Consider the following 230,686-nt stretch of genomic DNA (forward strand, 5'->3'; position numbering starts at 1 on the left):
GGCAGAGCAGATGGAAGGAATGCCGCGCAGGCCCGGACGGTCGCGCCATTGGGCAATGTCGATCAGATAGTTCGACTTCATGGATTTCAGTCCTTTCGCGCGCTGATGAAGGCTTCGAGTTCCGCTCTCGTCGATGCACCTTCCATCGGTCCGGAGATCATCACGGCGCGGGCGCCGGAGGCGTTGGCGAATTCGAGCGCTTCGTGAGGGGCCGCACCGTTCAGCCAGAAGCTGACGAAGGTGGCGCCGAAGCAGTCACCCGCTCCGGTCGGGTCGACCTCCTCGACGGCAAAGCCGGGCAAAGTCAGCGTCGTTTCCGCATCGAAGTAGCTGGCGCCCTCGGCGCCGCGCTTGACGACGACGACCTTGATGCCGGAGCCAAGGAGTTCAGCGATGGCGTCCGCCTCGGTTTTCGCCTCGGTGAACAGGAAGAGTTCGGCGCCGCTCGGCAGGAAGACGTCGGCCTTGGCAAGGACCATCCTCAGTGCTTCGCGCATGCCGGGGCTTTCGAGGATTTCCGCGCGCAGATTGGGGTCGAAGGACACGGTGCCGCCGCCAGCCTTGACGATGTCGATTGCCGCCAGAATGCTTTCGACCACGCTTGGCGCGTAGAGCGACGACCCCATGACATGCATGTGGCTGCAGCTTTGGGCGAGCGCGATTGCCTTGTCATCGAGGCGAATGCTGCCGCAGGCGCTGTCGCGGATGTTGAAGACGAAGGCGCGGCTGCCGTCGTCGCGATAGCGAACGAAGGCGCTGCCGGTGGTAGCGAGCGGATCGACGGTAATGCCGGAGATATCGACGCCGTCTGCCTCGAGCCGCGCCAGGTTAACGTGACCGAAATCGTCGCCGCCGACACGTGAGATGATCGCGCTTGCCTGACTGAGCTTGCCGACCTGGTCGATGAAGATGGCAGGCGCGCCGGACGGGAAGGGGCCGACCAGCGGTGTTGCTTGGCGGAAGCCGTCGCCCTTTTCGGTGGCGATGATCTCGACGAGGATTTCGCCGATCGTCAGTATCTTGTGCATGTGTGTCACTCGTATCGGGTCAGCGCTTTGCCTGCTTGGCACGAACGTCGAGCCAAACCGCGATCAGGATCACCAGGCCCTTGACGATGAGCTGGTAGAAATAGGGGACGGACAGCATGTTCATGCCGTTGTTCATCACGCCGATGATGAGCGCGCCGATCAGCGTGCCGACCATGGTGCCGACACCGCCGGCAAGCGACGTTCCGCCGAGAACGGCAGCGGCGATCGCGTCGAGCTCGTAGCTCATGCCGGCATTGGTCTGGGCGGAGAAGAGCCGCGAGGAGAGAAGAACGCCGCTGATCGCCGCCATCACGCCCGAGATCATGAAGATGATGATCTTCAGGCGATCGACCTTGATGCCCGAGTAGATGGCCGCCTCGCGGTTGCCGCCGGTGAGATAGGCACGGCGCCCGAAGCTGGTCTTGCTGAGCACGATCTGGTTGATGACGAAGAGAACGGCAACGACCCAGATGATGATCGGCAGGCCGAGGACGCTTTCTGTGCCGATCGCCGTCCATGTCGAATTGTCGATCATCGCCGGCGCGCCGTTGGTCGGCAGGCTGACGAGGCCGCGGTAGATGCCCATGGTGGCGACGGTGACGATGAAACTCGGTAGCAGCAGCTTTGCCGTCAACACGCCGTTGAGCATGCCCATCAGAGCGCCGGCCACAATCGTCACGGCGAGCGCCGGGCCGAAACCGAGGCCGAAGGCGAAACATTGCGCCCCGACCATGCCGGCAACCGCGATGATCGAGCCGACCGACAGGTCGATTTCGCCGAGCAGGATCACCCAGGTCATGCCGAAGGCGGCGATTGCGATCACGGCCACCTGCTGCAGGATGTTCATGAAGTTGACGACCGACATGAACCGCGGATTGAGGAAGGAGAAGATGACGCAGAGCATCACCAGCGAGAGAAGGATGCCGCCATATTGCTTCAACGCCCTGACGAAGGCGGCCTGGGCTGCAGTTTGCTGGGTCATGATTGGAAACCTGTTGCGTGCGCCATGATCGTTTCGGGATTGAGGTCGGTGCCGGAAAGGGTCGCGCCGAGCACGCCCTCATGCATGACGACGACGCGGTCGCTCATTCCAAGCACTTCCGGCAGCTCGGAGGAGATCAGCAGGATCGCCGTCCCTTCGGCCGCCAACTGGCGGATGATCTTGTAGATTTCGAATTTCGCGCCGACATCGACGCCGCGGGTTGGCTCGTCGAGGATGAGCACCTTCGGCCGGGTCAGGAGCCATTTGGCGAGCACGATCTTCTGCTGGTTGCCGCCGCTCAGCGCGCCCGTTGGCGTATCGAGCGAGTGGGTCTTGATCGCAAGCCGGCCGACTTCGGCGGCCGCCGCCTTGCGCTCGGCACCACCGCGGGTAAAGCCGAAAGGGCCGGTGAAATCGGGAAGGGCGGCCATGGAGATGTTCCACCCGACGCTGTGTGCCAGCACCAGGCCCTCTTCCTTGCGGTTCTCGGTGACGAAGCCGATGCCGCGGGCAATTGCTTCGGCGGGCGAGCGGAAGCGCGCAGCCTTGCCATCGAGCCGCACGGCGCCGTCGGCATTCTTCATGCCGAACAGCGCATTCATGACTTCCGACCGGCCGGAGCCGACGAGGCCGAAAAAGCCGAGGATTTCGCCTGGGCCGACTTCGAAGGAAATGTCGGCGAATTCGCCCTCGCGCGTCAGGCCTTCGACTGCCAGCACCGGCGCACTCTGCGTCGAGTGATCAAGGGTCGGCGGCGGATAGATCTCCTCCATTCGCCGTCCGACCATCAGCGCGATCAGCGCCTCGATGGTGACGTCGTTGCGATCATGGGTGGAGACATACTCGCCATCGCGGATGACCGTGATGTCGTCGCTGAGCCGCATGATTTCTTCCATGCGGTGGGAAATGTAGATGACGGCGACGCCACGGCTTTTCAGCCGGCCGATGATCTCGAACAGGATCTCGGCTTCGCTGTCGCTGAGCGACGAGGTCGGTTCGTCGAGAATGACGACCTTTGAGTCGTGGCTGAGGCCTTTGGCGATCTCGACCAGTTGCCGCTGAGCAATCGAAAGATTGCCGACCTTCTCTGTCACATCCACAGGCAGGCCGAGCTCGGCGACGATGGCCTTGGCTCTTGCAACAAGCGCCTTGTCGTTGATGAAGCCAAACCGGCGCGGCTCGCGCGTCGCCAAAATGTTTTCCGCCACCGTCAGGTTGTTGCAGAGGCTCAGTTCCTGAAAGACGATCGCAAGGCCGAGGGCCGAGGCCTGCTGCGGGTTGGCGGGGCGATAGGGCTGGTCGTCGAGGAAAATCTCGCCCGAGGTCGCGCTGTGCACGCCGGCAAGGATTTTCATCAGTGTCGATTTGCCCGCGCCGTTTTCGCCGAGCAGCGTGTGCACGCGGCCGCGGCGGACATCGAGCCGCATGCTTTTCAGCGCCGCAACCTGCCCGAAGGATTTCGTGACGTTGCTGATCTTGAGAACGGTGTCCGTGGTCGAACCATGCATGGCGGCCTCCTTGGATCGCGCCGAGAAGCGTTTCCGGCGTCACGGCGCAGACATGCACGCTGTAACACTCTGAATTGCTGCATGTATTTGCGCAGCAAGCCGGAAACGTTCGTCGTATCGGTGCCGCCGCCCATGGGGCGGCGGCCGTCCTTGGGAGGACTTACTTCGCGGTGTAGACGCCAGGCACGATCGGCTGTTCGGCCGGAACCTGTTCGCCGGCGGCGACCTTGACGGCGGTGTCGACCGCCTGCTTGCCCATCTGGTCCGGGAACTGCTGGATCACGCCGACCATGACCGGGTTGGTGTCGACGGCGTCGCGGGCTTCCTTCATGCCGTCGAAACCGATGACCTTGACCTGGGTTTCCAGGCCCGCCGCCTTGACGGCGACGGCAGCGGCGAGCGCTGCGTCATCGCCAAAGCCGAAGATGCCGGTGATGTCGGGGTTCGCCTGCAGCATGTTCTGTGCTGCGGCCAGCGCCTCGGCGCGGGTGATGCCGGTCTGGATGGCGACGATTTCCATGTCGGGATGCTTGGCGATCGCTTCCTTGAAGCCGTTGACGCGGTTCACCACCGACTGGACCGTCGGGTAATCGATGACGGCGACCTTGCCCTTGTTGTCGAGGACCTTTGCCATCAGTTCTCCGGCCTTGACGCCGCCGGTGAAGTTGTCGGTGCCGATATGCGAGGTGACGGTCGCTCCGTTTGCCGGCACGTCGACGGTGATCACCTTGATGCCGGCCTTCTCGGCCTTTTCAATCGCGGCGCGCACGCCCTGGCTATCGACCGGCGAGATGACGATGACGTCGACACCCTTGACGATGAAGTCTTCGACGTCGGCGAGCTGCTTGTTGAGATCCTGGTTGGCGATCGCAACTTCGAGCGCGACGTTCTTTTCCTTGGCTTCGGCTTTCATCGCGTCGGCAAGCTCGATGTAGAACGGGTGCTGCTGGGTCAGAAGCGAGGCGCCGATGCCTTCGGCCGATGCGGCCGATGCAATCAGGGTCAGTGCCGTGCCGGCGACAAGCGCCTTCAGAATACGAGGCATGTTCATGGGTTTCCTCCCTGGAAACGACGTGGGCCTTTGGTCTTGGCGGCCAAGCAGGAGGGCCCTCCCATCACCGTCTTGGCGATGGTGTAAAAACCATAAAACTTTGCGCGCGTCAATTTTTAAAAATACGCGATGGAATTATTAACAGGGTAGCGCGAGAAAATATGCCGCCTCCCGCGTGAGTGGTCGACACCGAGTTCAGTGGTCAGACAGTGGAACTGGAACCGGCCGGAATGGCGCAAACGCTCTCCCGCAGAACGTTCCAAGGCGAGGGGCGTTGCCTGCCGCTGAAAAATGCGGGAACCTTTGGCGGAACCGTGCATCGAATGCTGCGGGAGGCTCGTTCATGGCACGCACTCGAACACACACGCTTGCGATCACGGATCCGGCTGCGGATGTGGAACTGGCACAAAGGGCGCATTCCGGGGACGGGCAGGCGTTCCTGTCGATCATGCAGGCTCACAACCAACGCCTTTATCGTATTGCCAGGGGTGTCGTGCGAAACGACAGTGAGGCGGAAGATGTCGTGCAGGAGGCTTATGTGCGTGCCTATGCGCATCTCGGCAGTTTTCGCGGCGGCTCGTCGCTTGGCACCTGGTTGTCACGCATCGTCATCAACGAGGCGCTTGGCCGGCTGCGGCGAGGGCGCCGCAAGGCCGAGATGCTGGGGTCAATCGGCAGCGGGCAAGACGCGACGATTATCCAGTTCCCCGTGCCGGCGGGCGTCGACGACCCCGAGCGTACGATGGCGCAGCGACAGATCCTGCATCTGGTCGAGAGCGCAACCGACAACCTGCCCGACATCTACAGGACCGTTTTCGTTGCGCGGGTGATCGAGGGATTGAGCATGGAGGAGACGGCCGATCTTCTTGGTTTGCGTCCCGAAACGGTCAAGACCCGGCTGCATCGGGCAAGGCAACTCGTGCGCAGGCAGTTGCATGAACAGATCGGCCCGGTCTTGCTCGACGCATTCCCCTTTGCCGGGCGTCGCTGCGCGCGGCTGACCGCTGCCGTCATGCAGCGCCTCGGCCTTTCCATTTGATCTTCGGGCCTCTGAGCTGCGGGAACCTTTGCGGGCAGGCGACATCCAATGCGTGTCAAATGCAAACAGCTTCCGCGCCCTGCGTGGAATGAGGAGGTTACCATGAACATTCGGCCCATGACTGCGCTCGCCACGCTTTGCCTGCTCGCCCTTGCGCCTCATGCACAGACAGCGGACAAGCCGAGCGATCCGCAGATCGCCCACATCGCCTATACGGCCGGGGTGATCGACGTGGAAAATGCCAAGCTCGCGATCTCGAAGTCCGGCAACAAGGAGGTCGTCTCCTTTGCCGAGGACATGGTCCGCGACCATGAGGCGGTGAATACGCAGGCGCTCGACCTCGTCAAAAAGCTCAAGGTGACGCCTGAAGATAACGATACAAGCAAGGCGCTCTCAAAGGCGGCCGACGGCGAGCGCGCCAAGCTCGCCAAGCTCGACGGCGCCAGTTTCGATAAGGCCTATGTCGACAACGAAGTCGCCTACCACAAGCAGGTGAACGGCGCGCTTACGACCCTGCTCATTCCCTCGGCCAGCAATGCCGAGCTCAAGGCGCTGCTTGAAACCGGCCTGAAGATTTTTCAGGGCCATCAGCAGCATGCCGAACATGTCGCCGCCACGCTGAAGTAGGACGCGGCCATGCGATCCGTCCTTTATCTCATCGCCATTGCCGGGCTCGTGCTCGGCAATGGCGTCGTGGATGCCGAGGCGAAAACAGTCCGCGTGACCATCGAAAAGATGGCGTTCGTTCCGGCGGAAATCGAGGCTCGGGTGGGCGATACGATCGAGTGGGTCAACAAGGACATTCTCGTCCATACCGCGACCGTGAAGGGTGGATGGGATGTCTTGATCCCGGCGAAAGGCACGGCAAGCCTCGCCATGCCGGAGGCAGGGCAGGTGGATTATTATTGCCGCTTTCATCCCAACATGAAGGGCCGCCTGTCGGTGGCAGCGCCATAGGCAATGCCCTGCAAAAAATGCGAAGTCCGCTGGCCGCCCGGAAAAGCGCCAAAACCCTCCGGGGGAAACGCTCTAGCGCCGACGTGCATGGTTCCTTGTGGCTTGCCTTTGTTCGTCTTCGCTCCAGTTTCCTTCTGTAGCGAGAGCAGGTGCGATCATGATCAGAGAGCGCAAGGCGATGTTGGTCCGTGTCAGCGGAAGGGTGCAGGGCGTCAGCTTTCGCATCTGGACCCGCCGGGAAGCCGAACGCCTTGGTGTGACCGGCTGGGTGCGCAACGAGCGCGACGGGTCGGTGGCAGCGATGATCGTCGGTTCCGACGCTGCCCTTGCAAACATGGTCGAACGGCTCTGGATCGGGCCGGCAGCAGCCTCCGTCGTCAGTGTCGAAACCGAGCCGGTGGCCCTGCCCGATCCGGTTCAGGGGTTCCAGATTACTGGCTAGGGTACGTGCGCCGCCCCTTTCGGTTGAAGCGACGCACGCACGAACCAAATCGCGGCTATCCGGCGACATTCGCAAATGGGTTTATAGCTGCCGGATCGCCAGACGCCGTCGGTATTGTTCAAGGCGTCACCAGATTGCTGCCGGCGCAGGTTGCCATCGGCCGTCGTCGTATGGTGCGGGCGAAGTAGCCCGGAAAATCCAGGAAAGACGTGTGAAAACGCCGGGGAAGCATTCTGCTCCCCCGGCATTTCGGTTCTCGGACAGGCCTAGCCTTTGACTGTCAGGACCGGCCTGATGCGGGCAACGCGGCCGACAAGGCCGGTTGCCACCATTGGATCGACAACCTGGTCGATCGGCCGGTAGGCGGCCGGGGCTTCTTCCTTGAGCCGGCCCTGGAGCTCGGCAAGGATGTCCGGCCGGCTGCGGATAGCCGGGCTCGCGGTGTCGACCGGGCCGATGACGCGCAGGCCGCCAAGCGTCGTTGTCGCTCCACGGGCCTCCTGGCGGGACAGCCGTCGCCCGGCGCCATGGGCCGAGGACTCCATGCCGTCAGCTTCGCCCAGCCCGCGCAACAACCAGGTGCCGTCGCCCATCGATCCCGGCAGGATCACCGGTTCTCCTGTCCACTCGTAGGGTGAACCCTTGAGCGTGCCCGGACCGCGAGCCGGGCAGGCGCCCTTGCGGTGTCGAACGGTGTTGCCGGTCTGCCACACGGTGTTGTGCGGCGCGTCGTAGACCAGCCGGTGTGCAACCGGCCGGCCGATCGTTCGCGTGAGCGCTTCCACCGCCGCCAGGCCAATCAGGAAGCGATTGACGAAGGCGGCATTCGCAGCATTGGCATGGCCGTTCATGTATCGCCGATAGTGGTCGGCGTGACGGGCCTCGGAAACGATCCGGTCGTCAACCGCCGCCGCACCGTTTTGACGCGCCCGCTCTCTCGCCGCCGTCCCGACCCGCTGGCCGAAGTCGAGCGAGCCGGAATGCACGACGATCACAACGCTTTCCGGCTTCAGCCCGGCGATGCGGGCAAACCCGCCATCGAGGATGCGCTCGACCACGCCGAATTCGACGAAGTGATTGCCGCCCCCGATGGTGCCGAGAATGGCGTCATGCCGATGCCGGTCATCGAGGGCTGCATAGTCGTCGAAGTCAGGGTCGATGGCATCCGAACGGAAACAGCCATCGTCCGATGTGTGCGCGACATCGGCCCAGGCTGCTTCCAAATCGAGCCGCGCGAGCAGCCCCTGGCGCTTGCCCGACAGGCTTTCGAGCAGACCCGGCACGCCGTCCCTGAGGGCTGCGTGACGATCCCTGCCGGTCAGGGCAATGTCGCGCCCGCCCTGGAAGAATACATGCCGCAGGTGTTTCTCCAGATCCGGCGCGAGATCGTCCTCGCGGATATCGTCGAGCACGATCATGCGCATGCCGCAGCCGATATCGTTGCCGATCAGGTGCGGAATGACGGCATTCTCGATGTCAGCGACAAGTCCGACCGGAACGGGTTTTCCCGGGTGGAAGTCTGGAGTGGTGATGATGCGTCCGGCCACGGCACCATGGCTCGCCAGCCCCTCCGGGGTTGGAAGGGCCGAGGCGAGGTCACCGAGTGCGCGCGCGCGTTGGTGTTCAGGTTCGTCGATCGCGACGACGGACCTGATTGCATGCCCGGAAACGATATCGTTCCGGACGAAGGGGTTATGTCGGGTGGACATTTTGATTTCTCCGTTGCCTTGGGTTCAGCAGCCGCGGCAATACGGATTGGCGCGCTCTCTAGTCGAAGGCGGGCCGGCAGTCAATGGTGCGGCCGGCATGGCGCCGGCAGCACATCATCAGGGGAGCAAAGCCCTCGCCCGCTCTAGAAATCCCAGTCTTCGTCTTCGGTCGCCACCGCCTTGCCGATGACATAGGACGAGCCGGAGCCGGAGAAGAAGTCGTGGTTCTCGTCGGCGTTCGGCGACAGCGCCGAGAGGATCGCCGGATTGACCTTGCAGGCGTCAGCCGGGAACAGCGCCTCATAGCCGAGGTTCATCAACGCCTTATTGGCGTTGTAGTGCAGGAACTTCTTCACGTCCTCGGTGAGCCCGACGCTGTCGTAAAGCGACTCCGTGTATTTTGCCTCGTTGTCGTAGAGTTCGAGCAGCAGGTCGAAGGCGAAATCCTTGATCTCCTGCCGGCGCTCTTCGCTCAACCGCTCCAGCCCTTTCTGGAATTTGTAGCCGATGTAATAGCCGTGCACCGCTTCGTCGCGGATGATCAGGCGGATCATGTCGGCGGTGTTGGTCAGCTTGGCGCGGCTCGACCAGTACATCGGCAGGTAGAAGCCGGAGTAAAACAGGAAGCTCTCGAGGAAAACGCTGGCGATCTTGCGCTTCAGCGGATCGGCAGTGCGGTAGTGCTCGAGAATGAGCGCCGATTTCTTCAGCAGATGTTCGTTCTCTTCCGACCAGCGATAGGCATCGTCGACATCAGGCGTCGAGCAAAGCGTCGAGAAGATCGAGGAATAGGAGCGGGCGTGCACCGCCTCCATGAACGAGATGTTGGAATAGACGGCTTCCTCGTGCGGCGTGATCGAATCCGCCATCAGGGTCGGCGCACCGATGCTCGTCTGGATCGTGTCGAGCAGCGTCAGGCCAGTGAACACGCGGATCGTCAATTGCTGCTCTTCCGGGCGAAGGGCTGCCCAGGATGGAATGTCGTTCGACAGCGGCACCTTTTCCGGCAGCCAGAAATTGCCGGTGAGGCGGTTCCAGACTTCGAGGTCCTTGTCGTCCTCGATACGGTTCCAGTTGATGGCGCGCACGGCTTGCGGGCCCTTGGGCGCCTTGGTCTTCACTTGGATGTTCATCGTGTTCCCCGGGGTATCAAAGAGCGCAGGAGACGCAGCCCTGCACTTCCGTGCCGGACAGGGCCATCTGGCGAAGGCGGATGTAGTAGATGGTCTTGATGCCCTTCTTCCAGGCATGGATCTGCGCCCGGTTGATGTCGCGGGTCGTCGCCGTGTCCTTGAAGAACAGGGTCAATGACAGGCCCTGGTCGACATGCTGGGTCGCTGCCGCATAGGTGTCGATGATCTTCTCCGGGCCGATTTCGTAGGCGTCCTGGTAGTAGTCGAGATTATCGTTGGTCATGAAGGCGGCCGGGTAGTAGACGCGGCCGATCTTGCCTTCCTTGCGGATCTCGATCTTCGAGACGATCGGGTGGATCGAGGAGGTCGAGTGGTTGATGTAGGAGATCGATCCGGTCGGCGGCACTGCCTGCAGGTTCTGGTTATAGAGGCCTGAGGTCATCACGGCCTTCTTGAGTTCCAGCCAATCTTCCTGCGTCGGAATATCGATGCCCGCGGTTTCGAACAGTTCCCGCACCCGCTCCGTCGCCGGCTTCCATTCCTGTTCGGTGTATTTGTCGAAATACTCGCCTGAGGCGTATTTCGAGTTCTCGAAGCCCTTGAAGCTCGTGCCGCGTTCGACCGCAATGCGGTTTGAGGCGCGGATGGCGTGGTAAGTCACGGTGTAGAAGTAGATGTTGGTGAAATCGATGCCTTCATCCGAGCCGTAATAGACGCGTTCGCGGGCGAGATAACCGTGCAGGTTCATCTGGCCGAGACCGATCGCATGGCTGTCGTCGTTGCCTTTCTCGACGGAGGGCACCGAAGAGATGTGGCTCATGTCCGACACCGCCGTCAGTGCCCGGATCGAAGTCTCGATCGTCTTGCCGAAATCCGTGCTGTCCATCGCGGCTGCGATGTTCAGCGAGCCGAGGTTGCAGGAAATGTCCTTGCCCATGTGCTTGTAGGACAGGTCGTCGTTGTATTCGCTGGCTTCGCTGACCTGCAGAATTTCCGAGCACAGGTTGCTCATGGTGATGCGGCCGGCGATCGGGTTGGCGCGGTTCACCGTGTCTTCGAACATGATGTAGGGGTAGCCGCTTTCGAACTGGATTTCCGCCAGAACCTGGAAGAACTCGCGCGCCTTGATCTTCTTCTTGCGGATCCGGCTGTCGGCGACCATTTCCCGGTATTTTTCCGTGACCGAGATATCGGTGAAGGCAACGCCGTAGACGCGCTCCACGTCATAGGGCGAGAACAGGTACATGTCCTCGTTGTTCTTGGCGAGTTCGAAGGTGATGTCTGGAACGACGACCCCGAGCGACAGCGTCTTGATGCGGATCTTCTCGTCGGCGTTTTCGCGCTTGGTGTCGAGGAAGCGCATGATATCCGGGTGGTGGGCGTTGAGGTAGACCGCACCTGCGCCCTGGCGGGCTCCGAGCTGGTTGGCATAGGAGAATGAATCCTCCAGCAGCTTCATCACGGGAATAATGCCCGAGGACTGGTTTTCGATCTGCTTGATCGGCGCACCGGCCTCGCGGATGTTGGTGAGCGAGAGCGCAACGCCGCCGCCGCGTTTCGACAGCTGCAGCGCAGAATTGATGCCGCGCGCGATGCTCTCCATGTTGTCCTCGACCCTGAGCAGAAAGCAGGAGACGAGCTCGCCGCGCTGCTTTTTGCCGGCGTTGAGGAAGGTTGGCGTCGCCGGCTGGAAACGGCCGGAGATGATCTCGTCGACCATGCCGCGCGCCAGCGTCTCGTCGCCGCGCGCCAGCGTCAGCGCCACCATGCAGACGCGATCCTCGTAGCGCTCGAGGTAGCGCTTTCCGTCGAAGGTCTTCAGCGTGTAGCTGGTGTAATACTTGAACGCTCCGAGGAAGGTCGGGAAGCGGAACTTCTTGTCATAGGCGTGGTCGAACAGATCGCGCACGAAATTGAACGAATACTGGTCGAGAACCTCCTGCTCGTAATAGCCCTCGGTCACCAGGTAATCGAGCTTTTCGCGCAGGTTATGGAAGAACACGGTGTTCTGGTTGACGTGCTGCAGGAAGTACTGCTTGGCCGCCAGCCGGTCCTTGTCGAGCTGGATCCGGCCGTCCTCGTCATAGAGGTTCAGCATCGCGTTCAGCGCGTGGTAATCGAGCGCCGCTTCCGTCGCCTTCAAAGGGCGTTCGAGTGTTGAGACGTCCAAAATCGTTCCATCCCGTTTTTGACATTGGCGACGTCCTCGTCGGTGCCCAGAAGCTCGAACCGGTAGAGATAGGGCACCTGGCACTTGGCCGAGATCACGTCGCCGGCGATCCCGTAGGTCGCGCCGAAATTGCTGTTGCCCGCGGCAATCACGCCGCGGATGTGGGAGCGGTTGTCCGCATCGTTCAGGAAGCGGATCACCTGTTTGGGCACGGCGCCTCGGCCGTCGTCGCCGCAATAGGTCGGCACGACCAGCACATAGGGTTCCTTGATCTCAAGCGGCCCGTCGGCCGGACTGACGGGAATGCGGACGGCACGCAGGCCGAGCTTGCCCACGAAGCGATGGGTGTTTTCCGAGCGGGTGGAAAAATAGACGATCAGGCCCATCGCGCCGCACCTCTCTTTAGGAGAGGGCGCTGATCTTGTCGGGGCGGAAGCCTGCCCAATGTTCCGGACCGGCAACGACGACGGGAAGCTGCATGTAGCCGAGGCCCTTGACCGTCTGCAGCGCGTCCTCGTCGATCGAGATGTCGATCACCTCGTAGTTGACGCCCTTGCGGTCGAGCGCGCGGTAGGTGGCGGTGCATTGGACGCAGGCGGGCTTGCTATAGACGGTGACGTTCATTTCTTCCTCGTTGGGTCGGCTGGATCTGGGCATGAAAAGGCATGCGGGCGCGCGAACACGCTCCGGCGAAAGGGCAGGGCTGGCAGGATGACGGCTTGCTCTGGCCGAAACGACCGAGCGCACCTCTTCATCAGATGCGCGGGTTCCCGCGCCTCTTCATTGGCGAGTAGTAGGAATTCGATGACGCGGACATGACTTCACCCCGAAGTTGAAGACGGCGCTTCCGGGGAGACGTCGAGACGAACAGGCAGGTTTCATCCTGCCGCAAGCACACCTCTGACCTCTCCGGACACCCCGCCCGTGGACGTTTATCGATCGAGGCAGGTCTCCTGGCTCACGGGTCGGTGCTTCTGCCCGGACCTTCCCGAAGCCTCATGCTTCAGTGGCCGAATGCTGGACAGTTGCTCGCCGTTTACAGTTGCGGGGGCAGCCACGGCTTAGCCAGGCGAAATCGCCACAGCGCACCGTATTCCCATCTTCGCTCCCAATCCTTGCGAATCGGAAGAACCTCGAACACTAGATATAGTATATGGTCGGGAAATCGCGTCAATAGGTTCGATGGTGCCGATGCCCGCGGGAACGGACAATATTTTCCCGGGTGTGGATAACGGGGAGTAAATGCGCGGTTCCAACAAAGCCTGTGGATGAAGAGCCGTCGTTGACGGCTCCCCGCGTCGAACGCGTCAGGCCGCGAAGACTTGCACCGGGCGGTTGTCGCGGTCGACGGCCACCATGATGAAGACGCCGCGGGCCGTCAGCGTCCGTTTTGTGCCCACCAGATCTTCCGACCACAACTCGACCTCGACCGTTGTCGAGCTCCGCCCGGTTTTCGCGATCCGGGCAACGAGCTCGATGATCGAGCCGACCGTAATGCGGTGCTTGAAATCGATGCGCTGGCAGGAAGCGAGCACCGTCGTCTTGCGGCTTGCCCGCGTCGCTGCGACGAAGGCGGCCTTGGTCATATGCGCCAGCGCGTCGCCGCCGAACATGGCGCCGGAGCTGTTGGCCTGATCGGGGAAGACGATATCGACCATACGCAGGGCATCGCCTTCTGTCTGCTCGCTCGCGGCGCCGTCGAGCGGGGGCAGCGACCATCCGGCGTCCTTGACTTCCGGCATCGCCACCATGGTGAACTGGCCGCGGGTGCACAGATCGTTGGTGCCGGCCGTCAGGTCCTCGGCGATCATGTCGACTTCGACCAACATCGACCTCCGCCCCACCTTCATCGGGCGACCGGTGAAGCTGACGATGTGGCCGATGCGGGCGGGCGCGCGGAAATCGACGCGGTCGCAGGAGGCGGTGACGAAGGGAACGCGGCCATGGCGGCTGGCGACGATGAAGGCGATCCGGTCCATCAGCGCCAGGCCCGCGCCGCCGAAGAGCGTGCCGTGATGATTGGTGTCGCCGGGAAAGACGATGTCGATCAAGGTGGCAGGCGCCGGGGTTTCCCCCGGCGCCATTTCGATGTTGCTGTCGCCCGTCATGCGCTTGCGGCCTCCCGCCGGCCGGCAGCAAAGGATTGCCGCAGCGCCTGCGCCGCCTCAACCATGTTGACGAGGGCCGGGCGCACTTCCTCCCACTGCCTCGTTTTCAGGCCGCAATCCGGGTTGACCCAGATCTGCGACGGCGTCAGCCCGTCAGTTGCCTTTTCGATCAGATGCACCATCTCGTCGACCGTGGGCACCCGCGGCGAGTGGATGTCGTAGACGCCCGGGCCGATCTCGTTCGGGTAAGACTGATCGGTAAAGGCGCCGAGCAGTTCCATCTTCGAGCGCGAGGTTTCGATGGAGATGACGTCGGCATCCATCGCCGCGATTGCCGCCATGATGTCGTTGAACTCCGAGTAGCACATGTGGGTGTGGATCTGGGTTTCATCACCGACACAGGAGGCGCTGATGCGGAAGCATTCGACCGCCCAGTCGAGATAGGCCTTTCGATCGGCCTGTCTCAGTGGAAGGCCCTCGCGCAGCGCCGGTTCGTCGATCTGGATCACGGCGATACCGGCCGCTTCCAGGTCCGTCACCTCATCGCGCAGCGCCAGCGCGATCTGCCGGCACACGATCGACCGGGGCAGGTCGTCGCGCACGAACGACCATTGCAGCATCGTCACCGGTCCGGTGAGCATGCCCTTCATCGGCCTTGACGTCAGCGACTGCGCATAGGTTGCCCAATCCACCGTCATCGGGTTCGGCCGCGAGACATCGCCGAAGATGATCGGTGGGCGCACATAACGCGAACCGTAGCTCTGCACCCAGCCGCTCTGCGTGAAGGCATAGCCGGAAAGCTGTTCGCCGAAGTACTGCACCATGTCGTTACGCTCGAACTCGCCATGCACCAGCACCTCAATGCCGATTTCCTCCTGCCAGCGCACGGCCTTCTCCGTCTCCTGGCGCAGGTAAGCAAGGTAGTCGACATAGCTGAGTTCGCCCTTGGCATGCAGCGATCGCGCCTGGCGCACCTCCGGCGTCTGCGGGAAGGAGCCGATGGTCGTTGTCGGGAAGAGCGGCAGGGCCAGCCTGTCTTCCTGCAGCCGACGGCGCGTCGCAAAGCCCGACTGGCGACGGCTGTCGGCTGCCGTCAGGTTCTTCAGGCGTCCGGCGACCAGCGGGTCATGGACCTTCAGCGAGGTGAGCCGCGCTTCGGCGGCCGCGATCGATTTTGCAAAGACCTGTTCGGGATTGGCCAGGCCAGGCTCGAAGGCGCGGGCAAGCAGGCTGAGTTCGTCCAGTTTCTGCAGGGCGAAGGCAAGCCAGGAGACGAGCTCCGGATCGAGCGCCCGTTCGAGTTCGAGGTCGATAGGCACATGCAGCAGCGAGCACGACGGCGCAAGCTCGATGTGGTCGCGGCCATGCGCCTCGACCAGCGGCTGCAGCCGGCGGAAGAGACCGGCAAGATCCGTCCGCCACACATTGCGGCCATCGACGACCCCGAGCGACAGAACCAGCTGTGCTGGCGCCGTCTCGATGAGGGCGTCCAGCTGTTGCGGCGCCCGCACGAGATCGAGATGCAGCCCGGCGACCGGCAGCGAAAGCGCTATCGGCAGGTTGTCTCCGATCGCGCCGAAATAGGTCGCAAGCATGAGCTTCAGCTGCGGGACTTCCGAAGCGAATGTCCTGTAGGTCAGCGCAAGTGCCCGGCGTTCCCGCTCATTCAGATCGAGTACCAGGCAGGGTTCGTCGATCTGCACCCATTCGACGTCGGCGTTGGCAAGTTCGCTGAGAAGTTTCACATAGACGGGCAACAGCCGTTCGATCAGCTCGATCGGCTCGAACCCGCCGGCAAGCGCCTTGCCGAGCTTCAGGAAGGTCACGGGGCCGAGCACGACAGGACGGGTGACATGTCCGAGCGCCTTGGCTTCGAGGAAGGCGTCAAGCGGCGTGTTGCGCGTCAACTCGAAGCGCTGGTCCTTCGTAAACTCGGGGACCATGTAGTGGTAATTGGTGTCGAACCACTTGGTCATCTCCTGCGCCTGCTTGCCGCTATCGGCCCCGCCATGGGTGCAGCCGGAAGCGCAGGCCGATGTCGTCGAGCCACGTGCCATGGCGAAGTAAGTGTCGAGATCGACCGGGCCGCCTTTCCAGCCATAGGCAGGCGGCACCGCGCCAACGAGCACGGATGTGTCGAGAACCTGGTCGTAAAGCGAGAAGTCGTTCGATGGAATGATCTGGATTCCCCGCGCCTTTTGCGCGGCCCAGTTTTCCGCCCGAAGCCGCGCTGCGACGTCAAGCAGATCCTGCCTGTCGATCTTTCCGGCCCAGTAGCGCTCCAGCGCGAACTTCAGTTCACGGTGGCTGCCGATACGTGGAAAGCCGAGATTGGCTGTCTTGATGGTCATTTCCTTACCCCGAGGTTGTGGGCAAGGCTTTGAACGCGACGCATCCACGACCGAGGCGGGCTCGTTCGTCAAGGCGGCACATCGGACACCCCGCCCGTGGACGTTATCGATCGCGGCAGGTCTCCTGGCTTGCGGGTCAACACGAACCGTCCCGTCTTCCCGAGGCGTCTCACCCCAGTGACATCATTGGACGGCCGCTCGCCGCTTACAGTTGCGGGGGCAGCTCCGGCATGGGCACCTCGCGGCGCCGCACCGAATTCCCTCTTAGCTCCGGCCCGCCGTGAGGCGAGCCGCAGAACCACGATTGCCCGACAATGCCCTGTGAAGGTGGATAGGTCAATCGCATAAAGAAATGTTTATGTCTTTATTTCCAAGATTCGATGGGCAGGGGAATTTTGCGGCAACGGCGCGCGGCACCGCATCACGACAGGCTGTCTGCAGGGGAACCACGCCGTCATCGGTTACCGGCGGCGAAGGCGCGTTGCCGGGATCTGCTACGGGCTGCCACGGTACGGCAATCTCGCCCGCACGCGCGCGAATGCTGTCATTGTCGCGCGTCAGGCCGATGTCTCGGAGCTGGAATTCGCTGAATGTATCGACTGTCGCCGTGATGTCGGCGGCTCTCCTGGCAAAACTCCAGACATGGCGGATGATCGATCGCAGTGCGCTCGGCATTGCTAACCCCTTCAATTCTGCGGTGATGTGTTCGCGAGAAAATTGAGGATTTTCACGGTTTCGCGCAAAGCGGTTTCTCGCATGCTGCCATAAAGAATGCTTATCTCAACGCATGAGCAAGATTCCCCCCATGAGCGCGGTGCGCGCCTTCGAGGCCGCGGCCCGGCACCTGAGTTTCACTCGGGCTGCAGAGGAGCTCGGCATGACGCAAGCGGCCGTCAGCTATCAGATCCGGTTGCTGGAGGACCGCACCGGCACGGCCCTGTTTGTCCGCCTCCCGCGGGAAGTGCGGTTGACGGCTGCCGGCAGACAGCTCGCGCCGAAGGTGACGGAAGCCATCGATCTCCTGGGTTCTGCCTTTTCCGAAATTGCCGACAAGACCGAACACCACCTGCACATTTCGGTGCTTCCGACCGTGGTATCGAGTTGGCTCGGCTCGAGGCTCGCCTCGTTCCAGGCGGCGCATCCGAACATCAGCATTCGCGTGCACATGTCGACCGAGCTGATCGACTTCAAGCGCGACGCGATCGATCTGGTGGTGCGCAGCGGCAACGGCGACTGGCCGGGCCATGACGTGTTTCCGCTTTTCCCGATCGAGTACATGCCGGTCTGCACGCCGACCTTCCTAGAAAAACACCAGCTCAAGTACCCCGCAGACGTTCTCAAGGTGCGACGCTTCGGCAACGCCAGCTGGTGGCGGCGCTGGATGGTCGAGACAGGCGTCGAGCCGCCGGCCAGCAACGGCACGGAGCTGATCTTCGATGTCCAGGCCATGGACGTGGCGACCACATTGCTCGACCACGGCATCGCCATGGCCGTCTCGACCTTCTTGATCGAAGAGCTTCGCAGCGGAAGACTCATCCGGCCGTTCAACCATGTTGTCAGGGACGGTCGCGCCTATTGGCTCGTCTATCCTCAAAGCCATCGACGGCAGAAGAAGATCCAGGCATTTCGCGAGTGGATCATCGCCGAGGCCGCCGCCTCGAACGCGCAGCTGGCAGCGGCGATGGGCGAGTGAGGCCGTCCCACGGCAGCAAAATACCCGCAACCATGAATTATTATTCATGGCATGAATTATATTGACACGAGCCTTGGGCGCGGTTTTAATCGCGACAGTCGGAAGTCGAGGAGGAGTTCCGGCAAACTCACACATCAGCGGTCATTTCTGACGGCACCATTGGTTTTGGGAGGGGCTTCGGCCTCGAGGAGGACGCGTGCGCACTTTTTTGAGCACGACCGCACTGGCGGTCATTGCAACGACGTTTCTGGCTGGCGCTGCCAGCGCGGAGACGGCCAACCCGTTTCGCTGCGAACCCGGCGAAAAATATGTCATGAACGTCATGGTATCGGGCGTCGAATACTGGTTCCCGGTCTATGAAATGTTCAAGCAGGCCGGCCAGCAGTTCGGCTGCGAGACCGAATATACCGGTACCCCGGAGTATGACGTCAACAAGCAGATCGCCACCTTCGATCAGGCGCTGGCACAGAACCCGGCCGGTATCCTCGTTCACCCGATGAACTCGGATCCGTTCATCGAGCCGATCAACCGCGCCATCGACCAGGGCACGGCGGTCGTCACGTTTGCCGCCGACTCGCCGCTCTCCAAGCGCATCTCGTTCATCACCTCGGACAACACCCGCGAAGGCGTCTATGCCGCCGACGCGATCGCCGAGAAGATGGGCGGCAAGGGCGAATACGCGGTTCTGGAAAACCCCGGCCAGGACAACCACGACAAGCGCATCACGGCCTTTGTCGGCCGCATGGCTGAAAAGTGGCCCGACATGAAACTGGTCGGCCGCGCCGCTTCCAACCAGGATCCGAACAAGGCCTATCAGGGCCTGATGAGCCTGATCCAGGCCAACCCGAACCTCGGCGCGGTCTTCATGCCGGAAGCCAACTCGGCGATCGGTGCAGCGCAGGCCAGCAAGGAAAGCGGCGGCAAGGTTCTCGTCATGTGCGCCGACGTCAACGCCAACATCCTCGACATGATCAAGGCCGGCGAAGTCTTCGGTTCGATCAACCCGAACCAGGGCATGCAGGGTTACATGGGCTTCATGCTGCTGTGGCTCGCCAAGCATCCCGAGCTCATCGATCCGATGAACGACGCCAAGCGTTCCGGCTTCAACCCGATGAGCATTCCCTTCGTCGACAATGGTCTGTCGATCGTCACCGCCGCCAATGCGGACGACTTCTACTGGGACAAGTACCTGAAGCGCCGCGGCACCAAGGGTATTGACGAGTAAGGGTCTTTGACATGGCTATCCGGATGTCCGGATAGCCCCGTCGAACGCATAAGAGTGGAGATGGCGATGATATCGCAGCCGGTCCTTCAGGTCCGCAATGTCACCAAGCACTTCGGGGCTGTGAAGGCGCTGACCAATGTGGATTTCAACCTTGAGAAGGGCGAGATCCACGCGCTTTGCGGCGAGAACGGCGCCGGAAAATCTACCCTCATGAACATCATCGCCGGCGTGCTGCAGCCGAACGAGGGCGAAATCCTCGTCGACGGCACGCCGACGAAGATTGCCTCGCCGGCCGCAGCCCAAACGCTCGGCATCGGCCTCGTCCACCAGGAAATCGCGCTCTGCCCGGATGCGACGGTGGCGGAAAACATGTTCATGGCGGCAACCAACCGGCGGCGATCGCCGTTGATGAACTACGCCTCGCTTGCCCGCGATGCGCAAAAGGTGATGAACCGGCTGGCGCCGATCGACGTGCGCCGCAAAGTCGCCGACCTCTCCATTTCCAGCCAGCAGCTGGTCGAGATCGCCAAGGCGCTGACGCTCGACTGCCGGGTGCTGATCCTCGACGAGCCGACGGCGGCGCTGACCGAGGCCGAGGCGCAGGCGCTGTTCGGCATCATCCGCGACCTCAAGGCCGCAGGCATTTCCATCATCTATATCAGCCATCGTATGGCCGAGATCTTCAGGCTGTGCGACCGCGTCACCGTCTTTCGCGACGGTCGCCATGTCTCGACCGAACGCATCGCCGATGTGACGCCCGACGACGTCGTTCGCCGCATGGTCGGCCGCGAGATCACCCAGCTCTATCCGCCGAAACAGGCAGCGGGCGAACAGTCCGACGAGGTCATCCTGTCGGTCCGCGGCATTGGCGACGGCGAGCGCATCGATGGTGTCGGCTTCGAGTTACGCAAGGGCGAAATCCTCGGGATCGGCGGGCTGATCGGCTCCGGCCGCACGGAGATCGCCGAAACGATCTGCGGCCTGCGCCGGAAGGTGCGCGGCGAGGTGCTGCTGCATGGCAAGGCCCAGGCGATCGGCAACTACCGGAATGCGGTCGATGCCGGCATCGTCTATCTCTCGGAGGACCGCAAGGGCTCCGGCGTGTTCGTCGACATGTCGATCGCCCAGAACATTTCCGTGCTGGACCTGAAGACGCTGACCGGGCCGCTCGGCTTGATGAACGCGAAGGCGGAAGCGGACCTCGCCCGCGATTTCACCCGGCGGCTCGGCGTGCGCATGGGTGGCATCGCCATGCCGGTCTCGTCGCTCTCGGGGGGCAACCAGCAGAAGGTGGCGATCGCCAAGCAACTCGCGGTCAGGCCCAAGGTCATTCTTATGGACGAGCCGACGCGCGGCATCGATGTCGGCGCCAAATCGGAAATCCACCGACTGCTGCGCGATCTCGCGCGCTCAGGCATCGGTATCGTCGTCATCTCGTCGGAACTGCCCGAGCTTCTCGGACTGTGTGACCGTGTTCTGGTCGTTCGCGAAGGCGGCATTGCCGGTGAACTCGGCGAGGCCGAGATGTCGGAAGAGGCGGTGATCCGGCTTGCATCCGGGGTCGGGCCGCATGGCGAACCACAAAAAAGCAGGGCGGCCGAGCATGTTGCCTGAGACAAGCAGAGTGAATGGGGAGGCGGAAATGGCAGTCGATACGGTGGTTGCAACGCAGGTGCAGGTTCCGGCCTGGCGACGGATCGGCACGATGCGTGAGGCCGGGCTGATCGCCATCATTCTGGCGCTCGGCATCATCATGAGCTTCGCCTCGCCGCACTTCCTGACCTTCGGCAACATGCGCGCCATGCTGATGAGCTTCTCGGTCGAGGGTATCGTCGTCGTCGGCATGACGATCCTGTTGATCGTCGGCGGCATCGACCTTGCTGTCGGATCGGTCGTCTGCTTTGCCATGGTGCTGGCAGGCTCGCTGTTCCTTGCCGGCGTCGATCCATGGACCGCTTCGCTCTGCGGGATCCTGGCAAGCAGCCTCATCGGCGCCATCATGGGCTTCTTCGTCACCGTGGTCGGGCTCAACCATTTCATCACTTCGCTTGCGGCAATGGTGATCGTGCGCGGCCTTTGCCTTGTCATCACCAAGGGCACGCCGCTGTCGCTGTTCACACTTCCGGCATCGTTCAAGGCCGTCGGTCAGGGCACGTTCAACGGCATCCCCTATGTCATTCTGATCTTCGTCGCCGTCGTCGTCCTGTTCGACTTCCTGCTGCGCCGGGCGACCGCCTTTCGCAAGGTGTTCTATACCGGCAGCAACGAGAAGGCGGCGCTCTATTCCGGGATCAAGACCAAGCATGTGAAGTTCTGGGTGACGGTGCTCTGCTCGACGCTCGCCGGTGTCGCCGGCGTCATCTACATGTCGCGCTTCGGCGCGGCCACGCCAACCTTCGGCGTCGGCATGGAACTCAACATCATCGCTGCAGCCGTCATCGGCGGGGCGTCGCTCAACGGCGGATCGGGTACGATCTTCGGCGCCATTCTGGGCATGGCTCTGTTGTCCGTCGTCACCAGTTCGCTGATCCTGCTGGACGTCTCGGTCTATTGGCAGGATATGATCAAAGGCTGCATTCTGTTGGCCGCCGTCTCCATCGATCATTTCCTGCACAAGCGGAAGGCCAGCTGACCATGCCGATCGCCAATTCCAATCAGAACATCATCTCCAGCGCCCGCGAGGAACTCGTCGTCGCCCGGCAGATGCACCAGGCCCTGGTGCTGCACTTTCTCGAAGGTCTGACCCAGTCGCAGATTGCCGAGCGGCTCGGCATTTCCCAGCCGACGGTCAACCGTCTGATCAAGCGCGGACGCCAGCTTGGCCTCGTCGAAATCAAGATCAAGTCGCCGATCGAGCCGCTCGTCGACATGGAAGAGCAATTGCTGGCGCTTGGCGGCATCAGCCGCGCCGTCGTCGTGCCGACCGTATCGGACAACCAGCAGACGGCGCTGCAGGCGGTGGGCGAGGCGGCAGCCCGTCTGCTGATGGAAGAGATCGCCGATGGTGACACCATCTGCATCACCGGCGGCAAGGGCGTCAGCGCTGTCGTTGCCGGCCTGCATCCGTCGCGGCGCCTCGATATCGAGGTGATCCCGGCGACGGGCTGCGTGCAGGGCAAGCATTATACCGACGTCAACCACGTGTCGACGCTGATGGCCGACCGGCTCGGCGGCAGGTCCTATCAGATCCATGCGCCGCTCTTTGCCGACAGTGCGGCCGAGCGTGCCATGTTAATCAACATGCGCTCGGTGGCGGATGTCTTCAAACGGGCGAGGGAAGCCAAGGTCGCGCTCGTCGGTATCGGCTCGATCCTTTCGGACGATTCGAGCTACTACGACCTGCATCCGTCCTCGAGCACAGACCGCGCCGCGATCCAGCGTTCGGGGGCAAGCTGCGAACTGCTGGCGCACCTGCTCGATGATCAGGGCCGGGTCTGCGACTACAGCCTCAACCGCTCGCTGGTTTCGCTGACGCTCGACGAATTCGCGTCGATCCCGACCAAGATCGGGGTTGCGAGCGGCCCGAACAAGGCCGGCCCCATTCTCAGCGTCCTGCGTGGCAGGCATCTCGATACACTCGTGACCGACGAGGCGACCGGCGAGCGCATCCTTGCCATGGCAAGCGAAAAGGGACTTTCGGCATGAGCAATGAACAATTGACGCGCGAGATCGGCCGCTCCGGTGTCAAGGCATCCGCCGTCGGGCTCGGCACCTGGGCGATCGGTGGCTGGATGTGGGGCGGAACGGATGAGGCCGAATCGATCGCCGCCATCCAGGCCTCGCTCGATGCCGGCGTGACCCTGATCGACACTGCGCCCGCCTACGGCCTCGGGCGCTCGGAAGAAATCGTCGGCAAGGCGCTTGCCGGGCGCCGCGACAAGGCGGTGATCGCCACCAAATGCGGCCTTGTGTGGCACACGACGAAAGGGCGGCATTTCTTCGACCAGGACGGAAAGCCGGTTCATCGCTATCTCGGCGGCGACGCCATCGTGCACGAGGTCGAAGAGAGCCTGAAGCGGCTCGGGACCGATTACATCGATCTCTACATCACCCATTGGCAGGATCCGACGACCCCGATCGAAGAGACGGTGCGGGCGCTTGAAGACCTCAAGAATGCCGGCAAGATCCGCGCTATCGGCGCCAGCAACGTCGACCGGACCGAGCTCAAGGCCTATATCGCTACCGGTCGTCTCGATGCGATCCAGGAGCGCTTCAGCATGATGGATCGCGAGATCGAGGCGGAGCTTCTGCCGCTGACGACGAAGAACGGCGTCGCAACGCTCAGCTATTCCTCGCTGGCTCTGGGGCTTCTCTCCGGCACCGTCGGTCCTGACCGGGTGTTTTCGGGCGACGATCAGCGCCGCGACAATCCGCGCTTCTCGGTCGGCAACCGCGAGAAAGCGACAGCCTTTGCCGAGGCGATCCGCCCGATTGCCGAAAAGCATGGAGCCAGCATCGCGCAGACGGTCATTGCCTGGACGCTCGCCCAGCCCGGCGTCACGTTTGCGCTCTGCGGCGCACGCAATCCGGCGCAGGCGCTCGACAATGCCCGGGCCGGCACGATCCGGCTCGACGGCCCGGATCTCGCGGCGATCGACGAAGCGATAGCGGCGAAACTCGCCCACATGGATAGGTAACGGACCGCCATCATGAACCGAGAAGAGATCTTTGACGGGCTCCGCCAGAGCCCGAAGGTGGACGTCTGCGTGCTGGGCGGCGGCATCAACGGCCTCAGCGTCTTTCGCGAGCTGGCGCTGCAGGGCGTCAATGTCGTGCTCGTCGAGAAACACGATTTCTGTTCCGGTGCCAGCGCCGCACTCTCGCGCATGGTTCATGGCGGATTGCGCTATCTCGAAAACGGCGAATTCAGCCTGGTGCGGGAATCCCTTGTCGAGCGCGACCGGCTGTTGCGCAACGCGCCGCACTATGTCGGTCCGTTGCCGACGACGGTTCCCGTCTTCGATGTCTTTTCCGGCCTCGCCAACGGCGCCGTCCGGTTTCTCGGTCTTTCCCGCCGACCGAGCCGCCGCGGTGCAATTGTCATCAAGGCCGGGCTCGCCATCTATGACTTCCTGACGCGCAAGCGTGCCCTGATGCCTCGCCACGAGTTCCGCGGGCGCCGCTCGACGCTTGACAGATGGCCGGCGCTCAATCCGGCGATCAAGAATTCCGCAACCTATTACGATGCCTGGGTCAGCCAACCCGAGCGCCTCGGTATCGAACTGCTTGAGGACGGGCAGTCGGCCGGCACCCACGCGCGTGCCGTCAACTATGCCGAACTCAAGCTGACCGCTCCGGGACGCTACGTGATCAAGGACACGATCGGCGGCACGGAGACGTCGATCGAGCCGGGCCTGATCGTCAACGCGACAGGTGGCTGGATCGATATCGCCAATCAGGGCCTGTTTTCCGAGCCCGCACGTCCGGCGCCATTGATGGGCGGCACCAAGGGCTCGCACCTGATCATCGACAACGACGATCTGACGCGCGCGCTCGATGGTCACATGATCTACTACGAGAACGAGGACGGGCGCATCTGCATCCTGTTTCCCTATCTCGGCAAGGTCCTGGTCGGCTCCACCGACATTCGCGTCGACGATCCCGAAACCGTGCGCTGCGAGACGGCGGAACGGGACTATATCCTGCAGTCGCTCGCCTTCGTGCTGCCGACGATCAAGGTTAGAACCGAAGATATTGTTTTCCAGTTCTCAGGTGTGCGGCCGCTGCCGGCGAGCAAGGACAATTTTACCGGCCGCATTCCGCGCGATCACTATTGCACCTTCGTCGGGACCGCCGATGCCGGGCCGCCGGTCTTGTGCATGATCGGTGGCAAATGGACGACCTTCCGCTCATTCGGCGAACTGGCGGCCGATCTGGTGCTGGAGCGATTGGCCAGACGTCGGCAGATCACAACGGCCGATCGGGCAATAGGCGGCGGCCGAAATTTTCCAGCCGATCGCGAGGCCTGGATTGCGCGGGTCGCCGCGGCAACGGCGCTTTCGCCAGCGCGTGTCGAAACGCTGTTCGAACGCTACGGCACGGACGCCGAGCGCGTCGCAGACTTCATTGCGGCAGGTCCTGATGCGCCGCTTCCGCACCCCGGTTACTCGGACCGCGAAATCCTGCTGCTGATGCGCAGTGAAAAGGTCGAGCATCTCGACGACTTGCTGCTACGTCGCGCGACGCTGGCAATCACTGGCGAACTCTCTCTCGAGATGGCGGACGCCGTGCTCGCACTGCTGGCCGCCGAAAAGCACTGGCCCGTGGCCCGCCAAGCGCAGGAGCGCACCCGTTTTCTCACCCTTCTCCTCGAACGCCATGGCGTCGACGAAGACATGCTTTCCGCACGGAACGAACAAAGGAGTGCATTATGCGAAACAACCGCAAGGTCCGGATGAACCGTCTCTTTGGCGCAGGACGCTGCCTGGACGTGGCCATCGACCATGGCGTCTGCAACGAACCGTCCTTCCTCGACGGCCTTGAGAATATGGAGGCCGTCGTCAAGGCGCTGGTCGATGCCAGGCCCGACGCAATCCAGATGAATTACGGCCAGGCTGATCTGCTTCAGGATATTCCCGGCAAGGACAAGCCTGCCTTGGTCATGCGCATCGACATGGGCAATCCCTACAACCGCATTCGCCACCGCGACATGTGGGCGGTGTTGCAGAACGAGGCCGAACCGCTGATCGGCGCGCTGGAGATGGATGCCGCCTGCGTGGTCGTCAACCTGTTCATGCTTCCGGACGAGCCGGACCTCTTCCGCCAGTGCGTCGCCAACATTTCCCGCGTGCGCGCCGATTGCGAAAAATACGGCATGCCGCTGATGATCGAGCCGCTTGTCATGCAGCCGGTCACCGAGCGCGGCGGCTACATGGTCGATGGCGATCCGGAAAAGATCGTGACGCTGACGCGGCTCGCCCGCGAGATGGGCGCCGACATCGTCAAGGCTGATCCGACGACCAATGCGGAGGATTTCCATCGTGTGGTCGAGGCGGCGCGTTGCCCGGTTCTGGTGCGTGGCGGCGGCAAGGAAGACCTGCGCGCCGTGTTCGACAAGTCCGCGGCCTTGATGCGACAGGGCGCTGTCGGCATGGTCTACGGGCGAAACATCTACCAGCATGCAAACCCGAGCGCCGTCGTCCGGGGCTTGATGGCGATCGTGCACGACGACGCCGATGGCGAAGCCGCCTTCGCATTGTATCAGCAGGGTTGATCTCGGCCAGGCTGGTATAAGGACGACGATCCGAACCTTGGGAGGGGTTCTTCAATGGCAGACTATCTTCTGGGACTCGACGCCGGAAACACCGTGATCAAGGCGGTGATCTTCGACCTTGAGGGAAATGAGATCGCGGCGGCTGCGCAGGAGGGGCACAGCCGGGTGCCGCGGCCCGGGCATGTCGAGCGGGGGCTCGAAGAGCTGTGGACCCATGCCCGGGCAGTCATCCGCCAATGCGTCGAGCGGGCCGGCATCCGCGCCGAGGAAATCGTCGCGATCGGTTGTGCGGGCCATGGCAACGGCCTTTACGCGCTCGATCAAGGCGGCGAACCGCTTCTCGGCATCCAGTCGCTCGACACCCGCGCCGCCGGGCTGGTCGAGGAATGGAAGGCTCAAGGGGTCGGCGACCGGACCTACGCCATCGGCCGGCAACGCCCCTGGCCGTCACAAACGCCAACCCTGCTGGCCTGGCTCAAGCGCTACCAGCCGGAGACCTTCGGCAGGATAGGCACGGTGTTCCTGTGCAAGGATTTCATCGTCAACCGCCTGACCGGCAAACGGGTCAGCGATGTCTCTGATATGACCGGTTGCGGTCTCCTGAATGTCGTCAACCGGCACTACGATCGTGATCTGATGGCCGCCTTCGATCTCGGCGAGGCAACCGGCCTGTTGCCGGATCTTGCCGAAAGTGCCGATGTTGTCGGCACCGTGACGCCGGAGGCGGCGGCGCAGACAGGGCTGGCCGCTGGCACGCCGGTGGTCGGCGGTCTCTTCGATGTCATCGCCTCGGCCGTCGGCTCAGGCGTTACCCGCACTGGCGCTGCCTCGATCATCGCGGGGACATGGAGCATCAATCAGGTCATCATCGACGGCCCCGACCTTTCCGGTCCGGTCTTCATGTCCTCCACCTTCGATCGCAGCCGCTATATGGCGATCGAATCGAGCGCGACCTCGGCGGCCAATCTCGAATGGCTGGTGCGCGAGTTCTTCGCAGAAAGCGGCATCGAAGACGGGCGATCGCCATACGATGTCTGCTGCGCGCTTGCAGCCGATATCGAGCCGGCCGCCAACGACCCGATCTATCATCCGTTCCTTTATGGCGCGCAGCAGGACGGCAATGCCCGTGCCGGGTTCTACGGCGTCGCCGGTTGGCACACGAAAGGCCATCTCGTTCGCGCGGTTCTCGAAGGTGTGGCCTTCGGCCATCGCCAGCATATCGCCACCATGCGTTCGGCAGGCGCGACCTTCGACGAAGCGGTGCTTTCGGGCGGCGGGTCGCGCAGCCTGATCTGGCCGCAGATCTTTGCCGACGTGCTCGGGGTTCCGGTGTCGGTCGCCCGTTCGCGCGAGACCGGCGCGCTGGGGGCCGCAATCGCCGCCGGCACGGGGGCAGGCATCTTTGCTGATTTCTCGGAAGGTGCCGCAGCGATGGTGAAGACGGAACGTCACTACCGCCCGAACGCCGCCATGGCGCGCCATTACACGCGACGCTACGAGCTTTATCGGGATATTGCCGACGCAATGGCGCCAATCTGGCGGCGGCTTTCGAACGCCGAAGTCGAGGTCTCGGAGGCTGCGGCTTAGGCGCAGAGGGACGGGCGGGCAACCTTGCCGCCGTTCGCGCGGAAGGTCGAAACGTGAAGGCGAGGGCCGCTCCGGCCATCGCCTTGGTCGTTCCATTTCGATCTGAGCGCCGCCGCCTTGGGAGGAATGGGCAACGGCGCAGGGATCACGCGAGAAACATCAGAAGCGCATGTTTACGCCGGCCTTGATGACATGGCTGTTGATGTCCTTCTCGCTCGATCCGAAGGCCGTGTTGGTGCGCACATCAGGGGTGGTGATGTAGTTGTATTCGATTTTTGCCGACAGGCCGCCGGCAAAGGCCTGTTCGACGCCGGCGCCGAGCAGATAGCCGCCCTTGAAACCGACATCGTTCTGAACTCCGCCACCCTTCTTGTAGCTGGTCATGGCATAACCGGCGGTGCCGTAAACAAGCGTCTGATCGAACGACAGGCCGGCCTTCGCCTTGATCGCGCCGCGCCATTTCTCCTTGAGCTTGCCGCCGCTGACATTGTGTTCCGTATCGCCGAGATAGGAGCCTTCGATTTCAGCGCCGACGATGCCCGGACCCATCTGCATGTTGTAGCCAGCCTGAGCACCGAAGGCGACGCCGTTGCGGTCGGCAAAAGGATTGGGGCTGCCGGTAAAACCGAGACCGCCATGCGCGCCGACATAGGCACCACTCCAGTTGAAGGCGGGCGGATCCTGGTAGGACGACGCCGGTTCCGGCGAATAGGGGTCGGCGGCCCGTGCCTGTTGCATACCGGCTGTTGCCAGGAAGGCGATACCGAGCCAGAGGGAAAGTTTGTAATGCTGCTGCATGGCGTTGCTCCGTGGATTGGACATGGCGCCGGGAATGGCGCTCTCATCTCCGCCCGCTGTTTCGCGCCGGTCTGGCGCGATCATCGCTGCGGGAAGATGTGCGCATTTGTGCGCCGCGCGGATTGCATCAACATTGCAAATATCGATTAAAGTGCTGATTTCATTATTAATAACCTGTTAGACTCTGTGGCGGAGCCAAGGCAAGCCGACGCTCGCGCCCGTCTCACGCGGCCGGTAGGATCATCCGGAAGCAGGCGCCACCAGTCTGCGCGCAGACCACCGATATGTGCCCCTTGTGGCGGCTGACGATCTCGCTGACGAGATGGAGCCCAAGGCCCGCGCCGTGGTCGCGGGGTTGCAGCCGGTGAAATGGCTCGAAGATCCGTTCCCTCTCGCTTTCGGGAATGCCGGGACCTGCGTCGCTAACCTCGATGATACCGCCACGTTCGACGTGAATGGAAATCAGCCCGCCCGCATGCTCGATCGCGTTGCGCACCAGATTGGTGACGGCACGCTCCAGGGCGCCGGCATCTCCGCGCGTACTGACCTGATCGGGTCCGTGGGTAAAGGAGATGTCGCAGCCGGCCGACAGTGCGAGAGGGGCGAGGTCGGCAGCCACATCGCGGCAGAGTGTGACCAGGTCGATTGGGGCGAAGTGAGCGCTGTCGCGATCGATGCGCTCGAGGTCGAGCAATTGTTCGGCGACCCCGGCAATACGGGCGGTGTCAACCAGCAGGCGGCTGCGCAGCGGGCCGAAGTCCATGCCCTCAAGACGCGTCTGCAGAATTGCGACCGGTGTTCTGAGCTCGTGGGCGGCATCCATGATGAAGCGCTGGCGTCGTTCGTAACCTTCGTCCAATCGCTGCAGCGCGCCGTTGACCGCTTCCACGAGCGGGCGCACTTCACCGGGAACGCGACCATCGGGCAGGCGGGCGCCGCGACGGTCGACATCGATGCTCTTGGCATGGTCGGCGACCTCGGCAAGGCTTGCAAAGGCACGGCGCACGATGATCGGAATGGCGAAGGCGGGGATGAGAACGAGGATCAGAACGATCGGCAGCAGCAGCAGGTTCGTCAGGAAGAACACGGCGAACGAGGCGCTCCACAGGCGTCCGCCGCCCGTCAGGACGGTATAGGTACCGGTCTCGGTCTCAACCACCCGGGCGATGGCCGAGAGCATGTAAGGCGCCATACCGTCCCGGATATCGGCAAATGTCACGCGATCGAGATGTTCGCCGATGCTGCGATAGGCGTCGGGCACCGGTCCGCTTTGGACTGTCTCGCCGCGCTCGTTGCGCACGACGAACCAGAATCCCGGCGTCTCGGCGTGCATGGCGCGCAGCTCGGGCGTGTCTTTCAGTTTGAGCTTCTGGTCCGGGCCAACCTCGACTGAGCTGGCGGCGATCGATGCCGAACCGGCGTCGAGGATCATGCCGCCGAGATCGGCCCTGATCAAAAGGGCCATGAAGCCGGCAATGACGGCCACCAGCAAAAGTACCTGAAATGTCAGGATATGCCAGATCAGCCGCTTCTTCAGCGAATGGTTGGCGCTCGTGGTCACGACAATGTCCTCAGCAGATATCCAACCCCGCGAATGCCGTGGATTTCAACGCCGGAACCCGATTCCAGCAGCTTCCTGCGCAGCCGCGAAACATGTGCGTCGAGCGAATTGGACTGGATCTCGTCGTCGTATCCGTAGACCGACTCCTCCAGTGTCGAACGTTGCACGGTTCTGCCCTGCCGCCGCACCAACGCCTCCAGCACAAGCAGTTCGCGGCGGGGAAGCTCCAGGACGCGACCGTCTATGCGGGCTTCCCGACCATCGAAATCGAAGACAAGATTGCCGATGCGCGCAGTCATCGGTGCGATATCGGGCGCACGGCGCATCAACGCGCGAAGTCTTGCCAGCAACTCCTCGACGGCGAAGGGTTTGGCGAGATAATCGTCAGCGCCCATGTCCAGTCCCCTGATCCGCTCGTCGACGCTGCCACGTGCCGTCAGCACGATCACCGGAATGCCCGACTTCAGCGCGCGAACACGCGGAATGAGCGTCAGTCCGTCGCCGTCGGGCAATTGCCGATCGAGAATGATCGCGTCGTGGACCTGATTGGCCATCGCGGCGATGGCGTGATCGAGCGACGGCGCGTGGTCAAGGATCATGTCATACCGACCAAGGGCGACGCCGAGCGCGGCAGCCATCTCGGGCTCGTCCTCTACAAGGAGTAGGCGCATGCATCGATTCTCCAATGTGTCTGTGCGACGGCGGCACATTTGATTGAGGAGCATTGCCGCAAGGTTGCGGCTGGTGCGCAGATCGAGTGCATTATTTGACCGCCGGCGCGCAATGCAACCGGAGCATATCCAACCGGCGTTTACGGTATCTGACGGGGCCAGGCGGTGTGAAACGGTACGCCTCGGCATGTCGTCGTTCCTGGACGAACTCACGGGGTGATCGCTTTCGCCGCGTGATGATCGCCGGCGCTAGACAGCATTGGCGGATGATCGGAAGCAACTGGCGTTTGTGTCGGGATCATCGCCGGCTGTTCTGCATGTTTCCTGAAATCCTACCCGGCTCGAGGATGAAAACATGCGGCAATTCAACGTGTTTTGGAGAGCTTTGATATTGTGACAAGACGCGCGGCGCTGTCGACGCAGAAGGGCGCCAGAGTGGGTGCTATGGCCGCAAGGGTTGCGTGTCATGGAATTCGGTGTAGCCCCCCAAGAGCTACACCGAACGCTTCCGTCAGCCCGTCAGCAGCGGTTTCCATCAAAACCGACGCAAAACGGGGAGGGCGGGGCCTTAGTTGAGGGGGATTGCATTTTCGCCCTTGCCGGCTTGATAGACAGCAGAGAGGTCGTCGTACTTCCGGCCGATTGCGGAGGCTCTTTCTTTCAGATCGGAGCGCTGCGGCTCGGGCAATTGATCGATCAGGCCCCCGATCGACTGGCCATTCCAGAACGAATTCGACCGATTGTACCCCCCTGGCTCCAAGGTGAAGACCTCCTTCAGGATCTTCAGATCGTGCGGAATGGAAAACGCATCCCGGGAATCCTCGTGGCTGAAGAAATAGAAGAAGTTGTCGAACCCTGCCCAGGTGATCGCCGAAAGGCACATTGAGCACGGCTCATGGGTCGACAGGAAAATGAGGTCTTTTGAGTCCGGTCGCTCGGAACCTGTCATCTCATAAAAGCGCTTCAGGGTGTGAACTTCGCCGTGCCACAGGGGATTTTCAGTCTCGTTGTTGGTTTCGACAAGGACCGTGGAAAGGTCCGATTTGCGCAGGAGTGCCGCTCCGAAGATCTTGTTGCCGGCGGCAACGCCGGCCTCCGTGGCGGGAATGATACCCTCCTCCATGGCGGTGAGCAGGGCGTCGAGCAGACGTGCGGGTTCGATTTGTTCTGACATTCTTCTTCTCCTTGAAATGTCGGGAATGAAACTGATCCGGACCAAAGCTTGGACCTCGGTCCGGAAGGTGTTTTCAAAGCGCTGCTCAGTGAGCGCCTTCAGGAATCATCGGTATTTCGATGCCTTTTTCGTCGTAAAGCTTGCCGTTGAGGAAGTAGTCGCCGTCGCGAAGCCGGACGATGTCCTTGTAGCGGATCGTTCGTTCCGTGCCCGCCACGAACACTGACTGCTGGTCGGCATTGCCCGTTTTGAAATGGTTGAACAGCAAGTTGAGGACGATCGCCATCAAGGCAGCGGAGCTGATCCCAGAATGAAAGATCGTTGCAACCCAGGTGGGGAAATGTTCGTAAAATCCCGGTGACGCGATGGGGATCATGCCGAAGCCGATCGACGTCGCGACGATGATCAAATTCATGTTGTTGTGGTAGTCGACCTTGGAGAGCGTGCGGATGCCGCTTGCCGCGACCGTGCCGAAAAGGACGATGCCGGCTCCACCGAGAACGGAACTTGGCACCGCTGCAACAACGCGTCCCATCACCGGGAGAAGGCCGAGGACGACGAGGAAAACACCGCCTGTCGCGACCACGTAGCGGCTCTTGACGCCGGTTACGGCGACAAGCCCGACGTTCTGGGCAAAGGCGCTCTGCGTGAACGACCCGAACACCGGTGCGAGAATGCTCGACAGCATATCGGCTCGAAGGCCATCGCCCAGGCGGCGCGAATCGACCTTGGTTTCGACGATTTCGCCAACGGCGAGAATGTCGGCCGATGTCTCGACGAGCGTCACGATGATGACGATCAGCATGGAGACGATGGCGGCGATCTCAAAGGTCGGATAGCCGAAATGAAATATCGCTGGCAAGGCGAAGAGGGGGCCGTTTGCCACTTGCGAAAAGTCGGTCATGCCAGCGGCATAGGCGATGCCTGTGCCGATCACGAGCGCAAGCAGGATGGAGAGCCTCGAGACGGATGCGCTTCCGAGCTTGCTGAGCAACAGAACGATGGCGAGCGTAGTGGCGGCCAGCTGAATGTTCGCCGGGCTTCCGAAATCGGGTGAGGTGTTGTTGCCACCCATCGCCCAGAATGCCGCGACCGGCATCAGCGTCAGTCCAATGGTGGTGATGACGATCCCGGTGACAAGGGGAGGGAAAAACCGGGTAATCCTTGAGAACACAGGCGTAATCAATAGCCCGATCAAGGAAGCTGCGATAACGGCGCCCAGAATGGACGGGATTCCTCCGTTGCCGGAAATCGCGACCATTGTCGCAACCCCTGAGAACGAGACGCCCTGCACAAGCGGCAACCGGCTCCCGAAGAATGGCAATCCCAGTGTTTGCAGGATGGTGGCGAGACCGCCGGCAAAAAGCGAGGCCGTTACCAGGAGGCCGACGTCACCTGGGCTAAGCCCCGCAGCCTGACCGACAATAAGGGGCACGGCGACGATGCCGCCATACATCGTCAGAACGTGCTGCAGTCCATATGCGATATTGGCGCCGATGCTGAGTTTTTCGTCTTCCGGGCGCCTGCTTGATGCACTTCCCTCTTTTATAATTGCCAAGGTAAACTCCTCCATACCTTTGCTGACGTTGCGCTTCGAGTTGAACCCCATTTCAATCAGACACTTCGACATAGCCATCGGGGCAGAGGCTCATGCCGCAGCATGGGCTCATGCCCGATGCAGAGATCGGTGCCGATTGTCGTTGCTGGAACGCGCACGAGAGATGTCTCTTCGTGCAACAGAGGCGGGGCGCCCCGACGGATTTTCAGGCGTGCTTGCCGGGGCCCTGTGACGGGCTTCACGCGAACGTGTGTTCCGGCAGGTAACGCGGTGAAAGCCATAGACTAACCCACCATCGGGCGGGGTTTTCCCATTGCCGTCAAAGCAAAAAATATTACGAAAGGGGAGATCGGTCTCCATGCCCCACCAGCTCCATAGTTGAACTGACCGTTGGCCAGTTTCGCTAGGACCCTGTTCCAGGAGGTGCGAACTCCGGATCGTCATCAACGTGCGTTGAACGGGGCGATTCTTGTGAGGCGTAAACCTACAGTGTCACTAAGCTTGCAATGTTTTAGAAGAACCTGTCAAGAGTGTGCTGCCGCGATTGTTCCGGCGGACAATGGAAGTTGTCTTGCGCACCCCGTGTGCCCCTTCGGTCGGTCCTCCACAGGTTCGGTGTGCGTTTGCCGAGCGTGGGGAGCGCCGAGGTTGCGGTCTGCCCTCTGGGTTTGTCTCGCCTCGCGACCACGCGCCAAAGTAAAACACGATGGCAAGGGGACCTTTGCGTCGCTGCGAAGCAACGACGCCATCTCCCTTGGCGCTTCGCCAATTCGGCAACCGCGTTTTCAGCGATGGCACGTCTTCGGCACGCCTGCTGTAGGCCGATGATGCCGATCACCACAAGCCTCTCGATGGGCCGGCTGGGGACGCAATGGTCAGACGTATCTCCGGCCATAGCGGCTTCCGAGACCGGTCAGGATCTCATAGGAAATGGTGCCGGCATCGCGCGCCACGTCTTCGAGCGTCTGGTTCGGGCCGAGGATTTCCACCAGCGTGCCAAGCCTTAGCTGGCCTTCCGGCAATGCGGAGATGTCAACCGTGATGCTGTCCATCGACACGCATCCCACGATCGGAAGCCGATTTCCGTCGCAATAGACGGCGCCCTTGCCGCTCAGGCTGCGCGGAAGGCCATCGGCGTAGCCTGCGGCAATGGTGGCAAGGCGGGTTTCCGCCGTCGTCACATGGCCGCCGCTGTAGCCGACGCTTGCGCCGGCGGGGACGCTGCGTGTCTGCACCACCGCGACGTCGAGCCGCACAACTGCTTCCATGGGGTTTTGTATGCCGGCCGTCGGCGCGCCACCGTACAGCGCGATGCCGGGGCGGACGAGCGCGCAGTGATAGGCGTCGCCGAGGAAGATGCCGCCAGAGTTGGCTACGCAGATGTCGAAGCCGGGGAACTCCGCCGCGATGCGGCTCATCTCGGCAAGCTGGGCATTGTTCTGGGCGCTTTCGACGTCGTCGGCGCAGGCAAGGTGGCTCATGATGAAGAGGAGTTCAATGAAGCCGGCATCCTGTAGTGCCTCGGCAAGGGCCAACCGTTCGTTCGGCGGTACGCCGAGGCGAGACATGCCGGTGTCGAATTGCACCACGGTTCTCAGACGGCTGTTGAGGCTTTGACCAGCCCTGGACCAGTGCTGGAGCTGTTCCAGCGAATTGACGACCGGAACGATGCCGGCTTGGGCGCAGGCGCGCTCGTTGCCGGGCTGCAGGCCGTTCAGCACGAAGATGTCCGCGTCCAGCGGCAAGCAAGGTCTAAGGCGGAGAGCCTCGCCAAACTGGGCAACGAAGAAGTGGCGGCAGCCATGCGCATAAAGCTTCATGGCCACCTGCTCGGCGCCAAGGCCATAGGCATCGGCCTTGACGACCGCCGCAGTGCGGGCCGGTGCCGCGGCGGTCGCCAGCTTCTCATAGTTGCGGGCGAGAGCGGCAAGATCCACGGTCAGATAACCTGGCATGCCTTCTGTGCCCGGCGATCGGTGACAGGGCTGCCGATCCAAAATTGTAATGTCCATTTCCGTCTCCCAGTTGACGGAAGGCTATTGAAATAATCGTCAAATTGTTTGCCAATGATTGGTCAAAAATTGTGATTTTGCGGAACTATTAAAATAAAGCGTGAAAATTCTGAATAATTGCGCATGGCGGATTGACTGTAGGCGACGACGGCATTCCACGGTCGCCACCGCTTGATCTGTGCAGGAGAATGCCCGTCTGGCAGTGAACATCAGGTTGTGGCAAACAGCCGAACCGAGCACGATGCATTGGTCTAGACGTGACTTGGCCAAAGGCGCGGGAAACGTCGGACGAAGAGTTCGAGCGCTCTGTGTGAAACTATCGTCTTGGCGCCGGAGAACCTGCCGAAGGACTTCTGGCGGGCACGGAAAATGTGCAATGAACGAAGTGTGTTGCGACACATTTTGGTAGCAGCTATGGAGTTTGCACCGTTCATAGGGAACACAACATGACGACACGTGCGACCCTTCCCGCGGTCGACTGCGATCCTTCACCGGAAGGACACGGGCCGATCTCGGTTTGGGGACATCGGCCCATCGCATTGCAGCGACTGATCAATGCAGCGGGCAACCTTCTGTTTGCTCACGATGTCCCGTCCATGGCGCGCTACACCGCAGGCAAGATCTTCCACGATCTTTCCAAGCCGTCGTCAATGTTCGGCGTCGCCCGCAACACCTTGCCAGCATCGGGATATCTGACGGAAGCCCTGGCTGTGGCAGTCAAGGCGGGCGGACCTATCGCAGACCTTGGAAAAGCCATCGCGGAAATCGCGCCAGACCTTCGCTGGTACCGCTCGAGAACGGGGCCTTTCGCAAGCATCAATTTCGTACGGGGTCATGCACATGCGCTGATGGTGGGACCCGGCGGCATGGAGGAGCGTGACGACGTCCATATCGGCGCGACGATCATGGCGCCCTATAGCCGCTTTCCGGATCACCGCAAGAAACATCCGACCGTCTTTCTCGCATTGTCACGCGCCGAAGTGCGCCTCAACGACGACGATTGGTCCGTTCGCTCGCCGGGTGGCATATTCTTCAGCGACGAGGGCAACGACCTCGCCATGCGCTGTACCGGAAACCCGCTCCTCTTGTTCTGGTGCCAACGGGTTCGGTCCCAATCCTAGTCCACTGCGGCTGTGGAATTCCTCGTCTTCCCCGGATCGCCGCCAGGGGACTTCCAGCGGTGTCGTGGCAGAGTGGGAGATCGCCCCCGTATCACGCCACAGCGTGGCTGGCTCTGCTGTCTGGCCTCCGCGAGCAGGGATGTGAAAGACGATGCTACGCCTCGCCCAGCTTCGCCTCACAACGCAGCAGCATGCCGTAGAGATCACGAGGCTCGTCCGGATCGGCCAGCAGATCGAGATCGACATAAAGCCTGGTCTCCTGAAGCTTGCTGCGCACGTAGCGCAGCGCCGAAAAATCCTCGATGGCAAAACCGACGCTATCGAACAGCGTAATCGTCCGCTCGGACTGACGGCCTTCACGCTTGCCGGCGATCACTTCCCAGAGTTCCTTCACCGGATAGTCTGCGTCGAGCTGCTGGATTTCGCCCTCGATGCGGGTTTGCGGCGGATATTCGACGAAGATATCTGAGCGCAGCAGGATATCCTTGTGCAGCTCGGTCTTGCCGGGGCAATCCCCGCCGACGGCGTTGATATGCACACCCGGACCCACCATGTTGTCGGACAGGATCGTGGCATACTGCTTGTCAGCCGTGACTGTCGTGATGATGTCGGCTCCTTCGACCGCTTCCTGGGAAGAGCTGCACGACTTGATCGCAAAGCCCTTGCCGGCGAGATTTCGGGCACAGCGCTCGGTTGCGCTCGGGTCGATATCGAAGAGCCGAAGCTCGCTCACGCCGACAATCGCCTTGAAGGCAAGCGCCTGGAACTCGCTCTGAGCGCCGTTGCCGATGATCGCCATGGTCTTCGCGTTCGCGCGAGCGAGGTGTTTGGCGGCGACTGCCGACATCGCTGCCGTGCGAAGCGCTGTCAGGATGGTCATTTCGGAGAGAAGCATGGGGTAGCCATTGCCAACATCCGAGAGCACGCCGAAGGCGGTGACTGTCTGGCGCCCTTCCTTCGTGTTCTTCGGGTGACCGTTGACATATTTGAAGCCGTAGAGCGTGCCGTCGCTTGTCGGCATCAGCTCGATCACGCCCTCCTTGGAGTGCGACGCGATACGCGGCGTCTTGTCGAACTGTTCCCACCGGCGGAAATCGTCCTCGATCACTGCGGCGAGTTCGGTGAGAAAGGTTTCGATCCCGACCTTCAGCACCAGTCTCATCATATGGTCCACACTGACGAACGGTACGATGTTCAGATTTGAATGAGCAGTCACGGCGTTCAATCCTTTTGGTTCAGACACTCAGCTTGAAGTGCGAGGAGTGGTTCCCACTCGAGCCCACTGGCGGCATCAATTCCCTTGGCTGTTGTCGGCGAGGAATGTTCTGGCGATTTCAGAAACGAGATCCGGCAGGACCTCGAAGGCATAGGGTTCATGCACGCGCTCGAACTTCTGGTGGAACTCACGGCCCCAGGGACCGAGATTGACCGCCGGGAAGCGCAGCGCATTCTCCGGCGGTCGATCGATCAACCGCGAGATCGGCGTGTTGTCCGAAACCACCTGACTGCCGCTCGCCGTCAAGCCCAGGAAACTCATGTCGGAGATACCCTGGAAATGCGGCTTCCAGACTAGGCTGCGGTCAGGATCGTTGCCGAGACCCACACGCGCCTTTTCGATGGCCTGATGCAGGGCGCGGTCATTCGGTTCGTCGAGCCGCAGGTGGCTGGAGGGATAGTGAAGCCCGGCGAAGCCGATGACAATGGCAGGGCCGGACAATCGGGCGATCCCGACCAGCCACTCCGTCAGTTGCCGCGTGAAGACCAGCGGATTGTCGATAGCGCCGAGTGACGTTTCCTCGGCCGCGTAAAGAGCGTCGAAACCTTCGCCGCAAACCTGTTTGGCCAAGGCGCGCAGTTCCTTGAAGGTCAAAAGACGCGGCCTGCCCGGCGTGGCGCCCGCGCTTCTGCCGACAAGCCTGCCATACTTGGCGGACTGCGAAGCGAAACGATCCACCGCTTCGGTGGCGCCGGATAGCACTTCCTGCGCGAAGCGGGCGAACAAGTCGTCCGCTGGCATTGCGTGATACAGCCAATTGAACGCGATCCAGAAGCGCTCCGGTGTTGTGACCTCATAGCCATCGCGCAGATCCTTGGCCTCCAGGCAGATCGGCGGGGGTGAAATATCGTTTTCGTCGCGATCGGCAAGCGAGGCATTGCCTTCGAGACGTGCCAGAATTCCGGCGGCCATGGCCTGCGCGCTGACGCCTTCGAACGGGTAGCTTGCGTGGGAGCTGCAGCCGATCACCAGAGCGAAAGGCAGAAGTTTGCCGATCGTGCCGGCATAGACGGCGCGGCCTTCGCTGCCGTCGCCCTGATCCGACGTCACATCCAGGTTGATGCCGGCCGCAATGTCGATGTTCAATGTTGACGTGAGGTTCGGCAACGCGTCGCGCAGCGAGCGCATGCCGCGACTTTCACGCTCTTCATCGGGCGTGGCGACCAGCATCAGATTGCCCTGCCGATCGGGGTCGGCCGCGAAGTTTTCAAGGCAGGCGATCGCAACCGCGATGCCGCTCTTCATGTCGAGCAGACCGCGGCCGGGCAGGAAGTCACCGCTCCGCAGATCCTGCAACGCCCTTTCCTCCTGCTCGGAACGGTCATCCCGTGCCGAGAGGGTGTCGATCAAGGCTTCCTTCAGCCGAAGGCTATCGCACGCCAGCGGCTTGAGTTCGTGATAGTTATCGGTCGAGACCGTATCGAAGTGCCCCGCCATGACCAGCGTGCGCTTGCCGGTGCCACGAACAAGCGCCACGACATTGCGGGTGAGGGGCTCTCCATGGCTTTCCACCAGGCGAAGATCTTCGGGGTGCGTGCGAAAATAGGCAAGCTCGCTCAGAAGCTCGTGCAACTGATCGGCAAATCCGGCTTCGCCGGGAGTACCGGTTTCGCTCGGCCATGAGGTAATGCGCAGGGCAAGTTCCCGGGCGCGATTGCTGTCGATCCGGGTTCCTGTTCGGGAAACATGTTGTTGTTGTGGGTTCGTCATCCTGTTTCTCCGTCGTTCAATTCGAAAGGTGCTTGCGAAGGAAAGCGCGCGTGCGCTCTTCCAGCGGGTCGGAAAGAACCTGCGTGGGTTCTCCCTGTTCGATCACCACGCCAGCATCCATGAACATCACGTGATCGGACACTTCGGCGGCAAACCGCATCTCGTGCGTCACGATCAGCATGGTCATGTGTTCGGCGGCAAGCTGCTTCATGACCTGGTTCACTTCCTCGACCAGTTCGGGGTCGAGCGCCGAGGTCGCCTCGTCGAACAGCATGACCTTCGGCTGCATTGCGAGCGCGCGGGCGATGGCGACACGCTGTTTCTGACCACCCGAGAGCCGTGCGGGGTAAGCATTTCCTTTTTCCGACAGCCCGACCTTGGCAAGGAGTGCGTTGGCCCGGTCAAGGGCTTCGGCCTTGGTCAAGCCTTTGAGGCGCATAGGCCCGATCGTGATGTTCTGCAGGACGGTCAGGTGCGGAAACAGATTGAACTGTTGGAACACCATACCCATTTCCCGGCGGATATGGTTGATGTGGTTCTCGAAAGCGCGCCCCTTCAACGGTCGGTTGACCTGATGGCCGTCAAGCCAGATCTCGCCGCTGGATGTTTCCTCCAGCATGTTGATGGATCTCAGCAACGTGCTTTTGCCCGAACCGCTCGGGCCGATGATCGAAACGATCTTGCCACGCGCGACACTGAGGTCGATCCCTCTGAGCACTTCGTGACTGCCGTAGGATTTGCGGATTTGCCGCAGTTCGACCATGGGAGTTTGTGTCGTCATCGGATTTCCTCCGCTTTCCGGGCGGCAATGCCCAACAGGAATTCCATCGCCAGATTGACGACGTAATAGAGAAGCGCTGCGGTGAAGTAGAATTCAAAGGGGCGGTAGGTCTCGCTGATCGCACGCTGCGCGTTCAGGACCAGTTCGGCGATGCCAAGGACCGAGAGGACGGCCGTGTCCTTCAGGAGAATGATGCTGTTGTTGCCGACTTGCGGCAGCGCCGTCACGATGGCCTGCGGCATGATGAAGAGGCGCTGGGTGGCGCCGCGGCTGAATCCCAATGATCGGGCGGCTTCGGCCTGCCCGGGATCGACCGCCTGCAGCGATGCGCGGAAGATATCCGCGTTGTAGGCGGCGTAGTGCAGGCCAAGTCCGACCACCCCGGTCCAGAAGGCAGGAAGCATGACGCCCACCTGCGATAGGCCGTAGTAGAGCAGGTAGAGTTGCAGCAGCAGTGGCGTGCCCAGGAAAAGGAAGCTGATGCCGCGCACCGGCAGGCTTGCGAACTTTGGCCCGTGGAGTGTTGTGGTGGCGATGGCAATGCCGAGCAGGATGCTGACGGAGCCTGCCAGTACGGTGACGAAAATCGTCCAGAGCAGACCGGTGAACAGAAGCTGCGAGTAGGACGGCACGACGCCGAAATCGAGTGTCATGCTGCGACCCTCCTGTCGGCATCGAAAAGCTTTTCAGCGCCGCGCACGATCAGTGAAATCACGGCGACGATGGCAATGTAGGCAGCGCCTGCAACGGCAAAAACCTCGAACGGCTTGTAGGTGGACGTGACGAAACGCTGTGCCGAGTAGGTCAGCTCGACGACGCCGATAGTCGACACAAGCGCGGTGCTCTTCGACAGAATAACCGTGTTGACGCCCAGCGACCGGATTATCAGCGGCGCTGCCTGCGGCAGAATGAAGAGCCGCATGGTGTCGAGGCGGCCGAACCCGATCGAACGCGACGCTTCGCCCTGTCCTTTGTCGACGGCGATGATGGCACCCTTGATGCCCTCCGACATGTAGGCGCCGATGTTGAGTCCCATGGTCAGCACACCGGCCATGAACGGCGTCAGCTCCAGTCCGAACTGCGGACCGCCGAAAAAGACGATAAAGAGCTGTACCAACAGGGGGGTGCCACGCATGACGCTGACATAGGCCGTAGCAAGCCAGCGTATCGGTCTCATTCTGGAGAAGCGTCCTGCCGCCACTGCCGTGGCGACGACAAGTCCGATCGCCAGCGAGCAGGCCGTAAGGCCGATCGTCAACAGCGACGCTTCCATTATATGGGGCAATAATCGCCCGATCAGTTGAATATCCATTCCAGCCTCTAAGGACGCTCTAGGCTCGCGGGCGATGCGTCGCCTTGTTCGGGCCGCGCGAAACGGCACCCTGAGGTGACCTGCCCTGGAGCTGCCAATCTCGACGGATCCGGCGGCCTGACATCCAGAGGCCGAACACGGTCATTCCCTATGAAGGATCGCGGGCCGGGACACATCTCGTGTCCCGGCCGAGCCCGTCAGCGGATGTCCTGGCCGATCCACTTTTTCGAAATGGCTTCGTAGGTGCCGTCGGCCATCATGTCGTCCAGTGCCTTCTGCATGGCAGCGGCGAGCGCCGGATTGTCTTTGCGGATTGCGATGCCGATGTCGTAGCGGGGAAGCTTGTCGTCCTTCACCTGTTCGATCGGCGCATCACTCTTGGCGATCGCTACGAACACGGGAACGTCGTCGGCAACGATGGCATCGACGCGGCCTGCGCCAAGGTCGAGAAGCATTTCGGGAAGGCCCTTGTAGGTGCGGATCTCGAATGTGTTCTGGTCGCGCGTCCATTTTTCAGCGGCTTCGCCGAGTGTGACACCGATCGTCTTGCCCTTCAGTTCGTCAACGCTGGCGACGCCGGCGCCCTTGCGAACAAAGACGGCAAGGCCGGAACGGTAGTAGGGGCCGACGAAGTCGACTGCCTTCTTGCGCTCTTCGGTGATGCTCATGGAACCAATGATCGTGTCATAGCGACCAGTGACGAGCCCGGCGATGATGCCGTCCCAGGCCGTTGTCACGATGTTCGGCTCGACCTTCAGCCGGCGGGCGATCTCGGAGCCTATATCGGCGTCGAAACCGACGACCTTGTTGCTTTCGTCCACGAAGCTGAAGGGTGGAAACACGCCCGAGAGAGCAACCGACAACTTGCCGGCCTCCTCGATCTTCTGCAGATCATCAGCCTGTGCAGGGGTGAACGGCAAGCAGATCGCGGCGGCGACCATCACGGCAGAAAGAACGCGGTGCAATTTCATCTCTATCATCTCCCAATTCGACCCGACATCACGGATCATCGCGTGGTTTACGACGCCAATTCCAAAGGCATGGATCGATCGACAGAACGTGAGGCCGGGCTATCTTGTCTGGTCCCGCATTATTCCGGCTGTTCTGTTTCGATGAGGGATTCGTATTGCGGTTGGGGGAAACAAAAAAGAAGACAAAGTGCTTGAATTTTCCTATTTCTGCCGAAATAGTAACAGGAATGATGAAATAGGAAGTAATCGGTGGACGATCTTGATAGACGGCTCATTGCAGAGCTGCGCATCAACGGCAGAGCTTCGGTGCCGCAACTGGCGCAACTTCTCGGCGTCGCGCGCGCAACGGCACAGAAGAGGCTTGATCGCCTTGTCACCGACGGCGTGATCAAGGGCTTCACGGTCCGCCTGAAGGATGACATCAGCAAGGATCTGATCAGGGCCTTCATCCTGATCATGATAGACGGCTCGCCACGCCCCGCAGTATCGGCCGTAAAGCGCCTTCCAGGGGTGGCAGCCGTGTCCAACACCAACGGGGTCTGGGACATAATCGCGGAGATCGAGGTTTCGACGATGTCGGAGCTGAACGAGCTCATCTCAACGGTTCGGGCAATCGATGGCGTCTCGAAAAGCGAAACCTTTATCATGCTCGGGCCGGCGTGAGCGGCTACGGCTTCGCCCGTCTGCACGAGGACCTCGTGGAGAAAGATTTGCCTCAGGCAGACTGGTGCACCACCATTGAGCAATGGCCGCCTGTCAGGCGAACCGGGCCGCCATTCTGGCGCGTGCCTTGCTTGCTTCTTCTTCGCGGTTGCGCGGGGGGTGGGACGTCTCAAGCGTGACGAGCAATTCCCGGGCGCAGGCTGCGATTGAAATGACCGCGTGCTCGAAGGCCGCTTGATTGCGTTTGGACGGTTTGGTCGTTCCGCTCAGCTTGCGCACGAACTGCACCGCGGCGTCGTGGACCTCCTCGTCAGTCGCAGGCGGATCGAAATTGAACAGGGGTTTTATGTTTCGGCACATGACTGGCTCCCGCGCCTCAAATTCTCGCTCCTCTGGAAGTCGAGATCTTAATGCCCATGCTTCGCCCGCGGAAGGGCCGATCGTCGTGCCTTCCTTCACCCAATCGGCTGGCGGGCACTGCCTGTCAGGTGTTCTTGCCGTTTGATGCCATCTGCATTCCGGCTGCACGTCCGCCGCTCGGCACCACGACGATCTGCCTGACCTTGCCCTGTTTGAAGGCGGTCAGGAAACGCGGATAGTCCTTGAAGGCGACGCAGCCATGCGATTCCGCCCGGTTGCCGCGCAGCAGGTAACTGTGGGTCAGGAAGCCGTCGCGGCCGTGCTTGTTTCTGCCGTCGATCGGCAACATGCGGATTGCTTCGACGCCGTGGAAGCGCGTCTCGCGCATCTTGAGATTGTAGGTGTGCGGTGGGGTCGGTCCGGTCATCTTGACAGTCACATAACGCGGGTTGTCGGCCATCTTGCCGATGCCGGAATGGGCCTCGAGGACGCTGCCGTCGGGCATGTAGACCTTGGCGGCGCTGATGTCGTAGACGGCGACGCCATTTCCGGCCCGGGTCCCACCACCGAACAGGTCCCGCAGCGCCCTGAGGCCGCCACCCGACTTATTGTCTGCCGGATTGTTCGGTCGCACAAAGGCAAGCTCTTGCTGCTTGGGCGTTTCGCGCTCATTGGCCTTCGGTTCTGCGTTGGCTATGGCCCGCCGGGTTTCCGGTTTTTCCGTTTCAGAGACAGGCTTTTGGGCTCGGTCGCCGCCGGGACGGAATTGCGGCATCGGTCCCGACGACGGCGTATCCTCATAGTCTGGCAGAGCAACGGCTTCATCTTCGGCGTTCGGGTCCTGCGAGGCGGCGATGTCGTCCTCCAATGGGACCGTCAGCAACGCCGAGAACACAGTGTTTTCCGATGCGCTCTGTGAGGGGGGCGCATAGGCCAGCGAGACGAGGGGGGTGTCGGTTACGCCGTTGGACGGCGGCCCAAACCGTTCCGATGCGGGCAATTCAATGCTGGCAACCGCGCTGCGCGGCGTGATGGAATGAGAAGCCTTGAAGTGGCGGACGATCTGCTCGGATGTCAATGCGGCCTGTTCCACGTCGGTGGCAAGGCGCGGCGCCTTGCCACTGGTCGCCGCATCTCCAAAGATATCGGCACTGCGGGGGAGTTTCCCTTCGGCGCCGGCGATGCTTGCCAGGGGGGCCGGCTTGGCGACGGCGGCGATCAGCCTCGGCGTCTGTTCGACCCGCGCCTGCTTGACCCAAGAGCGCTCTTCTTTTCGATGGACCACATAGAGCTGCGGCTTCGGCAGGATCTGGCCCGAACCGAAGGCAAAAACGCTGCCCATCGCGACCATGCCAGCCACCGACCCCACGGCCACGCCGGACAAGGCGAGGCCGCAGCAGGTGAACAGCAGTGGACGTAGCAAACGGTGCAAAGGCTTTGGACGAACGACCTTACTCACAACGCAATTCAAGCCAGTAGATCCCGCAAAAGGCCCTTAGGCCCCCGAGCGAACACGCTGCGCGATTTCCCGGATTGTCCCTTCTTGACGACCGATCGACAGAGAATGAACAAGTATGGTTAAATTTTGCTTTCCATGAACAGAAATGGATTTGATGCGACGCCACGTCGGGACAGCATCGTGCGGCCGCCGGCAGGTCTGTATTGGTGTTTGATATCAATCGGCGTCGGCGCCGGGATTGAATATGCGGTCAGTTGGGACAGGAAAACCCGGTCGCTCAGTGTATCCGACGAAGAATGTCCGTGGTCGCAAGGGACTGAGAGGACCGGTGGCAGGCGACTTGGCTTCCCTCATGGTTCGGCCCTGCGAAGGTGCGACAATGTCCTGCGCCGCAAGGCTGCCCGCTCGGCTGCCGCTATCGCCCGGGCGCCTATCATTGCTTTGCCGTCGATGTAGCGCGCGAGGTCCCGGATCGTCGGATACTGGAACAGCGCGATCACGTCGATCGTGCGGCCGAGGCTCATCTCCAACGCCGCCTGCACCCGCATGAGCTGAAGCGATGTCCCGCCGAGATCAAAGAAATTGCGATCCGGTTCCACCGCCTGGATGCCCAAGATGTTACGCCACAATTCGGCAAGCAACCCTTCGGTCCGGTTCGCGACCGGTATGTGATCGACCGCAGCCGTATCCGCGGGCAAGGGCAGCCTGCTCCGATCGACCTTGCCGGACTGATGCAGCGGAAGCTGATCAAGAACCATCACCACGCTTGGGATCATGTAGGCCGGCAAGGTGCTGCGCAGCCTTTCCATGACGCCGCGTTTGAGCTCGGAACGGGCAATGGTGATGCCTTCGCATGGACACAGATAGCCGACAATACGCTTGTTCTGAGGGCTGAGATCCTGGCAGATCACCACGCCATCGGCGAGGCGCGGATCGCGCCGCAGTGCAGCCTCGATCTCGTCGAGCTCTATCCTCTTGCCGTTGAGTTTGATCTGCCTGTCCCTGCGCCCCTTGAAAATCACGACACCGTGCTCATCGAGGACGGCCAGGTCGCCGGTGAGATAACCGCGCGCAGTGCCGCCCTCCGTCTCGACCGTGACGAAGCGTTCCACCGTCAGTTCCGGGCGCTTGAAATAGCCGATTGCGACGCCATCGCCGATCAGCAGCAGCTCTCCCTCGACGCCCTTGGTCACAGGCTTGTGATCGTCGTCGACGATCAGGATGCCGGTGTGGTTCACGGCGCCACCGATCGCCACGTCCTTGCCGTCGAATCCGGCTGGTATGTCGAAGGTACTGGCAAGAACCGTAATCTCCGTCGGGCCGTAGCAGTTGGTCAATCGGCAATGGGGGTGGGCGGTTTGGAACCGTTTGACATGTTCAGCCGAGGCGACCTCTCCACCAAACAGCATATGCCGCAGCGACGGCAGCGGGCCGGATGCGAAATCGGCCAGCAGATTGAACAGACCCGTCGTGATCAGCGAAACCGTGACGGCACGGTCGCGGATAAGGTCGCGCAGACGACCAATCGAAAAAGTGCCGTCCGGCAAGCCCGCGATCGAGGCGCCATTGGTCAGTGCGGTCCAGATTTCGAAGGTAGAGGCATCGAAGGCGATGGTCGCCGCGTGCAGCACGACGTCAGCGCTGCTGATTTCCACATAGCTCTGGTCGAGCGCCAGACGGGCAATGCCGCGATGCGGTATCGCGACGCCCTTGGGTCGGCCCGTCGAGCCTGAGGTGTACATGACATAGGCGAGATCGTCTCCGCCGACGTCGACGGTGGGCGCTTGTCCGGTCTCCGACACTGCAAGACCTTCGATCGCGGCCTTGAGATCGGCGGTCCTGCCGTGCGTGCCCGCCACCAACTGCATAGTTCCCGACGTGCAACTGTCGACGAATATCATCGTCGGCGCGCATTCGCCGATGACATAGTTCAGGTGTTCGACGGGAAACGTCGTATCGAGCGGCAGATAAGCGCCACCCGTTTTCAATATGGCAAGCATCGCTATCACGCTGTCGAGCGAGCGGGGCACGAAAAGGCAGACGATATCGCCCTTACCGACACCTTCTGCCGCGAGGTAGGCAGCAAAGCCATCGGACAGCCGGTCAAGCTCCCCATAGCTCACCGACCGATCATCGAAGACGATGGCCGTTGCCTCGGGCGCGGCGCGTGCATGCTGGCGGACGTAGTCCTGAAGGGGCCGGTCCCGATCGTAGTGGAGCTTTGCCTGGGAACGGCGCACCTTGCCTTCCGATGCTTCGGCCTGATGGCCGGGCCTGGGAACTCGGACCTCGTTCATCGTCGTCTCCTGTTCGTCTCGAATTTGCCGGAAATGTTCCTGGAGCGTCTTTCGCCTCTCGAGGGCGGCCTGAGCGCTGCGGCGACGTCGAATGCCAATATTCCACGGCAGCAAAAGATGAACAGTTGATCATTGGGATAGCGACTGCGGGGTGAGGCGCTCAAAGGGTGAATCTACAATCCACTAAAAGACTATAGTATATGGATAATATGCATTAGTGGCGTTTGGCAGCGGCAGATCGAAAAAATCCATGCGGTTGCCGAAGGTCGCGACCTTCCCATCGCGCTTGAAGTAAGCCCGGTGTCCGCGCCCTGTGGTTCCGTTTCCGCAAGCCTGCTGGCATGATTGCCGTCCGGGCGCTCATTCGCTGCCGACGCGCGGCCTATGACGCAACGCCCTCAGCGCCTTTCTCATCGATCGCGGGACTGTGTCGGTCATTCCGAAAATCCAACTGCAGAAGCACGCAACTCGGTTCGACCTCGCCAAAAATCTCATTAGTCGATAAATTCAGTAGAAAATATATTCTTCCGACGTGTGTGATTGCGATAGGGAAAGTTCCCGTTCCCGAGCTTCCATAAATCGCCATTCGTTGTTCACAAAAGCGGCATTTGCGATTTTTGAGGCAGAAACAATCGTGTTTCGAAGTTGATCCTCCCAATCGCGAAAGCAAGATCACCATGTCGAAGATCCGCACAAACCTCCTGGAAACCATTCCCCTCTCACGGCGCGCCGCATTTGCCGCTTTCGCAGCGGCGGCGGTCACTGCCGTCAGCCTGGCCGCGCCTGCACCGGCGGTCGCTGAAGACAAGAAGGAACTCAAGGTCGGTATCATCTCGGGCGAAGACGAGGACGTCTGGCGCGCCGTGACGGCGGAAGCCGCCAAGAAGGGCCTGACCATCGAAACCGTCGTCTTCAACGATTACACCCAGCCGAACGAGGCGCTCGCCCGTGGCGAGGTCGATGCCAACGCCTTCCAGCACCTTCCATACCTCGAAAACCAGATCAAGGCGCACGGCTACAAGATCGTCCCGGTGGGCTACACCGGCGTCTGGCCGATCGGCCTCTATTCGAAGAAGCACACCAAGATCGCCGATCTGCCGGAAGGCGCCGTCATCGGCGTGCCGAACGATCCGTCCAACGAGGGCCGCGCCCTTCGCGTCCTGCAGAACGAGGGCGTGATCAAGCTCAAGGAGGGCACTGGCATCCTCGCGACGATCGCCGATATCGTTGAGAACCCGAAGAATGTCGCGATCAAGGAACTTGACGCCGGTATCGTCGGCCGCTCGGTCGATGACCTCGATGCCGCCGTTGTCAACACCGACTGGGCGCTGAAAAGCGGCCTGACGCCGGACAACCGCATCGCGCAGGAGCCGGTCGATGACAATCCTTACCGCAATTTCATCGCCGTGCGCGAGGAATCGAAGGACCAGCCCTGGGTGAAGCCACTGGTCGAATCCTATCAGAACGACGTCGTGAAGGCCGAGTTCGAGCGTGTCTACAAGGGCACGGGCATCAGCGCCTACTGAGGCATGTGAAGATCAGCCGAGACAGCCCGCCATGGCCCTGGTCCATCGCGGGCTGTCTCGCCGTTTCCGGAAGGGAACCAGAATGAACAGACATGTGTCCTGGACGCCGGCCGAAACGGCCGCCGATAGCGACGACGTCATCCGGCTTGCTGGCGTTCGCCGTCGCTTCGGCGAGACGGCGGCCCTCGACGGGGTCTCGCTCGGCGTCAGACGCGGCGAAATCCTTGGCATCATCGGGCGAAGCGGTGCAGGGAAATCCACGCTCATCCGCTGCCTTAACGGTCTCGAGCGACCAGATGGCGGCAGTATCAAGATCGAGGGTCGAGAGATTACCGGCCTTGGCGAGGCCGAGTTGCAGCCGCTCCGGCGCCGCATCGGCATGATTTTCCAGCACTTCAACCTGCTGTCGGCCAAGACGGTCGAGGAAAACGTGGCGCTGCCGCTGAAAATCGAGGGGTGGCCGAAGGCAAAGCGGCTGGCGCGGGCGGCGGAACTTCTGGAGCTGGTCGGTCTGTCCGACAAGGCGAAGGCCTATCCGTCGGCCCTTTCCGGAGGCCAGAAGCAGCGCGTTGGCATCGCCCGGGCGCTGGCCGCAAGCCCCGCTCTGCTGTTGTCCGACGAGGCAACGTCGGCGCTCGACCCCGAGACGACACGTTCGATCCTGGCGCTTCTCAAGGACATCAACAGCAAGCTCGACCTGACGATCCTCCTCATCACCCATGAGATGGAGGTGGTGCGCAACATCGCAGACCGCGTGACCGTCATCGATGCGGGTCGCATCGTCGAGGAAGGGCCGGTCTGGCAGGTGTTTGCAACGCCGCAGACGGAAACGACCAGGAGCCTGCTGAGCGGCATACGCCCCCAACTCCCCGACCATATCGCCCGGACGCTTTCCTCGGAGGGGTCGGGTGACGTGGTGCTCAGCATCGACATCGCCGGTCCAGCTGCCACCGGCCCGCTGTTGCAGGATCTTTTGAAGGCATTCCCGGGTGGCTACCGCCTGATCCATGGCGGCGTCGACCATATCCAGAAACAGCCCGTAGGGCGCTTTTTCATCGCCCTGCCGGCAGCATCGACGGCCGGCCTTGTTTCTTTTGTCGAGCGCCTCGGCGCACAGGTGGAGGTCCTCGGCCATGTCGCCGATCATGCTTGAACTGCTCTTCCGCTCGCTCTGGGAAACCATCGTGATGACGGCCGCCTCCGGCTTCATCTCGCTCGTCTTCGGTCTGCCGCTCGGGCTTGCACTGGTGGCGACCGCGCGCGGAGGGATTGCGGAAAATCTCGCAGTCAACCGCGCGCTCGGTGCGGTGATCAACGGCTTTCGCTCCGTGCCTTTCATCATCCTGCTGGTCGCGCTTATTCCCGTCACGCGCCTGATCGTCGGCACGTCGATCGGCACCTGGGCGGCCATCGTGCCCCTGGCGATCGCCGCGACGCCCTATTACGCCCGCATCGCCGAAGTATCGCTGCGCGAGGTCGAGCGCGGGTTGATCGAGGCCGTGCGTGCCATGGGCGGCAATCGCTGGACAATCATTCGCGAAGTGCTGATCCCGGAAGCAATGCCGGGCATCGTCGCCGGTTTTACCGTCACGTTGGTCACTCTCATCGGCGCCTCCGCCATGGCCGGTGCGATCGGCGCCGGCGGGCTCGGCGACCTTGCCATCCGCTACGGCTACCAGCGCTTCGAAACCGCCGTCATGGTTGCCGTCGTCGCCGTTCTTATCGTGCTCGTCTGCGGCATCCAGTGGCTCGGCGATCGGCTCGTCTCCCGCCTCGATCGTCGCGGTTGAAGGTCGGGCCGGCGGCGCGAGAGGCGCCGGCGACAGCGCTAATATTTCCGTCTCCGGTCGGGAATTGGAAAATTCTCTCTGTTTCGCAACAATAGTTCACTTAATTTATGGATTATATCTTTAATCCAGAGGATGAGAACCAGCATGACGGAAGAGACCCGCACCGGCGTCAACCGCCGCAACATTCTGAAGCTTACGGCCGCAGCCGGCATCGTCGCGGGGTCGGGGCTTCTGACAAGTCGTGCCGCCTTCGCTCAAGGCGAGCTCTCGCTCAAGGGCAAGCGCATCGGCATCAGCACCGCCGGCACGGACCATTTCTTCGATCTGCAGGCCTACAATGCCCAGGTCGAAGAGGTGAAGCGCCTCGGCGGCGAACCGATCGCTGTCGATGCCGGGCGCAACGACGGCAAGCTCGTCTCCCAGCTTCAAACCCTCATTGCGCAGAAGCCGGATGCGATCGTCCAGCTTCTCGGCACGCTGAGCGTCATCGATCCGTGGCTGAAGAAAGCGCGCGATGCGGGCATTCCGGTCTTCACGATCGATGTCGGCTCGGTCAACTCGATCAACAACTCCACATCGGACAACTGGGGTATCGGCAAGGACCTCGCTCTCCAGCTCGTTTCCGATATCGGGGGAGAGGGCAATATTGTCGTGTTCAACGGCTTTTACGGCGTCACGCCATGCGCGATCCGCTATGACCAGCTCGTCAACGTCATCAAGTACTTCCCGAAGGTGCAGATCGTGCAGCCTGAACTGCGCGACGTGATCCCGAACACGGTGCAGGACGCCTTCACCCAGATTACCGCAATCCTCAACAAGTACCCGGAGAAGGGCTCGATCAAGGCGATCTGGTCGGCCTGGGACATCCCGCAGCTCGGGGCGACGCAGGCCCTGACCGCAGCTGGCCGCACCGAGATCAAGACCTATGGCGTCGACGGCAGCCCGGAAGTGCTCCAGCTCGTTGCCGACGCGAATTCGCCGGCTGCTGCCGACGTCGCCCAACAGCCGGCGGAGCTTGGTCGCGTCGCGATCCAGAACGTTGCGAGATACCTCGCCGGCGAGACGCTGGCGCGGGAAACCTATGTGCCCGCTCTGCTCGCCAACAAGCAGAATGTCGGCGAAATCTCCAGGAAGCTCGGCATCGGCTGACACCACGTCGACAACGGACAGCGACGGATGGCTGCGATCCATCCGTTTTGACGAGGCAAGGAGCGAACAGCAATGGTCGAGGCAGTGAGGGGCGACGGCGGCGATATCATTCGCCTTGATGCCATCGTGAAGCGGTTCGGAGGCGCGCAGGCGCTCTCCGGAGCATCGCTCGTCGTCAGGCGCGGTACGGTGCACGGCCTCGTCGGCCAGAACGGCGCTGGAAAGTCGACGTTGATCAAGCTGCTCGCCGGTCTTCATGAGGCAGACGAGGGGACGATCGAGATCGATGGCAAGGTCTACGACCGGCTGACGCCGCATCTGGTCGAGGACCTCGGCATCCACTTCATCCATCAGGATCGGTTGCTGGTTCCAACCTTCACCGTCGGTGAAGCGCTGTTCCTCGGCCGCGAGCCGCGCATTGCAGGCACACCCTTCCTTGACCGTGCACTGATGCGTCGCCGGTCTGCGGAAATCCTTGATCGCTACTTCGGCCTTAGGCTGCCGCATTCGGCGCTGATTGCGGATCTTTCGGCTGCCGAAAAGCAGATCGTCCAGATCACGCGGGCGCTGCTCGATAATCCGAAGGTCCTCGTCTTTGACGAGCCGACGGCAGCGCTCGTCCGGCGTGAGGCGGATCTGCTGTTCCAGCTCATCCGGCGCCTTCGGGACGATGGCGTCACGATTATCTACATCTCGCATTACCTCGGCGAAATCGCAGCACTTTGCGACACGGTGACGGTTCTGCGCAACGGCCGCGATGTCGCCACGCTACCGCTCAAGCAGACCTCGGCTGCCGAAATCGGCGCGCTGATGGTCAATCGCGAGATTGGCGATCTGTATCCGAAGCCGCAGGTCGTTGCCGGCGAGGCGCTGCTTGCGGTGGTTGACCTCAGCCTGTCCAACCGCTACGCCAGCGTATCCTTCACCCTGCACAAGGGGGAAGTACTGGGGCTGACGGGGCTCTTGGGATCGGGTGCAAAGGAAACCCTCCGCACGCTCTTCGGTCTGCAAACAGCCACCGCCGGTTCGGTGGCGGTCAAAGGCGAGACGATCTTCACCGCAAGTCCGGCGAAGGCTACCGCCAAAAGTCTCGCACTTGTGCCGGAAGACCGCCGGCGGGACGGCGTGGCGCTCGATCTTTCCGTGACGGAAAACACGACGCTTGCCAGCCTCGACCGTTTTTCCAAGGGCGTGCTCGATCAGGGCGCCGAAAGGCGTGCGACCGAAGAGCTCGTCAAACGGCTGCAGGTCAAGACTGATGGCATCGACGCGCTGGTCAAGACGCTGTCCGGCGGCAACCAGCAGAAGGTGGCGATCGCCAAATGGCTCAGCCGCCAGTCCGAGATCTACCTGCTCGACGAGCCGACGGTCGGCGTCGATATCGCAGCCAAGGTCGAGATCTACACGCTGATCGGCGAGCTTGCCCAACGCGGCGCGGGCGTGATCGTGCTTTCGTCCGACATCGAGGAATTGCTCGGGGTTACCGACCGCATCCTCGTATTCTTCCGCGGTCAGGTCACGCGGGAATTCATCTCCTCCCAAACGAGCCCCGATCAGATCCTTTCGGAAGTGACCGGTGCCTACGAGACGCTGAGCAATGTTGGTTGACGCCCCATACTATATTCCCGGCTCCTTGGCCGAACCGGCTCCAAGCAATCCGCAGGATCCGCAACCTGGCGGACCTGCATATGCGCAACGGGTGGCAGCACTTGCGTTGCGCGGCGGCTCGCTGGCCGTCTTTATCGGCGTCCTCGTGTTCTTCTCCGTGACAGCGCCGTTCTTCCTGACGATCGGCAATGTCGGTAACGTGCTTGGACAATCCGCCATCGCCGGCGTTCTTGCGATCGGCTTGACGATCGTCGTGATCGGCGGCGGTTCCAACGTCGTGACGGGTGGCATCGATCTTTCGCTTGCCGCAAACATGGGGCTGAGTGCGGCCGTCTATGCGACGCTCGTGCAGGCGGGGTACGGAGACCCCGTGGCAGTCATCGCCGCGCTGGGGACGGGGCTCGCCATTGGTGCCGTCAACGCGGCTGCGATCACACTCGCCGGCATCGTGCCGCTACTGGCGACACTGGCGGTGATGAACGTTGTCGCCGGCCTTGAGTTGGTACTGACGAACAATACGGTGGTACCGGCTTCGACGGAACTTCTTCTCGCCCTGTCGGCAAGCGGGCCGTTCGGCATCCCCGTGCTCGCCTATGTTCTGCTTGGCTTCACACTGCTCGTTGCCGCCGTCGTGCAGTTTACGCCATTGGGGCTGAGGCTCTATGCGGTCGGCGAGTTTCCCGAGGCTGCGCGTGCCGCCGGGCTGCCCGTCAAGTCTTTCGTCGCCGGGTTCTTCCTCGCAAGTGGGCTGTGTGGCGGGTTTGCCGGGATCCTCTCCGTGTCCTTTCTGAGCGGCAGCACGACGGGGGCGGGCGACATGCTGCTCCCGGTCGTCGTCACGGCGTTGCTCGGCTCGGTGTTTTCGCGCCGGCTGGTGCCGACGATCACGGGAACGCTGCTCTCGACGCTGTTCGTCGGTTTCCTGATCAACGGTTTCCAGCTTCTCAACATCTCGAGCACGCTGGTTAGCGGTGTTCAGGGCCTGCTCATCCTGCTTGTGGTGTCAGCAACGACGCTGCTGCGTCGCCAGGAGAATGTCTAACATGTCGGCTCGACAGCTTTCCGTTTCCATCCCGACAGTCGCCCGCAGTATCGGGCGCCACGCGCTCATTGCAGCACTTGCAGCGGTCTTCGTTCTCTTCGCATGGCTTGCGCCTGCATTCCTTTCCGGGGCCAACTTGCTCAGCGTTCTGGTCAACAATTTCGCGCTTCTCGCCATTGTCGCGATTGCCATGACATTCGCCGTTTCCGCCGGCGGCATCGACCTCTCGGTCGGCACCGCCATCGATTTCGCGAGCTTTGCCTTTGTCTCCCTCGTCCTCGCTGGGCAGCCTATCCCGATTGCCGCACTTGGCGGACTTGTCGGCGGTGTTGTCGTCGGCCTTTTCAATGCGGTGCTGATTGCGGGTATCGGCATTTCACCGTTTCTTGCCACGCTCGGCACGCTCTTCGTCGGTCGCAGTGTGCAACAGTTGCTGACCAATGGCGGCAATCCGGTCTATTTGCCGCCAACGGGCGTACCGGACGCCTTCCGATTTCTCGGCCACGGAACCATCGTGGGCATTCCGGTTCCGCTCGTCGTTGCTGCCCTGGTGGTCGCGGGCGCCTGGCTTGTCCTTTCGCGCACAAGGTTCGGTCGCGTGGTGCTTGCAAGCGGCATTCAGGCCAGCGTTGTGCGCTATTCAGGCATTGCGCTGCGGCGCTACACGGCCGCGACCTACATCCTCGTGTCGGGCATCGCGGCCATTGTCGGCTTGATCCTCACCTCGACGGTGACCGTCTATATTCCATCGTCGGGCAACGCCTTCCTGCTCAACGCCATTGGCGCCACCTTCATCGGCACGACGCTGAGCCCGCATGGCCGGCCGAACATTCCCGGCACGGTGCTCGGCGTGCTTTTGCTCAGCATCGTCGCCAATGGTTTGCTTCTCTCCGGCCTGAACTTCTACTGGCAGCAGGTCGGCACGGGGCTTCTCATTTTCTCGGTTCTTGCGATTGGCTTTGCCAACCGCAAGGCGGCTGCAAGGACTTAGGGTCTTGCTGCGCGATTTTGCCTTGAACGTCCGCATCGATCACCGGTCTCACGGTGGCAGTGTGCTGGCACTGTTCGACCACGCCAAAGAGCCGGAACCCGAATACGCCAACGAGAAAGCGTAAAAGGATCAGACTGTTAAGCGCGTTACCGTTGTAGAAATGATGCCAGCTGGCATCCCGTCAATGAGTTGGAGATTGCCATGGCACGCCACATCCGTTTCAACGCCTTCGATATGAACTGTGTCGGCCATCAGTCGCCCGGCCTCTGGGCGCATCCGCGCGACAAGTCCTCGAAATACAAGGATCTTGATTACTGGCAGGATCTTGCCCGTACGCTGGAGCGCGGCGTTTTCGACGGCATCTTCATCGCTGACGTCATCGGCTATTACGACGTCTACAAGGGCTCGAACTACCATGCCATTCACCAGGCGGCGCAGATCCCGGTCAATGATCCGCTGCAGCTTGTCGCGCCCATCGCCCTTGCCACCGAGCATCTCGGCATCGGCCTCACCGCGTCCACCTCGTTCGAGCACCCCTATACGTTCGCCCGGCGCCTGGCCACGGCCGATCACCACTCCAAGGGCCGCCTGGGCTGGAACATCGTCACGTCCTATCTGGAAAGCGGTGCGAAGAATGTCGGGCAGGGTGGCTTGCGCAAGCACGACAACCGCTACGAGGTCGCCGCCGAGTATGTCGAGGTGCTCTACAAGCTGCTCGAAGGATCGTGGGAAGAGGGTGCTGTGGTGCGCGACGGCAACAAGCGCATTTTCACCCATCCGGAAAAGGTCCATGAAATCGCCCACAAGGGCAAGTTCTTCGAAGTTCCAGGCTACGGCCTGACGGAGCCGTCGCCGCAACGCACGCCAGTCCTCTACCAGGCAGGTGCATCTGGCCCCGGAAAGACCTTTGCCGCAGCCCATGCGGAATGCATCTTCGTGGCGGCGCCGACGAAGTCCGTGCTGAAGGCCTATGTCGCCGATATCCGACAACGCATCGCCGACGCCGGCCGCGACCCGAAGAAGGTCTATATCTACACGTTGATCACGATCATCACCGACGAGACAGAAGAGAAGGCGCAGCGCAAGTTCGAGGATTACAAGAGCTACGTTTCCTACGACGGTTCACTGACGTTCATGTCGGGCTGGAGCGGGATCGATTTCGGCCAGTATGCCCCGACCGACGTCGTCGAAAAGATCGAGACGAATGCGATCCACTCGTTCGTCGAGCATATCGCTGGTGGCGACAAATCCTGGACCATCGACGAGCTTGCCCAGTTCGGGGGCATCGGCGGTATGGGGCCGGTCTTCGTCGGTTCGCCGGCACGTATCTCCGATATCCTGCAGGAGTGGGTGGGCGACACGGATGTTGACGGCTTCAACATTGCCTATGCGGTGACGCCAGACAGTTTCGAGGATGTCGTCGCGCATATCGTGCCAGAACTGCAAAAGCGCGGAGCCTATCCCACGACCTACAGGCCGGGCACGTTGCGCGAGAAACTCTTCGGCGAAGGTCCTTATCTGCCGATCACTCACCCTGCAGATGGATATCGTGATATCGAAGCCGTGAAGCGACGCGACGCCGGTGGCGTGGCGGTGCTAAAAGCGGCGAACGCCTGATCGTCAGTGAATTAGCGCAACTCCGGTCGCCCCGGGACGCACATCCGCGCATCAGCCGGTACAAAGCAGCCTCTTTGGCTCACGTGTACTGGGCCTGACCGTTTCAGCGCACCGCTCAGCGGAAGCGCGGGGGTTTTGGCGGGGCGTTGGTTTCGAGCTCATGCCTGCTCGCGAACCTTCCCAACAGGGAAAGGAGCTTTCCCTGTTCCTTGCTGTTTATGCTGTGCCGGACGCAGTGTTCGACGACATCGAACACCGGTTTGGGCGGTTGCGTATTCAGCCGTTGCTCAGGGGTATGTTTGGACATGACTGCACCTCCGGTGGAGTAACGCCCGTGAGGCGTTCGAGTTCCATCGGTTAGGCACTTTCTTGTCCCGCTTCGGGTTCGCTCTGGCCAAGCTGGGACATGACAACGGTCCGCCAGGGCCGCCGGAACGGTCGCACAGGAGTGTCGTCCTTCTCCGCGCTCTCCTTAGCGACCACCCATTGTCAGGGGTGGCCGAAACATGCGCAGGTACGGTTCGATGCTGTTTTCGATCTCCCTGCAAGCTCGCTCGTATTCCTCAATCAAAGACTGATCGGGGTGATCACTCGACCGCAGGGCATCAAGTTGCATCGAGGCTTCGGCATAGGCGACGAAAATCTCGCTCAAAGAAGGGCTTTTCAAGTCAGACAGAACGTGCCGATAGAGAGGCAGGCGCAGCTTCAACCTCGCTCGGCCAATCTTCTCCAGTTTCATCTGCATCTCCGTATCGCTGCGAGATCACATGCACTTCTGGATTCAACTTTGCACGTTGCGAAAGGTTCCCCATTCCCAATCGACGCAAACAGATTTGATCTTCCCGCGGTCGCTTTTGCCGCCGATCGAGCTCGAACGCGACCCTCGACGCCAACACGTTCACCGCCGGAGAATGGGGCGGGGCCTGGAGCCGCGTCCAACCCTTCAGCGGGTCGCACAGCCTTTGCACGCTGACGGCATCCCGACGGGCAGCAATTCCTGCTCACGCCACAGCGGCAAACGCTGACGGTGCTCGATCTCACCTGGATAAGGAATACGACAGCCTGCGGCTGATTTAGTCGCTGGCGTTGGCCCGAAACGCAGGACGAGCCTTGTTACCCGCACGTGGAACGGTGCGGTGCCGAACGTCCACAGTAGGCCATGACGGTCGCTGTTGAGAGTGCCGCTGATCCAGGCAGATGCGACGGCCTCGAAGGGCCGTCCTCTCATCGGCGTGGGTCGCGCAGAACGAAAGCCTAGGCGACTGCCATCATCGATTGAAACGCCTCATAGGCCGCTAGAACCGTCTCGCGTTGCGCATCATGGCCGGCCACGAAGGCATCGCCATAGATGGTCTCGTCGGGATACTCGGTAATCAGCGTCAGCGGCGCCTTGTGGCGATCGTCGACGGAGATGAGGCAGGGGAAGCCGTTGATGATGCGGAAGCCGGTTTCGCCGGCATGGGTTTCGTAAAGCGCGATCTGCCTGTCGTTGTAGGCAAGCAGGCCCGGGACCGCAGCCAAGCGTGCCGTCACCGCCTCGATCAGTTGTTCGGCGCGCGCCTCCCAATCGGCATGATGGCGCATGATCAGGAAGAAGCCCTTCGGCAAGGTCCACATGGCAAAGCCGCGCGGCACGTATCCCGACAGCGGCCGCGTCCACTCGTGCGAGGGGTAGCCGTGCAGGTTGACGTGGAGTTCGGCACCCGAGAGCGCATCCGCCTCGTTGCGGATCGCCCGCTCGTTGAGGGCCGTGCCGGTGCGGTATTCGAGATCGTCGCCAAGCGCCGTGTAGCGGGCGGCGTGATGCATGTGCAGCGGGTTGTCAGCGCGCAGGCGCTGGTGAACGGCGTAACCGTCGGGGTTTTCGAGCGGCGAGATCGTGAAGTGCGTGCCGGGGAGCTCAGCGAGCGTCTGGGCGGCCCTGAGCGCACCGACGATACCGGTGGTCTCGTTCGGATGCTGGCCGCCGCTGATCATTACGGCGGCATCTGTGCCCTTGTGATAGCGCGCCTTGACCGAGCGACCGGCGCGCGAATGCGCTTCAAAAGGCTGGCCTTCTATCTTTTCCAGTTCGGCATGGATCTGCGCGACGGCAAGCGGTGCCTGCGCCGTGTCGAGCGGCTGGGCGTCGCCCTCGGCGTCTGTCGTCGCGAGCGGCCTAGTCTCGACCCGGATCGTGGGCTTGCCGTCGGCAAACACGATTTCCGGCACGATCTGGCCCGGCTTCAAGCCACGGTCGCCGAGTGGGCGGCCCGACTTCTTCTGGAAGACTTCGAGCAGCGAGAAATAGAAATCCTCGTGCAGCGCTTCACGCAGGCTGACCACCTCTTCGCCAACCGGCAGCCGGAGATCGTTGATCGGCAGGCCCACGCGGATGTTGAGCTCGTCGAAATAGGGTTCGCTGTCGCCCCAGCCATGTTCGGCGATCGCCCGCATCGCGCCTGCAAACAGCCGCTCGTAATCGGTTTCGAGGTGGCACTCGCGCCGCTTGCTGCTCGCGTCGTCGAGGCGGACCCAGCCGGTCGGCGACAACAGCGTTTCACCGATGAAATCGCTGTGCTGGCGGTTGGGCGCAAACACCGCGTGGGTTTCCGTGCGGCCGTCGGCAAAGGTCAGCATGACATCATAGGTCAGTGCCTGGTCGCTGCCGCCGACGAAGGTGATCTCGGCATCGCCGACCAGCGCTGCCAGCGGATAGGCCTCGAGAAGGAAGCGGTTCGCGGGGCAACCTTCCGGCTGCGGATAGCGGATATCGACGCGCTTCAGCGCCTTGAGGTCGATTTCCTCGAGGAAGAAATGCAGGAGAGGCTTATAGGCGCTCCTGAACTTTGCCTCGACGCCGAAAGCGGCAAGCTTCCGCTCGGCCGCCTCCCGGCTTTCACGGTCATCGAAGAGCCATGCCTCCAGTCGGGTGCCGCGGGCGGCCTCCTTGCCGTAGGTTGCGAGCATGGTGTCGAGCGTGCGCTCGAAAGTCCCTTCGAATATCGTGGTCATCGTGAAGTTCTGCCTGTTGGGTCGAGACTGTCGCGCAGCCAATCGCCGAGAAGGTTGAGGCCAAGGACGGTGAGAAGGATGGCAAGGCCCGGGAAGACGCTGACCCACCAGGCATTCTGCAGGTAGGTGCGTCCATCGGCGAGCATGCCGCCCCAGCTTGGGATCAGCGGATCGACGCCAAGGCCGAGGAAGGTCAGGCTGCTTTCGAGCAGGATGTTGTTGGCAACGTTCAGCGTCATCAGCACGATGACCGGGCCGATCAGGTTCGGCAGCAGGTGCTGGAACAGGATCTTGTAGTCGCGAACGCCGATGGCACGGGCCGACTGGATGAACTCGCGCTCGCGGAGCGACAGCACGGACCCGCGCACGAGGCGGGCATACTGCACCCACTGCGACACGATCAGGAGAATGATGGTGTTGGTCAATCCGCCGCCGACAATGGCGATGAAGGTGATGGCAAGAAGGATGAAAGGCAGCGCCAGTTGCACGTCGGCAAAGCGCATCACGACCATGTCCCAGAAGCCACGGTAGTAGCCGGAGACCAGCCCCATCACCACGCCGACGACGACGGCGCCGGCAACCGAAGTGAAGCCGACCAAGAGCGAAATCTTGCCGCCGGCAACGACGCGCGCCAGCACGTCACGGCCGAGCGGGTCGGTGCCGAACGGATGCGCCCAGTTGACGAAGGCGGGCGTCAGCCGCGCCATCAGGTCGATCTTGTCTGCGCCCCCGGGGAAAAGCACGCCGGACAAGAGAACGGCAAGGCACATGCCGCCGGCAAGCAGCGCGCCGAGGATGAATTCGAGGTTGCGGAAACGGGCGAAACGGCTGTTTGCGGCCTTGGTGGTCATCGGCTCACTCCGTCCGGATGCGCGGGTCGACGAGGCCGTAGGCGATGTCGACGATGAGGTTGACGCCGACGATCATCAGCGAGAGCACGGTGATGACGGCCTGCAGCACGGGATAGTCGCGCGCGCCGACGGCGTCGAAGGCAAGCGTGCCCATTCCCGGCCAGTTGAACACGCGCTCGACGACGACGATGCCGCCGAGCAGGCCACCGAACTGGAGGCCGAAATAGGTGATGAGCGGGATCGCGCAGTTACGAAGGGCGTGCTTGTAGAGCACCTTGCTTTCGCTAAGCCCCTTGGCGCGGGCGACCATGATGTATTGCGACTGCAGCGTTTCGAGCATCGCCGTGCGCACCAGACGCACATTGGTCGCCGTCAGGATGATGCCCATGGTGACGGCCGGCATGATGAAGCTTGCAAACCCGTCCATGCCGCTCGGTGGCAGCCATTTCAGCGTGATCGAGAACAACAGCACCAGCATGATCGCGAGCCAGAAGTTCGGGAACGACAGGCCGACGAGCGACAGAATGCGGATCGCCTGGTCGGCCCACTTGCCGCGGGCAACCGCAGCCTTGATGCCGAGCGGGATCGAAATGATGATCGAGACGATGAGCGACGCGAAGGCGAGCATCATCGTGGCGGGCAGGGCTGCGGAAATCAGCTGCGAGACCGGGGTTCCGCCCATGAACGAGCGGCCGAAATCGAAGACGAACAAGCCTTTGATGAAGGCGAAATACTGCGCCATGAACGGCTGGTTGAGCCCGAGCGCCTCGCGGATGCGCGCAAGGTCCTCTTCGGTGATGCTGCCGGCGCCTTGAGCGAGCATCAGTGCCGGGTCGCCCGTCAGGCGGATGGCAAAGGAGACGGTGAGCGTTACGACGAAAACGACGAACACCGCCTGCAGAACACGTTTGATCAAAAATCCGGCCAACTTACCCGCCCTTCATGAAGACGATCCGCCGCCCGCCAAAGCGAGCGGCGGATCTGATTGTTATTCGACCGTGACGTCCGTCAGCCGCAGGCGGCTGTCGGGAACGGGCGTGAAGTTCTTGACGCGCTTGCTCACGCCGTAGATGGCGTTGAGGTTGTAGAGCGGCATTTCCAGCGCACGGTCGGCGGCGTAGTTGGCGATCTGCTTGAGGATTTCCTCACGCTTGGGCTGATCGGTGATCGAGCGCTGGGATTCCAGCAGCTTGTCGAGATCGGCGTCCTTGTCGTAGGGGTTCCACTTTTCGCCCGAGTGGTACATCGAGTAGGCAGTGTTGTCGTAGTCGAGCGTCCAGCCGCCCCAGGCCTGCTGGAACATCGCACCGGTCTTGCCGGCGGGGATGATGTCGTTCAAGAGAACGTTGGTCTCATACGGCTTGATCGTCGCGTTGATGCCGACGAGCTGCAGATAGCTGGCGACGGCCTGCACCACTTCGTTGAACGTCGCGTCGTTGCCGCGCACGTCGATCTGGACGGAGGCGCCCGGTGCGACGCCAGCTTCCTTCAGCAGAGCCTTCGCCTGCTCGGGATCGTAGGGTAGCGGCTTCATGACCGGATCGAAGCCGAACGACAGTTCGCCCTGGAAGCTGGCGATCGGAGCGGCCTGGCCGCCGAGGATCGACTGGATGATGGTGTCGCGGTCGACGCCGAGGATCAGCGCCTTGCGAACCTTCGGGTCCTTGGTGATGCCATCGCGGGTGTTGAAGCGCAGAGCATAGACCGTCGGACCGGGGGTGGAGACGATTTCGAGCTTGTCGTCACCCTGGATCGTCGGGATCATGCCGATCGGAATGGTCGGCGGGATGACGAGGTCGACGCGGCCGGCCTGCAGTTCGGCCACGGCGGTCGCCGGCTCGGCGATAAAGCGGAAGTCGAGGTTGGAAAGCTTCGGCGCGCCGCCCCAATGGTCGGCGAAGGCTTCGAGCTCGATCGCGACCTTCGGCTCATAGGAAACGAACTTGAACGGGCCGGTCCCGACAGGGTGCGTGTTGAAATAGTCCTCGCCTTTTTCCTGGATGTACTTCGGCGGAACGATCATCGCGCCGTAGCCGGCGAGCTTGGTCAGCAGGACCGGATCCGGCGCCTTCAGGTGCAGATCGACGGTCTTCTCATCGATGATCTCGACTTTTTCGATCGCGGCATAGTTCGACTTCTGTGGGCCCTTGGAGCCCTCTTCGCCGAGCAGGCGGTCAAAGGTGTACTTCACGGCTTCGGCGTTGAAGGGCTCGCCATTGTGGAACTTGACGCCTTCGCGCAGCGTGAAGCGCAGGCGCTTGCCGCCATCGAGCTCTTCCCAGGCGGTTGCAAGGCCGGGGACCAGCTTGCGGTCAGGGCCGCGATAGGTCAGGCCGTCGAAAATGTTGGTGGAGACGGACGCCCAGTTGACGAGGAACGTGTCGACCGGATCCCAGCTGCCCGGATCCTGCGGCGACGAAACCGTCAATGTGCCAGCGGCAAAGGCCGGCCCGGTCGTCAGAAGGCTGCCAGTCAGCGCAAGCGCGATGAAGGCGGCGTGGATCCCCTTTTTGTTGATCATTTTTTTACTCACTCCTGTTTCGACTGCCTTCCCTTGGAAGAGAGAAAGCGGCTTTACGCGTCCAGAGCCACGAAATGGCCTGGCGCGATCTCCTTGCGCGGTAGCACCGCGGGTTCTTGTCCGACACGCCGGATCGGGCTCGGGATCTCGCCCTCGATCATGCCGCGGTCACGACCCTTGCCGGGATCGGCGACCGGGACGGCCGAAAGCAGCCGGCGGGTATAGGGATGACCTGGGGTCTCGAACACCTGGCGGCGGCTGCCGAACTCCATCACCTGGCCGAGATAGAGCACGGCGACGCGATGGCTCATGCGCTCGACCACGGCCATGTCATGGCTGATGAAGAGATAGGCGAGGCCTTCCTGCTCCTGCAGTTCCATGAACAGGTTGATGATCTGGGCCTGGATCGACACGTCGAGCGCAGACAGGGCCTCGTCGGCGATGATCAGTTTCGGCCGGGACGCGAGCGCGCGGGCGATGCAGACGCGCTGACGCTGGCCGCCGGAGAACTCGTGCGGATAGCGCGTTGCGTGGGCGGATGTCAGCCCGACGCGCTCGAGCAGTTCGTCGACACGCTTTGCAATCGCCTTTTCGCCGAGGATCAGTCCATGGGTGCGGATCGGTTCGGCAATCGAGAAGCCGACGGTTTTGCGCGGGTCGAGCGAGGCGAACGGATCCTGGAAGATGTACTGGATTTCCTGCTTCAGCCGCTGGCGCTCGGCAAAGCTCATGGAGGACACCGGGCGTCCGCCAAAGAGGATTTCGCCTGACGTGGCGTTCTGAAGTTGCTGGATCGTGCGGCCGATCGTCGATTTGCCGGAACCGCTCTCGCCGACGAGCGCCAGCGTTTCGCCCGGGAATATGTCGAAGCTGACATTTTCGATGGCGTGCACGCGGTGCGTTGTCTTGCCAAACAGGTTCTTCTTGACGTCGAAGCGGGTGACGAGATCACGCACGGACAGGATTGGTGCTGCGTCATAGCGTGCTGTGCGCTGGATATGCTCTTCGCCCACAAGCGTCGGCGCGCCGTCGATCATCATCGTCAGCGGCATGCGCTTGGGAAAGTCCTCGCCGGTCATGCTGCCGAGCTTGGGAACTGCGGACAAAAGCGTCTGGGTATAGGGGTGCTTCGGATTTGCGAAGATCTCGGCGACCGGGCCTTCCTCGACCTTGCGACCTTTCCACATGACCACGACATCGTCGGCCATCTCGGCAACGACGCCCATGTCATGGGTGATGAAGATCACCGCCATGCCGAGCTCCTTCTGGAGGTCGCGGATGATGGTGAGGATCTGCGCCTGGATGGTCACATCGAGCGCCGTCGTCGGCTCGTCGGCGATCAGCAGCTTGGGGCGACAGGCAAGCGCCATGGCGATCATCACGCGCTGGCGCATGCCGCCGGACAGCTGGTGCGGATAACGGCCGACGAGTTCGGCGGAATCGGGCAGCCGCACCATGTCGAGCAGCCGGCATGTCTCGGTGAGCGCCTGCTGCTTCGTCATCTTCTCGTGCAGCATCAGCACTTCGGCGATCTGGTCGCCAATCGTGAACACCGGGTTCAGCGAGGTCATCGGCTCCTGGAAGATCATGGCGATCTCCTTGCCGCGAATGCTGCGCATCGCCTTCTGCGGTTCGACCGTCAGGTTCACTTCGCCGTTCTTGCCCTGGAACAGGATCTTTCCGGTCGGGAATTTCCCGCCCATCATGTCGGCAAGCCGCATGATCGACAGCGACGTCACCGATTTGCCGGAGCCTGATTCACCGACAATTGCGAGCGTCCGGCCGGCGGTGACCGAAAAGCTCAGGTCTTCGACGACGGCATTGCCGTTGAAGGCGACGGACAGGTTTTCAACGGCCAGCAGCGGGGGTGTCTTATCAGCAGTCACGCGATCTTCCTTGTCACAATGTGGTCGCGGCACGCGCGGACTGTTCATAGGCACCCGACATGAAGCGCAGCACGGCGGCAATTTCCGACAGCGTGTCCTCGGACGGTCGTGCATTGGCCGTCGACGTCACGAGCAGGCGCTCGCGGATCTGTGCATAACGGGTGCAGGCCTCCGCACCCTTGTCGGAGATCTGAATGGTCTTTTCCTTGCCTTCCTTGCCTGTCGTGACAAGGCCGGCCGCCTCCAGCTTGCGGATGGCGTAGGTCGCCACATGCGTGTCTTCGATATCGAGCACGAGGCAGATATCGGCGAGCTTCTTGCCGCGGTCGCGGTGGCGGATCGTATGCAGGATCAAGATTTCTGTGGATGAGAGGCCAGGCACGCCGGCAGCGGCCATGCAGCGCACCATCCAGCGGTGAAACGCGTGCGAGGCGAGAATCAGGCCGTACTCGACTTCGGAGAGACCAGGGGATCCGCCTTCGGCCAGATGTGCAGAGGAGACGATCGGCCCGATGGCCGCCACGGGCTTCATATGGCCGGGCAGAGCGTCCTGCGCCCACTCCCTGCCGTCAAAGCTCTCCTCAGACTTCTTCGTCATTCAGCACTTCCTCATCTTGACGATTTTATGTCATCATTTTATCGACATTTTGTCAACGAACTGCTTTGATGAATTTCGGAGCCGACCCGAGCTGGCGGCATACGAGTGAGAGGGATGGACGATGAGCGCACGCGAAACCGGTAGCTGGGACTTCTGGATCGACCGTGGCGGCACCTTCACCGACGTGATCGGCAGGGACCCGCAAGGCGTGCTGCATGCGCGCAAGGTGCTGTCGGAGAATCCGGAAGCCTACCGCGATGCGGCCGTGCAGGGTATCCGCCTGCACCTGGGACTGCCGACCGGCGCGCCGATCCCTGCCGGCCTCATCAGCGAAGTGCGCATGGGCACGACGGTAGCGACCAATGCGCTGCTTGAGCGCAAGGGCGAACCACTGGCGCTGGTGACGACGCGCGGCTTCCGCGATGCGCTTCGCATCGGTTACCAGGAGCGCAAGAACATCTTCGCGACCGAGATCATCAAGCCGGAAGCGCTCTATAAGGATATCGTCGAACTCGGCGAACGGGTGCTCGCCGACGGCACGGTGGAGCAGGCGCTCGACGAGGCGGAAGCGCGTCAGGCGCTGACGGCATTGCGCGAGCAGGGCTACAACACCGTCGCGATCGTCTTCATGCATGCCTACAAATATCCCGAGCATGAAGCGCTGGTCGCCCGGCTCGCCCGCGAAATGGGCTTCGAGCAGGTCTCGGTCAGCCACGAAGTCTCGCCGCTGATCAAATATGTCGGCCGCGGCGACACCACCGTCATCGACGCCTATCTCTCGCCAGTGCTGCGTCGCTACGTGGCGCAGGTCTCGAGCGAACTCGACGTCGCGCGTTCCGGCGCCCGCGTCATGTTCATGATGTCGTCGGGCGGGCTCACGGCCGCCGACATGTTCCAAGGCAAGGACGCGATTCTTTCCGGCCCGGCAGGCGGCGTCGTCGGTCTTGCGAAGACAGGTGAGGCCGCCGGTTTCGACCGGGTCATTGGCTTCGACATGGGCGGTACGTCGACCGATGTCGCACATTTCGACGGCGAGTATGAACGTGCCTTCGAAACGGAAGTCGCCGGCGTGCGCGTGCGCGCGCCGATGATGCTGATCCACACGGTTGCCGCCGGCGGCGGCTCGATCCTGCATTTCGACGGCGAGCGCTTCCGCGTCGGCCCGGATTCGGCCGGCGCCAATCCAGGTCCCGCCTGCTATCGCAACGGCGGGCCGCTGGCGGTCACCGACGCCAACGTCATGCTCGGCAAGCTGATGCCGGAGTTCTTCCCGGCGCTGTTCGGCCCGGAGCAGAACGAACGGCTCGACGTCGAGACGGTGCGCCAGCGTTTCGCAGCGATGGCCGCTGAGATCGGCGATGGCCGCACCCCTGAGGACGTGGCAGACGGCTTCATCCGCATCGCGGTCGCCAACATGGTCGAGGCGATCAAGAAGATTTCCGTCCAGCGCGGCTACGACGTCACGCGCTATGCGCTCAGCTGCTTCGGCGGCGCCGGCGGACAGCACGCCTGCCTCGTTGCCGATTCGCTTGGGATGAAGAGCATCCTGGTCCACCCGATGTCGGGCCTCTTGTCGGCCTATGGCATGGGCCTTGCCGATATCCGCGCCACCCGCCAGAAGGCGCTCGGCGTCGCGCTCGACGACAACGCGCCAGCGGCCCTTGCAACCCTTGGCGCAGAGCTGCAGGTCGAGTGCCTGGGCGAACTCGAAGCGCAGGGCATCGCCCGCGACGAGATCCGCACCTATCTTCGCGCCCATATCCGCTATGCCGGCACCGATACGGTTCTGGCCGTCGATGCGACCTTCCCCGAGCATGACGATATCGCCCGCCTGCGTGCCGAATTCGAAACCTTGCACAAGCGTCGCTTCGGCTTCGTCGCCGACAACAAGGCGCTGGTAATCGACGCGGTCGAAGTCGAGACCGTCGGCGGCGGCGCTGCCCAGATGGAAGGCGAAGGCATGGCAACGGTCGAAGGAGCGCCGGCGCTCAGCCGCAGCACTCGCTTCTATTCGCAGGGCCAGTTCCACGATGCGCCGGTGGCGCTTCGCTCCGACATCAAGCCCGGCCAGCGCCTCGACGGCCCGGCGATCATCATCGAGCCGAACCAGACCGTGATCGTCGAAGACGGCTGGCAGGCGGAACTGACCGCCAAGGACCATATCGTTCTTCGTCGCGTCAAGGCGCTGCCCGAGCGCAGCGCCATCGGCACCAAGGCCGATCCGGTCATGCTCGAGATCTTCAACAATCTCTTCATGTCGATCGCCGAGCAGATGGGCGTGACGTTGCAGAACACCGCCTATTCGGTGAACATCAAGGAGCGGCTCGACTTCTCCTGCGCGGTCTTCGACACCAAGGGCAATCTGGTTGCCAACGCGCCGCACATGCCGGTGCATCTGGGCTCCATGGATGCCTCGGTCGCAACGGCGATCCGCGAGAACCCGGTCATCCATCCGGGCGACGTCTTCCTGATCAATGCGCCCTATAACGGCGGCACGCACTTGCCCGACCTGACGGTCTGCACGCCAGTGTTCGACGATGAGGGCCGGGAGATCCGCTTCTGGGTCGCAAGCCGTGGCCATCATGCCGATATCGGCGGCATTTCTCCGGGCTCGATGTCGCCGCTTGCCACCAACATCGAAGAGGAAGGCGTCTATATCGACAACTTCAAGCTCATCGATGCCGGCCGGTTCTGCGAGGCCGACCTTGAGACGTTGCTCAACGGCGCGCGTTATCCCGTGCGCAACATCGTCCAGAACGTCAACGACCTGAAGGCCCAGGTCGCCGCCAACGAAAAGGGCGTGGCGGAACTGAAGAAGATGATCGCCCAGTTCGGCGAAGACGTCGTGGAGGCCTATATGGGCCACGTCCAGGACAATGCCGCTGAAAGCGTTCGTCGCGTTCTCGACCAGTTGCCGGACGGCGAGTTCTCCTACGAGATGGACCAGGGCTGCAAGATCGTGGTGAAGATCACCGTCGATCGCGACAAGCGCGAGGCGACGGTCGATTTCACCGGCACGTCGGAGCAGCGCGGCGACAACTTCAATGCACCGGCGCCGGTCACCCGTGCCGCCGTGCTCTACGTCTTCCGCGTGCTCGTCGAAGCCGACATCCCGATGAATGCCGGCTGCCTCAGGCCGATCCGCATCGTCATCCCTGAGGGCACGATGCTGACGCCCAGCTATCCGGCCGCCGTCGTTGCCGGCAATGTCGAGGTCAGCCAGGCCGTCACCAATTGCCTGTTCGGCGCCGTGCAAAGCCAGGCGGGCGCGCAGGGCACGATGAACAACCTGACCTTCGGCAATGCGCACTACCAGTATTACGAGACGATCTGCTCGGGTGCGCCGGCCGGGCCGGGCTACAACGGTGCCGATGCGGTCCACACCCACATGACCAACTCGCGCCTGACCGATCCGGAAATCCTCGAGACACGCTTCCCGGTGGTGCTGGAAGATTTCCACATCCGCCGCGGATCCGGTGGCAAGGGCAAATGGTCGGCCGGCGACGGTACGAAGCGCACCATCCGTGCCCGGGAAAAGCTCGATTTCGCGATCCTCTCCGGCCACCGCCGCGTTGCCCCCTTCGGCATCAAGGGCGGCGAGGCCGGCAATCTCGGCCAGAATCTCGTGCGCCGCAATGACGGGCGTATCGAGGAACTGTCGGGCTGCGCCCACACGGTCCTGGAGGCCGGCGAAGCCTTTACCGTGGTGACACCGACGGGCGGCGGCTACGGCAAGAAATGATCTCCCAAGACTGCTGCGGTGGTCTGCGGGCGGGCGAGCAATCGCCCGCCCGCTTTGCGTTTGTAAGCGGTTTTCGCCGCATGCGCGTCCTGGTCGTGCCGTTCCTTGTATTTCTGTTTTAACGTTAATTTAAATTCGAAATTACTAAGTATCTTTCGGTCGGTGCGCTCAGAACCTCCGCCTCCTCCCACGGAGCGCGCGCAACACTCCGGATCTCCTCCCGCCGGTTTGGCCGACCATGTCCAGCAAACCAGCGCGATCGCGGCATCACAGGAGTCACGGCAGTGGCGTTCAAGAATTTATCGATATTGACCAAGGTCGGCCTCGTGGTCGTGGTCATGGGCCTATCCTCCACCCTGATCGCGCTCGCCGGCGCGCGCGGGCTCTCGTCGCTCGGCACGACGATCGTCGAGGTTGGCGCCCGTGAAGAAGCGGCGCGCGAGGCTATGGACCTCAGGGTCGACATCATCGCCATCAGCCGCATGACCTATCAGCTGGCGGCAACGCCCGCAAAGGCGTCCGAGTTCGGCACCGAGACCGAGACGCGCGCCTCCGAGATGCTCGGCCGCCTGACGAAGATCCAGGCCGTGGCCGATGAGACCGAGATCAAGCTGCTCGACGATATCCGCGCGACGCTCAACAGCTATTTCGACGAAATCCGGGCGATGATCGCCGTGGCCGGCTCGAGCGGCGCGGATGCGGCGGCGGTCAAGGCAGCCCTCGACAAGGCGCTCGAGGCCCAGAAGACAGTGACCTCGACCGTCAAGGTCTACAGCACCTATTCCGGCGACGCGCTGGCGACGGCCCGCGCCGAGGCGCTGGAATCATCCTCCGTCGCGATGACGATCCTTCTGGCTGCGGCTGGTGCCTGTATCGTGTTCGGTGTGGCGGTCAGCCTGCTCGTCGCGCGCCGCGGCATCGTTGTTCCGGTACAGTCGCTGACCTCGATCATGAGCGAGCTCGCAGACGGCAAGCTCGATGGCGAGGGTGCCGACGTTGGCCGCCGCGACGAAATCGGCGAAATGGCCCGCGCCGTCGAGGTCTTCCGCAAGAACGCCATCAGCATGCGCAATATGAAGGCCCAGGAGGCGGTGCTGCACGCGCGCAGCAGCGACCTCCAGTCCAATATCAGCCTCGTGGTTGCCTCCGCCGTTGCCGGTGATTTTACCGGCCGGATCACCAAGGACTATGACAACGAGGACCTCAACCGCTTCGCCGCCAGCGTCAACGAACTGGTGTCGAGCGTCGACCTCACGGTCAACGAAGTCCGCCGTGTCGTGGCAGCTCTTGCGGACGCCGACCTGACGCAGAACATGCGCGGCGAATTCCACGGTGCGTTTGCCGAGCTGCAGACCAACGTCAACGCGACGATGGTGACCCTGCGCTCGACCATGCAGAACGTGCGCACGGCGGCAGGCACGATCAACGACAATTCGGCCGAACTGAGCTCGGCTGCCAACGACCTGTCGAAGCGCACCGAGCAGCAGGCGGCAGCGCTTGAGGAGACGGCGGCGGCCCTCGACGAGATCACCTCGACGGTCAGGACCGCGTCCGAGCGGGCCAACGAGGCGCACGACATGGTGCGCGCCACCAAGGACAGCGCCGGCCGCTCCGGCCAGATCGTGCGCAGCGCCATCGACGCCATGGGCCGCATCGAGGATTCGTCCAATCGGATCAGCCAGATCATCGGCGTGATCGACGAGATCGCCTTCCAGACCAACTTGCTGGCACTGAATGCCGGCGTCGAGGCGGCGCGTGCCGGCGATGCGGGGCGCGGCTTTGCCGTCGTCGCCCAGGAAGTGCGCGAACTGGCGCAGCGTTCGGCCAACGCCGCCAAGGAGATCAAGACGCTGATCAACAGCTCGGCAAGCGAGGTCGAAAACGGCGTGTCGCTGGTGCGCTCGACCGGCGAGGCGCTGCTGGAGATCGAGACCCTGGTCAACAATGTCAGCGGCCACGTCAACACGATCGCTACGGCCGCCCGCGAACAGGCAACCGCGCTGCAGGAGATCAACACCTCGGTCAATCATATGGACCAGATGACCCAACAGAACGCGGCGATGGTCGAAGAGACGACGGCGGCGAGCGGAACGCTTGCCGAAGAAAGCCGTCAGCTGCGCACGATGCTGGCGAAGTTCAAGCTCGAAGGGGCTGTAACGCGCGAGAGTTGGAGCCGCGCCGCCTGACGCTGAAAGGTGTGCGGAAGCAAAAGCGAAGGGCCGGCAATCGCCGGCCCTTCTGTTATTTAGTCATTCATTTGCCGTCACGCCTCCGGCGAATAGCCGAAGACCACGGCCGGGTTTTCCGCGGTCTCCACCCAGACGCTCTTGGTCTGGGTATAGGCGAGCAGCGCGTCGCGACCGCTGGAGCGGCCATAGCCCGACCGGCCAAAGCCGCCGAAGGGGGACATGACGCTGATCGTCTTGTAACCATTGATCCAGAACGTGCCGGCGCGCACCCGCGCGGCCATGCGGTGGGCGCGACCGACGTCTTTTGTCCAGACCGCGCCAGCAAGGCCGTAGGGATTATCGTTGGCAAGCGCGACTGCCTCTTCCTCGTCGTCAAAGACGGTGACGCCGACGACGGGGCCGAAGACTTCCTCGCGCGCGATCGTCATGTCCGGCTTGACGTTGTCGAGAATGGTCGGGGCGAAGAAGAAACCGCCGGAGGACGAGAGTGCCGCCGGTTTGCTGCCACCGGTCGCAAGGGTAGCACCCTCGGCGACGCCCTGGCGTACCATCTCGTCGATCTTTGCCCATTGGCGGGCATTGTTGATCGGGCCGATCTGGGTGGCGTCGAGATAGGGATCGCCGACAGGAATGCGCTCGGCGGCTCGGGCATACCGCTCGACGAACTGCTGATGCACCGAGCGGTGGATCAGGAGACGGGAGCCGGCAACGCAGCTCTGGCCCGCACCGGAGAAGATCGCCGACTGTGCGCCGACGATGGCGCGGTCGAGATCGGCATCGGCAAAGACGATGTTGCCGGATTTGCCGCCGAGCTCGAGTACGCAGGGCACGACGTTCTTCGCCGCTGCAGCGGCAATCGCCGAGCCGGCCTCAGCCGAACCGACAAAGACAACGAGCGCAGTCTTTGGGTGGGAAACCATGGCAGCGCCCGCGCTCCGGCCGGCGCCGGTGATGACGTTGACCAAGCCGCGCGGCGCGCCGCCAGCCTCGCAAAGCGCGCCGAGCACAAGCGTGCTGAGCGGCGTCAACTCCGACGGCTTGATGACGACGCCGTTGCCGGCGCAGATCGCCGGCGCGATCTGCCAGCCGCCGGTAAAGAGCGGCGCATTCCAGGGCGTGATCTGGGCGACGACGCCGACCGGTTCGTGCCTGACATAGTTCAGGTGCGAGGTCGGCACCGGAATGACCTCGCCATGCAGCTTGTCACACCAGCCGGCGTAATATTCGAACATCTCGGCGACACGCAGCGCTTCGCCGCGGATGTCGCGGATCGGTCGGCCGGCTGACCGGCTTTCAAGTTCGGCCAGTTCCGGGGCGCGCTCGCGGATCTTGCGGGCGATCTCGTTCATCACCCGGCCGCGCGCCGATGCCGGCATCGCGATCCATTCGCGCTGGGCGCGCGTGGCCGCTTCCATCGCTGCATCGATGACGTCGGATCCCGCGTCCTTGAACGTCGCGAAAACAGAGCCGGTTGCCGGGTCCGTCAGGTCCTGTTCGGGTCCGGAGCCTGCCACCAGCGCGCCGTCGACATAGCTGCCGATCTCACTGCCCGGCAGGAAACCGTGGAAGAGTTCGCGGATACGCTCGGCCTTTCCGGCCGGCATGGTCATGTCGTTCATCGTCTTCCCCTGGTCTTATCGGTTGTCATTGGCCGCAGGGCGGAAAGCGCCCATACGGGTGAAATCGTCGGCATTGTCGAGCGGGCTTTCGGCCCAGAGCCGGGCAACCTCCACTGAGAGCGGCAGTGCGGCACCGGTACGGGCCGCAAGCTCGCTTGCAAGCCTGACGTCCTTGCGCATCAGGCCCATGGTGAAGCCGCTGTCGAAGCGGTCGTTCATCACCCAGGTCGGGAAATGCACGTCGCTGATCATCGATTTGCCGGAGGCAGCGTTCAGCACCTTCAGTGCCTGCTCTGGCTCGAGCCCAGCGGAAAGCGCAAGCTTCAGCCCTTCGCCCGTCGTCACCATATGGGCGGCGGCCAGCAAGTTGTTGACGAGCTTGGCGACATTGCCTGCACCGCTTGGGCCCACATGCAGGGCCTTGGCCGACATCGCGTCGATAGCGGGAGCGGCGCGGGCAACATCGGCGTCACTGCCGCCGATCATCATCGTCAGCTTGCCGCTTGCCGCGCCCGCCGGGCCACCGGAGACGGGCGCGTCGAGGAAGCCGTGGCCGAGCGCGTTCAGGCCGGCGGCAAGATCGCGTGAAACATCCGGTTCCGACGTCGATGTGTCGATGATGACGACCCGGTCCGCCGCACCCTTCAGGGCTTCGAGATTGGCTTCGACGACAGCCGCGACATCCTTGGCGGTCGGCAGTGAGAAGACGATGAATTCAGTGCCGGCAAAGACGTCGGCCAGCGTTTCGCACGGCGTCACCCCGCCTTCGGCGGCGAGATTCCGCCTGCTGTCGGAAAGGTCGAAACCCTTTACTGCAAAGCCGTTGCTTGCGAGCGTGGTCGCCATCCCGAGCCCCATGGCTCCAAGCCCGACCACGCCTATGGCTGTGTCTTTCGTCGTCATATCCGGTTTCACCCTCAGCGTTTGTTTTGGTGCTGAGAAGGTGGCACGGGGTCTCTGGGGCCGGTAGACGGCGCTGCCGGTACACTGCGTTGCTGACCCTGCAACGTCGGCATGCGAAGGGGCAGGCGACTGCTGAGGGCTTGCCTCCGATCGTCAGACTGTGACGACGATCTTGCCGAACTGCTCGTTCGCCTCCAGATAGCGATGCGCCTCGACGATCTCTTCGAACGGAAAGGTTTTCGCGATTACCGGCTTGAGCGAACCCGATGCCAGGCTGTCGAGGATAAAGGCCTTGGCCGCTTCCAGTCGCCGGCGATCGCCGATAATTTCGTGGACGAGGTAGCCGCGCAGGGTCAGCGATTTGCTGAGGACCGGAAACAGCGGAAAAGGTGTCGGCTCGGGGCTGAGGCCGCCATATTCGATGAGAATGCCGCCGCGCGCCATCGCTTCCGTCAGCGGTTCGAAGATCGGTCCGCCGATCGGGTCGAACACCACCCGGATGCCCTCAACCCCGCTGATCTCCTTCAGCCGGCCCGCGACGTCTTCCTCCGCGGAGGCAATGACATGCGCGGCGCCCGCGTTAAGCAGAGCGTGTCTCTTGGCGGAGGTCCGCGTGACGGCAATTGGCGTTGCGCCGACGAGGTTGGCGATCTGGATCGCTGCCAACCCGACACTGCTTGAGGCAGCGGTGATCACCACCGTATCGTCTTTGCCCAACCTGGCGATGTCGAGCAACGCGCCATAGGCGGTCAGATATTGCATCCACACGGATGCGGCCGCTTCCCAGCTGAGCGACGAAGGGTGCTTGACGACTTGCGAGGCGGGGAAGGTGACAAGCTCGCCATAGGCGGGATAACGGACCATCGATATCGGCGGAATGACACTGACGGCATCGCCCGGCACAAATCCTTCTACCTTGTCGCCGATGGCCTCGATCACGCCGGCGGCCTCGAGGCCGAGACCGGACGGCAGCATCGGCGTTTCTATATACCGGCCCGAGCGCAACAGCGCCTCGGCGCGATTGAGCCCCAGGGCCTTGACGCAGATGCGGACCTCGCCGGCAGCGGGCAAGGCGACATCGTGACTCTCGATGCGCAGGACTTCGGGACCACCATGCTCATGAAAACGAACGACGCGAGCCATGCTCTAACTCCATAATGACTGAACTGAATAAGCTATGCCTTTCCGTTTGATGCGGATAAATCATCGGTTACGCAGAACAGTAGAAACCAGGAGTTTCGAATTATGGATCGCCTTACAAGCATGACGGTGTTTGTCAAAGCGGTGGATCTCGGCTCGTTTGCAGCCGCCGCGGAGGATCTCGATCTCTCCGGGCCGATGGTCGGCAAGCATGTTCGATTTCTCGAGGAACGGCTCGGCGTGCGGCTGATCAACAGAACCACGCGCCGGCAGAGCCTGACTGAATTCGGCCGCGCCTATTATGATCGTTGCCGTGTCATCCTTGCGGAGGCGGAAGCCGCGGACGCGCTTGCGGCCGACCAGCTTGGCGAGCCGCGCGGCCGGCTGCGGGTCACCATGCCTGCGCTGCTCGGCCGGCGGTGCGTCGCACCGATCCTCACGGAGTTTGCCCGCAAATATCCGGGGCTCGAGCTGGAGCTGTCGTTTGGCGATCGCATCGTCGATCTTGTCGAGGATCGCTACGATCTCGCCATCCGCACCGGCGCTCTGGAGGACAGGGCAGGCCTGATCGCCCGCCGGCTTGCCAGCCACGGCATGATCGTTTGCGCTTCGCCGTCTTACGTCGAGCGCTACGGCGCCCCGCGACAGATCGACGACCTCTGCGGCCACCATGCCGTCATCTACAACCGACCGGGATGGGTGCATCCTGGCTGTTCCCGCGTGATGGTCGCTCGGCGCTGGAGGTGACGCCCGCCAATCGGTTGCGGCTCGACGATCTCGAGGCAGTGGCGGATGCCGCATCTGCCGGGATGGGACTGGCGTGGCTGCCGTCGTGGCTCGTTCGTCAGCGCATCGGGGCCGGTGTTCTTGTCGAAGTGTTGCAGGATGAGCCAGGATATGTGTTCGACAACTATGCCCTGTGGCTGCGAACATCGCATCTGCCGCTGAAGGTTCGCCTGGCAGTCGATGCTCTGGCAGCTGCCCTGCCCAAGGCAATGATCTGAACGGGGTTGCCTGTCGGTGTCAGGCCCGAAAAGACTGCATCTCCAGCGCCAGGTGCTGGCCGAGTTTTTCCACCGACAGCGGTAGGCGCCGATGGGCGCGCACCATCAGATGGGCGCTCGCCTCGCGCAGCAGTGGATCTTCCAGATCGACCGCCTGCATGGCGCCACGGGCAATTTCGCCGGAGACGGCGGCACGTGGCAGGAAGGTGATGCCGAGACCCGAGGCGACGAAGCGGCGCAACACTTCGATCGAGTGTGTTTCGAGCAGCGGCGCCAGCGCCATGCCGGCATCGGCCGCCACACGGGCGACGAGCTGGGTGACGCCATTGCCCTTGCCGAGCAGGGCGCAGGGCGAGGTCAGACAGTCTGCCAGCTTCAGCTCGGTGCGGTTGGAAAGGGCATGCCCGTTCGGAACGATGACGCAGAGCGGCTGGCGCGCGATTGCCAGCGCCCGGATGCGCGGATCGGTCAACGGCGTGTAGGCGATACCGATATCGGCGTCGCTGTTGGCGATGGCATCGACCACATCCTCGGTGCTGCCGAGTTCGACGATGTAGCGCACGTAGGAATGCGCCTTCGAGAACGACGACAGCCCGTGCTCGACGAGGTCTGCCATGAACCCTTCGCCGCAACGAATGCGGATGCGGGTCTGCTGCACGCCGCGGATCTGATCGAGTTGCTCGGCCAACAGGCCGTTGTCCTCAAGGACACGTTTGCCATGTTCGAGGACCAGTTCGCCGGCATCGGTCAAGACGGTGCCGCGCGCTGTGCGTTCGAACAGGGCAAGGCCGATCTCGCGTTCGGTGTCGGCGATCTGGCGGCTGACGACCGAAGGCGCCAGCCCCATATGTTCCGCAGCACCCCGGATTGAGCCGATGCGGGCGACCGCCATAAAAATCTTGAGCGCTTTCGCGTCGAGCACGTCCATGGTGGTCATGGATGCGACGGAAACCGCTTGAGGTCAACGACCAAGAGACGAGGCGATCAGCCTTGTCCAGAGGTCAACGCCTTGCGCAATGATCGCGTCGTTGAAATCGTAGTGCGGCGAATGAAGGCCGGGATTGCTGCCGTCGCGGCGCGCACCGAGCCAGATGTAGCAACCGGGGCGTTCCTCGAGCATGAAGGCGAAATCTTCTGCGGCCATGCTCGGAGCGGCATCGACGACGACAAGGGCGCCGTCCTGTGCTGCGACGGAACGCGCGAAGGCGGCGGACGCGGCATCGTTGATCGTCGCGGGATAACGGCGTTGATAGTCGAGATCGGCCGAACAGCCGAGGCCTTCGGCGACGGCTTCGACCAGCGTCCGCATGCGCTTTTCAAGAATGTCGCCGACGTCCTTTGCGAACCAACGGGTTGTGCCGCGGATGATGGCCTCCTGCGGGATGACATTCCAGGCGTCGCCGCCATGGATCTGGGTCACGGAGAGAACGGCGGCATCGAGCGGCGAGACGTTGCGACTGGCGATCGTCTGCAGCGCGGTGACGATCTGGGCTGCGGCCACCAGGGGGTCGGCGCCCTCGTGCGGCATGGCGCCGTGGGCGCCCCGGCCGGTGACGCGGATTTCGAACACGCCGAAGGCCGCCATCATCGCGTCGTCGCGGGCAACGCAGGTGCCGACGTCCAGCGCCGGCCAGTTGTGCAGCGCGTAGACGGCGTCAGTCGGAAAATCCCGGAATAGGCCGTCGGCGACCATGGCGCGGGCGCCACCTTCGGCTTCTTCGGCCGGCTGGAAAAGGAAGTGGACGGTGCCGTCGAATTCCATCTCTGACGCCTGTCGCGCAGCGGCGAGCAGCATCGAGACATGGCCGTCATGGCCGCAGGCATGCATCTTGCCCGCAGTTTTCGACGCGTAGGCAACGCCGCTGGCCTCGACGATCGGCAGTGCATCCATGTCGGCGCGGATGGCGATGGTGCGGGGGGAGGTGCCGCGCGACAGCGTGCCGACGAGGCCCGTGCCGCCATAGCCGCCTTTGACGGTAACGCCCCATTCGGCAAGCTTGGCGGCGATGAAGGCCGAGGTTTCGCGTTCCTCGAAAGCGAGTTCCGGATGGGCGTGCAGATGATGGCGCCAGGCGATCGTTTCCGCGATACGGTCGGGGCTGATGTCGTGGCGGCTCATCTCGTTCATCCTGTTTTTGCAAATGGAAGGCCGGCCGCCAAGGCAGCCGGCCTCGTTTCTATCCTACTGGCCGAGCCGCAGGAACAGGTCGGCGACGACGACGGAGCCCATATAGGTGCCGATCATCACGCAGATCGCGACAATGACGATCTTCCAGCCGGATCGGCGGGCGATCGCAAATTCGCTGGCTGTCAGCGCAAGACCGCCATAGGCGAGCGCAGGCGTGGCGAGCGCCAGGAAGTTCAGGTGCTCGACCTGCTCGCTGACCCAGGCAGCACCCGGCACGCCCGGGATGGTGATCAGGATCGCGATCAGCGAGACCCAGGCGACGCTCGGCAGGTAGAAGGGCACGAAGCGCGCGAAGCCGAGGCCGATGATGCAGGCGATGTAGAGGACCGCCATGCCGGGCAGGGCGACGAGTGGCGACGTGCCGGTGCCGACCCAGTTGGCGATGAGGCCGATGGCACAGGCGATCAGCAGCAGCCCGGAATGCTTGACGACATCGATCTTGCGCTCGTCTTCTGCGTTAAGCGGCAGGTCGTCTGCAAGATTTACGGTGGTGTTGGTTTGATTGGCCATTGTTCCTGTCTCCCCGATCAGGCTGTTTTGCGGTCGGACGGACGGGCCTTGTTGTAAAGCCATTCCGTCAGCGGCAGGGCGACGAACATGCCGACGTAAAGGCCGGTCGCGTAGGTCAGGATGTTGCTGGCCGCCGCAAGCGCCAGGATGATGTCCTTCTGGTCGGGAACGACGGCGACGAGACCGCCGGTGCAGGCAGCCAGCATCGAGCCGGAGCCGACGCCGCAGGACATGGCAAGCGCCCGCACGTCGAAAATGCCGAGGCCGTGCACGAGCGGCGGCATGATGGCGAAGACGAAGGTGCCGATCAGCGTGCCGGTGGCATAGACGCCCATGGCGCCCGCACCTTCCGGCGAGTTGAGGCCGTATTTATCGGCGATCAGCGCCAGATTGGGCTCGCGGTCGATCGAGTAGGTGGCGCCGACGGCTTCGCGGCCCATCTTGAGCAGGAAGACGGCGACCGGGAAAGCGACGAGAATGGTGCCGAGATTGCCCAGCTCCTGCAGCACGAGTGCCGGCCCGGCCTCGATGATCTTGGAGATCTGCGGCCCGACCGTCGTGCCGAACTTCGCGATGAACGGCATGATCGCAACGGTGATCATGGCGCCGGAAAGCTTGACCGCATCCTTGGAAAGGAATTTGGCGCTGGCCTTGAAAATGGCGGGATTGAGCAGGATGCCGAGCGCGAAGGCGTAAAGGATCGGCAGGAAGATCACGGTGCCGAGGCCGATCGACAGGCGTTGAATGCCGATCAGCTCGCAGACGATGACGATCGCAAGCACAAGGACGTGCAGATAGAGCCCGCCCGTGGCGGCTCCGGGTTTTCCGGTCATGATGTTCTCCTCTGGTTGGGGACCAGTTGTTGTTCTTTGCCCAGATTTCACACTATGGGCTGAGGACAAATTCCGGCTAGCCGGTCGGCGAGCAACGAAGTGTTGCAGTTCCAGCAACAGCCGCTGAGCTGAAGGCGGCCTTTGAAAAAGCCGCGCGTCCTGTCTGTCATTTCATGGTTGCAGTCCTGCATTGGCGCCGTGCGGATGCGAATCGGGTTTTCGCCTGCTCTGGCTTTTGCATGTGCCGCCGCCGTGGCCAAGGGCGCATTCGACCAAGTCCGGACCAGAAGCCTGAAACGCACAACCGCTTTCCCCAGCAATCGGGCCGATCGGCGCAGCCAAATCCGCTCACCTGCGGTTTCAGGGCCAGAATCCTGAAAAACTCACCGAAAATCGCTGAAAACCCCCATTGAAATCGATTACATTTTCTGGCTTGATGGTCCTCGCAAGATTTTGGGAGGATCTTATGAAGAAGCTTATCGCCGTAGCACTCGGCACCGTCGCATCCATCGCCATCTCCGCTTCGCTCGCCAATGCCGAGACCTTCAAGATTGGCTTGTCCAATGGTTGGGTCGGCAGCGAGTGGCGCACGCAAATGATCGACGAGGCCAAGGCGGCTGCGGAAAAATGGAAGGAAAAGGGCGTCGACGTCGAAGTCACCGTCCAGAGCGCCAATGTTGACGTGCCCGGGCAGATCGCCCATGTGCGCAACTTCATTGCCGAGGGCGTCAACGCCATCATCATCAACCCCAACAGCCCGACGGCCTTCGACCCGATCTTCGCGCAGGCGAAGGAAGCGGGCATCCTGGTGATCGCCACCGACGCCGAGGTCTCGTCTCCGGATGCGACCTATGTCGGCATCGACCAGACGGCCTGGGGTGCTTCCGGTGCCAAGTGGCTGGCCGAAACGCTCGGCGGCAAGGGCAAGGTCGTCGCCATCAACGGCGTTGCCGGCCACCCTGCAAACGAGATGCGCGTCGCCGGCTACAAGAGTGTCTTCAAGGACTATCCGGATATCCAGGTGGTCAACGAGGTCAATGCCAACTGGGACCAGGCACAGGGCCAGCAGGCCATGCAGAACATCCTCGCCACCTATCCTGACGTCAACGGTGTCGTCGTGCAGGACGGCATGGCAGCAGGCGCCTGGAAGTCGATCATGGATGCCGGCAAGGCCAGCCAGATCGCCGCGACCGGCGAAATCCGCAAGGACTTCATCGATCTCTGGAGCAAGGACAAGCTGAACTCCGGCGCGACCGTCAACCCGCCAGGCGTCATGGCAAGCGCGCTCAACGTCGCCGTGCTAATGCTGCAGGGCAAGGAGCTGAAGGAACCGGCAACGGCCGGCCAGTACAAGAACGCCATGTACCTGCCGATCCCGTTCATCGACTCAAAGAACCTGGCGGACGCCGCCAAGCAGGTCGACGGCAAGCCGGGCTACTACTCCTACACCAGCGCTCTTTCGATCGAAGACGCCGAAGCGCTCTTCAAGTAAGCGCGCTAAGTCAGGCGGAGCTGCTGATCCGCCTGACACCCCGGACCCGACCTTACGGACCAAACCCCATGTCGAAACTGAAGTTGAACGGCGTAAGCAAGGCTTACGGCGCCACCCTGGCTTTGCGCCGCGGCGATCTTGAGATCGCGGCAGGCGAAGTGCATGTGCTCATGGGCTCGAACGGTTCGGGCAAGAGCACGTTGTGCAAGATCATCGCCGGCAGCGTGCGCCCCGATGGCGGCGAGATCCTGATCGACGGCCGACCCGTCACGATTTCAGGGCCGCAGTCGGCGCGTGAGCAGGGCATCGGCATCTTCTACCAGGAACTCAGCCTGGCCGCGAACCGCTCGGTCGAAGAGAACATCTGCCTGGCGATGCTGCCGGTGAAGGCCGGGGTCTTTATCGACCGCGTCGCCCTGAAGGCGCGCGCCGCGCGTTACATCGAATTGTTCTCCGGGGTCTCCGGGGATGGATTTGCGGCCGAGACGCTGGTCGGCAATCTGCGCGCCGATCAGCGGCAGTTGGTCGAGATCATGAAGGCACTCGCCAGCGAGGCGCCGATCCTGATCTTCGACGAACCGACCTCGGCACTCGACCGCGCGCAGGTCGATCGCTTCTTCGACATCCTGCGCACACTGAAGCGCGACGGCCGCGGCATCATCTTCATTTCGCACCGCATGGACGAGATCACTGCCATCGGAGATCGCGTGACGATCATCCGCGACGGCGAGACCATCCAGACGCTCAGTCTTTCCGAGACCGATCCCGCAGCCGTCATCCGGCTGATGGTCGGCGGTGCGGGCGACATGCCCGCCTCGCAATCGTCTGCGCCTGCCGTTGCGAGCTTTGCCGCAGGTGCCGCGATGACCGTGGACCGGCTTTCCGGCGCCGGTTTCCGCAATGTCAGCTTCGAGGTCGCCAAGGGCGAGATCCTCGGGCTCGGCGGGCTGCACGGCCAGGGGCAATCGGCGGTGTTGCGCGCGATCTTCGGCGCAGGCTCCGTAACGTCGGGCGAGATCCGCATCGGCGGTGATCGGTTCGATGCCAAGAGCCCGCGCGACGCCATCCGGCGCGGCTGCGCCTATGTCTCGGGCGACCGCGGTCGCGACGGCGTCATTGCCGGCAGGCCGATCATCGAGAACGTCACGCCCATCCACTACCTGCGTGACCGGCTGATGATCGCGCGTCCGTCGGGCCTCAAAGCGAAGGCGATGCCGGCGCTCGAGGCCATGCACACCAAGTTCGCGAGCCTGATGCACCCGATCAACTCGCTGTCCGGCGGCAACCAGCAGAAGGTGATCATCGCCCGCTGGCTGATCGACCGACCGGACGTGCTGCTGCTCGACGATCCGACCAAGGGCATCGACCTCTCTGCAAAGGCCGACCTCTTCGCGCTCATTCGGCAACTGGCAGGCGAGGGGCTCGGCATCCTGCTCTATTCGTCCGAGGATGCCGAGTTGCTGGGCAATGCCAACCGCATCCTCGTCTTCAACGGCGGATCGGTGACGCGCGAACTCACTGGCGAGGATCGCACCCGCTACAACCTTTACCAGGCTGCATACGAGGCCGCGTGATGACACCGACCACGACAGACATTCGACCCGCCCGATCCGGCGGCCTGAAACTCTGGCTCGAACGCTATCCGTTCCTGCCGGCATTGATCATCGTCGTCGCCCTTCTGGCGCTGAACGGCGTGTTTTCGCCCAACAGCCTCAGCTACCGTTCGCTGACGGGACTGCTCAGCACCTACATGGCGCTGATCATGCTGGCGATCGCCCAGACCTATGTCGTCTCCGCCGGGGATATCGACCTTTCCGCCGGCGCGACGCTGTCGCTCGTCAATGTGGTGATCGTCGTCCTGATGGAGAAATGGGGTGGTGGCGCCGGCGCCGTTATCGGCGCCATGCTGGCAGGCATTCTGCTCGGGCTTGCCTGCGGGGTCGTCAACGGCATCGTCGTTGCAGCGCTTCGACTGCAGGCGATCGTCGCCACTTTCGCCACCAGCATCTTCTTCACCGGGCTCGCGCTCTATGTGATGCCGGTTGCCGGCACTCCGGCGCCGGCATTGTTCTGGCGCACCTATGGCGGCAGGCTGCTCGGCCTTCCCTTCGTCTTCTATGTGCTTGCGGCGCTTGCGCTTCTGCTCTTCCTCCTGTCGCGCACCCGCCTCGTCACCCAGCTTCTGGCCGTCGGCGACGATCAGCAGGCCGCCTACCAGACCGGTCTTCCCGTCGTGCTCGTGCGCATCAAGGGTTACGCGCTCTGCGGCCTGTTTTCGGCACTTGCCGCCTTTTGCCTCACGGGCGACACGGCGAGCGGCGACCCGCTGGTCGGCAGCAAGATGACGCTCTACAGCGTCGCGGCGGTCGTGCTCGGCGGCAGCGCGCTGGCCGGCGGCTGGACCACGGTCGTCGGCTCGCTGCTCGGCGCGCTGACCATCGGCCTCGTCAATTCGCTGGTCTTCTTCATGGGCACGCCGTCGGAGTGGCAGAACTTCGTCCAGGGCCTCGCCATCCTTCTCGTCTTGATGGCCGGCGTTCTGGCCGGCCGGAGGGCACGCGCATGACCGCCGTCATTTCCTTTGTCAAAAAGCCGCTGGTGATCGCACTGCTTCTGATCGTAGCATTGCTCTATCTCGGCGAAAGCCTGTCGCCCGGCTTTGCCTCGGCCGACCAGATCCTGCGGCTTTTGATCGTCGCCTCCCTGCTCGGCATTGTCGCCGCCGGCCAGAACGTCGTCATCCTCGGCGGCCGCGAAGGCATCGACCTCTCGGTCGGTGGCGTCGTCTCTCTCTCGGCGATCATTGCCGGCAATGTCATGAACGGCGCCGATGGCGGCATCCTGCCGGCGATCCTTGCGTGCCTGGCGGCCGGCGCCTTCTTCGGCCTCCTCAACGGGCTCGGTGTCACGCTGCTGCGCATCCCGCCGCTGGTGATGACGCTCGGCATGCTCGGCGTCCTCCAGGGCCTGCTCGTCGTCATCCGCAACGGCATTCCCTCCGGCCGCGCAGCCCCCGGCCTTTCCGCCTTCGTCACGCAGCCGCTGGTGTTCGGCATTCCCGGCATCATCTGGCTCTGGATCGCCATCGGCCTCTTCATGGCCTTCCTGCTCAACCGCACCGTCTTCGGCCATCGCATCTATGCGATCGGCTCCAATGAACATGCGGCCTATATGGCTGGTGTTCCGGTCCGCCGCATGCGCATCGGCCTGTTCATGATCTCCGGCATGTTCGCGGCGATCGCCGGTCTCTGCCTGCTTGGCTATTCCGGCTCGTCCTTTGCCAATGTCGGCGAGCAATACATGCTCTCCTCGATCATCGCCGTCGTCTTCGGCGGCACCTCGCTTGCCGGCGGCAAGGGCGGCTACACCGGAACCATGGCCGGCGCGCTGCTGCTGGTGATCCTCCAGGGCATCCTGACGACGGTCAACATCGACGAATCCGGCCGCCAGATGGTGTTTGGCGCGACGCTGCTGCTGCTGATGTTGTTCTATGGGCGTGGAAAGGCGATGCGGGCATGAACGATCGGCCGAAAATCAAGGACATTGCCGAGCGTGCCGGCGTTTCGGTCGCAACCGTCTCGCGGGCGCTCAGCGATTCCGGCCTGGTGACCGCCGAAACGAGCCAGCGCATCCACGCGCTTGCGCGTGAACTCAACTACCGGCCAAACGTCAGCGCGCGCAACCTTCGCACCCGCAAGTCGATGTCGGTACTGCTGGTCGTGCGCGACGTCGGCAACCCGTTCTATCTCGACATCTTGAAGGGCGTCGAGGCGACGGCGCGCGAGGCCGGTTACTCGGTCCTGATGGGCAACACCGAGAACGATCCGGATCGCGAGACGGAATATTTCAACATGCTGCGCGACGGCCATGCGGATGGCATGATCCTTATGACGGGCAAGCTGCCGCCGCCAGGCCACGATAGCGGACTCGATGTGGCGCACCTGCCCGTGGTCGTCGCGTTGGAAATGATCGAATCCTCCGGACTGCCGCACGTTCAGGTCGATAACATCGCCGCGGCAAAGGCCGCGGTCGAGCATCTGATTTCACTCGGCCACCGCAAGATCGCCCATATCGCCGGGCCGTTGCCCGAGGTCATGGCCGTGCACCGGCGCGACGGCTACCGCGCAGCCATGCAGGGAGCGGGCCTCGCGATCCCAGAAGGTTACGAGGTTCGCGGCGACTATCTGCTCGAAACCGGCCAGCTCTGCTGCAGCCAATTGTTTGCCCTGTCCGAACCGCCGACAGCACTTTTTGCTGCCAACGACGAAATGGCCTACGGCGCCATCCATGAGCTGCGCCGCCTCGGCCGCGACATCCCGGGCGATGTCTCGGTCGTCGGCTTCGACGATCTCTACCTGAGCAAGGCTTTCTATCCGCCGCTGACGACCGTGACCCAGCCGCGCGCCGACATCGGCCGGACGGCGATGTCCCTGCTGCTGCGCATGCTGTCCGGCGAGGCGGTGGGACTTGCCCCGCCCATCGTGCTGCCGACGGCCCTGAGCGTTCGAGCCAGCACCGCCTCGCCACGCCAATAACCTGACAATCTGGGAGAAGAGAATGACACAGCTACCGAAGCAGACGCTGCGCGTGGGATTCGTGGGAACCGGCTTCATCGCCCATTTCCACCTGAAGTCGATGATCGGCGTGCGCAATGTCGAAGTGACGGGCGTCTTCAGCCGCAAGGCGGAAAACCGCGAGACGTTTGCCAAGGAAGTCGAAACACTCGGGCTCGGATCCTGCCGCACGCATGAGAGCCTGGCAGCACTGCTTTCCGCCGATGATGTCGACGCGATCTGGATTCTTTCGCCGAACTACACGCGCCTCGATGTGATGCGTGCGTTGCATGGGGCGATCAAGTCGGGCCGCAGCAAGGTGTTCGCCGTTGCCTGCGAAAAGCCGTTGGCGCGCACGGTAGCGGAAGCCCGCGAGATGCTGACGCTGGCCGAAGATGCCGGCCTCAACCACGGCTACCTCGAAAATCAGGTGTTCTGCACGCCGGTCCTGCGCGGCAAGGAAATCATCTGGCGCCGTGCCGCCTCCACCACCGGCAGGCCCTATCTCGCACGTGCGGCAGAGGAACATTCCGGGCCCCATGAGCCCTGGTTCTGGCAGGGCGACAAGCAGGGCGGCGGCGTCCTCTCCGACATGATGTGCCACAGCGTCGAGGTGGCGCGTTATCTGCTGACCGCGCCGGGCGCACCGCGCAGTTCGCTGAAGATCAAGGCGGTCAACGGCACGGTCGCCAACCTGAAATGGACGCGCCCCAACTATGCCGAACAGTTGCGCAAGCGCTTCGGCAACGACGTCGACTACCGCAACCGCCCCTCCGAGGATTTTGCCCGCGCAACCGTGACGCTTGAGGATCAGGACGGCAACGAACTGATGATCGAGGCGACGACTTCCTGGGCCTATGTCGGCGCAGGGCTGCGCATCCAGCTCGAACTGCTCGGTCCGGAATATGCGCTCGAATACAATTCGCTGAGCACCGGCCTGAAGATCTTCATGTCCCGCGAAGTCACCGGTTCGGAAGGCGAGGATCTGGTCGAGAAGCAGAATGCCGAGCAGGGGCTGATGCCGGTGCTCGAAGACGAGGCCGGCGTCTATGGTTACACCGACGAGAACCGCCACATGGTGGAATGCTTCCGCAAGGGCCAGAAGCCGCTCGAAACCTTCGAGGATGGCCTTGCCGTGGTCGAGATGCTGATGGGTCTCTATCGCTCCGCCGAGATCAACGCCACCTTGCAGTTCCCTGCGCCGGAGCTTGAGCACTACGTGCCCGTCGTCGCGCGCAAGGGCGCATGATCACGCTTGTCTAAGGCTGGCGGGGGCGCAGCCCCCGTCGACATGATAGGTCTAGCCTCCCGTTCAGGCGTCTCTTCGTGAGTGCGAGGAGATGTCCACCGGATCTTCGTCCATGGCGCGTCCGGTTATCTCGTCGATCTCGATCACAAAGAACAGATGGGGCGACGTGCCGACGACGCCCTGTGCCACCGGTTTCAATCCGCCCGGTTCCCACCAGTTGGTGCGTTTCTCCAGCAGCGACCATGCCTGCAGACGCTCCTGGTGCCATTGCTTGGTATCCGGCAGTTCCCGATATCTGCCGTAGATGACCGCGCTTTTCCAACTTCCCCCGTCGGAGAACGCGTCGATCTGGACACAGACGCGAGGGTTTGCGCGCATCCAGTCGATTTTCTGTCCGGGCATCGAGAAGCCGTATAGCCGGTTTGCAGTAAAGGCGTACTGGACGGGGACGATGTAAGGCTGGTCATCCCTGGCGCAGGCCAGCCGACCGATATGGTGCGAGGAGACAAGTGCGATGCATTCCTCACGCGACAATTCCCTGACGAACATGTTTCGCTTCCTCCTGCGGTGAGACGCTACCCAAAGACTGCAGGCATTTCGCGGTCCACCGCATTGATATGGCGCAATGCGTCAACATTGACAGGCGTGATTGCCAAGGCCCGACGCGGCTCCGCCTCATCCGGCATCTCATCGCCTCTACCCACCGATAAATCGAAACCCGGTGGCGCTGCGGGTGGAATAAACAGGGTGCGGCGCCGTTAGGCCCTCAACGACACCTCGTGAAGGCCGGGCGTCGCACGCGGGTTTTCGCCGCGAACCGGCCGCCAGCAGAAAGGATTGGGCCATCATGACCGGCGTTCAAACATTTGCACCGGCGAAGGAGATCGTCATCTCCTCCGCCAGCGAAGCAGTCGACTTCGGCGGGCAGATGCCGCTACACCAGGTGCGGCTGTTGACCGGGTCCATGCTGCTTCTCTTCGCGGCGATCCTGATTTTTCTGGCAGCCGACGGGCTGACCATGCCGATGCGCCTGGCGCTGATGGTGTTTGCGACAACGCTTGTCTGCTGGACGATCTTTGACCTGCCGGAAACGCCGGTGGCGCTTGCCGGAGCGTTGGCGCTTGGTGCCACCGGCACCGTCAGTGAAGAAGCGGTTTTTGCGGCGCTGGGCAATGATATCGTCTGGCTGATGATTGCCGCCTTCGTCATCGCCTCGGTGCTGCAGGCGTCCGGGTTGGTGGAGCGTCTCACCTTCAGGCTGCTGGCACCGTTTCGGCGCGTCAGCAGCCTGTTCTGGGCGGTAACGCTGACGATCTTTGTGACTGCCTTCATCATTCCCTCCACGTCGGCGCGTGCGGCTATCTTCATGCCGGTGTTCCTGGGGCTGACGACGGCGATCGATCGTCCCGGCGTGACACGGGCGCTCGCCTTGCTTTTCCCGTCGATCGTCCTTCTTTCTGCAGCTGCCTCTCTGACCGGTGCCGGTGCACATCTGGTGGCGGCCGACTTCATCCGTCGCAGTGGCGGTGGCGCGCCCAATTTCCTCGATTGGGCTCTGCTGGCAGCACCCTTCGGTTTGATCACCAGCCTGATCGCGTGCGGTCTCATCCTGCGCTTTTTCCTCAGTGTCGAGGATCGCAACGCCGTCTTGGAGGCGAGGGAAAAGGCTGAAAGGCAGCCGCTCCTTGCGCAGGAGCGCACGCTGCTCGCCGTGACGGCACTCATCGTTCTGGCACTGGCGACATCGAGCCTTCATGGTGTCGCCTTGCCCTTCGTCGCCCTGATCGGCGCCCTGGTCATGGCGTCGGAAAAAATCTCGGGAATGCCGTTTCGCAAGGCACTGAAGACCGTCGAATGGAACCTGCTCCTGTTCCTCGCCGGCACGCTCGTCATCGGCGAGGCGCTGATGAGCACTGGGACTGCTGCGCTTCTGGCCGATCGCGCCATCGGCATGCTCAGCCTTATCGGCAAACCGCCGGTCTGGCTGGTGATCCTGTTCACAGTGATCCTGGCGACATTGGCGCATATCGTCGTCGCCTCGCGGACGGCACGGGCGACGGTGCTGATCCCGGCACTCGCCTTGCCGCTCGCAGGTCTCGGCGTCGAACCGGCGGTTCTCATCATGGCTGCTACTCTGGGTAGTGGCTTCTGCCAGACCTTGATGGTTTCGGCCAAGCCGGTGGCGCTGTTCGGCAGCATGGAACCGCCTGCGTTCACGCCCTCCGACCTGATGCGGCTGGCCGCGATGCTGCTCATCCCCTTCATCGGGCTCCTGACGCTTGTTGCCGCCTTCGTCTGGCCGCTGATGGGTCTTGGAGATTGATATAAGCATTTGAAAATATGTGTTTTTAGCAAAGGCCGGAGCCCGTCAGCTACGGCCTTTGCTGCTTTTTGTACTAACCGCGAAATAGTTTGGTATTCGGCGGAATAAACCCTGCGAGCGACCGTTCCTCCCTTGCATCCGCATTGTCACAAAAACGCAAGGAGACTGTCACATGACATTGACCATTCTGGTTGCACCGTCTGGTTTCAAGGAAAGTCTGTCGGCGGAAGAAGCGGCCGATTGCATCGAGAAGGGTGTGCTGCGTGCCTGCCCCCAGGCAAAGGTTCTGAAAGTGCCGATGGTCGATGGCGGCGAAGGTTTTACCAAGGCTTTGGTCGCCGTCACGGGCGGCACGTTGCACGAATGCGTTGTCACCGGGCCGCTGGGCACGCCGGTCCTGTCGCATTTCGGATTTCTCGGCGGGCAGGATGAGCCGGTCGCCATCATCGAAATGGCGGCTGCCGCCGGCCTCTGGCTGGTGCCGCGCGATCGCCGCAACCCCTGCATCACGAGCAGTTATGGCGTCGGCGAGTTGATCCGGGCAGCACTCGACGCCGGCGCGCGCCGGATCCTGCTCGGCTGCGGCGACAGCGGCATCAATGACGGCGGAGCCGGCATGGCTCAGGCGCTGGGCGTCGGTCTGCTCGACAAGGACGGTTTACCACTGCCGCCCGGCGGCGGCGCACTCGGCCAATTGGCTCGCATCGATCTGTCGTCGCGCGACCCGCGCCTGGCCGATGTTCGCATCGATGCGGCTGTGAACTGGCACAACATGCTGCTCGGCGAACGCGGCGTTGCCCGGGTCTTCGGCCCGCAGAAGGGCGCGACGCCCGAGCAGGTCGAAGTGCTGGCCGATGCGATGGAGACCTATGCCGAGGCAATCCACCGCACGACCGGCGTCGACGTTGGCAGCGCGCCGGGTGCCGGCGCCTCGGGCGGGCTCGGCGCTGCAGTGCTCGGATTGCTCAGCGGCAAGCTGCACCCGCGCTACGACATCGTCATGCAATATCTCGATCTCGACAGCATGATCGCGCGGGCCGATCTGGTGATCACGGCGGAAGGTAGCCTTGATGGCCAGACGCCCTTCGGCAAGGTGCCGGCGGAAGTCGGCCATCGTGCCAAGGAGGCCGGACGGCCGGTGATCGCGCTCGCCGGCACCATCGGCAAGGGCGTTACCTTGAACTTCGAGCACGGCATCGACGCCTTCGCCTCGATCCTGAAGGCGCCCTGCAGTCTCGATGATGCGATCAATGCGGCACCGAAGCTGCTGGTGCGAGCGGCCGAGGATGCGGTGCGCATGGTGCGGGTCGGCATGCTCCTGACCGAGCGGGGACTTGCGGCCTGATCGCACCAGGCATGACGGCTCCGGCGAAAAGGAGGTGCGCAATGCGACACCTTCTTTCCGCCGGAGCATTTTTATGGGCCGGACACGGGACGTCTTGTCGTCAGGCTACGGTGAAAAAGTCTGCCGCTATGAACGGCAGAGCTCGCGCGCGTTGAGAACGCCCCAGCCGAACACCGGATCCTTGCCGGGCGCGCCGACATCGTCTGCGGTTTGCGCCACGAGCTTGCCGATCTCTTCGGCCGAAAGCGAAGGGTTCGAAGCCCTCAGGATGGCGACTGCGGCGGTCACGAACGGAGCGGCGAATGACGTGCCGGTGCGCGGCCGGCCGCCGTCGATCGAAGCGGCCGTCCAGACGCCCGTGCCGAGGGCCGCGACGTCGATGTGCTCGCCCTGTGCTGCGCGACGGTAGGGGCGAAAATTACGGTCGACGGCGGTAACCGCGATCAGTTCGGGGTAGGCGGCAGGATAGACCGGCTTTGCCCTGGGGCCGTCGTTGCCGGCGGCCGCCACCTGCAGGATGTTGCGCTCCGCGACCAGCCCAACGGTTTTCTCCAGCAACTGGTTGTGGGGTCCCGAAAGGCTCATGTTGATCACTGTGACACCGCGGGCTGCCAAAAGGTCGATTGCCCTCACCAGATCGTAGGTCTCGGCGACGTCAGCATCGCGTTTCGTCTTCTGGAACGCGTCGACTGCGATCAATCGCGCGTTGCGCAGCAGACCGGGCGCGCGGCTGTCCTGCCGGCCGGCAAGGAGGGCGGCAACGGCCGTCCCGTGCTGGCGCCCGGACTCCGGCACTTCGTCGGCCGCCAGGCGGACGATCTCGAGATCGACGCCCTGAAGCGCCGGGTGGTCGGGGTTGATCGCGGTGTCGATCAGCCCGATCGGACCGGCAGCGGCGCATGCCTTCGCTGCGTCGGGCTCAGGCCAGCCGATGGCTGTGCGCACCAGAGCGCACCGTCCTTCGCCGCACGGTGTTGGCTGGGTGGCACCTTCGTTCGGCTCGAAGTAATGGTTGAGATCGGCGACGGCTCCCGGCGAGGCCGAGGCGACCTCCTGCCGCGCAGCCTCAAGCGTCATTCCAGAGGGAATCGAAAGCTTGACGATCTCAGAGCCGGAGAGCCCGAGAGATTGTCGCGCCCGGGCCGTGAAACCGCGTTCGCCGAGACGCTGGATCGCGGCTTCGTCCAGCCCAAGCGCAATGAGTTCGCCGGGCACATGGATAGGCTTGCGCACAGGCGCAGGCCGTCGGGCAGCGCGCTTTTCCGGCGTGCCCCGGAAGAGGTCGAAAAGATTGCCGCCGCCGCGCCAGGCACCGCCGGAACCGCGAACGGAGGACCGGCTCGACGATGAACCTCCACCGCTCCCGCCTCCGTCATCGTCGTCCCCGCCGCCATCGTCGTCCGCATGGGCTGGCGTGATGAAGGCGAAGGAATTGGTGGTCGCGGCGCCGGTGATCCCTGAGGGAACAAGGTCGCCATTGGCGACTGCGAGGCCGCAGAGCGATGCGGCGGTCAATCGAAGCAGGCGTTTCATCAAGGCTTTCTCCTTGTCCCGACCGCGCCGGAGTGGATCAGCTTACCGTGAAAGGCAGGCTCGCCGGTGGTGACTTTTGCGTGTGCTTCCCATATCGCTCAACGGATGAATGGACAAATTATTCCCCCGCGTGCCAATCGAAGCGCCGGAAGGAACGTGGAATGACCGATCAGGACATCGCCTTCGGCGAGCGCCTCGTCGCCTTCCTGCCCAACCTGCGCCGCTTTGCCATCTCGCTTTGCCGCTCCCGCGATATCGCCGACGACCTGGTGCAAGCCGCTTGCGAGAAGGCGCTTGCCGGCTCGGAGCGGTTCGAGGAGGGCACGCGTTTCGACGCCTGGATGTTCCGCATTCTGCGCAATCTGTGGATAGACCAGCTCCGCCGTCAGAAGACGGCCGGTCCGACGGAGGAGATCGAAGCTCAGCCGGAGCTTGCCGTTCCCTCCGGAGAAGCGGGGTCCGAGGCACGTATGACTCTGAAAAGCGTGGCCGCTGCCATCGACGATCTCGTGCTGGAACAGCGCGAGGTGCTGCTGCTGACATGCGTGGAGGATCTCTCCTATAAGGAGGCAGCCGAGGTGCTCGGCATTCCTATCGGTACAGTGATGAGCAGGCTCGCCCGCGCCCGCAAGAATCTTGCTGAAGCCGCGGGAATAGAACCTGCGGCCGCGCGTTCACCGGATATGAGAGGCGGGGCGAGATGAGCGATATGGAATTCACCGACGAGATCCTGATGGCATTCGCCGATGGCGAACTCGACGACGAGACGACGCGGCTTGTCGAGACGGCGCTCGAAACGGACGACGACCTGATGGCCCGCGTCGCCATGTTCATGGAAACGCGGGCGGCCTCGAGCGAGGCGCTGAAGCCGATGCTCGACGAGGCGGTTCCGGATCAACTGGTTGAGAACGTCCGCGCCATGGCCGCCAAGGCGGCAGCACGCGATGGCGGCAGCCGGGCCGCTGATGCGGCTAACGAAAGTGCGAGTGCGGACAACATCATTGCCTTCCGCAGGCCGGAGCCAACGGCTCAGACCCCGCGCCGTCCTTCGTCGCTGATGATGGCGTTGGCCGCATCGCTTCTCATCGTCGTCGGTGGCGTCGGCGGATACTTTGCTGGCGGAGCAGGCCGAACGGATGTCGAGGGCCCGCAGGTTGCGGTCCTGGTCGATCCGATCGTGTCAGGTATTCTCGACCAGCGCGCCTCGGGCGAGGAAATCGTCGTCGGCGACGGACAGGTTCGGTTGGTTTCGACGTTCACGGCAGGTGGCGAACAGATCTGCCGCGAGTACGAAATGAAGCGGCCGGATCAGCCGGATTTCGTCTCGATTGCCTGCCGTAGCGCCGCCGGCTGGCAGACGCAGCTTGCGATCGTCACACCGGAAACCGGCGAAGGTTTCGCGCCGGCGTCGTCGCTTGAAACCGTCGATGCCTATCTGGCCTCGATCGGCGCCGGTGCGCCGCTTGAGGCGGAGGCCGAGAAGACGGCGCTCGCCGGCCGGAAGTAGCCCTTAGCGCGGCTTTTCCACCGGCACCGACAGGCCGACCTTGACGCGATCCATGGTCACGAACGTCCGGAACCGCCGGATGTTCGGGTTGCCGAAGAACATGCGGCGGGTGAAGGCTTCATAGTCGCCCATCGTCGGCACGATCACGACGAGCATGAAATCGACGTCGCCAGTGACGTAATAGCGTTGCTGCACTTCGGGAGCCGCCGAAAAGGCAGCTTTCGCCGCATCGAGCAGGTCGATCTGCTCGCTTTCCACCTCCACCTCGACCAGGATCGTCAAGGCCTGGTTGACGCGGGCCGGATCGATCACCGCCACATTGGCGCGGATGACGCCGGTTTCTTCCATGCGCTTGATCCGGCGCTGCACGGCCGGCGCGGACAGGTTGACGGCCTCGCCGATCTGCCGCTGCGGCGTCGTGTTGTCCTTCTGCAGGATTGCCAGGATCGCCAGATCGAAGCGGTCAAGCTCAGACGGTGCAGTCTTTGAAACGGCCATCGTTCCCTCGCTTTTGTTTACAAACTTGCATCCAAGGTCGCTATTTAGAGCGCATTTCTCTCTCGAGCTGAAATAGAATTTCACCAAACAGGGAGACTGCCCCGCATGCTTATTCGCAACCATCATGCCGACTTCGGATCGCCGCTGCTTCCGGAAGATGCCGAAATGCTTTCAATTGCCGCTGCCGCCGAGGTCGAGCGTCAGCTTTCGCGCCGCGATAACCACCGGCCGACACCGCTTCATTCCCTGCCGGCGCTCGCGGGCGAGCTCGACGTCGGCGCGATCCTGGTCAAGGACGAGGGCCATCGGCTCGGGCTTGGCAGCTTCAAGGCGCTCGGCGGATCGTACGCGGTAATCCGTCTGGTGCTTGACGAGGCTCGAAAGCAGACCGGCCGGGACGTCGACATCGACGACCTGGCGCGTGACGATGTTCGCGCGGTTGCCCGAGAGATGACGTTCGGTTGCGCCACGGACGGCAACCACGGTCGGTCGGTTGCGATGGGTGCGCAGCTTGTGGGCGCGAAATCGGTGATCTTTGTGCATGCCGGCGTCAGTCAGAAACGCATCGACGCTATCGCCGACTATGGAGCTGAGATCGTCCGCGTCGAGGGAACCTATGACGACTCGGTCGAGTTTGCCGCAAGGGCCTGTGACGAGCGCGGATGGACGGTTGTCTCGGACACGTCCTGGCCGGGCTACGAGTATATTCCCGGACTGGTGATGCAGGGCTACATGGCGCTCCTGTGCGAGGCCTTGAGGGAGATCGGGACACCGCCGACCCATGTCTTCGTCCAGGCAGGCGTCGGTGGCATTGCGGCGGCAACGGCCGGCCATCTGGCCCTGCGCTACGGCAAGGCGCGACCCCGCTTCGTCGTCGTCGAGCCTGCGCGCGCCGCCTGCCTCCTGGAAACGGCAAAGGCCGGGCATCCGGTGAAGGTGGCGCATGGCGAGCCGACCGTCATGGCCATGCTCGAATGCTACGAGCCGTCGCTTGTCGCCTGGCGTATTCTTTCGCGCGTTGCCTGCGCCTTCATGACCGTCGAGGAGGAGGATGCCGTTTCGATCATGAACCGTCTGGCGCGCCCGAAAGGCAGCGATCCGGCAATCGTTGCCGGCGAAAGCGGCGGTGTCGGTCTGGCCGGCCTTGTCACGGTCGCCGGAGACCGGAACATGCGTGCTGCCCTCGGCCTCGATGCCAGTTCGCGGATCCTGGTGATCAATACAGAAGGCGCCACGGATCCGGAGCGGTATGAAGACCTGGTCGGTCTCGCACCCGCTGAGGTCGCAGGGGCCTTGAGCGTGGAAAGGGTGTGATGCGAATGACAAGCACGAACGACAGGCTTGTGGCGGATATGACGGCATGGCGCCGCGATCTGCACGCTCATCCGGAATTCGGCTTTGAAGAAAAACGAACGGCCGCCTTTGTTGCCGCCAAGCTGCGCGCGTTCGGCCTCGACGAGGTCGCCGAAGGGATCGGCGGCACCGGCGTTGTCGGCACGCTGCGACGTGGAACGGGAAACCGCGCCATCGCCCTGCGCGCCGACATGGACGCGTTGCGCATAACGGAGCAGGGGACTGCTGCCTATTGCTCAACCCGGCCGGGCACGATGCACGCCTGCGGTCATGACGGCCACACGGCAATGCTGCTCGGCGCGGCGAAGCTGCTCGCCGAGGAGGGCGGTTTCGACGGCACAGTACACTTCGTCTTCCAGCCGGCTGAGGAATGGGGCAAGGGGGCGCTTGCCATGCTCGCCGACGGCTTGATGGAGCGCTTTCCCTTCGACGAGATCTATGGCCTGCACAACATGCCGGGTCTTGCCGTCGGCAAGTTCGAAACGCGTCCGGGCGCCATCATGTCGGCCGAGGACAATTTCGAAATCACACTCAAGGGTGTCGGGGGCCATGCGGCCCGGCCTCACTTCGGCAACGAGACCCTGGTTGCGGCCTGCGCGACGGTGGTCAATCTGCAGACCATCGTCTCGCGAAGGCTCTCTCCGGCCGATATCGCCGTCGTTTCGGTGACGGAAGTGATCACGGACGGCACCCGCAACGCGCTTCCGGGCCTTGCCCGCATCCTCGGCGACGCCCGCAGCTTTCGGCCCGAGGTCAGTGCCAAGATCGAGCAGCAGATGCGCACGATCGCCAGGGGTACCGCGGATGCCTACGGCTGCGAGGTCGAGGTGAACTATACGCGTGAATTCGTGCCGCTCCTCAACGATCCCGCGCTCGTCGACCATGCGTTCGCGGCCGCCGATGTGGTTTTCGGGGCGGAGAATGTCGGCGTGGCTGCCGAACCGATGACCGGCTCGGAGGATTTTGCGCGGTTTCTTGCCCATGTTCCGGGCTGCTTCGTCTTTATCGGCAATGGCAAGGAGTCCGCGCCGTTGCACAATCCCACGTATGACTTCAATGACGATGCCCTGATCTTCGGCGCCCGGTTCCACGCCGAAATCACCCGGCAGCGACTGGCCTTTCCGGATGTCGGCCAATGACTGTCGTCGTCCCCAAAATCAGCACCTTCAAAGGCGACATCGACATGCCTCACCCTTCCATCAATGCCGAGCGTCTGCTGGCACATATCCAGGACCTTGGCACAATCGGGCGCGACGATCGGGGCCAGTTGACCCGGCTTGCGGCGTCCGACAGCGAGAAGCAGGGGCGGGATCGTCTTGTCGGTTGGCTGGAGGTCGCAGGTCTCGAGGTCGTCATCGATCGGATCGGCAACGTCTTCGGCATCTGGCAAAGTGAGGACAACGCCGGGCAATCGCCGTTGATGCTGGGCTCGCATATCGACACCGTTATCAATGCCGGCGTCTATGACGGCTGCTACGGCGTACTGGCTGGGCTCGAAGTGATCGAGACTTTGAAGGAGCAGGGTTTTGAACCCGCGCGGCCGATCGCCGTCGCCGCTTTTACCAACGAAGAGGGCGTGCGCTACGCGCCCGATATGCTGGGCTCGCTCGTCCATGTCGGCGGCCTCGACATCGAGGAAGCGCTTGCGACGGTGGGAACCGATGGCACGTTGCTCGGATCGGAATTGGCGCGCATCGGCTATGCCGGCGCTGTCGAGCCTGGCTTCCTGAAGCCTCATGCCTATGTCGAACTGCATATCGAGCAGGGACCGGTGCTGGAGCGCGAGGCAATCGCCATCGGCGCCGTCGAAAACCTGCAGGGGATTTCGTGGCAGCGCGTGACTATAGAGGGTGTTGCCAATCATGCCGGCACCACGCCGATGGCGATGCGGTGCGATGCGGGCCTTGCCGCCGCCCGTGTCGGGCTGTTCCTGCGCGATCATATCGCGCGATCGAACGCGCCGAGTGTCGCGACGATCGGCACCATGCGCTTCGAGCCGGACGCGATCAACGTCATCCCCTCGCGCGCAGTTTTTACCGTGGACCTGCGTGACCCGGACGAGGAGCGTCTGCAGGCGCTTGAAGCGGCACTTGCAGCGGAATTGCGGGTGATCATTGCGGAGGAGGGCGTGACGGCAACGGTTGAACGGTTGGCGCGCTTCGAGCCGGTGGCCTTCGATCGCGCCATAGTGCAGATGATCGAGGCGTCGGCGGGCGCCCGCGGATTGAAGAGCCGGCGGATGACCTCCGGTGCCGGCCACGATGCCCAGATGATCGCCCGCATCGCGCCGGCGGCGATGATCTTCGTTCCAAGTCGCGACGGCATCAGCCACAATCCGCGCGAGCACACGGATCCGGCCGACCTCATCGCCGGCGCCAATGTTCTGCTCGACGTGGTCAAGCGGATCGCCAGCGGTCGATAGATCGGAGGACAGCGTTCGTGAATGGCATGTTGGATTGGTGGTCGGGTGGAGGTAGTCGCGCCACCCACGCCCGTCATGCTCGGGCTTGACCCGAGCATCCAGCTGCCACCTCTGCGGCTGGATGTCGAGAAATTGAGCGCAGGGGGTGTGGATGCTCGGGTCAAGCCCGAGCATGACCGAGTAGAGGGGAGCGGCAGCATTCAAAGTTTGCAAGCTCACGGGTGCTGGTGCGCCTTGCGTTCAGAAAGACGCACCACAATCGACCTTCGCCGACCCTTCCGCCGTCGTCGCTATCCTTCGGCCACAACTGCCTCCACCGGTATATAGAGGTCGCCGCCCTCACGATACTTCGCCGCCATCGCCTGAAACCCTTCTTTCTGCGCCTCGGCGCGGATGTCGTGCGAGATCCGCATCGAGCAGAATTTCGGGCCGCACATCGAGCAGAAATGCGCGACCTTGTGCGCCTCCTTCGGCAAGGTCTCATCGTGGAAGGCGCGTGCCGTCTCCGGATCGAGCGACAGGTTGAACTGATCTTCCCAGCGGAATTCGAAACGAGCGCGCGACAGGGCGTCGTCGCGGGTGCGCGCGGCCGGGTGCCCCTTGGCGAGGTCGGCGGCGTGGGCGGCGATCTTGTAGGTGATCACCCCGGTCTTTACGTCGTTTCGGTCGGGAAGCCCCAGATGCTCCTTCGGCGTCACGTAGCAGAGCATGGCGGTGCCAAACCAGCCGATCATAGCCGCCCCGATGCCGGACGTGATGTGGTCGTAGCCGGGCGCGATATCGGTCGTGAGCGGCCCAAGCGTATAGAATGGCGCCTCGCCGCAGACCGCGAGCTGCTTGTCCATGTTCTCCTTGATTTTGTGCATCGGCACGTGGCCGGGGCCTTCGATCATCACCTGGCAATCCCTGGCCCAGGCGATCTTCGTCAGTTCGCCCAGCGTTTCCAGCTCGGAAAATTGCGCCGCGTCGTTGGCGTCCGCAATCGAGCCCGGGCGCAGGCCATCTCCGAGCGAGAACGACACGTCATAGGCGCGGCAGATGTCGCAGATCTCGGCAAAGTGCTCGTAGAGAAAGCTCTCCTTGTGGTGATGCAGGCACCACTTGGCCATGATCGAGCCGCCGCGCGAGACGATGCCGGTGACGCGATCGACCGTCAACGGGATATAGTGAAGCCGGACACCGGCATGGATGGTGAAGTAGTCGACGCCTTGTTCCGCCTGTTCGATCAGCGTGTCGCGATAGACCTCCCAGGTCAGATCCTCGGCGATGCCGTTGACCTTTTCGAGTGCCTGATAGAGCGGCACGGTGCCGATCGGCACGGGCGAATTGCGGATGATCCATTCGCGGATGTTGTGGATGTTGCGCCCGGTCGACAGATCCATGACAGTGTCGGCGCCCCAACGCGTCGCCCAGACCATTTTCTCGACTTCCTCGGCCATCGAGGAGGTGACGGCGGAGTTGCCGATATTGGCGTTGATCTTCACCAGGAAATTCCGGCCAATGATCATCGGCTCGGATTCCGGGTGGTTGATGTTGGCCGGCAGTACGGCGCGGCCGCTGGCGATCTCCTGGCGGACGAATTCCGGTGTGACGTGGTCAGGGATATGGGCGCCGAAGCTTTCGCCGTCGCGCGCCGTGGCACGCGCAGCGTCGCGACCGATGTTTTCGCGGATGGCGACAAACTCCATTTCCGGCGTGATGATGCCGGCGCGCGCATAGGCAAGCTGCGTCACGGCGCGCCTTCCGGTTGCCCGCAGCGGTGCATGACGGAAGGGGAAGGTCGGTGTCAGCCGGTCGCCGCTGGCAAAACCGTTATCCTCGGGCCGGACGCAACGACCGTCATAGGCCTCGACATCGCCGCGCGCGATGATCCAGTTGCGCCGCGGTCTCGGCAGCCCGTCCTCGATGCGGATGTTTACGTCTTCGACGGTGTATGGCCCGGAGGCATCATAGACCGTGACCGGCGGCTCGCCCGATGTCGGGTGCAGGGCGATTTCGCGCATCGGCACGCGGATTTCAGGGTGGATCGCGCCGGATTTATAGACCTTCTTCGAAGCGGAAAGCGGGCCTTTGGTGACGGAGAGGCCTGCGGGTTTGGTGGCAATATTCATGATGAGGCTCCAAGTTTGCGGTTGGAGACCCAGTTCTGAAGCCGGAAGGAAAAGACAGGTTCGCCCGAAATTCCGTGCGAAGGACGGAATCGTGGCGTCGATGTCTGCACCGTCCCTACGCCAGTATGAACTGGATCAGGTTCAACGGGTCACTGCGCCTCGGTCGGCCAAGCCGATCCGACCAGCAGAATCTCAGCCCCTTGACGGGACCCCCCTGGTGAATGCCTTAAGAAAGCCATCGATCCGGATGCGCCGTCAAGCGCTAATCCGGCGGTTGTGTCCTTCGCCTGTTGATCGCGCGCTAGCGACCGGGCTTTTCGGATGCCGGGCGCTCGGCATAATCCGCACGATTGATGCCGTGCCGCTGCAGCTTGTCGTAGAAGGTCTTGCGCGGAATGCCGAGCACCTCGATCGTCGCCTTGACGTCGCCGCGCTGCGCCCGCAGCGCCTCCTTCAAAATCTCCGCTTCGTAGCGCTCAAGCCGCTCGGGAAGGGCGGCAGCGGATGCTGTCGGGCTGGCGGTCGCTTGTCCGAGGGGACCCTCGACGCCAAGGGCGACGCGTTCGGCGAAATGCGAGAGCTCGCGCACATTGCCAGGCCAGGAATGCGACATTAGATGGTGGCGCACCGCTGGCGAGATATCAGGAACGTCGCGCTTGAACCGCTCCGCCGCCCGCGTCAGGAAATGCGAGAACAGCAGCGGGATGTCGTCGTGGCGCTCGCGCAGCGGCGGGATCGACAGGGTTACGACGTTCAGCCGGAAATAGAGATCCTCGCGAAAGTCGCCGCGCTGGGCCGGATCGCCGAGATCGATCTTGGCGGCGGCGATGACGCGGATATCGACAGGGCGCACCACGTTGGTGCCAAGCGGGGTGATTTCGCGGGCTTCCAGCACGCGCAGCATCTTGACCTGCGTTGCCGGCGGCATCGCCTCGATCTCGTCGAGGAAAAGCGTGCCGCCGCTCGCATGCTCGATGCGGCCGATGCGCTTCTTCAGCGCACCGGTAAAGGCGCCCTGTTCGTGGCCGAAAAGTTCGCTTTCGATCACCGTTTCCGGCAGTGCGCCGCAATTCAGCGCCACGAAATTCCCATCCCGGCGCCGGCTCCAGTTGTGCAGCAGCGTCGCCACCACTTCCTTGCCGCTGCCGGTCTCGCCGGCGACGAGCACATCGACATCGGTGTCGGCGATATGTCGCAAGGTCTGGCGCAGCCGTTCCATGACCGGCGTCTGGCCGATCAGCGGCAGGCTTTCGCCCGCCGTTTCGGCCGCGCGCTTCAGCGCGCGGTTCTCCATCACCAGTCGGCGTTTTTCGAGCGCGCGGCGCGCGCTTTGCACAAGACGGTCGGCAGCAAAGGGTTTCGGAATGAAGTCATAGACGCCGTCCTTAAGGGCCTGCACGGCCATCGGAATATCGCCGTGGCCGGTGACCAGGATGACGGGAAGGTCGGGGTCGAAGCCGGCGACCCGGCGAAACAATGTGAGGCCATCGATCCCCGGCATGCGAATATCGCTGATGACGATACCGCCGAAGTCGGGGCCGAGCACGGCGAGCGCATCCGCCGCACCGGGAAAGTCTGTCACGCTCAGGCCGGCAAGCTCGAGCGTCTGCTTCATCGCCTTGCGCAGGTCGCTGTCGTCGTCAACGAGGCATACGGATTGCTGCATCGCTCAGGCCCTCTTCAGTCGCACGATGAAGACGGTGCCCTCAGGCCCGGTCTTGACGTCGATGTCGCCGCCGTAGTCGACGACGATCTCCTTGGAAATGGCAAGGCCGAGTCCGAGACCCTGATCCTTGGAGGTGTTGAACGGCGTGAACAAGTCTTCAAGGATATCGGGCCTTATGCCCGGACCATTGTCGGCGACAACAAGCAAAACAGTATCGTTGGGACCAGTTTCGCAACGGACATGGATCTCGGCATCCGGCCGATCGCCGAGGGCTTCCAGAGCATTCTGCAAGAGGTTGATCAGCACCTGCTCCAGGCGGATACGGTTGCCGAGCACACTGAGCCCGTTGTCGGGCAGGTCGATGACGATCGCGTCCATGCGACCGGCAAAGCGGCTGCGCAGCAGCATCCGCGCGCCTTCGATCACCTCGCGCACCGCCGTCGGCTCGGCAACGAAACGGCCCTTGCGCGCAAAGCTGCGCAACTCGTCGGTGATGGTGCCGACACGCTCGGTCAGCGCCGCAATGCTTTTGAGGTTTTCGACCGCGGTTTCCTTCTGTCCGCGGTCGAGGAAGGTGCGGGCATTGTCGGCATAGGCGCGGATGGTCGCGACCGGCTGGTTGATCTCGTGGGCAACGCCGGCCGCCACCTGCCCGAGGATTGCCAATCGGTTGGCCTGGACCAGTTCTTGTTGCACCGCCTGCAGCTTTTCGCCGGTGCGCCGGTGGTCGGCGATTTCGGTTTCGAGGTGATCGCGGGCGAGGCTGAGATCCTGCGTGCGCTCGGTGACGCGACGCTCCAGTTCATCGCGGGCGGCGCGCTCGTTGGCCGCGACAAGCGTCAACGACTGACGCCGGCGAAGGAGAAATGCGGCAAGCGCCAGCAGCGGCACGAGGGCAGCCAGCGCCAGCAGCCGTGCTTCGCGACTCGCTGCGCTCAAAGCGGCATCCAGCGGCGCCAGTTGCTCCAGCCGCCAGCTGGTCGAGGGCACCATCGTCTCGACCCTCAGGAATTGCTTCTCGCTGCTACCGGGCAGGAGCGCTGTCAGCATGCTTGATCCGTCGCTTGTCGGCTCGATCCGGCGGAACGGCAGGGGCAAAAGGGATGCATCGCCGAACTGCAGGCTCTCGCGGATGGCGGCAAGACGATCCCCGGGGATGTTGCGAGTCGTCATGAACCGCCAGGACGGGAAGCTGGTAATCAGCACGATGCCGCGCCTGTCGGTGACATAGACTGGCTTGCCGGAGGCGAGCCAGTCGGCCTCGACTCCATCGAATTCGAGTTTCGCGACCACAACGCCGATCGGGCCGGCGGGTCCGTCGACCCGTCTGGAGATGTAAAGACCGGGCCTTTTGCTGACATTGCCCATGGCGAAATGCTCGGCCTTGCCGTCGCGCATCGCCATGCGGAAATATTCCCGGAACGCGTAGTCATTGCCGACGAAGCTGGTCGGTTCGCGCCAGTTGCTCGCCGCAATCGCCACGCCGTCGAGGCCGATCGCGTAGATCACCGCCGCGTCCGTGTTGGCGGCGAGCGCCTCCAGCTTTTGGTTGAGCCGCTGCAGCGGCTGGTCGCCGCCTTTTTCCAGGGCGGACTTCACTTCGACATCATCCGCCAGAACCAGGGGCAGTGCACGCTGGCGCTCCAGCACGGCGCGCAGCAGCGACGCCTTGAGATTGGCGTCGATGCGGCTCTGGATATCGACGGTCTCGAGCGCCTTCTTTCGCCCATATTCGCCGGCGACAAAAAGCCCGGCTGCCAACAGCAGTGCTGCCACCGCGGCGAAAATCAGCCAGGCGCGGCGCATATGCCGGTCGAGATCCGCAGGCTTCAGTGGGACGAAGTTTGGCATGGACATGGTGGAATTGTGCATTATTCCGCCCAGATTTCCAGATCATCTGTGCGGATATCCGCTCAAATATTCGTGTGTCCTCTCAGTCTATTCCTAAAGTTTCCTGGTATTTCAACGGCTTGCTTCCTCACTCTGCAATCTGGCACGCCCATTGCAAATGACATCCTCATGACAGCTCGAGCTGTCGCGCTTCGGAAATTGGCCCGGGAGGCCCGGCATGACGCCGGACTGGGTCTAGTGGAGGATATCATGATTATCGACCAATCCGCGGAACCGCGCGGCAAGACACCCTTCTATCGTCATCTCTATGTGCAGGTCCTGGCGGCGATCGCAGCGGGCATCCTGCTCGGCCATTTCTACCCCGAGATCGGCACGCAGCTGAAGCCGCTTGGCGACGCCTTCATCCGGCTGGTGAAGATGATCATCGCCCCCGTCATCTTCCTGACGGTCGCCACCGGCATTGCCGGCATGACCGATCTCGCCAAGGTCGGGCGGGTCGCCGGCAAGGCGATGATCTACTTCCTGACGTTCTCGACGCTCGCGCTGATCATCGGCCTGATCGTTGCCAATGTCGTACAGCCGGGCGCCGGCATGCACATCGATCCAGCCTCGCTCGACGTCAAGGCGGTCACCTCCTATGCCGAAAAGGCGCATGAGCAGTCGATCACCGGCTTCCTGATGAACATCATCCCGACGACGCTTGTCGGCGCGTTTGCCGAGGGCGACATCCTGCAGGTGCTGTTCATCTCGGTGCTGTTCGGCCTAGCGCTTGCCATGGTCGGCAAGAAGGCCGAGCCCGTCGTCGACTTCCTGCATGCGCTGACGCTGCCGATCTTCAAGCTGGTCGCGATCCTGATGAAGGCGGCACCGATCGGCGCCTTCGGCGCCATGGCCTTTACCATTGGAAAGTATGGCGTCGGCTCGATCGCCAATCTCGCCATGCTGATCGGCACCTTCTACGTCACCTCGTTGCTCTTCGTCTTCGTCGTGCTCGGAGCGGTCGCCCGCTACAACGGCTTCTCGATCGTCGCGCTCATCCGCTACATCAAAGAAGAGTTGCTTCTGGTTCTCGGCACTTCTTCGTCGGAAGCAGCCCTTCCGGGCCTGATGAACAAGATGGAGAAGGCCGGCTGCAAGCGTTCCGTCGTCGGGCTGGTGATCCCGACCGGCTATTCCTTCAACCTCGACGGCACCAATATCTACATGACGCTGGCCGCGCTCTTCATCGCCCAGGCGACCGACATTCCGCTGTCGCTCGGCGATCAGGTGCTCTTGCTGCTGGTGGCGATGCTGAGCTCCAAGGGGGCGGCCGGCATCACCGGCGCCGGCTTTATCACGCTTGCGGCCACCCTTTCGGTGGTTCCGGCGGTGCCGGTCGCCGGCATGGCGCTGATCCTCGGCATCGACCGTTTCATGTCGGAATGCCGGGCACTCACCAACTTCGTCGGCAATGCGGTTGCGACCATCGTCGTGGCGAAATGGGAAGGCGAACTGGACGAGACCCAGCTTGCCGCAACCCTTGGCGGCCGGGCGCTGCCGGAAGGTTCCGTTCAGGGCCTGCAGCCCGCCGAATAAAGCTGCCTCCCAGGGCAAGACCGCATTTCGGTGCGGCAAGGCGTGCTCCACCTTCGGGTGGGGTACGCCTTTTTCGTTTGTGGGATTGCCGCGCAGGGTTGCCGACCTGCTCTGGAGCCTCGATCCGGCAACGCAGGGCGCCTTCACCGGTCTCTACTGCGCCACCGACCAGCTCACCGTCGGCAAGACGACGCCGCTTGCGGAATAACCCACCGGCGTCGAGCGCCACAAGGGCGACAAATGCCTCCATGTCGTTTCGGGCACGCTCAACATCCATGTGCCCGACGCGGAAGGTCAGGCCTGGTTCGAACTCAACCCGCGCGACGGCTTCTACATTCCGGCCGGAACCGACCATCAGTACGACAACATGTCGGGCGAGCAGGTTGAGCCCGTCTTCGGCGTGGCGCCGGATTACTGAGCGCCGCGCCAATGCGGTATCGGCGGGGTCGGCCTATCCCTTGCGGTGGGCCGGCGCCGCGTCCGGTGTCCCGGCATTCATCCGGGCGATGAAGTCGCGCAGCATCGGTACGCGTCGCGGCCGGAAGCTCTCGTCCGTCGTCCTGACTTCGGCGATGCGATCGATGCGAAACTTGCGGAAATCCTGGCGCAGGCAACACCAGCCGAGCAGCACAAGAACCTGTTCGAGATAGACGATGCCAAGCGGCAGCACGCGCCGTTCGCTGTGTTGTCCCCCGGCGTCGACATAGTCGATGACGATGGCTTGCTCCTGCCAGCAGGCTTCGCGTAACAGGCCGACGTCGATATCCGGCACGGCCCTCTGTTCGAAACGATGAACCTGCGAGACCGCATGGATGGTCTGCTGCTGCAACCGGTCGGGCAGAGTGGCAGTTATCTTCGAAAGCACAGCTGCAGCAGCGCGTGCGAGCTCTGGCTCGCCCATGTGGCGGACTTCGCCGAGCCCCAGCACAAGCGCTTCGATTTCAAGGCGCGTGAAGGTCTGGGGCGGAAGGGCGATATCTTCCGTCAGGCGATAACCGAAGCCGCGCTCGCCGTCGATCACGGCACCGGCCGCGCGCAGGCTGTCGATGTCGCGATAGAGCGAGCGCAGCGATACGCCGGTCTCTTCCGCCAGCCGCGCCGCGGTGACCGGCTGCGGCAGGCTGCGAAGCGCCTGGAGAAGACGAAAGAGACGATCGCTGCGTGCCATGACCCTACTGACGGAAATTGACAGTTGGGTTGATCTATAAAGAGGGCAGACAGAAACCGCAATCGAGGTCCTTTCCATGTTGACGCTCTATCACGCTCCGCGTTCCCGCTCCTCGCGCATCATCTCGCTGCTTCGCGAGCTGGATGCGCTCGACAAGGTCAACATTGTCATCGTTGACATCACCCGCGGCGACGGCAGCGGAGCGAAGGATCCGAAGAACCCGCATCCGGATGGCAAGGTGCCGCTGCTCGTGCATGACGGCGTCGTCATCTGGGAAAGCATCGCCATCATCCAGTACCTGACCGATCTGTTTCCGGAAAAGAAACTCGCGCCGCTTGCCGGCGACCCCAAGCGCGGCCGCTATCTGAGCTGGCTTGCCTGGTATGCCGGCGTGCTCGAGCCGGTGTTGATCGCCGAAGCGGCCGGCCTTTCGCATCCCTATCTGCAGGCCACGTTCCGTGGTTCCAAGGAGATGGCGGATCATTTGGAGACGGCGCTCACTGCGAGCCCCTATCTGATGGGCGACGGATTCTCCGCTGCCGACTTGCTGCTCTATTCGCCTTTTGCATGGTACCCGGAAGCAACGCCCGACGTGCCGGCCGTCAAGGCCTGGATCGAGCGCTGCGCCGCGCGCCCATCGGTGCAGTGGGCGGCGGACTTCGATGCGTCGCAGCAGGTTGCCGCGTAGGCAGCGAGACGAACGAGCGACTATCCGCCAAGGTGCCGCGTGTCGATTGTGACGCACGGCGCTCTGGTATTCGAGCCGGCTGATCAGGCGCGCCGTTCCCCTTCAACGCCCTTCCGAAATCAGGCGCGGCGTGAGCGTCATCGTGCCGGAAAGGCTTTGGCCGCTCGGAACAACGGAAAAACCGCCGAGGCCAGGAAGATGATGGCCGTTCGGCAGATGTGTCATCGGCTCGAAGCAGAAGAAGTCGGCGTCCTCAGGCGTGTAGAGCATGAAGTGGCGAAAGGGCGGCCCCGCTTCGATTTCCAGGCAGAGATCATGCTCCGGCCACTCGATCACAGCCTTGCCGTCCCAGTCCTCATAGGCATTGTTCAGCCATCGCGGCGGGATCCGATTGCCTCCCTTGAAATCCAGCTCGCCCGGGATCGGACCGGGCTGATCGGGTAGGTGGCCGGCTCGTTCGGTCCAGAAGCGTTCGGCTATCGCCGTCAGCCGTGTGCCGGCGGTTTTCGGAAAGAAGGGATGGTGCCCGATGCCCATCGGCAGCGCGAAGGCCGACCTATTGGTCACGGAAAGCGTGATAGTTATGCGGTCGCCGATAATGCTGAAATGCTGAAGTGCATCATAGGCATAGGGGCTCGGCGCTACAGCGCCATGTTGATAGCGCAGGCATGCTGAGGTTTCGCTGTGCGAGACCGCCTCCCACGTCGCCAGCCAGCCGTCGCCATGCAGATAATAGGCATCGGCGGCATTCCGGGTGAGTGCATGGCGCTGTCCGGCGAGAGTGAAAGCGTTGCCCTCCAGCCTGTTGCCGAAGGGAACTAGCGGAAAGCTTGCCTCAGTGCCATGGCGCTGAGACGCGAGACCATTGGTTCGTGCAGGACGAAAGATCGGGATCCCGCGATAGGTGCCGGAGAGGATTGAGCCGCCGAAGCGGCTCAACTCGATCGAAAGCGCACCGTTGTTGAGCCGCAGTATGTCCCCGGACATAGGGCAGCTAAGCCCGCCGTCCTGCCGCCGACGAGCGCAGGTTGTCGAGCAGCACGGCGAGCAGCAGGATCAGGCCGCGCACGACATATTGGTAGAAGGCCTGGATGTTGAGCAGGTTCATGACGTTCTCGGCGATGCCCATGATCAGCACGCCGACGATCACGCCGGTCATCGCGGCACGGCCGCCGGCAAGCGACACGCCCCCAAGGACGCAGGCCGAGATGACGGAAAGCTCAAGGCCCGTCGCCGCGTTCGGCTGGCCCGAGGTGATGCGCGAGGCGAGCAGCACGCCGGCAACGGCGCAGACGAGGCCCTGCAAGGCGAAAATCCAGATGCGCATGCGCGCGACATCGACACCCGCAAGCCGCGATGCCTCCGGGTTGCCGCCGATCGCCAGCGTGTTCTTGCCGAAGACGGTGCGGTTCAACAGGAAGCCGAAGGCGACGAAGAACAGCGCCATGACCCAGATCGGTGTCGGGATGCCGAGGAAGCGCGAGAGTGCCAGCTGGTAGAAGCTCGGATCGTTGATGCCGACGGCGCGGCCGTCGGAGGCGATCAGCGCCAGGCCGCGCACGATCTGCATGGTGGCAAGCGTCGTGATGAGCGCGTTGATGCGGAAGCGGGCGATGACGACACCGTTGACCGTGCCGACGAGACCGCCGCAGATGAGCGCGGCAACAAGGCCGAGCAGGATCGAGCCGGTCGCGTTCGACGCCATCACCGCGACCATGCCGGAAAAGGCGACCGTCGAGCCGACGGAAAGGTCGAAGTCGCGCGAGGCGAGGCAGAACATCATGGTGCAGGCGACGATGCCGATGGTGACGACCGACTGCAGCAGGCCGAGCATGTTGCGCTCGGTCAGGAAGTTGGGAACCGTCAGCGAAACGACGAGAAAGGCCAGCGCGAAGATGACGACGAGTCCCTGTTCGCCGAGAAGAAGTTTTTTCAAGGAGGTCATCGTCACCGTGCCTGTGCGTGAGAAGGAGTGTTGGCGTTTTGAACGTCCGGTAGGGCTGCTGCGAGAATGCGCCGCTCGTCGAAATCCGCCCGTGGAATGTCGGCGGCGACCCGGCCTTCGCACATGACCATGATGCGATCGGCGATGCCCATGACTTCGGGCAGCTCGCTGGAGATCACCACGATCGCCATGCCCTCGGCGGCCAGTTCGTAGAGGATTTCGTAGATTTCCGACTTGGCGCCGACATCGATGCCGCGCGTCGGCTCGTCGATGACGAGCACCTTGACGCCCTCTTCCGACAGCCAACGGCCGAGGATCACTTTCTGCTGGTTGCCGCCCGAGAGATTGATGATGTCCTGGCGGCGCGACGGCGTGCGCACGCGCAGCTTGGCGATGAACTTGTCGGCAAGCGCGCCCTCCTTCTTCGGGTTGATGATGCCGAAGGGCGAGAAGTGGCGGCGCGAGGAGATCGTCATGTTCTCCTCGATCGAGCGTCCCTGGACGATGCCGTCGAACTTGCGGTCTTCCGGGCAGAGCACGATGCCGGAGCGGATGGAGTGTGGCGGACTGTCCGCCTGGATCAAGGTGCCGTCGACAGAGACCGTTCCGCTGCTGCGGGCATCAGCGCCATAGACCAGGCGAGCCATTTCGCTGCGGCCGGCACCGATCAGCCCGAAGAAGCCGAGGATCTCGCCGCGCCGAACGGAAAAGTTTATCGGCTGACGAAGCTTAGGTCCCGAAATGCCTTCGACGTGCAGCCGCTCTTGCCCGAGGCTGCGCTCGCGCCAGCCCCAGATATTGGCGATCTCGCGGCCGACCATTTCGGAAATGATCTGGTCGCGCGTCACCTTCGAAATATCAGGGTGGTGTGCAGCAAGCTTCCCATCGCGCAGCACAGTCAGGCTGTCGCACAGACGAAAAATCTCGTCGAGGCGATGGGAGACGTAGAGAATGACGGTGCCGTTGGCGCGCAGCCTGTCGATGAGGGCAAAGAGGATCTCGCTTTCCCTGGAGGAGAGCGACGACGTCGGCTCGTCGAGCGCGATCACCCGGGCGTCGAGCATGACCGCCTTGGCGATTTCCACCATCTGCCGCTCGCCGATCGAAAGCGAGGCGACCTTGACGGCGGGATCGACGTCGATGCCGATCTCGGCAAGCTTCTTCGAGACGACTCCGGTCAGTTGCTGGCGATCGATGACGCCGGCCTTTCCGGGAAAACGTCCGAGCCAGAGGTTTTCGGCGACCGTCAGCTCCGGCACGAGCTGCAGTTCCTGGTGAATGACGATGACGCCGGCATGGAAGGCGTCGCGCACCGAGCGGTAATGCTGCTGCGCGCCGTCGATCAGGATTTCACCGGTGTCAGCAGACTGGTCGCCGGAGAGAACGCGGATCAGCGTCGACTTGCCGGCGCCGTTTTCGCCCATCAATCCGTGCACGGCGCCTTTTTTCACCGAGAACGAGACGTTCGACAGCGCCTGAACGCCGGGATAGCCCTTGGAGATGGTTCGGAATTCGAGGAAGTCTTGCATCTGCGACGCTCCGGAAATGGGGCGCCCGGCGGAGACAAGCCGCCGGGCTCAAGTCATCGAAGACGAGGATTACTCGATGCCGAGATCCTTGCGAACGGCCTCGTAGGTGTCGCGCAGCGCGATCTGGCCGGCGGTCAGCGTCAGCTTTTCCGGCTCCTTGCCGTTGGCGACCCACTCATACATGTTGAGCGCGGTCTCGTAGCCGTGGCGCTTCGGCGAGATGATCACGGTGCCGAAGAAGCCGGTGGCGGCTGGCTTCTTGAACTCGTTGATCGCCGAGTCCGCACCACCGATGCCGACGCCGATCATGCTGTCGGGAGCGATGCCGACAGTCTCGGTGGCGCGCACCGCGCCGAGCACCGCTTCGTCATTGAGGCCGACGGCGACCCACTTCTTGATGCCGGCGTTCTTGTTGAGCACGACGGTAGAGGCGTTAAGCGCGGCTTCCGTGTCGGTCTTTGCCTGCGGCGCGTCGAAGATGTTGGCTTCCGGGAAGCCGTTGGCTTTCAGCACCGAGAGCGCGCCTTCGACGCGGTCGACGGCGGTCGGCAACTGGTCGTAGGAAACGCGGATGGCGCCGACGTCCTTCATGTCCCAGCCGCGCTTCTTGATCTCGTCGACGATCGACTGACCGACGGCTTCACCGATCTTGGTGGCCGAGATGCCCATATGCGGCACGCTCTCGATCGGGCTGCCGTCGGCGTTGACGAGGCGATCGTCGACCGTCATCAGCTTGAGGTCGTTGGCTTCAGCCTTTGCGATGATGCCGGGGCCGAGCTTGACGTCAGGCGTGCAGATGATGAAGCCCTGCGCGCCCTGGGCGCCGAGGTTGTCGATCGCCGACTGAACCTTCTCGCCATCTTCGGCGCCGATCTTGACCAGCGTGAAGCCCTTTTCCTTGGCGGCGACGTCGGCAAACTTCCACTCGTCCTGGAACCACGGCTCCTCGGGCTGCTTGACGATGAAGCCGATCTTGACGTCGGCGGCGAAGGCCGAGGTTGCGGCGAATACGGCGACGGTGCCAGCCAAGATGGCGGCTTTGAAGAAGCGCATGATTTCTCTCCCTGGTGAACTGCCTCCTGCAGTTGCCTTTTGTGTATGATGAATCATCATATCCGTCAATTGCCTTTGTATGATGATTGAGATAGTGATGTATAACTATTGCTGAAGTGCTCCCGGATCCCTGTCGCGAGGAAAGGTGATCTGGGATAAAAGCGTCGGCGGAACTGAAAGGGATGGGTGGAGATGCAGATGGAAGGACAGGAGCCGCAGGCCGTGGCCGCGGAGCAAGTACAGCGCCGGCCGCGCGTCCAGAAGAACGTGACGCGGACGATCGCTTCCGATATCTGCGCCGATATCTTTCCTGTCGGCTCCTATCTGCCGCGGGAAAATGATCTTTGTGAGCGCTACGGCGTCAGCCGAACCGTCATTCGCGAATCGCTGAAGATCCTGGAATCGAAGGGCATGGTGCGTGGCCGCTCGCGGGTCGGCACGGTCGTTTGCGGCAAGGACGAGTGGAACATCCTCGATGCCCAGGTGCTCGAATGGATCGGCGAGCGCATCTTCGAATTCGACCTGTTGAACTGCATTCTGGAAGCGCGCCGGGCGATCGAGCCGGTTGCGGCCGAATTCGCCGCGGAGCGCGCGACCGTTCAGGAAATCGCCGATCTCGAGCGCGCCTGGCAGGCGATGCGTGACGGCGAGCGCGATGTCGCCGGCTTCACCGATGCCGACGTTGCCTTCCACACGTGCCTGCTCAAGGCCAGCCACAACCAGGTTTTTCTGCAGCTGGTCGGCATCATCCAGGCGGCGCTGAAGTTTTCGCTGCACGCTTCCAACGAAGCCGCCGAACGGCGCGACGAAGCGATCGACATCCACCGCGAACTGGTCGAGGCGCTGCGCATGCGCGACAAGGCGGCGGCGCGCGATTGCTCGACGCGCATGCTCGATCTTGCCGCGCGCGACCTGGCGACGGCGGTCAAGCAGCACAGCCCCGCGAAACCCGTTCTCTGAAAATTTCCGCCGTCATGCACGCGCACGGCTGGTCACGACACGCTATCCTCACCGAACCGGACATCATTCCATGAAGATCACCAAGCTCACGACCTATATCGTCCCGCCGCGCTGGCTGTTTCTCAAAGTGGAGACCGACGAGGGCATCGTCGGCTGGGGCGAACCCGTCGTCGAGGGCCGGGCACTGACCGTCGAGGCGGCCGTGCACGAGCTTGCCGACTATCTCGTCGGCAAGGACCCGTTCCTGATCGAGGATCATTGGAACGTGATGTATCGCGGCGGTTTCTACCGCGGCGGCGCCATCCATATGAGCGCGCTTGCCGGCATCGACCAGGCGCTCTGGGACATCAAGGGCAAGGCGCTGGGTCAACCCGTGCATTCGTTGCTCGGCGGCCAATGCCGCGACAAGATCAAGGTCTATTCCTGGATCGGTGGCGACCGCCCGAGCGACGTTGCGCGCAACGCCAAGGACGTGGTGGCGCGCGGCTTCAAGGCGATCAAGCTCAACGGCTGCGAGGAACTGCAGATCGTCGACACCAACGAGAAGATCGACAAGGCGGTGGAAACGATCGGTATCATTCGTGATGCGATCGGACCGAATATCGGCATCGGCGTCGATTTCCACGGCCGGGTGCACCGGCCGATGGCTAAGGTGCTGGCCAAGGAACTCGAGCAGTTCAAGCTGATGTTCATCGAGGAGCCGGTGCTTTCGGAAAACCGCGAGGCGCTGAAGGAGATCGCCAACCATTGCTCGACGCCGATCGCGCTCGGCGAACGGCTCTATTCGCGCTGGGACTTCAAGTCGGTGCTGGCGGACGGTTATGTCGACATCATCCAGCCCGACCTTTCCCATGCCGGCGGGATCACGGAATGCCGCAAGATCGCGTCGATGGCCGAAGCCTATGACGTGGCGCTGGCGCCCCATTGCCCGCTCGGGCCAATCGCACTTGCCGCCTGCCTGCAGATCGACGCCATCAGCTACAACGCCTTCATCCAGGAGCAGAGCCTCGGCATTCACTACAACGAGGCTAACGACATTCTCGACTACGTCTCCAACAAGGATGTCTTCCACTATGAGGACGGCTTCGTCTCGATCCCGCAGGGCCCTGGCCTCGGCGTCGAGGTCGACGAGGCCTATGTCATCGAGCGCGCCAAGGAAGGCCACCGCTGGCGCAACCCGATCTGGCGTCATGAGGATGGCAGCGTCGCCGAGTGGTAACGGCCGCGCCGACTGATCGGATAGAGAGGGAACAGGCATGAGCAAGCGGCTTGCTGGCAAGCGCATCGTCATCACCGGGGCAGCGCAGGGCATTGGCCTCGCCATGGCGGAGGAATTTCTGAAGGAAGGCGCCAGCCTCTTTCTGATCGATCGCGATGGACCGCTGCTCGACCAGGAGACAGCAAGGCTCAAGGCGGCTGGCGGCACGGTCGCCTCGACGACATCAGACATTACCGACGCCGACGGGATTGCCGAAGCCATCGGTCAGGCCGAAAACACGATCGGGCGCCCGAATGCGCTCGTCAACAATGCCGGCATCAACGTCTTTTCTGAACCACTGGCGTTGAGTGACGCCGACTGGCAGCGCTGCTTCGACGTCAATCTCAAGGGGGCGTGGAACTGCAGCCGGGCCGTGCTGCCGGGCATGATCGAGGATGGCGGCGGCGTCATCCTCAATATCGCGTCCACCCATGCCTTCACCATTATCCCGCACACTTTCCCTTATCCGGTGGCGAAACATGCGCTTCTCGGCATGACCAAGTCGCTCGGCATCGAATACGCTTCAAAGGGGATCCGGGTGAACGCCCTTGCGCCGGGGTACGTGCTGACGCAGAAGGCTGTCGAATACTGGAACAGCTTCCCGGACCCGGTCGCTGCCGAGGCCGAGACGATGAAACTGCATCCGAGCGGCCGCATCGCCACGGCTGACGAGATCGCCCGCGCCGCACTGTTCCTGGTGTCGGACGAATGCACCTTCATCAACGCCACCTGCCTGACCGTCGACGGCGGCTTGAGCGTCCTGCACCATCCCTGAGCCAGACCGGCAGGTCTGGTCTGAATTGCATTCGCCAATCACTGCGCTGCGCGGTGGTTGGCGTTCCTCGCCGGCCGCCGTTTGATGCCGGGCCGGCAGCGCCCTGCGCGCTTACCGCGGCTCTCACCTCCTCATCCTGCCTAACCTTCAACTTCTCGATCGCTGCTCCCGCTTTTCGAACAGGCGAGCAAGCCGGCTTGTTGTGCGGTTTGACGCTTGACCGCGAATAACTCCGATTATATGAGAAATAAAAAGCGCGACACGCCACTCGGAGGGCGGGCGCACGGCGGGGGAGTGGACATGTCGAGAAAACTGAGATCGCAGCATTGGTTCGGAGGGCTAGACAAGGATGGTTTCATTCATCGCAGCTGGATGAAGAACAACGGCCTGCCGGATGACGCCTTCGATGGACGCCCGGTCATCGGCATCTGCAACACGTTCTCCGAACTCACACCTTGCAACGCCCACTTTCGCGGCCTGGTCGAACACATCAAGGCGGGCGTGCTGGAGGCGGGTGGCCTGCCGCTGGAATTTCCGGTGTTTTCCTGCGGCGAGTCCAATCTGCGTCCGACCGCCATGCTCTTTCGCAACCTCGCCTCCATGGATGTGGAAGAGGCGATCCGCGGCAACCCGATCGACGGCGTCGTGCTGATGGCCGGCTGCGACAAGACCACGCCGTCGCTCGTCATGGGGGCCGCCTCTTGCGATCTGCCGGCAATCGTCGTTTCCGGCGGGCCGATGCTGAACGGCCGACTGAAGGGCAGGACCATCGGCTCGGGTACGGATGTCTGGAAGTTTTCCGAGGATGTGCGGGCCGGCGTCATGACGCCGGCCGAATTCATGGCGGCGGAAAGCGCAATGTCGCGCTCACCAGGTCATTGCATGACCATGGGCACCGCCTCGACCATGGCGTCGATGGCCGAAGCCTTGGGGCTGGCTCTACCCGGCAACGCGGCCTATCCCGCGGTCGACGCTCATCGCGCGCGCCTGGCGCGGCTCTCCGGTCGGCGGATCGTCGCGATGGTTGCCGAGGACCTGCGCCCGTCGCATATCCTGACGCGGGAAGCCTTTGCCAATGCCATCCGCGTCAACGGTGCCATCGGCGGTTCCACCAACGCTGTCGTGCATCTTCTGGCGATCGCCGGACGCGTGGGGACGGAACTGACGCTCGAGGATTGGGACAGGTTCGGCCGGGACATCCCGACGATCCTCAATCTCATGCCTTCGGGCACATTCCTGATGGAGGACTTCTGTTATGCCGGCGGCCTTCCCGCCGTCATGAAGGAAATCGCCGACCTGCTCGATCTCGACAACCCGACGGTGACGGGCAAGAGCGTCGGGGAAAACATCGCGGATGCGGAAAACTACAATCCCGATGTCATCCTGCCGCGCGCCGTTGCGTTGACGCAGCAGGGCGGTATCGCCGTCCTGAAGGGTAATCTCGCGCCCCAGGGGGCGATCCTGAAGCCCTCGGCGGCAACGCCGGGCCTGATGCAGCATCGCGGCCCCGCGGTCGTCTTCGAAACGATCGACCACTACAAGCAACGCATCGACGATCCCGACCTCGATATCGACGAGACCTCGATCATGGTTCTGAAGAACTGCGGTCCCAAGGGCTATCCAGGCATGGCCGAGGTTGGCAACATGGCGCTGCCGCAAAAGCTCCTGAAGCAGGGCGTGCGCGACATGGTGCGCATTTCCGACGCCCGCATGTCCGGCACTGCCTTTGGCACCGTCGTGCTGCATGTCGCGCCGGAGGCGGCCGTTGGTGGTGCCTTGGCGTTGGTCAGGGACGGCGACTGGATCGAACTCGACGTCGCCGGGCGCCGGCTGCACCTCGATGTCGACGAGGCGGAGCTTGCTCGCCGCCGGCAGCTGTGGACGCCGCCTGAGGTCGCCATGCCGGGCGGTTACCAGGGCCTTTATGTCGAACGGGTGATGCAGGCCGATCGCGGCGCTGATCTCGATTTCCTCGTCGGTTGTCGCGGGCACGCCGTGCCGCGCGAAAGCCACTGAGGAGGAGCGGCGATGTCCCGGTTCGACCCCGCTGACCTGCACGGCATCCACGCCATCCTCTACGCGCTGTTTGACGGCGACGAAAAGCTCGATCGCGGAGCCATGCGGCGCCAGACTGAGGTCTGTCTTGATGCCGGCGTGCATGGCATGGCGGCCCTCGGCCTTGCAACCGAAGCCTCGAAATTGAGCGAGGCCGAACGCATGGCGGTGATGGAATGGCTGGTTGAAGACACGGCCGGCAAAGTGCCGGTGGCGCTCACCATCTTCGGTCCTTCGGTCGAGGAGCAGGTCCGTCAGGCGCGCCATGCCGTTGGCGCTGGCGCCGACTGGCTGATCCTGCAGCCGCCGATCGTCGGCCAGTTCTCCGCCCAGGAGTATATCCGCTTCTTCGGCCGTGTCGCCGATGCGATCGACGTACCTGTCGCGATCCAGAATGCGCCGGCCTTCATGGGGAGGGGACTGACCGCAACCGATATTGCAGAGTTGGTCCGCCAGCATCCGAACATTACGCTGATCAAGGGCGAGGGACCGGTGGTCGATATCGCCGCGCTGATCGAGGTTACCGAGGGAAGACTGCCGGTTTTCAACGGCCGGGCCGGTCTCGAACTCATCGACAACCTGCGGGCCGGATGCCGCGGCTTCATTCTTGCGCCCGACTGCATCGACCATGCCGTCAGGGCTTACGAGTTCTATCGCGACGGCTGGGACGAGGAGGCGGACGCGGCCTATCGCGACATGCTGCCGGCCGTGGTGTTCACCATGCAGGGGATCGAGAACCTGATGTGCTACGGCAAACGTCTCTTTGGTGAACGCGCCGGCCTGCCCGTGTTCGACCGTGCGCCGGCGCTGCGGCCGACGGCGACCGGCCTGGCGATGGTTGAGCGTTTTGCCGAAGAGCTTGGCCGGCTCGGCGAGGAATAGGCGTTATCGCCATGCCAGGGGCCGACCGCCCGTTGTTGGGGCGTGGCGACGGCTATGGTAGCAAGGGGTCGAATCGCGCCAAAGTGCGCGCCGGGATTTCGGAAACGGACGGCTGATGACGACATTTACGATCGGAGACCGGGGCTTGCCCGCACAGATCGCGGCGGAAATCGGCCGGCGGATTGCGCTCGGCGAACTCAAGCCCGGCGAGATCCTGCCCAAGGAGTCCGAGATGCTGGGCAATCTGCGCGTCAGCCGGACGACCTTGCGCGAGGCGCTGAAGATCCTGTCGACCAAGGGCTTCATCGAGGCCAAGCCGCGCCTGGGCACCCGTGTCCGCGCGCCGGAGCATTGGAACACGCTCGATCCGGTGGTGCTCTCCTGGCACGAGGGCGCGGATGACCAGCAGCAACTCGCCGAGGAACTGTTCGAGATCCGCCTGGCGATAGAGCCGATGGCAGCGGGGCTTGCCGCTCGCCGTGGGTCGGCGGATGAGCTTGAGCGCATCCGCGCGGCCTATGCCCGCATGACGGAAGACCACGCGACGGTTTCTGCCGCGATTGAAGCTGACATCGATTTCCACCTGGAAATCATCCAGGCGGCGCACAATCGCTTTCTTCTGCCCGTCTCAGCGGTCATTCGCACGGCGCTGACAATCAGTATTCCCCGCACGCTCAGGACGTTTGGTGGATTGCAGCACTCCCTCAAGATGCACGAGGCGATCGTCGAAGCGATTGAAGCGCGCAATGCGGCAACGGCAGAAACGGCGGCGGAAACACTGTTGAACGCCACCTACCAGCGCAATTTCCTATCCGCACAGCCGTAACCAGGACCCAGTCACGGCATCATTTTCGGTGCAGGTTGATCTCGCTGGTGACGACCCTGTCACCGGATTCCGGGTCGACATCAACAGTCGTCAGCCGCATGCCGTTGGCGCCAACTTTCTGTAGCGTCAGATCGGCGCTGCGGTCGCCGTTGACTTCCTTTGCCCAGCGAATGGTGAGGTTGATGGCATCACCGCGACGGCTGCCGCTCAGGCCCGCGCGTCCGCCACGCGGGCCGAGATACGACCCGCTGTATTTCGTGCCGCTGAATTTCAGTTGGGCATCGATCGATTTTGAGATCAGGATCAACCCGCGGCAGACGCCCTCCATCGACAGCGCCAAGCCCTGCGATTGAGAATCGAAGTTGCAGGAAACGTTGATGGGCGACATATGCGTGCGGATTCTGACTGTCCCGGCGCCCGTCCAGCTGCCCTGCAGCGACTTCAGGAACGCACCTTCGTCCGCCTGGGCGGCGCCGGCAAGCGATGTTGTCATGGCGGCAAACACGAGCCAACGCAGCATAACGCAATCCTCCGTTCAGAGGCTCGGCATGGTACACCAGCCAAGGCCCAGATCACCAGCCGCAACGCGCAACCGCGGCGGATGTTCCGCGCGGTCATGTACTGACGCTTCCAGCGGAGCGTATTGCCTCTAGCCATACGGCCGGACGGTTCGGCTTAGCCGTCTATGCGCATGACGGCATTCAGGCGTCCATGAGCAACGGTGTGTCGCCATTAACCTCATCTGGCGAAAGCCTCGCCAAGGCGGTGGATGTATGCGCTAAAAGTTGGTAAAGAAACTGTTACTATCATAGTATATGTATTCAACATGAACGTCACTTCGACTTAATTATTGTCATGCATACGTCTTTGGATCGATATTGTGTTTATCGCACCGATTTTTTTGCTCATATCACGCTCGTCTATACAGCGGTACACCGGCCGACGGCCCATCGTGAAGGCTACGAACGAGCTCGGTGATCCGGCTGCCTCGTGGGGTGGGAGGTCGTGAACGTTCATCCTTCGCATCACGGTGCTTTCGAACACCCTCTTGCTCCCTGGATTGACGCGATCCTCGAGCGAGAGCAGTTTGCCGAAGCCTTGCGCGATGTGGCGCTGCGGCTTGTCGCGATGCACGACATCGCGCCCAGGATCGTGCGCTACACCGCCAATCTGCAGAAGTGGCTTCTCACCCAGGCAATCCTGACTTTGCACTTCGAGCGCAAGACGGACCCCACCCGCTCGGGCCTGACAGCGGCAAAGCTCTTGGATTTTTTCGTCGCCAACAATGTGGCAAGCCGAAATACGGCCGTGGCTCATCTGGCCGAAATGCGAAGCTACAGGCTGTTGCTTGATGCCGAATGGGCGGGCGACAAGCGTCTGCGGCCGCTGATCGTGTCGGAAACGGCCGAGGACCTTATCCGTCAGTGGTTCGACGGGCACCTCAGATCGCTCGACAGGTTGGACAAGGGGAGGCGCTGCGATCTTTCCATTGCCAAGCCATCCCTGATGCATTTCGCACATCCAAGGGCGACGCGGCGCCTGTTCGGCGAGCCAGGCTGGTGTTCACCGCCAGAAAGCGTTGCCACATTCGTCTGGACGGAGTCCGGCAGCAACATTCTCCATGATCTGATTGCGCGCCTGCCCAAGGGGGAGCTTGCTGAGGGGCAAATAACGATCGGCCCCTTGCGGATCAGCGAGATCACCAACCGCTACATCATTTCGAAAAGTCACGCCCAACGGGTGTTTGCGCGTGCGCGCGACCTGGGCATCGTCGGTTGGCAAAGGCCGGGCAACCGCGGCGATCTATGGGTGTCCTCAGCGCTTGTGCATGACTATCGACGATGGCAGGCGGTCAAGTTTGCCGCTCTCGAAGAGGCATTCGATTGGGCTGTTGCCCGAACGGCATAGCAGGCCGCAGCCGTTCACCATGCGGCATTCGCAAACAGGCCGTTTGTGTGCTGCCGTTGCCGGCCTCCAAGGTTGCTTTTGCGTTAACGTCGAGCGCCGCTTTTTAGCGTTCAAATTGGTGGAAATTTTTCCAAGTATCTATGGCTATTGCTTAATTCGGCGTCGCTACAACTTGTCTCATCAAGAACGGGGAGACAAGAAATGAACAACGCTAAAGTAATTTCCGCAGTATTGCTTGCATCGCTTCTTTCGGCTCCGGTCGCCATGGCCGGCACCGAATTCGTTTCGCCGGCCTTCGTGCAGCAGGCCACCGGCGGCGCCGGCTTTTCGGCGCTCGATACGGCCGCCATCATGAAGCCGGTCATGGACCTGATTGTCGCAACGCCAACCGACGACACGTCGTCGCTCGCGGGCAACCTGTCCTTCGTCTACCAGAGCGGTGACTTCAACACCGCCTCGATCCAGCAGAGCGGCGTACGCAACGTCGGTTTGATCCAGCAGGCCGGCTACATGAACTCGGCCTCGATCAGCCAGACCGGCGTCGGCCACCAGGCCTTCATCTCGCAGCAGGGCCGCAACAACGTTGCGATCATCAGCCAGCGCTAAGAACAATAACAGACACGACGGCGCGCCCGGGGACAGGCGCGCCGTCTATCTACATTCGGGAGAGCCTGCGGTCGCGGGCTCTTTTTCGTTTTCTGCTGGCGCCGGGGTTTACTGCCCGTCATCCACCTCTGGCAGCGGCACCGGGTTGGGATTGGGCTGCGGAACGCCACCGAAATCGGGGAAGTCGATCGTGAATCCTGGGCCACTGTCGCTTGCACCTTCGCCCTGGGCGCTTGCCTGCGAAAGCAGCCAGTTGCCGTTTAGCGGATCGCCGCCGAGCGAGGGATTGATCGGGCGATAGACAAGCTCGGACGCAAAGCCCGTTCCGCCTGCCGCGATGGTTACCGTTGCCGCGAGAAGTGCGGTTTGAAGCAACTTCATTGGTATTCTCCTTCTTGAGTATCGGGGGCGGTCAACGTTTCGGTAGAACGTACATCCGGCCCGGGACCACGACAACGGTCTTGTTTTCCAGTCCGCGCAGGCCGGTCGGCATCATGTACCGTCCGCTCTGTGCCGTCTGGATCGCCAGCACCGTCGAATTCTTGGAATCACGCACATCCAGCACACCGGCGAGGCTGTTGCCGTCCTGGATATAGGCGATCTGGTTATTCTCGCCGGAGACGCCGACGAGCTGGAAATTGTTGTCGCCGCGGCTTGCCTGCACCACCGAGTTGTTGGTGCCACCCTGGACGAGAAGCAGGGCCGAGCTGTTACCCTCGATCGCCTGGACGGCGCGGTTGTTGGTGCCCGCCTGCTGGATAAGCGCCAGGCTTCCCGTTCCTTCGATGCCGGCATTGGCATTGTTGCTCTGGCCAAGCTGGATGATCGATGTCGTCGAGCCGCTTTCACCGCCGAGGAATGGCTGGATCGGCGCCATTAGTGCGTTCACCTCGGCCGGGTTGGTGCTGTAATCCCTGACGAGCAGGTCTTCGGCAGCAGCCGTGCTGGCAGCCGCTACGAGGCCTGCGGCCATGATTGCGTTGCGAAGAACTTTGCCGAATGGGTGTGTTGAGCGTTTCATCTGTCTTCTACCCGTTTTTCTGTTTCTTCGGTCAGATGCGTGTCGTCGGTTGCGAGAGCTCGATCGTCTGGTCGAGATCGCAGAGTGTCTTGCCGGCGTCGTCCGTAACCACAAGCGTAATGCGGACCCGGCCGGGGCGGTTGATCACGACCTGCGTGTCGCCAAGAGAGCCCGCGGAAAAGCGGTTCCTCTGGCTGGTCGTGCTGCCTCCCCCCTGGGAATGTGTGGCGATGCTAAAGGCGAAATTGCCGTTGAGGTCGGTTGCACCTTCGATGAAGGGTCTGAGCGTCGCCATCTCCTGTCCATCGATCCGCACGCCGCATGCCGTAATGCGCGGGTCGCTGGGATTGCCGAGGATGGTCTGGCCGTTCATCGAAGTGGCACTCGCTGGAAAACCGAAAGTGATTGTGACTGTAAAAACCTGGAGAAGCCGAACTGCCTGCAAAAGCCGCATGACCTGATCCTCCTTGAAGGGGTGGGGCGCTCGAAAGCGCCCCACCATGTCGATCAACCTCTGTCGATCAATTCTGGCTGACGAAGGCGACGTTTGCGCGGCCGGCCTGGATGACCACCGAGTTCTGGCCGCTGTTGCCCTGGTTGACGATCGCATAGTTACGATCGGCGTCGCTCGAGCCGCTGCCGTACTGCAGCACCACCGAGTTGGAGGCGGAGCCCGTCTGGCTGATCCAGGCGTTGGAGTAGGCGCCGGCCTGGACGACGGCCGACGAATGACCGCCAGCGCCCGTCTGGTCGACGAGGGCGAGCGAGTTGTTCGACGACTGGACGATCAGCGAGGTGTTGCCCACCGTGTTCGACTGGTTCGTGCCGGCGACGTTCTTCTTGCCGTTCTGGATCGTCAGAGCGGCGTTGCCGAGGCTTGCGATCTGCGTGGTGGTTGCCACGTTGTCCTGACCGGCCTGGATGATGCCGGCTGCGGACAAGATGGCGCCGTTCTGCAGGTTGCTTGCGCTGTTGCCGTTGCCGGACTGAACGATGGCGGCCGCGGCCCCGAGGGTTGCGGTCTGGATGTTGGCAGCACCGTTGCCGTCACCGATCTGAACCGTGGCGGCAAGCGAGCCGGCTGCAACGGTCTGGAAGTTGAAGGCCTCGTTGTCGTCGCCGACCTGGACGATGCCGGCAGCCGAAGCGACCGTCGGGACATTCACTTCACCGAGCGGGTTGGTGACATCCTTATCCAAGGTGAGGCCCTGCGAAGCCTGAGACCAACGGAAGGGGTCGTCAAAAACTGTAACTCCCCGGCGTACGACCTTTATCCCGGTGCCGCCGTTAAGCTTTGGGGCATACAGCGTGCCGGTCTGTTGGACATGAATGACTGCCGGGGCGATCAACTGACCGATCTGTGAGTTGGCCGCAACGTTCCCGTCGCCGAACTGGGCGATGACCGCAACGGAATCTTCGGCAGGCGCAGACCCGACACCAGATGCGGTGCCCGGTGCGACTATCAAACCCGCCAGGAGCGGAGACGTCTTTTCATCGTGCGTCCAATACTTGGGCATACCTTCGCTGACAGAAAGGTTGTAACCGGGAACGACATAGCTAACCGTCTGCGTCACGCCCTGCGTGTTGTAGGCGGTGTTGTCGGAGCCGACCTGCAGGATGCCGGCGACGACATTGCTGCTGTCGGCCTGCTGCAGGTTGCCGGCGGTGTTGCCCCAGCCGAACTGGCCGATCAGGGCTGACGCGCCGACGACGTCGTTCTGGACGTTGGCAGCCTCGTTGTTGCCGCCAGCGCCCTGGATGATGAAGGCGTTCGACAGCGAGGACGCCGTCTGGCTGTTGACCGCCTCGTTGAAGCGACCGCTCTGGATGATCGTCGCATCGACGCCGGTGCTGGAGAGCTGCAGGTTGGCGGCGGTGTTGTCACGGCCGTCCTGCAGGATGGCGGCGCTGCTGCCGGTTACGCCGGACTGCAGGTTGGCTGCCTCGTTGCGGTTGCCCGACTGGATGATCGAGGCGTCGACACCGGTGCTGGTGAGCTGGACGTTGGCTGCCACGTTGCGGTTGCCGTCCTGGATGATGCCGGCGGTGCCGCCGATTACGCCAGACTGGCCATTGCTCGCTTCGTTGCGGTCGCCGTTCTGCACGGTAAACGCATCAACATTGCTGCTGTCGGCCTGGATCGTGCCGGCAACGTTACGATCACCCTTCTGCAGGATGACGGTGGCCATGTTGGTGCCGTCGGTCTGCAGGTTGCTAGCCTCGTTTTGCTTGCCGTCCTGGACGATCAGGGCGTCGGAGTCGATGAGGTTCGCCTGCACGTTGCCAGCAGTGTTGCGGCTACCGAGCTGCAGGATCGAGGCGTTGGTCGGATCAACGTTGGTCTGAAGGTTTGTCGCCTCGTTGTTCGAGCCGCCCTGAACGATGTTGGCGGTTGCTTCTGAGCCGCCGTCTTGAACGTTGGCGCCGCTGTTGCCGCTGCCGACCTGCAGGATGTTGGCAGTGTTCTCTACGCCGCCACCGACCTGCGCGTTGCTCGCACCGTTGCCGGTGCCAAACTGCGCGATGTTGGCATCATTGTCGCTACCCGTATCCTGGAAATTCGTGCCAGTGTTACCCGAACCGAACTGGCCGATATTGGCGCTGTTGCGGGTAAACTGTTCGCTGCCGACAGCGTCATTCTGGGAGTTGGCCGCGATGTTGTCGTCGCCAAACTGCAGGATCGTCGCGTCGTTGCCATCGGTCAGATTTCCGCCGCGGTTGCGGGCGTTGACCGCCAGGTTGTCGTCGCCGAACTGCCCGATGGCCGAGTTGTGGTTCGTGCCGCCTTCAGACAGGTTGTAAGCGTCGTTGCGCTTGCCGCCCTGCAGGATGGTTGCCGTCGAATTGCGGCCATCGTTCTGGGTGTTGACAGCAAGATTGTCGTTGCCGACCTGGCCGATCGACGCCTTGTTGTCGTTGTTGTAGCCGTTGTTGTGGTAGTCGCCGATCTGGCTGTTGAGCGCGGTGTTGCGATTACCGTCCTGCACGGTCTGCGCCGTGTTGTTCTTGCCGCCGCCGGCACCGCCGGCCTGGAGGTTCACGGCGTTGTTCTTGTTGCCGCTCTGGGCGATCGAGGCGTTCAGCTTGTCAGCCGGGCCCGTCTGGCTGCCCGGCGACTGCAGGTTGGAGGCCGTGTTGTTGTTGCCGTCCTGCAGGATAAAGGCGTCGGAATTGTTCACCGATGTCTGGACGTTGGCAGCGGCGTTGCTGTTTCCGTCCTGGATCACCGCTGCGGAGGTCGGATCGACATTCGTCTGCGTGTTGACGGCGCTGTTGTCCTTGCCGTTCTGGGCAATGACGGCTGTTGCGTCGACCGAGCCACCCTGCTGGGTGTTGATCGCGCCGTTGCCCTTGCCGATCTGCAGGATGCCGGCATTGCCGTCTTCGCTGCCGGTCTGGTTGTTGATGCCGGCATTGCCGGTGCCGCTTTGGGCAGTAACGGCGTTGGACGACGTTTCGTTCGTCTGGTTGTTGATGGCAGCGTTGCCGGACCCGCTCTGCAGGATGCCGGAGAAATTGCCGCCGCCGTTCGCGCCAAGCTGGTTGCTCTCGGCATAGTTGCCGGGCTTGGCCGCGTTATCGTTCAGCTGGATGATGCCGGCGTCGTTGCTGCTGTCACCCTCTTCCTGGGTGTTGCGGGCAATGTTGGCATTGCCGCCCTGGAAGATCGTGCCGCGGTTATTTCCGGTCTGGCGGAAGGTGTCGACCAGGTTGTTGGTGCCGAACTGGGCAATGCCGCCGACGTTCTCGCCCTTTTGCAGGAAGTTGCCGCCGACGACGTTCTTGCTACCGAGCTGCATGACGCCGAGGTCGTTCGTGCCCTGCTGGGCGTCACCGGCAGCACCGCCTGCTGTCAGCGGCAGAAAGACGTTCTGCTGGCCGTGCTGGTAGATGAAACCGCGGTTGGCACCTTCCTGGGACAGGTAGGCGAAGTTGCTGTCGTCGCGCTGGCCGATGTAGCCGGTGTTGGCTTCCTGCGCGGAAGCGGCTGCGGACATTGCCAGGATGGCAACGCCGGTCAGCAGCAAAGTTTTTCTTGCTGAGAATTTCATGGACTTCTCCCTTTTGTTCGGCGCCGGCGTCTTGGTCGCCCCGAAGCGCCGCACTCAATTAGAGCGTTAACAATTCGTTTAATATCATTGCGTCCTGTGTCTGAACAAGGCGCTCCTACAGAGTAATTAAGTAGTAGTTAATCACAAAAATAGAAACACCCAAAATTGGGCTAATCATTTCGCCAATTATGAAAACAAAAAAACGCGCAGCGCCGAATCATTATAGACTCAGTGCAGCGCGTTATTAAGAAGAATCAATTTTAATCTTGTTTGTACTAAAGCATCATCGCTAGATTGTTATGAGGAGGGAAGCGAGATGTTCCCGTATTTCTCTTCATACGACCGGATGAACTCCGCTTCGCGTGTGCGGTCCTTCAGGTGCCAGAGGCCCTGGCGCACACCATCGACGGCGAGTGAATAGACGCCGAGTTCAATGCCTTCCCGGACGGCCAGCGAGCCCGGGTCGTTGCGCGATTGACCGAGTTCGATCTCAAGCAGTTCGCCGGCGGTCGCAAACTTGTAGGCGCCGCCACGAACCTGCACCGAGTAGATTTGCTTGGTCGTGGTGGTCGAGGCGAGGACTTCGCCGGTTTGCACGCTGACGGCGCGCAGATTGACGGTGACGATGTCGGAGCGATACTGCACGTCGCCACCGATGCCGAGATAACGTGCGCCGGCGCCGCCGGTCAGTTCGTTGGAATCGTATCCGACGATGCCGCCCTCGAGCAGCAGTCCGGCGAACCGCACGGGCGGCAGGCCACTCTGACGGCCATAGGCGCGTTGCGTGTTCTCGATCAGTGTTCGTTCCTGGACGAGATTCTTGAGGCCCGAGCGTTCGACGACCCGGAACCACTGGCCGTTACCGGTCTTCTTGAGCACGTCGACCAGGATCGCAGCACCGCCCTGTGTGACAGCGCGGCTGTATTCCGCAAAAGCCTCGTTGGGCTTTGCCTGGCCGGTGAGGTCAGGGAAATCATAAACCGCGATATCGACCGGGATCTCGGGCAATGGCATCGACTTGACCTTCGGTGTCGTCTTCGTCGGTGCGGTCAGCGTCGCCGCCGGCGTATCCAATTGTTGACCGCTTTGACATCCCGCAAGGAGCCCACCAAAGACACAAAGAGCTGCCAGTTTGAACTTCATAATTCCCCCGTCAGGTTGCTGCCGCAAGTTGCAGCAAGCCATACGTCATCGCTTCTCGAGCCGGATCCGGCCGAAACTATAGGCGTGCAAATATACTTTTCCGGAAACTATAGTTTTCGGAACGAAAGCATTTCGAGACTGATTGACTACCCTCAGTGATCCACCCGACCGAACTAGCCCAGCCCTGGTCTGGCGAACTTATTGCACCGCTTCCCTACCACTGAAGTTTTATGGGTTCGCAGTCCCATTTTTGGGTGAATCCGCGATTTTGGCCGAAAATGAGGCAGGAATGCACAATCTGGTTAACGCGATGGTAACCATGACCGTTCCGGCATTAGGACCTAACGGCTGACCGTCCCACGCCCGACTGTGGGCCATTCCGTGTCGGACGAAATCAACCGGACGATTGCCGACGAGCCGGCACCGACGGTGGGCACGACATCGCTTGCTGCACGCTGGACGGTGCTGGAGCTGGCGGAAGAGGCAGCTTGCCCGCCGGCCTTTCCCGGTCGAGCAGATGAGGCTGAAGTATTTCTTTTTGCTTGTGAATTTGTCGTCGCAACATTCGGTTTTGCGCCGGATGGCATCTGGTCGACATACGCTTTGTTGCCGCCATTTCGGTTGACCTGGTCGACATAGGCCTGTGCCCAGACCGTGCCGCTCGTCAACAGCGACAGGCAGAGGAAGGCGGAAATTCGCATGGGCGACAGCAGGTTCGAAGTCATATTCCTCACCAAATCTAAAAACCCTGATTAGACATGATCCTTATGCATTTCTTCATAAAACCACAATCGGCAACGCCTGTTTGACTCAGGTAATGTTCCGTGGAAGACAAAATGCACGAAGATATATTGGAGGACTCCCCATGACGTGCAGGAACGCGATGCGTCTTGTGTTCGGCTTTTCGACGGCCTTGGTGCTCGCTTCGCCGTTGCCGCTGGCGGCGCAGGACTCGCCGGGGCCGATGTTCTCTACCCCCGCATCCCGCTCGACAACAGGTGCACCGATCCTGATCGACCCAAACGCAGACGGAAACGGCCAGATCATCGACTCCGTCGGCGGCAAGACGCAGACGCGGTCTGCCGGGACCTCTGACAAGGCGCAGAAGCCTGCGCAAGCGCAGCCATCAAAGGCCGGGGCTGCCGCCGAGCAGTTCAAGCAATGGGCGCTGCAATGCGTCGAACTGGGTAAGGAGCCTGCCCGCTGCCAGATCTCCGGCAGCACACTGTCCGGCGACGGCAAGCAGGTGATCCTGGTGATGAGCCTTGCGTTTCGCCCGGACGGAAAGACGGTTGCGATGCAGATGGCGGTGCCGCTCGGCGTCGCGTTGAAGGACGGGGTCAAGATCAATGTGGCTGGCGGTTACGGAGCGGCAATGGCGCTCAGCCGTTGCACGCCGCAGGGTTGCCTTGTCGAAGGTGCCGTCGAGCCGTCGCTGGTCGAAGCGATGAAGGCGAAGGCGGCAGCAACCGTCACGGTGGCAACGCCGGAAGGCAAGGCGATCCCGATCACGCTATCGCTTTCCGGCTTTTCCGACGCCTACACCGCCCTTCTCGGGCGCCACGCGGACGCAAAGAAGGCGAGCAGCAACTGAGTGGGGATCGCTCGGGCGACAACCGGCTTTGTCGCCCGCCGGCTCCCTTCGAAGGATATGCCGGGCTACCGCGGGCTATATCCCGTGCAGCACCTGTGTCGCCTTGACTGCGGCCGAGGCGCGGTTTTCGACGCCGAGCTTCACATAGATCTGCTCAAGGTGCTTGGTCACCGTGCGTGAGCTCAAGCCGAGGATCTCGCCGATGTCGCGGTTGGATTTCCCCTTGGCAATCCAGAGCAGCACCTCGGACTCGCGTTGGGTCAGGGCGAAATGCTGGCGCAGCATCTCGTCGTCGCTGCGTCGGCTTTCGGCCGTCAGCCTGAACAGGTACTCGTTGGCGCCGATCGCACCGAGAAACGAGATCTGCAGTCCGGATTGCCCGGGATCGTCGAGCGTAAAACTGTTCTCCCGCTTGCCGCCGGCCTCTGTGTTTTCCATCCAAGCGGCGATCCGGCGGGCGACCGTCGTGAGACCCTCGTCGCTGCCGGTTGCGGCATTGACGAGGCGCGCTGCCTGCGGCGTCGACCAGCGGACACCGCCGTCCGCTCGAACGGCAAGCAGATGGCGTCCTGCGGCATCGAGCGCGACGCGGGCGCTTTGCGCTGACCGGGCATTGGAGAGGTGAACGCGGATTCGCGCCCTCAGTTCATCGATGTTGATCGGTTTCGTCAGATAGTCGACGCCACCGGCTTCGAGCGCATGGACGACATGCTCGGTCTCCGTGAGCCCCGTCATGAACAAGACCGGCGTCTGGCCAACGGAGGTGTTGGCTTTCAGTCGCAGGCAGGTTTCGAACCCGTCCATGCCGGGCATGACCGCATCCAGGAGAATGACATCGGGGGTGATCCGGTCGGCGATCGACAAGGCGGCATTGCCGGAGGTGGCGATCAGCACGGAAAAACCAGACTGTTCCAATGCCTCGGTCAGAAAGCCGAGCGCTTCGGGAGAATCATCCACCAGCAGGACGATGTCGCGACGATCATAAGTCTCAACCACGGGTGCTGGCTCCAATCGTCGCTTTTTCCTTCAGGAAGGTATCATAACCGGAGAGGTCGAAGGCCTGGACATAGGCGCGGGCAGTCTTGACGAAGAGCTGATGTTCCGGTTCGACGCCGATCTCGGCAAGCTTGGCCTCGATACCTCTGACATAGCCGATCTCGCCGAGCCGGATCAGTTCCTCCACATGGTGCAGACCAGGCAGTGCCATCGCATCCGCGCATGCGGCAACGGGTTCTTCGGGTGCTTCGCCCTCATGGATCCAGGTGAGGCCGAGTTGCACGGCGAGTTTGTCTGCGAGTTGTCCGACGCCAAAGGGTTTGGCGAGTGTATCAATGTGGCCGACAAAGGCGCCGGTGGTCGACCCGTCGCCGATGTTGGCGGACAGCATGATGATCGGCGCCACCTGGCCGTCGCGCCGCAATCTGTCAACGAGGTCCCAGCCGCTCATTTCGGGCATGGAGATATCGACGAGGAAGATATCCGGGGTGAGGGCTTCAAGCATGGCGAGGCATTGCTTGCCGCTGTCGGCCGTCAGCACGGTGAAGTCCATCGGTGTGAGAATTTCGCGCATCAGGTCGCGGTGGTCGGCGTTATCGTCGATCACCATGATCGTGCGCCGCGCGCCGAGATAGGATGTGATCCGGCGCACCGCGACAAGCGGGGCCGGCCGGTCGACGGCGGAAAGCATCAGCCGGACCTTGAAAGTCGTGCCCTTGGTCGGTTCGCTGGCGACCGATATTTCGCCGCCGAGCGTCTGTGTCAGCAGTCTTGTGATGGTCAGCCCCAGGCCGAGACCTGGCATGCTGCCGAGATGCTCCGCCTCGCCGCGCTGGAAGGGGTCGAAGATGCGTGGCAGATCCCTCTCGGTTATGCCCCGGCCGCTGTCGCTGATGGTAAATGTCGCAACTTGGCTGCGATAGTCGATATCGAACCGGATCTCGCCCCGTTCGGTAAACTTCAAGGCGTTCGAAAGCAGGTTGACGAGGATCTGCCGCACCCGCTTTTCGTCTGTCTTCACGTAGCGTGGTAGGCTGGAGGCGCGCCGATGTTCGAAGGCGATCCCTTTCGCCTGCGCCTGCGGCCGGAACATCTCGACGACCTGGTCGAGGAAGTCGTGAACATTGATCTCGTTGGAATAGACCTGCAGCTTGCCAGCCTCGATCTTGGAGATGTCGAGAAGCCCGTCGATGAGGCCGGAGAGATGGTCGGCGCTGCGCTTGATCACCTTGATGGCGCCCTGCCGCGCCGGCGGGATCGTTGCGTCGCGCTCAAGCACCTGCGCGTAGCCGAGCACCGCGTTGAGTGGTGTGCGCAGTTCATGGCTGAGGCCGACGACATAGCGGCTCTTGGCGCGATTGGCTGCTTCGGCGGTCTCCTTTGCCCGCTGCAGGGCGGCGTCGGTCTTCTTGTGTGCGGCGATTTCTTTCAGGAGCAGCGTGTTCTGTCGCGATGATTCTTCCTCGGCGACGACACGGCTGTCATGGGCGAGCACATAGAACCAGCAGACAATGCCGGCAAGCACGGCAAAGACGAAGAAGACGACGGCAATGGTTCGTTCGACGACGACAGCCGTCTCCGGCGAGGCGTTGCCGGTCTGATGCGCGATCATTGCCAGGATCAGGCCGATGCCGGCGATCGAGAGCACGGCCGAAATGGCGTAGCGGCCGAGGCGGGTCGTCAGCTTCGCCGTTATGGCTTCGGGCAGAAGGGCGTGCGCGACCGTGGCCACCTGTGCGTTGAAGCGGGCCTTCGGCTTGCACATGTCATGGCAGCGGCTGTCGAGTGAACAGCAGAGCGAACAGATGGGGGCGGCATAGGCCGGACACCAGGCCATGTCCTCCGGCTCGAAGGGGTGTTCGCAGATCGAGCAGGTGATCTCACTTTTGCTCGCCCAGCTCTTTCTTGGCTTGCGGGCGAGGTAGTATTTGCCGCCCGTTCCCCAAGCAATCAACGGTGAGGCGATGAAGGCGACGATGAGAGCAATGTAGGGCGCAAGCGATGCGGCGATGGCACCGAAGGCGCCGAAATGGGCGGTGAGCGCAATTGTTGCCGAAAGCGCCATGGCGCCGAGGCCGACCGGGTTGATGTCGTACAGATGCGCGCGCTTGAATTCGATGCCAGGCGGAGAAAGACCGAGCGGCTTGTTGACGAAGAGATCGGCGGAGATGGTGCAGAGCCATGCCATGGCCACGATCGAGAAGACGCCGAGCGTCTCTTCGAGCAGCCGATAGATGCCGAGTTCCATCAGCAGCAGGGCGATCGCGACATTGAATACCAGCCAGACCACGCGGCCGGGATGACTGTGGGTGAGGCGCGAGAAGAAATTGGACCAGGCAAGCGACCCCGCATAGGCGTTCATCACGTTGATCTTCAGCTGGGAGACGACGACGAAGGCAACCATCAGGAGCAGGGCGGCCGTCTCCGACGGGATCATGTAGCCGAAGGCGGTGTAGTACATCTGCGCAGGGTCCGCGGCCCGCGTCGATGGGACACCGGAGGAAAGCGCCAGCACGACGAGAAAAGAGCCGGCCAGCAGTTTCGGCGCGCCAACCAGTACCCAGCCGGAGCCGGCCAGGAAGATGGCAACGCGGTGATGCAGCTTGCGCTGCCCGTCCGGTGGCAGAAAGCGCAGAAAGTCGACTTGCTCGCCGATCTGCGCCATCAGCGCGAAGATCACCGCGGAGGCGGCGCCAAATTCGATCAGGTCGAAGGGGGCGAGCGTGCCCGGGGGGCCGGATGCATGATGGATGCCGGCATAGGCGAGCCAGATGCCGACCTTCTCCCAATCGGCAAAAGCGATGAAGACGAAGGGCAGGATGTTGAGCACGATCCAGAAAGGTTGCGTGATCAGCTGGAACTTGCTGATGAGGCGCACGCCATGGGTGACGAGTGGAATGACGACGACGGCGCTGACGATATAGCCGACCCAAAGCGGGATGCCGAGCGCCAGCTCGAGCGCTCCCGACATGATCGAGGCTTCGATGGCAAACAGGATGAAGGTGAAGCTGGCATAGATCAGCGAGGTCAGCGTCGAGCCGATATAGCCGAAGCTGGCGCCCCGGGTCAGAAGGTCGATATCGACGCCGTGGCGGATGGCGTAGCGGCTGATCGGCAGGCCGACCGTCAGGATCATCAGACTGGCGATCAGGATGGCGACGATGGCGTTGGTCGTGCCGTAGGACATGGTGATCGCGCCGCCGATGGCTTCGAGCGCCAGAAACGAGATCGCGCCGATCGCCGTCTGAGAAATGCGCTCGGAGGAGAAGCGCCGCGCACTCTTGGCGGTGAAGCGCAGCGCATAGTCTTCCAGCGTCTGGTCGGCGACCCAGCGATTGTATTCACGTCGAACGGGAATGATGCGCTGGCGTGCCGCCATGTTGCCTCGTCATCTCTCGCATTGCTGGCAGGTTAATGCCTATTTTCACGGCACAAAAAGTCTATGCGTGAAATTTATGCAATGCGGAGAGGACGAAAGCAAGCGTGAAAGGCTCAGGCGGTCACAGCTGATGTGTCGACGACGACAAAATCATGTGTGATCGTCGCGGACTTGGCGAGCATGGCCGATGCCGAGCAGTATTTTTCCAGCGAGAGGGCAACGGCACGCTCGACCTTCTTTTCCGAAAGGCCGCGGCCTTTCACCACGAAATGCATATGGATGCGGGTAAAGACTTTCGGGTCCTCTTCGGCGCGGTCGGCGTCGAGTTCCACGGAGCAATCCTCGACCGGCTCGCGACCCTTTTCAAGGATATGAACCACGTCGTAGGCCGAGCAGCCGCCGGCGCCGATCAGCATCAGTTCCATCGGGCTTGGGCCAGGCGTGCGCCCCTCCGGACCGGATGCCGTTCCCAGCACGATCTTGTGACCGCTGCCCGATTCGCCGATGAATGTCCGTTCTTCAACCCATTTGATGCGTGCTTTCATGGTCTTTCACCTGTGTTGTGATGCTCGTCGCGGCCGTGTGACCGTCGAACGCTTTTAATAGCCGTAAACATCATGTTGCGGCCAGACCGGTGTGCGGATTTCAGCGCCAACGCAGCGCCGCCAGCTGCGCGTGGCTGGTCCGCTGCTTCCGCTTTGCCCCCTCGACCTACGTAGAATGACGTATGTGCAGTGCAGCAGGACTGGCGGATGATCCCTCAAGCAACGGTCAAAAGGAACGAAGCCTCGTTGCGGCGATCAGAACGAGAGGGGTTCAATCAGATGAATATCAAGGCACGCGTCACCGGCGCATTCCTGGCAACGATCCTGTCGACGACGGCATTCAACGGCGCCTTTGCCGCCGACGACACGATCAAGGTCGGCATTCTGCATTCGCTGTCGGGCACCATGGCGATCTCCGAGACGACGCTCAAGGACGCCATGCTCATGCTCATCGACGAGCAGAACAAGAAAGGCGGCCTGCTCGGCAAGAAGCTTGAAGCTGTTGTCGTCGATCCGGCTTCGGACTGGCCGCTCTTTGCCGAAAAGGCACGTGAACTCGTTTCCGTTGACAAGGTTTCGGCTGTCTTCGGCTGCTGGACGTCGGTGTCGCGCAAATCCGTCCTGCCTGTTTTCGAGGAGCTGAATTCGATCCTCTTCTACCCCGTGCAGTACGAGGGTGAGGAAAGCCAGCGCAACGTCTTCTACACGGGTGCCGCACCGAACCAGCAGGCTGTCCCGGCCGTCGATTACCTGATGGAAAACGAAAGCGTCGAACGCTGGGTTCTGGCTGGCACCGACTACGTCTATCCGCGCACGACCAACAAGATCCTCGAAGCCTATCTGATTTCCAAGGGCGTGAAGCCCGAAGACATCATGATCAACTACACGCCGTTCGGTCATTCCGACTGGCAGACGATCGTTTCAGACATCAAGAAGTTCGGGTCCGCCGGCAAAAAGACGGCCGTCGTCTCGACCATCAACGGCGACGCCAACGTGCCGTTCTACAAGGAACTGGCAAACCAGGGTGTGAAGGCCGAGGACATCCCGGTTGTCGCCTTCTCCGTCGGCGAAGAGGAACTTGCCGGCCTCGATACGAAACCGCTCGTCGGTCATCTCGCCGCCTGGAACTACTTCCAGTCGGTCGACACCCCTGCCAATGCCGAGTTCATCAAGACCTGGAAGGCCTACACAAAGAACGACAAGCGCGTCACCAACGACCCGATGGAAGCTCATTACATCGGCTTCAACATGTGGCTGAAGGCGGTCGAAAAGGCCGGAACGACCGACACCGACGCGGTGCTTGATGCGATGATCGGCGTTTCCGTGCCCAATCTCTCAGGCGGCTACTCGACGATGATGCCGAACCATCACATCACCAAGCCGGTGCTGATCGGTGAAATCCAGAGCGACGGCCAGTTCGAGACGGTCTGGGAAACGCCCGGCCTCGTGGTCGGCGACGAATGGTCGGATTATCTGCCCGATTCCAAGGACCTGATCGCCGATTGGCGCGCGCCGATGTCGTGCGGCAACTTCAACGTCGCCACCGGTAAGTGCGGCGGAAAGGGCTCCTGATTTCATCACCTAGCGATATTGCCGGGTGGCGCTGCTGCCCGGACAACCTTTGCATGACCAATCCATAGGCGGGCAGCCCTTCGCCCGACGCTCCCGTCGGGCGAAGGGACCTTGAAATCCCACGCCGCCATTGCGGCGCTTGCCGCGGGCAAGCGAGACCCAAGCGAGAGGGCGATGTATCGCATTCTGCAAACCCTGTTGATCACCCTTTGTCTGCTGGTTTCAGCCCACGTGACCGGGTTGCGCGCGGCGGACGATCTCTCAGCCTTGGTCAACGCGCTCGGGACAGCAAAGCTCTCCGAGCTCGACGATCGCATTGAAGCGCTTGCCAAGAGCGGCGATCCGCGGGTCATCCCGGTTCTCGAGGCGCTCGGCGAGGGCAATCTCTACGCACGAAAAACCGATGGCAGCGTGTACCTCGCTACGGAGAAGGGCGGCAGTTTTGTTCTCGTCGATCCAGTCGATGGCGCGCAAGCCGGTGAAGTGCCGAAAGGCGAGTTGCAGAAGATCAAGGTCAACAATTCAGTCCGCCGCGCTGTTCGAAGCGCGCTCGGCGGTCTGACGCTTTTCAGCACGGATGCGGGCGCAAGGTTGAAGGCGGCGCAGTCCATGCGTCAGACGCCAAATGTCGACGCGCTCGAGGCGATCGACAAGGCGCTTGCCACTGAGAAGGACGGGGCGGTGCGCAAGACCCTCGATGAGGCGCGGGCCGTGACGCTGCTTATCTCCGACCGCCCCGACGACGACAAGCGCGCGGCGATCAAGACGCTGGCCGAAAGCGGCGGTCGCGAGGCATTGGGCGTGCTGACCTCGGCACTTTCATCGGCGGATGCCAGCCTGAAGCCGGATATCGAAGCAACCTTGCAGCGCATCGAACAGGCGCAGGTCTTCTGGAACGCGGGCCAGAACGTCTGGTACGGCCTGTCGCTCGGCTCCGTGCTGCTCTTGGCGGCGATCGGCCTTGCCATCACCTTCGGCGTGATGGGCATCATCAACATGGCGCATGGCGAGATGGTGATGCTCGGCGCCTATACGACGTTCCTGGTCCAGGACGTCATCCGCACGTCCTATCCTGAACTCTTCGACTGGTCGCTCACGATTGCCTTGCCGCTCGCCTTTCTCGTCACCGGGATTATCGGCCTTGCCATCGAGCGCAGTGTCATCCGCTTTCTCTATGGGCGGCCGCTCGAAACGCTGCTGGCCACCTGGGGGATCTCGCTGATCCTGCAGCAGGCGGTCCGGTCAATCTTCGGGCCGACCAACCGCGAGGTCGGCAACCCATCCTGGATGGCCGGTGCCTTCGAACTCGGCGGTCTGACAATCACCTGGAACCGGCTCTGGATCATCGTCTTCGCGCTGGCTGTCTTTGCCGCATTGCTGTTCCTCCTGAAAAGAACGTCGATGGGCCTCAGGATGCGGGCCGTCACCCAAAACCGCCGCATGGCATCATCCATGGGTATTCGCACCCCCCTGGTCGATGCCCTGACCTTTGCGCTCGGCTCCGGCATCGCCGGAATGGCCGGTGTGGCCTTGTCGCAGATCGACAATGTCTCGCCCAATCTCGGCCAGGGTTATATCATCGACAGCTTCATGGTCGTGGTCTTCGGCGGCGTCGGCAATCTCTGGGGTACGCTGGTCGGCGCCTTTTCGCTCGGCATCCTCAACAAGTTCCTCGAGCCCTATGCCGGTGCCGTCCTCGGCAAGATCCTCGTGCTCGTGCTCATCATCCTCTTCATCCAGAAGAAGCCGCGCGGCCTCTTCGCACTCAAGGGAAGGGCGGTGGAAGTATGATCACGTCGTTTCTGCTCAGGTCGCTCGACCGCAGCATCGTCACCGTCGTGGCGATCCTGCTTGGTCTTGCCGTCGCCATTCCGGCGCTCAACCTTTTGACGGCGCCGGATCATCCGCTGCACGTGCCGACATATCTGGTGTCGCTGTTCGGCAAGTACCTGACCTATGCGCTTCTGGCGCTGGCGCTCGATCTCGTTTGGGGCTTCTGCGGCATCCTCTCGCTCGGACACGCGGCCTTCTTCGCACTCGGCGGCTACGCCATGGGCATGTATCTGATGCGCCAGATCGGCGCGCGCGGCTCCTATGGCAATCCCTTGCTGCCGGATTTCATGGTGTTCCTCAACTGGAAGGAATTGCCCTGGTTCTGGCAGGGCTTCGACATGTTCTGGTTTGCAGCACTGATGGTGGTGCTCGTGCCCGGGCTGCTCGCTTTCGTTTTCGGCTGGTTTGCCTTCCGCTCGCGGGTCAACGGCGTCTATCTTTCGATCATTACCCAGGCGATGACCTATGCGCTGCTGCTTGCCTTCTTTCGCAACGACATGGGTTTTGGCGGCAACAACGGCCTGACCGACTTCAAGGATATTCTTGGCTTCAACATCCAGGCCCAAGGCACGCGGGCAGCCCTTTTTGCCGCATCTGCCGTGACACTCGCCCTGTGTCTGGTGCTGACGACGGCGATCGTTCGCTCGAAATACGGCAAGGTGCTGGTCGCCGTCCGCGATGCCGAAAGCCGCACGCGGTTCCTCGGCTACCGCGTCGAGCATATCAAGCTCTTCGCCTTCACCGTCTCGGCGATGATGGCGGGCATTGCCGGCGCGCTCTACGTGCCGCAGGTCGGCATCATCAATCCCGGCGAATTCGAGCCCGGCAACTCCATCGAGGTGGTCATCTGGACGGCGGTCGGCGGGCGCGGCACGCTGATCGGCCCGATCGTCGGCGCGATCCTCGTCAATGGCGGCAAGAGCATCTTCACCGCCGCCTTTCCGGAGTTCTGGCTGTTTGCGCTCGGCGGGCTCTTTGTCTTCGTCACGCTCTTCCTGCCGAAGGGCGTGGTCGGCACGGTGAGCGCCTATCTCGCCCGTCGCAAGGCGCACCGCCGGGCGGCGGATGCAGAGAATGCGCGCGACAACCTCGTCGCAGAACCGATGGCAGCGGAGTGATCGCGATGATCCAGACGATCAATCAGACAAAGCCGAAAAGCCTCCTCTATCTCGACGGCGTCTCCGTCTCCTTCGACGGCTTCAAGGCGCTGAATTCGCTCTCCTTCGTGATCGAGCCGGGCGAACTGCGTGCCATCATCGGCCCGAACGGTGCCGGCAAGACGACGATGATGGACATCATTACCGGCAAGACGCGCCCGGATGAGGGGCAAGTCTTCTTCAAGGGCGACATCGATCTCACCCAACGGGACGAAGCCGAGATTGCCAATCTCGGCATCGGCCGCAAGTTCCAGAAGCCGACGGTGTTTGAGAGCCACACCATCTGGGACAATCTGGAACTGGCGCTCAATCGCCGTCGCGGCGTCTTTCCGACGCTTTTCTATCGCCTCGCGGCGGACGACAAGGCGAGGATCGAGGAGATCCTGTCGACCGTTCGGCTCACTGCGCGCCGCGACGATCTTGCCTCCAACCTGTCACATGGACAGAAGCAATGGCTGGAGATCGGCATGCTCCTGGCGCAGGAGCCGGAACTGCTTTTGGTCGATGAGCCCGTGGCCGGAATGACCGATGCCGAGACAGCCGAAACGGCGATCCTGCTGAAGGAAATCGCCAGGACCCGCTCGGTCGTCGTCGTCGAGCACGACATGGGCTTCATCCGCGAGCTTGGCGTCAAGGTCACATGCCTCGCCGAAGGCTCGGTGCTCGCAGAAGGTTCGATCGATTTCGTCAGCAGCGATCCGAAGGTAATCGAAAACTATCTCGGCCGCTGACCGCGGCTCCACGATAAGCGCGAAGGGAAAGGACGCCTCCATGCTGAGCGTCGAAAACGTCAATCTCCACTATGGTGCCGCACCGGCGCTGCGCAACGTCTCGATCGAGGCGCCTATGGGCAAGATCACCTGCGTTCTCGGTCGCAACGGCGTCGGCAAGTCGAGCTTGCTTCGGGCCATCACCGGACAACATCCGGTCAGCGCCGGGGCGATCGCCTTCAATGGGGTGGCGCTCGGCGGTATGGCGCCCTATCGCCGTGCCAAGGAGGGCATCGGTTACGTGCCGCAGGGCCGCGAGATCTTTCCGCTGCTGACCGTCAAGGAAAACCTGGAAACCGGTTATGCGCCGGTGAAGCGCGCGGACCGTTCGATCCCGGAGGACGTCTTCAACCTGTTCCCCGTGCTCCGCTCGATGCTGGGGCGGCGCGGCGGCGATCTGTCGGGCGGTCAGCAGCAGCAACTGGCGATCGGCCGGGCCCTCGTCACCCGTCCGCGCATCCTGGTGCTCGACGAGCCGACCGAGGGGATCCAGCCATCGATCATCAAGGATATCGGCCGGGCGATCCGCTATCTCCGGGATTCGACGGGCATGGCGATCCTGCTGGTCGAGCAGTATCTCGATTTCTGCCGCGAACTGGCGGACCATGTCTACATCATGGACCGCGGCGCCGTGGTGCATGCTGGGCCGCCGGAGACGCTGGACACAGTCGAGGCCCGGCGCCACCTCACGGTCTAGCGGAAACGCTCTCTGGCCCATCTCCTGATGGAAAATCGTTTCGCACGTATTCTGGAAATGCCTTAGCCGCCATATTCGATGATCGCGAGCCCGGCATTGTAGTCGGTGGCATAGATGATTCCGGCGGCATCGACGAAGACGTCGGCGGACTGGATGACGCGCGGGCGGCCCGCGCGCCGGTCGGTCATTTCGGTCGGTCCGGCCGGAACCAGCGCTCCCGTCTCGCGCGGGCGGTAGGGGTCGGTGATGTCGAAGGCGCGGATGCCGGCATTCTGCCATGTGGCGAAAATCAGCGTTTCCGAGACGAAGGAGCCCGGGCGGTTTTCGTGCAGGTTGTGCGGGCCGAAATGTCCGCCCTTGGCGACGTAGTCGGCCTCCGCGGGGATTGGGAACGTCGAGATGCTGACCGGGTTCGTGGGTTCGCGGATATCGAAGATCCAGGTGTGCTTGCGGCCGTCTTCTTCGTGATCGAGCACAGCCTCGTCGGCAACGACGAGCAGGTCGCGGCCCGGCAGCGGCAACGGCGAGTGCGTTCCGCCGCCAAAGGGCGGCGACCAGTTGCGATGGGCGATCAGCTTCGGGTTGGCATGATCCTTGATGTCGAGGAGCGTCAGGCCGCCATCGCGCCAGCAGGCATAGGCCGTGTCGCCGGAAACCAGCGCATGGTGCAGCGCATAGCGCTTGCCATCCGGCGCCGTCGACACTTCTCCGGCCGCCTTGTTCATGCCCCGCAGCCACCAGCGGCCGACAATTTCGGGCCGGGTCGGATCTGCCATGTCGATGGTGACGAAGATGTAGTCGGTAAAGCCGTCGAACAGCGCCGAGGCATAGGCGTAGCGGCCGCCGACATACCAGAGGCGATGGAAGCCGACGCCATCGATCGTGAGTTCGCCGATCTTGCGCGGGCGGTCGGGAACGGAAATGTCGAAGACCGACATACCGGCGCTCCAGGCGCGCTTGCGGCCGCTGCCCGCGACCGTGTCTCCGACGGACTTTGTGTAGTAGGTCTTTTCATCCGCGAAGGTCTCGACATCGGCGAACAGGTCGAGTGCATTGATGACCAGCAGCAGGTCATCATGGGTCTGCAGGTGGATGTTCCAGGTGTTGGCCGGTGCCGGCACGTAGGTGACCGCACCCGGCTTTTTCGGGTCGCGCACGTCGACGATCGAAAACCCTTGCGACCAGGGATGGGCGACATAGGCAAAGCCCCGATGCACCATCAGTTGCAGACCGTCGCCGCGTCCGCCGATCGGCGAATGGCCGATCAGTTTCATGTTGTTTGTGAAATCGGGCGTGGGAAGGTCGATGCTGCTCATGGTCTTTCCTGTCTCAGTCTTTGGAAAAAAGCGCCGCGCGGATGGGCGCGGCGCCTCTCCGTCATTCGCGATCAGTTGGTGGCCGAGGGGATCCACTCGGCGGTCGCCGCATCGCTCTTGCGGAAGGCCGGGAATTTCTCCTGCAGGTCCTCGATCGTCTTGATCTCGCCCTTGGCAAGATCGTCACGGGTGACGAGGGTCGGCTGCAGCAGCACCGAGGTCCCGGGGAACTGGCCGGCAATCGCAAGCGAAACGGCGCGCACCGAGACTTCGCCGACGACGGCGGCGTTGGTGGCAGCCGTTGCCTGCCAGGCGCTGTCGGGCTCGTTCATCAGCTGGATATCTGCGGTCGAGATGTCGACGCCGTAGATCTTCACCTTGCTGGCAACACCCAGTTCGTCGATCGCGAGCTTCACGCCCTTGGCGAACTCGTCCCAGGGGGTGAAAATGACGGAAATATCCGGGTTTGCGGTCAGCACGGCCTTTGTCTGGTCGGCGACGGAAGCCGGAACCGTGTCGTTGACGACGCCCCAGGTGGCCTTTTCCGTCAGGTTGTGCTTGGCGACGAAGTCTTTCCAGACCGCGTAGCGACGGTCGAGCGGCGCGAAGCCGGCAACATAGACGGCGCCGCCGACGAAGCCGTCACCTTTGTCCTTGACGGCCTGCTCCAGCACCAGTCGGGCCATATCCTTGTCGCTCTGCTCGATCTGCGGGATCTGGGGATTGTCGAGGTTGACGTCATAGGCGACGACCTTGATGCCGGCGTCGAGCGCCTTTTGCGCCACGTCCTTCAGCACTTCCGGGCGACCGTTGTTGATGATGATGCCATCGACGCCGAGGTTGATCGCCTGCTCGATCAGGCTGCGCTGTGTGTCGTTGTCGTTGCGCGCCTGCGAGACCGTCAGGTTGACGTGCAGCGCGTCCGCCTGGCGCTTGACGCCAGCCTCGAAGGCCTGCAGCCAGTCGCCGCCGCCAAGGAAACTGACGACGGCGATGTCGACATCGCCCTTGTCGAACGGTGCTGGCGCGCCATCGATACCAGCCGAAAAGGCGGGACTCGTCATCAGCGTGGCGGCGAAGAGGCCGCCGAGAAGGGTTCGCGTCAAATGCTTCATGGTCAATATCCTCACTCTGTTTGAAGGGATGGTCAGCGCGCCTGGCTGCGGCCGAGGCCGTAGGTAAGCGCGAGCGCGCCGACGAGCACGGCACCCTTGACGAAGTCCTGGGTGTAATAGGGGGCGTTCAGCATGGTCAGGCCGTTGAGCAGGAGCCCGACGAAGACGGCGCCGACAATGGTGCCGAAGACGTTGGGACGGCGCAGGCCGAGGACGGCAAAGCCGATCAGCGCGGCGGCCACCGAATCCATCAGCAACGAGGCGCCTGATGAAACATCTCCACGGCCGACTCGGGCCGCGACGATGATGCCGCCGAGCGAGGCGAGCGTGCCCGAAAGCACATAGGCCAGCGTCTTGAGCCTGGGGACAGACGCGCCGGCAAGCCGGGTCGCCAGTTCGTTGCCGCCGGTGGCAAAGAGGAGGCGGCCGAGGCGCGTGCGCTCCGTCAGCACGAACAGGACGATGGCGACAAGCGCCATGATGACGACGGGGGCGGGGACAACGCCGAAGACGCTCGAGCGTCCGATCACGAGGAACGCCGGATCGTAGGCGCCCGCTGCCGTCGAGCCGTCGGGCAGGATCAGCCCGGCGGAGATCGAGCGCCCGGCCGTCGGGATCAGTTGCAGGCCTGTCAGGAGAAACATCATCGCCAGCGTCGCCAGGAGATCGGGCACGCGCAGGCGCACGATCAGGAAGGCGTTGACGAGGCCAACGAGCGCGCCGAACAGGAGGACCAGCGGCACGGTCTCGTAGACGCCGAGGCCCCAGACGATCATCGAATAGCTGGCGGCCATGACACTCGATGCGGCGACGGCCCCGATCGACAGGTCGAAGCCGCCGACGGCAAGGGTGATCGTAACGCCGGCGCCGAGGATGGCGACGACGGACACGGCCTGCAGGATGCTCATCAGGTTGGTGACGTTGATATAGGCGGGCTGCGCGAGCGCGAAGCCGGTGACCATGACGATGAGCAAGATGAACACGGCGCTGGCGCGGATGGCGGCGCTGATACGCTCGCTGAGCGGGCTTTGGTTTTCGCTGTTGATGATCGTCATCCGCTCAGGCCTCGATTGCTTCAGCCGGAAGCTCCGCATGATGGGCCGGCGTCAATGTGTGATGGTCGATGATCAGAATCCGGTCGGCGACTTCCAGCGCCTCTTCCGGGTCCGAGGTGGCGATCAGGGTGGCGCGTTCGGTGTTGGCGCGGATCGCGGTGATGATGTCGTGACGGGCGCCGACATCGACGCCCTGGAACGGCTCGTCGAGCAAAAGCACGCGGCTCGGTTCGGCATTCCAGCGGCCGAGGATCACCTTTTGCTGATTGCCGCCGGAAAGCGAAGTCATCGGCGCTTCGGGGCCACTTGCCTTGATGCCGAGTGTGTCGATGGCGCGTTGCGCCTCATACCTTTCGCGCGAACCGAGCAGGAAGCCGAGCGGATACCACTTCGGCAGATGAGGCAGGCTGATCGTCGGCGCCAGATTGCTACCGGGCCAATCGGCCGGCATCAGCGAGGAGCGGTGGCGATCTTCGCCGGCCATGAAGATACCCGCCTTGATCGCATCGGCGGGTGTGGCCGGAATATGGGCTTTGCCATCGAGCCGCATCGTGCCGGCGGCAAGGTGGCGCATGCCGAAGATCGTTTGAAGCAAACGGCTCTTGCCGGCGCCGAGCACACCTGTGACGGCGACCACTTCGCCGGGATGAAGCTTGAGGTCGAACGGAGTGCTGCCGGCCACGAGCTGGACACCGGCCAACTCCAGCACCGGCGCGCCCTGAAAGGAACGCGCATCCGGCCGGGCGGCGCGCAAGGGGCGGCCAATCATCGTCTCGACGGCGCGATCGAAGTCGATGGGTCGGGCGAATTCTCCAACAACCGTGCCGCCGCGCATGACGACGGCGCGGTCGGCAAGGGCATTGAGGTCGGCAATGCGGTGCGAGATGAACAGGATCGCCAGGCCGTCGTCACGGAGGCGCCTGAGGATCGTGTAGAGCCGCTCGGACTCTCGTCCCGAAATGCTCGCTGTCGGCTCATCCAGGATCAGCAGAGACGCTTGGCGCGACAGGGCGCGGGCAATGGCGACGAGCTGACGATCGGCTGCCGTCAACTCGGCAAAGTCCCGGTCCAGCGGCAGTGCGAACCCGGCGTTCTCAAGCATGGCCGCGGCCTTGCGGCGAACAGCGGAACGGCTGAGGAAGAAGGGGGCCGAACCGTCGGCATACGCATGCAGCAGCAGTGCGTCGGCGACGGATAGCCCCGGCGCTCCGACGCGCTCGGTCGACTGGTGGACGGTGACCACGCCGGCATCCGTTGCCTCGGCCGGTGAACGGGGAGCATAAGGTCGGCCCGCGAGCGTCATCGTTCCGTGGTCGGCTGCCAGCGTTCCCGCGAGCACGTTGACGAGGGTCGATTTGCCGGCGCCGTTTGCACCCATGAGAGCGACGATTTCGCCGGAGCGGATCTCAAGAGAGGCTCCGGCAAGCGCCTTCGTTGGCCCGAAAGCGTGGGCAAGTCCGTCGATGCGGAGGAGGGGCATTGCTAAACCAATTCGTCACTGCGCGGCAATCAGGGTCGAAAAATATGCATTTTCGGTAGAGAAAGACAGCGCAACGAATGAAAGTAGGTGCCAAACATCCGCTAATATATCGCAAAAATATCCCTGACTTGCGCAATGATCGGAATATTCATCCGAAGACGTTCCTCAGCCATTTCATCTTCGGCGGCCCGCCGCGCAACTTCTGCCGCCAGACCGGCGGTTGTGAGCAAGGCGTTCCTCCGCCGCCTCCGGGATTGGAATGTCTTTATTGTACATAAAAATTGTAGATTATACCATGGCGTCGACGGCTGATGGTCAGCCGCAAGGGTTGAGATCAACAGGAGATCGACAATGCGGTACGGTTTGAAACGCGCGACGACCGCGCTTATGGCTTTGGGGTTTGCGGGCGGTGCTTCGGCCGCCGGGCTGGAGGGCGCGCCAGCGCCCTTCGACAAGGGCGGGGTGAAGGTGGCGCTCATCTCCTACATCTCTTCGGGTGATTTCTTCCAGGCCTATCAGGCTGGCGCCGGGGCGCAGGCCAAGGCGCTGGGCATCGACCTGCGTGTGTTCCCCGGTAAGCAGAATGCGGCGGAGCAGCGCGAGCAGGTGCAACAGGCGATCAATCTCGGCGTTCAGGGTATCGTCGTCGACCACGGGTTGCCGGAATCACTCGGCGATGTCGTCCAGCAGGCGGTCGATGCCGGCGTGAAAGTGGTGGCTTTCGACGTCAATCTGAACAATCCTTCCGTTCCGCAGGTGGAGCAGAGCGATCATGAGCTGGCGCGACTGGCCCTGGAGCAGGCGGTCAAGGATAACGGCACAAGCTTCAAGGCCGGGTACGTCTATGTCGCCGGCTTCGCGCCGCTCGATCGCCGCAACGAGGTCTGGGACAAGTTCAAGGCCGACAATCCCGATGTGGTCGAGAAAGCCCGCTTCGGCAATGTCAGCGACACCACGGCAACGAGCACGGCGGATCAGGCGAAGGCAGCCTTCACCGCCAACCCGGATATATCCATCATCTTCGCGCCCTACGACGAATTCGCCCGCGGTGTGAAGCTCGCCGCCGCCGATCTTGGCATCGCCGACAAATTGAAGATCTATTCGGCCGATGTTTCGACCGCCGATATCCAGGAGATCGTCGAAGACGGTAGCCCCTGGGTGGCGACGGTTGCCACCAACCCGGCCGTTGTCGGTGCCGTCTCGGTCCGTGCCGTTGCGCTCAAGATCGCCGGTCAGGATGTGCCGAAACAGATCCTGGTCAAGCCGGCCCTGTTAACCCAGGAGGCGTTGCGTCAGGCGGGCGTAAAGACGATCGAGGATCTGGCAGCGAAAGTTCCCGCTTTCAGCGCCAGTGACGCGGTTACCGCCGATTGGATCCCCGCGAAGCTTTTTTGACGGTTTTGCATCTGCGGTTCTTGAAGAAACAACTGGGCTTGGAGCAAATCTTTGCTGAGCTGCCTTGAATTCGACAATAAAATTCACAAAATCTATGCAGAAACTTACGTAATTTCTTGAGAGTGACCCGGTTTGGGTGTATGGCATCTTAAGTGAAACAGTGCGGCCGTCACAACCTGTTGCCTCCGGTGATACCAACGTCGGTGCGGAACGGACTTGTGGCGGCCTTTGCGTTCAGGAAAGCGAAGTGCAATGTTGACCAAGAAGGGTAAATACGGGCTGAAGGCTCTTGTCGACCTGGCTCAACTGGAGCCTGGCGAGACCGCCTTCATCACTGAAATCGCCACCCGCAACAATATACCGAAGAAGTTCCTCGACGCGATCCTGCTCGAGCTGCGCAATGCCGGAATCCTGCGCTCGAAAAAGGGCCCTGGCGGCGGCTATTCGCTTTCGAGGCCGGCGTCCGATATCCGCATCGGCCAGGTGATCCGTACGCTGGACGGTCCGCTGGCACCGATCCGTTGCGCAAGCCGCACCGCGTTCGAAGCCTGTGACGACTGTTCCGACCCGGTCAACTGTCACGTGCGCAAATCGATGAGCGACGTGCGCGATGCGGTGGCGTCTATCCTCGACAACATGACGCTTGAACAGTTTGCCGCCAACGACAATGGCAACGAGATCGTCGCGCTCAGGGACGCGGAAGTCGGCTGATCCTTGTCGAGGTCAGCGGTCGTCGTAAAGGTTGTCAGGGGTAGGACTTTCCGGTTCGTCGTCCTGAGTTGAAAATCATTTGCTGTCATTGTCTATAGAATAAATGCACTATTTCGCTTCAATCAATGGAGAGAGGCGAATGAGCAACGTGCATTTCCTCCGGGAACCCGAACCGGCCAATACTGAACAGGAAGAAAAGCGCCAGCATCTGTTCGCGAAGGCGACCGAGCTTTCGGGCCAGTTTGCGCAGCGTGGCGCCGAGCTTGACCGCCTGGGTTTGCCGCCCCGCGACGAAATCGAAGCGCTACGCCAGGCCGGGCTGCTGTCGGCACTGCACGCTCCGGAAATCGGCGGAGCTGGCTTGAGCTGGCTTGATGGGTTGCGTCTTGTCCGGATCATCTCGCGTGGCGAAAGCTCTATCGGCCAGCTGCTCGGCTATCACTATGTCAACAGCCAGTATGTCTACTGGGCGGCTGCCGATGCGAGGCAGGCCTGGGTGCTCGGCGCCGAGACCGTCGAGCGGCAACTCTACTGGGGTGCTGCCGTCAACCCGCGGGATCCCGGGCTAGTGCTCGAACGGCGCGGCGGCCATTATGTGCTCAACGGCCGCAAGACGTTCTCGACCGGCGCGCATGTTTCCGATCGCATCAACGTCAACGCGACGCTCGAGGGCAAAATCGCCAATTTCGTCGTGCCGACCGATCGTCCTGGGTATGTCGCCCATGATGACTGGGACAATATCGGTCAGCGGCTTTCCGATAGCGGCAGCGTCGAGTTCCGCGATTTTCCGGTTTACGAGCGCGATTTCATTCTGCCGCTTGCCGAACCGTTCGATCCGCCTCAGGTGCAAGCGACGTTCAACACGCCGCTGATCCAGCTGGTCTTCGTCAACTTCTATCTCGGCACGGCAGAAGGGGCGCTGGCTGCAGCACTCGATTACATCAGAACGACCACGCGCCCCTGGATCACGTCAGGTGTGTCACGCGCCAGCGAGGACCCCTACATTCTAGAACGTGTCGGCGAATTGCAGGCCGCATTGAAGGCGTCCGTGGCTTTGGCTGATGTGGCGGCCAGTGCAGTCGAGGCCGCGCTGTCGAAGGGCAGGTCCGTGACCGAGCGTGAACGTGGGGACGCCGCGATCGAAGCCTATGCCGCCAAAGTCAACGCCACCCATGTGGCGCTCGATGTGACTGTGAAGGTCTTCGAATTGATGGGTGCGCGCGCCACCGCGGCCCATTATGGTTTCGACCGATATTGGCGCAACGTCCGCACCCACACCCTGCACGACCCGGTCTACTACAAGGCACGCGAGGTTGGCGACTTTGCGCTGAACGACCGTATCCCGCAGGTCAGTCTCTATAGTTGATCGAAAGCAGTGCGGCCGGATTGCAAACATCGCGCTTTGCCAAACGAAAAGGACCGCCCGGGCTTTCCGGGCGGTCCTTTTCGTTTGGCCTAGGATTGGCGGATCTCAAAGCAATGGTGTCGTCCCGTTGCGGTGTCAGAGCGCACCGTTCTTCGGCGGCGTCACGCCGTTCAGGTGGTAGTTGCCGACGACGTGATACTTCCAGCGCACGGGATCGTGCAGCGTGTGGGTGCGGGCATTGCGCCAGTGCCGGTCGAGATTGAGGCCTATGCGGGTCGACGACGTGCCTGCGAGCTCGAACAGGGTGTTGCTGGCTTCGAGTGCGATTTCCGTCGTCAGGACCTTGGCGGCGGCGACAGCCAACGTTGCCTCGATGACGCTTTCCTCGGTGCCGTTGATCTGGGCGATATCGACCTTCTTGCCGGCGCGCTCGACAATGGCGGTCGCCGCCTCGAGGCGGATCGCGAGCTGTCCGATGCGGGCGATCGTCAACGGGTCGTCCGCCGCCCGCTCGACGCCGCTGTCCATCCAGGGGCGAGCGCGGTTGCGCACGAAGTCGAGCGTTTCGGCAAAGGCGGCGCGCGCGATGCCGAGATCGATGCCGGCATGGATGATCTGGCCGACCGAACCGATCGTCGTCGGCCGCTCGAAGCCGCGGTGATGACGCACGACCGCGTCGGCCGTCACGTAGACGTTCTGCAGCACCGTGGTGCCGCTGCCCGTGGTGCGCTGGCCGAAACCGTCCCAGTCGTCGATCACCTGCAGTCCTTCCGCACCGCGCGGCACGAAGGACATCGTGAGTTTCTCGTCCGGATCGAGCGCGAACACGACGACCCATTCGGCAAAGAGCACCCCGGTCGAATAGAACTTGCGGCCATTGAGGCGGTGTCCGAGACCGTCAGGCGTCAGGCGGGTCGCATAGTCGCCGACGGTCTTCGTGTCCTTCTCGGAAAGCGCGTTGCCGAAGCGGTCGCCGGCGAGCGCGCGACCGAAGAAGAACTTCTTCTGTTCTTCCGTGCCGTCGGTGCGCAGCGCCTCGAGAATATAGAAATGATTCTGCGGGATCTGGCCGATCGAACTGTCGGCCGCCGACAGGATGGCGATGATTTCAGCCAGTACCGCATTGGAAACGTCGATGCCGTCATAGTCGGATGGCAGGGTAATTGCGAGCAGCCCTGATTGAGCGAGGGTGTCGAGTTCCTCGAAGGGCAGGATCCGGTCGGTATCCCGCTCGTTTGAGCGTTTGGCAAATTCGCCCGCGAGGTCCCGGGCGATCTCCAGCGCCTCTTCCTCGCTTGCGATCCGGTGTGCCGAGAGCTTTGTCTTCTCGGAAAGCTGCGAGATCGTCCCCATGTGATTGCTCCATGTCGATAGTGGCGCATATCTGTGAATTATCTGGCGTCGTCAGGTAAGATCGTATATTCTATGGAATATATCGATATTAGTTTTTCGTTCCTCATGCTTTGACGAATGGTCGGCATTTTCAAGCCGGTAGCGGAACAAGAGGCACGAAATGGCTGCCGATCCTTGCGGAGTGCGTTTCATCCGAATGCCGCCCCCGCGAGAAAAGCCGAAAAAATCGGCGGTTGCTCGGAACCATTGCCGCACTTCTGCATTTCGCCATGGCCCGCAGTCTACCGATTGTGTGGTCGTCAAAGTACCGGCCACACGGCACGATGACAAATACATGCTGACAGTATTGGCCATTCGCGTTTCCCGGCCTTAACCACTGAAGGAGACACAAATGACGAATTTGCTGCCCGCTCTTCACGAAGGGCACGCCTCCATCATCCTGCACAATCTCTTCAGAGATGCCCTTGAGGCCTATGATGATTGGGGCGAGGGGATGCCTGAACCCGTGGTTTCGTTCGAAGGCAAGGTGCTGCCGATCAGGCACGTTTTCGACCGGATGAAACCTTGCACCGACATCATGCCGGCAAACATGATCGGCATCGTCACCGACGGTCTGACCAAACCCTGGAGTGGTGACGGCCCGCTCGATGAAATGACGTTTTCGACGGCGGCGCGCGTCATGTCGGTTCTGACCAAGCGGCAGTTGCGTCGCTATGGCCGTGGCTCGATCGAGGTCTTTGCCGAACGTTTCAAGCCATCTCTGCACGTCGACGTCTGATCGCCGGAGCATTACAAACAGGCCGGAGAGCGGCAGCGCTCTTCGGCATTCGTATCGATCCTTATCCCCCTCGACAGAACAGCAGACCCGCTCGGTGGCATCTCGGCGCGCCGCCGCGGTCCGCCGGCAAGCCAATGCCGCCGAATCCCGCTTCCTAGTTTCTCCGCCTTTTCGTAAACACAAAAGCGAAGACGGCAACGGGGATGGTGGGGTCGGCATGAATTTTCGACAATTGGAAGTGCTGCGCACGTTGCTTGCCACCGGTTCCACGATTGCGGCGGCAAAGACCATGGGGCTCAGCCAGTCCGGTGTCAGCCGCCTGCTTCAGCAATTGGAGGAGGATCTTTCGCTGACCTTGTTTGCGCGCGACAAGGGCCGGCTGATCCCGACGCCGGAGGCGCTGAAGCTGTCTGAGGATGCTGAGCACATCCTGCTCGGGATCGATCGTTTCACCAATCTCGCCCAGGATCTTCGCAGCGGCGCCGTCGGCCCCGAGGTCGTGCGCATTGGCCTGCCGAACAGCATGTCGGAAAGCTTCGCCCCCGCAATGTTGGCCGACTACGCCAAGGACTTTCCGGGTGTTCGCGTCGAAACCTTCTTCGATACGACGGTGGCAATTGCCCGCCTGGTGGAGCAGCGCGTCATCGATTTCGGCTTCCTGCGCTACGAGGGGCAATTGAGCGCCAGCCTCGAAATGCAGCCGGTGGCGGGCGGCGTCAGCGTCTGCGTCATGGCGAAGAACCATCCGCTGACGGCACTCGACCATGTCACCCCGAAGGAGCTGAGGGGTATCCCGCTGATCTTGATCGGTCGTCGCCGGCCGACCCGGGTCATGCTCGACGAAATCTTTCGAAAGGCCGGCGTGCCGCAGAAGGTCAGGATCGAGACGCACAGCAACAGCTCGGCCTGCGCCTATGCCGCCCACGATCTCGGGGTGGCAATCATCAGCAGCTTTTTCGCCAACCTGCATCGGCACCTGCCGATCGAGATCAGAAGCTTTTCGCCGCACCTGACGCAGGATTTCGGCGTCGCGACCGCCGCCGGCGTGCCGCTGTCGATTGCGGCGCAGGCGATGATCGATTGCCTGAAAAGGCAAATTGCCGCTTCGCAGGAGCCGTAGGTGCATGCGAGGTCGGCGGCGCGCATGCGCCGCAATTGGCAAACCTTGCTTGCGACACTACATTGCCGGTCCATGCTTTGAGAGAGTGATAGATCATGTTCCAGGCTGCCGTAATCGACACAGGCAACAAGAGCGAATTCTACCGGGAACTGGCGCAGCAACTCGAAGCCCTGCTGCACGGTGAGCCCAACATGATCGCCAACGCCGCCAACACCTCGGCGCTGATGTTCCAGACGATGCCCGATCTCAATTGGGCCGGCTTCTACTTCCTCGACACCGATGACGAACTGGTCCTCGGGCCGTTCCAGGGCAAGCCCGCCTGCGTGCGCATTCCCGTCGGCCGCGGCGTCTGCGGCACGGCGGTGAAGGAAGGGCGATCGATCCTCGTGGAAGACGTGCACGCATTCCCGGGCCATATCGCCTGCGATGCGGCATCGCGCTCCGAACTCGTGGTTCCTGTCAGGCGCGATGGCCGGGTGATCGGCGTAATCGACCTCGACAGCCCAGAGCCTGCGCGCTTCGACCGGGACGACCAGGCCGGCATCGAACAACTAGCCGCGATCTTTGCGGCGGCGATCGGCTGAAGGCGATTGCTGTGAATGGTTTTTCAAGGGTTGGTCGGTTCTCGGGCCTGACTGCGCGATGACAGATATCCAAGATACCGTTGCGCCGACCGACGAGGCAGAGGCGCATGCCAGCGTCGCCCGCAAGATCGACATCGTCGTCATTGGCGCCGGTCAGGCGGGCCTGTCTTCGGCCTACCATTTGAGCCGGCTCGGGCTGTCACCGCAGATGCAATACGTCGTGGTCGACCGATCGCCGCAGCCGGGCGGCGCCTGGCAGTTCCGCTGGCCGTCGCTGACGCTCAGCACCGTCAACGGTATTCACGATCTGCCCGGCATGAAGTTTGCCGATGCTGTCGACACCAGCAAGGGTGAGGTTCACGCCGCCGTTGCGGTTCCGCAGTATTACGGCGCCTACGAGAAGGCATTCGACCTTCCGGTCCGCCGGCCGGTCGCCGTCAAGGTCGTTTGCGACAGGGGCGAACGTTTCAGGGTCGAGACCGACGCCGGCGTCTATGCCGCACGCGGCATCATCAACGCCACCGGAACCTGGGAATCCCCCTACATTCCGCGCTATCCGGGATCGGATTTGTTCAAGGGTCGACAACTGCACACGAAGGACTATCAGACTGCCGATGCGTTTGCCGGCCAGCGCGTGCTGGTCGTCGGCGGCGGCATCTCGGCGATCCAGCTTTTGGATGAAATATCGCAGGTGACGTCGACCACATGGGTCACGCGCGAGGAACCGGCCTTCCGTGACGCACCTTTCACGCCCGAGGTCGGGCGCGCGGCTGTCGCCATGGTCGAGGACCGTGTCCGCCGCGGTCTGCCACCGGGCTCGGTCGTTTCCGTCACCGGTATTCCGGTGACGCCGGCGATCCTGGCCGCCCGCGCACGCGGTGCGCTTGATCGTCAGCCGATGTTTGCCGAGCTAACCGGGCATGGTGTGCGCTGGCCGGACGGCCGCGAGCAGGCCTTCGACGTCATTCTTTGGAGCACCGGCTTTCGAAGCGCGCTCGATCACCTGGCACCGCTTCAACTGCGCAATGCCGATGGCGGCATCCTGATGACCGGCCGGCTTGCGACACAGGTGGCGAAGGACCCGAGAATTCATCTTGTCGGCTATGGCCCGTCTGCGTCCACCATCGGTGCAAACCGGGCAGGCGGCGCGGCTGCCCGTGAGCTTGCCGAACACCTTCATCTGCTTTGATTGCCCGCGGGCGCAAACTTCCGGATATTGGCGATCGGTACCCAGAATAAGTGTGCCCTGTTCAGCGTCCCGGCACGGCGCTGACGTTGGCCATGCGCCAATGCGCGACAGCGCAAAATATCGCTTGAGCCGGACGTTGCGTCATACCTTAAGCATGATTCTCGAGGCGGCTTGAACAGCCAAGCGCCTAGCGGGGCCAACCGAGTTTGCAGGCCCCCTCGTCGATGCTGACCGACGCTCTTGGCGCTCTGCGTCCAGCGGACGGTGACGCCAGAGATTTCGTCTGGCTGCGCATGAAGGTGACACCGAAGGATAGGGTCGCGGATGAAGGTGCAGGCAACGCAGAAGAAGCGGCAACCGGTTGCCATTGCCATGCGCCTTGTGGCGACCGGCATGGTGCTGGTCTTGCTCACCTTCGCTATCGTGTCGGCCGTCAGCGCCACGCGTCCACGCGGCGGCCACCTTTTTCCCAACCTCAAGATCGGATTCAATATGCGCTGGTGACCGAGGCGCGCAGCAAAGGGCCTTGCAGGTCGACGGGCGTTTCGGCAGGGCATGGCGCCCCGCCGTCTGCGCCTCCCCATCCCCCGTCGCGGTGTGTTGACCCGTGCTCGCCTGCTTCCGGCACATTTGACAAATGCGAGAACCGCTGCGCTCGAGCCGGTCGCTGCGATGGTCGGTGGAATAGCGTCGGGTTGATGCTCGAAGAGGGCTACCCCGACGGTTTGACCTTGGGTCAAGTTTTGCGTGGCTGTCGCGTCATCAGGCGGCGGCGACCCGGCAGCACCATCCGAACGCGGCACTAGTCCCACGAGGTTGCCGGACGCCTGGATGGAGAGCAACGATGCGGCCGCTTGGAAGCCCCGCTCCCTGAATATTTGTGCCCACGCAGGCAGGCTTTCGTTCGCTTCAGGTGCTGCAAGAACTATTCTGGCGTAGGCCATAACCAACGGCGCAACGTCGACGGAGCCAATCGACCCCATTGCCATCCCAACCTCTCGGGTGATGGCGGGATGCCGAGCAGTAGCAATCGCGACAAGGACGTGACGAGCGCCAATGAACTCATCTTTTCCCCCCGTTCGCCTTCGGATGGAAAATGCATCGTCGAAGCTGGCCGCGAGACCCGGCGAAAGAGCCAACGGCCTTCGTTGCATTGACTTCGGCCGCAACGCTCCGAGCAGCGTAGTCCGGCCAACCATTTCGGCTAGGATGCTAAAGGTGACGTGATTGGTGGTAGAGGCCCTCGAATGTTGACCAAGACGGAGAACTTCTTCGAGATAGCTGGAAACATCTGCAGTGGGCGGAGACGGGTAGTGTTCGATCGCTATGAGACCGCCAAGAACCATCTTTATCTCACGCGAAACATTCCCCATCTAAGAGCTCCGCAACTGTCTTCCACATCTGATTCGCCATTTTAGTCCCCCTAGGCTCCGTAGTTAGAGTAGTTCTTGTTACGATTTAGTTTGTGAGGGGGGGTGCACGTTAGCAGTTGCGGCGTTCCCAATTCGCGCGCCTCATACGAACACCGGTTTGACCCGCTGCCTCCATCAGGGGCTGGATCGGCGCTCCGGCATTCCAGCACCGTTGGTGAGCAATTCGAGAGTAGGACACAAATACGGAGACAGCGGCCTCCACGTTGAGCCGCGCGGGATTTCCGTCCAGGGCTCATGATGGCCAGAGCACGACCCTCGATGGGCACGACATTCTGGCGCTTCAACGGTTGGGTAGTCCAGCGGAACTCCCTAGCGATCGTCACTAGTGTTAGTGGAATTCTCTAGTGAGCTACCGGCAAATCTTAGTGGATTGCCATTCCTGTCCCTTGCGCCTTCAGGCGAACTGCCGACGACACAACGATCTCGGAGGCTTCGTCGCCTCAGATAACCGACGGGGTGGTGGCTATCATTCGTCTGTTAGCGGGGATTGCGTTGCGTCGAGACGTGCCAGTGATGTGACCAGCTTGGCTACGGCGTCACGCTGGGAGGCAGAAGCGATCTTGTCGAACTGGCCCGCCAACTTGAGAGCCGCTACGCTGACCGTCGGAACGGGTACTGTGTTGGTGCTCGCATCCACGTCAGCGAAGAGCTGTGCAATGCTACAATCGAGCGCCTGGGACATGGCGACCAGCTTGCTTGCCGAGATTCGGTTGATGCCCTTCTCGTATTTCTGAACCTGCTGAAATGTCAGCCCGAGCTTCTCGCCCAGCGTTTCCTGCGACATGCCGAGCATGTTTCGGATCTGCCGGACGTTGCGGCCGACGGTCACGTCGATTTCGTTTGGGGCCTTGGGATTAGGCATGATGGTCTCCTTCGGTGCAAAGTCGCGAGCGGGGGCGGAAAATGAGGTTCGAAGGTCCCTGTGTCTACTCCCAGAACTGACGGTTGTCAGTTTTAACGCGCACGAAGACCCATTTTCAGCAGTGGCGGGCACCGACGTGGCTTCCCAGTGCAGCTTACAAAAAGGGCGCTGAAAGTAGCTCATTGGGCATCGATCGGTGCCGCAGCTCCTAATTTGCGGTCGACAGGCAGGTGGACATTCACGCTGTTTGCACGCTAGACGAGGAAGAATAAATGTGTCGGTAGCAGCATCGGCATTAGGCGGTGAGAACGCGTGGCAGCCACAATTAAGGACATAGCGAGGAGAGCCGGGGTCTCCACTGCTACGGTTTCGAAGGTCCTGAATCGAAAGGATTCGGTGATCGGCGATGAGACGCGCCAGAAGGTTCTGTCGCTCGCACGTGAACTGAACTACACGCCGAACTCCCTGGCGCGCTCGCTCGTCACGCGGAAGTCCCATGTCATCGGCATTATCGTGCCCGATATCCTCAATCCTTATTTCACTGAATTGGTGAGGTCTTGCGACGATGCCGCCCGTCTGCGCGGCTATACGACGCTCGTCTGCAACTCTGAGGGGATAGCCGAGATTGAGACGGCGCATCTGACCTCCTTCGGCGGTCATCGCGTGGACGGGATACTGCTCGCAGCCAGCGACGTCGTTCCCGACACGGAGCTTCTCGACGCCTTGCGTATTCCCGTCGTGTGTATGGACCGGGAGATCGGTCCCCTGGCGCAACTCGTCGGTATCGTCGATACGGATTATCGAAGCGGCGCATATCAGGCGACGAGGCATCTCATTGAAAAGGGACATACCCGTATCGCGTTCCTAAGTGGCGCGCCGCATCGGTCGAACACCCAGATCCGTCTTTCGGGATACAAGGATGCCCTTAGCGAGGCGGGCATCGCTTTCGATCCGGATCTAATACGGTGCAAGGAGTTTCAGCACCGGTTCGGCCACCAGGCGACGCTGGACTTGCTCGATCACACGTCGTTTTCGGCGATCTGCTGCATGAATGACATGCTGGCGATCGGGGCGATGGTGGCCCTGCGGGAGCGCGGCAAGCGCGTGCCGGAAGACTGTGCCGTCATCGGCTTCGACAACATCTACCTCTCCCCACTGCTGGAGCACCCACTTTCCACAGTTGACAGGCGCATTGCTCATTCGGGCCGCGTCGCGACCGATGCCCTCATCGACTTCCTCGATGACGCCGATCGCACCCTCACGGCAGTCACCATTACCCCGACGGTCGTTAGTCGCACCACGACCTAGCATGAAACCGGCGGCGGGGCGTCGGTCTGCCTATTGAGCGCATAAGAAGCCCATCCGCTACTCATTCGCACGGGCCAAAGCTGCGCCGGGTTTGGTCCTCGATCACGTTTTTTAGCGATCCCTATGATGACGCTTGACGAAGCCGTTTCTGCACAGTTACACGTTTACCTGCGCTTAGGTACACGTTTAACTAACGCGAAAATGGCCGATTCATGATTGACAACGGAAATTTGGATTGGCATTTGTATAGACATTAAACCGGTCGAGCCGGAGCGGGCGTTCCGGTATCCAGGGAGGGGAATGACAATGCGGAAATATCTGATGGCAACGGTTGCACTGATGGCCATGGCTGCCAGCGCGACGGCGGCCGACTTCAATCCGGCGATCGTCTACGGAACGAGCGGCAAGTTCGATAAGTCGTTCAACGAAATGGCTTACACCGGCGCTGAAAAGTTCAAGGCGGACACCGGATCTGAGTATCGCGATTTTGAGGCACAGGCTGACTCCCAGGCGGAGCAGGGCATCCGCAACTTCGCAAGCCGTGGCTTCAGCCCCGTGATCGTTACGAACTTCGGTTACAAGGATCAACTGGCCAAGGTCGCCAAGGAATTCCCCGATATCGACTTCGTTATGCTCGATGACGTGGTCGATCTTCCCAATGTCCGGTCCGTGACCTTCAAGGAAGAGCAGGGCTCCTACGTCGTTGGCTTGATTGCCGCGCTTTCGTCAAAGAGCAAGGCCGTTGGCTTCATCGGTGGCATGGATATCCCGATCATCCGCAAGTTCGGATGCGGTTATGCGCAGGGCGCGGCTGCGGGCGGCGCGACGAACATCATACGTAACATGACGGGCACGACGAATTCCGCCTTCAATGACCCGGTCAAGGGAGGCGAGATTGCTGCCTCCCAGATGGGCCAGGGAGCGGACGTGATCTTCGCCGCGGCTGGCGGCACGGGCATCGGCGTCCTGCAGAAAGTAGCTGACACCGGCAAGTTCGCGATCGGTGTCGACTCCAACCAGAACTACATGCATCCGGGCGTCATGCTGACCTCCATGGTCAAACGCGTCGACGTTGCCGTCTACAGCGCCTTGAAGGATGCGAAGGAAGGCAGATTCACCGGCGGCGTGCAATCGCTGGGCCTGGCTGAAAATGGCGTCGACTGGGCACTCGACGAAAACAATCGCAGCCTGATCAGCCCGGAAGTCGAGGCGGCCGCCGCGAAGGCGAAGCAAGAGATCTCCGCAGGTACTCTCGAAGTCCACGACTACATGTCGGACGACAAGTGCCCCCTATAAGTGACCGTGGGGCGGGCGCAGTAGCGCTCGCCCAATCGGAGCCTTACCTGGAGGAGGCCATGCAAGCAGAAATCAGCTCCGCGAAGAACGTGTTGGAGCTTACCGGCATCAACAAGAGTTTCGGTTCGGTTGTTGCGAACAAGGATGTGAACCTCGCAGTCAAGGTGGGCAGCATTCACGGCATCGTTGGTGAGAACGGTGCTGGAAAATCGACCCTGATGTCGATTCTTTACGGCTTCTATCAAGCCGACACCGGCGCTATCCGGGTCGACGGCAGAGAGGTCGGAATTCCTGATAGTCGCGCAGCGATCGCTCACGGCATCGGCATGGTTCACCAGCATTTCAAGTTGGTCGAGAATTTCACCGTTCTGGAAAACATCATCCTCGGTGCAGAAGAGGGGGCTTTCCTTCCCTCCAGTCGGCGTAAGGCACGTCTCGAACTGCAACGTCTTGCCAAGGAATACGAACTGCAGGTCGACCTCGAGGCAATCACTGAAAACCTGCCGGTCGGGGTTCAGCAGCGCGTCGAAATCCTCAAGGCTCTCTATCGCCAGGCGCGAATTCTCATTCTTGATGAGCCGACCGGTGTTTTGACGCCAAGCGAGGCCGACCACCTGTTCCGCATCCTTCGGCGTCTTCGGGACGAAGGTAAGAGCGTTATCCTGATCACCCACAAGCTGCGTGAGATCATGGACGCGACAGATACGGTCTCGGTCATGCGGCGTGGCGAGTTGATCGCGACCGCCCCGACCTCCTCGATGACGAAGGAGAGCCTTGCAGAACTCATGGTCGGCCGACGTGTTCTGTTGCGCGTCGACAAGTCACCATCGAAGCCAGGAGAGGTCGTTTTCGATATCAGAGGCCTGAACGTTCGCGACCAGCGCGGTGTGCGTATGGTCAAAGACGTTTCTTTCTCTGTTCGCGCTGGAGAAATCGTTGGTATCGCAGGTGTGGCCGGTAACGGCCAAACGGAACTTCTCGAAGCGCTGGCCGGAAACTGCGTTCCGGAATCCGGTACAGTTCTTCTGAACGACGCGGAGATTGCCGCCGACCCGTTCAAGCGTCGAGAGGCGGGCGTGGCCCATGTGCCTGAAGACAGGCACGCAATCGGCCTCATCCTGTCGTTCCCGCTGCGAGAAAATGCCAGCCTCGGTTATCATCGGCGTCCGGAATTCGGAACAAGCCCGATGCTGAAGCGCTCGAAGCTTCAGCAATATGCCCAGGCGTACATTTCCGACTACGACATCCGGCCGCCGAACGCCGATCTGCGCACTTCGCTCTTCTCGGGCGGGAACCAGCAAAAGATCGTGTTGGCGCGCGAGATCGAACACGATCCGGCCGTACTGCTCGTCGGCCAGCCAACGCGCGGCGTCGACATCGGGGCCATTGAATTCATCCATCGAAGGCTGATCGAACTGCGCGACCAGAACAAGGCAATCCTTCTCGTCTCGGTCGAACTTGACGAGATCAGAGCGCTCTCCGACCGCATCCTCGTCATGTTCGATGGGGCGATCGTGGGGGAGGCGAGCCCGGACGCATCCGAGCGCGAGCTCGGCCTGCTCATGGCTGGCATTGCGGAACAAGATCAAGGGAGAGGCTAAGGTGGCCAGCTTTCTCAATATAAGGCGGATCGTCGATTTCGCGGTCCTGCCACTCATGAACGTTGCCGTCGCCCTGCTGATTTCAGGACTGGTGGTCCTTTTCGTCGGTCAGAATCCGCTTGAAGCGGTGGGCTATCTGATCAGCGGTTCGCTGGGATCAGGCGAGGGAATAGGCTTCACCCTCTACTTCGCCACCAGCTTTCTGTTCACAGGGCTGGCAGTGGCAGTTGCGTCTCACGCCGGTCTGTTCACGATCGGCGCGGAGGGGCAGGCTTATCTCGGCGGCCTTGGTATCGCACTCGTCTGCCTGTCGCTCGACCGCTTCGTCCCTTGGCACGTCACGCTGGTACCGGCCGCCGCGGCAGGCATGCTGTTTGGCGCAGCCTGGGCTTTCATTCCGGCCTATCTCCAGGCCAAGCGGGGCAGCCATCTCGTCATCACGACGATCATGTTCAACTTCATTGCCTCGTCCATTATGATCTATGTGCTGGTAAACCTGATCAAGGAACCGGGCAGCATGGCCCCGCAGACCCGCCTTTTCGATAAGGGTGGTCTCGTGCCGAAGCTGGGAGAAATCCTACCGGTCAACATTGGGACGGCACCACTGAACGTCAGCCTGTTCCTCGCCATCGCTGCCGCGGTCTTCGTCTGGGTCCTCATCTGGAAGACAAAGCTCGGTTTCGAAATCAGGTCGACAGGGGCCAACCCCGCCGCCGCACGCAATGCCGGGATCAGCTACGTCAAGATCACCATCGTTTGCATGCTGATCTCTGGCGCTCTTGCGGGTCTGGCTGGCGTCAACATTCTGATGGGTGATCTGGGCAAGCTCCAGCTCGATTTCCCGGCCGGTATTGGACTGGTCGGAGTTGCGGTCGCCCTCATGGGGCGTGGCCATCCTGTCGGGATCGCAATTGCGTCCGTTCTCTTTGGCGTCCTCTATCAGGGCGGAGCGGAAATCTCCTTCTGGATGCCGAACATTACACGCGAACTGATTATGCTCATCCAGGGATTGGTCATCCTCTTCGCAGGCGCGCTCAGCCTGATGTTCCGGAAATCAGTCTATTCGCTGGTCGATCTCTTCCGCGTCTCGAAACCGGAGGTCTGAGCCATGCAAGAGTTCCTATCTACAGTCATTCTTCTGCTCAGCTCGACCCTCCGCTTGTCGGTACCGCTCATCCTCTGCGGGTTGGCGGGTCTCTTTTCCGAACGGTCTGGACTGTGGGACATCGGCCTAGAGGGCAAGATGCTGTTTGCCGCCTTCGCTGCGGCAGCCGCTGCCTATCAGTTCGATTCCGCCTGGGTCGGATTGTTCTTCGCGATACTTGTGGCCGTTCTCCTCAGCCTCATCCACGGCTTCGCCTCCGTGACGCACCAGGGAAACCAGATCATTTCCGGGGTGGCGATCAACTTCATATCGTCAGGTCTCACGGTGCTTCTGGCCGTTGGCTGGTTCGCAATGGGCGGCAGAACCCCGCAACTCCAGCCGGAGGCGCGCTTCCCGACGGTGGTGCTTCCCTTCGTTGAGGAGATGCGGTCGGTTCCGGTAATCGGACCGATCTATGCCGACCTGATTTCCGGCTACAACATCCTGCTTTACGTCGCCTTTGCGGCGGTGCCGATCACGTGGTGGGTATTCCAGCAAACACGGTTCGGACTGCGCCTGCGCGCCGTCGGGGAAAACCCGGCTGCGGTTGATACCGCCGGTATCTCCGTCGATTGGCTCCGTTATCGGGCATTGCTCTGCGGCGCTGTTCTCTGCGGTATTGCCGGAGCCTATCTGTCGGTCGCGCAGTCGGCAGGGTTCGTCCGGGAAATGTCTGCTGGCAAGGGATACATGGCGCTGGCGGCATTGATCTTCGCCAAATGGCGTCCTGTTCCCGTCCTCTTCGCCTGCCTTCTTTTCGGCTTCCTTGAAGCTCTCTCGATCCGCTTCCAAGCGTTCGATTTCGGACTGGGGGCGGCGCTCTCGACGCAGATCGTCCAGTCTCTCCCGTACCTGCTCACCGTAGTTCTTCTCGCCGGTTTCATGGGCCGCGCAATCCCACCCAAAGCCGGTGGTATCCCTTACACGAAAGATCGTTGAATGACCGAACGTATTATCATTGATTGTGATCCTGGCGTTGACGATGCCGCGGCTCTCATGCTCGCCTTCGGGTCGAGCGAGGTCGAGATACTCGGCATCACCGCAGTCGCAGGTAACATCCCGCTCGAAAAGACCGAGGCCAATGCACGGCTGATCTGCGAACTCGCTAACCGGACGGATATCCGCGTCCTCCAAGGCTGCGGCCGACCGCTGCTTTATCCCGACCGCGCCGGTGTTACCGTCCATGGCGCTGACGGCTTGGGCGACATTGGCCTGCCGAGGCCGACTTCGGCACCCGCCGAACGTACCGCTGTCCAATTCATCATCGATCAGGTACGAGCCGCGCCGGGGGAGGTGACTCTCGCTGTGCTCGGCCCCATGACCAATATCGCCGTCGCCCTTTCGATCGATCCCGGCATCGCGCCGATGATCAAGCGCATCGTCTTCATGGGCGGTGCCGCCTTCTGCCCGGGCAACATTAAGGAACGTGCGGAGTTCAATTTCTACTTTGACCCGCATGCGGCGCAGGCGGTGGTGGCTTCCGGCATCCCAATGGTCATGTTCGGACTCGACGTCACCCACAAGGCGATCATCACCAAAGAGCGCACAGAACGCCTGAAACGTCTCGGCAAGATCAGCGGCACCATCGCCGACATGCTAACCGCCTACGGCGCTGGCGATCCTTGCCTGCACGATCCCTGCGTCATTGCCTATCTCATCGAGCCGGAGATCTTTTCCGGCGTCGAAGGTTTCGTCGAGGTTGATTGCAACTCGCCGCTCGCGATCGGACAGAGTGTCGTCAGCGTCACCCCGCGGGAGCTCGCTGGCCGCGCACCGAACTGCCTGGTGATGACGGAGGTGGATCACGACCGGCTGTTTGCACTCCTTGAAGAGCGTTATGCCCGGGTGGAAGCACAAGCTGCTTAAGGCCGCCGGGCGGCAGTGGGTAACGAAAACAATATGAAAGAGTTCAGAGGGCCGACCACAAATCGGCCCTTTTCTTTAAGGGTCTCAGCGAACGTTCTGGACCGCAAGCGAGAGAGATCTCAGCACTGGAACTGCTAGCCGGGAATCCGCTCAACCAAACCACCAAACCGAGGTTTTGAGGGCTTGGTTACCCATCATAGCGGCCTGCCGCGCGCGTGATTGCCGCCGGGGATACCCGGAGCATGTGCGATGAAGGGTTGTCTTTGATGGTGATCGCCTATTGGAGGATGAGGTGTATCGATCGAGAGACCATGGGGGCGGAAATGACAGATGAACCAAGTTTCCAGCATCTCAACGATCTGCCAAAGCGTAACAAAAGCCACGACACCGAGGGTGTCGCCCAAGCCGCCTTCGAGACATGAAAGCGGTCGTGATGAGCCGATCTTTCAAAGAGACTTCGTCGAATCGAACCCATAACGGGCGGGATGTGTGGTCCGGCGGCAACCTTCGACTCTGGAAGCCCAGCCGCGAGCGACGTTGATGCCTACGGTTCAAAGCCCACAGCCTCCGGGGCACACCACGACACCCAAACTGACGTCTCAAATCGCCAGCCAACCCCCGCTTGCTCGCAAGCAGGTTCTGATCCGCTAGATGCCTGTTTTTATGCGGTTCTCGTGAAATGACTTTCTAAAGGCACCTTCAGCTCATGGAGTTGGGCCTGGCGCTATTGGTCAAGGGCACATCCAGTCGGGGTGTCATCCCTTCGTCATAGAGCTATGACGATTCCTCATAATATTGCGCAGTTTTTTCCATTCGATCATAGTTGTTTCAAGAAAAGCCGGCAGGAAGGCCGAATCGCGATGTTGCGCCAGGCCGTTCTCAGTACGGGGAACCCATGATCAAGTTCATACTCAACCGCCTCGTGATGGCGATACCGACGATCGTCATCGTCTCGGTCGCCGTGTTCACGCTTATCCGTCTCATTCCCGGCGATCCGGCAGCGCTGATGCTCGGCGATATGGCCGAGCCGCAGCAGATTGCCGAAATGCGCAGTGTGCTCGGCCTCGACCGCAGCATTCCCCAGCAGTTCGTCATCTGGGCCGGCAATATCCTGTCCGGCGACTTCGGCCGCTCGATCGTCACCGACGAACCGGTCCTGCACCTGGTGCTGAGCCGCTTCATGGTCAGTGCCGAGATCGTCGCCATCGCCGTGTTGCTGGCGAGCCTGATCGCGGTTCCCGCCGGCGTCATCGCCGCCTGGCGACAGAACAGCCTGACGGACCTGGCTCTGGTCGGAACAGCCACCGTGCTCCTGTCGATCCCGACCTTCTGGCTCGGCCTGCTTTTGCTGCTTGCCTTCGGGCTGAAGCTCGGCTGGTTGCCGGTGCTCGGCTACGTGCCGATCTCGGAAAACTGGAAGGCGGGTCTGCTCTACCTCGTCCTGCCGGTCATGACGCTGGTCATCCATGAAATGGGCGTGATCATCCGCATGGCGCGCGCCTCGACGCTCGAAGTTCTTCGCCTCGATTACATCACTCACGCCCGTGCCAAGGGCCTGTCGGAAAGTGCCGTGCTCTGGAAGCACGCCTTCAAGAATGCCTTCGGCCCAACCTGGACGATGATCGGCCTGATTCTCGGCAATCTGCTCGGCGGCATCGCGGTCATCGAGACGGTTTTCACGATCCCGGGCCTTGGTCGTCTGATGGTCGACAGCATCTTCCAGCGCGATTACCCGGTGATCCAGGGCTGCCTGCTGCTCGTCGCCTTCTCCTATGTCGTCGTCAACCTGGTGGTCGACCTTCTCTATCCTCTCTTCGATCCGCGGGTGGTGGCAGAATGAGAAAGTTCACGTTCAACGGCGTCATCGGCGGCGGCCTCATCGCCGCACTCGTCATCACCGCACTGATCGGCGTGTTCTGGACGCCCTACGATCCCTCGGCGCTCGGCTTCACCTCGCGCCTGGCCGCCCCCGGTGCCGCCCATTGGCTCGGCACCGACGAGTTCGGCCGCGACGTCGCCAGCCGGCTGATGATCGGCGCCCGCGCCAGCGTCTGGATCGGCTGTCTGACGGTCGCTTTCGCCGTCATTTGCGGCACGCTGATCGGCCTTGTCAGCGGCTATGCCCGCGGCTGGGTCGATGGCGTCATCATGGCCGTCAACAACGCGCTGCTCGCCTTCCCGGGCATTCTTCTGGCGCTTGGGCTGCTGGCCGTCTTCGGTGCCAACCAGTACGGCATCATCTTCGCGCTCGGCATCGCCTATACGCCGTCGATGGCGCGGGTCGTGCGCGGCGCGGTCCTTTCGCTGCGCGAACGCGAGTTCATCGAGGCCTCGCGCGTGATGGGCAATGGCGAGATCTACACCATGCTGCGCCATATCCTGCCGAATTGCCTGGCACCGATCACCGTGCTTGCGACCTCGATGTTCGGTTGGGCGATCCTGTCGGAAAGCGCGCTGTCGTTCCTCGGCCTCGGCGTACCGCCACCGGCACCGACCTGGGGCAACATGCTGGCCGCCGGCCGCCCGTTCATCGAGCAGGCCGTCTGGCTCGGTTTCTTCCCCGGCCTCTGCATCGCGCTGACATTGCTCGGCATCAACCTTCTCGGCGACGCGCTCCGCGACAAGCTCGACCCCCGCATGCGAGGCCTGAAATGACCGGCAGTTCCCTTCTCAGCGTTCGCGACCTGTCGCTGGCCGTCGCCCATAACGGCAACCAGGTGGTGAAGAACGTCAGCTTCGACGTCGGTGCGGGTGAAATCGTGGGCATCGTCGGTGAATCCGGTTCCGGCAAGACGCTCGCAACCCGGGCCATCATCGGCCTGATCCCGCCGGCCGTTCGCCATGTCGGCGGCACGATCAGCTACCGCGGACGTGATGTCCTGTCCCTGAAGGATCGTGACCTCCGGCGCTTGCGCGGCGGCGAGATCGGCGTCGTGTTCCAGGAGCCGATGACTTCGCTCAACCCGTCGATGACCATCGGTAGGCAGCTCGAAGAAGGCCTGATCCTGCACACGAAGATGAGCACCGACGAACGTCGGGCTGCTATCCTCGACATGCTCAAGCGCGTTGGCCTGCGCGAGCCGGAGCGGGCGCTTGCCGCCTATCCGCACGAGTTTTCCGGCGGCATGCGCCAGCGCATCATGCTGGCCTCCGTCATGCTCCTGAAGCCGGCCCTGCTGATCGCCGACGAGCCGACGACCGCGCTCGACGCCGTGGTGCAGCGCGACGTCATGGAACTGATGGTAGAACTGACCAAGGCGGAAGGCACGGCCGTCCTGCTGATCAGCCACGACCTGCCGATGGTGGCGCGTTACACCAACCGCTTCGTCGTCATGGAAAAAGGCGTCATCGTCGAGCAGGGTACGACTGAGGATATCCTCAGCGCCCCGGAACATCCCTACACCCGCAAGCTGCTATCCTCGCTGCCGTTTCGCGCCGCGCCGCGCAAGCTCGATATGTCCCGCACGCCAATGGTGTCGGCGCGCAACATCGTGGTCGAATATCCCGGCCGCAAGGGTCTCTTCCGCAAGCAGGCGCCGAAGCGCGCGCTGCACGGCGTCAGCGTCGATATTCATGTCGGCGAAGTCGTTGCCCTTGTCGGCGGCTCCGGTTCGGGCAAGACGACGCTTGGGCGCACCATCGCCGGTCTTGTCCAGCAGAGCGAAGGCGATATCCTTTTCCAGGGACGCGAACGCAGCGCCGACTGGCGTGACTATCGGCTGAACTGCCAGATGGTGTTCCAGGACCCCTATTCCTCGCTCGACCCGCGCATGACCATTCAGGCACTGGTCGAGGAGGCGCTGCGACTGGTGCCCGGCCTGGACGGGGCGGCCAAGCGCAAACGGGCGCTCGAAACACTCGACGAGGTCGGTCTTGGCGGCGATTTCGCCAATCGCTATCCGCATGAGCTTTCCGGCGGCCAGCGCCAGCGCGTTGCCATTGCCAGGGCGATTGCCCGCCGGCCGAAGTTCCTGATCGCCGACGAACCGGTCTCGGCTCTTGATGTGACGGTGCGGGCGCAGGTGCTTGAACTCTTCTCCGATCTGCAGAAGCGCTACGGCTTTTCCTGCCTGTTCATCAGCCACGATCTCGGCGTCGTCGAGCAGGTCGCCGACCGGGTGATCGTCATGCAGGACGGCCGCATCGTCGAACAGGGCGATCGCGACCGGATCTTCGACCAGCCGCAGGAGGCCTATACGCGCAAGCTGCTGTCGGCGATCCCGGCGCTCGATCTCAACCAGACGGGTGGCGTCACCCTCAAATGGCGCCTGGAGGCCTGACATGACTGTCGCGATCAAAACCGCCACGATCTCCGAACAGCTTCATGCGATTGCCGACGCCCAGCCGTTCATCACCCGTTTCCTCGTCCGCAATCTGCAGACCGGCGAGACGATCGGACGCGGCGAAAACGAAGAGACGCCGTCGGCAAGCACCCGCAAGACCTCGATCATGATGGCGGCGCTGAAGGCGGCGCACGAGGGTCGGCTCGATCTCGATGCATCCATCACCTACGAGGAGCGGCTGAAGCACGAGGTCGCGAGCGGCATGTTCCGCTACATGACCCCTGGTATCGTCATTTCACTGCGCGATGCCATCGTCGGCATGATGGTTCTGAGCGACAACGTCTGCACCAAGATGGTGCTGGAGCGGCTGACGCTGGAAGAGGTCGACAGCTACTGCAAGGCGATCGGCATGGCAGGTACCCACCATCGCTTCCTGATCCCACCGCTTGGGCTGAAGCAGGACCATTCGCTGGGTGAAGTCACGACGACGACGGCCAGCGACCAGATCTTGCTGCTCGAGGCGATCCTTGCCGCCGAGAACGATGAGGCCGCCGCTGCCCGTTTGGGCACATCCGTCGAGCTCTGCCGCTTTGCGCTGCAGACGTTGAAGAACCAGGTCCTGCGTTACGGCATCCGCTCGCGCCTGCCTTTCGAGGTTGTCGCCGCCAGCAAGTCCGGCCGCGGCAAGCGCGGTCGCATGGATACGGGCCTCGTCTATCGCGACAACAGGCCGCTCTACGCCATCGCCGTTTTCACCGACGCCGTACCGCATGTGATGGCCGACGGCACGCCCGGCTACACCATCGCGCTCGAAACCATCGGCCTGTTGTCCAAGGCCTGCTGGGACGCGTTCTGAGCCGAGATCAACCGTAACAAACCAAAAAGAAACAACTGGAGAAGAGTGGAACAATGAAAAACATCTTCCTTGCCGGCACGATCCTGATGAGTGCTGTCGGCTTTGCCGAAGCGCGTGACCTCGTCGTCGCGCAGAGCTCCGATATCCGCAGCAACGTGCCGGGCGTCAATCGCGACGGCAACACCGATTCCGTGATCTTCCATATCGTCGAGGGTCTCGTCGGCTACGCCGAGAACGGCGAAGTCAATCCGCTCGTCGCCAAGAGCTTCGAGGTGTCGCCGGATGGCCTTACCTACACCTTCAAGCTGCGCGACGACGTGAAGTTCCACAACGGTAATGCGGTCACGGCCGACGACGTCGTTTGGAACTGGAACCGCTACATGGCCGCAGACACCAAGTGGACTTGCGCCGGCGATTTCGACGGCAGCAAGACCATCAAGGTTGCGGCGGTCACGGCCGTCGATCCGTCCACGGTCACGATGACGATCGAAAAGCCCTCGGCAGTGTTTCTCGGCCTGATGGCGCGCCCTGAATGCGGCTACACCGGCATCATCGCCAAGGAGTCTGTCGGCGCCGACGGCGCGTTCGTTGCGCCCATTGGCACCGGACCGTTCAAATGGGCCGAGTGGAAGAAGGGCGAATATGTCCGTCTCGCAAAGAACGACGCTTACGTTTCGCCAGCCAATGACGGCAAGCCGGATGGCATGGTCGGCTCCAAGCGGCCGCTGGTCGACGGTATCAAGTTCATGGTCATTCCCGATGCCTCGACGGTGAAGACCGGTCTGCTCTCGGGCGCGCTCGACACGGCCGAAGTCTCCGCCGACCTGATCTCGGAGTTCAAGGACAGCGAGACGATGCAGCTCATCGTCAAGCGCAACAACGGCAAGAACCTCCTGTATTTCCAGACCCGCGACAAGGTGCTGAGCAATGTCGCCGTGCGCCGGGCCATGGCCGAAGCTCTCGACCTCGACCAGTTGGTTGCAGCGGTGTCGAACGGCACTGGTGAGACCAATGGCTCGATGGTTTCGGCGGACTCAATCTTCTATTCGGATGTGCAGAAGACCAAGACCCCGATGGACCTGGAAAAGGCCAAGAAGGATCTGGCGGATGCCGGCTACAATGGCGAGCCGATCACCATCATTGCCAACAAGCGCGGCAACGTGCCGAGCTTCCCGGCGGCGGTCGTCGCCCAGGCGATGATGCAGCAGGTCGGTCTCAACGTGCAGATCGAAGTGCTCGACTATGCGACGCAGGTCGACCGTCGCCGCTCGGGCAACTACCAGGTCATCTCGCAGTCGGTCGCGCCGCGTCTCGACCCAGCGCTGATGTATTCCTTCTACGTCGGCAACAAGGACAAGAACGCCTCGTTGATGTGGGATAATCCGAAGGCGATCGAGCTGATGAAGGCGGCCTATGTCGAGGCCGATCAGGCCAAGCGCCAGGCGATCTTCGACGAGTTCCACAAGCTGATGCTCGAGGAAGTCCCCGGGATCTTCATGTACGACATGGTCGATATCTGGGGCGCGACGAAGAAGCTGCACGGCGAGCCCGTCTGGCAGTCGAACACACGGCTCTGGGAAGTCACGCTCGACGACTAGAGCATTTCCAGGAAAAGTGCGGAGCGGTTTTCCGTCAGGAAATGCGTAAAGACAGAGACTTAGAGCGTTTCTCCAAATCGCAAACGCTCTAAATCGGCGCCTGATCCGATCCTGTTCTCAGTGGCGGCATCCGTGCCGCCACCTTCCACCTCAAGATAGAAATGCCAATGCGGCCGGCGCCCTGTCGCCCGCAAGAGGAATGCCTATGCCCCAGCCATCCGTCGTCGCCGCTCTTTCCGATATCGTCGAGCAGTTGAAGCCCGAATTCGCAGCGATGAGCGATGCGATCTGGGACTACGCCGAACTGAGCTTTCGCGAGCACAAATCGGCGGCAACGCAGATCGCCATGCTGGAGAAGCACGGGTTTCGCATCACGCGGGGAACGGCCGATATCGAGACGGCCTTTACCGGAGAGGCTGGCGAAGGCGGACCAGTGATTGCCCTTCTCGGCGAGTTCGACGCGCTGGCTGGCCTGAGCCAGATCGCCGGTATTGCCGAGGAAAAGCCGCTCTCGCACGGCGGCACCGGCCACGGCTGCGGCCATAATCTGCTGGGCACAGGGTCGCTACTCGCCGCCGTGGCGTTGGCCCGCTATCTGCGCGAAAACAATCTGCCGGGGACGGTCCGTTACTACGGCTGCCCTGGCGAAGAAGGCGGCTCCGGCAAGACCTTCATGGCGCGTGCCGGCGCCTTTGCCGATGTCGATACCGCGCTCACCTGGCATCCGGCGCCCTTTAACGGCGTGCGCTCGACCAACAATCTCGCCGTCCTCGAAATCTACTATCGTTTCAAGGGGGTCGCGGCACATGCCTCGAACGGCGCCCATCTCGGGCGCAGCGCCCTCGACGCGCTGGAACTGATGAACATCGGCGTCAACTTCCTGCGCGAGCACATGCCGCAGGATTGCCGTGTGCATTATGCGATCACCGATGCCGGCGGCACGGCGGCCAATGTCGTCCAGGCGCGCGCCGAAGCGCTCTACCTCGTGCGTGCACCGCAAATGCCCGAGGCGCTTTCGCTGGCGACCCGCATCGACAAGGTCGCCAGGGGCGCTGCGATGATGACGGAGACGGAGGTCGAGATCGTCTTCGATCGCGCCGCCACCAATCTGTTGCCGAACATCACGCTGGAAACGGCTATCCATCAGAACATGGTGGCACTCGGCCCGGTTCCCTTCGACCAGGGCGACGTCGAGTTTGCCCGCGAGATCCAGAAGACGATGACGCCGGAGGCGATCGCCAGCAGCATCCGGCTTTACCAGATCAAAGGCGACGTCTTTGCCAACAGCCGCATGGATGGATCAAGTGGTCTCCATCTCGGTCTTCGCGATTTCGAGGGCCAGTCTCATTTTCGCGCCGGTTCGACCGATGTCGGCGACGTCAGTTGGGTGACGCCGACGGCGCAATGCTGGGCACCTGCCTGGGCGATCGGCACGGCCCCGCACACCTGGCAGGTGGTGGCGCAAGGCAAGAGCCCGGCGGCGCACAAGGCTTTCGCGCATGCCGCCAAGTCCCTGGCAACGACCGGTCTTGATCTCATCCTCGATCCGGACCTGCTGGCACGCGCGAAGGCCGAGTGGCGCGAAAAGACCGAGGGCACCCCCTACCAGTGCCCGATCCCGGATCATATCGGTCCCAAGCTCTGATCATCTGACAATATTGCCATCACACGATGTTCCAATGAAGCCGCCGCCCTCGGGCAGGCGGCTTTTCTGTATCCTTCGCCTCGTAACAACAGAGGATTGTGTGCGCCGGGACGTTCGAATTCGGCCCGACGCCTTGACGCGAATCATTGTCTCCGGCATCACTGTTACGGAAATTTGTGAATATGTGCCATTTAGGCGTATCTGAATTAAATCTCTGTTAGTGCCTCCCGGCGTGACCACGCGAGAAGGCACGCAAGGAGCACGGCGGGAATGGATATGACGGTAACACAAGCGCGACCCGAGACGGATCTTTCCCATGCCAGGCAGCCGGCGGATGAAGCAATCGCCGCTGATGCCCGTGCCCTTTCCGAACAGCTGAAGGCGATGCGGGAGCGGCTGTTCCCGCCAACCGCGATGAAGACCCTTCGCAGCTTCACCTCCGGCGAGGCCGCCAAGCTGATCGGCGTCTCCGACGGCTACCTGCGACAACTGTCGCTCGCAGGCGAGGGGCCGCAGCCCGATACCGGCACCGGCGGCCGTCGTTCCTATTCGCTCTCCGATATCAACGCGCTCCGCCGCCACCTCGCCGAGCAGGCGCTTGCCAAGGGCAATGCCACCAAAGCGCGCAGCTACCTGAAATGGCGCGACCGCGAGCGCGGTGAACACTTGCAGGTCATTTCCGTCACCAACTTCAAGGGCGGCTCCGGCAAGACCACCTCGTCGGTCCATATCGCGCAATATCTCGCCATGACCGGCCACCGGGTTCTGGCCGTCGACCTCGACCCGCAGGCGTCGCTTTCGGCCCTGTTCGGCTACCAGCCGGAACTGGACCTCACCGGCAACGACACGCTCTATGGCGCAATCCGCTACGACGCCGAAGCACGGCCGCTGAAGGACATCATCCGCCCGACCTATTTCGACGGGCTCGATCTGGTGCCCGGCAATCTGGAACTGCAGGAATTCGAGCATACGACACCGCAGGCGCTCAGCGCCCGCCACAATGGCTCGGAGGCCGGCCCGTTGTTCTTCGCGCGGGTTCAGGCGGCACTGGCAAGCGTTGCCGACGATTACGACGTCGTCGTCATCGACTGCCCGCCGCAGCTCGGCTATCTCACGCTGTCGGCGCTTTGCGCCTCGACATCGGTGCTGGTCACCGTGCATCCGCAGATGCTCGACGTCGCGTCGATGAACCAGTTCCTCTACATGACCTCGGATTTGCTCAGCGTCGTGCGCGAGGCGGGCGGCGAACTCAATTTCGACTTCCTGCGCTATCTCGTCACCCGCTTCGAGCCGAACGATGGTCCGCAGGCGCAGATCGTCGGTTTCATGCGCTCGCTGTTTGGCGACCGCGTCCTGACTTCGGCGATGGTCAAGTCGACTGCCGTCTCCGACGCGGGCCTCACCAAACAGACGCTCTACGAAGTGGGCCGGGAAAATTTCACGCGCGCCACCTACGACCGCGCAATCGAATCCTTGAATGCCGTCAACGGCGAGATCGAAGCTCTCATTCATGCGGCCTGGGGGCGCTAAGAGACATGGCTGGCAACCGCAAGAACGAACTGCGTGCCCTTTTTTCCGGAAACGTAGCCCCGGCCGCGCCTACAGCCGAGCAGAATTTGGCCGCGCCGGCCGAGGCGGCAGGCCCGAAAGCCGTATCTCCGCCTGCCGAAACTCCTCGGGCGGCATCGGGCGCCATCAAGGCCATGGGGCTTTCGCTTGGCAGCATCACGCGTGAGGCCGAGGAGGCCCGGTCGCTGCGCGAGGCGCTGCATCAGGGCGAACGGGTCGTGGAGCTCGATCCCGATCTGGTCGACGCCTCCTTCGTCGGCGACCGCCTGACCGACGGCGAACTGGACGATCCGGATTTCCTGGCTCTCGGCGACAGCATTCGCGAGAACGGCCAGCAGTCGCCGATCCTGGTGCGCCCGCATCCCGAAAAACACGGCCGCTATCAAACCGCCTATGGCCACCGCCGGCTGAACGCCGTCCGCAGCCTCGGCATCAAGGTCAAGGCCATCGTTCGACCCTTGACGGATGACGAACTCGTGCTGGCGCAAGGCAAGGAAAACGCCGAGCGCCGCAACCTGTCGTTCATCGAGCGGGCGCTGTTCGCGTCTGCCCTTTCCGAACGTGGTTTCGACCGCAAGGTCATCGGCGACGCGCTTGCCGTCCAGAAGAGTGAGCTGTCGCGGCTGATCCAGGTTGCCGAAAGCGTTCCGCTGCCAATCGCCCGGGCGATCGGTCCGGCGCCCAAGGTCGGCCGCGAGCGCTGGATGGCGATCGGGGCTCTGCTTGAGGGCGAGCCGGCACGGCAGAAGGCTGAGGAAGAGATAAGCCTGAGGCGGTTCCTCGAAGCCGACAGCGACCGGCGCTTTCAGCTCGTCTTCGCGCGGCTGTCGCGCGCCGACAGGCAGGATCCGGCCAAGCCGGAGGTGCTCAAGGACGAAAACGGCCGGGCCTTTGCCAAGCTGAAGCGGGACGAAAAGAGCGCCCGGATCGAGTTTTCGCCGGATGTCAGCCCGGACTTTGTCGACGAGGCGATCGCGCTGCTGGCCAAGCATCACGCGGCCTTCCTGGTGGCGCGCCGGAGCTGATCGCTCGGGATTGTCGCACACTTTCGGCGGTCATTCTCGGGCCGGCGTGACCTCGTCACGCTGGCCCGATTCGTCGTGGCCTCTGTCTCCGACTGAAGCGGCTCGCCCCGCTATGCCGGAGCGTCCCAGAATGGGGATCCGGAAGAAATATTTTCGACCCCATGCCGTCAGCGACAGAATGGCGCGATGCCCTTGGGCGGGATGGGGATTGCGGGCGTTTCAGCGGCTGTTTTGCCGGGTTGAGCGGCGCGCCGGACGTCTTTCGCGCGGCCGTTGGAAGGGACTTGTTAACCTTCATTTTCTATCGCTTAGCAGGCCCCTCGGCGATGTCTCTAGCTCTTCCAGGACCCATGCGTATTCCCAGGACAAACTTCTCTCAGGCAGCTTTGCATGATGCAAACCAGGCGGATTACTATGACGATCCGCAGGACGGTGCGTTGAGCGATATGCCCACCCATGACGTGGAACCCGTCGATCCCTACCAGCTGTACGAGGCGCCTGCCGCGCCTCGCAGACCCGCCAACCTGCAATCCGATGCGACGGCACATGTCGGCCGCGCGGCCCGTCTCTATGGTCAGGGCACGGCCTATGCGCCCGCCCAGGTGACGACGTCGACCGACGAGCCGCTGCCGACCCTGTCGGAGATCGCCGGCCACTACGGCGATTCGACCTGGGAGAGCCATTTCTTCCTGGCGCCCAATGTCCGCTTCACCCGCACGCCGGAACGCGAATTTACCAAGCGCCGCGCGCCTTCGGACAGCGAGAGCGAAGCGATAGCCGAAGAAAACTGCGCGCCGGTTGAAACCGTCGTTGCCGAGATTGCAGCAGTCGAGGTCGCGCCGATGGCCAACGAGGTGGCCCCGGTGACCGTCGAGGTTGCTGTGCCGGCCGAAGCGCCAGTGATCTTCGCTGCGCCCGTGCCCGCGCCGGAGCCGGCTCTGCCATCCTACAGCCCGTCCGAGCTGCTGCGCGTGCTCACGAGCCAGCTTCCGCATTGGTCGTCTGCATCCAAGGCAGAGGCCGCCAATGCAGTTGCTATTGCTGATGTTGCGACTCAGCCGGCCCCGACCGTCGACGAAGCGCCTGTGGCGATTACGCTACCGTCGATAACCGTCGAGCCGCTGGCGATCGCCGAACCTGCAGACCCCACGACAGAGCGCCCGACCGACACGCGCATGTCATTCCTGTCTGACTTCGCCTTCTTCGAATTTGGTCCATCCACCGGGGATGACGAACCGGCCGACGCGGCAACTGCGCAGCCGAAGCCTTTCGTCGAGACCGCAGCGCCGGTCTCCTTTGCGCCCGCTCCCTTCGTGTCGGTACCGGCTTCGAACGCGGCCCCCATCAAGGCCGTTGAAATCAGGCGTATGCCGCCAACGGCGATCACGTCGCTTTTCCGCGTCGTCGAATGCCGTCCTGCGGCCGTTACCCCATCGATGCCTGCTGCTGTGGAGATGGCGCCGGTAGAACCGGTCTCGGTCGAACCTGTTCGCGATGCGCCAGCACCCGTGATCGTGCCGTCTGAAATCGCATCGGTTCCGCCTGTTGTCATCGAACCGGCCGAAATCACCACACTGATGCCCGAAGAAGAGCCGGTTCGTACGGTTACGACTGTCTCCAAGGCGGCGATCACCATGCCTGCGCAGGTCTCGCGCGCACCGTCGATGCTGCCGCCGATCGGCGTCACCGAGCGTTTCTCTCAGGCCGACGGCTATGAGTTCCCGTCGCAGGATCTGTTGCAAGAGCCGCCGGAAGGGCGGGGCTTCTTCATGTCGCAGGAGCAACTCGAGCAGAATGCAGGGCTCCTCGAAAGCGTGCTCGAAGATTTCGGCGTGCGCGGCGAGATCATCCACGTCCGGCCCGGCCCGGTCGTCACGCTCTACGAATTCGAGCCGGCACCCGGCGTCAAATCTTCGCGCGTGATCAATCTGGCCGATGACATCGCCCGCTCGATGTCGGCGCTGTCGGCCCGTGTCGCGGTTGTCCCCGGGCGCAACGTCATCGGCATCGAACTGCCGAATGCGACCCGCGAAACCGTCTATTTCCGCGAGCTGATCGAATCCGTCGATTTCCGCAAGACCAACTGCAAGCTGGCGCTGTGCCTCGGCAAGACGATCGGCGGCGAACCCGTCATCGCCGAACTCGCCAAGATGCCGCATCTGCTCGTCGCCGGCACCACCGGCTCGGGCAAGTCGGTGGCGATCAACACGATGATCCTGTCGCTGCTCTACCGGTTGAAGCCGGAAGAATGCCGCCTGATCATGGTCGATCCGAAGATGCTGGAACTCTCCGTTTATGACGGTATCCCGCACCTGCTGACGCCCGTCGTCACCGATCCGAAGAAGGCCGTCATGGCGCTGAAGTGGGCGGTGCGCGAAATGGAGGACCGCTATCGCAAGATGTCGCGCCTCGGCGTTCGCAACATCGACGGCTACAACCAGCGCGCCGCCGCTGCCCGCGAAAAGGGCGAGCCGGTGATGTGCACGGTCCCGGCCGGCTTCGAGAAGGGCACCGGCGAGGCGCTGTTCGAGCAGCAGGAAATGGATCTGGCGCCGATGCCCTATATCGTCGTCATCGTCGACGAGATGGCCGACCTGATGATGGTCGCCGGCAAGGAGATCGAAGGGGCGATCCAGCGGCTGGCGCAGATGGCGCGTGCTGCCGGTATCCACCTGATCATGGCGACGCAGCGGCCTTCGGTCGATGTGATCACCGGCACGATCAAGGCCAACTTCCCCACCCGCATCTCCTTCCAGGTGACCTCGAAGATCGACAGCCGCACCATCCTTGGCGAACAGGGTGCCGAACAACTGCTCGGCCAGGGCGACATGCTGCACATGCAGGGTGGCGGGCGGATTGCCCGTGTCCATGGTCCGTTCGTTTCGGACCAGGAAGTGGAACATGTCGTCGCCCATCTGAAGACCCAAGGCCGGCCTGAATACCTTGAAACCGTCACCGCGGACGAAGAGGAAGAAGAGCCCGCGGAAGAGCAGGGCGCCGTTTTCGACAAGACGGCTATCGCCTCGGAGGACGGCAACGAACTCTACGACCAGGCCGTCAAGGTGGTGCTGCGCGACAAGAAGTGCTCGACCTCCTACATCCAGCGGCGTCTGGGGATCGGCTACAACCGTGCCGCATCGCTCGTCGAGCGCATGGAGAAGGAAGGCCTGGTGGGTGCGGCCAACCATGTCGGCAAGCGCGAGATCATCCACGGAAATCGCGACCATGCGGTTACGCCTGACAGCGACGACATGGATTGAGAATGCGCATGTAGGGCGCAGGGTATTGTTCAATAAGAGGCCGCGAAGCGAGTGCTGCGCGGCCTTTTTCATGCGCGTCGGATTTGTTGTGCCGCGCCAACGATCAGGTTGAGGGGGCGGTTCCAGGGCGCGCGCCGCGCGGCCTGCCTCCACTGTTCGTCACCAATCATCGTCCCGCTCGCGCTGGTGCGCAGGTCTATGGTCGGTCCCTGTGACCGAACGTTCTTGCGCGGTAGAACTTCTCCCCACGTCAAAATAAAAACGTTTTTATTTTTCTTGAAAACGTTTTTATTGGCTGTTACGCATATGTGAAGAGTGAGCCAAGGGCCTGGGAGGGTGCATGGCAGCGCATATGCATAAAACCCGGCGGGCACCGGCGCCAACGATCAAGACGCTGGCCGAGATCACCGGCTATTCCATAGCAACCATCTCAAAAGCGCTCAGGGAATCGCCTGTCGTTGCGCCCGTGACCCGCGACCTCATCTTCAAGGCGGCGCGCGACGTCGGTTATCAGGCGAACGCGCGCGGCATGGCGCTTCGTACCGGAAAGAGCTTTCAGGCGGCCGTGCTGATGCCGGTGACGGCCGCGCGCGACTACGAGTGGGACGGTGTCGAATATACGCAGATCTTGAGCGGCGTCAGTCAGGCACTTGATGGTACTGACTACCGCATGTCCGTGCACGTCATCCGCGATGCTGCCGACGGTGCTGAAGCCGCTCGCCGCATCGTCGATCAGGGGCTTGCCGACGGCTTGATTTTTTCGGGCATTCTTGCCGACGACCCGCGCATCGATCTGCTGGTCGATCATCATTTCCCATTCGTCTCGATGGGACGTTGCCGCAAGGATCTGGACTACGCCCATGTCGATATCGACAACGAATGGGCGGCCCATGCTGCGACCGCGCGGCTGATCGCCGGCGGCCATCGCCGCATCGCGCTCGTCAATCCAGAACGCCGGTTCTCCTATGCGATGGACAGGTTGGACGGCTTCGCTCGCGCCTTCCGCGAGGCGGGGATTGCCGCGTCTGCCGATCTGATTGTCGAAGGTGACCTTTCCACCCATTTCGGCCGGCAGAGCGTGATCGACCTTTTGCAGGCAGCCGAGCCGCCGACCGCCTTTGTCTGCATCAACGAATCGACGACGCTCGGCGTGCTTTCGGGGCTCGGCAGCCTCGGAAGGCAGGTGGGCGTCGATGTCGATGTCATCGCCTATGACGACATCAACGTCAGCGCCTATTTTACCCCACCAATCACCACATTCTACCAACCGATCGAGGTCCTTGGACGGACCCTCGGACAGTTCCTGTTGAAGCGCATGGAGGGCGAGGACCCGAAGGCGCTCAGGCAGGTCTTCAGGCCAACGCTGATCGAACGACAGCCGGACAATCTCGGCGGCAGACTGGCCTGAGTTTTTACCACCCAAGGAGGAGAACCATGAAAAAACTGATCATTGCGCTGACCTTTGCAGCCCTTTCCGCAAGCGTGTCCCACGCCGCCGATCTCGGCGGCAAATTGCTCAAGGTGGGGTCCGACACGACCTCGCCGCCGATGGAAAGCGTCGATCCCGCAACCGGCCAGATCGTCGGCTTTGACGTCGATGTGGTCAATGCGGTCTGCGCCAAGATCAACTGCCAGGCGGAGTTCATCACCACCGGCTGGGACGGCATCTTCGCGGCCCTCGATCAGGGCAATTTCGACCTGGTCGCATCGGGCGTCTCGATCACCGAGGAACGCAAGAAGGCGATGGATTTCTCCGATCCCTACATCGTCAACAGCCAGGCGGTGCTGATGCGTGTCGAAGACCAGGACATCACGCTCGAACGCTTCAAGGACGCCGGCAGGAAGTTGTCTGCCCAGGCGAACACCACCGACGCGCAGGTGGCCGAGAGTGTCGTCGGCAAGGAGAACGTCGCCGCCTATGACACGTTCAGCGCTGCGATCATCGCGCTCAAGAACAAGGACGTCGACGGCGTCGTCATCAATGGTGCCAATGCAGCGGCCTACGAGCGCGAATTTGCCGGCGAACTGGTGGTGGCGATCAAGGATCTTGAATCCGATCCGCTCGGTCTCGTCTTCCGCAAGGGCGACGAGAACATTGCCGCCTTCAACGAAGGCCTGAAGATGATCAAGGACGACGGCACGCTCGACCAGCTGGTCAACAAGTACTGGGGCCTGAAGTAAACCGTCCGCAATGTCCCCGGAGCGCCATAGGTGCTCCGGGATCACAGCCTGTTCCATTCGATACCCCGGAGGAATGAATGTCGTTCCTGAGAAGCGTGCGTCCGAGCAATCTCATCATCCTGACCGCGCTGCCTTTCATCATCTATCTCTTCGTGTCCTCCGGAGACTACCAGCGGTCGCTTCGCGCCATTCTTGGCGTCGAGAACGGATCGTCGGCCTTCGTGCCCGGCTTCCTGGCGCTGGCGATCGCTTTTTCGGCGGGGCTGTGCGTTCTCCTGTTTTCGCGGCCGAAGGCGAGCCGCCCGAAATGGGCGGTGGCGGCTGCCGTGCTCAACGTCGCGGCAGCAGCTGTCCTGACGCTCGGACATAACATTCACCCCTTCATCGCGTCGGTGGTGGCAAACGGCGTCGATGCGTTCAAATCGGACCTGATCGTCAAGGGCGTGACGCCACGCCAACTGACGGAGGCGGCCGATCTGTGGGTGCGAGGCGTCGAGGCCTGGCTGTTTCCAGCCTACCTGCTTTTGACCCTTCTCGGCCTTGGACTGTTTTTCGCGGGCGCGCGTGCCGACGAACCGGTCGACAGCCCGTTGCGGCGGGTGGGGCGCTGGATCCTCGGCGTCGTCAACGGCGCCGGCCTGATCTTCGTGTTCTTCTTCGCCCATATCGCCTTTGCCGCCGGCGTGGCGACCACCATCCGCGAGGCGATTGCTGCCTATATTCTGGCCGCGGTGCTGGGCCTCGTCTGGGTCGGCCTCCTGCAATTGCACTCGACGGTGCGCACCAGTCTCCACTTCGCCGTGGCCACACTGGTCCTCGCGCTTGTGGCCGGATGGTTCCTGCTGCAGTCGCGCGACACCTACGTGCTCGCCGGCACGCTTCAAGGCAAGGTCGGCATCGTCACCAACACGCCGGCGGGTCTGATCAGCGCCGTGCGCTTCGGGCAGTATGAGGGCGCGCCGCAGACGGAGACGCCGGTGCGCACCTTCGTCGGCCCGACAGAGGCGCTTGCCTCGATCGCGAAGAACGAGGGCGTCAGTGCCGCCTTGTTGCCTGCCGCCACTGCGCCCGCCGATCTCCCGGTGCTTTGGAAAACCGAGGCGCTGAACGATCGCGACCGCGCGACCGGCATCACCATCGCCGTGCTTGCGATCATCCTCGGGCTTTTGACCTTCGGCGGCTATCTGCACCAGCGCCATCCGCTGGCGATTGGCTCGGAATTCATCGTCGATACCATTCGCGGCATTCCGATGCTGGTGATCGTGCTCTATGTCGGCCTACCGCTGAGCGGCGCGTTGAAGGACGCCACGCAGGGCGTGCTCGATCCGCCCAACCTGGTGCGCGGCATCGTCGCCATGGCGCTTGCCTATTCCGCCTATCTCGCCGAAATCTTCCGCTCCGGCATCAACGCCATTCCGGTTGGCCAGGTCGAGGCGGCGCGCAGCATCGGCCTTAATCGCTGGCAGACAGCGCGGCTTGTCATCCTGCCGCAGGCATTCCGGATCATCATTCCGCCGCTCGGCAACGAGCTGATCGCCATCCTCAAGGACACTTCGCTGCTGTCGATCCTGTCGATCCGCGATATCACCCAGCGCATGCGCGAGTTCCAGTCGGCGAGCTTCCTGCCGTTCGCGCCCTATAACTCCGCGGCGATCTTCTACATCTTCCTGACGCTTGCCGCGGCGAGCCTCGTGAACATGGTCGAGAGAAAATATGACATCAAGCATCGATAGCTTGGGGGAGCGGGAGCGCCGGACGGTCCTGATCACCGGCGCCTCGCGTGGCCTCGGCCGCGAACTGGCGACACTTTATGAGGCCGACGGTTGGCGCGTCATTGCCTGCGTCCGTGGGTCGGCGTCTGTCGATGGCGGTATAGAAACGCAGTCGCTCGACGTCTCCGACCCCGCGTCGATTACGGCCCTCGGCAGGACACTCGAAGGCGTGGCGATCGACGTCCTGATCAACAATGCCGGTATCCGCGGCGATACGGGTGGGCTTTCGACGCTCGACGGAGGCGACTTCGTCGAGGTGATGCGCATCAACGCGCTCGCTCCCTTGCTGCTGGTGCAGGCCCTGCGGGCAAACCTTCTGGCGGGAGAAAGCCGGGTTGTCGCCAACATCTCCAGCCGCGCCGGGTCGCTTGCCGAAGGCACGCTCGACGATGATGACGGTGACTACGCCTACCGCTGCTCGAAAGCGGCCTTGAATATGGCGACGGTGAAGCTGGCACAGGATCTTCGCAAGGATGGCATCACCGTCCTGTCGCTGCATCCCGGCTGGGTGAAGACCGACATGGGCGGCGATGAGGCACAGGTGCCTGTGGCGACGAGTGCAGCCGGCTTGAAGACAATGATCGATGGAGCGGACATGGCCGATAGCGGCAGCTTCCGCGGCTACGACGGACGACGGATTTCATGGTGACGGGACGAGCAGCAGGCATGACACAGAATGATTTGAAGGCAGAGCAGGAACTGGCGGCGATCCGCGCATTGCTCGTCGAGGCCTACGGTATTGAAGGGGATGTCTCACCGCTTCCCGGCGAGCACGACCTCAACTACCGCGTCCGCGCGCAAGACGGCGAGCAGTATCTGCTGAAGCTGCATGCACCTGATGATGCCGACGACCTCGGCATGCAGGTTGCGGTGCTCGGCCACCTCGCGACAACGGCGCCTGATCTGTCTGTCTCGCGGCCGGTTCTGGTCCGCAATGGAGTGTCGACGGTGAATGTCGTCGTGCGCGGCGAGCGTACCGCTCGGCTGCTCACCTGGCTCCCAGGCGATATCTGGGCGAAATCCGCGACACGCGGTTTGGCCAGCGCAGAGACGCTTGGGGATCTGCTCGGCCGGCTCGACCGAAGCCTTGAGAGTTTTGTCCACGCTGGCACGAAGCGCGTCTATGCCTGGGATATCGGCCGTGCCGACATGCATCTGCAGCATGTGGACCTGATCGATGGCGCCGACAAGCAAGCTGCGGTGCGCGCGATCTTCGAACGGTTCGCTGCATTCGTCCTTCCAAGCCTCCAGGCCTGCCCGCGGCAGGTCATTCACAACGACGCCAACGACTATAACGTGCTGCTGGACAACGAGGGGCACGTCAGCGGCCTGCTCGATTTCGGCGATATGGTCGAGACCTGGCGCGTGGTTGAGATTGCCGTCGCTGCAGCCTATTCGCTGATCGGCGCCAGGGATGCGGTCGGCACGATCGGCGCACTCACCGGCGCATATCACAGAGTAAATGCAATCAGCGAGACCGAAGCAGGACTGATCTTCGACCTCGTTCGCACACGCTACGCCGTCAGCATGTGCATGGCGGCCAAGCAGATCCGCGAAAATCCTGAGAACACCTACCTGCTTGTCAGCCAGGACGACGTCTGGCGCGAGCTTCAGCGCCTGGAACGCGAGAACCGCGCTGTCGCTATTGCCCGCATCCGTGACGCCTGCGGCTTTGCGCCGGTGGCGCATGCGGCTGACGTCATGGCCTGGCTGGAGCGGAATGCCCACGATTTCTCGGCCATCGTCAAGCCGGCCGTCGCAAAGCCGCAAGTCGCCGTCTTCGATTTCTCCGCCTCCAGTTCCGAGGCTGAGCAATGGGCGGTATTGGATGCCCAGGCGGCTGAGGCGCGGATCGCGGCCTTTATCCGCGAGCAGAATGCCGATTTCGGCATCGGCGTCTATGGCGAGGATCGCGGGATCTATCGGGGCGACGCCTATGAAACGGCGATTTCCGATGAACGCCGTTCGATCCATCTCGGCGTCGACCTCTTCGCACCGGCGGGTGAGTCGGTGCATGCACCATTCGCCGGCAAGGTCGCCTTCCTTCACGACGATGCCGTCGCCTTCGGTTTCGGCCCGACTGTGCTTTTGGAACATATCACTGATACCGGCGACATCTTCTGGACGCTCTACGGCCATCTGTCGCGCGAGACACTCGCGACGTTGGCGATCGGCCAGCCTGTCGCCAGGGGCGAAAGCTTTGCGGCGCTTGGCGCATCCGAAGAAAACGGCAACTGGGCGCCGCATCTGCATTTCCAGCTGGTGACCGACCATCTCGGGCTTGGGGGGCGCATGTTCGGCGTCGGTGTGCGCGATCAATGGCAGGTCTGGCGGGAGATAAGCCCCGATCCGAGCGTCGTGCTTGGTCTACCGGTCCCGGCCGCCGTCATCGTCGCGCGCGAAAAGGACTTTCTCGTGCGCGAGCGCCATCGCCGCATCGGTCGTTCGCTCAGCATCGCCTATAGCGCCGCACCGCTGAAGATCGTCGGCGGCGAAGGCGCCCACCTGATCGACGAGGATGGCACCCGTTGGCTCGACATGGTCAACAACGTCTGCCACGTCGGTCACTGCCATCCGCGCGTGGTCAAGGCGGCACAGGCGCAGATGGGCAAGCTCAACACCAACTCCCGTTATCTGCACGATACGCTGGTTGAATATTCGAGGCGGCTCGCCGCGCTGTTTCCCGATCCGCTCAACGTCTGCTTCTTCGTGAATTCCGGCAGCGAGGCCAACGATCTGGCGCTCCGACTGGCGCGCGCCTACACCGGCAACCGCGACGTCATCACCGTGGATCACGCCTATCACGGCCATCTCTCAAGCATGATCGACGTCAGCCCCTATAAGTTTGCCGGCAAAGGCGGCGAGGGGCGTCCGGCACATGTGCAGGTTGCGGAAATGCCGGATCTCTATCGCGGCCGTTATCGCTACGGCGATGCGGACGCCGGCCGCAAATATGCCGACGACGTACGCAACCAGGTGCTGGCGCTCGCCGCCAACGGCCGCCGCCCGGCGCTGTTCTTCAGCGAGGGCATTCTGGGAACGGGCGGGCAGCTGACATTGCCGGAAGGCTATCTGCGCGAAGCCTATGCCCATGTGCGCGCCGCCGGCGGCCTGTGCCTTGCCGACGAAGTGCAGGTCGGCTTCGGCCGCGTCGGCAGCCATATGTGGGCGCACCAGACGCAAGGGGTGGTCCCGGATATCGTCACCATGGGCAAGCCGATCGGCAATGGGCACCCGATGGCGGCCGTCGTCACCACCGAGGCGATTGCCGCATCCTTTGCAAATGGCATGGAGTATTTCAACACCTTCGGCGGCAATCCGGTCTCTGCCGAGATCGGACTTGCGGTGCTCGACGTCATTCGCGACGAGCGGTTGATGCACCATTGCCAGGTCGTCGGCATCAGGCTGATGGAGGGCGCCCGGGCGCTGGCCAAGCGCCATGCCATCATCGGCGATGTGCGCGGCTACGGTCTCTTCAACGGCATCGAACTGGTGCGTGACCGCGAGACGCTGGAGCCGGCGGCAAGCGAGCTTGATTTCATCATTGCCGAAATGAAGCGCAAGCACCGGATACTCTTGAGCAGCGAGGGGCCGCATCACAACGTGCTGAAGGTGAAGCCACCGGCGCCATTCAGCGCCAAGGATTGTGATTATTTCCTCGAGGCTCTCGACGAGACGCTCGGGCGCCTAAGCCCTTGATCAAAATGCGATACGGCCGGTCATCAACCGGCCGTATCGCATTTGACCGCTCTTATCGTGCACAGCAATTTCCTGAGTGCCAATTTTTTCCCTTTACAACGAAGTTAAACGTTTTTATCGTCCATATAAACGTTTAACACGAACGTACGGCAGGTGACTATCGAGCCGACTGTCGCAATGTTCGCCATCAGGGGAGGGCCCGTTGGCAGCTATCCGTATTGAAAATCTGCGCAAAGGCTTTGGTTCGCTCGAAGTCTTGAAGGGCATCAATCTCGATATCGCCGACGGCGAGTTCGTCTGCTTTCTCGGGCCATCCGGTTGCGGCAAAAGTACGCTCCTGCGGTCGATCGCCGGTCTTGAGGAGCTCGATTCCGGTTCGATCCATCTGGGCGATCGCGATATCACCGATCTGCGCTCGGCCAAGCGCGATATCGCCATGGTCTTCCAGAATTACGCGCTCTATCCCCATATGAACGTGCGCAAGAACCTGTCGTTCGGTCTGGCGCTGAACGGCATGAAGCGCGACGAGATCGATCGCCGCGTCAACAACGCCGCCGATATCCTGCGCATCTCCGAGCTTCTGCACCGCAAACCCCGGCAGCTTTCCGGCGGCCAACGCCAGCGCGTCGCCATCGGCCGCGCGATCGTGCGCGAGCCAAAACTGTTCCTGCTCGACGAGCCGTTGTCGAACCTCGATGCCGGCCTGCGCGTGACCATGCGCGTCGAGCTCGCGGCCCTGCATGAACGCCTTGGCGTCACGATGATCTACGTCACCCACGATCAGGTCGAGGCGATGACGCTGTCCGACCGCGTCGTCGTGCTTGACAAGGGCAAGGTCAGCCAGTTTGGCACGCCGCTCGAACTGTTCTACCAGCCGGCCAACCTGTTCGTTGCCGGCTTCATCGGCTCGCCGAGGATGAATTTCGTCACTGCGAACGTGGTTCGCCAGGACCGCTCGGAGTTGACGCTTTCGGGTGGGGGCCTGGTGCGGGACCTGACGCTCGAAACGCTGTCTTCGACCGTCGTCGCCAAGGACAAGCCGGTGACGATCGGCATTCGGCCGGACAAGCTCGAGCTGGTTTCGCCCGAGGAAGCCCATCTGGTTGGCGATGTCCGTCTGGTTGAACGTCTCGGCACCGAAAGCCACGTTCACATCGGCCTTGAGAACGGCTCCGACATGACCGCGGTCGTGCGTGGCACGCATCCGGTTGCCAACCGCGAGCGCATCCATCTGCGCATTCCGCCTGAGCATTGCCACCTGTTCGATGCCGACGGCAAGGCGATTGCGCGGGCGCTCGATCCCGAGACGCAGATGCTGATCAATCAGGAAAAAAGCAAAAGGGTCGCGTGACCCGAATGAGGAGGAGAAGCATGCAGAACAAGACGAAGTCGCTCATCGGTTCGCTCATGGTATTGGCGATGGCCGGCGTTGCCACGGCCCGCGCGGAGGAGACCTTGCGCTTTGCCACCTGGGACACGGACGAGAGCCTGGCGATCCAGCAGGCAATCGCCAAGAAGTTCGAGGAAAAGCACCCGGGCGTGAAGGTTCAGGTCGAACCCTACGCTGACGGCTACGATCAGAAGCTGATCGCCGCTTTCGGCGCCGGTAGCCCGCCTGATGTCATGTATATGTGGAACTTCCCGCAGTACTACACGTCGCTGATGCCGCTCGACGACCTGATCGCCAAGGACGCTGCCGATATAAAGCCGGACGATTTCCCCAAGGGCCTGATGAACACCACCCGCGTCGAGGGCAAGACCTACGGCATGCCCTCGGGCTTCACCACCCAGGTCGTCTTCTACAACAAGGACATGTTCGCCAAGGCCGGTGTCGAGGAGCCGAAGGACGGCTGGACCTGGGACGACCTGCGCGCAAAGGCTGCGAAGTTTCGTGACGAGCCGAACAAGGTCTACGGCTTCGCCGTCGATGCCAAGCCCGATCCTTACGACTTCGAACAGTTCCTCTGGTCGAACGGTACCAAGTATATCTCCGACGACGGCAAGCAGATCGACGGCTACATGAACAGCGATGCAGCTGCTCAAGTCCTCGACATGTTCGGTGACATGGCCAAGAAGCAGGAAGCGATCACGCTCAACCTTGGTGACGACACCTCGGGCAGCACGCTGTTCAAGGGCGGCAAGATCGCCATGTTCCAGAGCGCCATGTGGTCGAAGTCCGGTATCGACGCGTCAGGCATCAAGTACGGCGTGGCACCGCTGCCGAAGTTCGGCGACAAGACCGCCCATTCCGCGCTTGGCGTGTCGGCGATCTCCATCGCCAAGGATGCAGCCCATCCGGACCTCGCCTGGGAGTTCGTCAAGTTCTTCTCGTCGCCTGAAGCCGTTGCCATGCGGACCAACGACCTGCCGGTGCGCACCAGCGTTGCGCAAGAGAAGGGCATGACCGCGGATCCGATCTACAAGCCGTTCTTCGATATTCTCGCGACCTCCAACTCCGAAACCCATGCGTTCCTGAAGAACGCCAACTGGGGCAAGGTCCAGGACAATCTCGCGCGCGCCATCGAGGCAACTATGATCGACCAGGGCAACGCCAAGCAGCATCTCGACGATGCCGTCAGCCGTTCCAAGCGGCTGATCAAGTAAGCAAAGGGAGTACGGGGAGATGGATATGACCTATACCGGGGCAGAGCCCAAGGTGGCAAGGCGCAAGCGCTCCGCCATCGCGCGCCATGCCGCGCCCTATCTGTTCATCTCCCCGTGGATCCTCGGGTTCCTGTTCTTCACGCTCGGACCGCTGGTCTTTTCGCTGACGATGAGCTTCTACGACTGGCCCGTCGTCGGTGAGCGGACCTTCGTCGGTCTCGGTAACTACCGCACGATGATAATGGACGACCCGCAGTTCTGGGAGAGCCTCTGGATCACGGTGAAGTTCGCGGCGATCTACGTGCCGTTCAACATCGTCATGTCGTTCCTGCTGGCCTTGATGCTGCACAACATCACCTTTGCCAGTGGCTTCTTTCGCACGGCCTTCTATCTGCCGAGCGTCATTTCCGGCGTCGCACTGGTGACGATCTGGAGCTGGATCTACAGCAAGGAATACGGCCTTCTGAACTTCATGCTGTCGTTCGTCGGCATCGACGGACCGAACTGGCTCGGCGATCCGAATCTCGCGATCGTCGCGATCATCATCGCCAGCCTCTGGGGTCTCGGCGGCACCATGCTGATCCTCCTGACCGGCCTCAAAGCCATCCCGAAGGAACTTTACGAGGCAGCGACCGTGTCGGGCGTTCCCGGCTGGGCGCAGATGCTGTTCATCACCTTGCCGATGCTCGGGCCGATGCTGCTCTTCACCTTCATCACCTCGATCATTTCCGCTTTCCAGCAGCTGACCATCGCCCTGCTCCTGACCAAGGGCGGCCCGCTCGGCTCCACCTATTTCTTTGCCATGTATATCTACGACAACGCCTTCAAGTATTTCGACATGGGTTATGCCGCCGCCGGCTCCTGGGTGATGTTCATCATCGTGCTCGCGCTCAGCCTCGGCGTCATGCGCTGGTCGGCCGCCTGGGTCTATTACGAAGGCGAAGTCCGCCAGAACGATGGAGAAGGCCATGCGTAAGACGCTGCTCTATTCCGCGCTTATCCTATTGTCGGCCCTGTTCATCGCGCCGTTCTACTGGACCTTCATGACGGCGATCAAAAGCACCGCCGATCTCTACCAGTTCCCGCCGGTGTTCTGGCCGTCGGAATGGCATTGGGAGAACTTTGCGGCCGCCTGGAACAAGCAGCCCTTCGGCACCTATCTGAGCAACTCGCTCATCGTCGTCGTGTTCTCGACCATCGGGCAGCTGATCTCGAGCTCGCTGGTTGCCTATGGTTTCGCCCGCTTCCGCTTTCCCGGTCGCGATCCGCTGTTTATCGTGCTGCTCGCCACCATGATGATCCCGTGGGACGTGAAGATGATTCCGCTCTACATGGAATTCAACATGCTCGGCTGGATCAACACGCTGAAGCCGCTGATCGTGCCGGCCTATTTCGCCGATGCCTTCTTCGTCTTCCTGCTGCGCCAGTACATCATGACCGTGCCGATGGAGATCGACGAGGCGGCACGCATGGACGGCGCTAACGCCTTCGACATCTACTGGCGCATCCATCTGCCGCTGATGATGCCGGCGCTTGTGCTGGTCGGCACCTTCCATTTCATGAACGCCTGGAACGACTATCTCGGCCCGTTGATCTTCCTCAACGACCAGTCGAAATACACGCTGACGCTCGGGCTTTCGATGTTCAAAGGCCTGCATGAGGTCGACGTCACCTCGATCGCCGCGATCACGGTGATCCTCTGCCTGCCGCCGCTCGCCCTCTTCTTCGTCGCCCAGCGCTACATCATGGACGGCGCGGTCGGATCGTCGGTGAAGGGATAAGCGATGCTGTTCGATATCGAGCATATCCCCTTCAGCCGGAGGGGCCGGTTTCTGACGCTGTCGATGATGAAAGTGCCGGGCGGCGATGGCACTCGCGCCCTCTACCTGCGCTTCGTTGCCGGTGGCGACGAACGGCCGTCGCTCGGGCGCCTTTGCCGCGTCGAGTTCCTCGATGCCACGGGCACGCCGGTCAAGGCGTCCTTCGACCTTTCGCCGGAGCGGCTGGTTGCGCGCGTCGGTGCGGGATCGCTGGCCTTCGTCATCGGTGAGGGCGAGCGGCTGCATATCAGCGGTGAGAGCGCCGGCGTGCGCTTCCATCTCGAGGGGTCGCGCTACGACTATGTCTATCGCACGCCTTCGGGCGACGATTGCCTGGTTGCCGCCGTCGAAAACGTCAAGTTCATTCCCCGTGCCGTGTCGGGCACGCTCGACGTGTCGGGCGCCTGGCAGCGCGACCACTCGGCCGACGTCTCCTTCGCGTTTACGGGCAAGGGTCCGTTCGAGGGCAATGTCGATTTCTTTCACACCGTGCCGCCGACGGCGCCGCTTCAGAGCTTCACGGATGCGCTTGCCGGCGCCACTGTCGAGTTCGAACAGTGGTATGCCAATGTGCCGAAGGGTGCTGAAGGCCAGGACGAGGCGCATCGGCTGGCAAGCTATCTGCTGTGGGCAAATGGCGTGCCGGTTGGCGGCCAGCTGAGGCGGCCGTCGATCTACATGTCCAAGAACCACATGATCAACATCTGGAGCTGGGACAACGCGTTCTCTGCGCTGGGTGTGGCGGCGGTCGACCAGGATCTCGCCTTCGACCAATTCGCTGTGGTCTTCGATCACCAGGACGCCTCCGGCCTGTTGCCCGACTATATCAACGATCGCGACGTGCTCTTCGCTTTCACCAAGCCGCCGGTGCATGGCTGGGCAGTGTCGCTGATCGCGGCACGGCATCCGGATTTCCTGACCGTTGAGCGCAAGGCCTATCTGCGCGACGCGATCGCCAAGCAAGTCGACTACTGGCTGACCTGCGCCCGCGCCGATGCAACGTCGCTGCCGAGCTATTTCCACGGCAACGACAGCGGCTGGGACAATGCGACCTTCTTTGCCGAAGGCGGCCCGGTCATCTCGCCCGATTTACCTGTGTTCCTCATTCTGGCCTGCGAGACGCTTGCGACCCTGCTGGAGAGCGATCCGGCGCGCGCCGCCGAATGGAACGCCAAGGCGGATGCCCTGCAGGCGCTGCTGTTCGAACGGCTCTGGACCGGCGAGACTTTTGGCGCGCGGCTTGCGGGCGCGCCGGACCGGATCTTGCCGGGCGAAAACCTGATCCAGTTCATGCCGCTGCTGCTGGGCGCGCGGCTGCCGAGCGAGATGCGCGAGAAGCTTGTCGCCCGTCTGGTTTCTGGCGGCTTCATCACCGCCTGGGGTCCGGCGACGGAAAGCCCGAAGAGCCCGTTCTACGAAGATGACGGCTATTGGCGCGGACCGATCTGGGCGCCGACCACATTGCTTCTCTGGGACGGTCTCCGCCGGCAAGGGGAGATTGAGCTGACACGCGAAATCGCGGAAAAGTTCTGTTCACTGGCCAGCAAAAACGGTATGGCCGAAAACTTCGATGCGCGGTCGGGGAGGGGCCTTCGCGATCGGGCATTCGCCTGGACATCCGCAGTCTACCTCCTGCTGGCGGCATCGCTCAGCGACGACAACCCGTGATGAGCCGAGACGCCATGCAGAGACCGACGATCAAGACCATTGCGCAGGAAACGGGGCTGTCGATTGCCACCGTGTCCAAGGCCTTGAAGCATTCGCCTCAGGTTCGCCCGGAAACGCGCGCGATCGTGATCGAGGCCGCAGAGCGGGTCGGCTACGAACTCAACATGCATGGCGTGCAGTTGCGCACCGGCAAGACCTATCAGGTCGCCGCGATCATGACGGCGCCGGGGCCGAAGCAGAACGAGTGGGAAGGCGTCGAATACGCCCAGCTCTTGAGCGGCATTTCCTGGGCGCTGGAAGACAGCCCTTACCGCGTCTCGCTCTATGCTGTCAGGAATTTCGAGGAAAGCCAGGCGATCATCAAGCAGATCGTCTCGCTGAAGAAGGCCGACGGCATCATCATCTCCGGCACGCGCGCCGATGACCCGCGCATCCGCACGATGCAGGCGGCGGACTTTCCCTTCGTTACCTATGGCACCAGCGTTCACAACGCGCCGCATGCCTATGTCGATGCCGACAACGAGCAGATGATCCGCGTCTCGATGGCGCGGCTGGTGGAGCGCGGCCATCGCCGCATCGCCCTTCTCAACCCGTTGTCGGATTTGAGCTACGGCATCACCCGGTTTGAAAGCTACAGGCGTGCGCTTGAGGTTGCCGGTCTGCCCTTCGACCCGGCTCTGGTCGCGCATGGGCGGCTGACGCCGGCTTTCGGGCGGGAAAACGTGCTGACGATGTCGGATCTTTCCAATCCGCCGACCGCCTATATCTGTGCCAATGAGGCCTCCGCGCTCGGCGCTTTCTCCGGCTTCCACGAGCGTGGGCTGGTGCATGGCCGCGACGCCGTCATCAATGCCACCGACGATCTCAACGTCAGCCAGTATTTTGCGCCGCCGATCACCACCTACTACCTGCCGATCAGCGAACCGAGCAGCCTGCTCGGTGCCTACATCCTGCGCCGGATGGAGGGTGAGCCGCCGGAAGCGCTGCAGACGCTTCTGATGCCCAAGCTGATCGAGCGCTGCGACGACCGCCTGACCCCGAACCGCTGAGACCGAACACGACAACCACACGACTGCGCCGGATGATATAAACGTTTATATCCCCAAAGGCGCTCGCATCGAAGACAAAGCGCCGGGTAAAGCCGGCCGAAAGCATGACGAAGGATCCGATCTTGCATATGCCCCTGACGCGACCGAACCGTTTCAACGCCGACAAGCAGGAGACCGACATGCTGGAACTCGGCGTCTGCTACTATCCGGAGCAATGGCCGCGCGAAAAATGGGAAGACGATGCCCGCCGCATGGTCGAACTCGGGCTCGCCTGGGTACGCATCGGCGAATTCGCCTGGGCGAAGATCGAACCCCGGCCGGGCGAGTTTCATTGGGAGTGGCTGGATGACGCGATCGACGTGCTCGGCAGCGCCGGCCTGAAGCTCATCCTGGGCACACCGACCGCAGCGCCACCGAAGTGGCTGATCGACCGGCACCCCGATATCCTGCCTGTCGACGTCAACGGTGTCGTGCGCAAGTTCGGCGCTCGGCGTCACTATTGCTTCTCCAGCCGCGTCTACCGCGTCGAGGCAGCCCGGATTACCGACGCCATGGCCGAGCGATACGGCAGACACGCCTTCGTCCATGCCTGGCAGACGGACAACGAATATGGCGATCACGACACGATCTACAGCTATTCCTCAGAAGCCGAGCGGGCCTTCCGGCTGTGGCTCGCCGAGCGCTACGGCACGACCGAAGAGTTAAACCGTGCCTGGGGCACGGCTTTCTGGGCGATGAACTACAACAGCTTCGACGAAATCGAGCTGCCGAACAATCTCGTTGAGGAGCCGAGCCCGACCCATATCGTTGACTTCATCCGCTTCTCGTCCGACCAGGTGAAGAGCTTCAACAAGGCGCAGGTCGACATCATCCGCGGCCATGCGCCGGGCCGCCCGGTGACGCACAACTTCATGTCGCACAACACCGACTTCGATCACTACAAGGTCGGAGAAGACATCGATATCGCCTCCTGGGACGTCTATCCGATGGGGGGGCTTCTTAACGGCCGCCTCTCGAGGGAGGACAAGGGTCGCTACCTGCGCGTCGGCGATCCGGACCAGCCCGCCTTCAACCACGATCTCTACCGTACCGTCGGCCGCGGCCGCGTCTGGGTGATGGAGCAGCAACCGGGCCCGGTGAACTGGGCGGCACACAACCAGTCGCCGGCCGATGGCATGGTTCGGCTTTGGACCTGGCTTGCCTATGCGCATGGTGTCGACATGGTCTCCTATTTCCGCTGGCGGCAGGTGCCGTTTGCGCAGGAGCAGTTCCATGCCGGCCTGCTGCTTCCCAACAGCGAGCCCGACCAGGGCTATCTCGAAGTCGCGCAGGTGGTGGAAGAGATGAAGCGCCTGCCGAAGGGCGAGGCGCGCGGCAAGGCCAAGGTCGCAATCCTGCTCGACTACAACTCGCGCTGGGCAACCCGCGCCTTGCCGCAGGGGCGGACTTATTCGGCTGCAGCGTCTGCGCTCGACTGGTACTCGACCGTCTCGCGCCTCGGCGTCGACGTCGATTTCATCGGCCAGCATTCCGATCTCGACGGCTACCAGCTGGTGCTGGCGCCAGACCTCGTCATCGCCAACCAGGCCTTTGTCGAGAAGCTGGCGAAGTCTGAGGCCAAGGTGTTGTTCGGACCGCGTAGTGGCAGCAAGACCGAGGACATGCACATCCCTGAGGGTTTGCCGCCTGGTCCGCTTGCAGCCCTTATCGATATCAGCGTCGCTCGCGTCGAATCCTTGCCGGAGTTCCATGGCGAGACCGTACTTTACGGCAACGAGACCTATCCGTCCGGCATCTGGCGGGAGACGGTGCGCACCAGCGAGACGGTGCTGGCGACTTTCGAAGGCGAGTACCGCAATGGTGCCCCGGCCCTCGTCGGCAACGACAAGGCGCGTTATATGGCGGCGGCTGCCCAGGGTGACCTGCTCAAGAAGGTGATCAACGATGCGCTGGGCTGGGCTTCGGTCGAAGCGCTTGCCGATCTCGGCGATCTGCGCATCACCCGCCGCGGCAAGCTGAACTTCGCCTTCAACTACGGCAAGGAGGCGGCCGACGTGCCAGCCGGCACTGGCGCGACCTTCCATGTCGGCGGCCGCAAGCTCGCTCCCGTTGACGTCGCGATCTGGACGGAATGAGAGTTGGACCATGGGCGGATCACTCCGCCCATGGTCATTCCATGACTATTTCACTGGTTCGGAGGCAAGAATGCCCTCGAGGCGGTCGTAGCCGATCGCAATACCGCTCTCCATCGGTGACTTGAGTACCGCATCGCGCGCCTCCGTCGAGGAGTAGACGACAGCCGTCGTCACCGTGGTGCGCCCGCCATCCTCCACAAAATGGGTCGTCACTTCAGTCCGGCCGCCGGTCCAATCCTCGTCGAAGAGTTCCTCATGGACGATCCGGTCCGGCGCATCGATCTCGCGATAGGTGCCGCCCATGCCCATCTCCGTGCCCTCAGTGTTCTTCCAGACATAGCGAAACGTTCCGCCGGGTCGCAGGTCGATTTCGCAGACGGGCAGCGACCAGCCGTCCGGGCCAGTCAGCCAGCGCTTGACGAGCGCCGGTTTGGTGAAGGCGTCGAAAACCAGTCGGCGCGGCGCGTCAAACGTGCGGATGATGCGAATTTCGCGGTCGCCGTGGGCGATGACGACGAGTTTGTTGGACGTTGCACGCATGTCAGTCCTCCCTAGTGGTGAAATCGGTGGGGTTACCAGCCGATCCGTGAGCCGCGGCGTCGGCCTTCAATTCCTCAAGCAGTGTGTCGAGACGGGCAAAATTCGCTTCCCAAAGCTTGCGATATTCCGCCAGCCAGTCGGTCGCCTCGGTGAGTGGATCGATCTCGATCCGGCAGGGACGGCGCTGCGCTTCGCGGCTGCGCGAAACCAGCCCGGCGCGCTCCAGCACCTTCAGGTGCTTCGACACCGCCGGCTGGCTCATGGCGAAGGGTTCGGCAAGTTCGAGAACCGATGCCTCGCCCAGCGCCAGGCGGGCAAGGATGGCGCGCCGTGTCGGATCGGCGAGGGCGGAAAAGGTGGCGTCGAGGCGTTCAGATGGGGTCATCAACATAACCGATAAGTTTTAGAACTAAATGGTTATGTTATATTCCGTAACTGAAGTCAAGACAGCAGGGAAGGGCAAGGGCCGCTGCGTGTTCAGCGGGCGTTGCCGCCGGGGTGCATATGCATCATCCTGCAAGTTGTGGAAGAGGCATGTTGCAGCCCCGTTCTGCGCTGCCGCGGGCTATGGCTGGACTGATGCCGGTAGGATTCGGCCCGGATTTTGGGTGTGCCGGCAGTGGACAGGAGTACGAGACATGAAAATCATTCGAATTGCCAAAACCGCAGCCGTCGCTGCTATCGCCTTGTTTTCGACGCTCGTCGCCTTCGGCAACATCACCGACTACGCGACGAACTTCGCCTTCGTCCAGCATGTGATGATGATGGATACGATCTTCCCTGATGCGGCGATCAAGTACCGTGCGATCACCAGCCCGGCACTGCACAACCTGTTCTACGTCGCGATCATCGCGGCCGAGGCGCTGACGGCATTGCTTTGCTGGCTCGGCGCCTACCGGCTGGCGACGAACCTCAACGGTGGCGCGCGCGAGTTCAACCGGGCGAAGACCGTAACGATATCAGGCCTGACGCTCGGCTTTCTCGTGTGGCAGGTCGGCTTCATGTCGGTGGGTGGTGAATGGTTCGGCATGTGGATGTCGAAGCAATGGAACGGCGTTCCCGATGCCTTCCGCTTCTTCATCACCATCCTGCTGGTGCTGATCTTCGTGGCGCAGCGCGACGAAGAGACCGTGTGAATGAAAAGGGGAGCCGTCATCGGACGGCTCCCGAACTGCGCTCGGTCTGGGCGTGTCGCTATCGTGAGACCGGCCACACACCTTTGCCCGTCTATATTCAGACCCGCTCGAGCGCCACCGCGATGCCCTGGCCGACGCCGATGCACATCGTCGAGAGGCTGTAACGTCCACCCGTCTCGGCCAACTCCAGTGCCGCCGTCCCGGTGATGCGGGCGCCGGACATGCCGAGCGGGTGACCAAGGGCAATTGCGCCGCCGTTGCGGTTGACGCGACCGTCGTCGTCGGCAATCCCGAGATCGCGCAGTGTCGCCAGCCCCTGCGAGGCGAAGGCCTCGTTGAGTTCGATGACATCGAACTGTTCCTGCGTCAGGCCGAGACGCGCCATCAATTTTTTCGAGGCCGGGGCCGGGCCGAAGCCCATGATCCGTGGTGCCACGCCGGCAGTCGCGCCGCCGAGGATCCGGGCGATTGGCCTCAGGCCATATTTCTTCGCTGCCGCCTCCGAGGCGATGATAAGCGCTGCAGCTCCGTCATTGACGCCGGAGGCATTGCCGGCAGTGACCGTCCCGCCTTCTTTCCTGAAGGGCGTGCCGAGCTTGGCAAGCGCCTCCATCGTCGTCGCACGCGGATGCTCGTCCTTCTCGACTGTCGTCGGCTCGCCCTTGCGCTGGGGGATGGTGATGGCAACAATCTCCTTGGCAAGCCGGCCGTTTGCTTGAGCTGCTGCGGCCTTCGCCTGGCTGCGCAGTGCAAAGGCGTCCTGGTCCTGCCTGCTTACCTTGAAATCCTCGGCGACGTTTTCGCCGGTCTCCGGCATGGAATCGACGCCATATTGCTTCTTCATCAGCGGGTTGACGAAGCGCCAGCCAATGGTGGTGTCATGGATCTCGGCGCTGCGCGAAAAGGCGCTCTCCGCCTTCGGCATGACAAAGGGTGCGCGTGACATGCTCTCGACGCCACCTGATATCATCAGCTCGGCTTCGCCCGCCTTGATGGCGCGTGCAGCCGAGATCACCGCATCCATGCCCGAACCGCAGAGGCGGTTGATCGTCGTACCCGTCACGCTTGCCGGCAGCCCGGCGAGCAGCAACGACATGCGCGCGACGTTACGGTTGTCTTCACCGGCCTGGTTGGCGCAGCCGAAGATGACGTCATCGACCGCTTCCCAGTCGAGCGACGGGTTGCGTTCGATCAGCGCCTTCAGCGGAATGGCGCCGAGGTCGTCTGCCCGGACCGACGACAGCGCGCCGCCGAAGCGCCCGATCGGCGTGCGGATGTAATCACAGATATAGGCGTCAGCCATCACGCGGCCTCCTTGTCGCCCTGGTGGGCCTTCTTGGTGCGCGCATTGATGTCGCGAAGCGTCGTCAGTTCGACCTCGTTCGGCACCGGGGTCGCGATGACCTGGTCGGCGAACTTGATCGGCCAGCCGCAATTGTCGACGATCTGCTCGCGCGTTACTCCGTCATGGATGGAAACCACCGTCAGTTCCTTGGTGGTGGGGTCGGGCTCGAGAATGCAGAGGTCGGTGATAACGCGGGTCGGCCCCTTGGTCTTCATGCCCAACCGTTCGCGATGGTCGCCGCCTTCGCCGTGGCCCATCGAGGTGATGAAGGGCAGCTTTTCGACGAACCCGCGCTTGGAGAGTGCCATTGTGATGAAGATGCGACCGCAATTCGACGCGATTTCCGGCGCGCCGCCGCCGCCCGGTAGACGGACCTTCGGATGGTCGTACGGTCCGACGACCGTGGTGTTGAGGTTGGCAAATTTATCGATCTGCGCGCCGCCGAGAAACCCGGTGGTGATGCGGCCGCCCTGGAGCCAGTAGCGAAACATTTCCGGCACCGAGACGGTGAAAAGGGCCGTATCGCAAAGCTCGCCGTCGCCGATCGACAGCGGCAGAACGTCCGGCCTGGTGCCGACGGTTCCGCTTTCGTAGATCAGGGTGATATCCGGCGCGTGGGTCAGTCGCGCCACGTTGCAGGCGGCCGACGGTGCGCCTATGCCGACAAAGCAGACGTCGTCGTTGGAAAGTTCGCGCGAGGCGGCGATAGTCATCATTTCGGTGGGGGAGAAATCCGTCATCATCGCCTCCTTAAGCGGCCTTCGCCGGCTTGCCGCCAGCGTGTCGTGCAAAGTCTTTCGGCCCGGCGTCCAGCACGTTTTCCTTGATCCAGGCGCTAAAGCTGTCGCGGTCGCGGGCGATGTCGTCCCAGCCGATGTAGAAGGCGTTCGAGCGTGGATAGTAGCCGTGGGCGTAGGACGGGAAGGCACCGCCCGGGACATGGCTGACGGCGGTGACCGCCCAGCTCGGTAGGACGACCGAATTGGGCGAAGGAGGCGCCAGCTCGTCGACGATCTCCTCAACGGTGACGATCGAGCGCTTGGCGGCGAGAACCGCCTCCTTCTGTACGCCGACGATGCCTTCGATGAGAACGTTGCCTTTCCGGTCGGCGCGCTGAGCATGGATTATGGTCACATCCGGCCGGATTGCCGGAACGGCTGCGAGCACTTCTGACGTGAAGGGGCAGGTGACGGACTTGATATTGGCGTTGACCTTCGGCAGATCGGCGCCGATATAGCCGCGCAGCATCGCAAACGGCAGGTTGGCCGCACCTGCCTCATAGGCATTGGCCATCGCCGCATGGGAATGTTCTTCGATTTCGAGCGGCCGCGGCCATTGGTTTTCAACCGCATCGCGGAAGCGGTGCAGGGAGCCGACGCCGGGATTGCCGCCCCAGGAGAATTTCATGCCACGGGCAGCGCCAACGCCGATCAGCTGGTCATAGAGGATGTCCGGCGTCATGCGCACGAGGAACAGGTCCTTGCGCCCCTGGCGGATCACCTCGTGCCCGGCGGCATAGGGGATCAGATGGGTGAAGCCTTCCATGGCGACGGTGTCGCCATCCCTGACATTCTCGCTGATGGCCTCGGCGAGCGAAACGATCTTCGCCATGTTTCCTCTCTTCTGATCTGAGCGTTGCCGCCTGTCGGCGGGCGCACGTTTTGTGCAGCCGGTTGGTGAAGTGCTGGTGGGCCTAATGCCCGGCAACGTCATCTCGGCGTCGGCAAGCAAGGGCCTTTTCTTGCCCGTAGTGGCCTGAAATAGGCTCTCAAAAACCGAGGACGTCAAACATTTTGTGCGATATTTGACATTTGTTCGCATATCGCACAGGATGAATGGCAATGAGTTGAGGATGGACGATGAGAGAAACCGATTTCGTCAGTGGTTTTGCCCGCGGCCTGACAGTCATCGAGGCGTTTGGCGAAACCCAGCAGAAGTTGACGATCACCGAGGCAGCCAGGATCACCGGCCTCGACCGGGCGACCGTCCGCCGCTCGCTGTTGACGCTCTCGGAACTCGGCTACGCCGACTATGACGGGAAATTCTTTTCGCTGACGCCGAAGATCATGCGGCTCGGGCACGCCTATCTCTCGGCGACGCCCTTGCCGGCGATCGTCCAGCCCTACCTCGACCAGCTTTCGGAGCGGGCCGGGCAGAGCGCCTCCGCCTCCGTGCTCGACGGCACCGAAATCGTCTACATCGCTCGCGCGTCGCAGAAACGGGTGATGTCGATCAGTCTGATGCCGGGCTCGCGTCTACCCGCCTATTGCGCCTCGATGGGCCGCGTGTGGCTTGCCGCACTGCCGGAGGTGCAGGCGAGGGACGTGCTCGCCCGCTCCGACCTCAAGGCCAACACGCCTCACACGAGAACCGACCCGGAAGAGCTGATGGCCGAGATCGGCCGCGTTCGTCACCAGGGTTATGCGATCATCGACCAGGAGTTGGAGATTGGCCTATGCTCCATCGCCGTCCCGCTCTTAAACGATCGCAACCAGACCGTCGCGGCGCTCAACATCGGGGCGCCTGCCGCCCATGTGCCGGCTGCCGAGATGGTCGAGCGCTATCTGCCGCTGTTGAAGGAGACGCAGGCGGCGGTCCGCATTGTCCTGCCATAACGGCGATCCCTGCGCCTGACGCTTGACGGGAACCGCGACGGGTCTTCTAATCCGGCAGACCGGAGTAGGATGCGATGACTGAAGACGAGCGCTCAACGGAAACCAAGCTGACCACGACGAAGCGGCGCTGGGCGGCGGCGGGCAAGTTTCTCACCGGGCATGTGGCCCGACCTGAGGATGAACGGTTGCCACCAGGCCAACACCTCGTCAGGGATTGGCCGGTGCTCGACCTTGGGCAGCAGCCTGCGATCGGCGTGGAGCGCTGGCGCCTTGATGTGACCGGCCTCGTCGAACAGCGCCTGTCGCTGGATTGGCCAGCGTTCAAGGCCTTGCCGCAGCGCGACAGCCTCTCCGACATTCACTGCGTCACCACCTGGTCGCGCTACGACAACCGTTGGCAAGGCGTGCTGACGCACGACCTGCTCGATCTGGTCATGCCGAAACCGGAAGCAACCCATGTGATGCTGACGAGTTACGACGGCTATACGACCAATCTTCCACTCGCCGATTTTGCCTCGGAGCATGCGATCCTCGCCACGGAATGGGAGGGGCAACCGATCAGCCGTACCCATGGTGGGCCCATGCGGCTCGTCGTGCCGCATCTCTATTTCTGGAAGAGCGCGAAGTGGTTGACCCGCATCGATTTTCGAGCCGGTGACGAGGCCGGCTTCTGGGAGCGTAACGGGTATCACATGCGCGGCGATCCCTGGCTTGAGGAGCGTTACTCCGGGGATTGACGGCCGGACGGGGATCTGAGGCGAGAGAGGCAATCGCCACGCTCGGTTATCCGCCACGGCCTGCGGGCGATGTGAAGCGCCCTACTTCATCAGATCCATATGCTGGTCGGCGCGGGCATGCAGCAAGGGGTCGAGGTCCGACTTGTACGGCCCGTACTTGACAAACATCTCGTGGGCCTCATGGGGCGGAATGCCGGAGGCGCGAATGAAATCCTCCAGATCGTACCGGACTTCGCCACTCGCGACGCCTTCTGTAAACTGTCTTCCCGTTTCGGATGTGGACATGTGAATCTCCGATATCCAGAGCTTGCAACGACGGTGTTGGTTTCCCGCAGCTGCAGGCGTTGATAGGTGGCTTCGCTTGTTCACGAAATTGGCGCCAGATGCGGAACGCAGCGCGATCACTCTGAACGTGTCACTGCAATTTATCAGAACGCAGGGGCATGGTCCCGGCGCACGTTGACGGGCGCACGGTACAAGTCACCGCCTTCCCATACGCATCGCATGAGGCGGACTGCTCCGCCTGGCCATGCGACGCCGGCCAACGAAACATACACCATCATTCAACCCGGCCAAACACTGGAGTGGCATCTGCGCGGTCCTGTTGCAAAAAGTGACCTCGGTTTCGATGCCAGGAGTAGCGGAAAGGCACGCCCCCGTGATTGCGACGGTCAGGTGTCGGCGGCGGAGCCCGCAGCCTGAAAACGGACCTCGAACTCGCGCCGCAAGTTTCTCCTGACCTCGGCTGCGCGCTGGCGCTGTTTTCGCACTGCGGTTACGGGGTTGTACGGCGGCACGGCGGTCGGGCGTCCCTCGGCGTCAACGGCGACCATGGTGAAATAGCAGGAATTCGTGTGCCGACGCTCGCCGGTGCGGATGTTTTCTGCTTCGACGCGGATCCCGACTTCCATCGACGTCCGCCCGGCATGATTGATCGAGGCGCGAAAGGTCACGAGTTCGCCGACATGGATCGGCTGGCGAAAAACGACCTGGTCCACTGACAGGGTCACTGCGTATTCCTGCGAATAGCGTGAGGCGCAGGAGAACGCCACGCGATCCAGGAGGTTCAGGAGGGCACCGCCATGGACCTTGCCACTGAAGTTGGCCATGTCGGGCGTCATCAAAACGACCATTTCAAGCTCGCTGCTATCATGTCCGGCTTCCACGGCAACTCCTCTGGATTGGATACAAAGCCCTCATGGGCGACGTCCGGGCCGTCCTCCCGGAGGCCTGGCCGTCATCATATGCATTGCGACCCCTGGCTTGAAGTCCATTCCTCCAGCTTCTGCAGCCACGCGATCATGTTTCGACCTGGCTCGGTCGGGCGTCGGCCGTGACATGCGCCTTCGATGTGACGCGATGTTCCGGATGCTCTGCGGCAAAGACGATCTTTGGCCGGGCATTCGAACGGCGCTGCCTTGCGTGATGTCCGCGCCCCGCCAAGCGCGGCGGGCAGAACCGCTCCGTGAGCCTGGCGGCTTCGGCGTAGGGAGCGTACGGCGATACCGCATCTTCCCGCGGGCGATCGACCCAGAAAAGGGCCTGCGGTTGCAGCGAAAGCTCTTGAATTCCTAGCGCTCGCAACCTTTACTGGCAACGCGGGCGGATGCTGGCGTTGAGGAACGCCGCTGCATGACGATGGAGGGGGCCATCGAACGCGCGCTTGGACCATTGTTTATTCCATGATCGCTCTCGGCGCCGCCCCCTCGGCGCTCACGGGGCGTTGATGCCGTTTTAGCGACCCGCGTTTTCACGGGAGGACAGCTGCATATTGCGACAGCGCCTCCCTATCCCTTATTCCTTTTTCAATATTGATCGTCATGAATGAGCAATTTCACCCGTCCGACCTTTCCGACACTGCCCCGCCATACGAACTGATCGCGATTTCCGAATGTCTTCATCCCACGATGCGGCCGCCATCGCACGACTGGGCGTATATGGCCGCCGCCCACCTCATCGGCTCGCCCGCCAACATTGCGATTGCGTCCATTTTGGAGGAGACCGGCAAGCTTGCCGGTGCCGACAGGGCGTGGATGTTCGAGTACGATGCCGATTTTCTTCACTTCCGAAACACCGAGGAGTGGGTGCGCGGGGATGTCCCGTCGCATGTGACCGATCTGCAGCAGACGCCGGTGACGATGATCGGTTGGCTGCATCAATGGCTGGTCACGGGCAAAGCGGTGATGATCAACGATGTCGCCAATCTTCCGCGCCCTGCGCGCGCCCTGCAGGCGGAAATGCTCAGGCAGAATGACAAGAGCGTCCTTTGTGTTCCGGTCTTTCACGACTGCGTTCTGCGTGCCTGCATCGGCTTCGATGCGACCGGGACGAAACGCCGGTGGCCGGTGGACGAGATCCACCAACTCGCCCGCTGTGCAAAGTTGATCGGGATCGCCCGCTACGGGCGAGCGCAGGTGGATGGCCGACGGGACGTGGTGGCCGGAAACGCGCTCAACGGTGCTGAACCGCTTGTGCATCTGCACATGCCGGGGCGCACGCGCGGCGTGCCATTGGCGGCGATCGTCGGACTGCGTTCGGCGAAGGACTACACGCAGATCTGGCTGAAAGACGAAGCAGCCGTGCTCGATCTGCGGCCGCTTTCGTTCTGGATCGGCCTGCTGCCGAAATCGAACTTCCTGCGCATCCACCGAACGGCGGTGATAAACATATCGCATGTGACCGAGCTCGAGCGTCACGCGGGCCCGACCAGGCAGGCGTGGACGGTGCGCCTGCGCAGATTCGAGCAGCCCTGGGCGGTATCGCGGCCCTACAGGCAGGAATTGCGCAGCCGGCTCGGGATCTGAGATTTTCCACAGCCGTACCCCCCTCGCTTTGTTGCTTCGTCGAACCTGTAGGTTGTTTCGTCGATATGGCATTGCTGCTTTAGAGTTGCCGTGCAAGCCAGCTTCCTGGGAAATTTTAGGGTATTGGGCGGAGGGCAAGCCTTTGAAAAAGATCAATTGTCAGAATCGGGGCTTGGGTGGCGGGCTTGAGGGCGAGGAACGTTCGGGTCGCCAACCGTCGGCTCGAGGGCGCTCGACATCGGGTAGCCAACGTTTGCTGATGAGCAGTACGGCTTTGTGGCTGTTCGCAGCCTCGGGCATAGCTCTCGGTATGGTCGCGGCCGCGCCGCTGGCACAGGCTGCAGGCAAGGGTGGCAATGGTGGGAGTTCCGGCGGGGCGGGCGGCAGCGTCGACGGCAACTTGCAGGGGACACCTGGCAGCAATGCGGTCAGTAACGGAAACGGCGGCGGCGGCGGCGGGCCTGGTGCGGACGGTGGCGCGGGAAGCCAGATCGGCGGCGGGGTTGCCGGCAATGGCGGTGCCGGAGGTACGGGCGGTAGCCCGAATGGGGCGTCGGGTGGAAACGGCAGCGGCAGCGGCATAATTTATGGCGGCGGCGGCGGTGGGGGTGGCGGTGCGCACGGCAGCGTTGGCATTGCCGCCGGTCGCGGTGGCGATGGCGGCGCCTCGTCGAACGGAGACGGCGGCGGCGGCGGCGCCGGCGGTTACGGGCGAATTGTTGCTTCCGGCGGTACGGAGAGCATAGCGGGACCGGCAGTTTCCGGCGGGCAGGGTGGCAATGGCGGTGCCGGCGGGGCAGCGTCGGGTGCCATCGGGATCGGCGGCAGCGGTGGTGACGGCGGCGATGGCGCGGCACTCGTCGGCGGCGGCACGTTGACGGTGAACACGAACGTGACGGGCGGCAACGGTGGCAATGCCGGCGCCGGCGGTGGCACAAAGCGCAACGGTGACGGCGGTCACGGCATCAGCGGCTTGAACGGCGGTACGGTGATCGTCAACGGCAGCGTCACGGGCGGCGTGGCTGGAGGCAGCGGCACCGGCGGCGTACACGGAGCCGGCATCTTCGGTCGTAACCTGGACGTGACCCTGGGCGCGTCCGGCTCTATCATCGGTGGCAATGGCGGGACCGCCAATGCCATGACTTTCGATGGTGGCGCCAACACATTCCGATTTTCTACGGCGAACCCAGGTCTGTCCGGCAATATTGCCATCACCAATTCCGGAAGTCTGACGCTCGACCAGACCGGCAACAGCCGCATAAACAATGTAATCACCGGCGACGGCTCCCTGATCAAATCCGGCTCCGGCACGCTGACGCTGACGGGCATGAACACTTATACCGGTGCGACGAGCATCGCGGCGGGCGGCACGCTGGCGCTTTCGGGCCAAGGTCGGATCAACGCCTCGAGCGGCCTGACGGCCGACGGCACCTTCGACGTATCGGCGGCTGCTTCCGCACAGGTCAAGTCGCTGGCCGGCAGCGGGCAGGTGGTGCTTGGAAGTCAATATCTGATCATTCACAACGCCACAGGCACGTTCTCTGGCGCGATCAACGGCACCGGCGGTGTCAATGTCATGGCTGGCACGCAGGTTCTGACCGGCGCCAACACCTTTACCGGTGGTGCGGGTACCAATACCGGCGCGACGCTGCAGATCGGCGCTGGTGGCACAGGTGGCTCAGTCGTATCGAACATCAACAATGGCGGCGCGCTGATCTTCAATCGCTCCGACAATTTGACCTATGCCGGCGAGATCACCGGCAATGGCACGTTCTCGCAGATCGGCACGGGCACGCTGACGCTGACGGCGACCAGCAGCACGCGCGGTCCGGTGACGATCGGTTCGGGCAGCACGCTGCAGCTCGGCAATGGCGGCACGACCGGCTGGATCGGCGGCACCAACAACTTCGTCGGCTCGATCACCAACAACGGTGCGCTGATCTACAACCGCTCGAACAATGTCAGCTATGCCGGCAAGATCTCGGGCAACGGCAGCCTTTCTCAGGCAGGCACAGGCAAGCTGACGCTCACGGGGGACAGTTCGCTGTTCGCTGGCGCAACGTCGGTCACGTCGGGTACGACCTATGTCAACGGCCAGCTCGGTGGCAACGTCAATGTCGGCTCGGGCGGCACGCTCGGCGGATCGGGCCGGATCGGCGGCAACGTCATCGTCGATGGCACGCTCTCGGCCGGCAACAGCCCGGGCACAATAACGATCGGCGGCGACCTGACGCTCAATGGTGGCTCCACGTCGGTGTTCGAGCTGAACACGCCCGGCCTCGCCGGCAGCGCAGGCGGAAACGACCTGCTGAAGGTCGGCGGCAACCTGACGCTCGGCGGCGCGCTGAACGCTCAGGTGGCTTCGGCCGGCTATTACCGCCTGTTCGAATATGATGGTTCGCTGTCGGGCAGTTTCGCCACGACGGCTGCGACATCGACGGCGCCGAGCTTCACCGTTGCCAGCCATCAGGTCCAGACGGGCATTGCCAAGCAGGTCAATCTGTCCGTGCTCGGCACCGGCCAGACGATGCATTTCTGGGATGGAGCAGACACGACGGGCAACGGCACCGTCAACGGCGGCACCGGCACATGGACCTCGGCCGGGACGAATTGGACCGGCGCCCCGTTGCGTGCCGACATCAACGGAAGCTTCGGTGGGTCGGTCGGCGTCTTTGCCGGCGCCAGCGGTGGCGTCGTCAACGTTGTTGGCACACAGAGCTTCGACACGCTGCAATTCTCCCCGACGAACAATGGCAGCGGCTACACGATCAATGGCGGCGCGCTTGCCTTCAACCCGGCAAGCGGCACGGCGGCTACGATCAATGTCGGCAACGGTGTCGCAACCACGATCGGCACGGTGCTGCAGAATGGTGGGACCGGCAGTGGCCTCAACAAGGTGGGCAACGGCACGCTGACGCTGACGGGGATGAATACCTATACCGGTGCGACGTCAATCGCGGCGGGCGGCACGCTGGCCCTGTCCGGCCAGGGCCGGATCAATGCCTCGAGTGGCCTGACTGCCAACGGCACCTTCGACGTCTCGGCGGCCGCATCGGCGCAGATCAAGTCGCTGACCGGCAGCGGCCAGGTGGTGCTCGGCAGCAAGACGCTGCTCATTAACAACGCTACAGGCACGTTCTCAGGCGCGATCAACGGCACCGGCGGCATCTCGGTCAATGCGGGCACGCAGGTCCTGACCGGCGCCAACGGCTTTACCGGCGGCGCCGGTATCGCCCAGGGCGCGACACTACAGGTCGGTGATGGCGGCACGGGCGGTTCGCTTGCATCCAATGTCACCAACTACGGCGCGCTCGTCTTCAACAGCTCCGCCAACACGACCTATGCGGGCTCGATCAGCGGCCCCGGCTCGTTCTCGCAGGTCGGCAGCGGCACGCTGACCCTGACGGCGACCAGCAGCAGCCGTGGCCCGGTCACGATCGGTACGGGCAGCACGCTGCAGCTCGGCAATGGCGGCACGACCGGCTGGATCGGCGGCACCGGCAACTTTGCCGGCTCGATCACCAACAACGGCACGCTGATCTACAACCGCTCGAACGACGTCAGCTATGCCGGTACATTCACCGGCACCGGCGCGCTCACCCAAACGGGAACGGGCAAACTGACCTTGACGGGCGTCAACACCTTCACAGGCGATACGGCCGTCACGTCGGGGACCCTCGTCGTCAATGGTTCTTCGGTGAACTCGCGCCTGACCACCATCCATCGCGGCGCACGCCTCGGCGGTACCGGCACGATCGGAAACACGACCATTCTGAGTGGCGGCGTGCATGCACCGGGCAATTCGATCGGCACACAGACGATTGCCGGCAACTACACCAACAACGGCGTCCTGCAGATCGAAGGCACGCCCTTAATCACGGACAAGCTGATCGTGACGGGCAACGTCGACATATCAGGCGCGACGCTCGATCTCCTGCTTTCGCCCAATACGGCGGCAAGCTGGAATCCGGTCAATGGCCCGTTCATCCTCATCGACAAGCAGAGTTCGGGGGCGATCAGCGGCACCTTTGCTTCGATCGTCGACAACCTGGTGTTCCTCGATCCCACCGTCGATTACATCGGCGGCGACGGCAACGATCTGTCGCTCAAGCTGACCCGCAACGACATGAGCTTTGCCAGCACCGGTCGGACCCGCAATCAGATCGCCACTGCCGGCGGTATCGATGGCTTGGGCATGGCAAACCCCGTCTTCAACGCGATTGCGTTTGCCGCAACGCCTGAAGCAGCGCGGGCCGCCTTCGACCTGCTTTCCGGCGAAGTGCACAGCTCCTTCCAGTCGATCCTGATCGAGGACAGCCGGTTCCTGCGTGATGCCGCAAACGATCGCCTGCGCTCGGTGCTTGGAGCCGTGGGAGCCAAACAGTCTGCCGGAAACGGCACCGAGGCCGATATGGGTGAGCTCGCCATCTGGTCCCAGGGCTTCGGCTCCTGGGGGCGCTGGGATGGTGATGGCAACGCGGCCAAGGCAGATCGATCCATCGGCGGCTTCTTCGTCGGTGCCGATACGCAGGTGGACGAATGGACCGTCGGTGCGCTTGCCGGCTACTCGCGCTCCTCGATGGATGTCGACGCTCGGTTCTCCTCTGCCACGTCCGACAATTATCATCTCGGGCTCTATGCCGGCGGACAATGGGGTGACGCTTCGCTGCGCACGGGTGCTGCCTATAGCTGGCACGACATCGAGACGAGCCGCTCCATTTCGTTCCCTGGTTTCTCCGATCGTCTTGACGCCAACTATGATGCCGGCACCGGCCAGGTCTTCGGCGAGTTTGCCTATGCCGTCAAAACCGGAGCGGTCGATTTGGAGCCGTTTGCCAATCTCGCCTATGTCCACCTCAACCGCGACGGCTTCGCCGAACGTGGCGGGGCAGCAGCGCTCGTTGGCAAGGATGCCTCGCAGGATACGACGTTCACCACACTGGGGTTGCGCGCAGCCACCAGCTTCGATCTCGGCGGCGTGTTGGCGACGGCGCGCGGTACGGTTGGCTGGAAGCACGCCTTTGGCGACACGCTGCCGCTGTCGTCGAACGGGTTCTCGTCAACGAGCACGTTCGTCATCGCCGGCGTTCCGATCGCCGAGAATGCAGTGGTGCTTGAAGCCGGCCTCGACTTTGCGCTTACGCCGGAGGCCAATCTCGGACTGATCTACGCTGGACAGTTCGCCAGCGGCGTCAGCGATCAGACGTTCAAGGCAAACCTGAGCCTCAAGTTCTGAGAGATCGCAGCCGACGCTAATAGCCGCCTGTCGAGGTCATGTCTGACTTTGGCAGGCGGTTTTTCTTGTCCGAAAGGGTGGCCCAGGCGCATGACCGCCGGTCGAAGCGATTGGCCGCTTTCCGGGCGCGGGGCCGTTTGCATCGCATCCGCGCACGCGTCGACGAGGCAGGCGGTTACGGGGCTGTACGGTGGCACTGCGGTCGGACGTCCCTCGGCGTCCACGGCGACCATGGTGAAATAGCAGGAATTCGTGTGCCGACGCTCGCCGGTGCGGATGTTTTCGGCTTCGACGCGGATCCCGACTTCCATCGACGTCCGCCCGGCATGATTGATCGTGACGAGAAAGGTCACGAGTTCGGCGACATGGATCGGCTGGCGAGAGACGACCTGGTCAACTGGACAGGGTCACTGCGTATTCCTGCGAAAAGCGTGAGGCGCAGGAGAATGCGACGCGATCCAGGAGGTTCAAGAGTGCGCCGCCCTCGACTTTGCCGCTGAAATTGGCCATGTCGGGCGTCATCAAGACGACCATTTCAAGCTCGCTGGTATCGTGTCCTGCTTCCACAGCAACTCCTCTGGAATGATTGCAGCCCTCGTGGGCAGATGATAGCAAGCTTGTCGTCGGCCGATCAGCGAACAAGTCTGCATCGTCGATGATCGGATCGCCCGGGATCGTGCCACATTTTCGGATGCCTCACCTCGAAGGCAGTCATGAATGGGTATTTGGCAGTAGTGCGAGGCTGTCTTTTGCAGAGCCGCTCAAATACGCGATCTTGGAACGTTCTCGCAGGGCATTTCGATCGGGGCCCTCAATAGAGGTGCGCGCTGGTTAGTGTTCCTGAAAAGCCGGATGCCTGTTCGGCCCGCTTCACGCCGATTTCGTATTTGTACCTCGAATTCGCTATTCCGATTAGGTGCGGAGATGGCTGGCTGTTGTGCTAGTATAAAACCGTCCGCTTTCACTCGACGCTGTGAAGGCAGCCAAATTCGGGAACAACCCCGTCCCGAGTATGTTGTTAAATAGAGTAGCGGTCGCGTCGCAAGTGCATGACTTCCGGCGGCCGCAGGAGGGTTACATGAGCGCCAGTGACGGTGATGTTTTCGACCTCTTTTCGAAAACTTACGCAAGTGGAGTGCAAGAGAGTTTAAGTTTACAGGAGTATCTTCTCGCCTGTCGCGACGACAAGAGCATGTATGCCACTGCGCCAGAGCGCATGGTGGCCGCCATCGGCGAACCTCAATTGATAGACACGAGCGCGGATGAGCGCCTCGGTCGGATCTTCGCTAACCGCACCATCAAGATCTACCCTTCCTTCTCGGACTTCTACGGAATGGAGGATACGATTGAGCGGATCGTCGGATATTTTCGATATGCCGCTCAGGGCCTCGAGGAACGCAAGCAGATCCTTTACCTCTTGGGGCCGGTGGGCGGTGGCAAATCGTCGCTTGCCGAGCGTCTCAAGAAGCTGATGGAGCAGCAACCGATCTACACGTTGGCCATCGACGGTAAGATAAGCCCCGTCTTTGAATCGCCCCTTGGCTTGTTTAGCCGCGAGCGCATGGGAGAGTTGCTGGAAGACAAGTACGGAATTGCGAAGAGACGGCTCACCGACTTGGTATCGCCTTGGGCGGCCAAACGGCTGGACGAAATCGGCGGCGATATTTCGAAGTTCAGCGTCGTGAAGCTCATGCCCTCGCGGCTGCGCCAAATCGCCATCGCCAAGACTGAGCCAGGCGACGAGAACAACCAGGACATATCCGCGCTCGTCGGCAAGGTCGATATCCGCCAGCTTGAGAATTTCAGCCAAGCCGATCCCGACGCCTACTCCTATAGCGGTGGGCTCAACAGGACCACGCAAGGGCTGCTCGAATTCGTCGAGATGTTCAAGGCGCCGATCAAGGTTCTGCATCCTTTGCTCACCGCCACGCAGGAAGGAAGCTACAATGGCACGGAGAACTTCGGCGCTTTTCCCTACCATGGTATCGTACTTGCCCATTCCAACGAGTCCGAATGGCTCCAATTCAAGCACAACAAGAACAATGAGGCCTTTCTCGACCGGATACTCGTCGTCAAGGTTCCCTATTGCCTGCGTGTCACGGAGGAACGGCTGATCTATGAAAAGCTGCTTCGCGAGAGCGAGTTGGCCGAAAACCCCTGCGCGCCCGAGGTGCTGGAGAACCTTAGCCGCTTCACGGTGGCGACACGCCTCGCGCTACACGAGAACTCGCCGTCCTATACGAAGATGCGGGTCTATGACGGCGAGAACCTGAAAGATACCGATCCCAAGGCGAAGTCCCTGCAGGAATATCGCGATGCCGCGGGCGTCGATGAGGGCATGACCGGCGTCAGCACCCGCTTTGCCTTCAAGGTGCTGTCGGAGACCTTCAACTACGACACCAAGGAAGTCGCGGCCGATCCGGTTCATCTGATGTACATCCTGGAACAGGCTATCCGGCGGGAGCAGTTTCCCAAGGAGACGGAAGCGAATTATCTCGATTTCATCCGGTCGGAACTCGCTGCCCGCTATGCCGAGTTCATCGGTCACGAGATCCAGAAGGCCTATCTCGAATCCTATAGTGAGTATGGTCAAAACCTGTTCGACCGCTATATCTCCTACGCGGATGCTTGGCTCGAAGATCAGGACTTCAAGGATCCCGATACGGGTCAGATACTAAATCGCAACGTTCTCGATGGTGAGTTGTCGCAGATCGAAAAGCCCGCAGGGATTGCAAACCCCAAGGATTTCCGCAACGAAGTCGTAAAGTTCTCACTGCGTGCCCGCGCCAGGAACAACGGGCGCAACCCCGCATGGACAAGTTACGAAAAGCTCCGGGAAGTGATCGAGAAGCGCATGTTCGGCCAGGTCGAGGATCTTTTGCCGGTCATCAGCTTCGGCTCGAAGAAGGATAGCGCGACCGAGAAGCAACATGCTGAATTCGTTGAACGCATGACCGAACGGGGCTACACCGAGCGCCAAGTCCGGCGGCTCGTTGACTGGTACATGCGGGTCAACAAGGCAGGTTGACAATGCGGAAGTGGGGGATGGGCAGATGCCAAACTTCATCGATCGCCGGCTTAACCCCAAGGACAGGAGTCTCGGCAACAGGCAGCGCTTTTTTAAGCGGGTCCGTGAGGAATTGAAGCGGACGATAAGGGATCAGATAAAGTCGGACAGGATCACCGATGTGGATGCCGCCCACGGCGTTCCGATCCCCAAGCGTGGTGCGGACGAACCCAGCTTTCAGCATTCGCGCGCCAGCGGTGAGCGGAACTATGTACTGCCCGGAAACGAGACCTTTTCTCCGGGAGACCGACTTAGGAAACCGGAAACAGGCGGTGGTGGTGGTGGGTCCGCCGGGCCAGGACGAGGCGAAAACACGGACGACTTTCTTTTCGTGCTGTCGCGCGAGGAAGTGCTCGATCTTTTCTTCGAAGATCTGGAGCTTCCGGATATGGTGAAGCTGAACCTACGGGAAACCGTCAGCTACAAGTCCCATCGCGTCGGTTTCTCGACGGTGGGCACGCCTTGCAATATCAATGTCGGACGAACGATGCGCAATAGCTTTGGGCGGCGCATGGCCCTGCGCCGCCCAAGCGAGAGGGAATTTCAGGCTCTTACGGAAGAGATCGCGACGCTGGAACGGGAGGAGGAGCCATCCCTGCAGCAGCGCCGCAGGCTCTCGCACCTGCGCGACGAACTGGCAGTTGTCGAACGGCGGCGGCTGCGTATCGCCTATGTCGATCCCGTCGACGTGCGGTTCAACCGTTTCGAACGTCAGCCTTTGCCGAACGCGAGCGCGGTGATGTTCTGCCTTATGGACGTCTCTGCCTCGATGGGGGAGCGCGAGAAGGACCTTGCCAAGCGCTTCTTCGTTCTCTTGCACCTGTTTCTCAAGCGCCGTTACGAGCGGATCGATATCGTGTTCATCCGCCACACGGATGAGGCGCGGGAAGTTGACGAGGAGACGTTCTTTTTCAGCAAACAGAGCGGCGGCACGGTCGTTTCCACCGCGCTTGAGGAAATGCTGCGGATCATCGAGGACCGCTATCCCTCGAACCTCTGGAACATTTATGCGGCCCAAGCCTCTGATGGCGACAATGCCAACGGCGACTCGGATCGGTGCGCCGAGCTTCTGCGGGAGAAGCTTATGCGTCTGTGTCAGTACTACGCCTATGTCGAGATCATTGATGAGCGCGAGAGCGAGATCTTCGGGTCGACGGACAACGGCACCTCACTCTGGCGAGCCTATCGCACGGTCGACAGCGTGGTGCCGAATTTCCAGATGACGCGCGTTGCAAGGCCCGCCGACATCTACCCCGTTTTCCGCAAACTTTTTGCCCGGCATCAACCCGTTCAATTGCGCAGGTGAGGGGACGACCGAATGGCGAAACGGCCAGTCTCCAGCCTGCTGTTCGACGGTTCCGAATGGAATTTTGCGACGCTTTCGCGGGCCTATGATGCGATAGAGGCGATTGCGATCGATGAGATGGGACTGAACGTCTATCCGAACCAGATCGAGATCATCTCTTCTGAACAGATGCTCGACGCTTATTCATCCGTCGGCATGCCGTTGATGTATCAGCACTGGTCGTTTGGAAAGCGCTTCGTTTTCGAAAGCCAACTCTATCAAAAAGGCTATCGCGGGCTGGCCTATGAACTCGTGATCAATTCCAATCCCTGCATAACCTATCTCATGGAAGAAAACACGATGCCGATGCAGGCGCTGGTCACCGCGCATGCCGCCTTCGGCCACAATCACTTCTTCAAGAATAACTATCTGTTCCGCCAGTGGACGGATGCCAGCGGTATCCTCAGCTACATGGACTTCGCCAAGAAATACATCGCCAAATGCGAGGAACGGCATGGACTGAAGGCGGTGGAGGAGATTCTCGATTCGGCGCATGCCCTCCAGGATCACGGCGTATTCCACTATCGCCGTCCGCCTCGGCTCTCATCGGCAAAGGAGATGGAGCGGGCCCGCGAGCGATTGGAATACGAAGAGCAGACTTACAGCGATTTATGGCGGACGCTGCCGACGGCAGGCGGGAGTTCGGGCACCGAGGAGGCGGAGCGCGAGGCTTTGGAGCGGACGAAAGTGCTCAATCTTCCCGAGGAGAACCTGCTTTATTTCCTCGAAAAGCATAGTCTGATCCTTGAGCCTTGGCAGCGAGAGATCTTGAGAATTGTTCGCGTTGTCGCGCAATACTTCTACCCGCAAATTCAGACCAAAGTGATGAACGAGGGATGTGCAACTTTCGTCCATTATTCGATCATCAATAGACTGTTCGATCAGGGGCAGATCAGCGAAGGCGCAATGTTGGAGCTGCTATCAAGCCACGCCAACGTTGTTTTTCAACCGAGCTTCGATGACACCCGCTTTTCGGGCATCAACCCCTACGCGCTGGGCTTCGCGATGATGCAGGATATCAAACGCATCTGCACCGAGCCGACGCAGGAGGATCGGGATTGGTTTCCCGGGATATCCGGCAACGGCAACTGGATGGGGACGCTGATCGACGCTTGGGAGAACCACCGCGACGAGTCCTTCATTCTGCAATATCTGAGCCCGGCGCTGATCCGCAAATTCCGTCTGTTTCGGCTCTCTGACCACGCGACCAACAATTTTTGCGAAGTCACTTCCATCCATAACGAGCAGGGCTACGCTGCTGTGCGTGCCGCGCTCGCAGGCAATTACGACCTGGCGGCCAATAGGCCGGACATACAGGTGGTGGATGTCGATCTGCTGGGGGATCGCCAGCTTAGGTTGAAGCACGTGATCAAGAACGGCATTCTGTTGGAGGAAAATAATCGAGGTTCGACGCTTGCGCATATATGCCGGCTTTGGGGATATGAAGTGAGCCTGGCAGGTATCGACGTGTCGACCGGCAAAGTCCTCTATGAATGCTCCTCCACACAAGCGTGACCGCAAGCGACCGTCGGATTGGCCGCTGTCGCCGCGATGGCGATTAGGTGTCGTTTCGTTCGCTCGCTTGGCCTGAAAGTCATGCTCCGAGCTTGGTGCGCTCGGCAAGCCGCCATGCCCTCGGGGTCATTCCGGTCTGGCGCAGGAAGAAGCGGGAGAAATAGGCGGGATCGGCAAAGCCCAGCCTGAAGCCGATTTCCTGGACGCTTCCGCGGGTGAAAACGAGCTCACGCCGTGCTTCGTCCGTCATCTTGCGCGTAATGATTTCGTGCGCGCTCTGGCCGGTGACGCTGCGGGCGATGCGATTGAGATGTGTTGGCGAGAGACCAAGTTCGCGGGCATAAAACGCCGCCGGCTTGTGGGCGCGATGGTGTTGCTGGACGAGGCCGAGGAAGTGTTCGACGCGCCGTTCGTCTTGTGTGTCGGTGGCATCGTCCTTGGCGGGATGCGCTTCGTCGAGGCGGGCGCTTAGCGTCAACGCCGACGTCAGATAGGCGTCGAGCAGGTCGGTGCGGTGGCTGCGGTTGGCCTCCCATTCCGCCCCCAGCCGAGAAAGCGTCAACGCCACATAACGGCCGTCCTCGCTGGCGTCGAGGCGGGTTGCGCGCGGTGCCGCCATCCAGGCTCCAAGGCGGCTGCGTTCGCCGGGTGATACCTTTAGATGCGAGGCGAGAACGGTGAAGACGAATCCGTCTATATCCCGGGAGAAACGGAACCCATGGCTGGTTGCCGGCGGCACGGTGATCATCACCGGCGGGCGAATGGCGTGCACCGTGTCGCCGAAGATCGCATCTCCCGACCCGTCGACAATGTACAAGATCTGGAAGAAACTCTCATGGCGATGCAGTCCGATCTCCCAATGGTGCAGGCTGCTGCGCGACGGAATCGTTTCGCAATGCAGCCAGAAATCTGGCCGTTCTCGCGCTTCTTCGCCATAAAGCTCGTAGGTCGGGATCGCTCTTTTCATCGTGTGCATCCATCAACGATGTTCGATTAGTGCAATTTCTTGGCCGAAATGTCCATTGAGGCCGAAGGCGCTCCCGCGCAAGATTTTGTCAAAAGTCAGTTTCGGGAGGAAGGCATGCGCACACAGGTCGTCATCATCGGCTCCGGTCCATCGGGGCTTCTGCTCGGGCAATTGCTGACCGGCGCCGGCATCGACAACGTCATTCTCGATCGTGTGAGCAAGGACTATGTTCTTGGCCGGGTGCGCGCCGGCGTGCTGGAGGAGGGGACTGTTCACCTCATGGATCGAGCCAGATCCGGCGCTCGCATGCATGCCGAAGGTCTTCCGCATGACGGCTTTTCGCTGGCCTTCGATGGCCGGGATCACCGCATCGACCTTCACGACCTGACCGGCGGCAAGCGCGTGATGGTCTACGGCCAGACGGAACTGACGCGCGATCTGATGGCAGAGCGCGCGCGCACCGGCGCACCGTCGATCTACGCGGCCGCAAATGTCACGCCACATGATTTCGAAGGTCATGCCCCCTCCGTCACCTATGAACTGGATGGCACAACGCACCGCATCGATTGCGATTTCATCGCCGGTTGCGACGGCTTTCACGGGATCAGCCGCAAGTCGGTTCCCGAAAAGGCGATCCGCACCTTCGAGAAGATCTATCCCTTCGGTTGGCTCGGCATCCTTGCCGACGTCCCGCCGGTCAGCCACGAACTGATCTACGCCAACCACCCGCGCGGGTTTGCGCTTTGTTCGATGCGCTCGCAAACCCGCAGCCGATACTATCTTCAGTGCGCGCTCGACGAAAAGGTCGAGGAATGGAGCGACCAGCGCTTCTGGGACGAATTGAGGCGGCGGTTGCCGACCCATCACGCCGAGGCGCTCACGACGGGGGCGTCATTCGAAAAGTCGATTGCGCCTCTTCGCTCCTTTGTTGCCGAGCCGATGCGTTTCGGACGGCTGTTTCTGGTCGGAGACGCGGCGCACATCGTGCCGCCTACCGGCGCCAAGGGTCTGAACCTTGCGGCCAGTGACGTGCACTATCTCTTCGAAGCGCTGCTGGAACACTACCAGGATCGCTCGAATGCCGGCATAGATGCCTATTCCGCGCATGCGCTGGCGAGGGTCTGGAAGGCGGTTCGTTTTTCCTGGTGGATGACCACCATGCTTCATCGCTTTCCGGATACCAGCGATTTCGACCAGAAGATCCAGGAGGCGGAGCTCGATTATCTCACGCATTCGCGCGCAGCGGCGACCGCTCTTGCGGAAAACTACGTCGGGCTGCCGTTTTGAAGCGGCCTCATTGCGGCGAAAGCGCTGCGAAGCATGCCATAGAGGGCGGTGTCCCATCTGATATCGCCGACCCTGGCGGACGACCGCCGCACGCCTTCCTCTATAAAACCGAGTTTGAGATAGGTGCGGATCGCGGCGGTATTGAAGGTGTAGACGTTGAGTTCCAGCCGCTCGAAGCGAACGTCTGCGAAGAACTGCTCGATGATGCGCTCTAGGAACGGTTGGGCGAGGCCTTGTCCGCGGAACCGTGGATTGATCGCGACGCGGCTGAGGCGGCCGACGCCATTGTCCCAGTCGAGCGCCACCTGGGCGTGACCGGCAAGATCGCCATCGACAACGCCGGTAAACATCCAGCGCGCCGGTGGAACGTCCAGGGTTGAAGCGCGCATCTCCGCGAGCTGCGCCGCATCGAGCGGAAAACTGAGCCCTGGTCCACTCCATTGGGTGAGTGCTTCGGGGGTTGGAAACCAGGCGCCGAGCTCTGCGGCATCATCGGGAAGGAAGGAGCGAAGGGAGATCGGCACGGCGATGGCGTTTCTGTTCTGGAGTTCTGTGTCGTCGCATTGTTGCGTTTGAGGAAGCGTTGTAAAGCGGTGTCTTGCCGTTGGCGTCATAGCAGCCTGCCGACCAGGTACGCCTTTTTGCGTATCTTGTTCGGCAACAACGCCGGGCTTATGATTGCACGTCTTCGTTGAAGCAGGCGGGCGGTGCGTCCATGAATGTCATCTCTGCCGTCACCCGCAGCCTTGGAAGAGGCCTGGCGGAACGGGTCGGTCGCAGCTTTGGCAGTTTTGTCGAGCGCGCAGTGAAGGCCGCGCCTACAGCCATTGTCGATGCGGGTACGGACGGATCCGTCGTTTTCGGCCGAGGGCTTGGTCGTGATGCCGATGATTTGCGCTCCGCATTCGTCTGGGCGGCCGAGGAAGCCGCGACAGCCCTCAATACCCGGCCGGAAGCACTGCCGCATTTGATCGAGGACGAGCGGCTGGATGGTACGGCAGCAGAGGCGGGTTCGCTCTTTGACGAGTTTACCGCAATCGTTGCGCTCCTCGCCCTCTCTCAGGCGATCGGTCTCGACGGCATCCCTTTGCTCGCGCGGCCAGCGACAGAGGAGGCCGATGGACAGACGGCGGCGCCGCTGTTCGATTTTACCAATCTGAAAGCGCTGCAGGCGCTTGCGGCTGATGGAGCGCAAAGCGGGGCGCTCGTCCGCGAAGCGCTTTCGCGCAGCCGAATGGTGCGTTTCGTCTCGGACATTGAGGCTGCCGCCATCGGCACCTTCGATCTTTTTGCCGCCTCATTGGAAACGCGCTTGCTGGCGTTCTCGTCTGGCAGCGGCGGCGGCGCTGCCGCTGCGAGCGCGGCACAAATCCAGTTCCAGCTGGAGACACACATTGACAGGCTCATTGTCGACCGGTTCTTTCAATCGCGCTATGCACCCCTTCAGTTCGGGAAATCCAAGATTATCGTCGGCCCGCTGAAAGCCGGCATCTATTGTTTCCAGACCTTGAGCATGGGAACGCCGCCGCCGGAGATCGATCCCGCCGTGCATAGTGTCTCCCACCAAAATGCCAAGAGCCACACCGTCAACTTCTAGGGGCAGGCGATGGAAGGTGGCGATCTCCAGCAGTGGTGGGAATGGGTGACGCCGTTCTTGCGTCGCATGGGGCCACTGTCGAACGCGGTTGAATATGCCGGTATGATTGCCACCGCAGGCTGGGCGGTGATTTCCCTTTGCGGTTTCCTGCTTTTTCCGCCGCCGTTTGAAGAGGGCGAGCGCAAAGGTCTGGCGCGGTTTCTCGGTGTCGTTCTCGGCGTCATGCTCGCGGCGCTCTATCTTCACAATCGTCGCGCTGAACACAGTTTTGATCTTGTGCCTGTAGCAATCGTCAGCCTCGGCGCCGGCATTGTGCTCTTTCTCGGCTACCTGCTGGTCCGCCGGCTGCTGACCTACCGTTGCGTTGACGACGAGAACGAATATCTCGGCGGGATCCGCTTGCAGCCTGACGCAAAATCGGTCCTTGCCGGCAATTTCGCCGGTCTTCCCGAAGAACGCCAGATCAAGGTTGGGCCGCCGCCGAAAACTGTTCAGGCCTATTTCTGCCGATCCGAGAGGGACGACCCCACCTGGATCTGGACAAAGGGATCGCTCGATGCCGCGTGGTGGCTGATAGTCGTCCTGTACGTCGTGACGATGCTGGCACTTGCAACGGGGCTTTGCGCGATGGCGCTGGAACTTCACGAGGACCAGATCGAGGTGACCGAGACCGCGACCGAGCGGGTCGTCAGCATTCCGACGACGCTGCTGTTTGACTTTGATTCCGCGACGATCGCCAAAGGCAGCGATGGTTACCTCGAGACCGTGGCGCGCATGATCGCGGATGCCAATGTGCAGAAAGTTCGCGTCATCGGACATACCGATGGCTTCGGCGAGGAGGCGTACAATCAACGCCTTTCGGAACAGCGCGCCCTTGCGGTGAAGGATTGGTTGGCGGGCAGGGGCGGGCTGGCGAGTGTCAATTTCGAGGTTTCCGGGGTGGGCGAGAAAGAGCCGAAGCATCGCGAAACCGATGAGAAGGGCCAGGACCAACCCGAAGCTCGCCATGCCAACCGGCGCGTTGAAGTCATTTTCTCGAAGCCATGACGACGCTGGACGACCGCATGCTTGCCTCGGTCAAGTTTTGGCCGACGTCTCTCCAGCTGCCTCGCGGATCGTCTGCATCAGGATGGCGAGCGGTAACGACGGCACGGAGTCGGCACGCATTGTCAAGCCGACCGGGCCCTTGGTTTCGCTCGTGTCGATCGGCAAGACCGCTAGCGTGCCATCTTCGATATCGCTGGCGACCACACCGGCCGAAATGATCCAGATCGCTTCGCTGGTGCGCACGAAGGCGCGGCCGAACGCATCGGACACGGTTTCGATCTGGTTGGGCAGGCCCGGTATGCCGTTGGCGATCAGAAATTGGTCGACGAAGGGGCGAATGATCGAGGCGCGTGTCGGCATCAGCACCGGGTAGTCGCCGAGATGGGAGAAGGCGGATTGCTTTCGGGCAAGCAAGGGATGCCCGGCGCGGACGGCAAAGACCACCTGTTCGGAATAGAGGTGCTCGAAGGAAAAGCCGGTCATCTTTTCCGGCGCGGCCAAGCGGCCGACGACGAGGTCCAGATCGCCGACGCGCAGCTGTTCGAGAAGCACGGCGTTCTCGCCGGTGACGATCTTGATCCGTGCGCCGGTGTTTTCCTTCAGGAAGAGCGACATTGCCCGCGGCATGATGCGCGTCGAAACCGTCGGCAATGCCCCGATGCGCACAGGAACGCCGTCGCCGGAGCGCTCCTGCGAGACCGAATCGAGGCCCTGGCGAAGCGCCGTCAGCGCCGCGCCGGCGTGGCGAAGAAAGACTTCGCCATAACGGGTGATCTTGATGCCGCGCCCCTCGCGCTCGAAAACGGCGACGCCCAGAACTTCTTCCAGCTCGCGGATGGTCTTGGTAACCGCCGGCTGGCTGACATGCAGCAGTTCTGCCGCCTTCATGACGCTCTTCTGTCTTGCGACCTCGACAAAAGTCTGCAGATGACGAAACTTGACCCGGGCGTCGACCATCTTATTCATAACCCTTGAGTTAATGGAATGCGGTGAAATATCATTTTACCTAACCAGATTAAACAGACAATTTGATTGCAGAGGAGAAGTGCCGTGCAATTTGCCCGCATCAACGACATCACCATCCACTATCAGGTCATCGGCGCCACGGCCGAGCGCCCGGTGCTGGTCTTTGCCAATTCGCTGGGTACGGATTTTCGGATCTGGCGTGATGTCATCGTGCGTCTTGCCGGCGACTATGCGATCGTTCTCTACGACAAGCGCGGCCACGGTCTTTCCGATATCGGCCCCGTGCCTTACGCGATCGAAGATCATGCCAATGACCTTGCCGGCCTGCTCGACATGCTCTCGGTCAAACAGGCGATCATCTGCGGCCTTTCGGTCGGCGGATTGATCGCCCAGTCGCTCTATCAGCAGCGCCCGGATCTCGTGCGTGCGCTTGTTCTCTGCGACACCGCCCACAAGATCGGGACATCAGAGCTTTGGGCGCAGCGCATCGCCGCGATCGAGGAGCGCGGCATTGAAGCGATCGCTGATGGCATCCTCGAACGCTGGTTCACGCCCGAGTTCCGACGCCCGGAAAATGCGGCCTTGATCGGCTACCGCAACATGCTGATCCGCCAGTCGGCGACGGGGTATGCCGCCACCTGCGGTGCGATCCGCGACGCCGACTATACGGAAGCGGCGGCCCGCATCGCCGTGCCCGTCCTTTGCATCGTTGGTGATCAGGACGGTTCTACGCCGCCGGACGTGGTGCTCGCCACTGCACGCCTCATTCCCGGCGCCCGCTACGAGGTCATCCGCGACGCCGGGCATATCCCTTGCGTCGAAAAGCCGGAGGCTTTGACCGCCGTATTGCGGGTCTTCTTTGAAATTGTAATGCATGGAGACAAGAGCCATGAGTGATGCCTTCGCGCCCTCCGACCGCTATCGCCAGGGCATGGCCACCCGGCGGGCCGTTCTTGGCGATAACCACGTGGACCGCGCGCAAACGGCCTCCACCGATTTCGACCGACCGTTCCAGGAGTTGATCACCGAGGCCGCCTGGGGGCACGTCTGGTCGCGACCGACCTGGACCAAACGAGAGCGGTCGATCGTGACCATCGCGCTTCTGGCAGCGCTTGGCCAGGACGAGGAGGTGGCCATGCATGTGCGCGCCACGGCCAATACCGGCGCCAGCCGTGACGATATCTGCGAGGCGCTGCTGCACGTGGCGATATACGCCGGCGTTCCGGCAGCCAACCACGCGATCAAGATCGTCAAGCAGGTCTTTGCGGAGATGGACGCCGGCGAGGCGGCCTGACGGGAGCAAGAGATGTCCGACGGAGCAAACCAGAAACCCGAGACCGGTGCCTTCTTTCCGCGCGACAGAAACTGGCACGCGCCGGCGCTGACGCCCGGCTACAAGACCTCCGTGCTGCGCTCGCCGCAGAAGGCCCTGTTGTCGCTCGACGGCACGATCTCCGAAATCACCGGACCGGTGTTCGGCCATTCGATGCTGGGCGAACTCGACAACGACCTCATCCACAATTTCGCCAAGCCGGGCGAAAGCGCGATTGGCGAGCGCATTATCGTTCACGGACGGGTGCTCGACGAACGCGGACGGGCCGTTTCCGGCGCGCTTCTCGAATTCTGGCAGGCCAATGCCGGCGGGCGCTACCGCCACAAGAAGGAAAGCTATCTCGCAGCGCTCGATCCGAATTTTGGTGGTTGTGGCCGCACCATCACCGACGAGCAAGGCTTTTATTCCTTCCGTACGATCAAGCCCGGTCCCTATCCCTGGCCGAACGGCGTCAACGACTGGCGTCCGGCCCACATCCACTTTTCGATTTTCGGCCACGGCTTTGCACAGCGATTGATCACTCAGATGTATTTCGAGGGCGACCCGATGATCTGGAAGTGTCCGATCGTCAACACGATTGCCGATCGCCGTGCGATCGAACAACTGATCGCGCCGCTCGACTGGGCCAACACCATCCCGATGGACGCGCGAGCCTACAAGTTCGATATCATCCTGCGCGGTCGTCGCTCGACGCTGTTTGAAAACCGAATGGAGGGCAACTGATGGTCCAGGCGCTCGATTACCTCAAGGAAACAGCGTCGCAGACGGCTGGCCCCTATGTGCATATCGGTCTCACGCCGAATTTCTGCGGCATCGGCGGCGTCTACGATACCGACCTCGGCACGACGATGGTCAGCGAACGGACGCTTGGCGAACGCATCACCGTCAGCGGTCGGGTGCTCGACGGTACAGGAACGCCGCTCAAGGATGCGCTGGTGGAAATCTGGCAGGCGGATGCGGCCGGCCTCTACAACTCACCGTCGGAGTTGCGCGGTGCGGCCGATCCGGCTTTCTCCGGCTGGGGACGCTGTCCGACCGGCGGCGAAGATGGCGCTTTTCGGTTCGAGACGATCAAGCCGGGTCGTGTCCCGTTCAAGGACGGCCGGCCGATGGCGCCGCATATCACCTTCTGGATCGTCGCGCGCGGCATCAATCTCGGCCTGCACACGCGGATGTATTTCCCCGACGAGGCGGAGGCGAACGCCGCCGATCCCCTACTTTTGCGCGTCGAACACCGCCATCGCGTCGCCACGCTTGTCGCGACCGGCAGCGCACCTAATTATATCTTCGACATTCACCTGCAGGGTGAGAAGGAAACGGTCTTCCTCGACATCTGAAACCGGAATGTCATGCCTGGGGCCGGTCCATTGCATCCCGGTGCGTGGATGGCCCAGACGAGAATGAGGCATTCCGTTCAAGCGCGAGCGTCAATCGCGGCAATCATCGGGGGGACCATGACCTATTCCGCTTTCGATCATCCCTATCTCTCCGGCCTTCTCGGCGATGAGGCGGTCGCGGCCGAGTTTTCGACTGCCGCCGACATTCATGCCATGCTTTCTTTCGAGGCCGCGCTCGCGCGTGCGGAAGCGATCCATGGCGTGATACCGGAAAGTGCCGCCGACCGGATCACCGAGGCTTGTCGCGGCTTTTCTCCCGACGTAGCAGCACTCCGGCGGGGCATGGCGGTTGATGGCGTTGTGGTCCCCGAACTCGTGCGTCAATTGCGGGCCGCCGTCGGCGGCGAGGCGGCAGCGCACGTTCATTTTGGCGCGACCAGCCAGGATGTCATCGATACCAGCCTGATGTTGCGCATGAAGGCCGTTGCCGAGCTGTTCGCTACGCGGCTGGGCGATGTCGTATCCGTGCTGGAGGAGTGCGACGACCAATGGGGAGAGCGCAGGTTAATGGGGCGCACGCGCATGCAGGCGGCAGTACCGATCACCGTGTCGGATCGGCTGCGGACCTGGATCGAACCGTTGCTCGATCACAAGGATCGGCTGGAGGCGATGGAGCGCGACCTTTTTGCCGTCCAGTTCGGCGGCGCGGTGGGTACGCTCGACAAGTTGCAGGACAAGGCGGACGATGTGCGCGCGACGCTCGCCGAGGAATTGGCACTTGCCGACTTTCCGCAATGGCACAGCCAGCGTTCGGAAGTTGCCGATTTCGCCAATGCGCTGTCGCTGGTCACCGGCAGCCTCGGCAAGTTCGGGCAGGACGTAGCCCTGATGGCGCAGCAGGGTGATGAAATCGAACTGGCCGGCGGCGGCGGATCTTCCGCGATGCCGCACAAACAGAACCCGGTTGCAGCCGAAGTTCTGGTGGCGCTTGCGCGCTTCAACGCGACCCAGCTTTCCGGCGTCCATCATGCGCTGGTGCACGAGCAGGAGCGTTCCGGCGCCGCCTGGACGCTCGAATGGCTGATCATGCCGCAGATGGCCGGCGCGACCGCGGCGGCTCTACGTCTGGCTGCCGAACTTGCCGGCAATATCAGGCGGTTGGGCGCTGCCTGAGGCTAGCCCTTGTTCGCGGCCACGCATTGCTTATCCAGCCGTTTGAGGAAGACGGTAATTTCGCGCGCGACCTGCAGGTCGCCCTTCTTTTCCGCGACGGCTCTTCCCTCGGTCCAGATGTGGCGCGCCTCTTCGATGCGGTTGAGCTTCAGCATCGCTGCGCCGCGGAGCTTCCAGGCGGCCGAATAGGCAGGGTCGAGTTCGATCGCGCGGCTCAGGTGGACGAGTGCGGTCTCTGCATCCGCCTCCTGCAGGCAGATGCTGCCCAGCGTGAAGCGCAGAAGCGCGTCGTCGTGGCCGTCGAAGAGAAGTTTTTCAAGCACCTGTCGCATGATTGCTCCCCAACGGATGTTCGTTCGCGCGGCTCAGATCGTCCGGCATGCGGCACCGGATGGCAATGGGCGCCCACCGGATGGTGCGGCAAAGGCCGTCGATCTGTCGAGTGCCTGATATTGCCGCTCACTCCACAGAAGGGGTTCGGCATAACCGGAGGTTTCGGTGGCGATGATCGTTCCGACAAAGAGGCGGTGATCGCCAACGAGGATGGAGGCACTGAGCACGCAGTCCACTCCTGCGGCAGCCCCGAGAAGACGCGGCCGGCCGGAAGGCCAGTCGGCCCAGACGCCGACGAGATAGCGGCTGGCCGCCGCGACCCGACCAGCAAAGGCGTCGGCAACAAGCTCCTGCCCCTGGGCGAGCATCGCCAGCGAGAAGCCATACTGTTTCGTGATCGCCTCGGCGAGCGCACTGTCAGCCTTGATCGAGACGACGATCGACGGCGGGTTTGCCGACAGCGAGAAGACGGCTGTCGCGGTTCTACCCAGGCATTCGGAACCGCTGCCGGAACTGACGACGCAGACTGTCGATGCCAGTCGCGCCATGGTGTCGGCGAACTGGGGTCGGGTGACGGCGCGTTCGGTGTGAGTGGCGAGATCGACAGTGACGGTCTGGGTCATGGGATGCATTCCGGCTGGGATGGGGTGCGGCGCCCCGGAAGCGGCGCCGCAGCGGGCATGGTCAGGCGGACTTCAGTTCGGCCTCGGCAAACTCGTAGTTCGCCAGGCGGTCGAGGAAGTTGCTGACATAGTCGGGGCGGCGGTTGCGGAAGTCGATGTAGTAGCTGTGCTCCCAGACATCGAGGCCGAGCAGCGCCTTGCCCTCGTTGGTGGCGATCGGGTTCGAGCCGTTGGCGGTCTTCGTCACCTTGAGGTTGCCGCCGGCATCAAGCACGAGCCAGGCCCAGCCGGAACCGAACTGGCTGGTTGCCGCCGCCTTGAAGGCGTCCTTGAAGGCTAGAACGCTACCGAAGTCTTCGACGATCTTCTTCTCAAGACTGTCCGGGATGCGACCGCCTTTGGGGGAGAGGTTGTTCCAGAACAGGATGTGGTTCCAGTGCTGGCCGGCATTGTTGAAGACAGGCGCCAGTTCAGGCTTGCCGTTCACATGGCGAATGATGTCTTCGAGCGAAAGACCTGAAAGTGTCGGGTCCTTTTCGACGAAGCCGTTGAGCGCGGTCACGTAGGCCTGGTGGTGCTTGCCGTGGTGAAATTCCAGCGTCTCGGCGCTCATGCCACCTTCGGCGAGCGCTTCGATGGAAAAAGGAAGGGAGGGCAGTTCGAAGGCCATGGTTGAAATCCTCTTCAGCCGGATGAAACGCAGCGACTGTCTTGTGCGAAAACCATCCGGCGTGTATTTAACAAGACAATTCTTTGTAAATCTCCGGCCAATAATATGTCAAGCGATCACTTGTTAAATCCAGATCAGAGCCAGGGGCGATCGCCGGCCGAGCGCATCCTGCTGGCGCTCAAACTGCAAGGGCCGCAAACGGCGGCCGCGCTCGGCAAGCGCCTGTCGATATCGGGCGAGGCGGCACGCCAGCAGCTCGTCCGCCTTGCGGAGGACGGCCTCGTCAATGCCTGGTCGGAGGCGCGGGGCGTCGGCCGTCCCTCGCAGTTCTGGGGGCTGACCGCCTCAGGCCATGCGGAATTCCCCGATACCCATGCGGAACTGACCGTCCAGCTGCTGCGCACCATCCGTCAGACGCTCGGGGAGGCGGCGGTGGATCGCATCATCGCGGCGCGCGAGGAGGAGACGCGAGCCGGCTATCGCGCGGCGCTTGAAGGTGCAAAGAGCCTGCGGGAGCGGGTGGAAAAGTTGGTGCGGCTGCGGACGGCCGAAGGCTATATGGCCGGCTATGAGGAGCCAGGCGATGGCACCTTTCTCTTTGTCGAGAACCATTGTCCGATCTGCGCTGCCGCAGCCAGCTGCCAGGGCTTTTGCCGGGCGGAGATCAACGTCTTTCGCGATATCCTGGGCAAGGACGTTGCGGTCGAGCGCACCGAACATATTCTCGCCGGCGCGCGCCGCTGCGCCTACGTCATCGCGCCGGCAATCATCGAAGGTGCCGCCTGACGGCGGCCGGTCCGGCGCGTCATTGCCTGTGTGGCTGCCCCGACAATGCTGAGAGGTCGCCGGGTGTCAGATGCGCCTGATGGACGTGCAAGGCGTTTGAAACGGCTGCCTATCCATGAATGCGCGCAACAGCATGGCTGACCGGATGCTGGCTGCACCCGGGGCCATCAACATAGCAGGTGTCAGCGCGCGCCCATGCGCAACGCGCCGTCGAGACGGATGACTTCGCCGTTCAGCATCCGGTTCTCGCAGATATGCTGAACAAGGGCTGCAAATTCCTGCGGCTTGCCGAGACGCTGCGGGAAGGGAACACTCTTGCCGAGCGAATCCTGAACCTCCTGCGGCATGCCGGCCATCATCGGCGTTTCAAAAATGCCGGGTGCGATTGCAACGACGCGGATGCCGTGTCGCGCGAGTTCTCGGGCGATCGGCAGGGTCATGGCGACGACGCCGCCCTTCGAGGCGGAATAGGCCGCCTGGCCGACTTGCCCGTCGAAGGCGGCAACGGAAGCCGTGTTGATGATGACGCCACGCTCGCCGTCTTCGCCAGGCGCTTCCTTTTCCATCGCGGCGGCTGCCAGCCGAACCATGTTGAACGTGCCGATGAGATTGATGCCGACCGCGCGGGCAAAGCTCTCAAGCCGATGGGGACCTTCACGGCCGAGCACCTTTTCGCCCGGCGCGATGCCGGCGCAGTTCACCAGCCCATGGAGGTGTCCAAACGTATCGACAGCCGCGGAAACGGCGGCCGCGCCTTCGGCCTCGCTGGTGACGTCGGTCTTGACGAAAAGAGCATTGTTTCCGAGCGCCTCGGCCATTGCCTGGCCGGCGTCTTCGTTGATGTCGGCAAGCACCACACGCGCGCCGTTACCGTGCAACAGCCGCGCAACACCGGCGCCAAGGCCCGAACCACCACCGGTTACAATGAAGACTTTTCCGTCGATCAGCATTCCTGAACTCCTCCCAAATCGAACCCCGCAGCCATTCGGCGCTTGCCGCCAATGGCACAGCACGGAGCCCACCGCCGTCAGGCGTGACGGCGAGACGTTAGCGCCTTTGAAACGCGGCGGAAATCGGCCGGAGTGATTTTTGATCCTGCGGCTGCAGATAAAATGGTCCGGCCGCATTTCCGCCGTCAGGCGAAGGCGTAGCGTCGAGGACTGGCCAAAACGACTGCAATGGCTTAAAGCAGCCCTGCATCCGGTCGCAGCCCACCCGGTCAAAACAAGGGATCCACATTTATGAGAACTATCGTCATCTGCTCCGGCGGATTGGACTCCGTTTCGCTCGCCTATAGAATAGCGGCGGAACAGGAGCTCGTCGGCCTGCTTTCCTTCGACTACGGCCAACGCCATCGCAAGGAGCTCGACTTCGCCGCTGCCTGCGCCCGCCGGCTTGGCGTTCCACATGAGATCATCGATATCACCGGCGTCGGCCGGCACCTGACCGGATCGGCGCTGACCGATGATATCGACGTGCCCGACGGCCATTATGCCGAGGAGACGATGAAGGCGACGGTCGTGCCGAACCGCAACGCCATCATGCTGGCGATCGCCTTCGGGCTCGCCTCGGCGCAGAAGGCCGAAGCGGTCGCCGTTGCCGTCCATGGCGGCGACCACTTCATCTATCCCGATTGTCGGCCGGGCTTCATCGACGCGTTCCAGAAGATGCAGGACGAAGCGCTTGACGGTTATGGCAGCGTCAGGCTTTACGCCCCCTATGTCGATGTTCCCAAGGCGGCGATCGTCGCCGATGGCGCCAGGCACGGCACGCCCTTCGGCGAGACCTGGTCCTGCTACAAGGGTGGTGAGAGCCATTGCGGGCGCTGCGGCACCTGTGTCGAGCGGCGCGAGGCCTTCCATCTGGCCGGCGTCGAGGATCCGACCGAGTATGCCGATCCGGATTTCTGGCGCGCCGCCACAAGCCGCTTCTTGGCGCAGGAGGTTCGCTGATGTACCGCATCACCAAGGAGTTTCATTTCTCCGCCTCGCACCAGCTGAGCCATCTGCCCGCCGATCACCAATGCGTGCGACTGCACGGCCACAACTACATCGTTGAGGTCGAACTTGCCGCCACCGAACTCGATGAAAACGGGTTCGTGCGGGACTATCATGATCTGGCGCCGCTGAAGCGCTACATCGACGGCAGTTTCGACCATCGCCACCTGAACGATGTGCTCGGCCACGAGCGGGTGACGTCGGAGTGCCTGGCAAAGCATTTCTACGATTGGTGCAAGGAGCGGCTGCCGGAAACGTCGGCCGTTCGCGTCAGCGAGACGCCGAAGACCTGGGCGGAATACCGGCCATGACCGGTGCCGCGATCCGCGTCAGCGAGATCTTCGGGCCGACGATCCAGGGAGAGGGCGTCTTGATCGGCCAGCCGACCGTGTTCGTGCGCACCGGCGGCTGCGATTACCGCTGTTCCTGGTGCGATACGCTGCACGCCGTCGACAGCCAATACCGCGAAGAATGGCTGCCGATGTCGGTCGACGCAGTCTGGAGTGAAGTCGAGCGGCTCTCCGGCGGCGTGCCGCTGACCGTCTCGCTTTCCGGGGGCAACCCCGCCATCCAGCCGCTCGGGCCGCTGATCGATCGTGGCCACAGCGAAGGCTATCGTTTTGCGCTGGAGACGCAGGGCAGCGTCGCCAGGGACTGGTTCGCCAATCTCGACGTGCTGGTCCTCAGCCCGAAACCGCCATCGAGCGGGATGGAAACCGACTTCGCAAGACTGGATGACTGTCTTTCGACGGCCGCCGGCGGTCCGATGACGGTGCTCAAGATCGTCGTCTTCGACGATCGGGACTATGCCTATGCCAGGGACATCGCCCGGCGGTACCCGGAGCTGCCTGTCTACCTGCAACCCGGAAACCATACGCCGCCGCCGCCGGAAGACGACAGCGCGACCGTAGACATAGACGGCATCATGAACCGCATGCTCTGGCTGGTCGACAAGGTGACCGGTGACAGATGGTTCGATGCGCGGGTGTTGCCGCAGCTGCATGTGCTGTTGTGGGGTAATCGCCGCGGCGTTTGAATGGGGGGGGGCGCGGTCGTTTGCTTGCCGCACCCTACTCACTTTCGACAGCATCCAGGGAGGCAGTGTTCAAGCTTTCTGCTCCATCGGGCGAATTGGTATCCGCGGCGCTCTGACCGAGAGCTGCGGCCCGTGTCAAAGCCAAGAACGGCTGAGCACATTCCGACCGTTTCTTCACCGGTCGCTATCCGGGTTCACCGGCCGAGACTTGCTCCAATTCGTAGATCTCTACCGCTTCCATCCGCCCATTCACTTTCACTGGGCCGAGCGAGCGGAACGCGAATTGATCCGCAACGACATGCTGGATCGCTGCGCTTGCAAGGATGGTCGTTCCGAACTCCTTGTTCAGACCCTCCAACCTCGACGCGACGTTGATCGTATCGCCCATGGCTGTGTATTGCTGGCGCGAGATTGCGCCGAAACTGCCGACGACAGCCTGCCCGGTGTGCAAGCCGAACCGCGTTTGCAGTTCGGGGCGGCCAATTTTCCTGTTGTTTTCGTTCAGTTCGTCGACGGCAACACTCATGGCGAGCGCACAGCGACAGCC

Annotated in this window: 196 protein-coding genes, 3 pseudogenes and 3 riboswitches (2 of these 202 cut by a window edge); of the genes and pseudogenes, 112 read left to right on the top strand and 87 right to left on the bottom strand. The window is 62.2% G+C overall.

Annotated features, from left to right (window positions below; translation table 11 throughout):
- The 5 genes from AC07UR_RS07125 to AC07UR_RS07145 all read right to left on the bottom strand — a co-directional run.
- Positions 1-81: the start of a D-tagatose-bisphosphate aldolase, class II, non-catalytic subunit gene (locus tag AC07UR_RS07125; RefSeq protein WP_209789450.1), read on the bottom strand. The gene continues 1,200 nt to the left of window position 1, outside the view; only the first 81 of its 1,281 coding nucleotides appear in the window; its start codon is at positions 79-81; its stop codon lies off the left edge, out of view.
- A 5-nt stretch (positions 82-86) separates the two neighbouring features.
- Complete coding sequence (locus tag AC07UR_RS07130; protein ID WP_209789451.1) at positions 87-1,028, bottom strand: tagatose kinase; 942 nt, start codon at positions 1,026-1,028, stop codon at positions 87-89.
- Positions 1,029-1,047: 19 nt separating this feature from the next.
- Complete coding sequence (locus AC07UR_RS07135) at positions 1,048-2,010, bottom strand: ABC transporter permease (RefSeq protein WP_209789452.1); 963 nt, start codon at positions 2,008-2,010, stop codon at positions 1,048-1,050.
- Positions 2,007-3,518: a sugar ABC transporter ATP-binding protein gene (locus tag AC07UR_RS07140; RefSeq protein ID WP_209789453.1), complete on the bottom strand. Its 1,512-nt coding sequence runs from the start codon at positions 3,516-3,518 to the stop codon at positions 2,007-2,009. The genes AC07UR_RS07135 and AC07UR_RS07140 overlap by 4 nt, the downstream gene beginning before the upstream one ends.
- Before the next feature lie 160 nt (positions 3,519-3,678).
- Positions 3,679-4,569 (bottom strand): substrate-binding domain-containing protein, encoded by an 891-nt coding sequence (locus AC07UR_RS07145; protein ID WP_173421675.1) that lies wholly within the window; start codon positions 4,567-4,569, stop codon positions 3,679-3,681.
- 343 nt (positions 4,570-4,912) lie between these two features.
- Between AC07UR_RS07145 and AC07UR_RS07150 the strand changes: the two genes are divergently transcribed.
- The 4 genes from AC07UR_RS07150 (at position 4,913) to AC07UR_RS07165 (ending at position 7,007) form a co-directional block, all read left to right on the top strand.
- The gene (locus AC07UR_RS07150) at positions 4,913-5,608 is read left to right on the top strand and encodes an RNA polymerase sigma factor (RefSeq protein ID WP_209789454.1); all 696 of its coding nucleotides are present in this window, start codon (positions 4,913-4,915) and stop codon (positions 5,606-5,608) included.
- A 102-nt stretch (positions 5,609-5,710) separates the two neighbouring features.
- Positions 5,711-6,235: a DUF4142 domain-containing protein gene (locus AC07UR_RS07155; protein ID WP_209789455.1), complete on the top strand. Its 525-nt coding sequence runs from the start codon at positions 5,711-5,713 to the stop codon at positions 6,233-6,235.
- 9 nt (positions 6,236-6,244) lie between these two features.
- On the top strand, positions 6,245-6,565 hold the full coding sequence (locus AC07UR_RS07160; RefSeq protein WP_209789456.1) for a cupredoxin domain-containing protein: 321 nt from the start codon (positions 6,245-6,247) through the stop codon (positions 6,563-6,565).
- Positions 6,566-6,722: 157 nt separating this feature from the next.
- Positions 6,723-7,007, top strand: coding sequence for an acylphosphatase (locus AC07UR_RS07165; protein ID WP_173421679.1), 285 nt, complete (start codon positions 6,723-6,725; stop codon positions 7,005-7,007).
- Positions 7,008-7,273: 266 nt separating this feature from the next.
- Here the strand turns inward: AC07UR_RS07165 and AC07UR_RS07170 are convergent, their stop codons facing one another.
- The 8 genes from AC07UR_RS07170 to AC07UR_RS07205 all read right to left on the bottom strand — a co-directional run bounded on the left by AC07UR_RS07170 (position 7,274) and on the right by AC07UR_RS07205 (position 17,153).
- Positions 7,274-8,716 (bottom strand): RtcB family protein, encoded by a 1,443-nt coding sequence (locus AC07UR_RS07170; RefSeq protein ID WP_209789457.1) that lies wholly within the window; start codon positions 8,714-8,716, stop codon positions 7,274-7,276.
- Between the two features lie 143 nt (positions 8,717-8,859).
- Positions 8,860-9,849: a class 1b ribonucleoside-diphosphate reductase subunit beta gene (gene nrdF, locus AC07UR_RS07175; protein WP_209789458.1), complete on the bottom strand. Its 990-nt coding sequence runs from the start codon at positions 9,847-9,849 to the stop codon at positions 8,860-8,862.
- Between the two features lie 16 nt (positions 9,850-9,865).
- Positions 9,866-12,019, bottom strand: coding sequence for a class 1b ribonucleoside-diphosphate reductase subunit alpha (gene nrdE, locus AC07UR_RS07180; RefSeq protein ID WP_268833708.1), 2,154 nt, complete (start codon positions 12,017-12,019; stop codon positions 9,866-9,868).
- Positions 11,989-12,405 carry a class Ib ribonucleoside-diphosphate reductase assembly flavoprotein NrdI gene (gene nrdI / locus AC07UR_RS07185; protein ID WP_209789459.1) on the bottom strand — a complete coding sequence of 139 codons (417 nt, stop codon included), beginning with the start codon at positions 12,403-12,405 and terminating at the stop codon, positions 11,989-11,991. Before nrdI ends, nrdE begins: the two co-directional genes overlap by 31 nt.
- A 16-nt stretch (positions 12,406-12,421) precedes the next feature.
- Positions 12,422-12,643, bottom strand: a complete 222-nt coding sequence (nrdH, locus tag AC07UR_RS07190; RefSeq protein WP_077501226.1) for a glutaredoxin-like protein NrdH — start codon at positions 12,641-12,643, stop codon at positions 12,422-12,424.
- Between the two features lie 302 nt (positions 12,644-12,945).
- Positions 12,946-13,170, bottom strand: a riboswitch (cobalamin riboswitch).
- A gap of 156 nt (positions 13,171-13,326) precedes the next feature.
- On the bottom strand, positions 13,327-14,127 hold the full coding sequence (locus AC07UR_RS07195; RefSeq protein WP_209789460.1) for an acyl-CoA thioesterase: 801 nt from the start codon (positions 14,125-14,127) through the stop codon (positions 13,327-13,329).
- On the bottom strand, positions 14,124-16,478 hold the full coding sequence (metE, locus tag AC07UR_RS07200; protein ID WP_209789461.1) for a 5-methyltetrahydropteroyltriglutamate--homocysteine S-methyltransferase: 2,355 nt from the start codon (positions 16,476-16,478) through the stop codon (positions 14,124-14,126). The genes AC07UR_RS07195 and metE overlap by 4 nt, the downstream gene beginning before the upstream one ends.
- Positions 16,479-16,575: 97 nt before the next feature.
- A riboswitch (cobalamin riboswitch) is annotated at positions 16,576-16,796 on the bottom strand.
- A gap of 18 nt (positions 16,797-16,814) precedes the next feature.
- Complete coding sequence (locus tag AC07UR_RS07205; RefSeq protein ID WP_209789462.1) at positions 16,815-17,153, bottom strand: hypothetical protein; 339 nt, start codon at positions 17,151-17,153, stop codon at positions 16,815-16,817.
- A 112-nt stretch (positions 17,154-17,265) separates the two neighbouring features.
- Between AC07UR_RS07205 and AC07UR_RS07210 the strand changes: the two genes are divergently transcribed.
- The 9 genes from AC07UR_RS07210 to AC07UR_RS07250 all read left to right on the top strand — a co-directional run bounded on the left by AC07UR_RS07210 (position 17,266) and on the right by AC07UR_RS07250 (position 28,196).
- Complete coding sequence (locus tag AC07UR_RS07210) at positions 17,266-18,171, top strand: LysR substrate-binding domain-containing protein (protein ID WP_209789463.1); 906 nt, start codon at positions 17,266-17,268, stop codon at positions 18,169-18,171.
- Between the two features lie 196 nt (positions 18,172-18,367).
- A complete protein-coding gene (locus tag AC07UR_RS07215) occupies positions 18,368-19,396 on the top strand; it encodes a substrate-binding domain-containing protein (RefSeq protein WP_209789464.1) in 1,029 nt (342 codons plus the stop codon).
- A 66-nt stretch (positions 19,397-19,462) separates the two neighbouring features.
- The gene (locus tag AC07UR_RS07220) at positions 19,463-21,010 is read left to right on the top strand and encodes a sugar ABC transporter ATP-binding protein (protein WP_209789465.1); all 1,548 of its coding nucleotides are present in this window, start codon (positions 19,463-19,465) and stop codon (positions 21,008-21,010) included.
- 28 nt (positions 21,011-21,038) lie between these two features.
- The gene (locus AC07UR_RS07225) at positions 21,039-22,028 is read left to right on the top strand and encodes an ABC transporter permease (RefSeq protein ID WP_209789466.1); all 990 of its coding nucleotides are present in this window, start codon (positions 21,039-21,041) and stop codon (positions 22,026-22,028) included.
- A 2-nt stretch (positions 22,029-22,030) separates the two neighbouring features.
- Positions 22,031-23,041: a sugar-binding transcriptional regulator gene (locus tag AC07UR_RS07230; RefSeq protein WP_209789467.1), complete on the top strand. Its 1,011-nt coding sequence runs from the start codon at positions 22,031-22,033 to the stop codon at positions 23,039-23,041.
- Positions 23,038-24,033, top strand: a complete 996-nt coding sequence (locus AC07UR_RS07235; RefSeq protein WP_209789468.1) for an aldo/keto reductase — start codon at positions 23,038-23,040, stop codon at positions 24,031-24,033. The genes AC07UR_RS07230 and AC07UR_RS07235 overlap by 4 nt, the downstream gene beginning before the upstream one ends.
- Positions 24,034-24,045: 12 nt before the next feature.
- On the top strand, positions 24,046-25,794 hold the full coding sequence (locus tag AC07UR_RS07240; protein ID WP_209789469.1) for a glycerol-3-phosphate dehydrogenase/oxidase: 1,749 nt from the start codon (positions 24,046-24,048) through the stop codon (positions 25,792-25,794).
- Positions 25,767-26,609: a class I fructose-bisphosphate aldolase gene (locus AC07UR_RS07245; RefSeq protein WP_459553705.1), complete on the top strand. Its 843-nt coding sequence runs from the start codon at positions 25,767-25,769 to the stop codon at positions 26,607-26,609. The genes AC07UR_RS07240 and AC07UR_RS07245 overlap by 28 nt, the downstream gene beginning before the upstream one ends.
- Before the next feature lie 54 nt (positions 26,610-26,663).
- Positions 26,664-28,196 (top strand): FGGY-family carbohydrate kinase, encoded by a 1,533-nt coding sequence (locus tag AC07UR_RS07250; RefSeq protein ID WP_209789470.1) that lies wholly within the window; start codon positions 26,664-26,666, stop codon positions 28,194-28,196.
- Positions 28,197-28,355: 159 nt separating this feature from the next.
- Here the strand turns inward: AC07UR_RS07250 and AC07UR_RS07255 are convergent, their stop codons facing one another.
- From AC07UR_RS07255 to alr, 6 genes are all read right to left on the bottom strand, one after another.
- The gene (locus AC07UR_RS07255; protein WP_209789471.1) at positions 28,356-28,994 is read right to left on the bottom strand and encodes an outer membrane protein; all 639 of its coding nucleotides are present in this window, start codon (positions 28,992-28,994) and stop codon (positions 28,356-28,358) included.
- Between the two features lie 223 nt (positions 28,995-29,217).
- On the bottom strand, positions 29,218-30,555 hold the full coding sequence (locus tag AC07UR_RS07260; RefSeq protein ID WP_209789472.1) for a sensor histidine kinase: 1,338 nt from the start codon (positions 30,553-30,555) through the stop codon (positions 29,218-29,220).
- Positions 30,552-31,226, bottom strand: coding sequence for a response regulator transcription factor (locus AC07UR_RS07265; RefSeq protein WP_173421697.1), 675 nt, complete (start codon positions 31,224-31,226; stop codon positions 30,552-30,554). Before AC07UR_RS07265 ends, AC07UR_RS07260 begins: the two co-directional genes overlap by 4 nt.
- Before the next feature lie 568 nt (positions 31,227-31,794).
- Positions 31,795-32,400 (bottom strand): nucleoside deaminase, encoded by a 606-nt coding sequence (locus AC07UR_RS07270; RefSeq protein WP_173421699.1) that lies wholly within the window; start codon positions 32,398-32,400, stop codon positions 31,795-31,797.
- Between the two features lie 85 nt (positions 32,401-32,485).
- Positions 32,486-33,973 carry a nucleobase:cation symporter-2 family protein gene (locus AC07UR_RS07275; RefSeq protein ID WP_173422253.1) on the bottom strand — a complete coding sequence of 496 codons (1,488 nt, stop codon included), beginning with the start codon at positions 33,971-33,973 and terminating at the stop codon, positions 32,486-32,488.
- Positions 33,974-34,833: 860 nt separating this feature from the next.
- A complete protein-coding gene (gene alr, locus AC07UR_RS07280) occupies positions 34,834-35,970 on the bottom strand; it encodes an alanine racemase (RefSeq protein WP_209789473.1) in 1,137 nt (378 codons plus the stop codon).
- A 446-nt stretch (positions 35,971-36,416) separates the two neighbouring features.
- Here alr and AC07UR_RS07285 point away from each other — a divergent pair, with 446 nt between their 5' ends.
- Positions 36,417-37,091 carry a dimethylsulfonioproprionate lyase family protein gene (locus AC07UR_RS07285; protein ID WP_173421701.1) on the top strand — a complete coding sequence of 225 codons (675 nt, stop codon included), beginning with the start codon at positions 36,417-36,419 and terminating at the stop codon, positions 37,089-37,091.
- A 154-nt stretch (positions 37,092-37,245) separates the two neighbouring features.
- Here the strand turns inward: AC07UR_RS07285 and ocd are convergent, their stop codons facing one another.
- From ocd to AC07UR_RS07315, 6 genes are all read right to left on the bottom strand, one after another.
- Positions 37,246-38,307, bottom strand: a complete 1,062-nt coding sequence (gene ocd / locus AC07UR_RS07290) for an ornithine cyclodeaminase (RefSeq protein WP_209789474.1) — start codon at positions 38,305-38,307, stop codon at positions 37,246-37,248.
- A 75-nt stretch (positions 38,308-38,382) separates the two neighbouring features.
- A complete protein-coding gene (locus AC07UR_RS07295) occupies positions 38,383-40,077 on the bottom strand; it encodes a M20/M25/M40 family metallo-hydrolase (RefSeq protein ID WP_209789475.1) in 1,695 nt (564 codons plus the stop codon).
- 16 nt (positions 40,078-40,093) lie between these two features.
- On the bottom strand, positions 40,094-40,858 hold the full coding sequence (locus tag AC07UR_RS07300) for an amino acid ABC transporter ATP-binding protein (protein ID WP_282438137.1): 765 nt from the start codon (positions 40,856-40,858) through the stop codon (positions 40,094-40,096).
- Positions 40,855-41,511 (bottom strand): amino acid ABC transporter permease, encoded by a 657-nt coding sequence (locus AC07UR_RS07305; RefSeq protein ID WP_209789476.1) that lies wholly within the window; start codon positions 41,509-41,511, stop codon positions 40,855-40,857. The genes AC07UR_RS07300 and AC07UR_RS07305 overlap by 4 nt, the downstream gene beginning before the upstream one ends.
- Positions 41,508-42,170: an amino acid ABC transporter permease gene (locus AC07UR_RS07310; protein ID WP_209789477.1), complete on the bottom strand. Its 663-nt coding sequence runs from the start codon at positions 42,168-42,170 to the stop codon at positions 41,508-41,510. The genes AC07UR_RS07305 and AC07UR_RS07310 overlap by 4 nt, the downstream gene beginning before the upstream one ends.
- A 197-nt stretch (positions 42,171-42,367) precedes the next feature.
- Complete coding sequence (locus AC07UR_RS07315) at positions 42,368-43,141, bottom strand: transporter substrate-binding domain-containing protein (RefSeq protein WP_209789478.1); 774 nt, start codon at positions 43,139-43,141, stop codon at positions 42,368-42,370.
- Between the two features lie 249 nt (positions 43,142-43,390).
- Between AC07UR_RS07315 and AC07UR_RS07320 the strand changes: the two genes are divergently transcribed.
- Positions 43,391-43,804 (top strand): Lrp/AsnC family transcriptional regulator, encoded by a 414-nt coding sequence (locus tag AC07UR_RS07320; RefSeq protein WP_209789479.1) that lies wholly within the window; start codon positions 43,391-43,393, stop codon positions 43,802-43,804.
- Between the two features lie 93 nt (positions 43,805-43,897).
- Here AC07UR_RS07320 and AC07UR_RS07325 read toward each other — a convergent pair whose 3' ends face one another.
- The 3 genes from AC07UR_RS07325 to AC07UR_RS07335 form a co-directional block, all read right to left on the bottom strand.
- Complete coding sequence (locus AC07UR_RS07325) at positions 43,898-44,164, bottom strand: DUF2277 domain-containing protein (RefSeq protein ID WP_209789733.1); 267 nt, start codon at positions 44,162-44,164, stop codon at positions 43,898-43,900.
- 124 nt (positions 44,165-44,288) lie between these two features.
- Positions 44,289-45,515, bottom strand: a complete 1,227-nt coding sequence (locus AC07UR_RS07330) for a DUF2778 domain-containing protein (RefSeq protein WP_209789480.1) — start codon at positions 45,513-45,515, stop codon at positions 44,289-44,291.
- Positions 45,516-45,973: 458 nt separating this feature from the next.
- On the bottom strand, positions 45,974-47,920 hold the full coding sequence (locus AC07UR_RS07335; RefSeq protein ID WP_209789481.1) for a non-ribosomal peptide synthetase: 1,947 nt from the start codon (positions 47,918-47,920) through the stop codon (positions 45,974-45,976).
- Positions 47,921-48,597: 677 nt separating this feature from the next.
- Here AC07UR_RS07335 and AC07UR_RS07340 point away from each other — a divergent pair.
- The 8 genes from AC07UR_RS07340 to AC07UR_RS07375 all read left to right on the top strand — a co-directional run bounded on the left by AC07UR_RS07340 (position 48,598) and on the right by AC07UR_RS07375 (position 57,643).
- Entirely contained in the window at positions 48,598-49,446 is an 849-nt protein-coding gene (locus AC07UR_RS07340) for a MetQ/NlpA family lipoprotein (protein WP_209789482.1), read from the top strand.
- An 82-nt stretch (positions 49,447-49,528) separates the two neighbouring features.
- Positions 49,529-50,599 (top strand): methionine ABC transporter ATP-binding protein, encoded by a 1,071-nt coding sequence (locus AC07UR_RS07345; protein ID WP_209789483.1) that lies wholly within the window; start codon positions 49,529-49,531, stop codon positions 50,597-50,599.
- Positions 50,580-51,236: a methionine ABC transporter permease gene (locus AC07UR_RS07350; protein WP_173421712.1), complete on the top strand. Its 657-nt coding sequence runs from the start codon at positions 50,580-50,582 to the stop codon at positions 51,234-51,236. Before AC07UR_RS07345 ends, AC07UR_RS07350 begins: the two co-directional genes overlap by 20 nt.
- A 144-nt stretch (positions 51,237-51,380) precedes the next feature.
- Positions 51,381-52,385 (top strand): sugar ABC transporter substrate-binding protein, encoded by a 1,005-nt coding sequence (locus tag AC07UR_RS07355; protein WP_209789484.1) that lies wholly within the window; start codon positions 51,381-51,383, stop codon positions 52,383-52,385.
- A gap of 72 nt (positions 52,386-52,457) precedes the next feature.
- Entirely contained in the window at positions 52,458-53,993 is a 1,536-nt protein-coding gene (locus AC07UR_RS07360) for a sugar ABC transporter ATP-binding protein (protein WP_209789485.1), read from the top strand.
- Entirely contained in the window at positions 53,983-55,035 is a 1,053-nt protein-coding gene (locus tag AC07UR_RS07365; RefSeq protein WP_209789486.1) for an ABC transporter permease, read from the top strand. Before AC07UR_RS07360 ends, AC07UR_RS07365 begins: the two co-directional genes overlap by 11 nt.
- Before the next feature lies 1 nt (position 55,036).
- Entirely contained in the window at positions 55,037-56,026 is a 990-nt protein-coding gene (locus AC07UR_RS07370) for an ABC transporter permease (protein ID WP_234902942.1), read from the top strand.
- A gap of 201 nt (positions 56,027-56,227) precedes the next feature.
- Positions 56,228-57,643 (top strand): LLM class flavin-dependent oxidoreductase, encoded by a 1,416-nt coding sequence (locus AC07UR_RS07375; protein ID WP_209789487.1) that lies wholly within the window; start codon positions 56,228-56,230, stop codon positions 57,641-57,643.
- A gap of 115 nt (positions 57,644-57,758) precedes the next feature.
- Here the strand turns inward: AC07UR_RS07375 and AC07UR_RS07380 are convergent, their stop codons facing one another.
- From AC07UR_RS07380 to AC07UR_RS07415, 8 genes are all read right to left on the bottom strand, one after another.
- A complete protein-coding gene (locus AC07UR_RS07380) occupies positions 57,759-57,950 on the bottom strand; it encodes a hypothetical protein (protein ID WP_209789488.1) in 192 nt (63 codons plus the stop codon).
- A 165-nt stretch (positions 57,951-58,115) separates the two neighbouring features.
- A complete protein-coding gene (locus tag AC07UR_RS07385) occupies positions 58,116-58,382 on the bottom strand; it encodes a hypothetical protein (protein ID WP_173421718.1) in 267 nt (88 codons plus the stop codon).
- A gap of 515 nt (positions 58,383-58,897) precedes the next feature.
- Positions 58,898-60,637 carry a M14 family metallopeptidase gene (locus AC07UR_RS07390; RefSeq protein ID WP_209789489.1) on the bottom strand — a complete coding sequence of 580 codons (1,740 nt, stop codon included), beginning with the start codon at positions 60,635-60,637 and terminating at the stop codon, positions 58,898-58,900.
- Positions 60,634-61,488 (bottom strand): ABC transporter permease, encoded by an 855-nt coding sequence (locus AC07UR_RS07395; RefSeq protein ID WP_209789490.1) that lies wholly within the window; start codon positions 61,486-61,488, stop codon positions 60,634-60,636. Before AC07UR_RS07395 ends, AC07UR_RS07390 begins: the two co-directional genes overlap by 4 nt.
- Positions 61,489-61,492: 4 nt before the next feature.
- On the bottom strand, positions 61,493-62,416 hold the full coding sequence (locus AC07UR_RS07400) for an ABC transporter permease (protein ID WP_209789491.1): 924 nt from the start codon (positions 62,414-62,416) through the stop codon (positions 61,493-61,495).
- Between the two features lie 60 nt (positions 62,417-62,476).
- A complete protein-coding gene (locus tag AC07UR_RS07405; protein ID WP_209789492.1) occupies positions 62,477-64,009 on the bottom strand; it encodes an ABC transporter substrate-binding protein in 1,533 nt (510 codons plus the stop codon).
- Between the two features lie 53 nt (positions 64,010-64,062).
- Positions 64,063-65,943 (bottom strand): ABC transporter ATP-binding protein, encoded by a 1,881-nt coding sequence (locus tag AC07UR_RS07410; protein ID WP_209789493.1) that lies wholly within the window; start codon positions 65,941-65,943, stop codon positions 64,063-64,065.
- Positions 65,909-66,493, bottom strand: coding sequence for a winged helix DNA-binding protein (locus AC07UR_RS07415; protein ID WP_173421724.1), 585 nt, complete (start codon positions 66,491-66,493; stop codon positions 65,909-65,911). The genes AC07UR_RS07410 and AC07UR_RS07415 overlap by 35 nt, the downstream gene beginning before the upstream one ends.
- Positions 66,494-66,614: 121 nt before the next feature.
- On the opposite strand from AC07UR_RS07415, the gene AC07UR_RS07420 reads away from it, so the two are divergent.
- Together AC07UR_RS07420 and AC07UR_RS07425 are read left to right on the top strand one after the other, a co-directional pair.
- Positions 66,615-70,235 carry a hydantoinase B/oxoprolinase family protein gene (locus AC07UR_RS07420; protein WP_209789494.1) on the top strand — a complete coding sequence of 1,207 codons (3,621 nt, stop codon included), beginning with the start codon at positions 66,615-66,617 and terminating at the stop codon, positions 70,233-70,235.
- Between the two features lie 284 nt (positions 70,236-70,519).
- Entirely contained in the window at positions 70,520-72,421 is a 1,902-nt protein-coding gene (locus tag AC07UR_RS07425; protein WP_327795827.1) for a methyl-accepting chemotaxis protein, read from the top strand.
- Between the two features lie 77 nt (positions 72,422-72,498).
- Here the strand turns inward: AC07UR_RS07425 and AC07UR_RS07430 are convergent, their stop codons facing one another.
- The 3 genes from AC07UR_RS07430 to AC07UR_RS07440 all read right to left on the bottom strand — a co-directional run bounded on the left by AC07UR_RS07430 (position 72,499) and on the right by AC07UR_RS07440 (position 76,089).
- Positions 72,499-74,043, bottom strand: coding sequence for an aldehyde dehydrogenase family protein (locus AC07UR_RS07430; protein ID WP_209789495.1), 1,545 nt, complete (start codon positions 74,041-74,043; stop codon positions 72,499-72,501).
- A gap of 15 nt (positions 74,044-74,058) precedes the next feature.
- A complete protein-coding gene (locus AC07UR_RS07435; protein WP_209789496.1) occupies positions 74,059-74,946 on the bottom strand; it encodes an NAD(P)-dependent oxidoreductase in 888 nt (295 codons plus the stop codon).
- 153 nt (positions 74,947-75,099) lie between these two features.
- The gene (locus AC07UR_RS07440) at positions 75,100-76,089 is read right to left on the bottom strand and encodes a zinc-dependent alcohol dehydrogenase family protein (RefSeq protein WP_209789497.1); all 990 of its coding nucleotides are present in this window, start codon (positions 76,087-76,089) and stop codon (positions 75,100-75,102) included.
- Positions 76,090-76,191: 102 nt separating this feature from the next.
- Here AC07UR_RS07440 and AC07UR_RS07445 point away from each other — a divergent pair.
- Positions 76,192-77,090, top strand: a pseudogene (locus tag AC07UR_RS07445) (LysR family transcriptional regulator).
- A gap of 19 nt (positions 77,091-77,109) precedes the next feature.
- On the opposite strand, the gene AC07UR_RS07450 reads toward AC07UR_RS07445, so the two are convergent.
- The 4 genes from AC07UR_RS07450 to AC07UR_RS07465 form a co-directional block, all read right to left on the bottom strand.
- A complete protein-coding gene (locus AC07UR_RS07450; RefSeq protein ID WP_234941684.1) occupies positions 77,110-78,027 on the bottom strand; it encodes a LysR family transcriptional regulator in 918 nt (305 codons plus the stop codon).
- Between the two features lie 24 nt (positions 78,028-78,051).
- On the bottom strand, positions 78,052-79,209 hold the full coding sequence (locus tag AC07UR_RS07455; protein WP_209789498.1) for a M20 aminoacylase family protein: 1,158 nt from the start codon (positions 79,207-79,209) through the stop codon (positions 78,052-78,054).
- Between the two features lie 63 nt (positions 79,210-79,272).
- The gene (locus tag AC07UR_RS07460) at positions 79,273-79,788 is read right to left on the bottom strand and encodes a hypothetical protein (RefSeq protein WP_209789499.1); all 516 of its coding nucleotides are present in this window, start codon (positions 79,786-79,788) and stop codon (positions 79,273-79,275) included.
- Between the two features lie 17 nt (positions 79,789-79,805).
- Positions 79,806-80,621, bottom strand: a complete 816-nt coding sequence (locus AC07UR_RS07465) for a DUF3100 domain-containing protein (protein ID WP_173421731.1) — start codon at positions 80,619-80,621, stop codon at positions 79,806-79,808.
- Positions 80,622-81,087: 466 nt separating this feature from the next.
- Here AC07UR_RS07465 and AC07UR_RS07470 point away from each other — a divergent pair, with 466 nt between their 5' ends.
- The 6 genes from AC07UR_RS07470 to AC07UR_RS07495 all read left to right on the top strand — a co-directional run bounded on the left by AC07UR_RS07470 (position 81,088) and on the right by AC07UR_RS07495 (position 87,915).
- Positions 81,088-82,113, top strand: coding sequence for an ABC transporter substrate-binding protein (locus AC07UR_RS07470; RefSeq protein WP_173421732.1), 1,026 nt, complete (start codon positions 81,088-81,090; stop codon positions 82,111-82,113).
- 68 nt (positions 82,114-82,181) lie between these two features.
- The gene (locus AC07UR_RS07475) at positions 82,182-83,687 is read left to right on the top strand and encodes a sugar ABC transporter ATP-binding protein (RefSeq protein ID WP_209789500.1); all 1,506 of its coding nucleotides are present in this window, start codon (positions 82,182-82,184) and stop codon (positions 83,685-83,687) included.
- Positions 83,687-84,679, top strand: a complete 993-nt coding sequence (locus AC07UR_RS07480) for an ABC transporter permease (protein WP_209789501.1) — start codon at positions 83,687-83,689, stop codon at positions 84,677-84,679. The genes AC07UR_RS07475 and AC07UR_RS07480 overlap by 1 nt, the downstream gene beginning before the upstream one ends.
- Positions 84,676-85,632 (top strand): ABC transporter permease, encoded by a 957-nt coding sequence (locus tag AC07UR_RS07485; RefSeq protein ID WP_209789502.1) that lies wholly within the window; start codon positions 84,676-84,678, stop codon positions 85,630-85,632. Before AC07UR_RS07480 ends, AC07UR_RS07485 begins: the two co-directional genes overlap by 4 nt.
- On the top strand, positions 85,629-86,648 hold the full coding sequence (locus AC07UR_RS07490) for a LacI family DNA-binding transcriptional regulator (RefSeq protein ID WP_209789503.1): 1,020 nt from the start codon (positions 85,629-85,631) through the stop codon (positions 86,646-86,648). Before AC07UR_RS07485 ends, AC07UR_RS07490 begins: the two co-directional genes overlap by 4 nt.
- 22 nt (positions 86,649-86,670) lie before the next feature.
- Positions 86,671-87,915: a Gfo/Idh/MocA family protein gene (locus AC07UR_RS07495; protein WP_209789504.1), complete on the top strand. Its 1,245-nt coding sequence runs from the start codon at positions 86,671-86,673 to the stop codon at positions 87,913-87,915.
- A 63-nt stretch (positions 87,916-87,978) separates the two neighbouring features.
- Here AC07UR_RS07495 and AC07UR_RS07500 read toward each other — a convergent pair whose 3' ends face one another.
- Complete coding sequence (locus AC07UR_RS07500) at positions 87,979-88,464, bottom strand: pyridoxamine 5'-phosphate oxidase family protein (RefSeq protein ID WP_209789505.1); 486 nt, start codon at positions 88,462-88,464, stop codon at positions 87,979-87,981.
- Positions 88,465-88,762: 298 nt separating this feature from the next.
- On the opposite strand from AC07UR_RS07500, the gene AC07UR_RS07505 reads away from it, so the two are divergent.
- A complete protein-coding gene (locus AC07UR_RS07505; RefSeq protein WP_234941685.1) occupies positions 88,763-90,238 on the top strand; it encodes an SLC13 family permease in 1,476 nt (491 codons plus the stop codon).
- Between the two features lie 172 nt (positions 90,239-90,410).
- The gene (locus AC07UR_RS07510) at positions 90,411-91,583 is read left to right on the top strand and encodes a glycerate kinase family protein (protein WP_209789506.1); all 1,173 of its coding nucleotides are present in this window, start codon (positions 90,411-90,413) and stop codon (positions 91,581-91,583) included.
- Between the two features lie 126 nt (positions 91,584-91,709).
- On the opposite strand, the gene AC07UR_RS07515 is transcribed toward AC07UR_RS07510, so the two are convergent.
- The gene (locus tag AC07UR_RS07515) at positions 91,710-93,116 is read right to left on the bottom strand and encodes a S8 family serine peptidase (RefSeq protein WP_494700020.1); all 1,407 of its coding nucleotides are present in this window, start codon (positions 93,114-93,116) and stop codon (positions 91,710-91,712) included.
- Positions 93,117-93,277: 161 nt separating this feature from the next.
- Here AC07UR_RS07515 and AC07UR_RS07520 point away from each other — a divergent pair, with 161 nt between their 5' ends.
- The gene (locus AC07UR_RS07520) at positions 93,278-93,820 is read left to right on the top strand and encodes an RNA polymerase sigma factor (protein WP_209789508.1); all 543 of its coding nucleotides are present in this window, start codon (positions 93,278-93,280) and stop codon (positions 93,818-93,820) included.
- Entirely contained in the window at positions 93,817-94,623 is an 807-nt protein-coding gene (locus tag AC07UR_RS07525; RefSeq protein ID WP_209789509.1) for an anti-sigma factor family protein, read from the top strand. The genes AC07UR_RS07520 and AC07UR_RS07525 overlap by 4 nt, the downstream gene beginning before the upstream one ends.
- A gap of 3 nt (positions 94,624-94,626) precedes the next feature.
- Here the strand turns inward: AC07UR_RS07525 and AC07UR_RS07530 are convergent, their stop codons facing one another.
- Entirely contained in the window at positions 94,627-95,121 is a 495-nt protein-coding gene (locus AC07UR_RS07530) for an Lrp/AsnC family transcriptional regulator (RefSeq protein WP_494700021.1), read from the bottom strand.
- 105 nt (positions 95,122-95,226) lie between these two features.
- Here AC07UR_RS07530 and AC07UR_RS07535 point away from each other — a divergent pair, with 105 nt between their 5' ends.
- Genes AC07UR_RS07535 through AC07UR_RS07545 form a run of 3 tightly spaced genes read left to right on the top strand, consistent with a single transcriptional unit; the run spans position 95,227 to position 98,896 of the window.
- Positions 95,227-96,435 (top strand): diaminopropionate ammonia-lyase, encoded by a 1,209-nt coding sequence (locus AC07UR_RS07535; RefSeq protein WP_173421744.1) that lies wholly within the window; start codon positions 95,227-95,229, stop codon positions 96,433-96,435.
- Positions 96,436-96,440: 5 nt separating this feature from the next.
- On the top strand, positions 96,441-97,613 hold the full coding sequence (locus tag AC07UR_RS07540) for a M20 aminoacylase family protein (RefSeq protein WP_173421745.1): 1,173 nt from the start codon (positions 96,441-96,443) through the stop codon (positions 97,611-97,613).
- A gap of 44 nt (positions 97,614-97,657) precedes the next feature.
- A complete protein-coding gene (locus tag AC07UR_RS07545; RefSeq protein ID WP_173422260.1) occupies positions 97,658-98,896 on the top strand; it encodes a Zn-dependent hydrolase in 1,239 nt (412 codons plus the stop codon).
- Between the two features lie 290 nt (positions 98,897-99,186).
- Here AC07UR_RS07545 and thiC read toward each other — a convergent pair whose 3' ends face one another.
- The 3 genes from thiC to AC07UR_RS07560 form a co-directional block, all read right to left on the bottom strand.
- Complete coding sequence (gene thiC, locus AC07UR_RS07550) at positions 99,187-101,007, bottom strand: phosphomethylpyrimidine synthase ThiC (protein WP_209789511.1); 1,821 nt, start codon at positions 101,005-101,007, stop codon at positions 99,187-99,189.
- 94 nt (positions 101,008-101,101) lie between these two features.
- Positions 101,102-101,233, bottom strand: a riboswitch (TPP riboswitch).
- 75 nt (positions 101,234-101,308) lie between these two features.
- A complete protein-coding gene (locus AC07UR_RS07555; RefSeq protein ID WP_209789512.1) occupies positions 101,309-102,673 on the bottom strand; it encodes a sigma-54-dependent transcriptional regulator in 1,365 nt (454 codons plus the stop codon).
- 3 nt (positions 102,674-102,676) lie between these two features.
- The gene (locus AC07UR_RS07560) at positions 102,677-104,545 is read right to left on the bottom strand and encodes a sensor histidine kinase (RefSeq protein WP_173421748.1); all 1,869 of its coding nucleotides are present in this window, start codon (positions 104,543-104,545) and stop codon (positions 102,677-102,679) included.
- Positions 104,546-104,773: 228 nt separating this feature from the next.
- Between AC07UR_RS07560 and AC07UR_RS07565 the strand changes: the two genes are divergently transcribed.
- The 3 genes and pseudogenes from AC07UR_RS07565 to AC07UR_RS07575 all read left to right on the top strand — a co-directional run.
- Complete coding sequence (locus tag AC07UR_RS07565) at positions 104,774-106,099, top strand: dicarboxylate/amino acid:cation symporter (RefSeq protein WP_173421749.1); 1,326 nt, start codon at positions 104,774-104,776, stop codon at positions 106,097-106,099.
- A gap of 85 nt (positions 106,100-106,184) precedes the next feature.
- Complete coding sequence (locus AC07UR_RS07570) at positions 106,185-106,307, top strand: hypothetical protein (RefSeq protein WP_268833709.1); 123 nt, start codon at positions 106,185-106,187, stop codon at positions 106,305-106,307.
- A gap of 21 nt (positions 106,308-106,328) precedes the next feature.
- Positions 106,329-106,517, top strand: a pseudogene (locus AC07UR_RS07575) (cupin domain-containing protein); the annotation flags it as partial.
- Positions 106,518-106,550: 33 nt separating this feature from the next.
- Here AC07UR_RS07575 and AC07UR_RS07580 read toward each other — a convergent pair.
- Complete coding sequence (locus tag AC07UR_RS07580) at positions 106,551-107,267, bottom strand: helix-turn-helix transcriptional regulator (protein ID WP_173421750.1); 717 nt, start codon at positions 107,265-107,267, stop codon at positions 106,551-106,553.
- 76 nt (positions 107,268-107,343) lie between these two features.
- Here AC07UR_RS07580 and AC07UR_RS07585 point away from each other — a divergent pair, with 76 nt between their 5' ends.
- Complete coding sequence (locus AC07UR_RS07585; protein WP_209789513.1) at positions 107,344-107,955, top strand: glutathione S-transferase family protein; 612 nt, start codon at positions 107,344-107,346, stop codon at positions 107,953-107,955.
- Between the two features lie 102 nt (positions 107,956-108,057).
- On the opposite strand, the gene AC07UR_RS07590 is transcribed toward AC07UR_RS07585, so the two are convergent.
- From AC07UR_RS07590 to AC07UR_RS07605, 4 genes are all read right to left on the bottom strand, one after another.
- Entirely contained in the window at positions 108,058-108,942 is an 885-nt protein-coding gene (locus AC07UR_RS07590; protein ID WP_173421752.1) for an aldose 1-epimerase, read from the bottom strand.
- A 7-nt stretch (positions 108,943-108,949) separates the two neighbouring features.
- Entirely contained in the window at positions 108,950-109,900 is a 951-nt protein-coding gene (gene araH / locus AC07UR_RS07595; protein ID WP_077501411.1) for an L-arabinose ABC transporter permease AraH, read from the bottom strand.
- Positions 109,901-109,902: 2 nt separating this feature from the next.
- A complete protein-coding gene (araG, locus tag AC07UR_RS07600; protein WP_209789514.1) occupies positions 109,903-111,429 on the bottom strand; it encodes an L-arabinose ABC transporter ATP-binding protein AraG in 1,527 nt (508 codons plus the stop codon).
- Positions 111,430-111,498: 69 nt separating this feature from the next.
- Positions 111,499-112,482, bottom strand: coding sequence for an arabinose ABC transporter substrate-binding protein (locus tag AC07UR_RS07605; RefSeq protein ID WP_209789515.1), 984 nt, complete (start codon positions 112,480-112,482; stop codon positions 111,499-111,501).
- Positions 112,483-112,680: 198 nt separating this feature from the next.
- On the opposite strand from AC07UR_RS07605, the gene AC07UR_RS07610 reads away from it, so the two are divergent.
- From AC07UR_RS07610 to AC07UR_RS07635, 6 genes are all read left to right on the top strand, one after another.
- Entirely contained in the window at positions 112,681-113,442 is a 762-nt protein-coding gene (locus tag AC07UR_RS07610) for a FadR/GntR family transcriptional regulator (RefSeq protein WP_173421756.1), read from the top strand.
- A 70-nt stretch (positions 113,443-113,512) separates the two neighbouring features.
- Positions 113,513-114,661 carry a galactonate dehydratase gene (gene dgoD, locus AC07UR_RS07615; RefSeq protein WP_209789516.1) on the top strand — a complete coding sequence of 383 codons (1,149 nt, stop codon included), beginning with the start codon at positions 113,513-113,515 and terminating at the stop codon, positions 114,659-114,661.
- 37 nt (positions 114,662-114,698) lie between these two features.
- Positions 114,699-115,475, top strand: coding sequence for an SDR family oxidoreductase (locus AC07UR_RS07620; protein WP_173421758.1), 777 nt, complete (start codon positions 114,699-114,701; stop codon positions 115,473-115,475).
- A gap of 300 nt (positions 115,476-115,775) precedes the next feature.
- The gene (locus AC07UR_RS07625) at positions 115,776-117,491 is read left to right on the top strand and encodes an IlvD/Edd family dehydratase (protein WP_209789517.1); all 1,716 of its coding nucleotides are present in this window, start codon (positions 115,776-115,778) and stop codon (positions 117,489-117,491) included.
- Positions 117,492-117,503: 12 nt separating this feature from the next.
- Positions 117,504-118,412: a dihydrodipicolinate synthase family protein gene (locus AC07UR_RS07630; protein WP_209789518.1), complete on the top strand. Its 909-nt coding sequence runs from the start codon at positions 117,504-117,506 to the stop codon at positions 118,410-118,412.
- A gap of 115 nt (positions 118,413-118,527) precedes the next feature.
- A complete protein-coding gene (locus AC07UR_RS07635; protein ID WP_173421761.1) occupies positions 118,528-119,238 on the top strand; it encodes a FadR/GntR family transcriptional regulator in 711 nt (236 codons plus the stop codon).
- A 19-nt stretch (positions 119,239-119,257) separates the two neighbouring features.
- On the opposite strand, the gene AC07UR_RS07640 is transcribed toward AC07UR_RS07635, so the two are convergent.
- Entirely contained in the window at positions 119,258-119,758 is a 501-nt protein-coding gene (locus AC07UR_RS07640; RefSeq protein WP_173421762.1) for a hypothetical protein, read from the bottom strand.
- 485 nt (positions 119,759-120,243) lie between these two features.
- On the opposite strand from AC07UR_RS07640, the gene AC07UR_RS07645 reads away from it, so the two are divergent.
- A complete protein-coding gene (locus tag AC07UR_RS07645) occupies positions 120,244-121,146 on the top strand; it encodes a hypothetical protein (RefSeq protein WP_209789519.1) in 903 nt (300 codons plus the stop codon).
- A 201-nt stretch (positions 121,147-121,347) separates the two neighbouring features.
- Entirely contained in the window at positions 121,348-121,752 is a 405-nt protein-coding gene (locus tag AC07UR_RS07650; protein WP_209789520.1) for a hypothetical protein, read from the top strand.
- A gap of 108 nt (positions 121,753-121,860) precedes the next feature.
- Here AC07UR_RS07650 and AC07UR_RS07655 read toward each other — a convergent pair whose 3' ends face one another.
- From AC07UR_RS07655 to AC07UR_RS07675, 5 genes are all read right to left on the bottom strand, one after another.
- Positions 121,861-122,133, bottom strand: coding sequence for a curli assembly protein CsgF (locus tag AC07UR_RS07655; protein WP_115422482.1), 273 nt, complete (start codon positions 122,131-122,133; stop codon positions 121,861-121,863).
- A gap of 31 nt (positions 122,134-122,164) precedes the next feature.
- The gene (locus AC07UR_RS07660) at positions 122,165-122,773 is read right to left on the bottom strand and encodes a hypothetical protein (protein WP_147294607.1); all 609 of its coding nucleotides are present in this window, start codon (positions 122,771-122,773) and stop codon (positions 122,165-122,167) included.
- A gap of 31 nt (positions 122,774-122,804) precedes the next feature.
- Positions 122,805-123,146: a curli-like amyloid fiber formation chaperone CsgH gene (gene csgH / locus AC07UR_RS07665; protein ID WP_147294608.1), complete on the bottom strand. Its 342-nt coding sequence runs from the start codon at positions 123,144-123,146 to the stop codon at positions 122,805-122,807.
- Between the two features lie 148 nt (positions 123,147-123,294).
- Positions 123,295-126,825, bottom strand: coding sequence for a beta strand repeat-containing protein (locus tag AC07UR_RS07670; protein WP_209789521.1), 3,531 nt, complete (start codon positions 126,823-126,825; stop codon positions 123,295-123,297).
- A 297-nt stretch (positions 126,826-127,122) separates the two neighbouring features.
- Positions 127,123-127,899, bottom strand: a complete 777-nt coding sequence (locus tag AC07UR_RS07675) for a CsgG/HfaB family protein (RefSeq protein WP_234941686.1) — start codon at positions 127,897-127,899, stop codon at positions 127,123-127,125.
- Positions 127,900-128,833: 934 nt separating this feature from the next.
- Here AC07UR_RS07675 and AC07UR_RS07680 point away from each other — a divergent pair.
- Positions 128,834-129,562 (top strand): invasion associated locus B family protein, encoded by a 729-nt coding sequence (locus tag AC07UR_RS07680; RefSeq protein WP_209789523.1) that lies wholly within the window; start codon positions 128,834-128,836, stop codon positions 129,560-129,562.
- Positions 129,563-129,637: 75 nt separating this feature from the next.
- Here AC07UR_RS07680 and AC07UR_RS07685 read toward each other — a convergent pair whose 3' ends face one another.
- The 3 genes from AC07UR_RS07685 to AC07UR_RS07695 form a co-directional block, all read right to left on the bottom strand.
- Positions 129,638-130,558 carry a response regulator gene (locus AC07UR_RS07685; RefSeq protein ID WP_209789524.1) on the bottom strand — a complete coding sequence of 307 codons (921 nt, stop codon included), beginning with the start codon at positions 130,556-130,558 and terminating at the stop codon, positions 129,638-129,640.
- Positions 130,551-133,937, bottom strand: coding sequence for a hybrid sensor histidine kinase/response regulator (locus AC07UR_RS07690; protein WP_209789525.1), 3,387 nt, complete (start codon positions 133,935-133,937; stop codon positions 130,551-130,553). Before AC07UR_RS07690 ends, AC07UR_RS07685 begins: the two co-directional genes overlap by 8 nt.
- Positions 133,938-134,050: 113 nt before the next feature.
- On the bottom strand, positions 134,051-134,482 hold the full coding sequence (locus AC07UR_RS07695) for an OsmC family protein (RefSeq protein ID WP_209789526.1): 432 nt from the start codon (positions 134,480-134,482) through the stop codon (positions 134,051-134,053).
- A gap of 279 nt (positions 134,483-134,761) precedes the next feature.
- On the opposite strand from AC07UR_RS07695, the gene urtA reads away from it, so the two are divergent.
- From urtA to urtE, 5 genes are all read left to right on the top strand, one after another.
- Positions 134,762-136,054: an urea ABC transporter substrate-binding protein gene (gene urtA, locus AC07UR_RS07700; RefSeq protein WP_173421771.1), complete on the top strand. Its 1,293-nt coding sequence runs from the start codon at positions 134,762-134,764 to the stop codon at positions 136,052-136,054.
- Positions 136,055-136,228: 174 nt separating this feature from the next.
- On the top strand, positions 136,229-137,845 hold the full coding sequence (gene urtB, locus AC07UR_RS07705; RefSeq protein WP_209789737.1) for an urea ABC transporter permease subunit UrtB: 1,617 nt from the start codon (positions 136,229-136,231) through the stop codon (positions 137,843-137,845).
- Positions 137,842-139,005 (top strand): urea ABC transporter permease subunit UrtC, encoded by a 1,164-nt coding sequence (gene urtC, locus AC07UR_RS07710; RefSeq protein WP_209789527.1) that lies wholly within the window; start codon positions 137,842-137,844, stop codon positions 139,003-139,005. The genes urtB and urtC overlap by 4 nt, the downstream gene beginning before the upstream one ends.
- Positions 139,006-139,010: 5 nt before the next feature.
- The gene (gene urtD / locus AC07UR_RS07715; protein WP_209789528.1) at positions 139,011-139,775 is read left to right on the top strand and encodes an urea ABC transporter ATP-binding protein UrtD; all 765 of its coding nucleotides are present in this window, start codon (positions 139,011-139,013) and stop codon (positions 139,773-139,775) included.
- Between the two features lie 40 nt (positions 139,776-139,815).
- Complete coding sequence (gene urtE / locus AC07UR_RS07720; protein WP_209789529.1) at positions 139,816-140,511, top strand: urea ABC transporter ATP-binding subunit UrtE; 696 nt, start codon at positions 139,816-139,818, stop codon at positions 140,509-140,511.
- Between the two features lie 62 nt (positions 140,512-140,573).
- On the opposite strand, the gene AC07UR_RS07725 is transcribed toward urtE, so the two are convergent.
- The 5 genes from AC07UR_RS07725 to AC07UR_RS07745 form a co-directional block, all read right to left on the bottom strand.
- Positions 140,574-141,827 (bottom strand): LVIVD repeat-containing protein, encoded by a 1,254-nt coding sequence (locus AC07UR_RS07725; RefSeq protein ID WP_209789530.1) that lies wholly within the window; start codon positions 141,825-141,827, stop codon positions 140,574-140,576.
- A gap of 71 nt (positions 141,828-141,898) precedes the next feature.
- Entirely contained in the window at positions 141,899-142,942 is a 1,044-nt protein-coding gene (locus AC07UR_RS07730; protein WP_209789531.1) for a substrate-binding domain-containing protein, read from the bottom strand.
- A gap of 32 nt (positions 142,943-142,974) precedes the next feature.
- The gene (locus AC07UR_RS07735; RefSeq protein ID WP_234941687.1) at positions 142,975-143,997 is read right to left on the bottom strand and encodes an ABC transporter permease; all 1,023 of its coding nucleotides are present in this window, start codon (positions 143,995-143,997) and stop codon (positions 142,975-142,977) included.
- Between the two features lie 4 nt (positions 143,998-144,001).
- On the bottom strand, positions 144,002-145,477 hold the full coding sequence (locus AC07UR_RS07740; RefSeq protein WP_209789533.1) for a sugar ABC transporter ATP-binding protein: 1,476 nt from the start codon (positions 145,475-145,477) through the stop codon (positions 144,002-144,004).
- A 101-nt stretch (positions 145,478-145,578) separates the two neighbouring features.
- A complete protein-coding gene (locus AC07UR_RS07745; RefSeq protein ID WP_268833710.1) occupies positions 145,579-145,707 on the bottom strand; it encodes a hypothetical protein in 129 nt (42 codons plus the stop codon).
- Positions 145,708-145,828: 121 nt separating this feature from the next.
- On the opposite strand from AC07UR_RS07745, the gene AC07UR_RS07750 reads away from it, so the two are divergent.
- The 3 genes from AC07UR_RS07750 (at position 145,829) to AC07UR_RS07760 (ending at position 148,949) form a co-directional block, all read left to right on the top strand.
- Positions 145,829-146,872, top strand: a complete 1,044-nt coding sequence (locus AC07UR_RS07750; RefSeq protein ID WP_209789534.1) for a substrate-binding domain-containing protein — start codon at positions 145,829-145,831, stop codon at positions 146,870-146,872.
- Positions 146,873-147,124: 252 nt separating this feature from the next.
- Positions 147,125-147,583, top strand: coding sequence for an RrF2 family transcriptional regulator (locus tag AC07UR_RS07755; protein WP_173421780.1), 459 nt, complete (start codon positions 147,125-147,127; stop codon positions 147,581-147,583).
- A gap of 139 nt (positions 147,584-147,722) precedes the next feature.
- Positions 147,723-148,949 carry an acyl-CoA dehydrogenase family protein gene (locus tag AC07UR_RS07760; protein ID WP_209789535.1) on the top strand — a complete coding sequence of 409 codons (1,227 nt, stop codon included), beginning with the start codon at positions 147,723-147,725 and terminating at the stop codon, positions 148,947-148,949.
- Positions 148,950-149,084: 135 nt separating this feature from the next.
- Here the strand turns inward: AC07UR_RS07760 and AC07UR_RS07765 are convergent, their stop codons facing one another.
- Both AC07UR_RS07765 and AC07UR_RS07770 read right to left on the bottom strand, forming a co-directional pair.
- Complete coding sequence (locus tag AC07UR_RS07765; protein ID WP_209789536.1) at positions 149,085-150,302, bottom strand: SfnB family sulfur acquisition oxidoreductase; 1,218 nt, start codon at positions 150,300-150,302, stop codon at positions 149,085-149,087.
- A 51-nt stretch (positions 150,303-150,353) separates the two neighbouring features.
- Positions 150,354-150,656, bottom strand: a complete 303-nt coding sequence (locus AC07UR_RS07770) for a hypothetical protein (RefSeq protein WP_494700022.1) — start codon at positions 150,654-150,656, stop codon at positions 150,354-150,356.
- A 37-nt stretch (positions 150,657-150,693) separates the two neighbouring features.
- Between AC07UR_RS07770 and AC07UR_RS07775 the strand changes: the two genes are divergently transcribed.
- The 5 genes from AC07UR_RS07775 (at position 150,694) to AC07UR_RS07795 (ending at position 154,477) form a co-directional block, all read left to right on the top strand.
- A complete protein-coding gene (locus tag AC07UR_RS07775; RefSeq protein WP_209789537.1) occupies positions 150,694-151,080 on the top strand; it encodes a BRA0787 family protein in 387 nt (128 codons plus the stop codon).
- 217 nt (positions 151,081-151,297) lie between these two features.
- Entirely contained in the window at positions 151,298-152,200 is a 903-nt protein-coding gene (locus AC07UR_RS07780; protein WP_173421784.1) for a LysR family transcriptional regulator, read from the top strand.
- A 95-nt stretch (positions 152,201-152,295) separates the two neighbouring features.
- Positions 152,296-152,784 (top strand): GAF domain-containing protein, encoded by a 489-nt coding sequence (locus tag AC07UR_RS07785; protein WP_209789538.1) that lies wholly within the window; start codon positions 152,296-152,298, stop codon positions 152,782-152,784.
- A 58-nt stretch (positions 152,785-152,842) separates the two neighbouring features.
- Entirely contained in the window at positions 152,843-153,973 is a 1,131-nt protein-coding gene (locus AC07UR_RS07790; protein WP_209789539.1) for an FAD-dependent oxidoreductase, read from the top strand.
- Between the two features lie 324 nt (positions 153,974-154,297).
- Positions 154,298-154,477 carry a hypothetical protein gene (locus AC07UR_RS07795; protein WP_173421787.1) on the top strand — a complete coding sequence of 60 codons (180 nt, stop codon included), beginning with the start codon at positions 154,298-154,300 and terminating at the stop codon, positions 154,475-154,477.
- A 1,395-nt stretch (positions 154,478-155,872) separates the two neighbouring features.
- On the opposite strand, the gene AC07UR_RS07800 is transcribed toward AC07UR_RS07795, so the two are convergent.
- Positions 155,873-156,268 (bottom strand): helix-turn-helix domain-containing protein, encoded by a 396-nt coding sequence (locus tag AC07UR_RS07800; RefSeq protein ID WP_173421788.1) that lies wholly within the window; start codon positions 156,266-156,268, stop codon positions 155,873-155,875.
- A 312-nt stretch (positions 156,269-156,580) separates the two neighbouring features.
- Between AC07UR_RS07800 and AC07UR_RS07805 the strand changes: the two genes are divergently transcribed.
- The 27 genes from AC07UR_RS07805 to AC07UR_RS07935 all read left to right on the top strand — a co-directional run bounded on the left by AC07UR_RS07805 (position 156,581) and on the right by AC07UR_RS07935 (position 194,647).
- Positions 156,581-157,576 (top strand): LacI family DNA-binding transcriptional regulator, encoded by a 996-nt coding sequence (locus tag AC07UR_RS07805; protein ID WP_173421789.1) that lies wholly within the window; start codon positions 156,581-156,583, stop codon positions 157,574-157,576.
- 306 nt (positions 157,577-157,882) lie between these two features.
- Complete coding sequence (locus AC07UR_RS07810; protein ID WP_209789540.1) at positions 157,883-158,872, top strand: BMP family lipoprotein; 990 nt, start codon at positions 157,883-157,885, stop codon at positions 158,870-158,872.
- Between the two features lie 59 nt (positions 158,873-158,931).
- The gene (locus AC07UR_RS07815; protein ID WP_209789541.1) at positions 158,932-160,473 is read left to right on the top strand and encodes an ABC transporter ATP-binding protein; all 1,542 of its coding nucleotides are present in this window, start codon (positions 158,932-158,934) and stop codon (positions 160,471-160,473) included.
- A 55-nt stretch (positions 160,474-160,528) separates the two neighbouring features.
- Positions 160,529-161,578: an ABC transporter permease gene (locus tag AC07UR_RS07820; RefSeq protein WP_234941743.1), complete on the top strand. Its 1,050-nt coding sequence runs from the start codon at positions 160,529-160,531 to the stop codon at positions 161,576-161,578.
- A gap of 3 nt (positions 161,579-161,581) precedes the next feature.
- Positions 161,582-162,556 carry an ABC transporter permease gene (locus AC07UR_RS07825; protein ID WP_173421793.1) on the top strand — a complete coding sequence of 325 codons (975 nt, stop codon included), beginning with the start codon at positions 161,582-161,584 and terminating at the stop codon, positions 162,554-162,556.
- Positions 162,557-163,483, top strand: a complete 927-nt coding sequence (locus tag AC07UR_RS07830) for a nucleoside hydrolase (RefSeq protein WP_209789543.1) — start codon at positions 162,557-162,559, stop codon at positions 163,481-163,483.
- Positions 163,484-164,378: 895 nt separating this feature from the next.
- The gene (locus AC07UR_RS07835; protein WP_209789544.1) at positions 164,379-165,323 is read left to right on the top strand and encodes an ABC transporter permease; all 945 of its coding nucleotides are present in this window, start codon (positions 164,379-164,381) and stop codon (positions 165,321-165,323) included.
- Complete coding sequence (locus AC07UR_RS07840; RefSeq protein ID WP_209789545.1) at positions 165,320-166,138, top strand: ABC transporter permease; 819 nt, start codon at positions 165,320-165,322, stop codon at positions 166,136-166,138. The genes AC07UR_RS07835 and AC07UR_RS07840 overlap by 4 nt, the downstream gene beginning before the upstream one ends.
- Entirely contained in the window at positions 166,135-167,763 is a 1,629-nt protein-coding gene (locus AC07UR_RS07845; protein ID WP_209789546.1) for an ABC transporter ATP-binding protein, read from the top strand. The genes AC07UR_RS07840 and AC07UR_RS07845 overlap by 4 nt, the downstream gene beginning before the upstream one ends.
- A gap of 1 nt (position 167,764) precedes the next feature.
- A complete protein-coding gene (locus AC07UR_RS07850; RefSeq protein WP_209789547.1) occupies positions 167,765-168,622 on the top strand; it encodes a serine hydrolase in 858 nt (285 codons plus the stop codon).
- Between the two features lie 53 nt (positions 168,623-168,675).
- Positions 168,676-170,220, top strand: a complete 1,545-nt coding sequence (locus tag AC07UR_RS07855; RefSeq protein WP_209789548.1) for an ABC transporter substrate-binding protein — start codon at positions 168,676-168,678, stop codon at positions 170,218-170,220.
- 205 nt (positions 170,221-170,425) lie between these two features.
- Entirely contained in the window at positions 170,426-171,865 is a 1,440-nt protein-coding gene (locus AC07UR_RS07860) for a M20 family metallopeptidase (protein ID WP_209789549.1), read from the top strand.
- Positions 171,866-172,141: 276 nt separating this feature from the next.
- On the top strand, positions 172,142-173,395 hold the full coding sequence (gene repA / locus AC07UR_RS07865; protein WP_209789550.1) for a plasmid partitioning protein RepA: 1,254 nt from the start codon (positions 172,142-172,144) through the stop codon (positions 173,393-173,395).
- 5 nt (positions 173,396-173,400) lie between these two features.
- Entirely contained in the window at positions 173,401-174,459 is a 1,059-nt protein-coding gene (gene repB / locus AC07UR_RS07870) for a plasmid partitioning protein RepB (protein WP_209789551.1), read from the top strand.
- Between the two features lie 350 nt (positions 174,460-174,809).
- On the top strand, positions 174,810-177,719 hold the full coding sequence (locus AC07UR_RS07875; RefSeq protein ID WP_209789552.1) for a DNA translocase FtsK: 2,910 nt from the start codon (positions 174,810-174,812) through the stop codon (positions 177,717-177,719).
- Between the two features lie 340 nt (positions 177,720-178,059).
- Positions 178,060-179,127, top strand: a complete 1,068-nt coding sequence (locus AC07UR_RS07880) for a LacI family transcriptional regulator (protein ID WP_234941688.1) — start codon at positions 178,060-178,062, stop codon at positions 179,125-179,127.
- A gap of 26 nt (positions 179,128-179,153) precedes the next feature.
- The gene (locus tag AC07UR_RS07885) at positions 179,154-179,900 is read left to right on the top strand and encodes a transporter substrate-binding domain-containing protein (RefSeq protein WP_112811258.1); all 747 of its coding nucleotides are present in this window, start codon (positions 179,154-179,156) and stop codon (positions 179,898-179,900) included.
- A 77-nt stretch (positions 179,901-179,977) separates the two neighbouring features.
- Positions 179,978-181,633: an amino acid ABC transporter permease gene (locus AC07UR_RS07890; protein ID WP_494700023.1), complete on the top strand. Its 1,656-nt coding sequence runs from the start codon at positions 179,978-179,980 to the stop codon at positions 181,631-181,633.
- Positions 181,614-182,321 carry an SDR family oxidoreductase gene (locus AC07UR_RS07895; protein ID WP_173421805.1) on the top strand — a complete coding sequence of 236 codons (708 nt, stop codon included), beginning with the start codon at positions 181,614-181,616 and terminating at the stop codon, positions 182,319-182,321. The genes AC07UR_RS07890 and AC07UR_RS07895 overlap by 20 nt, the downstream gene beginning before the upstream one ends.
- Before the next feature lie 17 nt (positions 182,322-182,338).
- Positions 182,339-185,371 carry an aminotransferase class III-fold pyridoxal phosphate-dependent enzyme gene (locus tag AC07UR_RS07900; protein WP_209789554.1) on the top strand — a complete coding sequence of 1,011 codons (3,033 nt, stop codon included), beginning with the start codon at positions 182,339-182,341 and terminating at the stop codon, positions 185,369-185,371.
- Between the two features lie 202 nt (positions 185,372-185,573).
- The gene (locus AC07UR_RS07905) at positions 185,574-186,722 is read left to right on the top strand and encodes an ABC transporter ATP-binding protein (protein WP_173421807.1); all 1,149 of its coding nucleotides are present in this window, start codon (positions 185,574-185,576) and stop codon (positions 186,720-186,722) included.
- Between the two features lie 20 nt (positions 186,723-186,742).
- Positions 186,743-187,975 carry an ABC transporter substrate-binding protein gene (locus AC07UR_RS07910; RefSeq protein ID WP_209789555.1) on the top strand — a complete coding sequence of 411 codons (1,233 nt, stop codon included), beginning with the start codon at positions 186,743-186,745 and terminating at the stop codon, positions 187,973-187,975.
- 19 nt (positions 187,976-187,994) lie between these two features.
- Entirely contained in the window at positions 187,995-188,951 is a 957-nt protein-coding gene (locus tag AC07UR_RS07915; protein ID WP_209789556.1) for a carbohydrate ABC transporter permease, read from the top strand.
- Positions 188,944-189,756, top strand: coding sequence for a carbohydrate ABC transporter permease (locus AC07UR_RS07920; RefSeq protein WP_209789557.1), 813 nt, complete (start codon positions 188,944-188,946; stop codon positions 189,754-189,756). The genes AC07UR_RS07915 and AC07UR_RS07920 overlap by 8 nt, the downstream gene beginning before the upstream one ends.
- Positions 189,757-189,759: 3 nt before the next feature.
- Positions 189,760-191,463, top strand: a complete 1,704-nt coding sequence (locus AC07UR_RS07925; RefSeq protein ID WP_209789558.1) for an amylo-alpha-1,6-glucosidase — start codon at positions 189,760-189,762, stop codon at positions 191,461-191,463.
- A gap of 14 nt (positions 191,464-191,477) precedes the next feature.
- Positions 191,478-192,512, top strand: coding sequence for a LacI family DNA-binding transcriptional regulator (locus AC07UR_RS07930; protein WP_209789559.1), 1,035 nt, complete (start codon positions 191,478-191,480; stop codon positions 192,510-192,512).
- 122 nt (positions 192,513-192,634) lie between these two features.
- On the top strand, positions 192,635-194,647 hold the full coding sequence (locus AC07UR_RS07935) for a beta-galactosidase (protein WP_209789560.1): 2,013 nt from the start codon (positions 192,635-192,637) through the stop codon (positions 194,645-194,647).
- 45 nt (positions 194,648-194,692) lie between these two features.
- Here the strand turns inward: AC07UR_RS07935 and AC07UR_RS07940 are convergent, their stop codons facing one another.
- Both AC07UR_RS07940 and AC07UR_RS07945 read right to left on the bottom strand, forming a co-directional pair.
- Entirely contained in the window at positions 194,693-195,187 is a 495-nt protein-coding gene (locus AC07UR_RS07940) for an SRPBCC family protein (protein ID WP_173421813.1), read from the bottom strand.
- A 1-nt stretch (position 195,188) separates the two neighbouring features.
- Positions 195,189-195,572 carry an ArsR/SmtB family transcription factor gene (locus AC07UR_RS07945; protein ID WP_209789561.1) on the bottom strand — a complete coding sequence of 128 codons (384 nt, stop codon included), beginning with the start codon at positions 195,570-195,572 and terminating at the stop codon, positions 195,189-195,191.
- 253 nt (positions 195,573-195,825) lie between these two features.
- Between AC07UR_RS07945 and AC07UR_RS07950 the strand changes: the two genes are divergently transcribed.
- Positions 195,826-196,323 (top strand): DUF2165 family protein, encoded by a 498-nt coding sequence (locus AC07UR_RS07950; RefSeq protein WP_209789562.1) that lies wholly within the window; start codon positions 195,826-195,828, stop codon positions 196,321-196,323.
- Between the two features lie 97 nt (positions 196,324-196,420).
- Here the strand turns inward: AC07UR_RS07950 and pcaF are convergent, their stop codons facing one another.
- Genes pcaF through AC07UR_RS07965 form a run of 3 tightly spaced genes read right to left on the bottom strand, consistent with a single transcriptional unit; the run spans position 196,421 to position 199,279 of the window.
- The gene (gene pcaF / locus AC07UR_RS07955; RefSeq protein WP_209789563.1) at positions 196,421-197,626 is read right to left on the bottom strand and encodes a 3-oxoadipyl-CoA thiolase; all 1,206 of its coding nucleotides are present in this window, start codon (positions 197,624-197,626) and stop codon (positions 196,421-196,423) included.
- Positions 197,626-198,408: a CoA-transferase subunit beta gene (locus AC07UR_RS07960; RefSeq protein ID WP_209789564.1), complete on the bottom strand. Its 783-nt coding sequence runs from the start codon at positions 198,406-198,408 to the stop codon at positions 197,626-197,628. Before AC07UR_RS07960 ends, pcaF begins: the two co-directional genes overlap by 1 nt.
- A 10-nt stretch (positions 198,409-198,418) precedes the next feature.
- The gene (locus tag AC07UR_RS07965) at positions 198,419-199,279 is read right to left on the bottom strand and encodes a CoA transferase subunit A (RefSeq protein WP_209789565.1); all 861 of its coding nucleotides are present in this window, start codon (positions 199,277-199,279) and stop codon (positions 198,419-198,421) included.
- Positions 199,280-199,527: 248 nt separating this feature from the next.
- On the opposite strand from AC07UR_RS07965, the gene AC07UR_RS07970 reads away from it, so the two are divergent.
- Positions 199,528-200,283 (top strand): IclR family transcriptional regulator, encoded by a 756-nt coding sequence (locus AC07UR_RS07970; protein ID WP_209789566.1) that lies wholly within the window; start codon positions 199,528-199,530, stop codon positions 200,281-200,283.
- 74 nt (positions 200,284-200,357) lie between these two features.
- The gene (locus AC07UR_RS07975; RefSeq protein ID WP_209789567.1) at positions 200,358-201,020 is read left to right on the top strand and encodes a sulfite oxidase-like oxidoreductase; all 663 of its coding nucleotides are present in this window, start codon (positions 200,358-200,360) and stop codon (positions 201,018-201,020) included.
- Between the two features lie 81 nt (positions 201,021-201,101).
- On the opposite strand, the gene AC07UR_RS07980 is transcribed toward AC07UR_RS07975, so the two are convergent.
- Positions 201,102-201,305 (bottom strand): hypothetical protein, encoded by a 204-nt coding sequence (locus tag AC07UR_RS07980; protein WP_209789568.1) that lies wholly within the window; start codon positions 201,303-201,305, stop codon positions 201,102-201,104.
- A 386-nt stretch (positions 201,306-201,691) separates the two neighbouring features.
- Positions 201,692-202,153, bottom strand: a complete 462-nt coding sequence (locus tag AC07UR_RS07985; RefSeq protein ID WP_209789739.1) for an acyl-CoA thioesterase — start codon at positions 202,151-202,153, stop codon at positions 201,692-201,694.
- A gap of 687 nt (positions 202,154-202,840) precedes the next feature.
- Between AC07UR_RS07985 and AC07UR_RS07990 the strand changes: the two genes are divergently transcribed.
- Together AC07UR_RS07990 and AC07UR_RS07995 are read left to right on the top strand one after the other, a co-directional pair.
- Positions 202,841-203,824 carry a LytTR family transcriptional regulator DNA-binding domain-containing protein gene (locus AC07UR_RS07990; RefSeq protein ID WP_209789569.1) on the top strand — a complete coding sequence of 328 codons (984 nt, stop codon included), beginning with the start codon at positions 202,841-202,843 and terminating at the stop codon, positions 203,822-203,824.
- A gap of 259 nt (positions 203,825-204,083) precedes the next feature.
- Positions 204,084-209,060, top strand: a complete 4,977-nt coding sequence (locus tag AC07UR_RS07995; RefSeq protein WP_209789570.1) for an autotransporter domain-containing protein — start codon at positions 204,084-204,086, stop codon at positions 209,058-209,060.
- Positions 209,061-209,230: 170 nt separating this feature from the next.
- Here AC07UR_RS07995 and AC07UR_RS08000 read toward each other — a convergent pair.
- Positions 209,231-209,594 (bottom strand): annotated as a pseudogene (locus tag AC07UR_RS08000) (acyl-CoA thioesterase); the annotation flags it as partial.
- 544 nt (positions 209,595-210,138) lie between these two features.
- Here AC07UR_RS08000 and AC07UR_RS08005 point away from each other — a divergent pair.
- The 3 genes from AC07UR_RS08005 to AC07UR_RS08015 are packed head-to-tail and all read left to right on the top strand — an operon-like array spanning position 210,139 to position 214,987.
- Positions 210,139-212,088 carry a PrkA family serine protein kinase gene (locus AC07UR_RS08005; RefSeq protein WP_209789571.1) on the top strand — a complete coding sequence of 650 codons (1,950 nt, stop codon included), beginning with the start codon at positions 210,139-210,141 and terminating at the stop codon, positions 212,086-212,088.
- Between the two features lie 25 nt (positions 212,089-212,113).
- Entirely contained in the window at positions 212,114-213,433 is a 1,320-nt protein-coding gene (locus tag AC07UR_RS08010) for a YeaH/YhbH family protein (protein WP_209789572.1), read from the top strand.
- A gap of 12 nt (positions 213,434-213,445) precedes the next feature.
- Entirely contained in the window at positions 213,446-214,987 is a 1,542-nt protein-coding gene (locus AC07UR_RS08015) for a SpoVR family protein (RefSeq protein WP_209789573.1), read from the top strand.
- A 79-nt stretch (positions 214,988-215,066) separates the two neighbouring features.
- Here AC07UR_RS08015 and AC07UR_RS08020 read toward each other — a convergent pair whose 3' ends face one another.
- Positions 215,067-215,954, bottom strand: a complete 888-nt coding sequence (locus AC07UR_RS08020) for a helix-turn-helix domain-containing protein (protein WP_209789574.1) — start codon at positions 215,952-215,954, stop codon at positions 215,067-215,069.
- A gap of 114 nt (positions 215,955-216,068) precedes the next feature.
- Between AC07UR_RS08020 and pobA the strand changes: the two genes are divergently transcribed.
- The gene (gene pobA / locus AC07UR_RS08025) at positions 216,069-217,241 is read left to right on the top strand and encodes a 4-hydroxybenzoate 3-monooxygenase (protein WP_209789575.1); all 1,173 of its coding nucleotides are present in this window, start codon (positions 216,069-216,071) and stop codon (positions 217,239-217,241) included.
- Here pobA and AC07UR_RS08030 read toward each other — a convergent pair.
- Positions 217,220-217,765 carry a GNAT family N-acetyltransferase gene (locus tag AC07UR_RS08030; protein ID WP_209789576.1) on the bottom strand — a complete coding sequence of 182 codons (546 nt, stop codon included), beginning with the start codon at positions 217,763-217,765 and terminating at the stop codon, positions 217,220-217,222. The two genes, pobA and AC07UR_RS08030, sit on opposite strands and share 22 nt — an antisense overlap.
- Positions 217,766-217,956: 191 nt before the next feature.
- Between AC07UR_RS08030 and AC07UR_RS08035 the strand changes: the two genes are divergently transcribed.
- Both AC07UR_RS08035 and AC07UR_RS08040 read left to right on the top strand, forming a co-directional pair.
- Positions 217,957-218,838: a hypothetical protein gene (locus AC07UR_RS08035; RefSeq protein ID WP_209789577.1), complete on the top strand. Its 882-nt coding sequence runs from the start codon at positions 217,957-217,959 to the stop codon at positions 218,836-218,838.
- A gap of 222 nt (positions 218,839-219,060) precedes the next feature.
- On the top strand, positions 219,061-219,885 hold the full coding sequence (locus AC07UR_RS08040) for an OmpA family protein (protein WP_209789578.1): 825 nt from the start codon (positions 219,061-219,063) through the stop codon (positions 219,883-219,885).
- Between the two features lie 30 nt (positions 219,886-219,915).
- Here AC07UR_RS08040 and pcaQ read toward each other — a convergent pair whose 3' ends face one another.
- Entirely contained in the window at positions 219,916-220,842 is a 927-nt protein-coding gene (gene pcaQ / locus AC07UR_RS08045) for a pca operon transcription factor PcaQ (protein ID WP_209789579.1), read from the bottom strand.
- A gap of 93 nt (positions 220,843-220,935) precedes the next feature.
- On the opposite strand from pcaQ, the gene pcaD reads away from it, so the two are divergent.
- From pcaD to AC07UR_RS08070, 5 genes are all read left to right on the top strand, one after another.
- On the top strand, positions 220,936-221,748 hold the full coding sequence (gene pcaD / locus AC07UR_RS08050) for a 3-oxoadipate enol-lactonase (RefSeq protein ID WP_209789580.1): 813 nt from the start codon (positions 220,936-220,938) through the stop codon (positions 221,746-221,748).
- Positions 221,741-222,145, top strand: coding sequence for a 4-carboxymuconolactone decarboxylase (gene pcaC / locus AC07UR_RS08055; RefSeq protein WP_209789581.1), 405 nt, complete (start codon positions 221,741-221,743; stop codon positions 222,143-222,145). Before pcaD ends, pcaC begins: the two co-directional genes overlap by 8 nt.
- 12 nt (positions 222,146-222,157) lie before the next feature.
- Positions 222,158-222,907 carry a protocatechuate 3,4-dioxygenase subunit beta gene (gene pcaH / locus AC07UR_RS08060; protein ID WP_209789582.1) on the top strand — a complete coding sequence of 250 codons (750 nt, stop codon included), beginning with the start codon at positions 222,158-222,160 and terminating at the stop codon, positions 222,905-222,907.
- Positions 222,907-223,521 carry a protocatechuate 3,4-dioxygenase subunit alpha gene (pcaG, locus tag AC07UR_RS08065; protein WP_209789583.1) on the top strand — a complete coding sequence of 205 codons (615 nt, stop codon included), beginning with the start codon at positions 222,907-222,909 and terminating at the stop codon, positions 223,519-223,521. The genes pcaH and pcaG overlap by 1 nt, the downstream gene beginning before the upstream one ends.
- A 117-nt stretch (positions 223,522-223,638) precedes the next feature.
- Positions 223,639-224,694, top strand: a complete 1,056-nt coding sequence (locus AC07UR_RS08070; protein ID WP_209789584.1) for a 3-carboxy-cis,cis-muconate cycloisomerase — start codon at positions 223,639-223,641, stop codon at positions 224,692-224,694.
- Positions 224,695-224,696: 2 nt separating this feature from the next.
- Here AC07UR_RS08070 and AC07UR_RS08075 read toward each other — a convergent pair whose 3' ends face one another.
- The 3 genes from AC07UR_RS08075 to AC07UR_RS08085 all read right to left on the bottom strand — a co-directional run bounded on the left by AC07UR_RS08075 (position 224,697) and on the right by AC07UR_RS08085 (position 226,320).
- A complete protein-coding gene (locus AC07UR_RS08075; RefSeq protein ID WP_209789585.1) occupies positions 224,697-225,026 on the bottom strand; it encodes a tetratricopeptide repeat protein in 330 nt (109 codons plus the stop codon).
- Between the two features lie 33 nt (positions 225,027-225,059).
- On the bottom strand, positions 225,060-225,650 hold the full coding sequence (locus tag AC07UR_RS08080; protein WP_209789586.1) for a flavin reductase family protein: 591 nt from the start codon (positions 225,648-225,650) through the stop codon (positions 225,060-225,062).
- Positions 225,651-225,711: 61 nt separating this feature from the next.
- Positions 225,712-226,320 (bottom strand): superoxide dismutase, encoded by a 609-nt coding sequence (locus AC07UR_RS08085; protein WP_173421838.1) that lies wholly within the window; start codon positions 226,318-226,320, stop codon positions 225,712-225,714.
- Between the two features lie 105 nt (positions 226,321-226,425).
- Between AC07UR_RS08085 and AC07UR_RS08090 the strand changes: the two genes are divergently transcribed.
- Positions 226,426-227,106, top strand: a complete 681-nt coding sequence (locus AC07UR_RS08090; RefSeq protein WP_209789587.1) for a helix-turn-helix transcriptional regulator — start codon at positions 226,426-226,428, stop codon at positions 227,104-227,106.
- A gap of 182 nt (positions 227,107-227,288) precedes the next feature.
- Here AC07UR_RS08090 and AC07UR_RS08095 read toward each other — a convergent pair whose 3' ends face one another.
- A complete protein-coding gene (locus AC07UR_RS08095; RefSeq protein WP_209789588.1) occupies positions 227,289-228,056 on the bottom strand; it encodes an SDR family NAD(P)-dependent oxidoreductase in 768 nt (255 codons plus the stop codon).
- 291 nt (positions 228,057-228,347) lie between these two features.
- Between AC07UR_RS08095 and queC the strand changes: the two genes are divergently transcribed.
- Genes queC through queE form a run of 3 tightly spaced genes read left to right on the top strand, consistent with a single transcriptional unit; the run spans position 228,348 to position 230,139 of the window.
- Entirely contained in the window at positions 228,348-229,058 is a 711-nt protein-coding gene (queC, locus tag AC07UR_RS08100) for a 7-cyano-7-deazaguanine synthase QueC (RefSeq protein WP_173421841.1), read from the top strand.
- Positions 229,058-229,414, top strand: coding sequence for a 6-carboxytetrahydropterin synthase QueD (gene queD / locus AC07UR_RS08105; protein ID WP_209789589.1), 357 nt, complete (start codon positions 229,058-229,060; stop codon positions 229,412-229,414). The genes queC and queD overlap by 1 nt, the downstream gene beginning before the upstream one ends.
- Positions 229,411-230,139 carry a 7-carboxy-7-deazaguanine synthase QueE gene (queE, locus tag AC07UR_RS08110; protein ID WP_209789590.1) on the top strand — a complete coding sequence of 243 codons (729 nt, stop codon included), beginning with the start codon at positions 229,411-229,413 and terminating at the stop codon, positions 230,137-230,139. The genes queD and queE overlap by 4 nt, the downstream gene beginning before the upstream one ends.
- 184 nt (positions 230,140-230,323) lie before the next feature.
- Here queE and AC07UR_RS08115 read toward each other — a convergent pair whose 3' ends face one another.
- On the bottom strand, positions 230,324-230,686 hold the 3' end of the coding sequence (locus AC07UR_RS08115; RefSeq protein WP_209789591.1) for an adenylate/guanylate cyclase domain-containing protein. 1,554 nt of this gene lie beyond the right edge of the window; the window shows 363 of its 1,917 coding nt (coding positions 1,555-1,917); the start codon falls outside the window, past its right edge — the gene reads right to left on this strand; its stop codon occupies positions 230,324-230,326.

This window comes from Ensifer sp. GW821-FHT05G01 (assembly GCF_059419585.1).

Bases quoted from the DNA above. Each gene is read 5' to 3' on its own strand.
- AC07UR_RS08005 (WP_209789571.1), top strand. From the start codon at position 210,139: ATGAGCGCCAGTGACGGTGATGTTTTCGACCTCTTTTCGAAAACTTAC.
- AC07UR_RS07760 (WP_209789535.1), top strand. From the start codon at position 147,723: ATGAGCAACGTGCATTTCCTCCGGGAACCCGAACCGGCCAATACTGAA.
- AC07UR_RS07325 (WP_209789733.1), bottom strand. From the start codon at position 44,164: ATGTGCCGAAACATAAAACCCCTGTTCAATTTCGATCCGCCTGCGACT.
- AC07UR_RS07545 (WP_173422260.1), top strand. From the start codon at position 97,658: ATGCCTCACCCTTCCATCAATGCCGAGCGTCTGCTGGCACATATCCAG.
- AC07UR_RS07330 (WP_209789480.1), bottom strand. From the start codon at position 45,515: ATGGTCGCGATGGGCAGCGTTTTTGCCTTCGGTTCGGGCCAGATCCTG.
- AC07UR_RS07585 (WP_209789513.1), top strand. From the start codon at position 107,344: ATGTTGACGCTCTATCACGCTCCGCGTTCCCGCTCCTCGCGCATCATC.
- AC07UR_RS07660 (WP_147294607.1), bottom strand. From the start codon at position 122,773: ATGAAACGCTCAACACACCCATTCGGCAAAGTTCTTCGCAACGCAATC.
- AC07UR_RS07360 (WP_209789485.1), top strand. From the start codon at position 52,458: ATGGTCGAGGCAGTGAGGGGCGACGGCGGCGATATCATTCGCCTTGAT.
- AC07UR_RS08040 (WP_209789578.1), top strand. From the start codon at position 219,061: ATGCTCGCGGCGCTCTATCTTCACAATCGTCGCGCTGAACACAGTTTT.
- AC07UR_RS07460 (WP_209789499.1), bottom strand. From the start codon at position 79,788: ATGGCCAATCAAACCAACACCACCGTAAATCTTGCAGACGACCTGCCG.
- AC07UR_RS07910 (WP_209789555.1), top strand. From the start codon at position 186,743: ATGCAGAACAAGACGAAGTCGCTCATCGGTTCGCTCATGGTATTGGCG.
- AC07UR_RS08035 (WP_209789577.1), top strand. From the start codon at position 217,957: ATGAATGTCATCTCTGCCGTCACCCGCAGCCTTGGAAGAGGCCTGGCG.
- AC07UR_RS07195 (WP_209789460.1), bottom strand. From the start codon at position 14,127: ATGACGGGCGACAGCAACATCGAAATGGCGCCGGGGGAAACCCCGGCG.
- AC07UR_RS07555 (WP_209789512.1), bottom strand. From the start codon at position 102,673: ATGCAGCAATCCGTATGCCTCGTTGACGACGACAGCGACCTGCGCAAG.
- AC07UR_RS07410 (WP_209789493.1), bottom strand. From the start codon at position 65,943: ATGAACAGTCCGCGCGTGCCGCGACCACATTGTGACAAGGAAGATCGC.
- metE (WP_209789461.1), bottom strand. From the start codon at position 16,478: ATGACCATCAAGACAGCCAATCTCGGCTTTCCACGTATCGGCAGCCAC.
- AC07UR_RS07775 (WP_209789537.1), top strand. From the start codon at position 150,694: ATGACGAATTTGCTGCCCGCTCTTCACGAAGGGCACGCCTCCATCATC.
- AC07UR_RS07835 (WP_209789544.1), top strand. From the start codon at position 164,379: ATGATCAAGTTCATACTCAACCGCCTCGTGATGGCGATACCGACGATC.
- AC07UR_RS07620 (WP_173421758.1), top strand. From the start codon at position 114,699: ATGAGCAAGCGGCTTGCTGGCAAGCGCATCGTCATCACCGGGGCAGCG.
- AC07UR_RS07795 (WP_173421787.1), top strand. From the start codon at position 154,298: ATGAAGGTGCAGGCAACGCAGAAGAAGCGGCAACCGGTTGCCATTGCC.
- AC07UR_RS07540 (WP_173421745.1), top strand. From the start codon at position 96,441: ATGACAAGCACGAACGACAGGCTTGTGGCGGATATGACGGCATGGCGC.
- urtB (WP_209789737.1), top strand. From the start codon at position 136,229: ATGTATCGCATTCTGCAAACCCTGTTGATCACCCTTTGTCTGCTGGTT.
- AC07UR_RS07230 (WP_209789467.1), top strand. From the start codon at position 22,031: ATGCCGATCGCCAATTCCAATCAGAACATCATCTCCAGCGCCCGCGAG.
- AC07UR_RS07240 (WP_209789469.1), top strand. From the start codon at position 24,046: ATGAACCGAGAAGAGATCTTTGACGGGCTCCGCCAGAGCCCGAAGGTG.
- AC07UR_RS07825 (WP_173421793.1), top strand. From the start codon at position 161,582: ATGCAAGAGTTCCTATCTACAGTCATTCTTCTGCTCAGCTCGACCCTC.
- alr (WP_209789473.1), bottom strand. From the start codon at position 35,970: ATGGACATTACAATTTTGGATCGGCAGCCCTGTCACCGATCGCCGGGC.
- AC07UR_RS07510 (WP_209789506.1), top strand. From the start codon at position 90,411: ATGACATTGACCATTCTGGTTGCACCGTCTGGTTTCAAGGAAAGTCTG.
- AC07UR_RS07285 (WP_173421701.1), top strand. From the start codon at position 36,417: ATGACGACACGTGCGACCCTTCCCGCGGTCGACTGCGATCCTTCACCG.
- AC07UR_RS08090 (WP_209789587.1), top strand. From the start codon at position 226,426: ATGTCAAGCGATCACTTGTTAAATCCAGATCAGAGCCAGGGGCGATCG.
- AC07UR_RS07450 (WP_234941684.1), bottom strand. From the start codon at position 78,027: ATGACCACCATGGACGTGCTCGACGCGAAAGCGCTCAAGATTTTTATG.
- AC07UR_RS07140 (WP_209789453.1), bottom strand. From the start codon at position 3,518: ATGCATGGTTCGACCACGGACACCGTTCTCAAGATCAGCAACGTCACG.
- AC07UR_RS07690 (WP_209789525.1), bottom strand. From the start codon at position 133,937: ATGGCGGCACGCCAGCGCATCATTCCCGTTCGACGTGAATACAATCGC.
- AC07UR_RS07300 (WP_282438137.1), bottom strand. From the start codon at position 40,858: ATGACGACACAAACTCCCATGGTCGAACTGCGGCAAATCCGCAAATCC.
- csgH (WP_147294608.1), bottom strand. From the start codon at position 123,146: ATGAACGGCCAGACCATCCTCGGCAATCCCAGCGACCCGCGCATTACG.
- nrdI (WP_209789459.1), bottom strand. From the start codon at position 12,405: ATGGGCCTGATCGTCTATTTTTCCACCCGCTCGGAAAACACCCATCGC.
- nrdF (WP_209789458.1), bottom strand. From the start codon at position 9,849: ATGAACATCCAAGTGAAGACCAAGGCGCCCAAGGGCCCGCAAGCCGTG.
- AC07UR_RS07790 (WP_209789539.1), top strand. From the start codon at position 152,843: ATGACAGATATCCAAGATACCGTTGCGCCGACCGACGAGGCAGAGGCG.
- pcaG (WP_209789583.1), top strand. From the start codon at position 222,907: ATGGTCCAGGCGCTCGATTACCTCAAGGAAACAGCGTCGCAGACGGCT.
- AC07UR_RS07640 (WP_173421762.1), bottom strand. From the start codon at position 119,758: ATGCTGCGTTGGCTCGTGTTTGCCGCCATGACAACATCGCTTGCCGGC.
- AC07UR_RS08020 (WP_209789574.1), bottom strand. From the start codon at position 215,954: ATGAAAAGAGCGATCCCGACCTACGAGCTTTATGGCGAAGAAGCGCGA.
- AC07UR_RS07130 (WP_209789451.1), bottom strand. From the start codon at position 1,028: ATGCACAAGATACTGACGATCGGCGAAATCCTCGTCGAGATCATCGCC.
- AC07UR_RS07395 (WP_209789490.1), bottom strand. From the start codon at position 61,488: ATGACCACCAAGGCCGCAAACAGCCGTTTCGCCCGTTTCCGCAACCTC.
- AC07UR_RS08070 (WP_209789584.1), top strand. From the start codon at position 223,639: ATGACCTATTCCGCTTTCGATCATCCCTATCTCTCCGGCCTTCTCGGC.
- AC07UR_RS07950 (WP_209789562.1), top strand. From the start codon at position 195,826: ATGAAAATCATTCGAATTGCCAAAACCGCAGCCGTCGCTGCTATCGCC.
- AC07UR_RS07650 (WP_209789520.1), top strand. From the start codon at position 121,348: ATGAACAACGCTAAAGTAATTTCCGCAGTATTGCTTGCATCGCTTCTT.
- repA (WP_209789550.1), top strand. From the start codon at position 172,142: ATGACGGTAACACAAGCGCGACCCGAGACGGATCTTTCCCATGCCAGG.
- pcaC (WP_209789581.1), top strand. From the start codon at position 221,741: ATGAGTGATGCCTTCGCGCCCTCCGACCGCTATCGCCAGGGCATGGCC.
- AC07UR_RS07740 (WP_209789533.1), bottom strand. From the start codon at position 145,477: ATGCCCCTCCTCCGCATCGACGGACTTGCCCACGCTTTCGGGCCAACG.
- AC07UR_RS07885 (WP_112811258.1), top strand. From the start codon at position 179,154: ATGAAAAAACTGATCATTGCGCTGACCTTTGCAGCCCTTTCCGCAAGC.
- AC07UR_RS07975 (WP_209789567.1), top strand. From the start codon at position 200,358: ATGACTGAAGACGAGCGCTCAACGGAAACCAAGCTGACCACGACGAAG.
- AC07UR_RS07655 (WP_115422482.1), bottom strand. From the start codon at position 122,133: ATGAAGTTGCTTCAAACCGCACTTCTCGCGGCAACGGTAACCATCGCG.
- AC07UR_RS07335 (WP_209789481.1), bottom strand. From the start codon at position 47,920: ATGAACGAGGTCCGAGTTCCCAGGCCCGGCCATCAGGCCGAAGCATCG.
- pcaF (WP_209789563.1), bottom strand. From the start codon at position 197,626: ATGGCTGACGCCTATATCTGTGATTACATCCGCACGCCGATCGGGCGC.
- AC07UR_RS07345 (WP_209789483.1), top strand. From the start codon at position 49,529: ATGAACAGACATGTGTCCTGGACGCCGGCCGAAACGGCCGCCGATAGC.
- AC07UR_RS07485 (WP_209789502.1), top strand. From the start codon at position 84,676: ATGACCGCCGTCATTTCCTTTGTCAAAAAGCCGCTGGTGATCGCACTG.
- AC07UR_RS07750 (WP_209789534.1), top strand. From the start codon at position 145,829: ATGCGGTACGGTTTGAAACGCGCGACGACCGCGCTTATGGCTTTGGGG.
- pcaQ (WP_209789579.1), bottom strand. From the start codon at position 220,842: ATGGTCGACGCCCGGGTCAAGTTTCGTCATCTGCAGACTTTTGTCGAG.
- araG (WP_209789514.1), bottom strand. From the start codon at position 111,429: ATGCAAGACTTCCTCGAATTCCGAACCATCTCCAAGGGCTATCCCGGC.
- AC07UR_RS07945 (WP_209789561.1), bottom strand. From the start codon at position 195,572: ATGACCCCATCTGAACGCCTCGACGCCACCTTTTCCGCCCTCGCCGAT.
- AC07UR_RS07590 (WP_173421752.1), bottom strand. From the start codon at position 108,942: ATGTCCGGGGACATACTGCGGCTCAACAACGGTGCGCTTTCGATCGAG.
- AC07UR_RS07725 (WP_209789530.1), bottom strand. From the start codon at position 141,827: ATGAGCAGCATCGACCTTCCCACGCCCGATTTCACAAACAACATGAAA.
- AC07UR_RS07210 (WP_209789463.1), top strand. From the start codon at position 17,266: ATGAGCAAGATTCCCCCCATGAGCGCGGTGCGCGCCTTCGAGGCCGCG.
- pcaH (WP_209789582.1), top strand. From the start codon at position 222,158: ATGTCCGACGGAGCAAACCAGAAACCCGAGACCGGTGCCTTCTTTCCG.
- AC07UR_RS07560 (WP_173421748.1), bottom strand. From the start codon at position 104,545: ATGCACAATTCCACCATGTCCATGCCAAACTTCGTCCCACTGAAGCCT.
- AC07UR_RS07610 (WP_173421756.1), top strand. From the start codon at position 112,681: ATGGAAGGACAGGAGCCGCAGGCCGTGGCCGCGGAGCAAGTACAGCGC.
- AC07UR_RS07850 (WP_209789547.1), top strand. From the start codon at position 167,765: ATGACTGTCGCGATCAAAACCGCCACGATCTCCGAACAGCTTCATGCG.
- AC07UR_RS07155 (WP_209789455.1), top strand. From the start codon at position 5,711: ATGAACATTCGGCCCATGACTGCGCTCGCCACGCTTTGCCTGCTCGCC.
- AC07UR_RS07960 (WP_209789564.1), bottom strand. From the start codon at position 198,408: ATGACGGATTTCTCCCCCACCGAAATGATGACTATCGCCGCCTCGCGC.
- thiC (WP_209789511.1), bottom strand. From the start codon at position 101,007: ATGAATATTGCCACCAAACCCGCAGGCCTCTCCGTCACCAAAGGCCCG.
- AC07UR_RS07845 (WP_209789546.1), top strand. From the start codon at position 166,135: ATGACCGGCAGTTCCCTTCTCAGCGTTCGCGACCTGTCGCTGGCCGTC.
- AC07UR_RS07160 (WP_209789456.1), top strand. From the start codon at position 6,245: ATGCGATCCGTCCTTTATCTCATCGCCATTGCCGGGCTCGTGCTCGGC.
- queD (WP_209789589.1), top strand. From the start codon at position 229,058: ATGTACCGCATCACCAAGGAGTTTCATTTCTCCGCCTCGCACCAGCTG.
- AC07UR_RS07525 (WP_209789509.1), top strand. From the start codon at position 93,817: ATGAGCGATATGGAATTCACCGACGAGATCCTGATGGCATTCGCCGAT.
- AC07UR_RS07515 (WP_494700020.1), bottom strand. From the start codon at position 93,116: ATGAAACGCCTGCTTCGATTGACCGCCGCATCGCTCTGCGGCCTCGCA.
- AC07UR_RS07145 (WP_173421675.1), bottom strand. From the start codon at position 4,569: ATGAACATGCCTCGTATTCTGAAGGCGCTTGTCGCCGGCACGGCACTG.
- AC07UR_RS07505 (WP_234941685.1), top strand. From the start codon at position 88,763: ATGACCGGCGTTCAAACATTTGCACCGGCGAAGGAGATCGTCATCTCC.
- urtA (WP_173421771.1), top strand. From the start codon at position 134,762: ATGAATATCAAGGCACGCGTCACCGGCGCATTCCTGGCAACGATCCTG.
- AC07UR_RS07970 (WP_209789566.1), top strand. From the start codon at position 199,528: ATGAGAGAAACCGATTTCGTCAGTGGTTTTGCCCGCGGCCTGACAGTC.
- AC07UR_RS07385 (WP_173421718.1), bottom strand. From the start codon at position 58,382: ATGAAACTGGAGAAGATTGGCCGAGCGAGGTTGAAGCTGCGCCTGCCT.
- nrdH (WP_077501226.1), bottom strand. From the start codon at position 12,643: ATGAACGTCACCGTCTATAGCAAGCCCGCCTGCGTCCAATGCACCGCC.
- AC07UR_RS07465 (WP_173421731.1), bottom strand. From the start codon at position 80,621: ATGACCGGAAAACCCGGAGCCGCCACGGGCGGGCTCTATCTGCACGTC.
- AC07UR_RS07860 (WP_209789549.1), top strand. From the start codon at position 170,426: ATGCCCCAGCCATCCGTCGTCGCCGCTCTTTCCGATATCGTCGAGCAG.
- AC07UR_RS07305 (WP_209789476.1), bottom strand. From the start codon at position 41,511: ATGACACTCGATTTCGGCGTCGTGCCGTCCTACTCGCAGCTTCTGTTC.
- AC07UR_RS07855 (WP_209789548.1), top strand. From the start codon at position 168,676: ATGAAAAACATCTTCCTTGCCGGCACGATCCTGATGAGTGCTGTCGGC.
- AC07UR_RS07915 (WP_209789556.1), top strand. From the start codon at position 187,995: ATGGATATGACCTATACCGGGGCAGAGCCCAAGGTGGCAAGGCGCAAG.
- AC07UR_RS08075 (WP_209789585.1), bottom strand. From the start codon at position 225,026: ATGCGACAGGTGCTTGAAAAACTTCTCTTCGACGGCCACGACGACGCG.
- AC07UR_RS07165 (WP_173421679.1), top strand. From the start codon at position 6,723: ATGATCAGAGAGCGCAAGGCGATGTTGGTCCGTGTCAGCGGAAGGGTG.
- AC07UR_RS07350 (WP_173421712.1), top strand. From the start codon at position 50,580: ATGTCGCCGATCATGCTTGAACTGCTCTTCCGCTCGCTCTGGGAAACC.
- AC07UR_RS07770 (WP_494700022.1), bottom strand. From the start codon at position 150,656: ATGGCCAATACTGTCAGCATGTATTTGTCATCGTGCCGTGTGGCCGGT.
- AC07UR_RS07755 (WP_173421780.1), top strand. From the start codon at position 147,125: ATGTTGACCAAGAAGGGTAAATACGGGCTGAAGGCTCTTGTCGACCTG.
- AC07UR_RS07920 (WP_209789557.1), top strand. From the start codon at position 188,944: ATGCGTAAGACGCTGCTCTATTCCGCGCTTATCCTATTGTCGGCCCTG.
- AC07UR_RS07520 (WP_209789508.1), top strand. From the start codon at position 93,278: ATGACCGATCAGGACATCGCCTTCGGCGAGCGCCTCGTCGCCTTCCTG.
- AC07UR_RS08095 (WP_209789588.1), bottom strand. From the start codon at position 228,056: ATGCTGATCGACGGAAAAGTCTTCATTGTAACCGGTGGTGGTTCGGGC.
- AC07UR_RS07820 (WP_234941743.1), top strand. From the start codon at position 160,529: ATGAACGTTGCCGTCGCCCTGCTGATTTCAGGACTGGTGGTCCTTTTC.
- AC07UR_RS07890 (WP_494700023.1), top strand. From the start codon at position 179,978: ATGTCGTTCCTGAGAAGCGTGCGTCCGAGCAATCTCATCATCCTGACC.
- AC07UR_RS07880 (WP_234941688.1), top strand. From the start codon at position 178,060: ATGGCAGCGCATATGCATAAAACCCGGCGGGCACCGGCGCCAACGATC.
- pobA (WP_209789575.1), top strand. From the start codon at position 216,069: ATGCGCACACAGGTCGTCATCATCGGCTCCGGTCCATCGGGGCTTCTG.
- AC07UR_RS07310 (WP_209789477.1), bottom strand. From the start codon at position 42,170: ATGGATATTCAACTGATCGGGCGATTATTGCCCCATATAATGGAAGCG.
- AC07UR_RS07265 (WP_173421697.1), bottom strand. From the start codon at position 31,226: ATGCGCCTACTCCTTGTAGAGGACGAGCCCGAGATGGCTGCCGCGCTC.
- AC07UR_RS07670 (WP_209789521.1), bottom strand. From the start codon at position 126,825: ATGAAATTCTCAGCAAGAAAAACTTTGCTGCTGACCGGCGTTGCCATC.
- AC07UR_RS07830 (WP_209789543.1), top strand. From the start codon at position 162,557: ATGACCGAACGTATTATCATTGATTGTGATCCTGGCGTTGACGATGCC.
- AC07UR_RS07415 (WP_173421724.1), bottom strand. From the start codon at position 66,493: ATGACGAAGAAGTCTGAGGAGAGCTTTGACGGCAGGGAGTGGGCGCAG.
- AC07UR_RS07630 (WP_209789518.1), top strand. From the start codon at position 117,504: ATGTCCCGGTTCGACCCCGCTGACCTGCACGGCATCCACGCCATCCTC.
- AC07UR_RS07840 (WP_209789545.1), top strand. From the start codon at position 165,320: ATGAGAAAGTTCACGTTCAACGGCGTCATCGGCGGCGGCCTCATCGCC.
- AC07UR_RS07340 (WP_209789482.1), top strand. From the start codon at position 48,598: ATGTCGAAGATCCGCACAAACCTCCTGGAAACCATTCCCCTCTCACGG.
- queC (WP_173421841.1), top strand. From the start codon at position 228,348: ATGAGAACTATCGTCATCTGCTCCGGCGGATTGGACTCCGTTTCGCTC.
- AC07UR_RS07730 (WP_209789531.1), bottom strand. From the start codon at position 142,942: ATGAAGCATTTGACGCGAACCCTTCTCGGCGGCCTCTTCGCCGCCACG.
- AC07UR_RS07150 (WP_209789454.1), top strand. From the start codon at position 4,913: ATGGCACGCACTCGAACACACACGCTTGCGATCACGGATCCGGCTGCG.
- AC07UR_RS07255 (WP_209789471.1), bottom strand. From the start codon at position 28,994: ATGCAGCAGCATTACAAACTTTCCCTCTGGCTCGGTATCGCCTTCCTG.
- AC07UR_RS07965 (WP_209789565.1), bottom strand. From the start codon at position 199,279: ATGGCGAAGATCGTTTCGCTCGCCGAGGCCATCAGCGAGAATGTCAGG.
- AC07UR_RS07765 (WP_209789536.1), bottom strand. From the start codon at position 150,302: ATGGGGACGATCTCGCAGCTTTCCGAGAAGACAAAGCTCTCGGCACAC.
- AC07UR_RS07980 (WP_209789568.1), bottom strand. From the start codon at position 201,305: ATGTCCACATCCGAAACGGGAAGACAGTTTACAGAAGGCGTCGCGAGT.
- AC07UR_RS07995 (WP_209789570.1), top strand. From the start codon at position 204,084: ATGAGCAGTACGGCTTTGTGGCTGTTCGCAGCCTCGGGCATAGCTCTC.
- AC07UR_RS07275 (WP_173422253.1), bottom strand. From the start codon at position 33,973: ATGGAGGAGTTTACCTTGGCAATTATAAAAGAGGGAAGTGCATCAAGC.
- AC07UR_RS07245 (WP_459553705.1), top strand. From the start codon at position 25,767: ATGCGAAACAACCGCAAGGTCCGGATGAACCGTCTCTTTGGCGCAGGA.
- AC07UR_RS07565 (WP_173421749.1), top strand. From the start codon at position 104,774: ATGATTATCGACCAATCCGCGGAACCGCGCGGCAAGACACCCTTCTAT.
- AC07UR_RS07680 (WP_209789523.1), top strand. From the start codon at position 128,834: ATGACGTGCAGGAACGCGATGCGTCTTGTGTTCGGCTTTTCGACGGCC.
- AC07UR_RS07780 (WP_173421784.1), top strand. From the start codon at position 151,298: ATGAATTTTCGACAATTGGAAGTGCTGCGCACGTTGCTTGCCACCGGT.
- AC07UR_RS07985 (WP_209789739.1), bottom strand. From the start codon at position 202,153: ATGGTCGTTTTGATGACGCCCGACATGGCCAACTTCAGTGGCAAGGTC.
- AC07UR_RS07990 (WP_209789569.1), top strand. From the start codon at position 202,841: ATGAATGAGCAATTTCACCCGTCCGACCTTTCCGACACTGCCCCGCCA.
- AC07UR_RS07295 (WP_209789475.1), bottom strand. From the start codon at position 40,077: ATGACGAACCCACAACAACAACATGTTTCCCGAACAGGAACCCGGATC.
- AC07UR_RS07495 (WP_209789504.1), top strand. From the start codon at position 86,671: ATGACACAGCTACCGAAGCAGACGCTGCGCGTGGGATTCGTGGGAACC.
- AC07UR_RS07205 (WP_209789462.1), bottom strand. From the start codon at position 17,153: ATGCCGAGCGCACTGCGATCGATCATCCGCCATGTCTGGAGTTTTGCC.
- AC07UR_RS07435 (WP_209789496.1), bottom strand. From the start codon at position 74,946: ATGACGACGAAAGACACAGCCATAGGCGTGGTCGGGCTTGGAGCCATG.
- AC07UR_RS08080 (WP_209789586.1), bottom strand. From the start codon at position 225,650: ATGACCCAGACCGTCACTGTCGATCTCGCCACTCACACCGAACGCGCC.
- AC07UR_RS07235 (WP_209789468.1), top strand. From the start codon at position 23,038: ATGAGCAATGAACAATTGACGCGCGAGATCGGCCGCTCCGGTGTCAAG.
- urtE (WP_209789529.1), top strand. From the start codon at position 139,816: ATGCTGAGCGTCGAAAACGTCAATCTCCACTATGGTGCCGCACCGGCG.
- AC07UR_RS07605 (WP_209789515.1), bottom strand. From the start codon at position 112,482: ATGCGCTTCTTCAAAGCCGCCATCTTGGCTGGCACCGTCGCCGTATTC.
- dgoD (WP_209789516.1), top strand. From the start codon at position 113,513: ATGAAGATCACCAAGCTCACGACCTATATCGTCCCGCCGCGCTGGCTG.
- AC07UR_RS07170 (WP_209789457.1), bottom strand. From the start codon at position 8,716: ATGTCCACCCGACATAACCCCTTCGTCCGGAACGATATCGTTTCCGGG.
- AC07UR_RS07535 (WP_173421744.1), top strand. From the start codon at position 95,227: ATGCTTATTCGCAACCATCATGCCGACTTCGGATCGCCGCTGCTTCCG.
- AC07UR_RS07735 (WP_234941687.1), bottom strand. From the start codon at position 143,997: ATGACGATCATCAACAGCGAAAACCAAAGCCCGCTCAGCGAGCGTATC.
- AC07UR_RS07250 (WP_209789470.1), top strand. From the start codon at position 26,664: ATGGCAGACTATCTTCTGGGACTCGACGCCGGAAACACCGTGATCAAG.
- AC07UR_RS07430 (WP_209789495.1), bottom strand. From the start codon at position 74,043: ATGAACGACATGACCATGCCGGCCGGAAAGGCCGAGCGTATCCGCGAA.
- AC07UR_RS07135 (WP_209789452.1), bottom strand. From the start codon at position 2,010: ATGACCCAGCAAACTGCAGCCCAGGCCGCCTTCGTCAGGGCGTTGAAG.
- AC07UR_RS07455 (WP_209789498.1), bottom strand. From the start codon at position 79,209: ATGAGCCGCCACGACATCAGCCCCGACCGTATCGCGGAAACGATCGCC.
- AC07UR_RS07785 (WP_209789538.1), top strand. From the start codon at position 152,296: ATGTTCCAGGCTGCCGTAATCGACACAGGCAACAAGAGCGAATTCTAC.
- AC07UR_RS08015 (WP_209789573.1), top strand. From the start codon at position 213,446: ATGGCGAAACGGCCAGTCTCCAGCCTGCTGTTCGACGGTTCCGAATGG.
- AC07UR_RS07900 (WP_209789554.1), top strand. From the start codon at position 182,339: ATGACACAGAATGATTTGAAGGCAGAGCAGGAACTGGCGGCGATCCGC.
- AC07UR_RS07635 (WP_173421761.1), top strand. From the start codon at position 118,528: ATGACGACATTTACGATCGGAGACCGGGGCTTGCCCGCACAGATCGCG.
- AC07UR_RS07695 (WP_209789526.1), bottom strand. From the start codon at position 134,482: ATGAAAGCACGCATCAAATGGGTTGAAGAACGGACATTCATCGGCGAA.
- AC07UR_RS07500 (WP_209789505.1), bottom strand. From the start codon at position 88,464: ATGTTCGTCAGGGAATTGTCGCGTGAGGAATGCATCGCACTTGTCTCC.
- AC07UR_RS07440 (WP_209789497.1), bottom strand. From the start codon at position 76,089: ATGGCTCGCGTCGTTCGTTTTCATGAGCATGGTGGTCCCGAAGTCCTG.
- AC07UR_RS07375 (WP_209789487.1), top strand. From the start codon at position 56,228: ATGGCACGCCACATCCGTTTCAACGCCTTCGATATGAACTGTGTCGGC.
- queE (WP_209789590.1), top strand. From the start codon at position 229,411: ATGACCGGTGCCGCGATCCGCGTCAGCGAGATCTTCGGGCCGACGATC.
- AC07UR_RS07625 (WP_209789517.1), top strand. From the start codon at position 115,776: ATGTCGAGAAAACTGAGATCGCAGCATTGGTTCGGAGGGCTAGACAAG.
- AC07UR_RS07930 (WP_209789559.1), top strand. From the start codon at position 191,478: ATGCAGAGACCGACGATCAAGACCATTGCGCAGGAAACGGGGCTGTCG.
- AC07UR_RS07220 (WP_209789465.1), top strand. From the start codon at position 19,463: ATGATATCGCAGCCGGTCCTTCAGGTCCGCAATGTCACCAAGCACTTC.
- AC07UR_RS07480 (WP_209789501.1), top strand. From the start codon at position 83,687: ATGACACCGACCACGACAGACATTCGACCCGCCCGATCCGGCGGCCTG.
- AC07UR_RS07530 (WP_494700021.1), bottom strand. From the start codon at position 95,121: ATGGCCGTTTCAAAGACTGCACCGTCTGAGCTTGACCGCTTCGATCTG.
- urtD (WP_209789528.1), top strand. From the start codon at position 139,011: ATGATCCAGACGATCAATCAGACAAAGCCGAAAAGCCTCCTCTATCTC.
- AC07UR_RS07800 (WP_173421788.1), bottom strand. From the start codon at position 156,268: ATGCCTAATCCCAAGGCCCCAAACGAAATCGACGTGACCGTCGGCCGC.
- araH (WP_077501411.1), bottom strand. From the start codon at position 109,900: ATGACCTCCTTGAAAAAACTTCTTCTCGGCGAACAGGGACTCGTCGTC.
- AC07UR_RS07475 (WP_209789500.1), top strand. From the start codon at position 82,182: ATGTCGAAACTGAAGTTGAACGGCGTAAGCAAGGCTTACGGCGCCACC.
- AC07UR_RS07875 (WP_209789552.1), top strand. From the start codon at position 174,810: ATGCGTATTCCCAGGACAAACTTCTCTCAGGCAGCTTTGCATGATGCA.
- AC07UR_RS07225 (WP_209789466.1), top strand. From the start codon at position 21,039: ATGGCAGTCGATACGGTGGTTGCAACGCAGGTGCAGGTTCCGGCCTGG.
- AC07UR_RS08010 (WP_209789572.1), top strand. From the start codon at position 212,114: ATGCCAAACTTCATCGATCGCCGGCTTAACCCCAAGGACAGGAGTCTC.
- AC07UR_RS07810 (WP_209789540.1), top strand. From the start codon at position 157,883: ATGCGGAAATATCTGATGGCAACGGTTGCACTGATGGCCATGGCTGCC.
- AC07UR_RS07370 (WP_234902942.1), top strand. From the start codon at position 55,037: ATGTCGGCTCGACAGCTTTCCGTTTCCATCCCGACAGTCGCCCGCAGT.
- AC07UR_RS07270 (WP_173421699.1), bottom strand. From the start codon at position 32,400: ATGTCAGAACAAATCGAACCCGCACGTCTGCTCGACGCCCTGCTCACC.
- AC07UR_RS07405 (WP_209789492.1), bottom strand. From the start codon at position 64,009: ATGATCAACAAAAAGGGGATCCACGCCGCCTTCATCGCGCTTGCGCTG.
- AC07UR_RS07390 (WP_209789489.1), bottom strand. From the start codon at position 60,637: ATGACCACGATATTCGAAGGGACTTTCGAGCGCACGCTCGACACCATG.
- AC07UR_RS08085 (WP_173421838.1), bottom strand. From the start codon at position 226,320: ATGGCCTTCGAACTGCCCTCCCTTCCTTTTTCCATCGAAGCGCTCGCC.
- AC07UR_RS07355 (WP_209789484.1), top strand. From the start codon at position 51,381: ATGACGGAAGAGACCCGCACCGGCGTCAACCGCCGCAACATTCTGAAG.
- AC07UR_RS07815 (WP_209789541.1), top strand. From the start codon at position 158,932: ATGCAAGCAGAAATCAGCTCCGCGAAGAACGTGTTGGAGCTTACCGGC.
- AC07UR_RS07420 (WP_209789494.1), top strand. From the start codon at position 66,615: ATGAGCGCACGCGAAACCGGTAGCTGGGACTTCTGGATCGACCGTGGC.
- AC07UR_RS07315 (WP_209789478.1), bottom strand. From the start codon at position 43,141: ATGAAATTGCACCGCGTTCTTTCTGCCGTGATGGTCGCCGCCGCGATC.
- AC07UR_RS07365 (WP_209789486.1), top strand. From the start codon at position 53,983: ATGTTGGTTGACGCCCCATACTATATTCCCGGCTCCTTGGCCGAACCG.
- AC07UR_RS07490 (WP_209789503.1), top strand. From the start codon at position 85,629: ATGAACGATCGGCCGAAAATCAAGGACATTGCCGAGCGTGCCGGCGTT.
- AC07UR_RS07925 (WP_209789558.1), top strand. From the start codon at position 189,760: ATGCTGTTCGATATCGAGCATATCCCCTTCAGCCGGAGGGGCCGGTTT.
- AC07UR_RS07380 (WP_209789488.1), bottom strand. From the start codon at position 57,950: ATGTCCAAACATACCCCTGAGCAACGGCTGAATACGCAACCGCCCAAA.
- AC07UR_RS07940 (WP_173421813.1), bottom strand. From the start codon at position 195,187: ATGCGTGCAACGTCCAACAAACTCGTCGTCATCGCCCACGGCGACCGC.
- AC07UR_RS07470 (WP_173421732.1), top strand. From the start codon at position 81,088: ATGAAGAAGCTTATCGCCGTAGCACTCGGCACCGTCGCATCCATCGCC.
- AC07UR_RS07895 (WP_173421805.1), top strand. From the start codon at position 181,614: ATGACATCAAGCATCGATAGCTTGGGGGAGCGGGAGCGCCGGACGGTC.
- AC07UR_RS07580 (WP_173421750.1), bottom strand. From the start codon at position 107,267: ATGGCACGCAGCGATCGTCTCTTTCGTCTTCTCCAGGCGCTTCGCAGC.
- urtC (WP_209789527.1), top strand. From the start codon at position 137,842: ATGATCACGTCGTTTCTGCTCAGGTCGCTCGACCGCAGCATCGTCACC.
- repB (WP_209789551.1), top strand. From the start codon at position 173,401: ATGGCTGGCAACCGCAAGAACGAACTGCGTGCCCTTTTTTCCGGAAAC.